Source organism: Pectobacterium carotovorum, from assembly GCF_900129615.1.
Classification (GTDB): domain Bacteria; phylum Pseudomonadota; class Gammaproteobacteria; order Enterobacterales; family Enterobacteriaceae; genus Pectobacterium; species Pectobacterium carotovorum.
In genome coordinates this window covers 115,344-346,029 of the sequence record NZ_FQWI01000005.1, presented here as the reverse complement: position 1 = coordinate 346,029, position 230,686 = coordinate 115,344, and the positions used below count along the sequence as shown (strand labels likewise).

Genomic DNA, 230,686 nt, shown 5'->3' with positions numbered 1-230,686 from the left:
CGGGGTGCTGGTTTCTTTACCAACAAGAATGTCTTTTCCAGGGATCATGACACTGTGGCCAATCAGCGTTGTTGCCTGCATGGATTGGTTGTTATTGATCTGACCAGAGATAGAACCCAATGTGGTATTCAACTTTTCAATACCACTGACCGTATTAAGCTGAGCAAGTTGGCTTACCAACTGATCGTTGCTCATCGGATTCGTTGGATCCTGATTCTTCAACTGCGCAACCAGAAGTGTCAGAAACTGATTCTGTAGGTCAGCGCTGCTGTTCTTCTCTATCGCCGTTGTCGACGAAGTACTCTGGACGCTATTCGCAGAGGAAGTATCATTAATTGTTACAGACATTTATTCGTCTCCCGATTATTGCCCGATCGTTAACGTCTTCAGCATCATCGATTTTGTTGTATTCAACACTTCGACGTTTGCCTGATAACTGCGCGATGCAGAAATGGTGTTTACCATCTCGGCCACTGGGTCAACATTCGGCATGCGAACGTATCCCTGCCCATCAGCTAGCGGGTTGCCCGGTTCGTAAACCAGACGAGCAGGCGATGGATCCTCAATAACATTGGAAACGCGTACGCCACCCGTAGACTGCCCCGGAGCGGCATTCACTTCGAATACAACCTGCTTGGCGCGATAAGGTTCGCCATCAGGGCCGGTCACGCTGTCTGCGTTAGCCAGGTTACTTGCACTCACGTTCAGACGCTGGGATTGCGCAGAAAGCGCTGAGCCTGAAATTTCGAATATGTTTAATAACGACATGAATCTTTACCTTCCCATCGCGCTACGATCATGAACCTGACTGCAGGACCGACATCATGCCTTTAATCTGTCCGCCCAAGACGGTCAGGCTGGATTGATATTTCAGGCTATTGTCGGCAAAATTAGTGCGTTCGCGGTCCATATCGACCGTATTGCCATCCAACGCAGGCTGATCGGGTACGCGATAGAGCAAATCAAGTTCCGGCGGCTGAAAGTTCTGTGCCGGTATATGCCGTACAGATGTGGTTTTCAGCGCGATACCCGTACCGTTCACCCGCCCTTGCTCCATCGTTTTACTGAGCTGGCTGGCAAAGTCGATATCTCTGGCCTGATAGCCTGGCGTATCCGCATTGGCAATATTCGCGGCCAGGATTTCCTGCCGCTGGGCACGCAAGTTCAGCGCTTCCTGCTGAAACCGCAACGAGGCGTCTAATTTATCAAGCATGCTCCCTCCGCAAGTTAGAATTTGGAGTGAGTAGGATAATTCTCATGATGGCTATGCCATCGAACGAATAGACACCAAATGCAGCGCTATTTATTGCCTTAACCTCACGCTGACATCGTTACACTTAATGCCCGATATAATCAGGATCAGGAGAGCCGAACAGGAATGAAAACAATACATTATTACCTCTATCTGGCGGCGTCCTGTTTTTTCACCCTTTGTGCTCCTGTCAATGCGAACGACCTTCCTGCACAGATCAATCAATTTTTTGCCTCACGCTTTCAGGGAAGCACGAATACCGTAAACGTTGTGATAAAATCACCAGAATCACAATGGCCGCAGTGCGAAGCGCCCCAAATCACGCTGCCTGGAAATACGAAAATGTGGGGTAATGTGAGCCTGTCCGTACGTTGCGGGCAACAACGTCGCTTCATTCAAACCGAAGTTCAGGTAACGGGGAATTATGTCACCAGCGCACGGCTTATAAATCGAGGCACCACGCTGACGGAAAAAGACATTCGTTTGACAAAAGGCAGGCTCGATTTATTACCGTTGCGCCCTATACTGACGTTACCAGGCGCACAGGGCGCAGTCCTTTTGCGCGATCTCACACCTGGACAGGTTATTACCGCGTCGATGATCAGACGTGCCTGGGTCGTAAAGGCCGGTCAGTCAGTGCAGATTATCGCCCAAGGGGAAGGCTTCACAGTTAATGGCGAAGGGAAAGCCATGAACAATGCGGCAGCCGGACAAGCAGTCAGAGTCAGAATGGCAAATGGACAAATAGTCAGCGGAATCACAAACGAAGATGGGATTATTCTGATCTCACAGTAATTAATTAAAGATTTGCTCATGTTTGCCGATGATAGTTACAGAGTCATTACTGATGACGTTTTAAAATTGAACACCAATGTGATTAGCATTCTGTAACACATTGATGATTAACCATTTATCCTCAAATCAGAGGGATGTATTATGAGTATTGATCGCACCCAGTCACTGAAGCCGGTCAGTCAAGTTCAGCAACGCGAATCTGGCGATGTCGCTAAAGCTAAACGTAAACAAGCTGAGGCTCAGTCTGAAGTTAGCGCAACACAGGTAAAACTGAGTGACGCGCAAGCAAAATTGATGCAACCGGGCACGCAGGACATCGACATGAACCGCGTTGAAACCTTAAAGCAGGCAATTCGTGATGGCTCACTTAAAATTGATGCCGGAAAAATCGCGGATGCGTTGCTTAAAGAGACGCAGGATTTTTTAGCAGGTAATTAATATTTATGGAAAATCTGCAATCGATTTTGGATCAACTGCTGAGCAACCTACGTGAGCTCGATGTTGTTATGTCCGAAGAGCAAACATTGCTTTGCGCTGGCCATATTAATAGCATCGCACTACAACAGGTAACAGAGAATAAAACGTCTTTGCTGGCGACAATGCAGCATTTGGAAACGCAGCGTCATAAAACTGAGTCGGCTCTTAAGTTGCAAGCGCCTTATGACGGTATTGAAAAGCTGTCGGCTTACTGGCAGCAAGTGCAAGAGTTAACCAGACGTTTAAATGATCAGAATCAGCACAATGGCCTTCTGCTTAGCCGGCATATTGCCTACACGAATGAAGCCATCAATATATTAAAGCCCCGCCATGGTCAGGGACTGTATGGTCCAGATGGTCAGTCGAAAGGCGTCACAGTTGGCGGTAGGAAAATTGCATTCTAAAAGTCTCTGCGCTTTAGGCAGAGACTTTTGATTATCTAAACAGCCACTTAGAAAACTACTTATAGTTTACCGCAATATCGATCGTACGCACGCTGAAGGTGTGATTAATACGACCATTTCCTTCAATGTAGTAGACAAAACGAAACTCATTATTAGCTGCTAATCCGTCAAATGCTTGAGTTTGCCCGTCACCACTTCCGCCTAAGTCAATACAGCGCTGCGGCGATTGTGAACACAATTTCACAACAAGCCCTACTGGTATCGCTGAATCAATTACGTGCCGCCAATATATTGTCGTAATCGTTTCATCTGGATTAATGGCTATATTAGGAACAAAAGCTGACGTCGTAACCATTTCACCACGATGATCAAGTTTTATTCCCGGCATGCTGCCGTTCCAACTACCTGGCGTCGCGATGGCACAGAGCGGGAATGCCAGCACGACTGCAGTCAGAGAATGCATCATCTTCCTCACTTCTGAGCTTCCCCTATCACTGATGTCATACGAATCTGGCGATGATCGCTGATTTCTAAATTAGACAATACGGCCATGTTTGGCAGACTACGATGCAGGAATCGGGCAAGCAAAGCGCGCAAAGCATGGTTCACAAGCAGAACAGGCGGAGCACCCAACATTTCCTGCCGCTGTAGCGCTTGCTTCGCCTGTTCAAGCAAGCGATCGGCAAGCCCCGGTTCGAGGCCACCGCCTCCTTGAAGCGCCTGTAGCAGGAGGCGTTCCAACGAACCTTCCAAACCAATAACCTGAAGTTCACTGTCTCCTGGGAACCACTGCTGAGTAATCGCACGTCCCAAAGCAACCCTAACCACCGTAGTGAGTTCATAAGGATCTGGCTGCACCGGCGCATGTTCAGCCAATGTCTCCATGATGGTACGCATATCCCTAATCGACACCCTCTCGCTAAGCAAATTCTGCAAGACCTTATGCAAGGTCGTTAACGTCACTACGCCCGGAATGAAATCTTCTGTCAGTTTTGGCATTTCCTGCGCAACGCGATCCATCAGTTGCTGAGCTTCCTGCCGTCCAAACAGTTCACTGGCATGCAATGCAATTAAGTGGTTCAGGTGCGTTGCTACTACGGTACTTGCCTCTACGACCGTGAACCCTTGAGCTTGAGCTTGATCTTTGAGGGCATTATCAATCCAGACCGCCGGGAGCCCAAACGCCGGATCCTGCGTGATATCTCCAGACAAAGAGCCAACCGCATTGCCCGGGTTGATCGCCATCCAACGACCTGGATGAGCTTCACCGCTACCCACCTCAACACCTTTCATCAATATGCGATAGCTGGCAGGCTGAAGTTCCAAATTATCCCGGATATGAACCACTGGCGGTAAGTATCCCATTTCCTGGGCAAACTTCTTCCTGATACTACGAATCCTGCCCAGCAGCTCGCCATCTTGCTGCGCATCAACCATTGGGATTAATCGATAGCCAACTTCCATACCCAGCGGATCTTCAAGCTGTACGTCAGACCAGCTGGCTTCAATAACCTGATGCTTCTCCATTGATGCTGGTATAGGTTGCATCACGGGTTCTTTCTGCTGTTCTCCACGCATCCACCAGGCAAGCCCTAACAAAGATGCTGTAAATAACAGAAAGACAAAGTTGGGCATTCCAGGAACCAGACCAATAAGTCCAATAACCGCCGCACTCAGCACCATCACTCGTGGGTTATTGAATAACTGGGTGACCATCTGCTGGCCAACGTCCTGATCGGTACTCACGCGAGTAACAATGACACCTGCAGCGGTAGAAATAATCAGAGCAGGAATCTGGGCAACCAAACCATCACCGATGGTAAGCAGCGTATAGCTTTCTGCTGCCTGCCCTACCGGCATGTTGTGCTGAACAACACCGACAATTAATCCACCAATAATGTTGATGACCATGATAATCAGTCCGGCAACAGCGTCACCGCGCACAAATTTACTGGCACCGTCCATTGAACCGTAAAAATCTGACTCTTGAGTGACTTCAGCTCGGCGCTTTTTCGCCTCTTCTTCACCGATGATTCCAGCATTAAGATCGGCATCGATCGCCATCTGTTTGCCTGGCATACCATCCAACACAAAGCGAGCACCCACTTCAGCGATACGCCCGGCACCTTTGGTGATAACCATGAAGTTGATTAAGACAAGGATGATAAAGACCACGATACCAATGGCAAAATTTCCGCCGACCAGGAAGTGACCAAATGCTTCAACAACTTTACCTGCGGCGGCAGTCCCTGTATGCCCTTCCAGCAAAATGATACGGGTAGAAGCGACGTTGAGCGAAAGACGCAATAAAGTAGAAAACAGCAGAATCGTAGGGAACGCAGCAAACTCCAGCGTCCGCTGCGTAAACATCGCAACCAGCAATACCATGATGGACAGTGCAATGTTAAAGGTAAATAACAGATCCAGAATGAATGGCGGCAGCGGCAATACCATCATGGAAAGTATCAGCAGGATCAATATTGGTCCGGCTAATATTTGCCATTGGGTACCTTTCATATTACTCGGTAAACGAAGCAAAGAGGCCAAATTAGCCATCAGTAGTATTCTCTTTAGCAAAATCCAGTGCATCCGGCACTGGTAGATGTTTCGGTTTTCTAGGAATTAATCCACCTTCCCGCTTCCAGCGTTTCAGTTGATAAACCCAGGCTAAGACTTCTGCAACGGCGGCATACAGCGCAGCCGGAATATGCTGCCCGACCTCTGAATGGCGAAATAGCGCTCGCGCCAACGGAGGAGCTTCTAAAATAGGAACGCGATGTTCGGCCCCTAACTCACGAATACGCAACGCGATCTCACCAGCCCCTTTAGCCAGCACTCTCGGCGCATTCATTTTTTTCTCATCATAACGTAATGCTACCGCATAATGCGTCGGGTTAGTGACTATCACATCAGCCTTAGGCACATCAGCCATCATTCTACGCTGAGCAATTGCTCTCTGCTGCTGACGAATGCGGCCTTTAACATGCGGGTCGCCTTCGTTCTGTTTATGCTCATCACGAATTTCCTGCTTGCTCATTCGTAACTTTTTGATGTGGCTCCAAACTTGCCAAAACACATCAAAAGCAACCATGGGAATGAGCCCCATGATGATAAGGAAACCACACATAACGGCCAGTTCCAGCGCATCCCCCATCGCCGCAATCGGCGCTTCAGATACCAGATGCAATATCTTCGGCCAGTTATGAATCAAGAAGAAGGTACTAATGATCCCGACCATGACTGATTTCAATATTGCCTTGAAGAGCTCAGCCAGTGATTGTGCGGAAAACAACCGTTTCAGCCCAGAAATAGGATCTAACTTTTTGAAATCAACCTTTAATGATTTGGTACTAAATAATATCCCACCAAGCAGCAAAGGCGCAGACAGCGCAACCAACACAGCCCCTAGCATAATGGGTATCAACGCCGATACTGCCTGACGCAGTAATGAGCCAACATGCCGTAGCATTTGAGTGTCATCACCAATCGTTGCGTAATCAAAATTTAACGACTGTGAGACAATTCTGGCCAATCGGCCAGCCATGGCTTCGCCTCCCATCCACAAAATAGCTAGGCCTGCGACCATCATCAGAACAGAAGTCAGCTCTCGCGATCGCGGTATCTGCCCTTCTTCACGCGCCTTCTCCTCTTTTTGGGGAGTGGGGGCTTCTGTTTTTTCTAGATCGCTATCTTCAGCCACTATGGCGTTCCTGTTACGACTTTCGGGATAGGAATTTGCTGCCTAGCATGACAAATACGAGAAAGTTTTATGGCTGGAACAACGAGAAAAACCAACGCTTCTTTAACGCATAGTAAGAATTAAGGGGAAGGGAAAAACGAATTTAGCTATTTATGGCCATAAACACTGGCCATAAATAACAGAGCGATGTGTTCGTCATCTTTTTCAAGAAAGGAAGTGACTTCCTTTCTTGAAGGAAGATTCATTAGAACCCAAGGCTATCCAGAAGGTCATCAACCTGATCCTGATTGGCAACAATACCTGCTGCACCTTTATCCAACTGAGGTCCATTAAGCAGACCATCATTTGCACGCTTAGGCGCATCTGGTTTTTCTGGAATATTTTCCAGCAACACCATCAGCAGCTGTTTTTCAATCTCCTGAACAACATCCATCATACGCTTGATTACCTGACCGGTAAGATCCTGGAAATCCTGCGCCATCATAATTTCCAACAGTTGAGCATTGGTAAACGAGGTATGCTGTGGTACATCTTCAAGATAGCTACGCGTATCCGTCACTAATTCGCGCGCATCAGCCAGCTCAATAGGATTTTCAAACCATTCATCCCAACGAACTTTCAGAGATTTGGCATCCGCTTCTAATTGGTTCTGACGTGGTTGCGCAGCTTCTACGCAGTTCAGAGCACGCTCTGCCGCTTGCGCAGTCATCTGGACAACATAGTCAAGACGATCGCGGGCATCAGGAATAGCCTCTGCGGCTTCTGCTATCGCATTATCCAGACCCAGCTCTTTCAAACTGTCGCGCAGCATACGAGTCAATTGGCCGATGCGCGAAATGATCTCGGTTGCTGAAGCTGTGTCGTTCACGGACGGCATATGTGGCGTCATAAGATCCCCTTACATACCCAGTTTTTCGAAAATCTTACTCAGTTTTTCTTCAAGGGTAGCTGCAGTAAATGGTTTAACTACATAGCCACTAGCACCCGCTTGTGCTGCAGCGATAATGTTCTCTTTCTTCGCTTCTGCCGTTACCATCAGCACAGGAAGGCTTGAAAGCGCGCCGTCAGCACGAATAGTCTGTAATAGCTCCAGTCCATCCATGTTGGGCATATTCCAGTCAGAAATGACGAAATCAAAAGCACCGGAGCGAAGCTTGTTCAGTGCATCTGCGCCGTCTTCTGCCTCTTCTACGTTATTAAAGCCCAGTTCCTTCAGCAGGTTACGGACAATTCGGCGCATCGTCGAAAAATCATCCACTACCAGAAATCTGAGTTCTTTATCGGCCATATCTACTCCTAAAATATTTATTGCTCACCGAGAGCTGCTTATATACGTAATGCCTGTCCGGCAGAGATTTGTGCCAACATACGCTGGCTCACCTGGTGCAAATCCACCACTTCATCGACGCCACCCATCGCAATCGCTTCACGTGGCATCCCGAAAACCACACAACTTGCTTCATTTTGGGCCAGAGTGTAAGCACCAGCCTGATGGAGTTCCAACATGCCAGCAGCCCCATCATTCCCCATCCCAGTAAGGATTACCCCTACGGCATTTCGCCCGGCGTATTGCGCAACCGAACGGAATAACACATCGACTGATGGACGATGCCGATTGACGGGAGGTCCATCATTTAAACGTACTTGATAGTTTGCCCCACTACGTGCCAGTTCCAGATGGCGTGCGCCTGGAGCAATGTATGCATGACCAGGAAGAACACGTTCCCCATCTTCAGCTTCTTTCACCGTAATCTGACATAGCTTGTTCAAACGCTCAGCGAAAGACTTCGTAAAGCCAGGTGGCATATGCTGTGTGATCAGTAATGCGGGGCTTGTCGGCGGCAAGGGCTGTAATACATGCCGTATCGCTTCCGTTCCCCCCGTTGACGCACCAATCGCGATCAATTTCTCACTACTTAGCAGTGGCGTATGCTGAATAATTTTTGTCGGCTCTGCTCCAGTGCTACGTTGCGGCAGGCGCGCCTTCGCGGCCATACGAATTTTTTCCGCAATCAGTTCGCTGTATGCCAGCATCCCTTCACGGATACCTAACTGAGGCTTGGTGACAAAATCGATCGCACCAAGCTCCAGCGCGCGCAGCGTAATTTCTGAGCCTTTTCCCGTCAGGGACGACACCATGACAACAGGCATCGGGCGCAAACGCATAAGCTTCTCAAGAAAGTCCAACCCATCCATACGAGGCATTTCAACATCCAGTGTTAATACCTGGGGATTGAATTTTTTAATCAAATCACGAGCAACTAATGGATCTGGCGCGGTTGCGACAACTTCCATATCAGAATGGCTATTAATTATTTCAGTCATGATCTGACGCATTAGGGCAGAATCATCAACACATAATACTCTTATCTTGCTCATTATCTTTCCTTAGCCAGCCCATATACAGTTTGCCCACGCAAATAGAACTCGCGACTGATCTGACTGAAATTCTCTGAATGCCCGGCAAATAACAATCCTCCCGGTTTAAGCATCGGGACGAATCGACGGAGAATACGCTCTTGAGTTTCTTTATCGAAATAAATCATTACATTACGACAAAAAATAGCATCAAATGGCGCGGGAACGGACCAATCAGGTGCGAGCAGATTTAGTTGTTGGAAATGCACCATTGACGCAAGCTCAGGGCGAACACGAACCAAACCACTGTGTGGCCCGGTACCGCGTAAAAAAAACCGCTGTAGTTGCTGTGGAGAAAGAGAGCGCAACTCTTCCTGACGATAGATGCCAGCCGTTGCCTTTTCTAATACCTGAGTATCAATATCGCTGGCCCATACCTGACACCCGCTCGCTTTATTACCTAAGACCTCTGCAAGTGTCATCGCCAGCGAATAAGGTTCTTCCCCTGTAGAGGCGGCCGTACTCCAGATGGTGTAGCCATTTGGACGTTTCCTGGCATGCTCAGCCAATATGGGAAAATGATGAGCTTCACGGAAAAACGCCGTTAGGTTAGTGGTTAATGCATTAACAAAAGCTTGCCATTCTGCACTGTTAGGATCTGACTCTAATAGTGCTAAGTACTGACCGAAATCGTTAATTCCAAGCAAACGGAGACGTCTAACCAAACGGTTATAAACCATTTCACGTTTGTGATCGGCCAGAACAATGCCAGCACGCTGGTATATTAGTTGACTGATTCGCCGGAAATGAGTGTCCGACAACGGCAATCTGTCAACCATCTGCGTTAGAATAGAGGCAGATTCAGGGCGATTTTGTGACGGTGTACTTTTCATATCAAACCGCTCGAATAGTGTTTTTTGCTATGGTTTTTTTTCAATCTGAACTTTCCTTTACAGCTAACGCAGGTTTTTATTGTCATTCGTCAATTACTCATCGCATTACGATTAAAACTGACACTGTATTGGTAATACACCCCGCAAGTTCTGCAAATTGAACCGGTCAGCGTGTTCGTTCTACCAAAGCCACATGCTGTCGGGTGGCGTTGTCCCTCTCATCACAGCTGTGCTACCTGCTTTATTCTTTGGCTTTAATACCAAAACCAGCCTCACCCCATCATATCCATAACATAAGTTACAGATTGAACAATATCATGAATTATCCTGCTTCAAAGCACCAAGTGCTGTATTACTCATCAACCTCAAGTGTGTACTGATCAATGACTCGCATGTTCATTTTTCTAAATTATGGCGAGTTAACAATCACCCAGCCACCTACATGTAAGCGGCTGGGGATGAGTTCAGTATTCCTACAGCTTGGGTTACTTATAGCCTATATGACGATTCTGATCAGAACGTTTCCCAATTATCATTTGATGAACCTTCTTTCCCTTTTTTACCGCCATTCGCTGATGAAGCTAACAATGCAGGTTTTTGGCCCGCTGTCGCTGGTGTCGTCCTTCTAAACGAGCCAGCATCTTCAGAGAGACGGAATACAGCAACAGCCTGATTCAGCACTTTCACTTGTTCTTCCAATGCAACAGCCGCAGCAGCAGACTCTTCAACCAAGGAGGCGTTTTGCTGCGTAACCCGATCCATCTCAGTTACAGCTTGGCCGACCTGATCAATACCTTTGCTTTGTTCATCAGAAGCAGAGGCGATTTCACCCATAATATCCGTTACACGAGTGACAGCACTGACGATTTCTCCCATCGTCTCGCCCGCACTTTCAACCAGTACAGAACCTTCATCGACTCGGCTGACAGAATCTTCAATCAAACTTTTAATTTCTTTCGCAGCCTGAGCACTACGCTGTGCCAAATTACGAACTTCACCAGCAACAACCGCAAACCCACGGCCTTGTTCCCCTGCTCTGGCTGCTTCAACCGCTGCATTCAGCGCAAGAATGTTGGTCTGGAAAGCAATGCCATCAATCACACTAGTAATATCGGCAATTTTTTGCGAACTTCCAGCAATATTGTGCATGGTTTTGACGACATTATCGACGACCTTGCCACCCTTCTGCGCCGTCTCTGAGGCACTCAGCGCCAACTGGCTGGCCTGACGAGCATTTTCCGCATTCTGTTTAACTGTTGCGGTCAACTGTTCCATACTTGCTGCCGTTTCTTCTAATGAAGCAGCCTGTTGCTCGGTACGCGACGAGAGATCGTTATTACCCGCGCTAATTTCTGTAGCACCCGTATAAATGGCATCAGCACCTTGTCGAACTGCACTAACTGTTGAAACAAACTCACTTTGCATATGGCGAATACTGTCAGCCAGAATGCCCATTTCATTGCTACTGTGAAAGTGAGTCGTTTTTGTCAGATCGCCTTTCGCAATATGACGGATGTGTTCAACAATATTATTTAGCGGCCTTATTAATAGCTGTTGAATACCAATCCAGGAAATCAGCGCTAACGCAAAAACCAGCACGATAATGAAACCAAGGATCCAAAGCGCGGAATCGTAAGCTTCATCATTTTTAGCTATGCCAGCCTGATAAAGTTTATCGCTTTCGGCTTTATAGGCGTAATACGCTTTTTCAAAGTTATCCTGAAAACGCTGTGTCGGTTGCTCAATAAATTTTTTAAATTCCCCTGCATTCAGGAACTGAATTAACTCAGTTAATGCAGCATTCAGAGCCACATAATTCTCTTTTACTCCCCGAGCGACGCTCTCATCCTGACGCGCATCCTGCGGTACTTTCTCATAGCGGGAGAAAAAATCGTTTGCAACAGACAGTTGTTTTTGAGCCGAAGCCAAAAGCTCTTTCCCGCCCGCACCGGCTCCCGTACCGTTTGCATCAAGAGCAAAACGCGTACCCGCGCGGTTAAGTGTATTACGGGTCTGTAATAAATATGACCACGCAGAATCCAGTTCGGAACGCTTCTGGTTAATCACCTGCGTTGAGCTGAAGATATCCTTATCATTTTTTAATGCACTAAAGAATAAACCACCAGAAATAAGCTGAAGAGCTCCAAACAACACCAGTACAAGCATCAAACCTGTGACAACTTTTATACGGTTAAACATATAACGCCTTTTGAGTAGACCAACCACCGATGATATCGGCATTTTTCTGGATATCTTTACGAATTTCTGAACTGACAAGAATACAGCTAAGGAAGGTTTTCGGGGCCACTTTCGTAGCCCCTGAAGGCCAATGGATTAGACTTTCAATACGCTATCAACCAGCGCCATTTCTTCGCTGCTCAACAGTTTTTCGATATCAACCAAAATCAGCATTCTCTCGCCCAGAGAGCCTAAACCAGTCAGGTACTCTGTTGACAGCGTTACAGCAAACTCCGGCGCGGGACGAATTTGGTCTGTGGTCAATGACAACACATCAGACACGCCATCTACAACAATCCCGACAACACGCTGGCCAAGGTTGAGAACAATAACAACCGTGTTGTCATCGTATTCAACATCCTGCTTGGCGAATTTAATGCGCAAGTCAACAATCGGTACAATGACACCGCGTAAATTAGTGACACCTTTAATGAAGGAAGGTGTGTTGGCAATACGCGTTACCTGGTCATAACCGCGAATTTCTTGTACTTTTAAAATATCAACGCCGTACTCTTCGTCACCCAGCGTAAAAATCAGGAATTCCTGTCCTACTGTTTCGCCAGTTAATTTCGTGACGCTTGCAAGTCCAGTCATGTTTTCCACCCTTTATTAACGATCTGTTTTATTAAGCAGCAGTTTCAACCGCACGCTTTTCACGATTAAGCGCTTGTAACGCTGAAACATCCACAATCAGCGCAACGCTGCCATCACCAAGGATAGTAGCGGCTGAAACGCCTGGCACCTTGCGATAATTACTTTCCAGGTTTTTGACGACGACCTGATGCTGCCCAATAAGCTGATCGACCAGCAAGGCGTAACGTCGACCCGCACTTTGCAGAATAACGACAATACCCTGAGTCGCATCCGTCTTAGCGCCATCCACATCAAAGATATGGAACAGTTCAACGAGAGGTAAATATTCACCACGAACCTGCAATACCCTTTCTCCACCAGCTAACGGATACAGATCTTCCGACTGCGGCTGCAAGGATTCCATCACGGCGTTAAGCGGTAGAATAAAGACTTCTTTGTTAACTTTAACGGACATGCCATCAAGAATCGCAAGCGTTAATGGCAGCAGGATTCTGATCGTCGTGCCTTTTCCAGCCTGGAAGTGGATTTCGACATGACCACCCATTTCCTGAATATTTCGCTTCACCACATCCATGCCGACACCACGGCCAGAAACGTCTGTGACTTTCTCAGCGGTTGAAAAGCCTGGAGCAAAGATCAACATGCCCACTTCTTCATCAGACATCGAATCATTCACAGCCAAACCTTGAGACAAGGCTTTAGCCAGAATTCTTTCGCGATTGAGCCCTGCCCCATCGTCGATAACCTCAATACAGATGTTACCGCCCTGATGTTCTGCAGAAAGCGTCAGGTTACCCACCGCAGACTTACCTGCAGCTACGCGTTTATCTGGAGATTCGATACCGTGATCGAGGCTGTTACGCACCAGGTGCGTCAGAGGATCGATAATACGTTCAATCAAGCTCTTATCCAGCTCAGTCGAACTCCCCATCAGCGTTAGTTCAACCTGCTTATCCAATTTCGCAGCCAGGTCACGAACCAATCGAGGGAAACGACTAAATACATATTCCATCGGCATCATACGGATGGACATAACCGATTCTTGCAGATCGCGGGCGTTACGTTCCAACTGTCCCATACTGTTAAGCAGATCGCCGTGTGCCACAGGATCGAGCTCGCTTGAGCGCTGTGCCAGCATGGACTGCGTAATCACTAACTCACCAACGAGGTTGATAAGCTGGTCAACCTTCTCAACCGCTACACGAATACTGGTATCACCGGTTTTTGCTTTATTTTTTCCATTTTCCGGTGCAGCTTGTGGTTTTGCAGCAACTGGCGCAGACGGGGCCACTGGAGCGACAGCGACTGGTGCTTCAACTACAGCCAATGTCTCTACGGCTTCAGCGACGACAGGTTGGCTGGCCACAGCAGATTTGAAGCTGATTTGCTCAGGTTCAAGTACAAAACACAGTACCGCGCTAATATCGTCTTCGCTTTCAGACGTGACCAATGTCACTTCTACGCTAGTGTCAGTCTGGTGAGGATCTTTAACCGTCCCCAGATTGCCAAGCTCTTCCAGCATCTGAGGTATTTCCTGAGACTTCAGGCCAGTTAATGCGATACGCATTTCACCTTTACCTACACCGTTAGATGCAGGGCTAGCAGAGTGCTGTGTTGCAACCGACGCATCAGGCTGTGCTGCATCACCATCGGCTTTAGACTCCAGAGCGAGCTGGCGCAAGGCCTGACAGATATACTCAAAGCTTTCAGCATTGGGTTCCTGTGCGGTTTTATAAGCGTCCAACTGATCCTGCATAATGTCTTTTGTTTCCAGAAACAGGTTGATGATATCAGTGCTAAGACGCATTTCGCCACGTCTTGCCCCATCGAGTAAGTTTTCTAACAGGTGCGTAGTTTCCTGCAATACTTTAAAACCGAATGTGCCAGCGCCTCCTTTTATGGAGTGGGCTGCACGGAAAATCGCATTCAATTGCTCGGTGTCGGGTTCTGACGGATCTAACAACAATAAGTGTTGTTCCATATCGGCCAGTAATTCATCTGCTTCATCAAAGAACGTTTGATAGAAAGCACTCATGTCCATGCTCACGTGGTCACCTCTGCTGTGAATCGCGGCTTATTGAGAAGGCGTCGCCTGGCTATCGGGCGCAGCAGGCAACGCAGTGGTTGGCTGCTGACGCTCTGGAGCAGGAACTCCATTAGTTGGTTGTGGCGATGCCCCACCACTTCCACTCGTATTGTTGTTATCACTATTTTCGGCAGCCGGAGTGGTAGGTTTAGGCTTATCCAACTCCATATTTTGTAAATTTTCCACCTTGTCTATATTTACAGCAGAGCTTTCTGCATTTTCTTCTTCAATATCCTTTTGAGCTTGTCTGCTCAATACCAGTAAACTGATACGTCGGTTAATCGCATCACTTCCACCTGCCGCCTGTTTGAGGCTCATTGTCGCAGCCATGCCCACAACGCGCAAAACTTTTCCATCAGACAAGCCCCCAAAAATAAGCTCTCGACGTGATGCATTGGCACGATCTGCAGATAATTCCCAGTTACTATAACCACGTTCCCCTGTCGTATACTGAACATCGTCGGTATGGCCTGAGATACTCAGCTTATTAGGGAAATCGTTCAGGATAGGGGCTATCGCACGCAGGATATCCCGCATATAGGGCTCAACCTGCGCGCTCCCGGTTTTAAACATGGGGCGATTTTGACTATCGATGATTTGGATGCGTAACCCTTCATCAATCATTTCAATTAACAGATGTGGACGAAGCGCACGTAAACGAGGATCGGCTTCAATTAACTGATCCAGACGTTCACGCAATCTATTGAGTCGAACCTCATCCAGCTTCTTTTCTACATTATCTGTCTTGATGGCCTTTTTCACTTCACCATCTTGCTGAGTGGGGTCATTCCCGCCACCCGGAATCGGGCTGGAACTGTCGCTTGATTTAGAGCCTGAAGTTAACGCAACCTTTAATGGAGTACGAAAGTACTCTGCGATTTGGGCTAGCTGCATTGGCGTAGAAATTGCGATAAGCCACATTACAAGAAACAATGCCATCATTGCTGTCATGAAGTCAGCGTAGGCAATCTTCCAGGAGCCACCATGGTGGCCCCCATGTCCAGACTTACGCTTTTTGCGAATAATGGGATGCTGATGTTTCATGCGTTACTGTCCGACGCTTGCTGAGTCGGCGATTTCACACGACGAATGTGTTCTTCCAATTCGGTAAAGGAAGGACGCTCCGTTGAGTACAGCGTTTTACGACCAAATTCAACGGCAATTTGCGGAGCGTAGCCATTAAGGCTCGACAGTAAAGTGACTTTAATGCACTGCAATACTTTGATTTTTTCTGCATTTTTTTGACGCAGCAACGCGGCTAATGGGGAGACAAAGCCGTAAGCAAGTAGAATCCCCAGGAAGGTCCCCACCATGGCGTGAGCGATCATCATCCCCAACTCAGCTGCTGGCCGGTCAACATAGGCCAGTGAGTGAACAACCCCCATAACGGCAGCAACGATACCAAATGCAGGAAGACCGTCACCCATCATCGTCAAGCTAGACGCCGGCACTTCACTTTCATGTTCAATAGTCTCGATCTCTTCATCCATCAGCGTTTCAATCTCAAACGCATTCATGTTACCGCTGACCATCAAACGCAAATAATCGGTAATAAACTCAACAACAGTGTTGTCAGCAAGAATATTTGGATAGCTCGAGAAGATTTCACTTTCACGAGGATTATCAATATCAAATTCCAGGGAAAGCATGCCTTGCTGGCGGGATTTGGCCATTACTCGGAAGAGTAAGGCCATGAGATCCATATACAGTGCTTTATTGTACTTGGAACTTTTGACCAAAAGAGGTAGTGCACGTAGCGTTGCTTTTATCGCCTTTCCATTGTTACCAACGATGAAAGCACCTACCGCCGCACCACCGATGATCAGCAGCTCCGAAGGTTGATAAAGCGCACCCAAGGCCCCACCGACCATGAGATAACCGCCGAGTATCGAGGCCACAATTACGATATAACCCAATATAACCAGCACAAGAAATCCTTATAATAAAAAAGGTGGGCGGAAAGAGAGGTAAAACTGCGGAGCCGTAGCCAGGACGTTCTAGAGGAAGAAATCTATCACCGCCTTCACAACCAACAGTGATAGATTCACAAATCGCTACAGGCTCAGACTGCGTGTTTTACCTGTTCATCCAGCAGTTGAGGTATTATATCGGCAAGATTTTGCGAAAGTTTACGCCTTTTTACCGCTCTGGAAGGGGGTTGGCACAAACTACAAACAAAACTGTTTTTAGGTTGATGAGCGTGGGTAATGAACATCCCTTTACAGCAATTACATGACGATAGTTGCAGCATACCGCTGTCAACAAAACGGACTAATGTCCAAGCTCGCGTCAATGCCAACAGTGGAGAATCGCTCTGCGGCGCACACTGTTCCAGGTAAAGTCGATAAGATTTAATAACCGCTTCAACACCGCTGCACTGCCCATTCTTGATTAAAAAACTGTAAGCGTTGTAGAACATTGATGAATGAATATTCTGTTCCCAGGTCATAAACCAATCCGTTGAAAAAGGTAGCATTCCCTTGGGCGGCGGACTTCCTCTAAGTTCTTTGTACAGTTTAATCAAACGTCCGCGACTTAACTGAGTTTCACTTTCAAGCATCTGTAAACGAGCACCGAGCGAAATGAGCTCCATCGCCAATTGGATGTCTTTCGCCTCCTGAACAATACTTTTCTCCGCCATTACTTATGCCCTTTTCTTAGGCAGGTTTTCTTCTTTCGAAGTTAACTGTTGTAATAAGTTACTCGACAACAAAATCCCCGTATGAATTTGTTGTAAATCATCCACACGTGATTCCTGAGTCAAGACTTTGATTGTATTGTGATCGTTAAAACGAAAATGGCATATCAGTTGGTTAGTTTCTGCCAGTTTCACCATCTGCGGTAAAGTCAATTGCATCAGGATATCTGCCATCTCTTCATTGATTCCAAGACGAAACATCGCAGAAGCTTTTTCATCATTAATTAAGCGTTGCGCCAGTAACAAATAAGACAGATTAATGTCATAAATGTGTTTGAGTAATTCAGAGGTACCCATATTTCCCATCCCGACAGGCTATGTTTAAAACATAAGTTAGGTGATAGACCATATCGCCCAGTTCGAAAATCACTCTCCATTGATGGCATAAAAAACTATCGGTGCCAGATACTGCGAGTTACTACTTTATCATTTCTTATTCGGGCAATCGTTACTTGCCAACTTTGCGCATCACGCTGAGAATCCGTTCATCCGTTGCTTTTTAGTTCCACCCTGAAGACTCGCCTCAACCAAAGCATAGGATTAATCCTAAAACAGCGCAACTGTACCGCCTAATCCATAGCACATACAACGCGACGGAAGAATGATTTTGGCCATTATGTGACACAGATCACACAAATGAAAGCATTATGCGCTAAACCCTGTCTGGTCAGATCACTTTTATGCCTATTTTTCCGCCAAAATCGCACACTAAACGTTACAAAAAAGAGCATTGAAAATAATAAAAAAGAAACGATTTGCTTGCTATATAAATGATAGATATACAAAAAATCCCTCATAGCCATAACACGCTCCGTTATGTAAGTTTATACCTTTCACGAAAAACTTACACTTTTTACCCAAAAAACTCTTAACCGCATGTTATGAAGCAACATTTATCTATCCTTTGCTAGGACACAGTCGCAACGACAACAAAACATACCGCTCTCGCCGTAAAAAGTGGTTAAACATTACTGTATTGATATTAAAGAAATTAGTGATTGTCTGGAATTCAATACAGGCACTGCAGCATGACGCTACTCGCGACTTCAACGATCTCAAGCATCACGCTGCAGGCACTACCTTCAGGGGGGATAGGTGAGTTGGATCACAAAGGCAGTTATCGATCGCTTTTAACAATGCGGTTAACCAGCCAAATACCTGAACATACCAGAACAAGTGCAAAGAAATATTTCCACTCCAGAATGCTTTCATTAAGAAACACTGCTGACAACAGCGTACCAGAGACCGGGATAAGAAAATTAAATGGTGCGATCATACCCACCCGATTATATTTCAGCAATTGGCTCCATAGTGAAAACGCGACTGAAGAAAGCAAAATAAGGTAGCCTAGCATCAGTACAGCTTTCCAATCAGGTATGATGAGTGTCCCGCCAGTACAGTACCCTGATATCGTTAAAATGATCCCACCAATAGCCAGTTGGTAACCGGTCATAACGGTTGGATCCATCGTTTGTGATATCCGCTTACCATATATAGTCGATGCAGACAAAATAAATGCGGCAATTACAACGAACCCATCACCTAACAGCGTAAAACCAATATTCATTCCGTTGCTATTGATATTAACAACCATCACACCGACAAAACCTAATATACAACCAATTAGCTTGTTGATATTTAATTTATCATTTTGGTATAAATAATGAGCAAGCAGTACGCTGAAAAAAGTACTGGTTGCATTCATGATCGAACCTTTAACGCCAGTGGTATAAGCCAGACCGATGTAGAAAAAAACATATTGCAACGATGTCTGGAATATTCCCAGTGTGGTCAACTGAACTAACTGCCCACGCTGAAATCGCCCGATGGAGCGTCCGCTTAACACAGCAAGTACCAAAAGCAACAGCCCAGCGAACGCGAACCGGTAGCCTGCAAAAACGAGTTTTCCAGGAATATCATTATCTGCAATGTGAAACAGCTCATAGCCATTTTTAATTGCCGGATAAGCACTTCCCCAGAGCAAACAGCATAATGTGGCGATAAAAAAAACAACTTTTTTATCAGAAAAAAAATGCGTGCGCTTTTCCAAGAAAAATTCCTCCGAAGATAGATTCGCTATAATAGCGTTGAACCTCAAACAAATAAAGTTAGGGGTTAGACTCTTTATTTTTTATTATCAATCTGTATGATTTCGCATCACGTATTTCTCTTTTCTTTTTAAAGAGTTAAAAACGTGATCGGGATCGCATCGAATTTGATTAAGGTTTCTCAATATATGCCGATTATCTTTTACATTGGTTGTTTAGCTAATGAATTGTCATTAATGTAGACACTAAAACCTAAACGCCAATGCCGCAGCGAGTGGCATGGTAAATCATAAATTCCTGAGAATGAGCGAATGGATATGAAAATAACGTCAAGGTCTGAGCAGCACGCCGAGGCCGGCATGCTGAGCAATTTACGGCTAGTTCCCTTATTCATCATTATTCTGGGTGGTATCATGCTGTTATTTGCAGCATCTATCGGCACATCCAGCTATTTTCTACAAAGCAGCAATCAGTCATTAGACGACGTCACACAAGAAATCGATACCCGAATGGGGATCTCAAACAGTTCCAATCACCTTCGCACTGCACGTCTGCTGCTGATTCAGGCCGCTGCTGCTGCTCGTATTGGTGATTCGCAGGTCTTCAATGACAACCTGAAACAGGCTGAGCAGCGTCTGGAACAGTCGAAAAAAGCCTTCCTTGTCTATGAACAACGTCCGGTTAAAACACCTCAGGATATGGCGTTGGATGGCGATCTGCGTAAGTCCTATGACGCGTACGTCAATCAAGGTCTTATGCTGATGCTCACCGCTGCAAAACAAGGCCTGTTTGAAGAGGTTATCACTCTCGAATCCGAAGAAACCCGGGTTTTAGATTTGGCCTATAACAAATTTTTGCTAGAGGCTGTCGCTTACCGCACGCAAAGAGCGAAAGACTTAAACGAAACAGCGCATAAAAATGCACTGCTTGGATATTCATTGATGGGCGGCAGTTTTGCACTGGCCACCATTTTAACGCTTCTGACTTTCTTCCTGCTGCGCGGAATCCTCATCAAACCAATAAATCAATTGGTCCTGAGAATTCAGCGTATTGCGCAGGGCGATTTGACTCAAATATCGGACCGTTATGGCAGGAATGAAATTGGCACACTCGCCAGTAACGTTCAACAGATGCAGTCTTCTCTGGTCACTACTGTCACTACCGTTCGGGAAAGCGCAGACTCTATTTATCAAGGTTCTACGGAGATTTCATCCGGTAACACAGACCTTTCCTCGCGAACCGAACAACAAGCCGCTGCGCTTGAACAGACCGCGGCAAGCATGGAGCAATTAACCGCGACGGTGAAGCAAAACTCAGAAAATGCGCACCACGCTAGCCAGCTCGCGGCAAATGCCTCAGGAAAGGCCAAGCAAGGCGGTGAGATCGTTGCAAACGTTGTGAACACAATGAACAGTATTTCAGGTAGCTCCAAGAAAATATCTGAAATTACCAGCGTTATTAACAGCATTGCTTTCCAAACGAATATTCTCGCACTCAATGCGGCGGTTGAAGCAGCTAGAGCGGGGGAACAAGGTCGCGGTTTTGCCGTCGTAGCAAGTGAAGTTCGCAGCCTCGCACAGCGCAGTGCACAAGCCGCAAAAGAGATAGAAACGCTGATTTCCGAATCGGTGAATCTGGTCAACAGTGGTTCTGTTCTGGTTGATAACGCGGGTCAAACCATGAAAGAAATCGTCGATGCCGTTACCAACGTCACCGACATCATGGGTGAAATCGCTTCTGCGTCTGACGAGCAAAGCCGAGGAATTACTCAGGTCGGCCAGGCGATATCTGAAATGGACAGCGTGACACAGCAGAATGCTTCGCTTGTTCAGGAAGCCAGTGCTGCCGCGGCATCGTTGGAAGAGCAAGCAGCATTGCTTACTCGCGCCGTTGCGACATTTAAGTTATCCAGCCATTTGTCAGCCCCTACCCGGCCGAACGCTCTGGCCGCCAAGGGACGTTCATCGCTCGCCCTTCCCCGTCAGGCCAATACGGAAAACGGTAACTGGGAAACGTTCTAATACTGGATACCAACGTCACTGCGAGCATTGTTCACTCGGACAATGCTCGCATATTGGCATCATCCATTTACTCTTTTTCTGGCAATATCTTTGGTTCAACAAACGTACCGTCTTTGCTATCAACCTCATTGAAAAACCAGATGCCAGCTGGGTAATCTTTTAATGCAACTAAATACATAATCCCTTCCTGAAACGTATCTACAGCCAGAATCGTCCCTTCTCGGCGCGTCTTTCCATCAGTTTTAACCGTAACCAGATCATTAACTTTCATAAATTTATCTCAAAATAGCTTCTAACATCAAAAAAACAGCATTATCATTTACAACTACGGTAGGAATAGTACCTATATGAAATGATTAATTTTATTTGTTTTTAACAACGCCATGTTGACCCTCTCTGTCATTCAATATCGATTATTCAGGCAAAAAATTGATCGTTTCTATCCTAGTACATCCGACATATTCGCAAAAGAGATTAAAAGTTGAACGAACTATTGAACGTTAATGAACAGAGAGATAACGGTGAGTCAGACTACAATCAAGTCATAACATCAGAATGGACAAAACTGATAGCCACAACCTCACAAAAATCTTTTAATCTACTGCGAACCCTCGCCGATCAGAAAGCCTCCGACTTTGCTGACGCGTTCTACTCCTACATGCTCAAAGATCAAGAAGCCTCACTGTTTCTTTCCAGTCAGCAAGTCCACGATCGACTCCATGGATCGATGAGCAAATGGATTGCAGACATCTTAACGAATACCGGAGATCGTCTGGCTGACCTGATTAACCATCAAAAGAAAATTGGTCAGATTCATGCGCGTATTGGTATTCCCGTCGATCTGGTTGAGCGCGGCGCTCGGCGTTTAAAATGGCACCTTTATGAAGACATCGCACAGGTGGCAGAGGATAAAACACTATGCTTTGATGCTATGCGTTTTGCCTCTATCTCTATGGATATCGCCATAGAGGTAATGAGCAAGACCTATTCACAGTCGCACGATCTGGCTGCTAAAAATGAAGAATCCTATCGGCTATTTTCTATTCTGGAAAATGCCAGCATGGAGAGAGAGCGTCAGAATGCCTCGCTGCTGAATTGGGAAAATGCCTTTATTTTTAGTGTTGCCACCGGTACGCCGCTTTCCAGCATCCAGGACCTGAGTGATTCGGAGTTTGGCCTGTGGTTTAACCATAAGGGGAAATCCAGTTTCAGTAATATTCAGGGTATACGCACTATCGTCTCAATCATGACGGAAACGGATGACTACATTCGCAGCCATAGCACTACCGCACTACTGACACAGCAGGATTACGCCCCGTTACTTAAAACGGTCAGAAGTAAAATTTATAAAATAAACATGCTGCTGGGATCGCTATTTGACGAAGTCCAAAAACTGGAAAGCGGCAAGGATACGTTGACCCTTCTGTTAAACCGTCGCTTCCTGCCAACCATTCTTAGACATGAAATATCGCTGGCAATGCACTCAAACACCTCGCTCAGCATCGCCATGATTGATATTGACCATTTTAAAACCGTGAATGATACATATGGTCATGCCGCTGGCGATAACATCCTGAAAAGGGTTGCGGAAATTCTGTATGAGAGCACACGAAACAGCGACTATGTTTTCCGTTACGGCGGCGAAGAATTCATGATCGTGCTTATTGAAACGCCTAAAGTCGCCGCCCACACCATCATCGAGCGACTGAGAAAGAAAATCCAGGATCACCCGATTCATCTTCAAAACGGTGAAAGCGTGACAATGACCATAAGCGCAGGCATCGCCGTCTATAGCGGTCATCCAGATTATGAATGTCTGATAAAGGCAGCGGACGATGCACTCTATCAGGCCAAAGCCAACGGCAGAAACAGGATCGAATACGCGCCGGAATAACTATTCTATCTTATTGCAAACCTGCGTTTCAGTTCACATCTGAAAAGAATAGCGCCCTATTCATCATCGCAGGTTTACACCATATTCCTTACCAAACAGATGAATTTCCCTCCATTGAACAAATTCACAGCATGAAAACGATAAACCAACGATTTTACTAACCAACCCGCTAGAAATTTGATACATATTCAATAAATAAGCATGATCGTCAACAATGCGTCATGCAGTAAATCTTTTATACTTTGATCTTATTTTATCCTGGGGAGGAACGAGCATTGCAGCGACAGCAGGTTTCATCGTCACGAATTGATTCAATTGGGTATGACCCAAAGACGCACACGCTTGAGATAGCATTTCATAACAAAGATATCTATCAGTATGTCGGTGTGCCTGAATCTATCTATAAAAAGTTTATTTCTGACGCTGTCGTCTCTAAGGGCCGTTTCTTTGATGGCGTGATAAAAGACAAATTCCTATGCCGAAAAAACAAGTAGGTAAAAATCTAGCGGCAGCCGTTTCGCTACTCTTCGCCGTCTCTTAACGGCGAGTAAAAGAGTGGCTTTACACCGCATCAATTTGCCATTTCATCCACCAGCCCTGCCTTCCAAAATCGCAACTAATCATATGAATTAAATATAAATGGCGTCATGTAGCGATGTCGGTTAATCACGCGCATCGTTCGTTATACTACAAGAACACTTGCAGGTGATGTTCCCCTTTCTCTAGCACAATTCCGACCTGTTTCTTCTCTGCATCGAATAGCATATCCCTGCCATCCAGTATTACCTTTGATATCCCTTGGCATTGATGGCGATCGTTCACGACCTGGATACAATAACGGCTCTCACCCACGGCCACCTGAGCCTCAAAGCCTGGCCAATCATCGGGAATACAAGGTGACAGTATCAACTCACTTCCTTCACGGCGGATCCCTAATATTCCCTCAATGCCCGCTCGATACATCCACCCTGCCGAACCGGTATACCACGTCCAACCTCCCCGTCCCGAATGTGGTGCCACCGAATAAACGTCTGCGGCGATAACATAAGGTTCAACACGGTAGCGGGCGATTTGTTGCGGTGTCGAGCCATGATTAATCGGATTAAGTAAAGTAAACAGATCCCTTGCCTTATTCCCCCGCCCCAATTTGGCAAACGCTAATACTGACCACATCGCAGCATGCGTGTATTGACCACCATTTTCACGTAACCCCGGTGGATAACCTTTGATATAACCTGGGTCGTGCTCAGCACGATCAAACGGAGGCGTAAACAACAGCGCTAGCCCCTCGTCTTGCCGAATCAGATGCTGTTCCAGCGAGGCCATGGCCGTCGCCGCTCTTTCTGCATCAGCAGCGCCAGAAAGTACTGCCCATGATTGGGCAATAGAATCAATGGCACACTCATCATTGCTGTGACTGCCCAGCCATGTCCCGTCATCAAACGTTGCCCGACGATACCAGGCACCATCCCAGGCCGAACGTTCAATAGCTTCCCTGACAGATTCGGCATGATCGCGCCAGCGGGCCGCACGAGTGGCATCATATCGTTCAGCCAACGGTGCGAAGCGTGCGATGGTATAAATCAACAGCCATCCAAGCCACACGCTCTCACCTTTACCCTTCTCACCAACGCGGTTCATACCATCGTTCCAGTCACCGCCACCGATAAGGGGCAAGCCGTTTTGTCCGGTCAACTGTAAACATTGATCCAGGCCGCGCGCGCAGTGTTCAAACAGCGTCGCCGTGTCAGCTGAAGGCATCGGCTGGAAAAATGCGTCATGCTCCCCTTCAGCGACAGGTGGTCCCTCCAGAAAACCAATCTGTTCAGTTAGCACGTCATAGTCTTGGCTAACCTGAATATAGTTCGCCGTGGCAAACGCCAGCCAAACACGATCGTCGGAAATTCGTGTTCTCACCCCAGCTCCCGAATGCGGTAGCCACCAGTGCTGTACATCACCCTCGGCAAATTGCCGCCCCGCAGCGCGTAATAGGTGCTGACGCGTTTCCTCCGGACGAGAAAAGGTTAAGGCCATGCCATCCTGTAACTGGTCACGGAAACCATATGCGCCGCTAGCCTGATAAAAGCCACAACGCGCCTGAATACGAGAAGACAGCGTTTGATAAAGCAGCCATCCGTTGAGCATGATATCCATGGCGCTATCGGGTGTTTTCACGCGGATCGCCCCGGTTACCGATTCCCAATGCGCTTCTACGTCATGTAAAACCGCATCCAGATCGATCTGTCGGTATTTCTCCACCAGCGTTCTGACCAACTCAACAGACGCCGCCTGCCCGATAAACCAGACAACCTCAACCTCCTCGCCGGGTGCAATCGTCACCGCCGTCTGTAACGAACAACATGGGTCAAACCCCGCTGCAGTATTCCCCGACAAGGGGCTCTGGTTTACCAACGCTAAAGGCGCGCGCATATGCCCGTTACGCCCGAGGAACTCTGTTCTGTCCGCCGTCAGCGACTGCTGGCTACCCGCTAGATCGGAAAATCCCAACCGTCCGGGAAAACTACCAGACCACGGATTCCGTACCAACACCGCGCCCGTTTGTGAATCCACATGGCTTAACAAGTAAGGCGCACTGGCGCTACGTGATGTACCCAGCACCCATTCTGCATAAGCAGTAATCGTCAGTTGCCGCGTATACATAGAAGTATTGCGCAATCGCAAACGCGAGATCTTTATCGCGTCGCTCAAAGGGACATACTGCAACAGCATCGACTCGATATCATTGGCGGCATGGGTAAAACGGCTATAGCCAAAACCGTGACGTGCAACATAGCATCCGCCGTCATTAATCGGCCATGCCGTAGGGGTCCATAGCACACCACTCGTCTCATCGCGGAGGTAAAGCGCCTCACCGCCGGGATCAATCACCGCGTCATTGCCCCAAGGCGTTAATTGATTTTCACGGCTATTTTCTGCCCAACTGTAGCCACTTCCCTGTGCCGAAACCTGAAAACCAAACGTTGGATTGGCAATCACATTAATCCACGGCGCGGGCGTAGTGTGTTCAGCATCTAGCACCGAGACATATTCCCTGCCTTGCCGATCAAAACCGCCAATTCCATTAAAGAATGCCAGTCCTTCTGGACGGGAAGTGTTATCAGGCTGGGATTTTGGCGGGATGAGACTTACCGCTCTGATATCCTTATCAGGATGCGGAATGAGTGCCAACTGATGGGAAATCGGCCCACGACGCGCAACCAGCGAGACACGGGCGATTGATAGCAACAGCGCTCTTGCTTCTACTGACATTAAATCAGCACGTAGCGCAAAGACCTCTCCTCGTGTTGATTCGCCGCCAAGGCGGGCTCTTGACTGACTGCTACGAATGGCCGTTTCAATCGCTATCTGCAAATCCTGGATATAGGATGAGGAACGTTCGTTAACGATCACCAGATCGACATTCAGTAACTTCATTCGCCAGTATTCATGGGCCCTTAGTAACTGATGTACCTGGGCTATATCGTCAATGTCATCAATACGCAACAGCACAATCGGCAGGTCACCAGAAATAGACAGTGACCACAGATCGGATTGTTTACCTGCGCCCTTCACAATGGATTCAGACGGCGCACGAAAACGGGGATCGGCATAAATAATTGGCGCAGCCAGACGCTGAAAATCTGCCGCTTCCTCAGATTTCACGCCGAGATGGCGCAACTGCACCTGAGCCTGCGTCCAGGCAAACGTTTTATCCCGCTCATAGGCGCTGCGATCGTGGTGCTTATCAATCACATCAATTAACGCTTCGCGGGAAGCCGCCACCACGGTCCAAAATGCCACTCTCACCGTTTTACCGGCAGGAATTTTTACCTGTTGACGGAGTGAGAAAATAGGATCAAGTACCGTGCCGGTGGTATTCGACAAGACCTGATGACCCAGAATGGCATCGGCTGTCATCACTGATTTACCCTTGCCAATAAAACGCGCCCGGTCTGATTCATACTGCATCTTGCTGCCGATAGCCCCTTCCAGCACGACAAAATGCGCGGCCCAGACGGGGGGTTCATCCGGCGTTCGTGGGCGTCGGGTCGCAATCAGAGCAGAGAATGCGTCCAGATAGTCTGTTTGTACGAACATGCGGGAAAATGCAGTATGTGCCGTATCAGCACTGGGCGGAGCCAGCACCATTTCCGCGTAGGATGTCAGTTCGATATCGCGCTGGCGGCGCCCACTGTTTGTCAATGTGACACGGCGTACTTCCCCATCGCTCTCCCCCGATACCAACACATCAAGCGTGGTGGTCAGAGAACGTTCATGACGAATAAACGACGCGTGATCTTCACCAAAAATCACCTCATAACGATGCCTTGGTTCACCCAGCGCATTACCGATCACGCTGGGTGAAACGGGGACATGCCCCCCGGATTCACTTAGCTGACGTTGTTCACCAGCGGACCAAATTCTGTTGCTGCGCATATCACGTAACAACACAAAACTTCCCCAGTTATCCTGAGTCGTGTCTTCACGCCAGCGGGTAATCGCTAATTCACGCCAGTGGCTATAGCCGGAGCCCGTCGTAGTCAGCATCACCGCATAGCGGCCATTAGAGAGCAGATGTGTCATCGGTGCCCCTGTCGGCGATGCGGAGAATCGCCGTAACATGGCAGCCTCATTGCGGCTTTCGCCTCCACTGGCCTTCACCTCTTCAACCTGAGGCTCGGCGAGTGCCATCTGCGTCGGCAAACTTTCCTGTAACAGTAGCTCACAGGACTGAATCATTGGTTCGCGGTGGAAACGGCGGCGCATACTACCGTCATGCAGGGTATTGGCGATCGCGATCAGCGTCATCCCCTGATGGTGCGACATAAAGCTGTAAACGATAGCCACTTTTTTGTTATCCGGCAGACGAGACGGCGTGAAATCAAGCGCCTCATAGAAACCATAGCGGCCCGACGCCCCCATATCAGCCAAACGCGCATAGTTCCGGCAGGCAGCAAGCGGGTCCACCATGGTTGCCAAACCGGTCGCATAAGGCGCGACAACCAGATTGTCTGCCAGACCACGCTTTAAACCTAAGCCAGGCACGCCAAAATTTGAATACTGATAGGTAAAATCTATATCTCGTGCATTATAGGCCGATTCGGAAATCCCCCATGGCACGGATAACGCTCTACCATAAACCTGCTGTTGAGCCACAACCGACCGCGTGGTTTGTTCTAATAAACTCCCCACAGGAGCACGCATGACCAGCGATGGCATTAAATATTCAAACATCGATCCCGACCATGACATCAGCGCCGACCCGTGAACAGTGCGCACAGCCGAACGTCCCAGGCGGAACCAGTGACGCGTACTAACATCCCCTTTGGCAATGGCAAACAGACTGGCTAATCTGGCCTCTGAAGCCAACAAGTCGTAACAGCTCACATCCAGTTGGTTTTCTGACATCAAATAGCCAATTGATAGCAATTTGCGTTCGGGATCGACAAGGAAGGCAAAATCCATCTCTATCGCCATCTTACGGGCGCGTTCGGCCACTACACGCAGGCTTTCCATCAGAGATTCGGATGCTGTCGTAGAACCATGCAGCTCACGCTCATGGGAGGTCAACATCGATATCGTCGCACTAATCCAGAAGATGGACTCCGCTACCTCATCTTCATTGGCCGGCGTTAACCGCGTTTGCGTCCGCTGTAGTAGTTGCTCCAACTGCACTATCATTTCCGGTAACAGGCGATCCGATGGCAAATGGCTGTTTCGCAAACTGTCGATTTTATCTAACGACCGGAGCAGGACGGATTCATTCTTCGTTGCTTGATGAAGCAACAGTGATGTACGGATCAGTTGCAGGTGGTCAGCCAAGGACTCCCGATAATCCGACAACACATTTTCTTCCTGCCAGAGTTCGCAGGCATTTGCCAGAACAATCAAATTCCCTGCCAAATTGCCACTATCCACCGAGGACACATAAGCTGGTTGCAGCGTTTGTAGATCCCGCGTGTCATACCAGTTAAAAAAATGACCGCGAAAACGCGATAATCGATCCATGGTGCTCAGTGTCGCACTGAGTCGTTCAACCACCTCAGTCAGGCCAATCCAACCAAAATCGCGCGCTGCTACGGTAGACAGTAAATACAGACCGATATTGGTTGGAGAAGTCCGGTGAGCCACAACCGGCTTTGGTTGCTCCTGGAAATTATCCGGCGGCAAATTGTTTTCACCTTCAGTAACAAAGGTTTCAAAAAAGCGCCAGGTGCGTCGGGCGGTCAATCGCAGCGCCTGTTTATCTGCCTCACTAATGTTTTCCTGACGCGATATTGAGCGCTCACGACTCACTTGCAGTGCCAGGGTTGGCGCCGCCAGCCACACGATGCCAAGCGATAGCCAAAGTGGCCAATTCTGCGGAGTCATTAACCACCCGCCTCCCACCGCCGCCACACCGAGTAACACCCCGCCCAGCATTTGACGATAAAAGCCCCCTAGCGTCAGACGGGGACGGCGACCCGACTGCGCTGCCGTCGTCCATTCAAGTAAATGCTGGCGGGTAATCGTTAGCCGTATCAACGTGCGAATGAGTGCATCAAGCGCCTGCCAGCTATGATCGGCAAGAAAGACAAAAGAGAGCACGACCTGCATGAAAGCGAGCTTAAGATCGCGCAATAAATGCCGGATAGGCTGGCTTTGACTCAGCGACTGTTGTCGGGTTATGCCACGCAAACCGCGTGCGATAACATCCCACAACGCGGGCAGGCAGGAGGGAAACGCCAAGACCAGCAGGACGATAGCGATGCCCTTCCATGCCATATCAGGCGGTAGCGCCGCGCATCCAATCAGCATCAATAGAAGGCTTGGAGCGAGCAACGATCGGCGCAAGTTATCAATCATTTTCCAGCGCCCCACCGCGGGTAAATGCACCGTCGTACCTGACGCTGACGGCATCCGTCCCAGAATCCATGGCAGCAACTGCCAGTCACCGCGCGTCCAACGATGTTGTCGTTTGACGATCACATCATAACGTGAGGGAAAGGTTTCGATTAATTCAACATCAGAAGCCAGCCCCGCACGGGCATAAATACCCTCAAAGAGATCGTGGCTGAGTAGGCTGTTTTCAGGAATACGGTCTTTGAGCGCGCGTTCAAACGCATCAACATCATAGATACCTTTACCGGTATAGGACCCTTCGCCAAACAAATCCTGATACACATCAGAGATCGCCGCTTCATAAGGGTTAATTCCCCCCGGTGCCGAGAAAATCCGCTGATATAAGGACGTTTCATGCCCGGCAGGCAGAGATGGCGTAATGCGAGGTTGTAAGATGGCATATCCCGCCACAATATGTTCCCCGTGGCGATCCCAGCGCGGTTGGTTGAGAGGATGAGCCATTTTGCCAATCAGTTTTAAGGCCGTATCCCGCGGTAAACGCGTATCCGCATCCAACGTGATCACATAGCGAACATCAGCAGGAACATGAATATGATGACCGTCTACCGAAATAAAGTGGGTATCCGTCGCGCCGCGTAATAACCGATTAAGCTCATGCAATTTCCCCCGTTTACGCTCCCAACCCATCCACACATTTTCCGAGGGATTAAAGACCCGGCGACGATGCAATAATAAAAATCGATCGCCCGCAGGTCCTTTCCCATAACGCACATTGAGCTGTTGTATGGCGAGTAATGCCTGCGTCAACATGGGTTGATCGCCAGCAAGGTGTTCCGTTTCGGCGTCTACACCATCAGTCAACAATGCAAAGGTGATATCACCCTGCCCACCGGATAAGTAGTGAACCTCAAGCTGTTCTACCTGCTGTAGTAGATCTTGTGCGCTGGACAACAGCGTTGGCACTACGACTAATGTCCGGCAATGGCTGGGCACGCCTTGCAACAACTCCAGTCCAGCCAACGGTGCTGCGCCAAATAGCCAGGTGACCAGGCGATTAACCCAGGAGGTCGCGACGTCAGAACAGGGAATGATACAGATCAGTCCCATCACCACGAGCCAGGCATTCGACACCGCAGGAGAAGACAACACTATGCCGATGCCCGCCAGTAAAAACACAGTGAAAAACGCGATAGCACCAACATAGCCGCGCATGCCACCACTCAGGGTAAAGCGATTGAATCGCAGTAGAAACGCGGGCTGAAAACCGATCGCCTCTTCAAGCTGTGGCCTGCCCTCCGCAATCAGATAGTAACCCGGTTCACGCTTACGTTCGGTAAGCTCGTCAGAATGAGAAGAAGCGGGCACCTGTTGTGCCAGTAAAAGCGCTTGTTCTGTAATATCCAGTTCAGAGCTGGGTGCCTGACGCGCGAGTTGTTCAATCGCGCTGCGGTATAAATTTCGAGTAGGGAAATCCATGGTCGCAAAGTCACTGTTCGCCCGCAGACGTGCATCAACAAGACTCACGCTTTCGAAAAACTCAGCCCAATCGATATCCGAAATTAATCGCATACTGGTAATGATATTGCGCACAGTGACATTAGAAATGCCCAGACGCTGCTGAGCGTGTTGCACGACTTCTTCTGTTGAACTTCCCTGCTGTTTTAGCCGTTGTTCAAGCCACCCTAATGCGGGCGTTGTCTTTGGATCCTGATCGCGTAGTCGCTTGACCAACTGTGCCGCAAACGTCTCCGACAGAGGAGCATCGTTATCAGAAGAAAGAATATAAGCGGAGAGATAACTATTCGTTATTTCATCGCCTCGTACGGCGCCAGCTTCACCGGATTGCAAAAGTTCATTAGCAACCCGCTCAGCATCTGCGCGAGCCTTGCGCCCGACAGTCATCTGGTCAGCCAGACGCCGCAGATTTTCTATCAACACAATGCGCAAGGTGATAGCCACAGCCCATAGCTCACCGATCGTCAGAGGCTGAACATCCTGATACGCCATAATGAAGCGACGTAAAGCGATGGGGTCAACATGGCTGTCAGTATGAGCAATAAAAGCCCATACCAGCCCAAATACCCGTGGATAACCGGCAAAAGGGCCTTGTGACAATTTGGGTAGCTGGCGATAGTAACGAGGCGGCAAATCTTCACGAACTTCACGAATTTGCGCGGCGACCAAATGGTAGTTATCTAGTAACCATTCAGCCGCAGGCACGACACTGCCCCCTTTATCCAGCTCTTGAGCACTGGCTCGGTAAGAGGCCAGCAATACTTTTGCATTATCATTCAAACGCTGGTGTAACGAGATCACATTAGGTGGCGATAAGGTCACAGGCTGCGCGCTGGCTAACGTGCGGCCATGTTGCTCTAAGCGCTCCATGCCGAATAGATCCCCTCTAACGGGAAGAGTGTCATTCCAGGGCGACGCAACATCTTGGCGGGGGAAGGAAAAATGGCGGGAAAATATTTTCATAATCGCCTTTTGGTCTGGATGCAAAATACGCACTGACCACCTTAAAGGTAACGTTCAGAAAGCCAGGCAAACCTTATTGATCAGGATTACCGACACTTGATACAGGAACTGAATAAAAAATACGGGTCAATTGCCCAAATGGTGAGAGAAAGTGGAGTCAAGAAAAGAGAGGCAAGGAAGTAAGTATAGTCGATAAACGCTAATCCATTAGGCGCGGTCAAAAAAAGAAAAAAAACGTATAACGAAATAATTCAAAGATAATAAATTAAATATACAAAGAGGGTTCACCCTGGGGTCGAGTTTTAAAACGTCGATGCAACCAGAGATACTGCTCAGGGGCCCTCATGATTTCATGTTCTATCATTTTATTCAGATAATGAGCAGCTAACAGACTGTCCTCATAAGGATATTCTTCTAAGATCGGAGAAATAATAAGTTGATACCCTTTCCTACCATCCTTACGAATCACGACAGCCGTCACCAATTCAGAACGAGTCAGCTTGGCAATAATAAACGTCCCATTGCTGGTAGCTGCACGTTCTACGCCCAGAAAAGGCACAAATACACTGCCTTTTACGCCATAATCCTGATCGGGTGCAAACCAAACACTGCCGCCTTGCTTCAAAGTATGCACCATGGAAATGAGTTTTTTCCGGTCAACCAATACATTTCCCGATCTTGAGCGCCCCCATTTTTGCACCAGTTCCAACACGTTATTGTTATGAGGACGATACATCACAGTCATCGGTTTACAATGGCCTAAAATACGAAAGTGCAACTCCAGCGTCATAAAATGTACGCCAACCACAATAACACCGCGTTGCTTACTTTCAGCCTCTTGCAAATGTGTAATACCAATAATATCAATCCATTTTTTTATTCGCCAATCGGGCCAAAACCATGCCATCCCAGTCTCCAGCAGTGCGATGCCGAGCGAGGAGAAATTATCAATTAGCTTATTCTCAAGCTGCTGAGATGAGATGTCAGGGAAACAAAGCATCAAATTACGCCTGGCAATCGCTACTCGTCTTTTTAAAAAATGCATTGACTGACGCCCTAACCATCCTCCCAATACCACCAATGCAGGATAAGGCAGTTGAACCAGTAGAAAGAGTACTCCTAGACCAAACCATAATAACCAGTATCTAGGATGCGCGTAGCTTAAAAAAGACCGACAACGATTAAACATACCTTGATCTCTACTCACTTGCGCACGGTTGACATTCAACTTAAGTTACCACCATTCAGAGATAAACATAACGAAAAACAATTCATTTAATTATTGTAATTTTTCATATTCAGCAGACAATATTTCATAAATCTTACTAAAACGTTGTTGAATAATAAGTGGTTGACCTTCTCTTGCAGCAAGTACGCCAGAGAGAATCACACAAGTCTGTGTAAATAAAAACACTTTAAGCTCTTCTTCAGTCAATTGGAATGTTCCTCCATTAGAGGCAATTAAGCCTACTCGATAATTCTTTGAAAACGGAAGATAAATAACATCCTCTACTCTCCCCTCGGCAAAAAATACAATCCACACTTAGGACACATGACCGTAACATTTTCACGAAATCTATTTCTTTTCTGCTCAGTGAGATGCTTGCATACGGGACAACTCACTTTCACCGTTGTGCGATTAAACACCTGGAGAAAATCAAAGGTAGCCATACATTGTACCAAATAGGTGTATGAATATGCAGTGTACGCCCTAAAATCATAAATAGCACGATATCATCGTCATTAGCCTAAAATATCTAATATTAAACCTCAACACCCTGTTATTTAACAACAAATACCACAACAAAGAAATTAGCCAGATTCGTAAATTTATAAAATAAGTGTTGCCGTGAACACAATCGCTCAAGTTTTACTTATAGATAAGGTGAATAATCAAAATCAACATTAGATATGTCCTCACTGAATCCCCTATTAATTCAGAAAATATTATAAAAAAATATTAATATTAAATTTCAATAGAAAATAATAAACCAGGATTAAATCACTGATTTAAAAACAAAAACATAACTAAAAAAGAGTTATTTTATGTGAATCAATCATCAATAATTAATATAGGCATATCATCATCTAAAATAAAAATCGTTATATCCGTCATACTTCACGCTACTTGCGCGTTGACAAAGTTCAGTCTCCCAAATAACTGGCTGGATAGCCGTTACAGCTTCAGTAGTGTGCAGGCTATCACTCGCTTTATTTCCATGCGATTACATAGCGTATACTCCGCAATCCTTTGATCGGTAGCGCCGATCGATAAGATCGCATTGATCTATCAAAACGATTATCTTTTGATTATCAACACGACTAAGCTACTGCCGAGAATAACCATAACGTAATGTTTTATCTGTTCTTTATTCCCATACTCGGGAAGGACTGACTATTGCCTGTTATCCGGTAAATCAATAATCAGCAGATAAAGGTATCGCGTTATTTCTACCAAACCAGGACTGGTGCGCAATGACGCCGATTACCTCTCTTCATTTAACGATACGGAATCAACAGGATAAATCGGCCACCCGATTGAGCCAGGCGATTGAACGACTTTCATCGGGTCTGCGTATCAATGGCGCGAAGGATGATGCCGCTGGTCAGGCGATTGCCAACCGGATGACTGCCAATTTGAATGCCAACAGCGTCATCACCAACGGAATGAAAGATGGCCTCAGCCTGATGCAAACCGCCGAGAGCGGGCTTAATGCCATCAATAACCTGATACAACGCGGCAGGCAACTCGCGGTGCAGGCGGCAAATGGCACGTTGTCAGATACCGACCAGGCCAGCCTGAACGGTGAATATCAACAAATCAGGGAAGAGATCGACCGCATCGCTTCGTCAACGCAAATCTTTGGCCGCTACCCGCTGGCTCCTGCTGAACCGGGCCCTCAGCCTGCCAAATTGGGGGAAACTTTGCCACTGGCTGAAAAGTTTCCCGTCCCCAATATCAATCATCAATTTCCTTCCGGGGTGGTCTCACTAGCTTACATTCCTGCTGGCGCAAAAAATATCACCATCACCATCGACTCATTAAGCGCCGATGACGATATCCAGCTATTCGCACGAGATGGCAAGCATCTGGCCGGTACACCCGCAGAAGGCACAGACGCCGATATCGTCTGGTCAGCAAACGGCGTAACGGATGAAAGCACCATGAATACCGCCGTGATTACGCAAGATAACGGCTTTTTACCTGGAGCCACCTACTCGGCAGATTCGCTGCTGCAAGCCGGGGAATACAATATCAACACAGGGGCACAGACAACGTATCAGGGCATGACCATCACCTACAGCGGTGATGGCGACCGTTTTGAAGATGCCAACACCGGGGGATTTAACGATGGAAATGTGGGAACAACAAACCGACTGGAAAAAATTCACATTGATGAGGTGACAGAAGATCTGATTGTCATTGTGGTTGGCAGCGGCGTGTTTACTAGCAACGCAAGCTGGGATGAACTTCCCACACCGACAGAGCCTGCCCCGCCACTGCCGCCTTCAGTACCGATCAGCAAAGAAACGACGTTTGTCGTCGGGGCGAGTTTCGGTGATGCATTGCAAACGGTCACTATCAACCCAGCGCCAGCAGACAGCCAGTCACTGGGACTTTCCTCTGTGACGCTGGGTACACCGGAACAGGCCAGTGCGGCATTAGCCACATTCGATAACGCACTGAAAACGCTGGACGGTTATCGCAGCGAATACGGTAGCCAGATGAACCGCTTTGAATCAGTAACCGCCGTGCTTTCACAGGAGAAGGTTGCCACCGCTGCCGCCCGCTCACGTATATTGGATGCGGATTACGCCATTGAGGTTTCCGCGATGACAAAATCCCAGATCCTACAACAGGCTTCCCTGTCCGTATTGTCACAAGCCAACCAACTGTCGGGAAACGTATTAAAGCTGCTACAGGGATGACGTGCCGCCATAAACATCACGTTGTTATTTTTCTATCGAATTGCGATCGCCATGAGTATTGAAATATTCAGCCGCTGCCCTTTCACCACGGCGGCGTTTACCTGTCTGGGAAATAGGGATAACGGTAATGTGCCAATCACTGTTGTTGATATTGAACACGGTATCGACATGGCACTATTAAGCCACATCATTACCACTGAACACCGGACATTCATTATTATTCTCAACAACCGCAGACATGCACCGGTGATGGTGGCTAAAAAGGTATTGCTATTATCAAAACACGCACCGATGAGTACGATTAAAAACGTGATCTCTGCCCTGTCATCGTTCAGAGAAATAAAAGGCAAGACGATATCGTTATCACCAAATGAGAAAATATTCTTCGGCTATTGGCTGGACGGAATATCAATAAAAACCATCGCAAAGAAAATGGCGATAACCCATAAAACCGCCAACAACATGAAAAATAATATCTACAGAAAATATGGCATAAAGGATCTGCTCACCTTTTTACTCATCGCCAGAATCTCACATATGCAAAGTATCACTGACGCCGAGCATCACAGGGTTATCTACGTTGATAAGGTGGCGTGATACGAGATATTGAGAGCGACGAAAGGCTTGAATCCCACTGATTTTGCGAGCATTATCACAATATATCCCTTTTCTGCTCGTGTTGCGTATGCCATCTGCCCAGGAACTTCAAACCGCAATTTCCAATATGTCTATATGGCGTAAAGGCGATCAGCGTGCGCCTCATAAGCCATTGTTGCTGCTTTATGTCCTATCGGCCTATCAGCAAGGACACCCGCGCCTGTTTCACTATGGCGATGAAATCCGCCCTTCTCTATTGGCACTTTTGAACAGCTTTGGGCAGCAGCGGCGCGCTCATTACCCTGAAATGCCATTCTGGCGACTGAAGGGCGATGGTTTTTGGCAGTTGCAGAATGACGAGCATTGTTCACCGCAGAAAGGAAGTAAAGAGCCGCCAAATCGTGAGCTGATTCAGCACGGTGTCATGGGGGGATTTGATAAAGTCAGCTATCAACTATTATGCAAACAACCTCAACTTATCGATAAACTGGCTCAGCAGATTTTAAGCGAGCATTTTCCTGAAAGTGTTCAGGAAGTCATTGCCAACCGCCTGGAACTGTCGCTAGATGATGTACGCAAGTCTCGCGATCCTCATTTCCGTCAAACAGTACTACGTGCGTATCAATACCGCTGTGCGGTCTGCGGTTATGATTTACGACACGATACAACACCTGTCGGCCTCGAAGCAGCACACATCAAATGGAAGCAATACGGTGGCCCTTGCACCGTGACCAACGGATTAGCCTTGTGCTCAGTACATCACTCTGCGTTTGATATTGGCGTTATCGGTATTGATGACAGTATGAAGTTGATGGTTTCAGAAGGAGTGAACGGCAGCAAGATCGTCGAAAGGCTATTCTGGGGTTTTGAGGGTAAACCGCTGTTTCTGCCTAAAAAACGGGAGTATTACCCGCTAGAGCAGTTTGTTGAATGGCATCGGGGGCAGGTTTTTAAAGGTATTTAAGCCCATTTCCTAATTGGTAACTCTGCCACCAATCAAAGAAAACCGGTGTCTTTCAAGTACACACGACAGCTTTAACGCGCACTGGATGAAGGCAAAGAAAAAAGCGGAAGAGCTGCATCCGAATTTAAGTTTCGACTTCACGTTTCATGATTTGAAGGCGAAAGGCATTTCTGATCTGGAAGGCAATTTGTACGAAAAACAAACCATACCCGGCCATAAAAATGTTAACCAGACGGCAAGATACGACAGGAAAATAGCAGTCGTTCCAGTTGTTAGTGGTCAGAATATGGCGAAGTGATATGGCGAAAATATGGTGACGGGGTTATTTAGATACAAACAAACCGCCTTTCGGCGGTCTACGACATTGCACATAAGTGCTTGTTTTAATTCTTTTTAAATCAATGGTGCCCGGGGCGGGACTTGAACCCGCACAGCGCGAACGCCGAGGGATTTTAAATCCCTTGTGTCTACCGATTTCACCACCCGGGCATAAATATTGGAGGCGCGTTCCGGAGTCGAACCGGACTAGACGGATTTGCAATCCGCTACATAACCGCTTTGTTAACGCGCCAAAATATTCAGGTCTTAATGACCAACATCCGCAGTTGCCGATGTTTTAAATTGGAGCGGGAAACGAGACTCGAACTCGCGACCCCGACCTTGGCAAGGTCGTGCTCTACCAACTGAGCTATTCCCGCAGCACAGAACTCACTGATTCTCTTAACTTCTTACAAACCAGCGTTGCTGTTGATGCGGTGCATTCTACTGACCTGACGCAATGAGTCAATAAAATTATCAAGCAACCGCGTTCGTTTGTTGGTTTTTACGGCGCTTCGATCAAGGTTCAAGCAGATCGTGTCGCGCGGCGTTCAAATATTGAAACATGGACCAGAAAGTCAGTACGGCGGCGATGTACAACGCCACAACACCAACACCTTCAACAATGCGTTCCGGGCGCCATAGCAAAGCAAAAAGCGCCATCATCTGAGCCGTGGTTTTAACCTTCCCTATCCACGACACGGCAACGCTACTTCTCTTGCCGATTTCAGCCATCCACTCGCGCAATGCTGAAATGATGATTTCCCGCGCGATCATTGTCGCGGCAGGCAGCGTAATCCACCAGGAGTGATAGTATTCCGCAACCAGCACCAACGCGACAGCCACCATCACTTTATCCGCAACAGGATCGAGGAAAGCACCAAAGCGCGTGGTCTGTTTCCAGCGGCGGGCCAGGAAACCATCAAACCAATCCGTCACGGCAGCAAACACGAAAATCAACGCGCAGAGCAGCGGTGCCCAGACGAATGGAAGATAAAACGCCAGCACGAAAAACGGAATAAGAGCAACACGAAACAGGGTAAGCAACGTCGGTATATTAAATTGCATAGCGCTTAGGTAACTATCTGGCTGGAGTGGATACTAAGAGTATGTTGCAACATTGTCCCTAGTGTTTCAATGCATGGAAGATTTTTTCTGCCAATGCATGCGAAATTCCTGGAACATTTGCAATTTCCTCAATACTGGCATTCATCAAAGGTTGCAGCCCTCCCATGTATTTCAACAGGGTCTGACGACGTTTAGGGCCGACGCCTTCGATAAGCTCCAGCGTACTGGTATTTCTTACTTTCGCTCTTTTCTTACGATGTCCACCAATTGCATGATCATGCGAATCATCGCGAATATGTTGGATAACGTGCAATGCGGGAGAATCAGGCGGCAGTGCCATGCCCTCGCCCGTCGACTCAAAAAACAGCGTTTCCAGTCCGGCTTTACGATCGCTGCCTTTCGCGACACCAAGTAGCAGAGGCTTGTTTTTATCCCACGATACTTGCAGCGAGTCAAACACGGCCTGAGCCTGACCGAGCTGCCCTTTTCCACCATCGATCACAATGACATCCGGTATTTTGCTGTCATCTAGCGCTTTACCATATCGACGCCGGAGGACTTGCGCCATGGCGGCATAATCATCGCCTGGCGTAATGCCACTGATATTATAGCGGCGATATTCCGAACGTAATGGACCATTGGCATCAAATACGACACAAGATGCCACAGTCTGTTCCCCCATCGTATGACTGATGTCAAAACACTCCATCCGATGGATTTCTGGCAACTGCAAGACGTTGGCTAACGCAGCCAGACGCTGGTGGATGGTGGACTGCTGAGACAGTTTTGTGACCAGCGCCGTGGCAGCATTTGTCCGCGCCAGTTTTAAATAACGAGCACGATCGCCACGGGGTTTCGTCTGAATCTGTACTTTTCTTCCCGCGACTGCCGTTAGAGACTCTGTTAGCAAATCCTTATCGGGCAGAGTGAAATCGAGCAGAATTTCTGTAGGAAGCGTTCGGCCTAAGCTTCCTTGCAAATAGAATTGCCCGACAAAAGTCTGCACGACCTCCCCCAACTCCGTACCACCAGGCACTTTGGGGAAATAGCTCCGGCTGCCAAGCACTTTTCCTTGTCGGATGAAAAGGACATAGACGCAGGCCATGCCAGCATCAAAGGCAACACTGATAACATCCAGATCTTCTCCGTCGCCGGAAACAAATTGTTTTTCCGTCACCCGCCGGACTGCCTGGATCTGATCGCGTATCCGGGCTGCATCTTCGAAATGCAGATCGCGACTGGCCGCTTCCATCCGAGAAATGAGTTGATTCAGTACTTGCTGGTCTTTGCCAGACAAAAACAGGCGAACATAGTCAACCTGCTGTTGATAATCCTCTTCGCTAACCAAACCGCTAACGCAAGGCCCGAGACAGCGACCAATTTGGTATTGCAGGCAAGGACGAGAGCGATTGCGATAGACGCTATTTTCACACTGGCGCACCGGAAACAGTTTTTGCAGCAATATTAGCGTTTCACGCACGGCATTGCCGTTGGGAAATGGGCCGAAGTATTCGCCCTTCGCATGCTTAGCGCCACGGTGAACAGCCAGACGTGGATGCGCATCACCGCTTAGGAAAATCATGGGATAGGATTTATCGTCGCGCAACAAGACGTTATAACGCGGCTGATAAAGCTTGATGTAGTTGTGTTCCAGCAGTAAGGCTTCAGTTTCTGTGTGCGTGATCGTGACATCAATATGCTTGATGCTTTTGACTAATGCCTCGGTTTTACGGCTGGCGACATGACTGCGGAAATAACTGGCAAGTCGTTTTTTTAAGTCTTTTGCCTTACCGACGTAGATGACCGTATTACCGGCATCATACATCCGGTAGACACCAGGCTGGCTCGTTACCGTTTTTAAAAATGCCGACGCATCGAAACTCTCACTCACTACTTAACAATGTCTCCGCGGTAAAAAGCCCATGCTTGATAGCCAGATGGGTCAACTCTACGTCACCGTTGATATTCAGCTTACTGAACATACGGTAGCGATAGCTGTTCACTGTTTTAGGGCTAAGATTGAGCTGATCTGAAATTTCAGTCACTTTCTGTCCCTTCGTTATCATTAGCATAATCTGTAATTCGCGTTCAGACAAACACTCAAGCGGTGCATCCGTCTGCGGCTCCAACTGACTTAATGCCATCTGTTGAGCAATATCAGAAGCAATATACCGTTTACCAGCATGCACAGCGCGAATGGCGGAGATCACTTCCTGAGGAGCGGCAGCTTTACTCACATATCCCGCGGCACCGGCCTGCATCACTTTAGCAGGTAGCGGATTCTCAGTATAAATAGTGAGCATGATGACTTTTATATCTGGCGTAAAACGCAGGATCTTGCGCGTTGCTTCAAGCCCACCGATGCCCGGCATGCTCATGTCCATCAGGACAACGTCCACATCATTGCTTCGGCACCACTTAACTGCATCTTCACCGCAGCATGCCTCACCAACCACTTTCAGACCTTTGATATCGTCAAGAATGCGTCGTATCCCTGCCCGCACCAGTTCATGGTCATCAACAAGAAAAACGCTAATCAAAGAATAATTCTCCAAAAAAGGGAGTAACACTTACATAAAAAGTTGCTTGCAGGTGATACTACGTTGGTTTCAAAAAATAATGAACACTGATTTATATGAATATGTATTTTAAAATATGCCGAGAAGGAATAAAGCGCATTCCCGATCATAACAATATATCGTTAACCTGATGGTGTATGTTGATCACATTCTTAACATTTCAAATACGCCACACAGTATAAACACGTCGCTGGCACAAAATGTATAAAAAACAATGCAAATCAAATGGCATGCAATTGGCTTTACATCTTGAATGTCAATAAAAAGTCACTATTGTAATCAGGATATGGTTGGATATTTTATCATCGTCTGCCACGATATTATACAAATAATATATTCAGTGAAAAACGTCCATAGTGAACATCATATGTATTAAACAAAACACATCTATAGCCTTTACCACAAAAAAACAGCCAAAATATAGACGCTATTTTAATAAGTTAAATGCATAAAAAACAGTCACTAAAATGGCTTTATCCGCGAATAATATCAATCCACAATATGCTTTATGTTATACTCCCGTCCATCTGGTTCTGCCTGTCGCGTCAGCGGTAACGCCCGCAGCAGACGAAGGAAAACATCTTTTTCTTGTTGAGGAGAAAACATGAGCAACGCAGATTTTTCTACTGCTGCATCCGCTGAAACGCTGGCCCATGAGGTTACCTGCCTGAAGGCTATGGTTACGCTGTTATTAAAAGCAATCGGCCAGGCGGATGCCGGTAAAGTTATCATCAATATGGAAAGATATATTGCTCAATTGGAAGATGCCGAGCAAGCCGCTGTCTTTGATAACACGATTAAACAAATCAAAACCAGCTACCGTAAATAGCACTATTTGCTACACCGCCATCTTAATAATTTGATCTGGCGGTGTAGTGATATTTAGCCTTGCCTTCCTAATTTAAAAAATAGAGACGCTCGTCTATTTATTTCCGATACTGATGAGTTTCAAAAGCAGTGCCTCTTCTTTCTTTTTATATTGCGTTAATTCCATCACCAACGCTTTATCCAGGAACTGTTTTCTGGAGAGTGCTTTCCTTTCATCAACCAGTTCCCTCAACTCAGTGAAGCATTCATTTATTTTGTACTCTTTTGAACTTTCCGTACAAATTATCTCATGGATTGCCTGGCTCAGTTCAGACAATGAGATAACCGATTTTGGATCCTGGTGACTTTTTTCTATGACAGCCAGTAATTTTTCGAATCCCATATGAACCTCCGAAATCAAGCAGAAACTTGCTTATGGCTAACCAGGAAACTCCAGCTACCTCTAAACGCCGCCCCAGTGGATATGGACACAACCCTGTGCAAACAAGTCGTCACATCATAAACGATCTGTCAACGATTCCATCCGTTAAGCATAGCACCTTCTCACCACTCTTCAGGACGCATGAGGCACATTCTCGCCATCAAAAATGATAACGTTCAGCAGTGTCATCAGACACCTTATGTATCCACTTGGCATTACAGCAGAATATCAATAAAACATGATCGAAAAAGTCACAGCTATTAAGTAAGGTGATTTTTTATGAAAGTGATAAAAATAGAATAAATCGGGGATAACTAACGCAGAAAATACGGTTAATGTTAAGAATGGATATAATTAAAAATAAATTAACCAAAGAAAGATGAAATAATAACAAACTGAAATAAATATCATAAACCATTGAAATTGTTGGTGGGTCGTGCAGGGTTCGAACCTGCGACCAATTGATTAAGAGTCAACTGCTCTACCAACTGAGCTAACGACCCAACGGCGAGGATTATTCTCCTCCCCGGCGTGCCTGTCAAACACTTCATATTAATTTTTTATGTGTGTTAATAGAATTGTTAGCGATTGGTAATTTTGTTAACCTATTCAGCCTATTTATCTCTGCTTCTCATCATTTTATATCATCTTCATTTTAGGGCGAAAAACATACAGCATCATCTTACATCATTAGCCGCCCTCTTTATGCCTGGCTATCTCCGACATCCGCTGTAATAAGTACTGCGGTTGCGCTATCTTATTCGTTTCGATTTTCGTAAACGAGAGCCGCCAAAGAGCTCAAAAAACATCACAGACAGAAACAGGAAAGTGTACTTACATGGTCGAACAATCAAAAGAAGCCGCAGACCTTACCTCTGAACAGGGAGAAGGACTGCAACGGAATCTGACTAATCGTCATATTCAGCTCATCGCCATCGGCGGAGCGATCGGTACTGGGCTATTTATGGGCTCAGGCAAAACAATCAGCATGGCGGGTCCTTCGATCATCTTCGTTTATATGATCATTGGCTTTATGCTGTTTTTTGTCATGCGCGCAATGGGAGAACTATTACTTTCCAACCTCAACTATAAGTCATTCAGCGATTTCGCTGCTGACCTCCTTGGGCCATGGGCAGGTTTCTTTACCGGCTGGACTTACTGGTTCTGCTGGGTCGTAACTGGGATCGCCGATGTCGTAGCCATTAGTGCCTACTCGCAGTTCTGGTTCCCTGATTTATCGCAGTGGGTCTCTTCGCTGCTTTGCGTTCTGCTATTACTGACGCTAAATCTGGCAACCGTGAAGCTGTTTGGCGAGATGGAATTCTGGTTCGCGATGATCAAAATTGTCGCTATCGTTGCGTTAATCGTGGTCGGTGTCGCACTGGTGATGATGCAATTCTCTTCCCCATCAGGAAACGTCGCCTCTTTTACCAACCTCTGGAATGACGGTGGCATGTTCCCTAAAGGAATAAGCGGATTTTTTGCCGGATTCCAGATCGCCGTATTCGCATTTGTCGGTATTGAGCTGGTGGGTACCACTGCCGCTGAAACTAAAAATCCGAAAGTCGTCCTGCCCCGCGCCATTAACGCCATCCCGATTCGCATCATCATGTTTTATGTTTTTGCGTTAATTATGATTATGTCCGTCACCCCGTGGGGTGCAATTACGGCGGATCGCAGTCCTTTCGTGGAAATGTTCGTACTGGTTGGCCTACCTGCAGCCGCCAGTATGATCAACTTTGTCGTCCTGACGTCGGCGGCATCCTCGGCCAATAGCGGCGTATTCTCCACCAGCCGCATGCTCTTTGGCCTGGCGAAACAAGGCGATGCACCGAAAAGTTTCGGCGTGCTCTCTAAACGCGCGGTTCCTTCGACTGGGTTGATGTTTTCCTGTATTTGTTTGCTGTCGGGCGTGGTGCTGATCTACCTGATTCCGAACGTGATGACGGTCTTTACACTGGTGACTACCGTTTCCGCGATTTTATTCATGTTCATCTGGAGCATCATCCTATGCTCTTACCTGACATACCGTAAAAAGCGCCCTCAGCTACATGCCGAGTCATCCTATAAAATGCCGTTGGGTATTTTCATGTGCTGGATATGTCTGGCCTTTTTCGCTTTTGTTATTGTACTGTTAACATTACAACCAGATACACGGCAAGCGCTTATTGTCACGCCGCTGTGGTTTATTGTTCTGGCAATTGCTTATCAGTTTATTCGTCGGAAAAAGCAGGCTGTTGACGTGAAGTAAAAGATATAAACGCAAGAAAGGCGCGGACAACGTCGGCGCCTTCAATTTTTTTCAGCAAAATCACGCATAGCACAAGTATTCTCTATTATTGGATATAAACAATTCTCAATTGTATATAAGAAAATTAATATGCGAACAATTAATGTCGTCACCATTGATATATAAGAAAGTTATTCCCGTAATGGGACGGTTGTGATTCGATTGATATTTTTCGCTAATAGTTCGAGAGCTAAGTAATTATGTTCATCCTTCCGCTGTGAAGCATCAGCAACCACACCTTCTATCTTTCTATTTAACTCATTGATTTTACTGTCATCAAGTGTTGAAACAATAGCAGAAATCAGCATCTCTAACGATTCAATCTTCGCGTTAAGCGCTTTTTCTCCAACTTCTTTTTCTGCCAGCTTTATTAAAAGATGAGAGAGGATATTATTCATTTGAACTCCTTAATCAAAAAAATAACCGTCATACACCCATAAGGCAACACCTGTTCTTGGTGCACAGGATTAGAGAAAACATAACGAAGATTAATGTAACACTGTGAATGGCCTGGCCGCTAGTGTCTATTACCATTTTAAGGAAATCATATTCACACGGCAGCAATAAAATGAAGTTGCAGATAAATAAACCAAATAAATAAAAAAACTAAAAAACCATTTTATTTTTAAGAGTGAAAATCCCTGTTTTGAGGAAGCTCGATAATGCTATGAATGTGATGATCTTCACAAAAATAAGGAAGAACACCGTTTTGATAGTACAACTGACCACAAAGTCTAATGAGTAGCCAGCCATCGGGAAATGGCTGGCTCTATGGCTAACGCTTACGCACTCATTGATTGCCGTGCACCACTCACCGCATCCTTTGCCTGTTCGCACTGCGACAATATCGTCTGTGCATGAGAATAAAGAATTTTCCCCGCCTCGGTGGGCGTAACACCACGCCGACTCCGTACCAGCAGCTGTTTTTCGAGTTCACTCTCCAGCGTCGCGACCTGCTGGCTCAGCGCCGGTTGTGCAATATGCAACAACTCAGCAGCCTGTGTCAGGCTACCGATATCAACGATTTTCACAAAATACTTGAGCCGTCTAAGATTCATGTCTGCCTCCTGAGTAGTTACCCTAAAGAGGTAGCAAAAAGCGCGCCATATTATGTTTCTATGCCTAAGAAAAAGTGATACCTCATTGATAAGCCACAGGTAAAATAAGGAAAAGCAATGATTCTGCTAACCAAAACACCTGATTTTGTCTGGGAACCCCGCCATCAAGCCAATACCAACCTGCACCATCTTAAAGCAAATCCTGCTATTTTAGGGTGCAAACCCGCCCGCGAATCAACGTATTTCATTGCTTTCCAGTGCTCAACTTGAGCAATAATTTCAATATGTTGGTTATTAGTTCGGCAATCAAACGCACCAAGCGATAACAGCCTTTGACAACCCGAAACGCTCCCGCTATTATCCATCGCACTTAACCGATTCCTCTGTAGTTCAGTCGGTAGAACGGCGGACTGTTAATCCGTATGTCACTGGTTCGAGTCCAGTCAGAGGAGCCAAATTTAGAAAATCCCGCTTAAGGAAACTTAAGCGGGATTTTTTTTTATCATTTTATTCAATGTCTTCACGTGCAAAAGTATTCTCGGCGCACATTCTGTTTTCACTCGAAAAAAATCGCCACGCATAGGGAGAATCTGGTGGTCAGATTCGGGGTCACGTTGGTTCGATGACGGAGTGACCCCCAAATATCTCTTAGCGACTGTCCCATAGCAGCACGAAAATCCGCAACGTAAAACCATCAGCAAAACCCTTTAAAGTTTCCGACTCACATTACCTACACCTTTATTTAAACCACAGCTCAATAGACCTTCAGTTGCCGTCGAGGCCGGAATGAATACCTGATATACATCGGGCAGTTTTGAATGAAAAGACCTCATCAAACACCAGCCAAGGTTAACAAAAATGCGACACCACTCTATAGCCAGCTTTACCAGAGTAACCGTCATTACTGCATTGTTTGGTATCACCTTTTCTTCCATCGCCGCACCACCGAATGTTTCACTGCAACATGTTTCACTACAACATCAGCAATTCGAAGGCCTGATCAGAGAGCCGCTTTCGTTGCAGGTAACGCTGGATAATGGCAAGCCAGCCATACTCGATGCATTTGTCACCCGACCAGTCAGCCAGACAACACTCCCTGTGGTGGTGATCACGAATGGAACCGTGGGTACTGCCGAATTCGATCGCTGGGAAATGAACCCAAACCGTGCATCGTCGACAGCACTTGCCTTTGCACGCCACGGTTATGCTGCGGTTACCGTTCTGCGGGAGGGATACGGTTATTCAAGCGGTGGTGCCGAATATTTAGGCGGTTCCTGTAAGCAACCGCTGCATAAGCTGGCTGGTGAAAAAGACACCCGAGATATGCTGGCCGCGCTTGAGGCAATAAGACGCCAGCCCTGGGCCTCTCCGGATAAAGCGGTTCTGGCAGGTATGTCAGCAGGCGGTTTTGCTGTTCTGGCAACCAGCGCAGTTAACCCGCCCGGCGTTCAGGCTATCATCAATTTTGACGGAGGCCGGGGTTCCATCGACGGCAAGTCACTTTGTGATAGACCCGACCTAATTAAAGCATTCACCACATATGGCCTCACTGCGCGCATCCCTTCTCTGTGGCTTTATTCCAGTAATGATCAATCGTTCACCCCGGAAATGGGCAAAGCCTTTTATGAGGCCTATCGCAGCGGTGGCGGTAAAGCCGAATTTATTGAAATGCCGGCTTTTGGCAAGAATGGACACGTCTTTATGGATACCGCCCCGGAAAGTTTCTGGTGGAAAACTGTGGCTGGATTCCTTGCGCAGCAACACTTGCCATACGAGGAAGTCGTCACCTTACCAGTAACGCATCTTGCTTCCCCCGCAAACCTGAATAACAACGCAGGCAAAAACGCATTCAGAAAATACGAAGCGGCGCGACTTTATGAGAAAGCATTTGCGACAGGCAAGGACGGGGCATGGGGGACGGCATACTGGGCGCGAACTGGCCGTGAGGCCGCTGATGCAGCCGTCAAGAGCTGTGAAACATTCCAGCGTAAAGGGGCAGCCAACTGCACGGTCTATGCCATCAATGATGAGGTTGTTGCAAAGTAGATCGGCCATGGCATCGGAAACCCCTTCGGGGGTTCCGTATTGGTTTAATCAAGCCCGTGTTTTTATAGCATTACGCCTTTGAACGTGTATTCGATCCCGCCAGCGAACTACAGCGAAATAATATCAGTGCTATCAGACAGGCCGTCGCCTGTATACCGCCCAGCGTTGTGACCGCGGGAAACGGCAGTACCGAGCCCAGCCAGGTTGTTAGCGCCGCCATTCCCATCGTCAAAAAACCAAGCAGCGCGGATGCCAAGCCCGCTTCTTTCCCGAAAGGCCCCATCGTAATGGCCGTACCCAGTGGATTGGCCAAGCCCATTCCCCAGAGGAAGATGATCATCGACAAGGTATACCCGCTCAGGCTTGGCGATTCCGGCCCAAGCAACAGCAAACACCCACCGGCTAACGCGGTAGCGAGCCCCGCCGACGCAATCCTTCTCGGGCCATAACGGCGAGCCAGTCGCGGCGCGGCCATACCAGCACCAAAGACAACGAACACGGTGGAGGCAAAATATAGCCCAGCTTGTAGTGATGATAGACCGATCCCACTCATCAGAATCGCAGGTGCAGCACCGAAAGAGGCAAATAAGCCGCTCATCAACAGACTCATCGACAGTGCTGGAAGGATAAACTTCCCATCAACAATCAGCTTGCCGTACGCCACGATGACGCTCGAAATGGAGTTCGGTGCGCGACGCTCAGCGGGATGCGTTTCTCCCAGCCCGTGAGCATAGAAGACCGCAATGACAAAAGCGGCAAGGCCCACCAGTATAAAGATCGCTCGCCACCCCAATGTGATAGTCAATACGCTCCCCACCAGCGGTGAAAAACCAGGAGCCGCCGCTGTCGCGATCATTGTCAGCGATAGCGCTCGCGCCAGCGTTTCACCGTCAAACAGATCGCGTGCAATTGCGCGTGCTAACACTGCCGCAGCGCAGATGCCCAACGCCTGAATCACTCTTCCTACAATCAGCGTTTCAAATGAACCGGCTAAGCCACCGACTACCGTACCCACGATGAATAGTGAGAGGCCGCCCAATACCAGTTTCTTGCGTCCGTAGCGGTCAGACAACGGCCCTACTACCAGTTGAGCTAGCGAGAAAGTGATAAAAAAGCTGGAAAGCGTCAGACCAAGTTCACGAGCAGATGCCCCAAACTGCTCGCCAATATCGGGAAATGCCGGAAGAATGATATTGGTAGACAATATGCTAATAGCCGAAAGACCAGCCAATAGCGCGACAATTTTCCCGCTTAATCGCGGGCTTTCGGAGGAATGGGATTTTGCCATCATTCCAGCGGATGTACTTTCAGTACTCATGGTTACCTCAACGGCAATGACTGGCGTGGGAATACGCTCCACGCCCGCAGGCTGGATGACACTCGCCACAATGTGTGATGTGTGGCGAGTGCTTTTCATATGAATTACGGTTTATACCGATACGGGTTTATCGACATGCGTTTGATTATCGGGACGTATTTTGAACCAGATGGCATACATCGCTGGCAGGAAGACCAGCGTCATGATGGTTCCCCCTAACGTCCCGCCAATCAACGTGTACGCCAGCGTGCCCCAGAAGACGGAATGGGTAAGCGGAATAAACGCCAGAATCGCCGCCATCGCCGTCAGCAATACGGGCCGAGCGCGCTGCACCGTTGCTTCCACCACGGCATGGAACGGATCGAGCCCTTCCTTCTCGTTATGGTGGATTTGTCCGATCAGTATCAGCGTGTTACGCATCAGGATGCCCGATAGCGCGATCAGCCCAACAAGCGCATTAATACCAAACGGCTGGTTGAAGAGCAGCAGTGTTGGCACCACACCAATCAGCCCCAGCGGCGCGGTAAGGAAGACCATCACCATCGCCGACATCGAGCGCACCTGTAGGATGATGATCAGCAGCGTGATGGCAATCATGATAGGGAATAGCGGTGCCATTGCTTTGGTCGCTTTTGCCGATTCTTCGATCGAGCCTGCCTGCTCAATACGGTATCCGGCGGGCAGCGTATCAATGATGGGCTGCAATGATTTCACAATGGTCGCGGACACATCCGGTGGCTGCAGCGTTTCGGCGATGTCGCCACGAACGGTAATCGTCGGTGTGCGGTCCCGGCGCCGAAGCACAGGATCTTCCATTCGTACCTCGACCTCACCAATCTGCGACAGAGGAATGCGTTGGCCAGCCGCTCCGACTAACGTAAAGCCTTCTATTTTTGCGGGATCGCGGCGAATCTCCCCCGCGGCGCGCCCCACTACCTGCACAGAACGGATGTCTTCACGCACAGACGTAATCGGGACGCCAGAGAGCAGGAACTGAAGTTGCTGAGCCACCGAACTTGATGTCAGCCCTACCGATTGCAGCCGATCCTGATCCAACGTGAAATGCAGCGTCGGCACACGCGGTCCCCAGTCGGTATTGACCGTCCTCATCATCGGACTGGCCTGCATCACCGCTTTCACTTTATCGGCAATCTCACGCAATGTGGCAGGATCCGGCCCCATGACGCGGTAGGCAACGGGAAAAGGTGAGTACGGGCCAAACACCAATTGCGTCACGCGGACGCGTGCTTCGGGCGCGAGGCCGCTGGCTGCCGCTTCACGAAGCCGAAACTTGAGTGCCTCACGTGCTTCCTGGCTGTCCGTCAGCACGACAATCTTCGCAAACGACGGGTCAGGTAACTCAGGTGCCATCGCCAAATAAAAACGCGGCGAGCCCTGCCCGATGTAGGACGTGACGATTTTTGCTTCGTCCTGCTGTTTCAGCCAGTCTTCGATCTTCGCCGTCGTGACACTCGTCTGTTCAATGGACGTACCATAAGGCATCTGCACCTCCACCAGCACTTCAGGACGATCGGACGTTGGGAAGAATTGTTTCTTGACCATCCCCATCCCGAGAATAGCCACAACAAACAAAACTATAACGGTGCTGGCAACCATCCATTTCTGCGCGATAACACGCGTCAGTAAACGGCGAAATTGGTTGTAATGGCGGGTGTTATAGATAGCGGCATGTCCCCCCTCCACGGTTTTGATTTCCGGCAGCATCTTCACCCCTAAATAAGGCGTAAAGACTACTGCAACCACCCAAGAAGCTATCAGGGCAATGCCGACGATCCAGAACATGTTGCTGGTGTACTCACCGGCGGTAGACTGCGCGAAACCGTTAGGCATGAACCCCACGGCGGTTACCAGCGTACCGGCCAGCATAGGGGCAGCCGTATGGCTCCAGGCATAGGCTGAGGCTTTGATGCGCCCATAGCCCTCCTCCATTTTCACCACCATCATCTCAATGGCAATAATGGCGTCATCTACCAACAGCCCCAGCGCCAGAATCAGCGATCCTAACGTGATGCGATCGAAGTTCTTACCGGACGCTTCCATCACGACGAAAACAATAGCCAGCGTCAAGGGTACCGCTGCCGCAACAACAATCCCCACACGCCAGCCCATACTGACGAAACACACCGCCATCACCACCAGCAATGCGACGAAGAACTTGATCATGAATTCATCAACGGACGAACTGATGTTCACCGATTGATCGGTAACCTTCGACAACGTCATCCCCAGCGGCATGCCTTCATTGATCCTGGCGGTCTCAGCATCCAGCGCTTTCCCCAACGTTAAACCGTTCCACCCTTCACGCATCACCACGCCCAGCAACAGCGCTGGCTCGCCCTGATTACGGACCAAAAAGGTCGCGGGATCTTCATAGCCGCGGCTCACCGTCGCCACATCCGACAGTTTCAGTGTTCTGCCCTGCGCGACAATCGGCGTGTTGCGAATTTTCTCCAGCGTGTCGAAGGCACCGTCCAAGCGAAGAAAGACCTGCGGGCCGTCTGTTTCAATCGAACCGGCAGGCGTCAGTACGTTTTGGTTGTTCAGCGCAGAGAAAATGTCCTGAGGAGAAATCCCCAGCGTCGCCAGTCGGTCATGCGAGAACGACACAAAGATCCGTTCAGACTGCTCCCCGATAATATTGACCTTCTTCACGCCCGGCACATGCAACAGACGCTGACGCAACGATTCGGCATCACGAACCAACGCACGCTGAGGCTCGCCTTGCGCCTTCAGCGCAAAGAGCGCAAACGTCACATCCGAGAACTCATCGTTAACCATCGGTCCAATAACGCCTGCAGGCAGGTTTTTGGCTTCATCGCCGAGCTTTTTGCGCGCCTGATAGAACTCCTCCTGTACCTGTGAAGGAGGCGTACTATCGAGCAGCGACAGCATGGTGAAGGAGAGTCCCGGACGCGTGTAGGTTTCTGAACGGTCGTACCACTTCAATTCCTGCATACGCTTTTCTAACGGTTCGGCCACCTGATCCTGCATTTCCTGAGCGGTCGCCCCCGGCCATGCGGAGATAATGGTCATCTGTTTGACAGTGAACGGTGGATCTTCTGCCCGCCCCAGTTCGAAGAACGAGAGAATACCGGCCACGGTAATCAGGATAATAAGGAAGAGTGTGATGGCGCGTTCGCGCACCGCGAGCGCCGAAAGGTTGAACCGTAGCTCACTCATGGTCGGTTCCCCGCCGTGTCAGCAGCACGCGATTCTGCCATGCGGATCTCTTCGCCTTCATGCAGCAGGTGTGCGCCCAACGCCACAATCTGTTCACCGGGCTGTAGGCCGCCAGTGACTCTTGCCGTGTCATCACCCAACCCAAGTACGTTGACAGGGTGCCACGACACCTTGATGGGCTCACCCGAAATACTCCACACGCCCGGCCCTTTCCCCGCATCATAAAGCGCGGCAATAGGCACCTGAAGAACCGGATCAGATAACTTATCTTCTGCAATATTGAGTGTGACAGTAGAACCGAGCGGCGCGTTCGCCAGCGCGCCTTCAAGGACATAGCGTGCTTCAAACGTGCGAGTCTGAAGGTCGGCAGCGTCGGACAGCAGTCGCAGTTTCACGGGAATGGCGGGATTACCAGAACCGTATCGCATCGCCATGGCTTCGCTCCCAACCACGGGGCGTAGCGTCTCAGGCAGATGTACGACGGCCTCCCGTTGCCCAGCACGCGCCAGCCGGATAACAGGCTGTCCGGCACTAACCACCTGCCCCGGTTCCGCCAGCGTGTCGACCACCACGCCATCGGCGTCGGCCATCAAAACGGCATACCCCGTCGCATTGCGTGCCACATCAGCCTGAGCCTGCGCGGCGCTCAGTTCCGCTTTCGCCGTCTCGGCAGCCGCCTTGATCTGATCGTACGCTGACGCGGAGATGGCACCTGCGGCAACCAAGCCACGATAACGTGCTTCATCATCGGTAGCCTGTCTGGCACGAGCCCGCGCAGCGGCAACCGTCTGCTGTTGGGCGTGTGCCTGTAAGCTGAGATCGATGGGGTCTAAACGCATCAAAGGCTGACCACGTTTGACGCTTTCGCCGGTATCAACCAGACGTTCAAGTATTTTGCCTTGCACCCGAAAACCAAGGTCGCTTTGAATGCGGGCGACAACGACGCCAGTAAACGAGCGCGACGTCTCGGTGGCACTCACCACGGTAGCCGTTCTCACTAAAGGAGGCTGATTGCGTGGATCGTCAACGTTGGTAGCGTCGCCGCACGCCACCAGGGCGAGAGGCAACAGGCAAACAGCAAGAGTGGCGGATTTGAGCCGAAGCATGGGTTCCCTTCTTAAATGAGCAGGACAGAAACCGCATTCTCCGACTAGTGACCAATATTGTCAATGGTCACATTTTTAATGCGCCAGACTTCTTAAGGTGACAGGCTACGCAATATCAACGACGACAGTAACACCGCAGCGGACACTGCCGTATCCAGGTTATATTGCAGTTGAGCGGGGACGATATAAGGGCGCATGACCAGATAGATCGCATCCGCCGTCTCATCCAGTGGCGTCTTACGTTCGAACTCCCCAGACTGCCGTCCCTCCAGAAGAATTTGCTGAATAAGCTGGCGTAGTCTTTCTTCATGTGCCGCTGCCGAAGGCCACCGATCGCGGCTGGCTACAGCAGCAATATCGTATAACTTACGATCGTGAAAAAATAAGTCACTGCCCGCTTCTGTCAAGGCTCTGAACAGGCGTCTCAGTTTTTCTGACGCCGTTGGCGCATCAGCAATTGCTGAATTGACAATATCCATAATCATCGCCAGCCGGCTGGCACAGATCACTTCACCTATCGCCTGCTTGGAATCAAAAAATTTGTAGATATATGCCTTAGAAAAACCAATCGCTTTGGCTAAATCGGACACGGTTGTCTTTTCATACCCAAAGTGTCCGAAGTGCTCTTTGGCCGCTTCCACAACCTGATCTCGAACGCTATGGTCCGACGGCCCGCGTGGGGGATGTGTATTCATATGTTTAGTCATTTTTCAAGCTTAGCTCACCGAGCCCTGATTGACAACGAGTAACCAAATGGTAATGTGGTCACAATTTTTTGACTCAAGGAATTACTATGTTATCCCTCCGTACCCTTTCCTTGGTGGTGACCACGAGCTTAATGGCCGGTTGTGCCGTTGGACCGGATTATCACCGCCCGGATGCGCCGTTACCGGCGCGTTATCAGGCGCAATCCGCAGCAGAACGATCTGTCTCAAAACAGCCTGTCTCAAAACAACCTGTCACAACATCAGGGAACGCGGCCCAGGCTGCCGACGTGGCGGTCTGGTGGGAAAGTTTCAATGATCCCTTACTGAGCCAATTAGTTTCAAGCGCGCTCGCACAGAATCTTGATTTAGCCCAGGCGTCCGCACGGATGAATCAGGCCCAAGCCGGGCTTGGCGCAGCAACGGCGGCGCTGCTGCCATCGGGCAACATCAGCGGGCAAAGCGCCCGCGCCTATCAGTCGGTTGAAACATCACAGGGCCAGTTGCTTAACACGGTTCCTGGCTATAGTCGCTACGGCAATGCCTATGAAGCCGACCTTAACGCCAGTTGGGAGCTTGATGTATTCGGTGGCCTGAGACGCGGCCGTCAGGCGGTACTGGCTGATTATCAGGCTTCCGAGGCAGGCGTCGCGGCCACACGTCTGGCTGTTGCCGCTCAGACTGCCGACATCTATATCACCCTGCGCGGATTACAAACGCGTCTGGCGATCGCCACTAGACAGGTCAATACGCAACAACAACTGCTGGATAAAGTACAGCTACTGCACAGCAAAGGACTCGCCGCAGAATATCAAATCCGCCAGACCGAAGGCACGCTTTCACAGGTTCAGGCCACCGTGCCGGTTCTCCAGACCGGGCTTGATGCCGCGATGAATGCATTGGACGTGATGCTCGGCACGCCTCCCGGCACCCATCGAGCCCAGCTATCTACCTCGCAGGCCATTCCACAGCCTCCGGCGCTCATCGCAACAGGGACACCCGCCGATCTGCTGCGCCGCAGACCCGATATTATCGTGGCCGAACGCCATCTCGCGGCGTCCAACGCACGCATCGGGGTAGCCATCAGCGAGTACTATCCTAAATTCTCGCTCAGCGCCTTACTCGGCAGCGCAACGTCGGTGTCGAGTGGCAATCTATTCTCCAACGGTGCCAGCCAATCATCGGGCGTATTGGGACTACGCTGGCGACTCTTCGATTTCGGCCGCATTAACGCCCAGATCGATCAGGCTAAGGGACAGGAAGCCGAAGCGCTGGCGGCTTACCGCCTGTCAGTAATCCGTGCGACCGAAGATGTTGAGAACGCCTTCTCGGCCTTGGTCAATCGTGAAACGCAGGCCACAACGTTAACCGCTGGTGAGACATCGTTAGCCAGCGCGCGACAGTCGTCTTTCATCGCCTACCAGAAAGGGACAAGCAGCCTGATTGACGTCCTTCACGCCGATGAAACCCTGTTACAAACCTCCGATGCCCGGGCTCAGGCGCAAACCGAATCGGCGCGCGCAGCCGTCGCCACATTCAAGGCTCTCGGCGGTGGTTGGCAGCCTCCAGAAGCCATAGCAAAAGCGCCATAAGGTGCCCACTAACCTGAGTGCAAACGCTGTTAGCAGCAATACGCCGTTACGAAAACAAAAATAATGCTACGGATGAGTGTGGTTAGTGACACTTATGTCAATGGTTGTCTGTATATTCTGACGTGTTGCTGCACTATTACTCTAAGAGAGGTTGCACGATTTCATGGTGGCGCCCGACAGCGATGATTCAGTAGTGACGTTACGGGCCTGCTTTCGATACGTCTCTATACCTGATGGGTATCTCTCTTATGGAACAGTCAAATGGTCAATAACAGAACGCAGGCATCATCCATGCTGTTGATGTCGAGAGTCATGGTGTTGATGATCAGTACCGGGGTGTTGAGTTCATGCGCCCAAACGCCTCATGAATGCAAGGATATTAACGGGTTGCTGAAATCGCACGGCGTCACTGACACGCCCGCGGGTCTCCCCGTGCCCGACAAAAGCGTAGAGCAATGGAAAGCGGAACTGCGCCAGGCGGCGCTTTCTCAGGGAATCACGGCGGATACCTTTGATAAGGCGTTGGCTGGCCTGACGCTGGACAACGACGTGGTGGCAGCCACGCAAAAACAGCCTGAGCTGGTCACCCCTGTGTGGACCTATCTTGAACAGCGAGTCACGCCAGAAAATATTGCGCAGGGGAAAACGCTGCTTAAGCAATACGCGGACGTCGTGGCGCGCATCAATCAGCGCTATCAGGTGGATCCGTCGTTGCTGTTCGCCTTTCTCTCCATTGAAAGTCATTATGGTGCCAATACTGGCAACAAAGCGGTCATTCGCTCGCTAGCCACGCTGGATTACTACAATTATCGGCGGGCGTTTAACCGGCAGAATCTGATTGCGGCATTACGTATGATTCAAAACGGCGATGCGCGGCCAGATCAGATAAAAGGATCCTGGGCCGGGGCGATGGGAATGCCTCAGTTTATACCAACCTCTTACTTGCACTACGCCGTAGATTTTGATGGCGATCGCCACCCTAATATCTGGACCTCTTTCCCCGACACGTTGGCGTCGGTAGCAAATTATATGCAGCAGGCCAAATGGAAGGCGGGCGTCCCCTGGGGGGTTGAAGTGAACCTGCCCAGCGGTTTTGATTATTCCCTTTCTGGTATGGATAGCCAGAAAACCGTCGCTGACTGGCAGACGCTCGGGGTAAAAACCGCGGTACCGAGAGATCTGGCATCGCTGTCTTCGGAGAAAGCCTCAATATTGCTGCCGGTCGGGAAGAATGGCCCGGCGTTTCTGGTGACGGATAATTTCCGCGCCATTCTGCGGTATAACAATGACGTTTCCTATGCGCTTACTGTCGGCTTGTTGTCGGATAATTACCAGCACGATACGCCGGTACGCAAACCCTGGCCGCGTCAGGAAACGCCGTTAACGCGCAAAGAACGCGAGGCGCTGCAAATTCTGCTACAGGAAAAGCACCTCTATCAGGGCGCGATTGACGGCAACATTGGCCGCGGCACCACGCAGGCGATCCGCACCTACCAGCAACAGGAAGGGTTACCGCCGGATGGCTACCCCGCCCCTGCCTTGCTTGACAGATTACGCTGCCAGTAAACACCGTGAAGACAGGTAGAATTTATGGAACATCTGTTCGGAACAGACAGGTGTTCCCTCCTCCCCTTCCTTTCCCCATCATGGTCGGTACTTCATAAAAGGACCGAAACATGGACAAATTATTTACCTCCTTCACCGTCGGCGATACGGCACTCACTAACCGTATTGCGATGGCACCGATGACCCGCTCTCGCGCACGCCAAGGCGACACCGCTGATGAACTGACTGCGACGTATTACCAGCAGCGCGCATCCGCCGGGCTGATTATTACCGAGGGCGCTCAGATCTCCGTTCAGGGCCAGGGCTATCTTTTTACGCCGGGCATTTATAACTACGAGCAGGTGAAAGGCTGGGAAAAAACGACGCGGGCCGTTCATGAACGCAATGGCAAAATCTTCATTCAGCTCTGGCACGTCGGCCGCATTTCTCATACCAGTTTGCAGAATGATAGCAATGCGCCCGTCAGTTCTGTTGCGGTCAGAGCACAACATTCAACCTGCTACGCCTGGGATGAAAAAGGTCAGCCCGGCCCTGTGCCGGTCACGACCCCGCGCGCGCTAACAGCGGCTGAGATCGCCTCCGTGGTACAGGATTACGTCACCGCCGCAGAGAATGCCATCCGCGCAGGATTTGACGGGGTTGAAATCCATGCGGCGAATGGTTATTTGCTGGAACAGTTCATCAATGGCGGGCTGAATACCCGTGATGATGAATACGGCGGCGCACCTATTGAGAACCGTCTGCGCTTCGTACTGGAAGTCACGGATGCGGTATCGCGCGCTATCGGCTCAGGGAAAACAGGAATCCGGCTGGCCCCCTTCGGACGCCTCTTCGATATGCACGCCTTTGAGGGAGAGGAAGACACCTGGCTACAGCTGGCGGCCAAACTCGGTGAACGTGCGCTCGCGTATGTCCATCTCAGCGATCAAAAAACGCTCGGCCAACAGGCTATTCCTGACGGGTTCGTCGAGAAATTCCGGGCAGCCTATGATGGCACGCTGGTTATCGCAGGCGGGTTCGATAAACAGAGCGCCGAAGCCTATCTGCAAGAAGGAAAAGCTGACCTGATTGCGTTTGGTCGGCCGTATATTGCCAATCCTGACCTTGCCGAGCGTATGGCAAACGACTGGCCGTTGAATGACGTTAATCGGGCAACCATGTATGGCGGCACGGAGGAAGGGTATACCGATTACCCGTTTTATTCAGACGTCGCCGACGACAAAAAGTAATCAGTCCAACTGGCCGTCTTCTGCTGCCTTAATCAGCGTATCGACCACGTGACGTATCTTGGGCAGCAGTTGGCGGCTTTTAGGCCATAGCGCGCTGATCGGCATTTCACCGCCGGCGTGGCTGGCAAGCACCTCTTTCAGCTCGCCACGCTCAAGGTATTGACCGACCAGCCAACGTGGCAATTGAGACAAGCCACATCCAGCAAGCGTAGCGGCCAGCATCGCGTCACCGTCAGCAAATTCATGCGTAGGCGGTGGCGTATAACGCGTTATCTGCCCATTCTCTTCCTTCAGCAGCCAGGAAATCGGCTGATTCCGGCGAAACCCAACCACACAGCGGTGTTGGCTCAGTTCATCTACCGACACCGGTTCACCATGCTCAAGCAGATAGTCGGGGGAAGCACAGATGACCAGTTTTTGAGTTGTCAGTCGCCTTGCCACCAGACCACTGCTGTCGGCCAGTTCACCGATGCGGATGACAAGATCAATTCCGTCTTCAATCGGGTCCACAAACCGTTCGCTAAAGGTCACGGTTAACGCCAATTCAGGGTAGCTGCGGGTAATGTTCAGCAGCACCGGAAGAATGCGCTGTCTGCCGAAGGCCGCGGGCAAATCCACCCTGAGCCGCCCCGCAGGCTGACAAATGTGAGACGTCAGCTCGGCTTCTGCCTGCTCAAGAATATCCATGGCGCTCTGACAGCTGATCAGAAAGCGTTCACCATCCGGCGTGAGGCTGAGGCGACGCGTCGATCGCTGAAACAGCTTTAGCCCAAGTCGCTCCTCAAGACGGCCGACGCTCTTCCCCACCGCAGATTTCGTCAGGCCCAGCCGTTCGGCCGCAGCGGTAAAGCTGCCTAGCTGTGCCGTGGTAACAAAGGCGTTGATACCGCCCAGATGATCGGTTGTACGCATACTCAATTATCCATTAAACGTATCAGGTTCAGCCTGCATGCTTGATTTGAAAGCTAACGTCCTGCGAACGTCGCGGGATCCAGACTGCATTCCACATCACGATACCGTTTACGTCCTGCCTTCATTGTTGAATTTATGTCTACATAGAGGCGAATGAAAGCCGGTTTATCATGAAATAAAAAACAATCATAGTGATGCCCGAATTTACCGCGATGCCTCAAAGCGAAAAACCATGAGGCAACGGCAGTGATGATGAAAGCACCTCCACACGAATATGGCTGGAATCATCCAGATTAGATCTACGCATCGGAGAACATTATGGCAGCAGTAGCAGGTTTTAAACACGTGGGTTTTATTACCCGTAAGCAGGGTCAGAGCTTTGAAGAGTTTGTGAAACACTGGAATGAGGTGCATACCGAAATCGCCCTGCGCCTGCCCGGCTTAAAGGGATACGTTCTGAACCCTATCGATCGGGAAAAATATCCAGACTCGCCGGTGGATGGCTTCTCTGAACTGTGGTTCGACTCCATCGACGATGCGATTGCAGCCTTCAACTCGCCAACGGGTAAAGAGGCATTTGAGGATGTTCCCAATTTTGCCGACCACGTTGCCGTCACGTATATCACGGAAGTGAGAAAACGCTGAGAGACTCCAGGTTTCCCTCTGAGAACGTGGATGTCAGAACCCAAGGCGGCACCGGGAAACCCACCTAGTGAGCTGCCCCCTGAATTCGATACTGCTTATCGCTAGCCGCGTATTTCGTTCTCAGGGATCGGCTCATCTCAAGCATCATCAGTTGCCACGCTAAAATAAAACGCGCTATCATCGCTGCGGCTATTCACTTTTACATCTTTTGATTTTCATCTTCGCTGAATTTTTTCAGCGCGAATTTCTCTGTCTGTTCTCAAGTCGCACGCGATACCGAGCCAGACATCATGATGTGAAAGGCCTTTTCTATGTGTACACCTCAAATTCGTAATTTCTGCATTATTGCCCATGTCGATCATGGCAAATCCACCCTCGCCGACCGCTTTATCGAACTGACCGCAACCGTCGCCCAACGTGACATGCGTGAGCTGCTGCTGGATTCGATGGAGATAGAACGGGAACGCGGCATCACCATCAAATTGCAAACCGTGCGCATGCGCTATCAGGATGAAAAGGGTCAGCCGTATCAGTTCAATCTGGTGGATACGCCGGGGCACGTCGATTTTTCTGCGGAAGTCTCCCGCAGTCTCGCTGCCTGCGACGGTGCGATTCTGCTGATTGACGCCACGCAGGGCGTTCAGGCCCAGACGATCGCCAATCTCAATCTCGCCCGACAGCAGGGGCTAACCATCCTGCCCGTCCTGAATAAAATCGACAGCCCGCAGGCTAACGTGCCGCAGGTGATGCAGCAGTTGGCGGATATTCCTTCGCTGGATATCAGCACTGTGCTGGCTGTCTCTGCCAAAACCGGTGAGGGCGTGGCCGAGGTACTAAACGCGATTGCCCACCATTTCCCCGCACCGCAAGGGCTCGCTGATGCCCCGCTGCGCGCGCTGGTTTTTGATTCACATTACGATCCCTATCAGGGTGCCATCATGCATGTGCGCGTGGTGGATGGCAGTATTCGGGCGGGTTCAACGTTGCATTTCATGTCCTCAGGAACACGTTTTGAGGTCACCGAAACCGGTGCTTTTTTCCCCCATCGGCAACCTTGTGCCGCGTTGGAAAACGGTGAAGTCGGTTATCTCGCTGCTGGCCTGAAAGACGCCGCGGCGATCCGGGTGGGCGATACGCTAACGTTAGCCGAACGCCCCGCGACAGAGCCAGTTGCACGCTATCAGGACATGAAGCCGATGGTGTTTTCTGGCCTCTATCCCGATGCGGACGACGATCTGAAAGGCCTGCGTAACGCCATGAATAAGCTGTCGCTTAACGATGCGGCGTTGCACAAGATTCCCGACGTTTCCGCTTCGCTGGGTGCAGGTTTTCGCTGTGGTTTTCTTGGGATGTTACATATGGATATTGTTCGTGAACGGCTCAAGCGTGAATACGGCATCTCCGTGATTGCCACCGCACCCAGCGTGGAATACCGTGTCACGCTGCACAACGGCCACTGCCTGACCATTGATAATCCGGCACATTTCCCCGGAGAGGACGTGCTGGACTTCGTCGAAGAACCCTATGTTATCTGCACCATTAACACACCGGATGCCTACGTTGGCGCGTTGATGGAGTACTGCGCCTCGCGTCGTGGGGAGTTTATCGACATGCACTATCTCGATAACGGTAGCGTGACATTACACTGGGATCTGCCGCTCAACGAGATGATCTTCGGCTTTTTTGATGCGCTGAAATCGCTCACGCAAGGCTACGCCACGCTGGATTATGAGCCAGGTCGCTACCGCCGTTCCGATTTAGTGCGCTGCGACATCTATCTCGATAGCCAGTTGATCGATGCCTTTTCCTTCATTATTGCCCGCCATAAGGCATGGGCGCGGGCCACCGAGATCGTGAAAGCGTTGAAATACGTGATTCCGCGTAAGCTGTATCCCGTTCCAGCTCAGGCAAAAGTCGGTCATCGCGTTATCGCGCGCGAAGACATCCCTCCGCTGCGCAAAAACGCATTGGCACAGGGCTTTCAGGGTAGCCTGTCGCAGAAACAGCGACTGATCCGTAAACAGCGAGAAAATAAAAAGCATAACGTTGGGTTCTCAAAACGAGACATTCCCCGCGAGGCATTTATGGCCATTCTGGCGATTGATGCCTAGTGATTATTGATGTCTAGCGATTAACAGAAACAGCACAACGAGCAGGCGGATAGAACGACGCGCTATCCGCCCCTTCGTTTCCCCACTGGCTTTTCCTTACCTGTCGATGGCGGACAGTATCTTTTATCCTGCCGATAATTTATCCTCTCCCGCCTTTCGTCATCGACCGATAAATAAGAAAAAATCAGAGCCTGCACTTATGATCTCATCACCCGACGCAACGCCGACGCCAGTGCCATCTGCGACGTCAGCGCTTGCTGTATTACGCTCGCCCTCGCTGCTGATGCGCGAAGTTTTGGCGGGCACCATCACCGCACTGGCGCTTATCCCAGAAGTGATTTCCTTTTCCATCATCGCGGGGGTTGATCCCAAAGTCAGCCTGTTCGCCTCCATCGTGTTGTGTTTTACCATGTCTTTTCTCGGCGGCAGACCAGCGATGGTAACCGCCGCAGCGGGCGCTGTGGCGCTGGTGATCGGCCCGATGGTACACGTACACGGCGTAGCCTATATTCTGCCTGCGGTAATTATGGCGGGAATCATCCAAATCCTGTTTGGGCTGGCAAGGCTAGCGAGGATGATGCGCTATATCCCCCGCTCGGTGATGATCGGTTTCGTGAACGCGCTGGGCATCCTGATTTTTGCCGCGCAGGTGCCACATGTTTATGGGCAATCCTCGCTCGTCTGGCTGCTGTTTGCGCTAACGGTGGCGATCGTTTTGCTGCTGCCCTATGTGGTGAAAAGCATTCCCGCACCGCTGGTTGCCATTGTGACGGTGACCGCGATTGCCATGTTTACTGGCATCACGGTGCCTAACGTCGGCGATGCAGGCCCTATGCAACCCGGATTGCCGAGTTTCACCCAGTGGCTGGTGCCGTTCAATTTTGAAACGCTGCACATCATCTGGCCAACCGCGCTGAGTATCGCCTTTGTTGGGCTGATGGAATCGCTGTTAACCGCCAAACTGGTTGACGACATCACGGATACCCCGTCTAGCAAGCGCCGTGAATGCTGGGGACTCGGCGTTTCCAATATTTTCGCTGGGTTTTATGGCGGCATTGCCGGGTGCGCGATGATCGGGCAGACCGTGGTCAACGTGGAGTTGGGTAAAGCGCGTACGCGTATTTCCACCCTCGCCGCCGCGCTGGTGCTGTTGCTGCTGGTGACCGGGCTGAGCGAAATCATGGCGAAGATTCCGATGGTGGTGCTGGCGGGCATTATGATGATCGTCGCACTAAAAACCATGAACTGGCATAGCCTGCACCCAACCACGCTGAAACGGATGCCGCTGTCGGAAACGCTGGTGGTCATCGTGACGGTTGTCGCAACCGTCTCGACGGGAAACCTCGCTATCGGCGTGGCGGGCGGCGTGATCTTTGCCATCCTGCTGTTTGCGCGCCGCGTGGCGCACGTCATTCACGCGGAGCGTCAGGTGAGCGAAGACGGGCAATCTGTACACTACACGGTACGCGGCCCGCTCTTCTTCGGCAGCAGCAACGATCTCTTCGAGCACTTTCTTTATGCGCAAGACCCGCAGAACGTCACCATCGACCTGACGCACGCCCAAATCTGGGATGCCTCCAGCGTGGCAGCGCTCGACGCGATCGAAACCCGCTATCATCGCTACGATGCGAAGGTCACTATCATCGGGCTGGATACCAACAGCACCAAAATTCACCAGCGACTGTCAGGACATCTCTAACCTAACCGCTCGAACCCGCCTTGTCCCATGCGTTTATGCGGGGTCAAGGCGGCAGCTGATTACCAAAAATAACCGGCGTATATCTCTTCTGTAGATATGAATACCAGGAATCAAACTAAAGCGTGACGGGTAGATGCTTTATCTTATCTCCTCATTGAAAGGAGGAAAGTATGACCACAACGCTGATTTTGCAAGAAAACGACCTTGTAACAGATAGCACGCCAGAGAGTCGCGATGTCTGCTGACACATCGCCCACCACCTTCGTGTTGATACACGGTGCCTGGCACGGCGGCTGGTGCTGGTCGCGAGTGACCGAGCGGCTTACCGCCGCAGGCTTTGCCTCTTCGGCATTGACGCTCACCGGGCTGGCAGAACGCCGTGACGAGCTATCGCGCGGCATTAACTTATCCACCCACATTCACGATATTACCGACACGATCCGCCAACAGGGCTGGCGCGATGTGACGTTGGTCGGCCACAGCTACGGCGGCTTTCCCGCTACGGCCGCCGCGTATCAACTGCCTGACACCGTCAGCCACCTGATTCTGCTGGATGCGTTTTTACCCACATCGGGCGAAAAGCTGCTGGATCACGCGCCCGATCTCATCGCTGCCTACCAGACACAGGCGGCGCGCGACCCCATGTGGCACATTCCCCCGCTTCCGTCACTGCTGTTTGGCGTGAACGAAGCCGATCGCGAGTGGGTCGATTCCCGCCTGACACCGCAGCCAGTAAACACCTATTTTGAACCAATAGCCTTACCACCTGCGCCAGCGACGCTGAAGAAGACCTACATCCGCTGCACGCGCGCGGCGGGCAACTATCTCACCACCTCAGTACAACGCGCTCAGACCGATCCGACCTGGCGATTTCTGACGATCGACAGCGATCACGATGCGATGATCGACGCACCGGATACGCTCACCACACTGCTGACGTCAACGTTGACAACCCGTACGCCTCTGTGATTAGACTCAATGCTAAGCAGGCTAACTTAAGGAAAGGATTGATGAAAATTACCGACGTGCGCGTGATTCTCGCGAACCGCTATATGTTTGTTGAGGTCACCACTGACGAGGGACTGACGGGCATTGGCGAATCCGGTGCCTGGGGCTTTCTCGATGCCTCCAAAGGGGCCGTTGAGGCATTGCGCACGTACCTGATTGGGCAAGACCCGCTGCGCATTGAGCATCACTGGCAGTATATGTATCGCTGCTGGCATTTCCGTGGTGCCGCCATCATGGGTGCCATCAGCGCCATTGATATTGCCCTGTGGGATATCGCGGGAAAGTATTACGACACGCCGGTTTATAACCTACTGGGCGGCCGCTGCCGCGACAAGGCGCGCGTTTATGCCCACGCGGGAGGTCGAACCACAGAAGAGACCATCGCCAATCTGAAAAAAGCCAAAGCAGACGGCTTTACCGCAATTGGTCATCTCACACCGTTTCTGGATGAGTCACGCGATACGCCTTACTTCACCACCCACGCCAAAGAGATCGGGGAAGCTATCGAGCGCATCGGCCTCTATCGGGAAGCGGTCGGGAACGATGTCGACCTGTGTATTGAAGTCCATCGCCGCCTGAAACCCGCCGATGCCGTGGTGTTCGCCCGCGGCATTGAGCCGTTTTACCCCTATTTTATTGAAGACCCTATCGGCGCGGATAACTTCGATTCGATGGCGGAAGTGGCCGACAAAATCAATATTCCTATCGCCACCGGTGAACGCCTGAATAACCCGCAGGAGTTCGCGATGCTGATTCGCCGCAACGCGGTCGCCTATGTGCGTCCTGACGTTTGCATGTGCGGCGGGATTACCGGTGCGAAGAAAGTGGCCGCATTGGCAGAAGCCAATGATCTGATGGTGGTGCCGCATAACCCGCTTAGCCCGGTGTCTACCGCTGCCTGTTTGCAGATCGCCGTCAGCATCCCAAATTTTGCCCTGCTGGAGTATCCGGGAGATGACCAACCGGCGCTGTCGGAAAAATTTGGTGCGACGGGCGTCGAGAACGGCGTGCGGAAAAAAGATGTGGTGAAGAACACCTTCAAATGCGTGGATGGCTTTATGGAAATACCGACGCAGTCCGGCATCGGTATCGAACTGGCGGACGATCTGGAGAACCGCTTCCCCTATCGCCGTCGCGGCCTGAAAACCCGACTGCACGTCGACGGTTCCGTCGTCGATCAATAGCGGCGTATCGACAGGTCGTGGCGACCAGGCGTCGCGCCACGACCTGTCGTCATTTCACCTACTGCGTAGGATTAACCGCTTTCCGCCCTTCCCACTGCATCAACAGGCTTAACGCGGCAGGTAGTGCCAGCAGGGTCAGCAGCGTCGCCACCATCAATCCGCCGATAATCGCGTACGCCATCGGCCCCCAAAACACCTGATGCGCAATCGGGATCATGCCGAGGATCGCCGCCAGCGCGGTTAATACTATCGGGCGTGAACGATGGTGGGCGGCATTCACAATCGCCTCTGTCGCAGGCTGTCCGTTTTTCACATTCAGATCGACCTCGCCAATCAGAATAACGGCATTACGAATAATCATTCCCGCCAGTGCAATCGCCCCCAGCAGCGCCACAAACCCCATTGGCGTGCCGGTCGGCAGCATGGCGGCGACAATGCCGATCAGGCCGAACGGTGCGGTCAGGAAGGCCAATACCATGCGAGAAATGCGCTGGAGCTGAATCATCAACAGCACCAGCATCACCAACAGCGTCACTGGCAACACCGCATATACGGAGCCATTGCCTTTATCAGACTCCGCCGCCACGCCGCCTTCCGTGATGTGATACCCCGCAGGCAACGCGGCGCGATAGCGTTCAATTTCAGGTGCCAGTTTTTCAGACAGAGCAGGTGCCCGCACGCCGGGTGCGACATCCATTTGCACCGTAATGAACGGTTCACGCTGACGTCGCCAGATAATCGGATCGTCAACGCCGTACGCCACGGTAGCAATCTGTCCCAGCGGGACGGAACGCCCATCTGCAATCGGGATTTGCAGATTCGCGATCGTAGCAACATCTCGTCGCTCCTGCGGCGTACCGCGAACGACCACATCCACCAGTCGATTGTCATCACGTACAGAGGTCAGCGTTGAACCTGAGAATATCGCCGCCAGCATACTAGCCACATCCTGCGAACTGATGCCAACTGCACGCGCTTCGGTCTGATTCAGCACCACGTTCACCGAACGTTCCGGCTCCCCCGCCGTCAGGTTGACCTCGCGCACATCAGTCTGGCTTCCCACCAGACTGGCAAGCCCTTGGGCAATATCACGGACGCGATGAATATCCGGTCCCGCGACACGATATTTAAGCGGCCAGCCCACCGGCGGCCCCAATTCCAATGCAGACACGCGCGCCACAATGTTGCTGAAATCGCGCTCAAGTACCTGATTCAGTTTTGCTGCCAGCGCGTCTCGCGCCTCCAGACTTTTTGCCACCACCACCAGTTGCGCGATATTTTCGTGACTCAGCAACACATCCATCGGGAGATAAAAGCGCACCGCCCCCGACCCAACATAGGTAGAGAAATGGTCAACGTCTGGGTCATCTTTCAGAATGGCTTCCAGCCGTTTTGCCTGCGCTTCCGTCGCCGTCTGTGAGGCATTCGCGGGCAGCGTCAGGCTGACCAGCAGTTCCGGCCTATCCGACGCGGGAAAAAACTCGCCCTCCAGTCGGGTGGCACCAAACAGGGCAACAACCAGCAAGAGCACCGCGATGAGTAACGTCATTCCCCGCTTTGCCAACGCCCGTTGCAGCCACTGGCGATAAAAACGGCCAACTCGTCCCGGTTCGTTATGCTGGTGACGAAACGTTTTTGGCAACAGCCAGACACCGAGCAACGGGGAAAAGAGAATCGCCACGATCCAGGAACTGAGCAAGGCGATCAGCACCACGACAAAGAGTGAAAAGCAGTATTCGCCCGCGCTTGATGAGGCAAACCCGACGGGAATAAACCCGGCAATCATCACCAGCGTCCCTGTCAGCATGGGGAAGGCTGTGCTTTCATACGCCCAGGCAGCCGCCCGTTTGCGATCCCAGCCCTCTTCCAGCCGCGACACCATCGCTTCCACCGTAATCATGGCGTCATCCACCAGCAGCCCCAGCGAAATAATCAGCGCCCCGAGTGAGATACGCTGTAAGCCAATACCGGTTATCTCCATGCCAATAAAGGTCATCGCCAATACAATCGGGATGGACGCGGCAACGACCAATCCGGCGCGGCTGCCAAGAGAGACGAACGAGACCGCTAACACAATGGCAACGGCTTCCAGCAGCACTTTGATAAAACCGCCGACCGCCCCTTTCACCACTTCCGATTGATCGGCCACGCGCGTCATGTCAATCCCATGCGGCAATTGCGTCGCAATCACGTTCATTTTATCGCGAATGGCCTGACCGAAATTGAGCATGTTTCCGGTGGGTGCCATAGAGATTGCCAACCCAATCGCTTTCTCGCCATTCACCCGAAACGTCGGCGACGGCGGCTCCGCCGTTTCACGGCTAATGGTGGCGATATCGGTCAGCGGAACAAATTTCCCACCGATGCGTAACGTAATCTGGCGCAGGCTCTGCTCGGAGGTAAACGCCCCGCTGACGCGCACGGCGACCTTCTCATCCTCGGTGCGAATAATGCCGGCGGGCGTGACCGCATTCTGCGCCTTGAGTGAATCAATCACCTGTTGCGGATCTAACCCCAGCCCAGCCAGCCGTCGGGGGGAGAACGTCACCACAATCTGTTCTTCTTCCACCCCCAGCATGTCGACCTTACCAACATCCGGCACACTCAGTAACGCAGAGCGAATATCGTCAACCTTGTCGCGCAGTTCCCGCGGTGAAAAACCGTCGGCGGTGAAGCCGTAGATGGTGCCAAACGTATCATCAAACTCGTCATTCACGGCCGGTGGGCTGACGCCATCAGGCAACGAACTGGCGATATCGGTCATTTTCTTACGCACCGTATACCAGATATTCGGCACGGCGGAAGGCGGCGTATCATCACGCAGGTTAACGAAAACCACCGATTCCCCGGCGCGGGTATAGCTCTCGACGTAATCGAGATACGGCGTTTCCTGTAATTTTTTCTCCAGCTTATCGGTGACGAAATTCACGGTATCGCTCACCGTGGCTCCCGGCCAGGCCGCAGACACCACGGCAGATTTGATGGTAAATGCCGGATCTTCGTTACGGGGCAAGCGTTGATAGCTCATCACGCCTGCCGCCATAATCACCAACATCATAAACGCGACAAACTGCTGGTGCGCCAGCGCCCAGGCGGACAGATTAAAGCGTGCGGCCGATTGCGGTTCTTGTGCCATTAGCGACGCCCCTCTTCATCCAGCCGAATTTTTTCATCCGGTCGCAGCTTACTGACGCCTGCGGTCACCACGCGGTCGCCTTGTTTCAGCCCCTCGGCGACGAAAATCGCCGTGTCGCTGTAGCGCGCGATGGTCACCGGTTGCAAACGCACAGTCTGGGCTTCTGCGTTCACGACATAGACCGCAGGTTTGTCCCCCTGACGCGTGAGCGCAGACGCGGGAAGTTCAATGACAGCGGTGTCGGACTGCTGTATCGCACCATTCACGCTGGCACCCAGCACCATCGCCGCTGGTGGCGAGGTTAACGTGACTCTCACCCTGAAGGTTCGCGTAACGGGATCGGCCTGCGGACTGATATCGCGTACGCGCCCCTCTGCCTGAACGCTCGGTTCAGACAGCAGTGAAACGCGGATAACGCGCGAAGGCAGCGACGGATTGACCAGACGCTCCGGCACATCAAACACCGCATCGCGCCCGTCAAGCGAAGCGAGCCGGACCACCTCCTGCCCGGCACTGACCACCTGACCGGGGTTCACGCTGACCGTCGTGATCACACCGTCCTGTGCCGCCGTAAGTTGCGTGTAGCTGAGGCGCTCCTGCGCCCCTTTGACGGTAGCCTGTGCACTTTCACGTCTGGAAACGGCGGCATCCCAGTTTGCCTGTGCTTCATCAAGCTGTACCCGCGCAATTGCCCCACCCGGTGCCAGCGCCTTCATACGGGAGAAATTGCTTTTCGCCAACCGTTCTGCCGAGGCTGCGCTGGCTAAATCCGCCTGTGCGCTGCGCAACTGGTTTTCGCTGTCGCGCGCGTCAAGCGTCGCAATCACATCGCCGCGCTTCACGGATGCACCGACATCCACCAGACGATTAAGCACGCGTCCATCCAGACGGAAACCCAGTACCGTTTCTTCGTGCGGACGAATCTCTCCCGTCAACGACACAGGTTCACGATTCATCGCCGGCATGACGAGCTGCGTTTTCACCGGCCTGACAGGCGGAGGCACGGGCGCATCATCAGCGCTGTCGCAGCCGCTCAGGAACACGGCTGACAGCAGACAGAAGGCAAAACGGCTAACCATCATTACAACCTCTCAACAAATGGCATCAGAACGAATACAGAACGGCCAACGTGGCGCCAGTATCATTGCGTCGTTCCACAACCTGACTATCCGCCACCTTGTCGGTGAGCCAGGTTGACGTCACCGCCACGTTAGTTGACCACGCGGGGCTAAATTGATGCGTCCAGTTCGCCCCCAGCGCATAGCCATAGACGCCTTTGTCGGCACGATAGGCGGCCAAGCCAGAACGGCGGCTCTGCTGCGGCGTCACGCCGTAATAGGTTTGGTTAAAGCGTGCATCCCCTATCAGCATGTCCGCCGACAGTGCCAGCACGTCATCCTTTGCTGCTGATTGCCACACGGTGCTCTTTGCTCCGACGCGATACTGATTACCGCGCGCACGCTCACTCAGTGCAAATTCGCCACTCGCCTCCAGCGCCAGCCAGGGTGCAAACTGATATCCCGCCGTGACGGTGGTAATCACCGATCCTTTAATTTTCCCCATGCCTTTCAGGTGGTTCGAACCCGCACGCCAACTGCTTTTTTTGTCATCCCTTCCCATGTCATATCCCACCGCGTTATCGAAATAAAAACCGGAAGGAGACTGGTATTGCCAGCCGATGCCGTGCGAAGAATCCGCATAAAGTGCGCCACGTTGCACGGTCAGGGTAGGCATCAAACGGGTCTGACGGTCTTTGCTCCCCGAGTAACGCGGTGCATTCTGTCCAACAGCCCCCACGGTAACGTCCGTATGGTCGCCCCAAAATGACGCAGGTACATCTTCCGCCGCCTCAGCAAATGCCGCGCTGGACAGCGCGACGGTAGACAGACAGGTGGATAAAATCATTTTTGTTATGTTCACACAGCACCTCTTTTTATGCGGTAATCGTGCATCCGCCATCTTTTCCCGGATTGTCAGCACACATTTTTCAGTACACTTTTTAGTACAACAGTTATTGGCTTTTCAGCACCGTGGCGGATTATGCTGATGCATAGTCAAGAAACGCTGTGTGGTTTTTTAAGATTTCATCAAGAGGTTCGCGATGGCGGAAAAACGGGTATTGATTATTGAAGACGACATGGATGCAGCCAGCGTGCTTGAGGCTTATCTGCGGCGCGATGGCTATCAGGTGTCAATTGCGTCTGATGGACAACGAGGCCTGCACATGGCGCTGACCAGCAAACCCGATTTGATTCTGCTGGATGTGATGCTGCCGAAGATGAACGGTTCCGAGGTGCTGTCCGCCCTGCGGCAGCGCAGCAATATTCCGGTAATTATGGTGACGGCCATCGGCGACGACCCGGAAAGAATTGGCGCTCTGCGTTACGGCGCAGATGATTATGTCGTCAAGCCCTATAACCCGCAGGAGGTGGTGGCGCGGGTGCAGGCCGTGTTGCGACGAACCGGTTACGCCATCCGGGAAGACGCCACCCTGACATTTGAAAATCTCTCGGTTGATCCGACCTCCGTGACGGCCAGTATTGCGGTATCGCCATCAGACTCCGTCGTTCTCGATCTGACGCCGACCGAATTCAATATTCTGGTGACGCTGCTCAAAGCGCCGAACCGCGCCTTCACCCGGGGAGAATTACTCGAAGCCTGTCTGCCGGAAAGCGAGGCGCTGGAACGCGTGGTGGATACGCACGTCCACAACCTGAGAAAAAAACTCAATCAGTACAACATCATCAATGTGCTCGTCACCGTCCGCTCCGTCGGCTATCGATTCCGGTGAGTATGATGAAAAAGTCGATCTTTCTGTCAGAAAACATGTCGCTGTGGCGCTGGCTGTGTTTCCGCATCATTTCTCTGCTGCTCGTCGCCGTGATCACCATCGCAGGCCTGATGTGGCTGCGCTTCGCCATCTACAACATTTATACCGAACAGCACATGCCGGATGCGGTGCTCACGGAATTTAAGCAATTCACCGCACAGAAAGATTACGGCAATCCTCGCTATCAGGAGATTATCAACCAGTATTACGGCCCGGATATGTTCGTTCCGAATATTGCCAGCAGCGACTGGCTGATACTGGCCATCATGGTGTTGATCGCCTTGCCTACTATGGTGATTGTGGTGCTGTGGCGAGCGCGTCCGCTGTCACAGCAATTCTCCAATATCGCCAACGCCGCACGCGACGTCGCACAGGGAAAATTCGATACCCGCACGCAGCGCGTCGAGCAGGCGCCGATGGAACTCATCACGCTGGCGGACGACTTTAATAACATGACGGCACAGTTGGAACGCTATGAGCGGGAGCTTCGTGAATCCAGCGCGGCGTTAGCCCATGAACTGCGTACGCCGTTAAATGCAGCGATGGGCCGCGTTCAGGGCATGATGGATGACGTCTTCCCGCAGGATAAATCACAGCTGGCAATGGTCATCAAACAGCTCGAACAGCTCAATCACGTGATTCAGGATCTGCATTTTCTGTCACTGGCCAGAGCCGGACAACTGCCACTGGTGCACACTCCTTTCTACTTCGACGAGCTCATTACGGAGCGGCTGACCTGGTATCGACCCCAGTTAGAGCAAGCCGGATTTCAGACGCATGTTGATATCGAACAGAACGACTTTTGCCTTGCCGACCGTGAACGGTTGGGACAGGTGTTCTCTATCCTGATTGAAAATGCCTTAAGCTACGCCAGCGACGGCCGCTATCTGGCGATTGAAGTGCGCGAAATAGCGGGACGAGAAAGCGCACCGTGCTGGCAGATTACCGTCACCGATCGCGGCCCGGGGATTGAGCCAGAATCACTGCCCCTGCTTTTCGACCGCTTCTGGCGTGCCGAGCATTCGCGCGGAAGGCACTCCGGCGGCAGCGGGCTGGGGCTTTCCATCGCGTCGGCCATTATCACCGCACATGGCGGCACGATTAAGGCTGAATCTCATGCGAAAAGTCATGCAGAACGAGGGGCGAACGGTGGATTGGTTATCATCATGACCCTGCCGCGTACGGCATGACAGAGCGGCGTACCGTCGGCAATTGCCAATAACGAAAAAGCATAGCGAAATTATTGCTATGCCTTGTCGCAGGGGGACAACACGGTAAATCGTGGCAATACTCATCGGCTACATGGCGAGACAAACAGAACAACCTCAGACACCACGCGCTACAGCGGGGACTGACCGCATGCCAGCGTGATTGTCCTCTCAATGAATCGTTATATTTATCTGGAATGAGATAAGGCGAAAAGAACTAATTTCGCTATAAGTATTTCGCTACTCTGCATGAGCGAAATATATCGCCTCGATTAAAACTCAACCATCAGGGTAATTATAATGAAACGTTCTCTTCACCAGGTATTCATGGCGATAACGCTGATTAGCGCCTCCTTCTTTAGTCAGGCTGCGGAAACGCAAACCTCAACCTGGCAACACATCAAACAGACCGGTGAATTACGCATCGGCGTGGCACAGGGTGAGCCGTGGTACTTTAAAAATCCGTCGACCGGAGAATGGGACGGCATCGGCTATAACATCGGCAAAGAGCTGGCAAACGATCTGGGGGTAAAACTGGTGACGGTGGAAACCACGTGGGGCAATGCTATCGCTGCCTTACAAACCGGCCAGATCGATACCATGCTGGTGCTCGACCCGACGGAAGAGCGGAAAAAAGCGGTCGATTTTCCTGAACAGCCTTTCTTTTGGTATGCGCAAGGCGTGCTGATTCGCGATGGTATCGCTGTGACCAACTGGGACGACCTCAATCGGGAAGATGTTAAGATCGGTGTGACGCTGGGTTCCAGCCCGGACCTGATTCTGACCAAACGCCTGCCCAAGGCACAGCTGGTACGTTTCCCGAATATGGATGAAGGCGTAGCGGCGTTTTATGCCGGTCGTGTCGATGCCCTGTCTTACTTCCATCCGGCGCTGGCACTGCAACAGGCTAAAGTCGGCAAAGGTAATTTGATTTTGCCGAAGCCGATTATCGAGGTCAGCACCAGCGGAGCCATCCGTAAAGAAACCGACCAGACCTTCCATAACTTCCTGAATGACGAATTTGCCAAACTGTATAAATCCGGCAAGACGCAGCACTACTATGAGCAGGCGCTCAAATTGCGCGGCGTGGACGTCAGCAAAGTGCCATCGGTCATTAAAGAAGACTGGAAATAATTGGCATCGGATAACAGAACGGTCCTGAACGGATTCAGGCCCCCCCCATTAGCGGGGTCAGCAGCGCGGCGACATCCTGACATTGTTCAAGTTCGGATAACGCCGCCGTTGCCTCCGCAACATGTGTTGGGGCAAGTCGGGACGACAGATTCTCCGCAAATTTCGCCATGATGCGGCTTTCCGCTAACGGATGTTCCGCACACCCCAGCGGAAACGCAATGCGCTCACCGTTCACCACCTTTCCCTGCGTGACAACATCAACCTGCAACACCGGACGACGTTCCTGAGCCATAAGCTGGTCAAGCTCGGGCGACACCTCAACGTGAACCTTATCGGCCAACGCCTGAAGCACCGGGTTGGCTAAGGTCTCATCGGCACTCCAGCGATGGCGCGGAATACGGTAGGCCAGACAGGCCAGCGCAAACGGCAGGCTGAACTGTGCGTCCGTTTCATTTTGCGGTCGCGTATCCATAAAATCAGCGGCCAGCCTCTGGCTTCCTTTTACCCGAATAACGTCGATGTCCTGCGGCAATAACGCCAATTCGTGCTGTAGGCGCTCGAAGGATTCCAGCGCGGTATGTATCCAGCGACAGGCCGGATACGCTTTGAAACTGGCGTGCTGAAGCGCCCATTGTTCTCCCAGGCCGGTAATCAATGCCGCTTCATCAAAGCAGTCAGAACCCATCATGCGCCAGAATCCCTGTTCGCCGGACAGCACATCTCTTGGGCCGATAATCCCGCCACGATGCAGCTCGACAGCACGGACGCCCGACTCCGCAGCAGGGGCGTTGTAATCCTTGAAAGACACCAGCGGCCGCTGCTGCCAGTTGTATTTGTGTAAGCTAGGCAACGGCGTCAACGACGCCGCCAAACCGATGGCGTTCTCTACTCCTGCGGCATCACATCCCGTCAGTAATCCGTAGGCCACCGCCGCTCCGATGGATTCATGCTGGCACACGCCGTAAACCTGCTGAAAACGCGCCTGAGTCGGCTGCTGAGACTGAATTATTCGCCCATTGATTTCATACGCCGCAGCCAGTGCACAGATCAGCGTTTCGCCGTCGATCGGGCGCGATCCGAGTGCCGCCAGCGCGGCAGCAACCAGCGTGGCACCGGGGTGCCCCATACCGCGCCCAGCAACCTCATAGCCATCATCGTAATCCAGCGCATTGATCGCCGCCGCATTCAAAAAGGCCGCGCCGATGGCGGCTAGCGGCGCTCCGCCATCCACTATTGGACTGTTACCTGCTGCGTAGTGCAGGCGGGTGACGCGCGCGCAGTCCCGCACCACCTGACTATGTGCGCCTGCAATGCCGCAGCCGAGGCTGTCGATAAAATGCAGCACGATTTTTCGTCTTAACGCCGCAGGAATGTCCTGAATCGTCAACCGATGAGCAAAGGTCGCCAGACGCAGCGTCAGAGGTAATACGGCAGAGTGAGTCATCGAAAAATCGTCATTTGTTATACATAAAAGGAATATTAGCACCACGTTTTATTATTTATTTATCATTTTTTCGACCTGCTAAGATGCATAGGTTCTAACAAAATAAGAAACGTATTTCCTAATTCACCCTAAATAATTCGAGTTTCAGGAAGGCGGCAAGCGAGGGAATCCCGATGAGCTTACTCAGGTAAGTGATTCGGGTGACTAAGTGAAGCCAACGCACATGCAACTTGAAGTATGACGGGTATACGCACTTTTCAGGGGCGCTATATTTATGTCGTATCAGTGGGATTTTTCCGCCATCTGGCCCTATCACCAGTTGCTGCTGGAGGGGCTATGGGGAACGATAAAGATCGGTGCGACCAGCATCCTGATCGGTATGGTCGCTGGCATGGTGCTCGCTGCGATGAAAATGTCGCCCCGACGACTGATGCGTCTGCCCGCCGTGATGCTGATCGGCTTTTACCGTAATACGCCTGCGCTGGTGCATTTTTTCTGGATTTACTACGCCCTGCCCGTCATTACGCCCTTAACCTTTTCGCCTTTCACCGCTGCCGTGATCGCGCTGTCTGCACAGTCCGGCGCGTTCTACGCCGAAGTCTACCGTGGCGCGATCTCCTCTATTCACACGGGGCAATGGGAAGGCGCCAAAGCGCTGGGGATGTCGAAATCAACAGCGCTGCGCCGGGTCGTTCTCCCACAGGCGTTACGCCGGATGATCCCGCCCTTTATTGAGCGCTCGTTTGAACTCATCAAATCCACGTCGCTGGCGTCATCACTGGCCTATAGCGAACTGCTTTATCAGGCGATGCAGATCAACAGCCAAACCTACCGACCGTTGGAAGTCTACAGTCTGGTGGCGGTGATGTATTTCACCCTGCTGCTGCTGATTAGCCTGTTCAGTCAACATATTGAGAAACGGCTGTCACTGGCAGACCGTCGACTCGCGTAAGGAATAGCATGCATTATCAATGGGATTTCTCGCTGGTCTGGCACAACATTCCCGTGCTGCTGAAAGGCCTTGGCGTCACGCTCGAACTGTGGTTGCTGGCCGGCGCGCTGGGAACTGCGTTGGGTCTGGTTCTCGGTCTGTTTCGCGTATTTGGCAAACGCTGGCTATCGCTGCCTGCCAGATGCTTTGTCGAAATATTCCGTAATACGCCCGTTCTGATCCAACTGATCTGGTTCTATTACGCCTTTCCGGTTCTGGTTGGTTTGCAGTTCAGTACGTTCGGCGCCGCCGCGCTGGCACTGACGCTCTATAGCGCGGCGTACTGTACGGAGATTTTCCGTGCCGGACTGCAATCCATCGACCACGGGCAATGGGAGGGCGCGAAAGCGCTGGGGATGCGTCACTCGGTCATTTTACGGCGTGTGGTTCTGCCTCAGGTACTGCGTAACATGCTGCCCGCCTTAACCAACCGGATGATCGAGCTGGCTAAAGTCACCTCGCTGGCCTCGATACTGGCCGTCAATGAACTGATGTACCAAGGGCGACTGCTGAGCAGCACCTATTATCGTCCGCTGGAAATTCTGACGGTGGTGGCACTGCTCTATTTCGTTTTGATCTGGCCGGGGAGCTACCTTGCCGCACGACTTGAACGTCGTTTCCGTTCCACCCCCTAGCCTGACAGCAACACAGGATTGCTATGAGTGAAGATAAAGTTCTGCGTGAAGATATAGACCTGAATGAGGATGTCGTTCTGCGCATTCGCGGACTCCAGAAGCGCTTCGGTGCCGTTGAGGTATTGAAAGGTATCGATCTGGATGTGCGGCGCGGTGAAAAAATCGCCATCATCGGCGGCAGCGGTTCGGGGAAAAGTACGCTGCTGCGCTGCCTGAATTTCATGGAGATCCCCAGCGCTGGCACCATCGAACTGGATGGTGTGGTTCTGGGGAAAACGGATGCCAAAGGCCAGCGTGATTACCCGGAAAAGCAGCTTTGCGCCGTGCGGGAACGCGTAGGGATGGTGTTTCAGCAATTCAATCTTTTTCCCCACCTGACCGTGCTGGAGAATGTGCGTGAAGCACTGCTGTCGGTAAAGAAAATGCCACGGCATGAAGCGGATACCATCGCCAAAGCACAGTTGGAAAAAGTCGGGCTGGGCAATAAGCAAGAGGCTCGCCCCGCCAGCCTGTCCGGCGGGCAACAGCAGCGCGTGGCGATTGCCCGTGCGCTGGCGATGTCGCCGGAGATTATGCTGTTCGATGAACCCACATCATCACTGGATCCAGAACTGGTGGGCGAAGTGCTGCACACCATTCGGGCGCTCGCGGAGGAAGGTCGCACGCTGCTGCTGGTCACCCATGAACTGGGATTTGCCTATCACTTCGCCGACCGCGTCATCTTTATCGAGAATGGCGTGATCCATGAAATGGGCAGCGCCGAACAGGTGCTCAAAAATCCGCAGCAACCTCGTACGCAAGCCTTCCTTGCTCGCTTTGCCGAGCGCTCCTTTTAGCTCATCATTCACATTCAGGAACAGCACGATGCAACCCACATTATCCAGCCAGAGCAGTCAGGCCTATTTGCAAGATCCACGTAACAACGACGTACAGGTGTATGTAAATGGGGAATTTGTTCATCGCGATAACGCAGTGGTGTCGATCTTTGATTCCGGCTACGTGTGCGGTGACGGCGTATGGGAAGGATTGCGTTTGGTTAACGGCCGTCTGATCGCACTGGAGGCGCACCTCGATCGCCTGTTTGAGGGTGCCGCCACGATCCAACTGGATATCGGCCATAGCCGTGAAGCGCTGACCCATATTCTCTACAAGACATTGGCCGTCAACGGCATGACCGATGGCGCGCATATCCGCCTGATGATTACCCGTGGGAAAAAGCATACCCCGAATCAGGATCCCCGCTTCATCATCGGCGGCGCAACTGTCGTGTGCGTGGCGGAGTACAAAGTCGTCGATATCGCAGCGAAAAAACGCGGGCTGACGCTGTTTACTTCCACCTATCGCACCAGCACGCCAGACGTCTTCGATTTGCGGCTGAATTCGCACAGTCGCCTCAATCTTATTCAGGCACTGCTACAGGCGTTGCAGGCCGGTGCCGATGAGGCGCTGATGCTGGATCCGCACGGTTTTGTCGCCAGCTGCAATTCCACCAACTTTTTTATCGTCCGTCGCGGTGAACTGTGGACGTCATCGGGACGTTACTGCTTCAACGGCATCACCCGTCAGACCCTTATCACCCTTGCAGAGGCTAACGGGCTGAAGGTCAAGGCTCAGGATTTTACGCTGGCAGAAGCCCTCACCGCCGATGAAGCCTTTGTCACCGGCACGCTGGCGGGCATCACCCCAGTAAAAGCGCTGGATGGCCGCCCGTTTAACCCCGAACACCGCCCGGTGACCGAACAGCTCAGCCGCTGGTATGAGGCGTATTTACACGCGCAGTGATAATTTTGGGGGTGGAAAGTCAACCGTTACCATGAGCCCGCCTTCTGCAGATGTACTTAGGTATACGTTGCTGTTGTGTTGCTGGGCAACCGCTTTGACGATTGCCAGTCCCAGTCCACTCCCGCTTTGCATCTGATTGGGATCGCGAAAAAATCTATCGAACACGCGCTCCCTCAATTCAACTGGAATACCGGGCCCTGCATCTGAGACACGTAACTGCGTGGATTTATCTAATGATCGAAGATCTACCTCAACCCGTCCGCCCTCAGGACTGTACTTCACGGCATTTTCAATGACATTGTCAATCAGCGACATCAGGCGTTCCCTAACACCTGTAATCCATACTTCATCATGGGAGTAGAATTCAAGCTCAATTCTGCGCCCAGCCGCTAGCGGTGCCAACACGGCCATTCGCTCTTGTATGAGCGTCGTCAGCGGCACTGGCTCCATAACCGTGTCAATGCGTGCTTCGCTGTGCATCAGCAGCAGCAGTTGATTGACGAGACGAGCAGCACGGCCATTGCTGCGGATAATCCCTGCAAGCAACGCCTGTTGATTATCGCTGCTTATATAGGCCTGCAAAGCCTCAACATTGATTCGCATCGCAGCCAGGGGGGTACGCAGCTCATGAGCGGCATCGGCAATGAAAACCCTTTCCCTTTCAGCACTTTCTCGCACCCTGGCAAGAAATATATGAATAGCATCCACCATTTGGCGAAGCTCCCTGTGCTTTGGTACTTCTTTTAAGGGAGAGAGATCTTCTGGAGTTCGTAAGGCAATTTCATTTACCACCTTGTTCCAGGGTCGCATTGCAATGCGGATTGACAGCCACGCGGGAAACAAAAGAAAAGGAATGCATACCAGCAGCGGCAATATGTAGTATCCACGCGAGTTCAGGTATATAAAGAAGTTCCAGCCTCCGGCAGGGGTGACCAGCGTTACCTCCGCGTCGGAGCTCCCGGACTTTAGCGTACGGCTAGTCCAGGTGCGGCCGTCACTCTGAATACTCTGAATTTTCCCATATCGGGTGTTTGTCACCCTTGCCGGAGCGCCATCAGATGAATAAATTATCTCTTTATTCTTCCGAACGATTAGGCTGATTGACAGTTCTGGATCTTCCCCTCCGCCATAACTTTCCTGCAACGCCTTGCTGAACTTTTCCAGCACATCGGTTAGATCCTGCGGGCGATCCCCCATACGATCAACCAATGTAAGAATGGTTTCGTAAGTCTTATTGCCCAATAGCATAGAGGGGCTACGCAAGTTCTCCCATAAAATGTAGGTCAGAAAAAGACACCAAAGCAGCGTAAGCAATAGCATTTGGGCGATCATCATTCTCCGTACGAGCGTTGGGATTCTTAGGTGGCGCCAAAAATTGCGCATCAACCTACCCCCTTCTGAATCGGTACGGTATCAATGACATACCCTACGCCCCTCACCGTTCGCACATAGCCCTCGCCGATTTTGCGACGCAAATTGCCCATATGCACATCGAGAGGATTGCTCATGTTTTCTTTTGCACCGAATATCTTTTCTTCCAGAAACCGTCGTGTAAGCACGCGGTCAGTGCGCAGCATTAACGTTTCAAGCAGCGCGTATTCACTTGCCGTCAAATCAATATTACGTGCCCCCACCGTCACGCGTCGCGTCGGCACATGGAGAGATAATCCTCGAATTTCTATCACCTCATTCTGAAAACCGTAACTGCGCCGCGCAAGGGCTCTCACCCTAGCCAACAATTCAGCGAGAACAAAAGGTTTGACGAGATAGTCGTCTGCACCGGCATCCAGCCCAGCCAGACGATCTTGCAGAGTGCCTCGGGCAGTCAGGATGATAACGGGGATCCCCTTGAACTGCTGACGCAGGTTCGCCATCAGGCTCATGCCATCACCGTCAGGCAGGCCGAGGTCGAGCAATACAAGTTCTGGCACGCAGAGAGCGAGTTGATGCAGCGCATCCACTTTACGGCGCACCCATATGACATCTAATCCTTGATCTTCAAGGGCAATACGTACGCCATTGCCGAGATCGAGGTCGTCTTCAATTAGGAGAATGTTCACAATAGTTACTTTATCAACAGTGAATGAAGAACGTCTGAAGAAAAAACGGTATCAGGAAATCTACCAGATTTGCCACCCGGTACTTGCTTCAGTATTTCTTCATTTTTAGCTCATGAGAACTTCAGGGTGAGCATTCAAACTGCGCGTTCTGGTGTTTAAAACCGCTTGTATCGTAATTAGTTGAATCCACAAGGACTTCTTTAATGAGAAACATCGAACTGCATCATAAGTTCCTCCATTCGCTCTTGGGGCGTACCCTGAAAAAATTATTGTCGGGCGCTGTCCTGGCGTTACTGACCACCCCAATACTGGCAGCAGAACAGAAACAGGGCAACGAGTTGACCCTAGGGGGAGGCGTGGATGTTGCGCCACGTTATTCTGGTTCGGATGAAAGCCGCGTCACGACTGCCCTGGTGATTGATTACTCTATGGCAAATGGTTTCTTCGTCAGCACCACACGTGGTATCGGTTACGGTAACAGCATCGGCAAGTTGGATTACAGCGCCGCGCTGAGCTATCGCGCAGGGCGTAAGGATCGTGACATGGACAGCGACTCGATCAGCTACGGCAGCGACGACTTGCGAGGTATGGGTGACGTAAAAGGATCAGCCATCGGTGTGCTTGGTCTGGGGTATAAGGTGACGGACTGGCTTAATTTGCAATTGCAGGCTGAGGTGCCGGTTTCTCAACGAAACAATGGTGAAGCCCTGCATTTTGGCATTATCAGCCCACTCTATACGTCATCGAAAAATTCCGTCACGCTGGCGCTGACCAGCAGTTGGGGGACTAGCGAGTACATGCAGACTTACTACGGGGTAAATGCATCCCAGTCGGCCGCATCGGGGTTTGCCCAACATGATGTCGGATCGGGGATTTATGCCTATTCACTGAACACTGACTGGACGCACAAGTTCAACCAAAATTGGAGCATGGTTGCCGCAGCAGGCTTTACGCAGTTGACTGGTGATGCACGCAATAGCCCAATTGTTCAACGAAAAGCATCGCCTACCGGAAGCCTAAAGGTGACATATAGCTTCTGATCGTTGTTAGACGCGTGCTTCAAGGCAGATTGTGGCTATACACTGTCAATCAGTACACATTCGAACCGCCCCAGTTCAGATGATGGGGCGGTACTCAGCTCACCCACTCGCCCTGCTTATGTCCTGTTAATCAGAGTGTAAGTCTCCCGTCAAACCGGACCATCTGTTTTTGGCAAATCGGATCTAACTCACCGTGATGTTTACAGCGTCTGTTTTGGCACTAGGCGGCCAGACCGAGGAGTTGCTAGGTCTGCCGTCCACCAATGTGGAGCGGCATGACGAATCACCCGATAGAAGGTCTACTCAAGTTAACAATCGGCTGGTAAAAAATCGCAGATAAAATTAAAGCCACTAAAGTGGCTTCATTCATCTGCTTTTACAAAGCGATTAGTCTCTCGAAAAGACACTGAAGGACTGACTGTCGCTTGCCAAGAATGACATGGGCAGTTAGTTCCTCCTGTTCTGTATCGTAGGAGTAAAGGATGCGATAACCATCCCTGGTAATACATTCACGATAACGGTCACAGCCTAATTCAAGCAAGTCAGGTGAAAACTGACAACTCTCAGGGAAAACATCAACTTTCTTTTCAAACTCATCGAGTTGTTTATTAAGTACTTCTTTTGGCTCTTCAACACTGGTCGAAAGAAAATTCAAAAGATTGCGAGCAGTGAGTTTGAACGTTTCGGTGTAAATAACACCTTTTTTTGTGTTGCTTTTAGGCATGTGCCCTCCAGTCATAGCAAGTATTAAAGACTTGCCATTAACTGGTCACGACTATACGTGCGTCCCTCGCTTTTGTCCTTTTCAGAGATAGTTAAGAGTTTCAGCAATGCGATTGCATTATCTCTTTTCAAGCGCTCTTCATACGACTCAACAACATAAGCGGGCACACCGTTTTGTGTGACCAATAATGGCTCTGCAAGATCAAGCACCGCGGCGTGCTTTTTCAGATAACTAATGGTTTCGACTCTCATAGTCTTTCCTCTTAATAAACCTCTATTTAACGAAGCAACTCATTTCATTTGAGTATCATTTAACTCCGTGCTGACGCTAAGTGGTCAACAAATCATCGGCACTTAAGCCGCTTTTAGTTCAATCATCATATTGTGACCCCATCCGCATGGGGTTACCCGAAGGTGGTCTTAATTTAGACCTAATTAAGACTAGTGTCAACCCCTTAGCATGTTTTATTTTAGTGGGCAAGTTTTTTATGGTTTTACGAAACCAAAATGTGGGGCATTCACCTTCACTACTACGAAGGTTATCAGTTAACATCTGCACGTTTTAACATCCTCCGAATACTGGTGAGGATGTGGGTAGATGCCTATGATTCCTATGACGATGAAGGGCTAAGCCCCAAATATAAAGGACCTCAACGAGCGAGGAGCGGACTTTTGTCTATGTATAAAGAGAGAAGGAGATAGCAGATCGTCTGAAAGCAGAGGAAATAAGTCCAGAGCGTGGCGGCGAACTAACTCATAGAGTGGTCATGAATACGAAAAGTCGCCTGAAGAAGTGGGGCTACTTGGACTAATGGTCGGATATGGTTAAGTGATACCCCGGCTATCAACCGAGAATTGATTTATGCTTTCGCACCTACATTATCAACGTTCGTAAATTGTCCCGTTCGGGCGCATGTACATACCATCACTCAGATAAACGTCTTCGCCATCCTCAACACTTAGGTCAGAATAAATATCGACCATGCCAGGTTCGACAATATTCGTCGAAATCCCATGAGCATCGAAGAGCTCAAAGAAGCGAGTGACCCATTCCTCGTTGACCTCATCTTGTATAGTTTTGCCGTGATCTATAGTAATGGAAAACATGGAGATGCAATTATTCTGAAAGCGGTCTACTTTATTCTCAGGTTGAAGATGATTTTCTTGGGCTAACGTCTCAGCGACCGAAAAAAGGAGCTTCTGGTCTACTGGCAGCTTGTATCCGATAGTCAAACCACCCCCTATGCGAATTCTCTCTTCGGGCCTCGTTGGTGTCTGCACTTCAAAAGAATTACCATCATCATTTTGAGCTAAAAAGCGGACGAAAACCGTGTCTCCACGGACTAACATCCAATCCTTTCCATGTTTTGGTTTCATTGCTTTAACTATCTGCGGTTGTAATGCTGACATGCTCATGGTGTTAGATACCGAAAAGAAAAACATGAAAGAGATTATACCGACTAGAGTGTTTTTTTATAGCTCCGCTACTCTTGGCGAGCATCACAGAAAATGACGCTTCAAGCCAACGTCCGCTCCTGGCACGAAGCTGCCTGTCACCCATCAGACAGTTATGAGCGAGGAACAGACCTTGCAGTGGTATGTTAGACAACATGGAACCTATTTAATCTGAAACTTCAAAATGAAGTCACTTCCAGTGAAAATCAACCATTGCCTGACCTGTGGCCAGCCAATGAGCAAAGAGCCAGAAACGCTAAATCTTGATTGTGGCGGCGATTGTTTAAGTTGTATGGCCTGGCATGGCGATCCAGACGCAATTGAAGTTGTTGAAAGGCTTACTGGCGAGAAAGTTAACGTCCGTAAAAATTCATATCGTTCCTGAAAGGGTTAAGGGCACTCAGCGCGAAAAGCAGAAGTGAGAACGGAAAAATGCATTCCTGGTATCAGCGAAGCTGAATGTTTCAGAATAGAACGTGGGGACTGAGTCAATTCAAGCAGGGTGAAATTTTTATTAATGAGAATCAAAACCTGAACAATGTTGTTGCAGAGGAGCAATACGGGCAGTATGGATGCTACCTGAAACAATAATAAATAAGGGATTTTAATGTTCCGAAAATCGACTCTGGTGACTTTACCTCTGCTGATGGCATCGGTATTCCTGCTGACAGGATGCCCCGCAGCACCGGATATAACACAATGGCAGCGTCCTGATACGAATATCGACGGCGTACGCGTCGCGATGGGTAAATGCGGTGTGCAACTCCCCGGCCCCGATATCCCCAAAACGGATAATGAGTCCGTTCTGTATTACCACTGCATGGAGAATATGGGGTTTACCCGTAAAGACGGATTCAAAATTTGCAGCGTTCGTGTTTACCATGATACACCAGCCTGCCGCAAGCAAGAGCAGGGGCACCCCTTGAGTCAGAGCCAGCTAGAAGCACTGCCTTTTGTCGCAGACAGAGGGTTTCATCCGATTAAGCCTGATTCCGGCGTGAGCATGTTTTCCTTAATTACTTGGCGTAAAGTGGGGTCCTCGCTGCATTTTTCTCATGAAGTTGAAAACGACAAAGAGGCACTGGCGGTGATGTATCAATGCGGTTATCCGCAACCTTTGGGCTCGACGCCTTACGTGCCGACGCTTCGCAAAGCCGCTAATGTTCAGCAATGCATGCTGGATAAAGGTTTCGAACCGAAAAACAAACTCAATCTAGTATGTCGCAATTATCCGCAAGTCACGGGCTGCCCAAAAACATAACGCATCCCCTGAACTTATCCCGAAGAAGTTGTATAGACACTGTCGGTATCTCCGCCAATGATTATGATGGTCTCTCAAGAGCGAGGATCGGACATAATTGATCTGCCCCAATCCAGATGAGGGTTTCTCTTAGGTTCCCAAACGCATGTGATGCCGCAAACCTTTTCTATAGGCACCGAAGGAACCACGTTAACGGCATAATTCCCGCCCAAAGTCTGGGTTCTTAGGCCGCTGGCGACTAAGCGCCCTACGTCGGGCGTGGCATCAGTGCTACAGAAGAATGCCGCTGTTTATCACGCACGAAATCTTATCTCTTCCTTGAAATGCGTTTTGCTGTCACAACGCGATTTGTTAAGCCTTTCGTTGGCAGTCTATACGCCCGCACCGCTACGCCTCCGCACATCCTTACGGCCAATCAGAATATTATATTACTTAAATGCATATTCTTTGGTGATTTACTTCGTTCAGTTTCGATTTGCAGCAGATCTACTATGTGGCATCCACCATTTTCAACAGAGTGAAATGCTATGAAAAGTGCCAACGCCGTTCTCGACCTGATCGGTCATACGCCGCTGCTGGAGCTCACCCAGTTTGATACCGGCCCCTGCCGACTGTTCGTCAAACTGGAAAACCAGAATCCCGGCGGCTCGATTAAGGATCGTGTGGCGCTGTCCATGATCGAAAACGCAGAGCGTCAGGGCTGGCTAAAGCCAGGTGGCACCATCGTTGAAGCCACCGCTGGCAATACCGGACTCGGTCTGGCGTTGGTCGCCGCACTGAAGGGCTATCATCTGATTCTGGTGGTGCCGGACAAGATGAGCCGCGAGAAAATCTTTCATCTACGTGCGCTCGGTGCCGAAGTGCGGCTCACCCGCTCTGATGTCGCCAAAGGCCACCCTGATTACTATCAGGACTATGCCCGTCGTCTGGCAGAGGAAACGCCTGATGCGTACTACATCGATCAGTTTAATAATCCGGCCAATCTGGAGGCGCACTACCGCACGACGGGCCCCGAACTGTGGCAGCAGATGGAAGAGCAGATTGACGCTATCGCCGTCGGCGTGGGTTCCGGTGGCACGCTGGGCGGGTTAACCCGCTACTTCGCCGACGTGTCGCCGCAAACTGCGTTTGTGTTGGCCGACCCCGCCGGTTCGATTCTGACGGACTATCTACAGCGCGGTGAATATGGTGAGACAGGAAGCTGGCTGGTGGAAGGGATTGGCGAAGATTTCGTGCCGGCACTGGCCGATTTCACTCAGGTTACCCACGCTTACGCGATTGATGACGCCGAGTCCTTCCACACCGCTCGGGAACTGCTGCGTAAGGAAGGCGTGCTAGCTGGCTCCTCCAGCGGCACGTTACTGGCCGCCGCCCTACGCTACTGTCGGGCACAAACCGAGCCTAAGCGGGTCGTCACCTTCGTTTGCGACAGCGGCAATAAATACCTGTCCAAGATGTTTAACGATTACTGGATGATAGAGAAAGGACTCATCACGCGCCCGTCACACGGCGACCTACGCGATCTCATCACCTATCGCCACGATGAAGGTGCCACGGTTTCGGTGTCACCTGACGACACGCTCAGCGTAGTACATGCCCGTATGCGGCTCTACGACATCTCCCAACTCCCCGTATTAGACAACGACCGCGTCGTCGGCGTCATCGATGAATGGGATCTGCTCAACAGTCTCAAAAACGATACCCAGCATTTTTCACTGACGGCGCGCGAGGCGATGTCCGATCAGGTCAAGACGCTGCCAAAAGAGGCGTCGCCTGACGATCTGCTGGCAATTTTTGACCGGGGATTTGTCGCCGTGATTCTCGACGGCGATCGTTTTCTCGGTTTGATCACGCGTACAGATGTCCTGAACCACTGGCGGCAGACGCTTCACTGATACGTTGCTCACGCTTCTCTTTTCTTATCACTTAGGATGTGAACCATGCCTCAATTCGATACCCAAACCGTTCACGCGGGCTATACCCCAGACAGCACTGGCGCGGTTATGCCCGCGATTTATGCGACCTCCACATTTGCTCAGCCCGCACCCGGTGAACATACCGGCTACGAATATTCACGCAGCGGCAACCCGACGCGTGCGGTGCTGGAGGCGGCGATTGCCGAACTGGAAGGTGGGACGCGAGGATTTGCGTTTGCCTCCGGTCTAGCCGCCAGTTCTACGTTGTTGGAACTGCTCGATCAGGGTAGCCATATTGTGGCTGTGGACGATCTCTACGGAGGCACCTGGCGTCTGTTAGAAAATGTCCGCAAGCGCACCGCCGGATTACAGGTGACCTACGTTGACCCCGCCGATCTCACCGCGCTGGAACACGCCATTACGCCGCAGACAAAAATGATTTGGGTCGAAACGCCGACCAATCCACTGCTGAAACTGGCCGATCTGGCAGCCATCGCCACGCTAGCTAAAAAGCATCAGATCATCAGCGTGGCGGATAACACGTTTGCTTCACCGGCGATTCAGCGCCCGCTGGATGTGGGGTTTGATATCGTGGTGCACTCCGCAACCAAATACCTCAACGGCCATTCAGACGTGATTGCCGGGCTGGCGGTGGTCGGCAAGAACAGTGAACTGGCGTCACAGCTGGCCTATCTGCAAAATGCGATTGGCGGCGTGCTCGACCCATTCAGCAGCTTCCTGACGCTGCGCGGCATCCGCACGCTGGCGCTGCGAATTGAACGTCACAATCAAAGCGCCCTTCAACTCGCACACTGGCTGGAACTCCAGCCGCAGGTGGAGCAGGTTTACTATCCGGGGCTACCGAGTCACCCGCAGCACGGCTTGGCACAGCAGCAGATGCGCGGCTTTGGCGGCATGATCTCTGTGAGGTTGAAAGGCGATGAGGACTATGCGCGTGAGGTTATTAAGCGCACGCGGCTATTTACGCTGGCAGAGAGTCTGGGCGGCGTGGAAAGCCTGATTAGCCAGCCCTACTCCATGACCCACGCTTCCGTGCCGTTGGAAAAAAGACGACAAAAAGGCATCACGCCACAGTTGCTGCGTTTATCAGTGGGGATTGAAAATGTGCAGGACTTAATCGACGACCTGTATCAGGCACTGAATGTGAACGCCGTGAGTTAACTGCACACAACCTAGCTGATGCAGAACACATTCCAGTGCAAGAAAGCGACAAGGTTTCGTGCGTGATAAGCAGCAGAGTTTTTCTGTGGCATTGATGCCACGCCCGACTTAGGGCGCCCAATCGCCGGCGCCCTAAGAACCCAGGCTTTTGGCGGAAATTATGCCGCTAACGCGGTTCCTTCGGCGACCATGCCCGCCTTTCGAGCCGTCAGTGACGCGTTCCTGACGCGGCACTGACTTTCGCGACGTCCTGTCGCTCACTCGGCGTTCATGTTCACCTCAGCATAATTTTTTACGCCATGCGGAGAAATACCATGAACAATACGATTTGGCTTAAGTTTGTCAGTGGTCTTAACTAACAAACGCCGCCTGCAATCGTGAGTCGTGATTAATAACGCTCCAGCCAGTGAGCGTAAGGTGCTGGCAGCGTCCACGAGGCGCGTTCGATGCCCAGTTCGCGGGCGGCCTGATAGCTCCAGTGCGGGTTCGCCAAATGCGCTTTGCCTACCATCACCAGATCCAACTGACCCGATGCCACCGCCTGTTCAGCCAGTTCCGGCGTGCCGAAGCCCCAGGCGGAAGAGACAGGAAGATCGGCCTGTTCGCGTACCTGCTTAGCAATCGGCCCCATAAAGGCGGGTGCCCACGGCACATTCGCTGCCGGCGTAGAAAAACCAATACTGACGCTCAGCATATCCAGCCCTGCGGCTTTAAAGCGACGCGTCAGTTCAATGGATTCCTGCAAGGTTTCTTCATCACGACCGTCAAATTCAATCACGCCAAAACGGGCGGTCAGCGGCAGGTGCTGTGGCCACACGTCGCGAACGGCAGCCAGCGTTTCCAGCAGAAAACGGCTGCGGTTGTCAAAACTGCCGCCGTACTGATCGTTACGCTTATTGGAATGAACGGAGAAGAAACTCTGTGCCAGAAAGCCGTGAGCAAAATGCAGCTCCAGCCATTCAAACCCGGCTTCCAGTGCACGGCGAGCCGCCGCGACAAAATCATCGCGAACGCGGGCGATATCTTCCAGCGTCATTTCCTGCGGCTGTTTAGACAGATTCGCACTGAAAACTTCTGCGGAAGGGGCAATGGTCTGCCAGCCGCGTGAGTCGCCCACAGGGATATGATCGTCACCTTCCCAGGGAATATTGGCGCTGGCTTTGCGTCCAGCATGCGCAATCTGAATTCCCGGCACGGAGCCTGCATCCTTAATGGATTTAGCGACCTTGGCAAACGCCTGCGCCTGCTCATCGTTCCAGATACCCGTGCAGTGCGGCGTGATGCGGCCTTCGGGTGCGACAGCCGTCGCCTCCACGATAACCAACCCAGCACCGCCGCGCGCCAGCGAGGCATAATGCACCTGATGCCACTCGTTGATCAGGCCATCATTCGCGGAATAGGTACACATTGGTGCAACAGCAATACGGTTACGTAACGTAATGTCTTTCAGCTTAAAGGGTTGAAACAGTGCGGACATAATTTCCTACCTTGTCTGGTTATTTCGATATTTCGATATTATTCGAATAATAGATTTTAGACAACCCTGACGCTATAATTCACCCATGAGACCTTTTAAGCACCCTACCCCCGATGAGTTTACCCTTGAGCGCGTCCTGTACGCCTTGAGCGATCCCCTGCGCTTGGAAATCGTCCGCTGTCTGGCCGTGCAAGGAGAAGCTACATGCAGCGAGCTTGACGGGGGTCGCCCGAAATCCAGCGTGTCGCACCATTTTCGCGTCTTGCGTGACTCGGGCCTGCTGCATACCACCAACATCGGCACTACGCACATCAACCGACTGCGCCGCAGCGACATGCAACAGCGCTTTCCCGGCCTGCTCGACGCCATTCTGTCTCAACCCGCCGAGTAAATTTTCGCATCAATGGCGGCCTTTCCGCCATTGCACCGCCTCCGTGATTCCAACCTCTCCGCTATTCCAGCATTGATGCTTTGCTTTGCATTTCTATGAATATAGCGACCGCCATTTTTCCATTACTCTGATGCTGATACAGGTTTTATGAGGCAGCGTGGATGGACTACTACATTGGCATTGATATCGGGACCTCAAAGGTCAAATCGGTACTATTCGATGCCGAGTTCAATGAACTGCTGATTGCGTCAGCCAACACCGTCACCTACTCTCCGCTGCCCGGCTACGCTGAGCAAGATATGTCTCATGTGTGGGACGGTGTGCTCTCTACCCTGAAAACGCTGGCTGCTTCACCGCTGCTACAACAGGGTCGCGTGCGCGCCATCGGGCTGGCCGGACAGGGTGAAGGCGTCTGGTTGAGCGATCGCAACGGGCAACCCATTCGGCAGGCCATCCTCTGGAGCGATACCCGCACAGCGGAACAGGTTTATCAGCTTAAACAGCGCCCAAACCTAGAAGCGACGCTCTTTCCGGAAACCGGTTCTCCCCTGCTCCCTTGTAACAGCGCGCAGCAGCTACGCTGGCTTGCACAGCATCAGCCGGATGCGCTGAACGAGGCCGATTACTTCTTTTTTGCCAAAGACTGGGTTCGCTTTCGGCTGACGGGACAGGCGAATCTGGAACTGACAGATGCGGGTACGTCGTTGCTGGATCTGCATAGCGAGACGCTGTCAAAAACCGTGTTGGATAAGCTGGAGTTACAGTCGATTAGGCCGCTTTTTCCGCCGCTGCTTTATCCCGATGACATCGCCGGAACGCTAAGCGACAGCGTCGCCGCACAAACGGGGTTGCCCACGGGAATCCCCGTTTGTGCAGGCGCACTGGATGTATCTGCCGCCGCGCTGGGTATCGGCGCCATTCACGACGGCGATATCTTTACCATTCTCGGCACCACCTGCTGTACCGGCATCGTGTGCCGTGGTTTAACGCAGGTGAGCCTACAAACCCGGTTTGTCGCACACGCCTGGCCGGGACACTATCTCAACCTCTTCGCCATGCAGTCAGGCACGCCGAATATCGACTGGGCGTTGAGCACATTGGCTGATGAGGCCGATTTTCAGACGATCAACGCGCGTATTTCTCGCGTGCCACCCGGCAGCGGCGGCGTCTTCTATCAGCCTTACCTTAATGGTGAACGCGCACCGTTTTACAGCACATCGGCACGGGCGGGATTTTTTGGTATCGAACAATCCACGACCAACGCGCATTTACTGCGCGCGGTCTTTGAGGGGCTCGCCTATGCGATTACCGATTCGCTCAGTGGCTATCCTGCCCACGGCGATCTCTACATCGCCGGTGGCGGTGCGGCCTCAGCGACTTGGCTGCAAATCATCGCGGACTGCACCGGACGGCGGGTGATCGCCAGTTCGGTCAAAGAGCTCAGCGCATGCGGTGCCGCTCGCCTTGCCGCCCTGTCCGTCGGAGAAAGCGCCAACATCGTTCCCGCCGCCAATGCGCAGGCGTCGACGTTTCTCCCCGATGCTGACGCCCATCGGCAGTATCAGACACTGTTTCCGGTTTTTCGCCAGCTGCGCGACCAGCTACAGCCACTCTGGCAGGCACGGGCTCAGGCGCTTAATGCACTAGAGAACCGAGGCGCAGCACACTCGCACATGGTTCCTACCTCACAGGAAAGTATTGCTTCATGAAAATCGTATTTACCGCCGAATATGGCGGCAACCTTGATGCCTTTCAGGCGCTGGGGGAGTTGGTGGTAGACGGCTGGGCTATCGGTCAGCCCAAACTGAGCGAAGCGGCGCTGATTCATCTGGCGGAGAACGCCAACGTTATCGTCACCAGCTATGACGATATTACCGCCCGCGTCATTGAGGCTTGCCCTCACCTGCGGCTCATCGCCTGTACCCGCGCCAACCCGGTTAACATCGATATCGAGGCCGCACGCCGCCGGGAAATTCCGGTCCTTTACACGCCCGGGCGCAATGCCGATGCCGCAGCAGAATTAACGTTGGCGCTGATGCTGAATGCCACACGCCACATCCCTCAGGCCCATAGCGCGCTCAAACGCGGTGAGTTCACGCGTGAAACCCACAGCGCGACACAGACGCAGGCCGGATTACGGCAGGACGTAGTGTGGGACGTAGACAAGCACAGCCCGTATGAAGTGTTCAAAGGCGGCGAGCTGCGTAATAAGACGCTCGGCATCATCGGCTATGGCAGCATTGGTCATCGGGTCGGGAAACTGGCGCGCGCCTTCGGTATGCAACTGCTGATTGCGGATCCGTACGTTGCCGCCGAAGAGATCGACGAACCGGGCATTCGCAAAACCACGCTGGACGAGCTGTTTTCTCAGTCCGATTTCGTCAGCCTGCACCTGAACAGCACGCCGCAGACCAAAGGGCTGGTCAACCTCGACAGGCTCAGAATCATGCGCCCCAACGCCTATCTGATCAACACCTCGCGTGCCGCCGTCGTTGTCGAAGCCGATCTGATCACGGCGCTACGCGAAAAGTGGCTGGCAGGTGCCGCACTTGACGTTTATGACAGCGAGCCGCTCTGGCGTCATCACCCGTTTATTACCGAATTTGATAACGTGGTACTCACGCCACATATTGCCGGTGCGACGCGGGAGACGTTGGTGAAGCACACCGCAATGATCGCCGCCGACCTACAGCGGTTCATTCGCGGCGAACCGCTGCTTTACGAATGGAAATAAACGCGGCACCGATCGAGTAGGTCAATGTCTCCTAGTAGGTCAATGTCTCCTAGTAGGTCAGCACCTACTAATAGGTAGGCGCTTCTGCCATAAACTGCAACGTATGTTCCCAGTCAATCACGCCCGCATCAGAGCCCAGCCCGGTAGCCACCAGCCCAGACACTGCCGAACCAAGCTGGCAAGCCTGTTCCAGACCCCAGCCTTTCGCCAGACCGGCAATAAAGCCGCCACAGTAGCTGTCGCCGCAGCCAGTGGTATCCGATACCGCCACACGGTAGGCGGGAATGCGCAGCGCAACATCCTGACTGAACACGTAAGATCCTGCCGAGCCGGCTTTGAAAATACAGGTGCCAACGCCGCGATCGAGAAAGAAAGCCGCAATCTCTGCCGGTTGCGTCAGGCCGGAGATAAACGCAGCCTCTTCAAGCGACGGCATAAAGTAGTCTACATCCGGCAGCAGCGGTGTCAGCAGCGAAAGCGTCTCTGCATTCGGCGCAATCAGATCGAAGCTGGTCGTCAGCCCTTTAGCTTTGGCGTGGCGAAGCAGACGCGCACTCTGCCCCTGATCCATTTTCGCCAACAGCCCTGTACCGCCGTGGTGTAAGAAACGCGCATTGCACACAGCGTCAAAATCCTGATCGTTGATGAACAGGTGATCTGACGCCCCGCGATAGTGCAATGCCGGGCGCTCACCGTCTGGGCGAATGGTCAGAATCGTCGCCGAGGTCGACGCCGCCGTCGTTCTCTGAACCAGAGAGCAGTCGATGCCCAGCTTGCGATAGGTCGCCAAAATAAAATCGGCTTTTTCATCCTCACCGAGGCAGGCCGCCGTCGCCGTGCGGATACCCAATTTAGCCGCGTTCATCGCAGCACCGCTGGCCGTCCCAGCAGGGTTAAGGCGAATTTCATCGATAAAGTGGACGCCGCCGCCTTCAGGCAAACCGGTCACTGGCCGACCGGCGACATCCAGAATGGTTAACCCAACAAAAACTGCATCAAATTGACTCACGCTGACCCCTTCACGTTCTGTTTTTTATTCGTGTTCTGCTTTTTCTTCATGTTTGAACATTTACTGCCGCTGACGCAGCCGCCCTTGCAGGAAAGAGAGCGCCAGCGCCAGTACCAAAATCACGCCGCTCAGCGCATCTTTTACGATGAAGTTCAGCCCCATCAGGTTCAAACCGTTGGCGATCATGCCGAGAAATAACACGCCGATTAGCGTCCCCGTGACGTTGGGCCGTCCCTGCGCATGAAACGCGGTACCGATAAAAACGGCGGCAATCGCGTCCATCAGGTAAGCCTGTCCGGCCAGCGGCGTAAACTGACGCAGATTGGCGGATAACACGACGCCGCCGATGGCGCACGTCACCGACGTGACAATCAGCAGCCAGAACATCGTACGCCGCACATTAACGCCCGCAATCAGCGCCGCTGGCGCATTCAACCCCATAGCATGGATACGTTTACCCGCAATCGTCCGTTCAAATAACAGGTAATAGGCAAACCACAGCACCGCGACAATCACGATCGGCACCGGAATGCCCCACAGGTCACCCACAGCCAGCTCGTGGTACTGCGGTGCCATCCGACGGTAAGCGATCGGCCCGCCGCCCTCGGTATAGATTCGCTCAATACTGCTGCCGATAAACCAGGTTCCCAGCGTTGCCAGGAATGGCTTAATCCGGCAATGAATAATCAGCACCGCGTTAACCAACCCCACCAGCGCACCACCCGCCAACGCGGCCAATACCGCAGCCTGCCACGGCAGACCATAGACTTTGAGTGCCACCAGCGCGAAGGCGGCGCCAAAATCCAGCGCAACGCCCACCGACAGATCGATCCCACCGGCCGTCACCACCAGCGTCATGGCCAGCGCCACAATCAACAGCACCGCGCTACCTTGCAGCAGATTCCCCCAGTTGCCTAACGTCAAAAATATCGGGTTTTGCAGCGAGAAAAACACCAGAAAAGCCAGCAGAATGACCAGAAAACCATAGCGGATAAAGAACGACAGCCCCAGTCTGCCGCCCGGCAACGCAGGTTGCGCCGCCAAAGAAGAAGGTTTCACGCGTGACTCCTTTGCCTGCGTAGCGAGGCGGCGGCGAGCACCACCAGAATCAGTACGCCCTTAATCGCGCCGACCCAGAAGATATCGACTCGCAGCAGCGCCAGACCGTTCGACAGGGCGTTCACCAGCAGCGTGCCCAGCAATGCCCCCCAGATGGTGACCACCCGACGGCGAGAGAACGCCGCGCCAAGAAACGTCGCCAGTACCATCTCCAGTAACAGCGGCTCTGCCGTACCGGGCGAGCTGCCGGATCCTTGCGCCACCAGCGTCAGCGAGGCCAGTGCCGCCGCCAATGCACCTAACAGATACGAACCGATAACCAATGGCATATGGGAAATGCCCGACAGCTGCGCCGCTTCGCGGTTTCCACCGGCGGCCTGCAAATGCTGACCCCAGCGGCTATGGTGAACGATAAACTGAAACAAGAGGAAGACCAGCAGCATAAACCAGACCGCCAGCGGCAGACCCAGCAGAGTGCTATCGCGAAACGCCACAATTACCGGATCGCTCACGCTGATGCGTCGCTGTTGGGTCAGCAAATTGGTGAGTCCAATAACGGCTACGGAACAGGCTAATGTCGCCAACAGCGGCGGTAGCCGAATCGCCACCACCAGCGCCGCATTCACCGCCCCCGCCAGTAACGCGGCCCCTGCCACGCATACAATCAACCACGAATAGCTGATATCCGCGTTCGTCAAACCGTCGCTGATTATCGCTACGGCAAGTACCGCAATCGCGGGTAGCGAGAGATCGATACCGCCGGAGACCACATCGTCACCGCCGCCCGTAATGACGCAGACGAGCCCGAAGCACAAGATCGCCAGCGGCGCGCTTTGCCGTAAAATAATGGTGATATTTTGCCAACTGAGAAAATAAGGCGCACTCAGGCAGAGAAACAGCAGCAGCGCCGCAAACAGCAGTAAGGGAATATGATTGAAAAGTCGGGCTAAATGCGGCGTCGAGCGGATGGATTGTAAGGCGCGAGTCATTCCGCCTCCTGCGTTCGGCCGCTGCTGGTCAACGCCAGCAGGCTATCCAGAGAGAGGTGTTCCGTCGGCACATCGGCGATGAGTTCACCGCGCCACATCACCAGAATGCGATCGCAAAGCCCCAGGAGTTCGCCGTCATCGCTGGAAGAGACAATAACGGCCCGCCCTTCTGCCGCGAGCTGCCGGGTAAGCTGATAAATTTCCGCTTTCGCGCCAATATCGACGCCCAGTGTCGGTTCATCCAGAATAAGCAGCCGGGTATCGGTCTTTAGCCAGCGCGCCAGTATCACCTTCTGCTGGTTGCCGCCGCTTAAATTGCGCACAGGAACGCTGACATCGCGCGGCCGGATATCCAGCGTCTGCGCCAGATGATTCGCCTGTGCTACCGCTTGCTTACGCCGCAGCCAACCGCGCCAGGCTACCGCAGGTAAAGAAGCCAGATTGATATTGTCCGCCACCGATAGCGGTAAAATCAGTCCGTCATGACGCCGATCGCGCGGCACCAGCGCCATTTTCTGTGCGATGGCCTGTACCGGAGAACACGGACGCAGCGTCTGACCATTGATCGCAATATGTCCCTCACGGGCAGGCGAAATACCATAGAGCGCATCAATCAGCGCCTCACGCCCCGAGCCTAACAGTCCTGCAATGCCGACGATTTCTCCCGCCGCCACCTGAAAACTTATCGGCTGAAAATGTTGTCGATCCGTGAGCTGTTCAACCTGTAGCAAAGGCGTCTCACTTTTCTCTGCCTTTCGTTTTCCGTCAAACAGACTAGCAATCTCCCGTCCCACCATCAGACGAATCATTCCATCGATATCCTTCGTCTCAGGATCGTCCAGCGTCGTCACGCCCTTACCATTGCGTAACACGGTGACGCGATCGCAAATATCTGCAATTTCATTGAGATAGTGGGAAACATAGATAATGGCGATGCCGCGCTGTTTCAACGTCTGGAGCGTATGCAGTAGTTGCGCAGCTTCACGCGCCTCCAGCGGCGCGGTCGGCTCATCAAACACCACCAGCCGCGCCTTGCCATCAATCAGTGCCCGCGCAATCTGTACCAGTTTACGTTGCGCCAAACTTAAATCCCGAATGAGCTGGTTAGCATCTATCGATAAATTGAACGTGTGCTGAAAAAACTGTTCCGTTTCACGCTGCATCGCCCGACGATCGACGCCTCGCCAGCGGCTCACAAATTCCTGCCCGAGAAACACCGATTCCGCCACGGTAAAATGGGGAATCAGATGCAGTTCCTGATGGATAAAACGAATGTCGTGTGCGTGAATAACCGCTGGCGTCACGGCAGTCAGCCGCTGTCCATCGATAGCGATCTCGCCGCCGTCTGCGGCATAAACGCCAGCCAGTACCTTGATTAAGGTTGACTTCCCCGCGCCGTTTTCCCCAATCAGGCCAAGAATTTCTCCCGGCCGAACCGTTAGCGATACGTTGTCCAGCGCAGGAACCCCTGCAAACTGCTTGCTGATGTGCGTCATTGCCAGACCGCCGCCGGACGGCGACGGGGCTGCGTGATATCCCACCATAGCGTTATTTCAGTTCGCCATAGCCAAGCTGTTTATAGACGGCTTTGGCTTCCGCCTCTCCCTTGACAGGTAACACTGGCACAAACGTCTGCGGCAACAGCGTGACACCGGCGAAATAGCGGGCAACGTTTTTCGCCGATGTTGTACCAATCAGACGCGGCTGCTGCGCAACGTTGGCAACAAACGGACTGCCTTTTTCAGCCATAATTTCCAGCGTTTCTGGCCCGGCATCAATCGCCGTGACCTTCACATCCTTATCACGCCCGGTTTCTTCCAATGCTTGTACTACGCCGATGGCCGGTTGATCCCAGCAGGCAACATGGATCGCATCCAGTGTGCCTTTCGGGTGCTGGCTCAGCAGCTCAAGGGTTTTCTTACGCGCATCTTCCGGTGAGTTGGAATATTGCTCAGCCAGCTCAGGCTGAATGATTTTTATCCCCGGATAATCTTGCAGGACGTATTTCCACAAATCATAGCGGATACCACAGATGCGCAGCGCGTTGGAGAAGGCGTTGAACACCGCAATATTGCCTTTTCCGCCCAGCGCATCCGCCGTGTAGCGCCCGATCGTCGAACCGATCGCGTAGTTATCCGACGTCGTGTTATTAATGGAGTAAGACGAGACATGATCGACGGTAAAAACCGGTATTTTCGCGTCACGCAGCGCTTTAAATTTCGGCTCTACCGCGCTGTCGCCGAGAATACTGATCACCGCATCAACCTTACGCGCCAGCAGGATATCGTGGTTATTGGCATGAACCTGATTATCACGCCCGCCATCCACGCCCACGACCTGTCCACCGAGTTTCTCAATCTCTTCGGTCGCCCCTTTGTAGGCCTCACGATCCCAAAAATGCTGTGTCCCCACGACGGCGACACCAATGGTTTTTCCCTTCAATGACAGTGTCTCATCCGCTGCCTGAACAGAGGTCATTACCCCCGCGGCCAGCACGCACGCAGCAAGACGAGAAAAGCGAGTCTTCATCATTTTTATCCCGGTTTTTATAAAATTATTAGCAGTGAAAGAGATTAGCAACGGGAAAAGTTAAATCGAAATAACAAAAATGATAATGGCTAGTGATTAAATAGAAATAGCATTGATACACAGATGTAATGATTATTACCTATTGAATTTGCAGGAATAAGTTATAAAAAAAGCATCTTGTTTTTTATCCATATAAAGTTAATGGTTAAGTTTCTTCTATACCTAAGGGAAAAGCAGACATGACAACGCTATCGATTTACCACCGTCCGCAGATCACACAACCCGTCCAGCAGATCACCACGTTTAATGACATCGCTTCCCTGCTCGCCAGCGCTGGGATCCAGCTAGAACATTGGCAGACCGACGCACCTCCGCTCGACGCCAGCAGCGAAACCATTTTGGCTCAGTACCGTGCCGATATTGAACGTCTCAAACAGCAGGAAGGCTACACTTCTGCCGACGTGATCAGCCTGACGCCAGATCATGCGGAGAGACTGGCGCTGCGGGAAAAGTTTCTTCAGGAACACACCCATAGTGAAGATGAAGTTCGCTTCTTCGTACGCGGTAGCGGAAGCTTCTTTGTGCCGATTGGCGAGCAGGTTTTCCAGCTTACCTGTGAGGCCGGCGATCTCTTACGCGTTCCCGCCAACACGCCACACTGGTTTGACTGCGGCGAATTCCCTGATTTTGTTGCGATCCGAATTTTTACTAATCCAGAAGGCTGGGTTGGGCACTTTACCGGACGGGAGACGTTTCACTAATTCCACGATCGTTTCTGCATTTCTCCGCCGTTCCCTTTATACTGTGCGTTTTGTACCAAGACGAACGGCGAGACCCCTTCCGTAATGATGAACAACGATGTCCTGCGCAGCGTGCGCTATATGCTGAATTTCAATAATGACCACCTGCTGAAGATCCTGGCGCTGGTGGAGATGACCGTCCCTCCCCAGCAGTTGGCGAGCTACGTCAAAAAAGAGGGAGAGGAAGGCTATCAGCCTTGCCCGGACATCGTGATGAGTTATTTCCTGAACGGGCTGATTCTGCAAAAACGCGGTCAAGATGAAAACCAGCCTGCACCGCAGTTTGAGCGCAAGATGACCAACAATATTATTCTGAAAAAGCTGCGTGTCGCGTTTTCACTAAAAACGGATGATATTCAGGCGATCCTGCTGGCACAAAATTTTCGCATTTCAGTGCCGGAAGTCACCGCGATGATGCGCGCACCTGACCATAAAAACTATCGCACCTGCGGCGATCAGGTGATCCGCTACTTCCTGAAAGGGCTGACGGCACGAGTACGCAAAGGCTAAAAGCGCCGTTAACGAAAGACGTGGGCGTTGCCTGACTGACCTTCCTCGTAAGGGCATCAGCAACGCTCAGTTTTTAGTGCGGTATTGTTTAGCTCAGTATCAATGCTGTGTGTCATGCAGGATAGCCGTGACTAACTGCTCCAGCTCTTCGTTTTCAATTCGGGTAATTTGCCGCACTTTTTCTTTATCCATACCCGTTAACAGCAACTCTCGGGCAATCTGTCTGGCACTGTTTTTCATCCCTTGTTCAATGCCCTGCTCCAATCCTTGCTGAATACCGCGTTGGATTCCTTCCTCGAATCCCATTTTTTTCAATTGTTCTGCAATCGTCATAATGTCCTCCTGACCGGTTGATAGCGGTGCAGCCAGTGCATCAATAAAATCTGCGGGTTTGGATGTGTTTCCCGCTTGTGCAATATAAAATAACAGCGCACGACGCTGCGTCAGCGGCACCGACCAGCGTTCAAATAGTAACCCAATCTCACGCGCCAACTCCAGCATATCACGGGTACGAATATGCTTCTGTACCAGTCACGTGCAAAACTATTCATTTTTAAAACAAGGCGCTGGCTGTAGGCAGGGAGCCGTTACCGTCAGGCTGCTGCATGTTTTTCCATCGTCAACCGCGCAGGAGCAGCGTCGACCTGCAGCGCCGGATGACGGCAGAAGCGGACGACGTCACCGACCACCAGCAGGCTAGGCGACTGTGGTTGATAGCGTGCCAGCAGTGCCGGTAAGGTCGCCAGTGTTGCGGTTAATAGCCGCTGAGCCGGCTGGGTGCCGCGTTCGATAATCGCGACGGGCGTCTGCGCGGACAGCCCGTGCTCGATCAGGCGCTGGCACAGTCGACTGCTGTGGCTCAGCCCCATATAGAACACCAGCGTTTGCTGGCTGTCCGCCAGCGTCGGCCAGTCCAATTGTGGTTCGCCATCGCGCGAATGCCCGGTCACGAAGCGTACCGACTGCGCACAGGCCCGGTGCGTCAGCGGTAGTCCCACCGCCGCCGCACAGCCTGTCGCGGCAGTAATACCAGGCACCACATGACAGACAATCCCAGCCTGCTGGGCATAATCCATCTCCTCGCCGCCGCGCCCAAAAATAAAGGGATCGCCGCCCTTGAGACGAATCACCCGTTGCCCGGCCTGCGCCAACTCGACCAACAGTTGATTGATTTTCTCCTGCGACAGACGGTGGCAGCCGCGCGTTTTTCCGACGTCGATGCACAGCGCCTGCTCCGGCACCAGATCCATAATCTCCGCCGACACCAGCCGATCGTAGACCACCACATCCGCCTGCTGGATTGCCCGCAGCGCCTTCAGCGTCAGCAGTTCTGCATCGCCCGGCCCTGCGCCCACTAACCAGATTTCACCGCCGAGTACAGGCTGACGGCGCTGGCCTGCGGCCAATATTGATTGTGTTGTCATCATGTCACACCTCATTACGCCGTGGCGCTCAACCTGCTTTTTTCAATTCATTGACCGTTATTGGTACATGCTGACTCAATAACGCCTTCAGTTCGGGGATACAGGAACCGCAGTTGGTGCCGCATTTCAGCGTGCCGCCTAACGCTGCCACGCTGTGGCAGCCTTTACGAATCGCACCGACGATGATCGCTTCGCCAACGCTATAGCAACTGCAAATCGTGGCTCCCTGCTTCACCTGTCCTTGTGGAGCCTGACCCGCCAGTAACGCGTGGCGTTCATGCGGTAGCTGCGGTGGAGTGATAAACGCCTGACGCACCGCATCGCTGTCGATACGCAGCGCCTGTGCACTGACATAGCAGGCCAACACCACACGGCCATCGCGCCAGCCAATCAGGTGAAATACGCCGTTGCCCTGTGCAACCTGACACTGCATGTTTTCCAATCCATAATGCTCGGTCAGCCATGCCTGCCAATCGTCTACCGGTACACGATCGGCAAACAGATACTGCGTCACGCCTTCATGAGGGATCTTGCTCCAGTAGGTGGCGGGCGGCGGCAGAACGTCATGCTCGGCAGATAAAGTTAATGGCGCTGAAACGGGTTCATCGGCAAAAAACAGCGTTGCCTGCCATGCAGCATGCCAGGGCTGGATACGCACCCGGCTGTGTTTGCTTTCCGGCTGACCGGAATACGGATCGGTAATCGGTGCGACTAAACTGTCAGCCCGCGCCTGAGCGCTAAACTGCTGATTCCAGTGCATCGGTACAAACACGCTGCCGCGTGCTTGCCCGGCATCGAGTCGCGCTCGCGCCAGCATCCAGCCGTGCACCGACGACAGACGCACCAGATCGCCCGCCTGAATATCATGCGTCTGCGCATCCTGTGGGTGCAGTTCGCAATAAGGTTCGCTGATATGACGCATCAGCCGAGCCGATTTGCCAGTACGTGTCATGGTGTGCCACTGATCGCGAATACGCCCGGTGTTCAGTATCAGCGGATACGCCGCGCTCCACGGGCTTTGCGGCAGCGACGGCGTTACGGCCACCAGACGCGCTTTACCATCGGCATGCCAGAATCGGCCATCGTCACCCAGTCGGGCGCGTCCGTTCGGGAATGCCGCATTCACCGGCCACTGTATCGGTTCCAACTGCTGCCACTGCTGATTGCTGAGCGTCGCCAGCCCGCTGATATCAAACGCGCGGCTACCGTCATTCTCAAATCCGGACAGCGCCGCATGTTCACGAAAAATTTCCGCCGGATGCTGATAAGCAAATGCCTCGGCAAATCCCATACGCTGCGCCACCTGACTCAGCATCCACCAGTCAGCTTTGGCTTCCCCCGGAGCAGGCAGAAAGGCTCGCTGACGAGACACCCGACGTTCGGAATTGGTTACCGTGCCGTCTTTTTCTCCCCAACCCAACGCGGGCAGTAAGATATCGGCGGTTTCTGCGGTATCGGTATGCCGCATCACCTCGGAGACGATCACCAGCGGGCAGCGTTCCAACGCCTGTTTCACCCGGTCGGCATCCGGCATCGATACCACCGGATTGGTGCCCATCACCCATACCGCCTTAATATCGCCGCGTTCTATTGCGCGAAATAGGTCCACCGCATTCAGACCGGGCTGCGTCGCCACGTTATCGCTCTGCCAGAAGCGCCCTACGCGCTCGATATCCTGCGGCGTAAAACCCATGTGGCTGGCGAGCTGATTGGCTAACCCGCCCACTTCCCGCCCGCCCATCGCATTTGGCTGTCCGGTTATCGAAAAGGGGCCGGAACCCGGCACGCCGATTTTGCCGCTCAGCAGATGGGCATTGATGATCGCGTTACATTTATCGCTGCCCGAAGACGATTGGTTAACCCCCTGCGAATAGAGCGTAACGACCTTTTCGCTGGTGCTAAACAGGTGATAGAAACACTCAATATCGACGTCATCCAACTGACAGAAGTCCGCGACCTGCGCCACCGACCACGCCTGCGCTGACTGTAATGCCTCTTCCACGCCGGAAAAACGCTCAGCCAATTCGGTGCGATCGATACGCGAACCCTGTGCCAGCCAATGCAGCAGGCCATTGAACAACCCGGCATCGCTACCGGGCTGCAACGGTAAATGCAGATCGGCAATGTCGCAGGTCGCGGTACGTCGTGGATCGACCACCACCACCTGCATTTGTGGCCGCTGCTGTTTCGCCTGCACCAGTCGCTGATACACCACCGGATGTGCCCAGGCGGTATTAGAACCGACCAGCACCACCACATCCGCCAGTTCGATATCTTCATAACTACAGGGAACGGCATCCGCCCCCAACCCGCGTTTGTAGCCAATCACCGCCGACGCCATACACAGCCGCGAGTTGGTATCCATATTGGCGACGCCAATAAAACCCTTCATCAGCTTGTTGGCGACGTAGTAATCTTCCGTCAACAGCTGGCCTGAACCATAAAACGCGACCGACTGCGGGCCGTGTTGCTGCATAGTCGCCAGCAACCGTTCGGCCACCGTATCGAGCGCCTGTTCCCAGCTCACGCGCCGCCCTTCCACCAGCGGCCACAATAGCCGGCCTTTCAAATCCAGCGTCTCTCCCAGCGCGGAGCCTTTGACGCACAGGCGCCCCAAATTCGCCGGATGTGCGGGATCCCCGCTGGTCTTTATCCCACCTTGCCCATCGTGTTCTGCCAGCACGCCACAGCCGACGCCACAATACGGACAGGTTGTCCGACAGACGCGCGCATTCATGATGCTTTCGCCATCGCAGTGTCTGCCAGAGCGACGCTTTCAGGCACGGCCAGCGGTTGACGGCATACCCAAATCTCGTCATCTTCCACGCGCACCGGCCAGGCACGCACGTACAGCGCACTGTCATCCGGGCTGACGCCGTCTCGCAGTTTGAAGCGTTTTTTGTACAGCGGAGAAATCACGACCGGCTCACCCGCCACGTCACCCAGTAGCCCACGCGACAGCACGTTCGCCCCGCTGCCCGGTTCGTGGTTTTCTAACGCGTACACCTGCTGCTCGCTACCCGGCAGGTGGAACAGCGCGATTTGCTGCTGTCCGAGGCGCGCCGCCATGCCAGCATGACGCGGAATATCACCCAGCGTCGCGACCTGCACCCACTCCGCTTCATGCGCGGCGGGTTTCAGCACAGCGGGTTCTGGCGATACTGCTTTCTCATGATCCTGTGCCGGACGGATCTGCCCACGCTCAGGCACCATCACCACCGCTTCATCCGGGCTATCGCTGTTCAGGAAGCCGCGGAACAGCGCCAGACGTTCTGGGCTTTCCAGCGTGGTTTGCCATTCGCACTGGTAGGCATCCACCACGCGCTGCATCTCTTTATCTAACTCTTCACCGATATTCAGGCTGTCTTCCAGAATCACCTGACGCAGATAGTCGATACCGCCTTCCAGATTATCCATCCAGGTACTGGTGCGCTGAAGGCGATCGCCGGTGCGGATATAGAACATCAGCACCCGATCGATGGTGCGCAGCAGGGTTTCCGTATCCAGATCGCTGGCGAAGAGATCCGCATGACGCGGTTTCATGCCGCCATTGCCGCACACATACAGATTCCAGCCTTTATCGGTGGCAATCACGCCGATGTCTTTGCTTTGAGCCTCCGCACATTCACGGGTACAGCCAGACACCGCCATTTTGACTTTATGCGGCGAGCGCAGCCCCTTGTAACGATGCTCCAGTTGGATCGCTAACCCGGTGGAATCCTGCACGCCGTAGCGGCACCAGGTCGAGCCCACGCAGGATTTCACGGTACGCAGCGATTTACCGTAGGCATGGCCGGTTTCAAATCCAGCATCGATCAGCTCACGCCAGATCTCTGGAAGCTGCTCTAAGCGAGCACCGAATAAATCCACCCGCTGGCCGCCGGTGATCTTGGTGTACAGGTTATAGCGCTGCGCAACCTGCCCAATAGCGATCAGGCCTTCTGGTGTGATCTCCCCCGCCGGAACGCGCGGCACAACGGAATAGGTGCCGTCTTTTTGGATGTTGGCAAAGAAACGATCGTTGGTATCCTGCAACGGCAGGTGCTGCGGTTGCAGCAGGTAGTCATTCCAGCAGGAGGCCAGCATAGAGCCCACCAGCGGTTTACACACTTCGCAGCCCAAACCGTGGCCGTAACGCTCAAGGAGACTGTCGAACGAGCGGATCTCATGCACGCGAATCAGGTGGTACAGCTCCTGACGCGAATAGGCGAAATGCTCACAAATATCCTTCTTCACTTCGACGCCCAGTTGCGTCAGTTCGTACTCCATCACCTGTTTAAGCAACGGCACACAGCCACCGCAGCCCGTCCCCGCTTTGGTGCAGGTTTTCAGGGCGCCCAGTTCACCGCAGCCGCCTGCCACCGCCGCCGAGATATCGCCTTTGCTGACGTTATGGCAGGAACAAATCTGTGCACTAGCGGGTAACGCTGCCACGCCCAATCCTTTCGGCGCATCACCGGAACGCGCGGGCAAAATCAGTCCTTCCGGCTGTTTAGGCAACGGCATATCGTTGAGCATCATTTGCAACAGCGTGCTGTAATCACTGCTGTCGCCGATCAATACGGCACCCAGTAAACGCTTGCCGTCGGCAGACACGACGATTTTCTTGTAGACCTCGTTCGGGCCGTCCGTCCACTGGTAGCTTTGGCTTCCCACCGTGCGCCCATGCGCATCGCCAATCGAAGCCACTTCCACGCCCAGCAATTTCAGCTTGGTGCTCATGTCCGCGCCGGTAAATGGCGTATCGCGCTGCGCCAGCGTATCCGCCACGCTGCGAGCCATCTGGTAGCCCGGTGCCACCAGCCCGAAAATTTGCCCTTTCCACAGCGCACACTCGCCGATGGCGAAAATCGCGTCATCGGAAGTCTGGCAGCGGTCGTCTATCACGATACCGCCACGCGGCCCTTTCTCTAAATCGCAGCTATCCGCCAGTTTGTCGCGTGGGCGAATCCCGGCGGAAAACAGCACCAGATCGGTTTCCAGCACGCTGCCGTCGGCAAAGCAGAGGCGATGTAGCGCCTGCTCACCGTCGGTGATTTCCCGCGTTTCTTTGCTGAGATGAATCTGTACGCCCAGCGCTTCAATCTTGCGGCGCAGCATGGTGGCACCGCCGTCATCCAGCTGTACCGCCATCAGACGCGGAGCAAACTCCACCACATGCGTGTCCAGCCCCAGTTGACGCAGGGCGTTTGCGGCTTCCAGCCCCAGCAAGCCGCCACCAATCACCACGCCAGACTTGCCCTTTTTAGCCTGTGCCGCAATCGCATCCAGATCGTCCAGCGTGCGATACACCAGACAGCCGGGGCGCGTATTGCCGGGAATCGGCGGAACAAACGCATAAGATCCCGTCGCCAGCACCAGTTTGTCGTAGGCAGTTTCTCTGCCCTGCGCATCACACACGCACTGACGTTCACGATCGATAGCCACGATCTCGCTGGCACTGCGCAGTTCAATGCCGCTCTCGGCAAAAAAACCGTCTTTCACCAGCGACAGCGAAGCGGCACTGCGGCCGGAGAAATACTCGGAGAGGTGAACGCGGTCATAGGCTTCATGACGTTCTTCGCCGAATACAACGATGTGGTAATGCTGATGCAGGTCACGTTCAACCAGCTGTTCAAGAAAATAGTGGCCGACCATACCGTGGCCGACGACCACCAAAATAGGTTTGCTCATGACAGGAATCCTTACAGCTTCAGGCTGTGGGTCAGAATCAGGGGAAGAAAGGCCGAAAAGCAGCGAGGCAGGCGGAATCATCTCGCCTTCTGTCGCGCTATCCATCGCGGCCAGCAGACGCTGGCTGTCGTCAGTGTCGCCATACAGCAGAACACCGCTCAGCCGACCGTCGCGAACGAGCAGACGACGATAGTGCTGCGTCTGCGGATCAAAAAGGGTGTACACCTCATCATCCGGTGTAACGTTAATATCGCCGCCGCTGACCACGCCAATACCGGTGACCTTCAGCCGCGTCGCCGCCTGCTCACGCTGGTAGTCTGCCGGTGTATGCCCGGCAAGGCGCTGCGCCAGCAGCGTGGCATGGGCAAAACACGGGGCAACCAGCCCGAAGGTTTCGCCATTGAGTTCGCAGCATTCGCCGATCGCGCTGATATAGGGGTCGGCGGTTTGCAGTTGCCCATCCACCAGCACGCCACGGTTGCAGGGCAAGCCGCATTCGCGCGCCAGGTGGCTGGCGGGAATCACGCCCGCGGTCACCACCACCAGCCCCGCCGGAATCGTGCGACCATCAGCCAGCGCGACCGCCGTCACCCCGCGTTCATCGCCATGCAGCGCCACCACCTGCACATCCGTCTCGCAGGCAATGCCGCGTTCGCGCAGGCTGTCGCACAGCAGGTCACTCGCCGTGGCGTCCAGTTGGCGCTCCATGAGAACCGGGACGCGATGCAGTAACGTGACGTCGGCACCACGCAGTTTCAGCGCCGCGGCGGCTTCAATGCCGAGCAGGCCACCGCCAATCACCACCGCAGGAACGGACTGGCGAATCGTCGCCAACATCAGCTCAACATCATCCAGCGTGCGGAAACCGCACACGCCCGCCAGATCGATACCCGGCATCGGCGGCATAAACGGCGTGGAGCCGGTCGCCAACACCAGATGATCGTAATGCAGTTGCCGTTGCGTCGTTGTCACCTCACGCTGCTGGCGATCGATATGGGTTACCCGCTCACCCAGCAGATAACTCACCGGCAGCGCCGCATCGTCGTCGAGAGTCGCTGGCGTCAGTAGCGTATCCGTAAACGCTTTTTCGCCGCTCAATACCGGCGACAGCAGGATACGGTTATAGCTGGCGCGCGGTTCATCACCAATCACGGTGATTCGGAAGCGCGTTGCAACCAGTTGGCGCAGCACATCGACGAATCGCGCACTCGCCATCCCGTTACCAATCACAATCAGATGCGGTTTCATCATCGTTCCGGCCTCGCTGTCAGGCTGCTTTAGGCTGTTTTTCATATAAGAAATGCAGCACCTGCTGACGGTAGTGGTGGTAGCGTGGATCGTCGGCCAGCACGACGCGTGAGCGCGGACGTTCCAGCTCAACTTTCATAATTTCACCAACCGTCGCCGCTGGGCCGTTGGTCATCATCAGCACGCGATCCGACAGCAGCACCGCTTCGTCGACGTCGTGAGTGATCAGCACAATCGTGGTTTGCAACCGCTGCTGAATCTCCATCACCGCATCCTGAAGATGTGCTCGGGTCAGCGCATCCAGCGCGCCGAACGGTTCATCCATCAGCAGGACTTTCGGCTTCATGGCCAGCGCGCGGGCGATACCTACACGCTGCTTCATCCCGCCGGAGATCTCATTCGGCCGCTTGTTCAGCGCATGCTCCATATGCACCAGTTCAAGATTGTGGGTAATCCATTCGTGCATTTCGCGTTTGTTCATCTGACCGCGAAACACCTGGCGTACCGCCAGCGCCACGTTTTCGTAGGTGGTCAGCCACGGCAGCAGCGAGTGGTTCTGAAAGACCACGCCGCGCTCCGGCCCCGGGCCGTCGATTTCACGGTTGTCACACAGCAGGCCGCCGCTGCTCGGCAGCGTCAGGCCAGCAATCAGGTTCAATAACGTAGATTTGCCGCAGCCGGAATGGCCGATCAGGCTGATCGTTTCACCGGTGTGAATATCAAAACTCACCTGATCCAGCGCCAGAAACTCACCGCTGGCGGTATTGAAACGCTGGCTCACCTGTTGCACTTGAATAATGGGTGTTGTACGCATCGTCGGCTCCTTAGCGGTTGTCATAGCTGAAACGGTTAGCAATCCACACCAGTCCCTGCTCAAGCAGCAGACCGATAACGCCAATCACCACGATGGCGATGATGATGTTTTCCACATTCAGGTTGTTCCACTCGTTCCAAATCCAGAAGCCGATACCGACGCCGCCGGTCAGCATTTCCGCCGCCACAATCACCAGCCAGGCGACACCAATCGACAGACGCACACCAGTCAACACGTTAGGCAGCACCGCCGGCAGTAGAATCTTGCGCATGATGGTGAATTCTGAGAGCTTCAGGACGCGCGCCACGTTCAGGTAATCTTGCGGGATGCGGCGCACGCCTTCGGCGGTATTGAGGATCATCGGCCAGATTGAGCAGATAAAAATGGTCCAACTGGATGCCGGCTCGGCACGCTGGAACAGCAGCAGGCCGATAGGCAGCCAGGCCAGCGGGCTGACCGGACGCAGCAGCGAAATGATCGGATTAAGCATGTTGGCCAGAAACGTAAAACGACCAATCAGGAAACCAGCAGGAATGCCGACCAGTGCCGCCAGTCCGAAGCCGATGCCAACACGTTGCAACGAGGCCAATACGTTCCAGCCGATGCCCTGATCGTTCGGCCCTGCGATGTAAAACGGATCGGCAAAGAGGCTGAGCGCCGCAAGCCAGGTCGTCCACGGCGTCGGGAAGTTTTCGCTGTTGAGCGCGGCAATCTGCCAGACCGCAACCAGCAGCCCCAGCCCCAGTACCGCAGGGAAAAGTTGTTGAAACAGCTTGCGCAGCAGCGGGCGGTAGGCGAAAGCCGGTGCCGCCGGTGCTTTTGCAGGCGTTGCGGGTTTAGTTGGCAGCGGCGTAATGTCGGCGCTGTGTACGGTTTCCGGGGCGTTATCCGCGGTAATTGGAATGACCTGGGCCTGGTTTTTCATCATCAACCTCACTTATTTCTTCACGCTAAAACTGTTGGCATAACCCGCTGGATCGCTACCATCCCAGCGACGGCCATCGATGAGCACGCTGCTGCGCATGTCGCTACCGGGCAATGGCACATTCCCCACGGCATCGGCCGCCTGCTTATAGATATCAATACGGTTAACCTGCTTCGCGACAGCCAGATAATCCGGCTCTTCAGTGAGCAAGCCCCAGCGTTTGTGCTGGGTGAGGAACCACATGCCGTCGGACAGGTACGGGTAGTTCACGGAACCGTCGTGGTAGAAACGCATCGCGTGTTCGTCTTTCCAGCTTTTCCCCAGCCCGTTCTCGTACTGGCCCAGCATGCGTCCGACGATGGTTTCTTCTTTGGCATTGATGTACGCTCGTCCGGCAACGACGCCTGCTGTTTCGCGGCGGTTGTCATCAGAGGCATCAATCCAGCGTGAGGCATCGAGGATCGCGGCGGTCAGCGCGCGGGCGCTATTCGGGTTGGCGTTTACCCAGTCAGCGCGGGTGCCCAGAACTTTTTCCGGGTGATCCGGCCAAATGTCTTGCGAGGCGGCGGCAGTAAAGCCGATGTTTTCGCTGATGGCACGCTGGTTCCACGGTTCGCCGACGCAATAGCCAACCATGTTGCCAATCTTCATGTTCATCACCATCTGCGGCGGCGGCACCACCACGGTGCGCACGTCGTTCAGCGGATGAATGCCGGCGGAGGCCAGCCAGTAATAGAGCCACATGGCGTGCGTGCCGGTTGGGAAGGTTTGCGCGAAGGTATAAGTGCCCGCAGGGCTAGCTGCGATATACTTTTGCAGCGCGGCGAGATCCGTGACGTTGGCTGCACGCAGCTGGTTCGCCAGCGTGATGCCTTGTCCGTTCTGGTTGAGCGTCATCAGTGCAGCCATGTTGCTCTGCGATCCAGACAGCCCCATTTGCAGACCGTACAGCTGCCCGTACAGAATGTGTGCGGCGTCCAGTTCACCCGATACCAGTTTGTCGCGCACAGCGGCCCAACTGGCTTCTTTGCTGGGAACAATGGTGATGCCGTATTTCTTATCGAAGCCTTTCACTGCCGCCATCACGACCGAGGCGCAGTCCGTCAACGGGATAAACCCAACCCGAATTTCCTTTTTCTCCGGTGCGTCGGAACCGGCAGCCCAGGCGCTATTCATCAACCCCGGCAGCATCAGGCTGCCTCCCAGTGCAGCACTCCCCAACAGAAACTGGCGGCGAGAGACGGTCATGCTTTTGGTTTTGGAATCACTCATCAACGACACCCTTGCGCAAAACACCTTTTCAGGCGGTAAAAACAAAAACGGCGTCCACAAGCCCATGCAGAATCTGCACGCTTATGGACGCCGTTGTCCGATTAACACCTTCCGCACCGCCGTTGGCCCGAAACGCATTATGAATGTTTGGTTGTTGCTAATGAGTTAAAGCAAGGTTTGTGCCAGCTATCACACTTTTGAGCGTTCCACTTCGCAGGAGCCGTCTCTTAGTCACATTTCTATACAGACTCAGAGACAGTTTCGTGCGCCATACCACCACCATGATATGCAATACCGTACACGCGCCCGACGCAGGGCGCTCAAGCGCCGCAGCCCTGCGAACCCTGGCTTCTGGCTAAATTATGCCGCTACGCGGTGCCATCGGTGGACATGACCGCTAATCGAGCCGCCAGTGACGCGTTCCCGACGCGGCACTGACTTTCGCGGCATCCATGCCGCTCACTCGGCGGTCATGTCCGCCGCTGCATAATTTTTACGCCATGCGAAAGTAAGACATTAATAAATAGTGATATTTTATGATTTATGACCACGACAGAAAGAGGGTAATAGTGGTTTGTCTTTTCTGTCGCGTAAATTACGCTGAGGACAAATCAGTCTCCAGGATGAGCAGCATGGACGCTGCGAAAGTGGCTGCCGCGTCGGGAACGCGTCAGCCACGGTCCGTCAGGCGACTGATTTTCCGAAGGAACCGCGCAGCGGCGTAATTTCCCGCGAAAAAGCCTCGGGTCACGGGGCGGCGGCGACTGAGCGCCCCGTGTCGTGCGTGTGCTACGACGTAGCATAGAAATGACGATATTTTTACGCACGAAACCACTTCATACTGCCATTGACTCTGAGATTTCCTCCTCACGGGACGATGCCTTGCACCGCAAGCAAGCAGAACACGCACAGTTCATGTGCATATACCTCTTAAGGGGTATCACCAAATACATCGGCCACCGCGAGCATCGCCGTCGCAATGTCAATCAGCTTTTTATTCTGACTCATCGCCATGCGGCGCAGGGTTTTGTAGGCCTCTTCTTCGCTTAATCCACGGTGCTGCATCAGCAAACCCTTCGCACGATCGATCTGCTTTCTTTCATTCAACGTGGCTCGCAGCGCAGCCAATTCATGATCCTGTGCCTGTAAGCGCCGCGATTGTTGCTGCACCAGCGACAGCAGCGAGCGCCCCAACTGTGGGCTGACACCATCGCTATGTAGCCAGCCGGGCTGCGCACTTTGCCCTTCTACATCATGGCCAGCGATAAATATCGAATAACCGGGCTCGTCCTTCTCCTGCTGCGCCATCAGTTCTTCGAGATCCGCGCGCTGATCGCTGCATGCTTTCTCAGCAGCCGCAATACGGGTACGGCAGCGCTGCATCAGCGTCTGCTCCAACTCATCTTCCATCTGCTTCATTTCATCGATGCGCCGCGTGGCAATCGAAAACCAGTGCAGGCTATCGGCTTCCGGCAGCTTTTCTATCGGGCTGCGGGTGCACACAATGCGGCGCAGGCGCTCAAATTCGCTGTCTACCGCGATAGCGCGCCAGCGCTGCTGGTTTTCTTCATCGCTAAAACTCAGAAAGGTATCGAAACAGCGCTCCTGCCGTTCAATCAAATCCAGCAGCTTTTGCCGGGTTTCCTCATCGACGCAGCCCGCCGCATAGGCCGCCGCACCGATAGCTCGCTCCTGCCCCGCCAGCTCTTTCCCCTGCATAAAGCTGAACATGGCAATCAGCGCGCGGGAAATGCCCGGATCGGCCGCCGTATCTGAGACCTCAAAAACCAGCGCCAGCAGGTTGCGGACAATGTCGTTGAAAAACGTCATCGCCTGCGGCTGAGGCAGCAAACGCTGGCGAATCTGCTGACGCAGCGCGGGCAGCAGGCTCAGCGCATAAACCACGCTGGCAACACGGCTGAATAAACGGCTCGCCTGTGGCAACTCCGCCGTCATTTTTTCCAATCCGGCCAGATGCGTCATCAAATGCGTCTGCGCCACCTGCACGTCTTTCTCACGTAGCGCCAGTTCGTCGGCGAACAGTCGACCATCGGAGCAAAGAAACAGGTTGGCCGTTCCCCGTTCACGCTGCAATAGATGAACGAGTTGACTGATTTTGCCCACCAACTCACCGCTTTGCAGCAGGTAGCGCAGGCTGTTCAGCTCACACTGGCGCGAGGCAAGTAAAAATCGAATTGTCGTTGAAGGCTCCGCCACCATTGCTGTCTCTCCTGAAAAAACCACAGTCCGGACTATGCAATTAGCGCGCCATTTGCATCAGCTCACATTTGGCGGGAAGCAAGGACATGTTGTCCGCACGATGTCTGCCGATTTCGTACACGTTTCACTTCAATTTTTAAACTCTGTTGCTAAACCCTCGCCATCTCAGAAGGTACGCTCTGCATCGTTACTAACACTGTTTTATAGCCTCAGGAGCGCATGAGCGTGGCGAATTTATCTGAACAAGAAAACTGGGTTGATGGGATTTATCAGCTTGAAGTAGCGGATCGCGTTATCGCAGGTCCAGGGGGAATTTCCAACCGTCAGGCAGAGCAGTTAGCCAGCCGCACGGCTTACCTGAAAAAAATGCAGGAAACGACTGGCGATAGTTTGCAAACCCATCTCGCAGCCAGCGATCCGCATTCACAATATGCCCCAAAAAATAGCCCGGCGCTGACAGGAACGCCCACAGCGCCAACGGCTGCATCCGGCTCTAATGACACACAATTGGCGACAACGGCCTTTGTGAAAGCCGCCGTAGCCGCATTGGTTAATGGTTCTCCGGCGGCACTGGATACGCTGCAAGAGTTGGCGAATGCGTTAGGTAATGACCCTAACTTCAGCACAACCGTATTGAATGCGATTGCTGATGTGAAAACTGACGCGGCCAGTAAGCTGAATGCTCATGCTTCCATCCTCGATGCGCACCCTCAATATGCCCCAAAAGCGAGTCCGGCATTCACAGGAACACCAACCGCGCCGACTGCTGCATCCGGCTCTAATGACACACAATTGGCGACAACGGCTTTTGTGAAAGCCGTCGTAGCAGCATTGGTTAATGGTTCTCCTGCGGCGCTCGATACGCTGCAAGAATTGGCGAACGCATTAGGTAATGATCCGAACTTCAGCACAACGGTGCTGAATGCACTAGCGGGTAAGCTGGCAAAAGATCAGAACGGTGCGGATATTTCGAATGCTGCATTGTTCCGCAAGAATATCGGAATCATTGAATCGGCATGGGGCAGCAAAGCCGTGCAAATAAGCCGCGTCAATATTCTTGATTATTTTAAGGGCAATACAGCATCAAATTTATATCAAGCCGATCCGAATAATGTCACGGGACTACCTGTTGGTTTTGGCCCAAGCATCATGGAATGGAAATCATCGACGGATGGGTTTGGTGTACTGAGCGTCGTCGATGTCACTACCCCATCAAAATCAGCATGGGTGGTATTGAAAGGTGGCAGTTGGCAAGGGTGGGTAACGCCCATTTTTTCTCATGCACACATCACGCGTATCCCATCCAGAATTATAGAAATCCATGATCCTGATTCATACGATGATTATGTGATTGAATACGGTTCTGTTAATGGAAATCCATCGCATTGTTATATTGACTTTCATACCGATGGAAAAAGCGATACAGATTATAACTCACGTCTGGCTGTCATCCCGCCCGCGCCCGGAGAAACGTTGTCAGATGTTATTTTTCTGTCGAAAAAGTTACAACACAACTATCACGACGTGTGGACGACAGGGAACCTGACGCCATCCGCGATTGGCGCTGTGCCCACATCTGAGCTGGCAGGCATGCCGCAACTATTCCCCGGCGCCGTCGCGCCAGAAGGCTGGCTGAAATGCAATGGCCAGGCATTTGATAAATCACTGTATCCGATTTTAGCGTCCCGCTATCCGTCATCTTTCCTGCCAGACCTGCGCGGCGAGTTCGTGCGCGGCTGGGATGACGGTCGTGGGGTTGATGCTGGGCGTGCGTTGATGTCAGCACAGGGCGATGCAATTCGAAACATAACGGGCAGCTTATTTTATGGTTATGACGCGGACGGAAAAATAAAAACAAACTCGTCAGCAGGTGCGTTGTATTACGACGAGAGTGAAAAACTACGCGATACTGATATCTACCTGAGTGTAGTGAATAGCGGCGATGCAAACGCTTGGTATCGCTCAAAATTAGACGCATCACGCGTCGTCCCAACAGCTAACGAAAACCGCCCCCGCAATATCGCCTTTAACTACATCGTGAGAGCAGCATAATGAGCAACTATTCAACACAAATTAAAAACGCAGAACTGAACGAACACGGATTAGCCATCAACACGGGGTGGATTACCGTTTATCACGTTAATCCGACTACGCGGGAATATCAGAGCGCCAGCTATGAGTATGTGATGCAAGGTGTTGGCCTGCCAGCCGACAGCTACGCAGACGAACCGCAATTGCCGCCTGTCGGCCAAGCCTTGCGCCGTAGTACAGACGGTAAGGCATGGGAACAGGTGCCAGACCATCGCGGCCAGACGGTTTACAGTACGGAAACACGGCAGGCGCAGACGGTGACACAGTTCGGTGAACTGCCTGAAAATATGACATTTCTGGCTCCAGCAACCGAGTTTGATCAGTGGAATGGAACGACTTGGGTGACAAGCTTGGAGGCGCAACAGCTTGCTACAACCAAAAGCCTACAGCAGGAACTGGCGGCACGGCGCGCGACAGCAAATACCCAAATTGCCGAGCTGAACTACGCAGTGGACTTAGCCATTGCCACGGATGAAGAGCAAGAGCGGCTAACCCAATGGAAAATTTATCTGGTGACGTTGAACCGCATTGATCTCACCGCTGCATCCGTCGTGTGGCCAGAAGCCCCTTCCATGTAATCGCTGGCACCCGTATTTCATCATATCAATTAGGTGTGCCGTATTTAGCATACGGCACACGCACATCATATCCGCATCTTTAGTAAGGACATTCTGATAATTTTCCATTACTTTCATCGCCAAATGTAAAATAAAATAAAAAATGAAACTGTTATATTTATACATTTCAAATCTGTACTATTTTAATTAAATTAAATTTTCAACACCAACAAAAGAGCAGAATGAAAAACCAATAATTAAAATCAAATAAAATTAAACACCAAGAGAAAATGTGAAATTAAAATATAAAACCAAAATAATGACATAAAAGATAAAAAAACCGAATCAACAAACTGTACTATTTATCCTTCAGTTTTTGCACGCTATAATCCCCGCACGTTTTATTCACTATACCCTAAATAATTCGAGTTGCGTGAAGGCGGCAACTGCGCGAATCCCCAGGAGCTTACAGCAGTAAGTGACTGGGGTGAGTAAGGGCAGCCAACGCACAAGCAGCTTGAAGTATGACGGGTATATTCATTCTTATCTCACTTCAATCAGTAACGTTAATTTCTGACGGATGCAAATACCGTCGGCGGTAATTTATTCGCATTTTATTCATCACTATTTATTCCGGCAAGCATCGGAATAACAGCATTTTCCTGCCTGAAGCTAGGAGCGTAACATGTTTGATGTCGTTGAGCTGTCGCGGCTGCAATTTGCCCTGACTGCCATGTATCACTTTCTTTTCGTCCCGCTGACGCTGGGGTTGTCTTTCCTGCTGGCCATTATGAACACGACTTATGTGTTGACCGGCAAGCAAATCTATAAGGATATGACCAAATTCTGGGGCAAGCTGTTCGCCATCAACTTTGCGCTGGGCGTGGCAACCGGTCTGACGCTGGAATTCCAGTTCGGCACCAACTGGTCTTACTATTCTCACTACGTGGGCGATATTTTTGGTGCGCCGCTGGCGATGGAAGGGCTCATGGCGTTCTTCCTCGAATCCACGCTAATCGGCCTGTTCTTTTTCGGCTGGGATCGTCTGACCAAAGTCCAGCATATGCTGGTGACCTGGTTCGTCGCGCTAGGCTCCAACTTTTCCGCCCTATGGATTCTGGTCGCCAACGGCTGGATGCAAAACCCGATTGCCGCCGAATTCAATTACGAAACCATGCGCATGGAAATGCTGAGCTTCGCCGAACTGGTGCTGAACCCGGTCGCGCAGGTGAAGTTCGTCCACACCGTGGCAGCGGGCTACACCGCCGGCGCGATGTTTGTACTCGGGATCAGCTCTTACTATCTGCTGAGAGGCCGCGATATCGCCTTTGCCAAACGCTCGTTCGCGATTGCCGCCAGTTTTGGTCTGGCCTCGGTACTGTCCGTAATCGTGTTGGGTGATGAATCCGGCTATGTGATGGGAGACGTACAAAAAACCAAGCTGGCCGCGATCGAAGCCGAATGGGAAACACAGCCTGCACCCGCCTCTTTCACGCTGTTCGCCATCCCCAATCAGGAAACGATGCAGAACGATTATGCGGTCCACGTTCCCTACCTGCTGGGGCTAATCGCCACCCGTTCGCTCGACAAACCCGTCGTCGGCATTAAAGACCTGATGGCGCAACATGAGATTCGCATTCGTAACGGCATGACGGCCTATGGTCTGCTGGAGGAACTGCGCTCAGGTAATACCGACCCCGCCGTTCGCGCGGAATTTGAGGCTGCCAAGCGCGATCTTGGCTACGGCCTTCTGCTTAAGCGCTATACCGATGATGTCGCCAACGCCAGCGAAAACCAGATTCAGCAGGCAACCAAAGATTCGATTCCCCGCGTCGCGCCGCTGTATATCGCTTTTCGCCTGATGGTGGGCTGTGGCGTGCTGATGCTCGGCATTTTTGCTCTGTCGTTCTGGAGCGTCATACGCGGCCGCATGGGGCAGCGAAAATGGCTGCACCGCGTGGCGCTGTACGGCATCCCCCTGCCCTGGATCGCGATTGAATCCGGCTGGTTCGTCGCCGAGTACGGCCGCCAGCCGTGGGCAGTCGGTGAAGTTCTGCCTACCGCCATCGCCAATTCGTCTCTGGAAGCACACGACATCCTGCTGTCGATGGGACTGATTTGCGGACTGTACACGCTGTTTCTGATCGCAGAAATGTATCTGATGTTCAAGTTTGCCCGACTGGGGCCAAGCAGCCTGAAAACCGGCCGCTACCACTTTGAACAACCGACGACACAATCCCTCGCGACACCTGCAAAACCTTAACGGGAGCCATAATAATGCTGGATTATGAAACATTACGTCTGATTTGGTGGGGATTGATTGGCCTGTTATTCATCGGCTTCGCCATCACTGACGGCTTTGATATGGGCGTGGGCATTCTGCTGCGCCTGCTCGGCAAGACCGATACCGAACGGCGGGTGATGATTAACGTGATCGCCCCGCACTGGGACGGTAATCAGGTCTGGCTGATCACCGCTGCGGGCGCACTGTTCGCCGCCTGGCCGATAGTTTATGCCGCCGCGTTTTCCGGTTTCTACTTCGCCATGATTCTGGTGCTGGCCGCTCTGTTTTTCCGCCCGGTTGGCTTTGATTACCGCTCCAAGCTGGAAGATCGCCGCTGGCGCAACATGTGGGACTGGGGCATTTTCATCGGCAGCTTCGTCCCTACGCTGGTGTTCGGCATCGCATTAGGCAACCTGTTGCAGGGCGTGCCGCTGAGCGTCGATAAATATTTGCGCCTCACCTACCACGGCGGGTTCTTTGGCCTGTTGAACCCGTTCGGGCTGCTGGCTGGCGTCGTGAGTGTCGCCATGATCGTCGCACACGGCGCGATTTACCTGCAAATGCGCACCACAGATGCACTTCAGCGTCGCGCGCAAAAAACCGTCCTAATCGCCAGCGCGCTGATGAGCCTCACCTTCTTACTGGCTGGCCTGTGGGTCGTTACCGGAATCGACGGCTACCTGATTACCTCGACGCTGGATAAAGCGGCTCCGTCTAATCCACTGAATAAAGACGTGGTCCAGCAGGCCGGTGCCTGGTTAACCAACTTTAATGCGCATCCCGCGCTGTGGGCAATCCCCGCATTGGGTGTGGTTCTGCCGTGGTTCACCTGTCTCTTCTCGCGTTTGAACCGCTGCGGCTGGGGTTTTCTGACCTCGTCATTGACGATTGTCTGCGTGATTCTGACGGCAGGAATTACGCTGTTCCCATTTGTGATGCCCTCCAGCTTCGATCCCAATGTCAGCCTGACCATCTGGGATGCGACGTCCAGCCAGCTTACGCTTCAGGTGATGACCATTCTGGCCTGCATTTTTGTTCCCACCATCCTGCTTTATACCAGCTGGTGTTACTACAAGATGTTTGGTCGGGTCGATGCGCGTTACATCGAAGAAAATAAGCACTCCGTTTACTAACGATTTGGGGAGAAAGACAATGTGGTATTTCGCCTGGATACTGGGCACGCTGTTGGCCTGCGCGTTCGCGCTGGTCACCGCGCTGGCGGTTGAGAACCATGAAGCGGGCAAAGACGCCCCTTGAGAGAACGAAGCGCCACCATCGGGCGCTTCATCTTGTACTGATACAGTCATCAGGGCAGACGAAACCCGCTAAGGGCGCTAGAATGCAGACGCTGCGCCCAATCGGATGCCCTCTTTTAACCTGAAATCAGACAACGACATGACAACACCCAGACAGGACAAAACGCCGTGGTGGAGTCAGGGGAAAACCCCAGACTACCGTTTTTCATTAGCGAATGAGCGCACCTTTCTGGCGTGGATTCGCACCGCGCTGGCGTTTCTTGCAGGTGCAGTGGGTATCGATCAATTTACCGTTCATATCGATCCGCTGGTGCGTCAGGGGCTGGCTCTGCTGCTAGTCGTCTGTGCGGCATTGCTCGGCGGTCTGGCCTATCGTCGCTGGGTCAGCAATGAGAAAGCCATGCGTCAGGAAAGTGATATGCCGTACACACCAATGCTGCTGATCGTGACGCTGTTTATCACCCTCATTGCCATCGCGCTTGCCGCCATGATCCTGTTCGGGTAGCACATGGAGACAACACGCGATCCCGGTTTACAGCCGCAGCGAACCGGCATGGCCTGGACACGCACCCTGTTTGTGATGTTGATAAATAGCCTGCTGTGTTTTCGTTTGAGCATGGTAGATGACAGCCGCGCTGTTTTTGCCTGCGCCATCCTGCTTTTGTGCGTCTCCGCTCTGATGTCGGTGCTGGCGATTCTGCGCTACCGCTTTAACGCCTCTTGCCAACCGGTGCTATCACGCGTCAGCCACGGGCTGATCGCCCTTACGTCATCGTCAATCGCGATAACTGCGCTGGTCTTGCTGCTGCACTTCAGCGGCGTGTGGCAAGGATAGATTTTCTAAAAGAAAGGCGGTGAAGCCCAAACGTGCTTCACCGATGAAACTGGCTATTCGATCGAACTTTCCGGGAACAGGAAGGGATTGATGCTACTGCGAGAAAAACCTTCTTCCTCCATTTTCACATCCAGCACCAGCGATGCCAAATCGTCAGCGACGGCTTCTACACGGTGATCTTTTTCCTGATACAACAGTTTCAGATACGTGCCACAGTGACCACAGCTTTCCGCTTTGATAGCGGAATTTTCGCTATCCAGCGACCAATAGTTCAGCTCGCTCGACTCTTCACAGTTGCTGCATTTCACCCGCACCATGTGCCATTCGCTCTCGCACAGATTACAGTGCAGATAACGCAGCCCGCTGGAGGTGCCTAACTGCACCACGCCAGATACCGGAATACTGCCACACACGGGGCAGAACTGGCGATGCTCGCCGGGTACTGCACGCGCTTTACCGGGCAGTTGGCTTGCCATCTGCGCCCAAAACAGCGACAAAGCCGCCCAGATGAACGGGGCTTTGTCATTGCTCTCGGCACGAAACTCGTGTTGCAGCAGTGCCGTTGCCTGTTCTTCCAGCTCCTGCTCTGAGGCTTTTTCCAGATTCTCCAGCGTGGATAACACCTGCCCGCTGGCATCCGGTTTTAATTCTTCGATCAGCGCACGCAGCAGCGTGTGCCAGTGCGCATCACGCGGGAACACCGCGATATCGAGCGGTGGACGTTCGCCGGACTGTTTCAGCACGTCACTCAGGTCAAGCTTCAACGGATGATCGTGCAATACCTTCTGCTGGGCTTCCACCACGCCTGCGGCGAAGGTGAGATAATCCCCCAACGGGTGCTCTTCAGCTAACTGACGCAGACGCTCTGCGCGGCTGCTGTACAGGCTTTTCAGATTGGCAAACAGCAGCGGAGGGATGTTCCCTTCCGTCATCGATTTTTCGTTCTGTTCTAACTGTTCCTGAGGAACAATGCGAATACTCATCAGGGTGGTTTTTCCTGTTATTTACGTTGTCTATCCGATAGATTTCGGGGTGCAGGAAGGCCGCCAGTGCGGTCCGAAAGATAGCAGGTATCGCTCAGCTTTAGCCGGGATTATACGCATCGTGCCTATCGACTTCCTGATTTCCGGCAAGGTTATGGCTGTTTTTCGCCATCAATGCCGCCACCTTCCGCCATGACGGGAACAGTAGCAGAAAAGCGGCAAGCATCTCCACACCTCTAAAGGGGTGATCGGGTCAGACGCTCGCCTATCTGCGCCCGAATCAGCGATGCTAAGACGATCACGCTTTGTTCGCAGCGATCGTCCCATTCGTAGGACGCGTTAAAGCGGAAATAGCGATCGTATTTGTCGCCGGTCGTGAACATTTTCCCCGGCGCAATGCTGACACCCCACTCCAGCGCACGACGGTATAGTTCCGTGCTGCTGACACCTTCAGGCAACTCCAGCCAGAGAAAATAACCGCCTTGCGAATGATTAATGCGGACTTCACCGGGAAAGTGTCGGCGTAGCGACTGTAATGCCGCATGTTTGCGCTGCTCCAGCGCTCGCCGCAGACGGCGCAGGTGGCTGTCATAACTGCTGGTCGCCAGATAATCCGCAATCGCCAGCTGCATCGGTGCGCTGGTTGATAATGTACTCATCAGCTGTAAACGCTGAATGCTGCCCGCATGGCTCCCTGCCGCTACCCAGCCAATACGGAACCCTGCCACCAAATTTTTAGAAAACGAGGAGCAGTGCAGAATCGTGCCTTTTTTATCTAACGCTTTTGCGGGTAGCGGACGTTGCAGGCCAGTGTAAAGCTCACTGTAGACGTCATCTTCTACCAGCCCAACACCGTGTGTCTCCAGCATCGCCACCAGCCGCTGTTTCTTCTCCCAGGACAGCGTGCAGCCAAGTGGGTTATGAAAATTGGTCATCAACCAGCAGGCTTTGATCGGGTAATCATTCAGCGCCTGCTGCAACGCGTCAAGATCGATGCCCTGCTGCGGATCGGTCGCTATCGCAATCGCTTTGAGTTTAAGGCGTTCGATCGCCTGTAGCGCACCGTAAAAAGCCGGGGATTCGATCACCACGTAATCGCCCGGCTCCGTCAGTACCTGAAGACTGAGATTGAGGGACTCCATCGCCCCCGCCGTAATCACAATCTCATCGGGCGAGACGGCAATCCCCTGCAACGCATAGCGCTGGGCGATGTTCTTCCTCAGGCTCTCATTACCCGGCGGCAAATTATCCAGCGCGCTCTGTGGCTGCATATGACGCGCCACCGAGGCCAGCGAGCGCGTCAGTTGACGCTGTGGAAAGAGCTGCGGATCGGGAAACGCCGATCCGAACGGCATCACCGCCGGATCTTTGCTGGCCTGAAGCACATCAAAAATGAAGGCATTGACGTCCACGTCTTCGGTCAACTGAACGCGCTCCTGCCCCACGGGCGAATGCAGGCTGTCTGCCGGTAATGCGGACAGCTGCGGTGCCGCGTAATAACCCGACTGCGGACGCGACACAATCAGCCCCTGACTTTCCAGCAGCTGATACGCGTGCAGCACGGTCATCAGGCTCATGCCCGAGTGCAGTGATTTTTCCCGCAGCGAGGGCAGTTTATCGCCCGGCTGCCAGATCCCTTCCTGAAGCTGCTCACGGATTTGGTGAGCGAGCTGTTCAAACTTTGCCATAGCGCTACGGTTTCGGTGGATGAGTCTGTCATGATTTTTGGCTCGACCATCACCGATGAGTGACGATCGAGAAGGACGCTTTATCGACAATAACGCGTTGTTCGAGGGCTATTTCGCCGCGTAGCGTTGTACAAAATCCAGCAGGATCTTGCGCGCCCAGACGGGTTCCTCCGGAATATCCATCATCCGATCGACATCCCACCCACCCTGTCGCAGGGCCGTTTCATTATGACGCAGGCATGTCAGCATGATGTCCGCGCTGAATTCCGGATGAAATTGTACGGTCAACACTTTATCGCTGTAGCGGATAATCTGGCAGCCATCCATCTCTGAACTCGCCAGAACCTGCGCGCCCGCTGGCGGTTCCAGCACGGATTGCTGATGCGTCAGATAAGCGCCAAACTGCTGCGGATAATCACGCAGTAAGATATCGTGCGCGGCAGCTTCATGGGTTGTCACAACCTGAACGCCGACTTCCTTGCCGTTCGGGTTATCCCCTACTTTGCCGCCCAGCGCATCGGCTAACAGTTGATGCCCATAGCACACGCCCAGCAGCGGAACATCCGCGTAATACGCTTCACGCAACCAGCCCGCGGTGTATTCACTCCAATCCAGCCGATCCGTGACCATCGACCACGAGCCGGAAATCACCACCGCCGCCAGCGTATCAAACGGCGGTAGCGGCTCCCCAAGATCGGGACGAACCACCTTCACCGGCTGCGTCTTACCCTGCACCGCATCGGTAAACCACTTTCCCTGCTGCCCCACCTGAGACGCGATGCCTTCCGGCGGTTGGCCCAACTGAATCACCAGCAATACCTTTTCGCTCATCGTCCTGTTCTGCCCGTATTTGAAAAACCATCAACCTGAAAAACCATCGGTCTGAAAAACCACAAGAATGCGGCGCTCGCTGCTTATAACGAACGTAGCATTATGACTACATGAAAACCAGTATATTGGCCTTCATGAAAACCAGTATCTCGACGAAAACCAGCCACCATGAAAATCTGCGCATAGAAAAAGCCATGCGCATTATTTGGTCATCGTGAAATGGAGCAGTTTGAGGGCAGAAAGAGCCTGCTAACGGGAAGGCTGTTGGTGGTAGGCCAGCGAGAAGACGTCGTAAAAATCAACGTCACCTTTGGTGCGTCGAATTTTCTCTATCCCCGCTTTCACGGCTGACGGCACCTGCTCGTTGTGTAACAGCTTATCCTGCGTGTCCTGCGACACGTGGCGGACAGTAAACCACTCGCCGTTATAGCAAACGCGGAGATCCAGGGTATCAATGTCTTCAAAGCGATAGGTCGGGTTGATATCCACAGAGAGGGCCAGCGTCATCGCCAGCAGGAAAACGGTAAAGCCGAGCAGGTAGGGCAAACCAAAATAAGGGGCATAAAAAAGGATGATCGCGACTGGCACGTAGCTCACCAGCATCGCGGCAAACAGATAGGGGTGAGACTGCATGAATTTGCGGCTAAAACGTATTTTATTGTCGCGTTTTTCTTCCCGATTAATACGTTCAATCTCTTCGGTCAGAAGGCGTTTTACTTCATCCATCGTCATCACCATCGTGCTTGAGGAATACAACACTGCTTGCATCGATTAGAACATAGCCACATGAGAGATAACAGATACAGTTTTCGACAGATTGACTATAACAGTTTGACTGATGCCGGGAGGGATTCTCCCGGCAACATTGACGACAAAATAGCGAGAGTTACGGAATGGCGGGCATCGTGAGATCGGGATCGATCAGATTGTAGATGTGATTGCCAAACACGGGTTGCTGCAACAGTTGATCAACCGCCAGCGCGACATCCCAGCGTGATACCAATCCCAGCGTAGCAGTACCCTGCGTCAGTTTTGCATTGTGCGTCGCGACCACGTCCAGCAGACCGCCGGGACGAACGATACAGTGATCCAACGTACTGCTCTGCAACCAGCTTTCTGCCAGTGATTTCTCACGTACCGCGAAGCCAAATGCGGCTCTGGCGCGTGGCGACAACAGCGGCCAGCTATCGCCGCAGCCCAGTGACGTCACCAGCAGCATACGCTTGATGCCAGCCTGCTCTGCGCCATCGATCACCGTGCGATGGCCCTGATAATTTACCGTGCCGCCGCCCATTGTCGATACCACAATGGCAGAAGGCCCCGCCACACGACAGGCTTCCGCTACCGTTTCCGGGTCGCAGGCATCGCCTTCCACTACCGTCATTCCCTGCTCACGCCAGTGTTTGGCCTGTTCAGGATTACGCAAGACGAGTACGACCGCCTGCTCGCACTCAATGGCGCGCTGTAATAAGCAGGCGCCGACCCCATTGCCTGCGCCGAAAAGTAACCACGTCATACCTGCTCCGGTTGTAATTCACTCGCCAGCGCGCGGAACGCCTCAACCTGAGCGCTCAGCAGTTGACGGTGGCTGTCTCGTCCAAGGAAAATTTTAAACATCGCTGCACCGCTGGTATTAAAGAACACCACGGACGCGGTGTCCATCCCCATGAACTTGCGCTCAATAAATGCAATGTGCTGACAGCTCGTTGCACGGATATGCCCGCTCAGGCCATTTTTGCCGCGCAGGTTAAAGTAACCGTGGCGGTGCGTACCGGTTGGTAACTCGCTCTTGAATTCCAGAATCGCGTCTGCCGTGTGGCTGATAAGCGTCACTTCACCCCAGGTCGCAATCGTGTCCCAGACCTGATCGAAACGATCGCCCGTTGCCAGCGTACGCTGAGCCGCAGGCAAAGCCTCAACGACCGCAAACAGCGAGGTATTATACTTTCCGGCAATCTCTTCCAGTGTGCCATCAGGGTTGGTTGCCAGTAATTCATTCAGTGTCATGGTCATCGTTGCGTCTCCGGTTAGTGCGCATGCTCTTCGGCATTAAGCTGGGGGATAATTTGTTGTAATGCCTGCATCAGGTTATTCGCCCAGAAGCGGCCATCATTGGTCAGGCGCAGGCAAGTGGAATCGTCACAGGTCAACCCGGCCTGATGCCACTGGCTGAGTAACGGCTGAAGTTCACGGGCATGTCGAGTCAGTTGAGGCAGCTTGATACGACCAACCTCAATTCCCGCCTGAAGCTGATGCTGCCACGGCCCGGTAGGGCTGGCTAGCGTCATCATCATGATCGGTTTTTGCCCCTGATCGATCTGCTGATAGTAGCGCTCCAGGCTACGTTCCATCATATAGGCTTGCCCGTTTATATTGCCGCCCGCACCGCTTCCCATTGCCAGACAGTCCGCGCCCTGTTTAATCAGCAGGTTGTACAAGTTGCGTTCACGCGTGGTGTGCGCCCAATGACTGTTGCTAAGCTGGTGCCAACCAGCATCGGCCAGAAATGCCGCGCCAGTCCGGTAAAAATCACGACGGGCCACCACATCAGGTAACGCGACACGCTGGTTTTCGGCCGCTTTCGCCAGCGGCGTGGTCGGTAACAGATTAAGCGCATACAGATCGACGCCGTCTAACGGTAAATCACTGACGATAGCCAGATCTTCGCGCCAGATCTCCGGCGTTTGTTCCGGCAGGCCGAACATCAGATCGCACACTACGGCAGCTCTGTCTCGCTCGCACAGGCGTTCAAGGAAGCGAATTGACTGCTGCTTATCCGACGTACGCGCCATACGCTGACGAATACGGGTATCGAACGTCTGAATCCCAATGGAGAAGCGGTTCGCTCCCGCATCCAGACAGGCATCGATTCGCTCATCGTCAAAATCCATCGCCCGCCCTTCCACCGTGATTTCACAGTCTGGTGCCAGCGGCAGAGAGGTACGGATCGCGCGAATGATCTGTGACAGTTCATCGGCCGCCAGCGCCGTTGGCGTACCACCACCAAAATACACCGCATGAATCGGCGCAGACTGATGCAGCGGGCTGTCCGCTTCCATCGCCAATTCCTGCAACAAATAGCGGGTATAGGTCGCCGTGCTGTCATCACGCAGTTTGTTTTGGTAAAAACCGCAGAACGTGCAGTGCGTGGCGCAGAAAGGAATGTGCAGGTAGAGCAGACGCTTACGCGCAGGCACGGTCTGCTGCTTAAGCGTCTGCCAACCGGCCGGAATCTGTTCTGGTGAAAGCGGCACATGGTTGCGCCAAGGCATTGCCATACGTCGGGCGCCAAAAGGCTGCTCACCGGGCTCGGCATAATACGGCGTCAAATCGATGTTCATTAACGGCCCCCAAATAATCAATAAAATAAATTAAATGATAATTATTTTTATTTGGCAACGAGGAGAAAACGTAAATGAATGGGCTGAATTTGAATACAGAAAAATAACGACAGGGATTAACAAATTGTTTTCTTTTGTGCAAACTGAAAATCATGCCCAAAAACCATACCGCTATTTTATTTCAGAGGGTTACGGTGTATCCCTCTTTGTTTTTTTAACAAGTACGAAAAAAAAACAGCGTTTATTAAAGTTCGTTAATTTGGGTAATAAATACAGGCAGGATCGATGAATGTTTCCGTCCGATGGCATCAGCGAAAAGAAATAAACAGAGCATAAAAAGAACGAAAGAAAGGAAAATAGCCGACCTTCAGGCCATGATTTAGGCCTGAAAGTCGGTATGGGGCTTACTGAATACCCTGACTGCGCAGGTAATCTTCATAGTTACCGGTGAAATCGATCACTTTATTTGGCGTAATCTCCAGAATACGAGTCGCCAACGAACTGACAAATTCACGGTCATGAGAGACGAACAGCAGCGTCCCTTCGTACATTTCCAGCGCCATATTCAACGATTCAATGGATTCCATATCAAGGTGGTTGGTCGGTTCATCCATCACCAGAATATTCGGACGCTGCATCATCAGCTTGCCGAACAGCATGCGGCCTTTTTCACCACCGGATAATACCTTCACTTTCTTCTTGATATCATCCTGGCTGAACAGCAAACGACCGAGTATGCTGCGCACGGCTTGCTCGTCGTCTTTTTCCTGTTTCCACTGGCTCATCCAGTCAAAAACGGTCAGCGTCTCATCGAATTCGTATTCGTGATCCTGCGCGTAGTAGCCAATTTTTGAGTTTTCAGACCATTTCACCGTACCGCTATCCGGCTCGAAATCACCGACCAGCGTTTTCAGCAATGTCGATTTACCGATACCGTTGGCACCCAGAATAGCGACTTTCTCACCCACTTCGACCATCAGACCCAGCTTGCTAAACAGCGGGCCATTATCAAAACCTTTGCTCAACGCTTCAACTTCCAGCGCATTACGGAACAGTTTCTTATCCTGATCAAAACGGATAAACGGGTTTTGACGGCTGGACGCTTTCACTTCATCCAGTTGGATTTTATCGATCTGGCGTGCGCGCGATGTCGCCTGCTTAGATTTAGAGGCGTTAGCGCTAAAGCGGCTGACGAACGATTGCAGTTCGGAAATCTGCGCTTTCTTCTTGGCGTTATCGGCCAGTAGGCGCTCACGAGCCTGCGTCGCGGCCGTCATGTATTCATCATAGTTGCCAGGATAAATACGTAGCTCGCCGTAGTCCAGATCCGCCATGTGCGTACACACCATGTTCAGGAAGTGACGGTCATGCGAGATGATGATCATGGTGCTGTTACGTTCGTTCAGCACCTGCTCCAGCCAGCGGATCGTATCGATATCCAGGTTGTTGGTCGGTTCGTCGAGCAGCAGAATATCGGGATCGGCAAACAGCGCCTGCGCCAACAGGACACGCAGTTTCCAGCCGGGAGCAATTTCACTCATCAAACCATAGTGCTGCTCAACGGGAATCCCCACGCCCAGCAACAGTTCGCCCGCGCGTGACTCTGCGCTGTAGCCATCCATCTCACCGTATTGCACTTCCAGATCGGCAACTTTATAGCCGTCGGCTTCACTCATTTCAGCCAATGAATAGATACGGTCGCGCTCTTCTTTTACCGCCCACAGCTCACCGTGGCCCATGATAACGGTATCCAGCACGCTGTATTTTTCAAAAGCGAACTGATCCTGACGCAGTTTACCCAGACGTTCATTAGGATCGAGGAAGACGTTACCGCCGCTCGGCACCAGATCGCCGCCGAGAATCTTCATGAATGTAGATTTTCCGCAGCCATTCGCGCCAATCAAACCGTAACGGTTGCCGCCGCCAAATTTAACGGAAATGTTTTCAAACAACGGCTTGCTGCCGAACTGCATGGTGATATTGTTGGTACTTAACACAGCACTTATACTCGAGTCGGAATGTGATTTGGCGCGCATTATGCCACAAGCGCGCGATAGGATCGCGGTTAGTTTTGAGTAATATTTAAGCGATAGCGCATACAGGAGAGAAATGCGATGCCTATACTACGTCGTTTCAAACAGGTCGATGTTTTCACCCAGCAGCCTTTCAAGGGCAATCCGCTTGCCGTCATTATGGAGGCGAAGGGATTAACCGATGCGCAAATGCAGGAGATCGCTCGCTGGACAAACCTGTCAGAAACCACGTTTGTCCTGCCAGCCACCGATCCTTTAGCGGATTACCACGTCCGCATTTTTACGCCAGAATCGGAGCTGCCCTTTGCCGGACACCCTACGCTAGGCACCGCACATGCCCTGCTGGAAGAAGGATTGCGCCCTAAATCTCCGGGCCAGTTGGTACAACAATGCGGTATTGGCCTCGTACCGATCAACATCGGTGAGGATAAGAGCCTCGCTTTTCACGCGCCTCAGGCCACCCTCGTTCCCTTTGACGATGAACACCTGCCACTGCTGGAAAAAACGCTGGGTATTACTGGTTTTGATCGTGCCGCTATCGATACCCGCTACCCGCCCACCGCAGTACATATGGGCATTCGCTGGCTCGTGATTCGCGTAGACAGCGCCGACACCTGTCTGAACATCACACCAGATGCTGAAGCACTCTCAGCCGTGCAAAACCTCAGCCAGACCAACGGCATCGCTGTCTATGGCCCACACGATGGCGCAACGCCTGCCGACTATGAGATTCGTGCCTTCTACATCGAACGCGGTCATCTCAAGGAAGATCCGGTTACCGGCAGCGCCAATGCCTGTCTGGCTGCGCTGCTTCGCCAGCAGCACTCGACGAATAACGTCACCGCACCACTCAGTTATCTTGCACGACAGGGCACCATGCTACAGTGTGATGGTCAAATTACCGTCACTTATCTGAACGATGAACCGTGGATCGGCGGGCACAGCGTCACGATCGTTGACGGTACGTTGGAGGGATAAAGGAGGGATTTTATGGCAGCGCCATTTGCCGATACGTCATTTACAGATGCACTGTATGCATTGCGTCATCAGCCCCATCTGTGCCTCACGATCCAGGAAGAAAGCGATGCCGATGTGCTCTTTACCCTGATTCAGCAGGAAAAAGCGCGTCTGCGGCGTACGTTACCCTGGCCGGATTCTGTTAAGACCGTCGATGACACACGTGAAACCATTCGCGCCAACAGAAAAGCATTCTTCGACAAAACGGCCGCCGTCTACGTTATCCGCTGGGACGACGCGCTGGCTGGCATCGTTTCCTTCAACACGATTCAAGATAAAGAAGGCGTCATCGGTTATTGGATCGCCGAAGCATTTGAAGGCAAAGGCATCGTTTCTCAGGCCGTCAGCACGCTGATAACGGCCTATACCGGTGCGAGCCTCATTGACCGCTGCGTCATCAGAGCCTCAACCGCCAACACGCGTAGCAACGCTGTCGCTCAACGGCTTGGCTTCCACTTTCACCACACGGAGAAAGACGCCGAGCAGATTGGCGAGCAGTGGTTCAATCACAATATTTATCACTATCCTGCCTGATATTACCCCGTATACCTTCCATCACCTGATGCGCTGACCTCCCGGCTGCGCATCAGATTCTTTCTCTTCACGACGCATTACCTTTGCCATATTGTTATATTTTTGTGACTGATATCACAAAAATGTTGAAATCCAATTTCATCTTCGCTACCATTAAAAACGTGATGAACATCACACTTAACTAACCCGTTAGAGGAGCCTGATAATGAAAATGATGCGCAGAATCAGCAAATTCTTTAAAAGAATGGGAGATGTTTATGTCAGTTACTGTGAACGTATTGGGTCAATCATCAGCCCGTTCTGATTGTGATATAAACAATCTCTGAAGCCGCCTCCTAGAGGCGGCTTTTGTTTTTTCATCCTCTCTCATACCTATTCATCCCCCTTTCCTTTTTGTCTACCCACACGTCGCAGATTTGTGCAGCACACCGCATGCCTGAACATTCTCTTTTAAAAACAGCCCAATGCGTTTTTCTTTCACGGCAAAACCACCGTTAACAGACTATGCTTTTCTCTGGCTGTACTTGCTTCGCGTCCACGACGTCTGCGCTAAAAGATAAAAAGGACATGACTATGAGTAAAGTTAAGCAACAGGATATTGACCGTCTGATCGAACTGGTCGGCGGGCGTGAGAACATCGCAGCGGTCACGCACTGCATTACTCGTCTCCGCTTCGTCTTGCACGACTCATCCAAAGCCCATCCCAAGAACATTGAAGAGCTACGTATTGTTAAAGGGTGTTTTACCAACGCCGGACAATTTCAGGTCGTGATCGGCACCAACGTGGATGAGTATTACAAAGCGCTGCTCGCCACCACGGGAAAAGGCGAGATTAATAAAGAAGAAGCCAAAGTCGCCGCTCGCCAGAACATGAGCTGGTTTGAACGCAGCATTTCACATTTTGCCGAGATCTTTTTTCCTCTGCTTCCCGCACTCATCAGCGGGGGCTTGATCCTCGGCGCACGTAACGTGATTGGCGATATTCCAATGCGCGACGGGCAAACGCTGGTACAGCTCTACCCGACCTGGCAAACCATCTACGATTTCCTCTGGCTGCTGGGCGAAGCTATCTTCTTCTATCTTCCTGTTGCGGTCTGCTGGTCAACCGTACGCAAAATGGGCGGCACGCCCATCCTCGGCATCGTGCTTGGTATCACGCTGGTATCGCCACAGCTAATGAACGCCTACCTCATCGGTCAGCAAACGCCTGAAGTGTGGAATTTCGGCTGGTTCACGATCGAGAAGATAGGCTATCAGGCACAGGTCATCCCTTCCGTATTGGCCGGGATGGCGCTGGCCCTGATCGAAACGCGGCTGAAAAAAATCGTGCCGGATTACCTCTATCTGGTGGTCGTGCCCGTAACCTCACTCATTCTGGCCGTTTTCCTGGCACACACGTTGATTGGTCCCTTTGGTCGTATGATTGGCGATGGCGTCGCCTGGGCCGTTAAGGCAGTGATGACAGGCAGCTTCGCTCCCGTTGGCGCCGCGCTGTTTGGGTTCCTGTATGCGCCGCTGGTCATCACGGGCGTGCACCAAACAACGTTAGCGATTGATATGCAGATGATTCAAAGCATGGGCGGCACCCCCGTCTGGCCGCTCATTGCGCTATCCAACATCGCACAGGCGGCTGCCGTCGTTGGGGTGATTCTCGTCAGCCGGAAAGCCAACGAACGCGAAATTTCTGTTCCTGCGGCGATTTCCGCCTTTCTTGGCGTGACCGAACCCGCCATGTACGGTATCAACCTCAAATACCGCTTTCCGATGCTGTGCGCCATGATCGGCTCCGCTGCGGCTGCACTCATCTGCGGGCTGTACGGCGTCACGGCAAATGGCATCGGCGTAGGTGGGCTACCGGGTATTCTCTCCATCAAACCACAGTTTTGGGGAATCTTCGCCCTTGCCACGCTGGTTGCCACCGTCATTCCGATTGTATTGACATCGCTGGTCTATAAACGCAAAACCCGCAATGGCACACTCGATCCTGCATAGCGGCATATAATTATTGTTTCAACCCAGGCCGTGCTTGCACGGCCTACTGTAATAAAGGAGCGACCTCATGACCATGAACGCCTCGCTTCCCTGGTGGCAAAACGGCGTGATTTATCAAATCTACCCGAAGAGCTTTCAGGACAGTACCGGCAATGGCATTGGCGACATCGCTGGCATCACCGCCCGGCTCGATTACCTGCAACAGCTGGGCGTCGATGCGATCTGGCTGACACCAGTTTACCTCTCTCCTCAGGTTGACAACGGCTATGACGTCGCCGACTACTGCGCCATCGACCCAGCCTATGGCACGATGGCCGATATGGAAACATTGATCGCGGAAGCGCATCAGCGCCGTATCCGTGTCGTCATGGACATGGTGTTCAACCACACCTCTACGCAACACCACTGGTTCCAGAACGCACAGGATCGCCGTAGTCCGTACCGTCATTTTTATATCTGGCGTGATGGTAATGACGGAGCGCTACCTAATAATTGGCGTTCAAAATTTGGCGGCCCGGCTTGGCAGTGGCACGAAGAAAGCAAACAGTACTATCTGCATCTTTTCGCCACTGAACAGGCCGACCTGAATTGGGAACACCCGCGCGTACGGGATGAATTAAAGCAGGTCTGTGCATTTTGGGCGGATAAAGGTGTGGACGGACTGCGGCTGGATGTCATCAATCTGGTTTCCAAGCAGCAGGATTTCCCATCTGATGCTCAGGGCGATGGACGCCGTTTCTATACCGATGGCCCCCTGATTCATGATTACCTACAGGAGTTCAGCCGGGATGTTTTTCAACCCCGTGGCTTGATGACCGTCGGTGAGATGTCATCCACCTCGCTGGAGCACTGCCGCCGCTACGCCGCGCTGGCCGGCAATGAACTCTCCATGACGTTCAATTTCCATCATCTGAAAGTCGATTATCCGAATGGGGAAAAATGGACGCTGGCGGAACCTGATTTTATCCAACTCAAACAGATCTTTAATCACTGGCAGCAGGGGATGCACAACCATGCCTGGAACGCGCTGTTCTGGTGTAATCACGACCAGCCGCGCATCGTGTCGCGCTTTGGTGACGAAGGCAAATTCCGTGTGCAATCCGCCAAGATGCTGGCGATGGTGCTTCACGGTATGCAAGGCACGCCCTATATCTATCAGGGTGAAGAACTGGGTATGACCAATCCAGGCTATACGCGGATTGAACAATACCGCGATATTGAAAGCCTGAATCAGTTTGCTGAACAGCGCGAACGGGGTCAGCCGGACGAACAAACCTTAGCAATCCTCGCTAGCAAATCACGCGATAACGGCCGCACGCCGATGCAGTGGGATGACAGCCATCATGCTGGGTTTACGACTGGCACGCCGTGGATAACCCCATGCCAGAATGTCGACCACATCAACGCAGCACAGGCGCTGGCGGATAAAGACTCCGTTTTCTATACCTACCAGCAGCTTATTGCTATGCGTAAAGCACTTCCGCTGCTGACGTATGGGGACTATCAGGATTTGCTCCCCGATCACCCTAACGTCTGGTGCTATCAGCGCATCTGGGAGGGACAGCGGCTTCTGGTTCTGGCAAATCTCAGCAAACAGACTCAGCGCTGGCAGCCTCCAATTGATACCCATGACCGCCGCTGGCGACTATTATTCAGCAATTACTCTGATGCACAGCCTCAGCCCGCCATACTGGCGCTACGCCCGTTTGAAGCCATCTATTGGGTACAAGGAATGCCGGAGAAAGAGGATAAGATTCAGGGCTAGAGGATACCGTGAGATGTAGCGGGTAACCCCGCTACATTATTACCAGAAACTCAATTACCAGAAACTAGATTGGAAGGAACTAGCGCTTAGCCAGCAGCAATCCCAACACCAGACCGACTGTGGCACCGATACCGATACCGTGCCAGGGTTTGTCATGCACATAGACGTCGGCTTTGTCAGCCACCTGCTTGGCGCGCGCATAATAGCTGTCAGTCACACCAATGCGGGCTTTGACTTCCAGCAGCGCTTTTTCCGCGCCCTTTTTCAAATCAAGGTAGGCTTGGTCTGCCTGATCGCCCGTATAGCGCAATACCTCATCCAGCGTTTCAGACAGAAGTTTTAAATCATCATCGACACGAATTTCTTCAGGCTGTTTTTTGGTCGCTGCCATAAAGTGCTCCCTTCTGTTATGAAAAGTCATTAGTTATAAATCGTTGCCTAATTAACTATAGACAATTTTGCGCCGTTCCTACGGCTTCAACAGACCAGATCATTCCTAAAACGTATTTTGCTTCCATAAAAAAACGCAGGGAGCGTTTTTCAACGTCGCTTGCGACGGCCCGAAGGGTGGCGAGCAGGAAGCTCGCCATAAAAAAACGCCGTTGATTCTCATCAACGGCGCTTCATTACTCAAGCAGACTCTCGTCAGCGGTTACATCATTGGCTGCGCCAATTGCACCAGAGAGATAAGCGGCTGCGGATACAAACCAAAGAACAGTACGGCGATGGAGGAGATTAGCACGACCACACCACCCGCAGTTAAAGCCCAGTTGTTTGGCGTATCACGCTGCAACACCTGCGGCGCATTCAGGAACAAACTCACCATCACACGCAGATAGTAGTACAGACCAATGGCACTACCCAGCACGACCGCACCAGTCAGCCACCACAGTTCAGCATTAACACCGACCGCCAGCACATAGAATTTGCCGAAGAAGCCCAGCGTCATCGGGATGCCCGCCAGCGACAGCATCATCACCGTCATCACCGCAGACAGGATTGGTTTATGCCAGAACAAACCACGGTAAGAGAACAGTGAATCGGCATCCGGGCCACGGTACGGGCTAGACATCAGGCTAACCACACCGAACGCGCCCAGGCTGCTGAACAGGTAACCCACCAGATAAACACCGACGGTTTCCAGCGCCAGTTGATGGCTCTGAACCGCGATCAGGGCAACCAGCAAATAGCCCAAGTGCGCGATGGAAGAGTAGCCGAGCAGACGTTTGATGTTGGTTTGCGATACCGCCATCACGTTACCGAACAGGATAGACGCGAACGCGATGACACCCAGCACAATTCTGACGGACTCGCTGTCAGCCATCGGCGCGTACAGAAACAGACGCATGACTGCACCGAAAACGGCAATTTTACCGGCCGTCGCCAGAAACGTAGACACGGGCGCAGGCGCCCCCTGATACACATCAGGCGTCCACAGCTGGAACGGAACCAGAGACAGCTTGAAGCCCAGACCGACAATCATCATCCCCAGACCTGCCAGCAACAGCGGCTCATGGATTTGGTGATCGCTTAGGCTCTTGCCGAGGCTGGCGAAGCTCATATCGCCTGATTCAGCATAAATCAGCGCCATACCAAACAGCAGGAAGGAAGACGCGGCTGCCGACAGCAGCATGTATTTAATACTGGCTTCCAGCGAACGTTTCAGGCGGAAGGCATAGCCGACCAGACCAAACAGCGGGAGAGAAAGCAGTTCGATCCCGATGAACAGCGAAGCCAGATGGTTAGCGCTCGACAGCAAAATCCCACCCAACGCGGCAATGAGAACCAGCAGGTAGAACTCATCACGATTGTCTGGGTAGCCTTGCAGCCACGGGTAGGCAAATGTGCTGGTTGCCAGACTGGCAAGCAGAACCAGTCCGGTATAGAACATCGAGAAGCCATCAACACGCAGCAGCGGCGTCACGTCCGTTGGGCCAACCTGGCCGACAAAGTACAGTGACAGCAACGCAATATTCAGGCCGATAACCGTCATGGTTGCGTTGACAAAATGGTTGCGTCGCCACGCAATGCACAGCATCACAACCACTACCGTCAATCCGACGATCAACAGCGGCGATAGCGCAATTAGTTGTTGAAGAGTTATTGTCATGGCGAATTACGGCCTTGTTGTTGAAATAATTGAATCTGGAGCAGACGACATAAACCACTGCTGGATATTTGACATCGCGGCACTGGAGGTATCCAGAATCGGTTGCGGGTAAACCCCTAACAACACCAGTAATACCACCAACAGCATCACGATAGACAATTCGCGAAGCGACATACTCTTCAATGGTTCATCAGATTTAGGCGTACCGTAATAAGCACGCTGAATCATGATCAGTGAGTAGACCGACGCAAATACCAGACCGAAGGTTGAGATCACCGTAATCACCGGCACAACCTGATAGCTGCCGAACAGAATCATGAATTCGCCGACAAAGTTACCCGTACCCGGCATCCCCAAGGTTGCCACAGCAAAGAACAGAGACAGCGCAGGCAGGAACTTCAAGCGCGCCCACAGGCCACCCATTTCACGCATGTCACGGGTATGCAGACGTTCGTACAGTTGACCACACAGAATGAACAGACCGGCAGCGGACAAGCCGTGCGCAATCATCTGAATCACCGCACCCTGATAAGCCAGCTGATTACCGGAATAGATGGCAATCATCACGAAGCCCATATGGGACACCGAGGTGTAAGCAATCAGACGTTTGATATCCGTCTGTTTGAACGCCAACCAGGCACCGTAGAAGATACCAATCACACCCAGCCACATAGCGATCGGTGCGAAAGCATGGGAGGCGTTCGGGAACAGCGGCAGGCTGAAACGCAGCAGGCCATAGGCCGCCGTTTTCAACAGGATCCCTGCCAGGTCAACAGAACCCGCAGTTGGTGCCTGACTGTGTGCATCTGGCAGCCAACCGTGCAACGGCACGACAGGCATTTTTACAGCAAACGCGATGAAGAAGCCCAGCATCAGCAGATATTCAACACCATATGACATCGGCGTCTTCAGCAGGTCTTCATAGTTGAACGTCCAAACGCCAGTGGCATTGTGATGCACAAAGACCAGCGCCAGAATCGCGATCAGCATGATCAGTCCGCTTGACTGGGTATAGATGAAGAACTTGGTCGCCGCTGTAATTCTGGTTTTACCGTCGGAGCCTTTATGGCCCCACAGTGCAATCAGGAAGTACATCGGTACCAGCATCATTTCCCAGAAGAAGAAGAACAGGAACATGTCGATGGCAAGGAACACGCCAATAACGCCGCCCAGAATCCACAGCAGGTTCAGGTGGAAGAAGCCCTGATAGCGCTGAATTTCATTCCAGGAACAGAGGATTGCCAACACGCCCAGCAACCCCGTCAGCACCACCATCAGCAGTGACAGGCCGTCCAGCGCAAGATGAATACCGATGCCGAAGCGCGGGATCCATGGCACATAAAACTCGGATTGCCATTGTGGTACGCCTGTTGGTGCGGTCAGCGAATAACCGCCTTGCAACCACAGTTGCAGAGACAGTGCGAGTGTCAGCCCCATTGCAATCAACGCTATCCAGCGCGGTACTTTCGTACCAAAACGCTCTAACTGCCAGCACAGCAGACCGCCGATAAAGGGGAGAAGAATTAGCCAAGGTAGTAGCATGGCGTTTTGTGTCCCTAAATTAAAGAAATCTGAAAACTTGCCGTGGCGGGCATCCCTGTCTGCGGAATGCCCTACCTTTCATACGTTACCGGATACTGCCTTAGACCAGCAGTAACAAGGCCAGCACCAGCACGGCACCAAAGCCCATTGAAGCAACGTACCAGCGCAATTGACCATTCGCACTGAGCGCCAGCCCACGGTTACCCCAACGAGTAATCGTAGCCGGAAGCGTCATCAATGCATTTAACGGATCACGCTGCAACAGCTTCGCGATAGCCAGATACGGTTTAACAAAGACATGGTCGTACAACCAGTCGAAGCCCCACGCGTGGAACCACCAGGTCGAGAAGAAACGACCTGGTGCACTCTTCGCGATGCTGCTCACCGCCTGACGTTTACCCAGCCACAGCACAGCAGCAAGCAGAATACCGGCAATCGCCACCACGCCAGAGGTAATTTCCAGCGTCATCAACTGGCCATGTTCAAGCTCAGTCGTCGCTGGCAATACACCGTGCAACGGCGGAACAATCATCGCACCAATAAAGGTGGACAGAATCATCAGCACAACCAGCGGTAAGTGGTGAGAAATGCCTTTTCCTGCATGCGCCTTGGTTTTCTCTTCACCGTGGAACACGATGAAAATCATACGGAACGTATACAGCGAGGTCATGAAGGCACCAGCCAATCCAGCCACCATCAGATTGATGTGACCATTTGCCCATGCGCCAGCCAGAATCTCGTCTTTACTGAAGAAGCCTGCGGTAACCAGCGGCAGTGCAGCCAGCGCCGCGCCCCCGACCAGGAAGCAAACATAAACCAGCGGAATCGTTTTACGCAGGCCGCCCATCTTGAAGATGTTCTGCTCGTGGTGGCAGGCCAAAATCACCGAACCAGAAGAGAGGAACAGCAAGGCTTTAAAGAACGCGTGCGTCATCAGGTGGAAAATCGCGGCATCCCATGCCTGAACGCCCAGCGCCAGGAACATGTAACCAATCTGGCTCATAGTAGAGTAAGCCAAGACGCGTTTGATGTCGGTTTGAACCAGAGCGGCAAAACCCGCCAGCACCAGCGTGACTGCACCCACGATACCTACCAGATGCAGAACATCCGGGGCCATCAGGAACAGGCCGTTAGTACGCGCAATCAGGTAAACACCTGCGGTAACCATCGTCGCGGCGTGGATCAGTGCGGATACCGGTGTTGGACCAGCCATCGCATCTGCCAGCCAGGTTTGCAGCGGCAGCTGTGCCGATTTACCGACCGCACCACCCAGCAACATCAGCGTAGCCCAGGTGATTTCTGGTGAACCTTCAGCCAGTTTCTGCGGTGCCAATACCATCAGTTCGCGGAAGTTAAGCGTACCCAGCTCTTTGTAAAGGATGAACAGCGCAAAGGCCAGGAAGACGTCACCCACACGCGTAACGATGAAGGCTTTCATCGCCGCCGCGCCGTTCTTCGGATTGGTGTAGTAGAAACCGATCAGCAGGTAACTGCACAGCCCCACCCCTTCCCAACCGAGGTACATCAACAACAGGTTATCAGCCAGTACCAGAACAACCATACTCGCGATAAACAGGTTGGTGTAGGCGAAGAAGCGGGAATATCCCTCTTCCCCACGCATGTACCAGGAGGCAAACAGGTGGATAAAGAAGCCGACACCCGTTACAACGGACAGCATCGTCACCGAAAGGCCATCAAGCGTCAGCGTGACGCTGATGTCGAAGTTGCCGACGGCCATCCATGTCCACAGATGCTGATTAAAGAAGGTCACGCCGCCGTGCTGTTGGCCCATGAAATCGACCACAACCCAAGCGGTAACCAACGCTGCCAGACCAATCGAGCCAACACCGACGGTCGCGGACGTATTTTCAGACCAGCGACCGCGGGAAAATGCCAGCAACAGAAAGCCGAGCAGCGGGAAGAGTATTGTTAAATAGAGTAAGTTCATCCGCGCATCTCACTGACTGTATCAATATTCAGGGTCTGACGACGACGATACATTTGCAGCAACAGTGCCAGACCAATACTGGCCTCAGCCGCTGCCAGCGTAATCGCCAGAATGTACATCACCTGACCATCCGGCTGCTGCCAGTAACTGCCTGCGACGACAAAGGCCAGCGCGGCAGCGTTGATCATAATTTCAAGACTGATCAACATAAACAGCAGGTTACGACGAATCAACAGACCAGTCAGCCCCAGAACAAACAGAATGGCGGCTAAAATCAATCCATGTTGTAACGGAATCATGCGCGTTCCCCCGTTATTTTCTTCTCAACGTCCTGGTTTGCGCCTTCTTTACTGACAACGTCACCACGTTTATCTTCACGACCAATGTGGAAAGCGACAACCAATCCCGCCAGCAGCAGCATTGATGCTAATTCAACGGCCAGAACATAAGGCCCAAACAGGCTGATACCCACGGCTTTCGCCTCAACAGGCGTACCCGTGATGCCCTGCTCTTTCAGGCTAAGAATGGCATTGACGACAATCACCAGTAACGCCAGTGAAAGAATGCTCGGACCGATCCAGACGCTGGGTTTCAGCCAATTCCGCTCTTGTTCTTCTACGGAATTACCGAGGTTGAGCATCATGACCACGAACACAAACAGCACCATGATGGCACCCGCATACACGATGATGCTCAGCGCGCCGGCAAAATTAGCCCCCAGCGAGAAAAATACGCCCGCAATCGCCATGAGCGAGGTGACCATATACAACAATGCATGCACAGGATTGGTATGCGTAATGACGCGCAGTGTCGCCAGTATCGCAATCAAGCCTGTGGTATAAAAAGCGAATTCCATGCTAGCTCCTTAGGGCAACAGGCCTTTGACATCAATGGGTTTGGCTTCGTTTTCAGCTTCGCCTTTGTCTTTCCCATCGATTGCCATACCAGCCATCCGGTAGAAATTGTATTCCGGATATTTACCCGGCCCCGATATCAGCAAATCTTCTTTCTCGTACACCAGATCCTGACGTTTGTAGTCGCCCATCTCGAAATCCGGCGTCAGCTGGATAGCGGTTGTCGGGCAGGCTTCTTCACAGAAGCCACAGAAAATGCAGCGCGAGAAGTTGACGCGGAAGAACTCTGGATACCAGCGACCATCTTTGGTTTCCGCTTTCTGCAATGAGATACAGCCGACCGGACAGGCCACCGCACACAGGTTGCAGGCAACGCAACGCTCTTCACCATCTGGATCGCGCGTCAGCACGATACGACCACGGTAGCGCGGCGGTGGATTCACAGGCTCTTCTGGATACATTCTGGTTTCGCGCTTCTTAAAAGCATTCGATCCCACCATACAGATACTGCGTATCTGGGTGCCGAAACCAACCACTAACTCTTTCAATGTCATGGTTTATTCACCCCTTCTTAAGCGTTGTACAAAATGACGGCCGCTGTCGCCAGCAGATTCAAAAGCGTTATCGGCAGACAGACTTTCCAACCGAAAGACATCACCTGGTCATAACGCGGACGGGGTAACGAAGCACGAATCAGGATGAACATCATCATGAAAAAGCCTGTTTTCAGCGCGAACCAGACAAACGGAGGCAGGATTGGACCATGCCAGCCACCGAAGAATAAGGTCACCATCAGCGCGGAAACAGTCACGATCCCGATATATTCCCCGACAAAGAACAGACCGAATTTCATACCGGAGTATTCAATGTGGTAACCATCGGCCAGTTCCTGTTCAGCTTCAGGCTGGTCAAACGGGTGACGGTGACACACCGCCACGCCTGCGATGGCAAACGTAATAAAGCCGAAGAACTGCGGGATAACGTTCCACAGGTGTTCCTGAGAATCGACGATGTCGCGCATGTTGAACGAGCCCGCTTGCGCGACAACACCCATCAGCGACAGGCCGATGAACACTTCGTAGCTTACGGTCTGAGCAGAAGCACGTACCGCACCCAGCAGCGAGTATTTGTTGTTACTCGCCCAGCCAGCAAACAGCACCGCGTAAACGGCCAAACCTGCCATCATCAGGAAGAACAGGATACCGATGTTCAGATCGGCGACACCCCAGGTTGGCGTGATCGGCACAATCGCAAAGGCAATTAGCATTGACGTAAACGCGATCATCGGTGCCAGCGTGAAGATCACCTTATCGGTGAAATTCGGCACCCAGTCTTCTTTGAAGAACATCTTGATCATGTCAGCGACAAGCTGCAATGAACCGCCCCAACCTACCCGGTTCGGTCCATAACGTCCCTGGAAGAGGCCGAGCAGTCGACGTTCACCCATACTCATGAATGCGCCACAGGTCACCACAACCAGCAGAATCACGATCGCTTTTCCGACGGAGATCAGAATCTCGATTAATTCCGGCGTTAACCAACTCATTGTGCGGCCTCCCGCAGATTTTCAACGGTTGCACCCGCCAGCACCGGTGCAATACCCGGTAAGCCCAGCGGTAAACCAACCTGTCCCTGACTCAATGCCGCACTTAAGCGCAGTGGCAGACGTAGCGTTTGTCCTGCACAGGTCAACTCAAGCAACGCACCAGCGTTCACGCCCAGCGTTGCCGCATCAGCCGGGTTCACCATCACGTAAGGCTCTGGCATACGCTGCTGAATCACGTCAGAACGCTGTGACATTTCATCACTACCAAACAGGTGATAATACGGCGCAACGCGCCATTGACCCGCTTGTGGGACGAAAGCCGCAGGAATGTTATCGAAATACGCCAGCGAACCTTCTCCGGCTTCGATCATACGCACACCTGGATCGCCATGACGCAAATGTCCGCCCACTTCGTCCTGGAATTTGTTCCAGGCTTGTGGTGAGTTCCAGCCTGGTGCCCAGGCAAACGGAATCTGCTGACGATTAGCTGTCGGGCTGTTGTTCCCTTCCATTGAGAAGGCAAACATCGTGTCTTTATCGACGGGCTGACGTGGTTCATGCACGCTGATATTGGCACGCATTGCAGTACGTCCGCTGGAACGAATCGGTGAACGTGACAGTTTCTGACCACGAATACGGAACGACGCGTCCGGCGCGGCATCTTTGATTGCAGCCAGCTGCGGCAGAGCAGCAACACACGCATCAATCACGTTATCCAACTGCGTCCAGTCAACCTGACGGCTGTTATAGGTGATATACAACGAGTGCAGCCAGCGCCAGCTTTCCAGCATCACAATCTTGTCGTTGTAGTACGTTGGGTCATAAACCTGGAAGAAGCGCTGAGCGCGGCCTTCCTGATTCACCAACGTACCGTCGCTTTCAGCAAAGCTGGCAGCAGACAGAATGATGCTAGCCTTATCCATGATGCGAGTACGCTGATGGTCAACCACAATCAGGTTCTCAGCTTTTTCCAGCGCCGCGTCAACGCGAGCGATTGGGGCATGGCGGTAGAGATCGTTCTCCAGAACCACCACGCTGTCAGCGTCGCCGTTTTCCAACTGCGTCAGCGCGTCATCCAGCGAACCGCCACCCATGATTGACAACCCGATGCTGTTAGCAGCAGGTGCAACAAAGGTAATACCGACCTCAGAACCGCGATTTTTCAGCGCTTTGGCAACGTTTGCCGCCGCAGAGATCACTTCCTCGCTACCTGAATTGGTGCCGGAAATGATGAGTGGTTTTTTCGCACCGGCCAGCGCTTGTACGATGATATCGACTTTCTGGTCGAGACCCGCAGCCAGATCGGTAACTGCCGGAGCGCTGCTATCCAGACCATGTGCAATGGCAAAACCAAGACGTGCCTGATCGGCAACCGGCGCACGGTAGTTCCATGCAGCGATGTCGTCCAGACGGGTGTTATCGACGTTGGTGACAAACAGCGGGTGCTTGGCATGCTGACCAATGTTCATGATCGCCGCAATCTGCCAGTCAGCCACTTTCTGTGCGGCCGCCATTTCACGAGCTTTGCCTTTAACGGCCTGACGAACGGCCAGTGCGATACGCGCGCCCGTCTGCGTCAAGTCTTCACCCAGAATCAGAACCGCATCGTAGCCTTCGATCTCACGCAGCGCCGGTGTTCTCACACCGCTTTCGCGCAGCACCTTCAGGATCAGTTGCAGACGACTTTGTTCTTCCTGCGCGATACCTGTGTAGAAGTTCTCGGCACCCACCAACTCACGCAATGCGAAGTTGCTTTCAATGCTGGCGCGCGGTGAACCGATACCGATCGTTTTCTTCGCCTGACGCAGCACATCCGCCGCACCTTGCAATGCCTGATCGGCATTCAGCGCGATCCAGTCATCACCACGACGTTGCAGCGGCTGGTTCGGACGGTCTTTCTGGTTGACATAGCCGTAACCAAAACGACCGCGGTCACACAGGAAATAGTGGTTTACGCTACCGTTGAAACGGTTTTCGATACGGCGCAGTTCGCCATAGCGTTCACCGGGGCTGGTATTACAGCCGATGCTGCACTGCTGGCAGACGCTCGGTGCAAACTGCATATCCCATTTACGGTTATAGCGCTCGGAGTGCGTTTTATCGGTGAAGACACCGGTAGGACACACTTCAACCAGGTTGCCAGAGAACTCGCTTTCCAGCGTGCCATCTTCCGGGCGACCGAAGTAGACGTTGTCGTGTGCGCCGTAAACGCCGAGATCTTTGCCATCCGCGTAATCTTTGTAGTAACGCACGCAGCGATAGCACGCGATACAACGGTTCATCTCATGAGAAATGAACGGCCCGAGATCCTGATTGCGGTGGGTACGTTTGGTGAAGCGATAGCGACGGAAGTTCTGTCCCGTCATCACCGTCATATCCTGCAAATGACAGTTACCGCCTTCCTCACACACCGGACAATCGTGCGGATGGTTGGTCATCAGAAACTCAACTATCGTCTTACGGAATAGTTTCGCTTCTTCATCTTCAATCGCGATGAACGTTCCTTCGGTTGCCGGTGTCATACAAGACATCACCAGACGACCGCGGGTATCTTCCGCGTTTTGGTACTGTTTTACCGCACAGAGGCGGCAGGATCCGACGCTCCCGAGCGCGGGGTGCCAGCAAAAGTAAGGAATATCAAGTCCCAGAGTCAGGCAAGCTTCCAGAAGGTTGTCTGCTCCGTTTACTTCATACTCTTTGCCGTCTACATGAATAGTAGCCATAGTCAGCATGCTTCCATAATGGCCCGTGTTACCACGAGCGCTAATCAAAAATTCTGTATACCCTCACTTTCAAATCGCAAATGCGTTGGCTACCTGCGCCTTGAAATCTATTGGGTTTATGAGGGGGGCTTATTTGCGCCACCCTGCGGATACATTCACTGCATCTCGCACGTGTTGAGCGATAGCTTACCAGCGCTCTTTCAACAGGTTAGGCTGAATACCGCCAATCGCTTTGACATTGCCTAAATACTGTTTAGAGATACCCGCTTCGAATTCTTCCCGGAAATACTTGATGGCACTTTGCAGCGGCTCGACCGCACCCGGCGCATGCGCACAGAAGGTGTTACCCGGCCCGAGGAAACGGCAAAGCTGCTCCAGCGTTTCGATATCGCCAGGCTGGCCTTCGCCCTTCTCCAGCGCACGCAGAATCTTCACGCTCCACGGCAGACCATCGCGGCACGGCGTACACCAGCCACAGGACTCACGAGAGAAGAATTCTTCGAGATTGCGCGTCAGCGAAACCATATTGATTTCGTGATCGACGGCCATCGCCAGTGCGGTACCCATACGGCTACCAGCTTTCGCAATGTGCTCAAAATCCATCGGCAGATCGAGATGGCTTTCCGTCAGGAAATCCGTACCAGCACCACCCGGTTGCCAGGCTTTCAGCTTCAGACCATCGCGCATACCGCCCGCGTAGTCTTCCAGAATTTCACGCGCAGTCGTACCGAACGGCAGTTCCCACAGACCCGGATTCTTGACGCGGCCGGAGAAGCCCATCAGTTTCGTGCCTGCATCTTTACTTTTACCCGCAGACAGCCCCTGATACCACGCTGCACCGTGCTCGATAATCGCCGGTACATTACACAGCGTTTCCACGTTGTTGACGCATGTCGGCTTGCCCCAAACACCCGCAGACGCCGGGAACGGCGGCTTAGAACGTGGGTTGGCACGACGGCCTTCCAGTGAGTTAATCAGTGCGGTTTCCTCACCGCAGATGTAACGCCCGGCGCCCGTATGCACGAACAGCTCGAAATCAAATCCGCTGCCCAGAATATTTTTGCCCAGCAGGCCAGCCGCTTTCGCTTCTTCGATTGCGCGACGCAGATGAACAGCAGCTTCGATGTATTCGCCGCGCAGGAAGATGTAACCACGGTAGGCTTTCAGTGCAAAGGCGCTGATCAGCATGCCTTCAACCAGCAGATGGGGCTCTTGCTCCATCAGCAGGCGGTCTTTATAAGTACCGGGCTCCATCTCATCCGCGTTACACAGCAGGTAGCGGATGTTCATGCTTTCGTCTTTCGGCATCAGGCTCCACTTCAAGCCTGTCGAAAAGCCCGCGCCGCCACGTCCTTTCAGGCCAGCGTCTTTAACCAGTGAGACCACTTCATCCTGCGCCATGCCGGTTAACGCTTTTTGCGCGGCGACATAGCCGTTTTTGCTGCGATATTCATCCAGCCATACCGGCTGTTTGTCTGCACGTAAACGCCAGGTCAGAGGATGCTGCTCAGCAGTCAGAACAATGTCTTTACTCATTGATACTGCTCCAATAACGATTCAATTCCTTCCGGCGTCACATGGGTATGGGTATCTTCGTCAATCATCATTGACGGCCCCTTGTCACAGTTCCCCAGGCAGCAGGTCGGCAACAGCGTGAAACGTCCATCGAACGTTGTCTGTCCCGGTTTGATGCTGAGCTTACGCTCAAGTGCAGCCTGAACGCCCTGATAGCCATTGATGTGGCACACGACGCTGTCGCAATAGCGAATAACATGACGCCCGACAGGCTGACGGAAAATCTGGCTGTAGAACGTTGCCACGCCTTCCACGTCACTGGCAGGAATACCCAGCAGATCGGCAATCGCATGGATCGCCCCATCCGGTACCCAGCCGCGTTCTTTTTGCACAATTTTCAGTGCTTCGATCGACGCGGCGCGTGCATCTTCGTAGTGATGTTTTTCGTGCTCAATGGCGTCACGTTCGGCGTCACTCAATACAAAAGCATTGTCTTTTGTCAGCGAATCGGCAGCAGGTTGTCCCTGAGCGTCAATATGATCGTGATTGTTATGATCATGCATAATTAGCGGTCCACATCTGACATTACGAAATCAATACTGCCGAGGTAAACGATCAGGTCGGATACCAGACATCCGCGAATTACAGAAGGAATCTGTTGCAGATGCGCATAGCTCGGCGTGCGAATACGGGTACGGTAGCTCATCGTGCCGCCGTCACTGGTCAGGTAATAGCTGTTAATGCCCTTCGTTGCCTCAACCATCTGGAATGATTCATTGGCAGGCATCACCGGTCCCCAGGAAACCTGAAGGAAGTGGTTGATCAGGGTATCGATATGCTGCAACGTGCGCTCTTTTGGCGGCGGCGTCGTCAGCGGGTGATCCGCTTTGAACGGGCCTTCCGGCATATTCTTGAGGCACTGATCCAGAATACGTAAGCTCTGACGCAGTTCTTCGACTTTCAGCATCACGCGGCTATAGCAATCGCTGATGCCATCGCCCACTGGCACTTCAAAGTCAAAGTTTTCATAACCGGAATACGGACGCCATTTACGTACGTCAAAACCAATACCCGTGGCACGCAGACCCGCACCCGTTACGCCCCAATCCAATGCTTCTTTCGCATTGTAGGCGGCGACGCCCTGAGTACGGCCTTTCAGAATGGTGTTCTGCAACGCGGATTTGACATAGGTGTCCAAACGAGCCGGCATCCAGTCAAGGAACTCACGCAGCAGACGTTCCCAGCCGCGTGGCAGATCGTGCGCCACACCGCCAATACGGAACCACGCCGGGTGCATACGGAAGCCGGTAATCGCTTCAACCAAATCGTAAATTTTCTGGCGGTCAGTAAACGCAAAGAACACCGGTGTCATCGCACCGACGTCCTGAATATAGGTACTGATGTACAGCAGATGGCTATTAATACGGAACAGCTCAGACAGCATCACGCGAATCGTCTTGACGCGATCCGGCACCTCAATACCTGCCAGTTTTTCCACGGCCAGTACGTACGGCATTTCGTTAACGCAGCCGCCGAGGTATTCAATACGGTCGGTATAAGGAATGTAGCTGTGCCAAGACTGGCGCTCGCCCATTTTCTCCGCACCGCGATGGTGGTAACCCACATCAGGCACGCAGTCGACGATTTCTTCACCGTCCAGTTGCAGAATAATACGGAAGGCACCGTGTGAAGACGGGTGGTTCGGACCGAGGTTGAGGAACATGAAGTCCTCATTTTCAGTACCGCGCTTCATTCCCCACTCTTCCGGTTTGAACGTCAGCGATTCCATTTCCAGATCTTCTTTCTGCTTGGTCAGCTCGAAAGGATCGAATTCGGTCGCACGCGCCGGATAATCTTTACGCAACGGATGCCCTTCCCACGTCTGCGGCATCATGATGCGCGTCAGGTGCGGGTGACCATTGAACGTAATACCAAACATTTCCCACGTTTCGCGCTCATACCAGTTGGCATTCGGGAACAGTTTGGTCACGGTCGGTACATGCAGATCGCTCTCGGCTAACGCGACTTTCAGCATGATGTCGCGGTTACGCTCGATGGAAATGATGTGATAAAAGACGGAGTAGTCGGCGGCAGGTAAACCTTCACGATGGGTGCGCAGGCGCTCATCCATACCGTGCAGGTCAAACAGCATGACATAAGGCTTCGGCTGTTTTTTCAGGAATGCGACAACATCCAGTAATTGCTCACGCTTGACCCACACAACAGGGATCCCTGTGCGGGTTGCCTGTACAGTAAATGCATCTGGTCCAAAACGGTTACACAGTTCGCCAACGACCGGATCGTTAAGGTGATCGCGGGTTTGCCAGCCTGGCTGAGCGAGATCGTGTGTCGTTAAATCTGTCATAAATATGTCACCACATTAAATGTGCTATTTCTGTAGCTGATAATGACCGCACACTATTATCGAGGTATTACACGGTCACCGGGTTTATCATCTACAGGTCAAATCTCATCAGGCGAACGCAGGTTAGTCACAGCGATTCGCTCGCCGCGTTTGCGCTCACGCTCAGATTGCATGTTGGCGCGGTAAACGCCCTGTTCACCCACCACCCATGACAGAGGGCGGCGTTCTTTACCGATGGATTCTTTCAGCAGCAACAGCGCTTGCATGTAGGCTTCAGGACGCGGCGGGCAGCCCGGAATATACACATCAACAGGCAGGAATTTATCTACGCCCTGAACAACGGAATAGATATCGTACATACCGCCGGAGTTAGCACATGCGCCCATGGAGATAACCCATTTAGGCTCAAGCATTTGCTCGTACAGACGCTGAATAACGGGGGCCATTTTGGTAAAACAGGTTCCCGCGACTACCATGAAGTCGGCCTGACGTGGCGACGCACGCAGAACTTCAGCACCAAAACGCGCCACGTCATGAACGGCGGTAAATGACGTCACCATTTCTACGTAGCAACAAGACAGGCCGAAGTTGTACGGCCACAGGGAGTTCTGACGCCCCCAGTTCACCGTATCGTGTAATGCATGTTCCAGTTTGCCCATATAGACACTGCGGTGAACATGTTGCTCCAGAGGGTCGGAAACGATCTCCTGACGTTGCAGGGGATAACGGTCATTCTCACCGTCCGGCTCTATGCGGGTGAGCGTATAGTCCATCTTAAAATGCCTCGCTGTTACTGCGGATGATTGTTGGTAGTGTTGATGATGTCTGATTTAACGACTTGTCTCTTGGAACGTACCGGGGTCCAGTCAAGTGCCCCAACGCGTACCAGATAAATCAAACCAGCCAACAGCACCAAAATGAAAATGGTTGCTTCAATGAAGCCAATCCAGCCGCTTTCTTTGATAGACACAGCCCAAGCGTAGAGATAGAGGGCTTCAACGTCGAAGATCACGAAGAACATAGCGACAAGATAAAATTTAGCAGACAGGCGTAACCGTGCTGAACCTACGGAGTCGATACCAGATTCATAAGGTACGTTTTTGGCCCTGCCTTTTGCTCTCCCCCCCAGCAAGAACCCACCGGTCAGCATGAAGACGCAAAGGCCTACGGCAATGATAAGGAATAGCCCAAATGCCCAATGATGGGCGAGGATTTCAGTAGTTGTTGACATTCTCTTTGCTTACTCATCAAAAGTGGCGGGTAACATCTCTGCTCTATTATCGGCAGTTAATGCGCCACATCGATTAAAAGGAAGGATTAATAACCACAAAAAAGCACGGAAACGTATCAGGTAAGCCTTGCTTGGTATGGTTGAGCCCCTAAATTTGTAACCTTTTTTTCAACCTTACTAAAAATAACAGTACATTACTTTACATGCACGCTGTTTTGTTAACATTTTGTGTTCTCACCCGCAGCTAAATCGAGTCAGTACTTTTGTTAGTTAACCAGTGTGTAGCAGCACAGGAAGCAAGTTCACCGCGTCACTATACCATTTTCACAGGAAATGCCTGTTCCCCCATGTGGTTATTAGGGGTATTTTTTGATCCAGCACACATTTTTACCAATTTAGTTAGTAAAAAAATCAAGACGATGCTGGACAAGGTTTGACGCTATTTTCCATAACATTATTTTAAAAAAATAGAACCGGCGTTTTATAAAATAGAGATAATCATTAATCTCGCCGCGCCTAGCCTATTGATGTGGAATGGAAAACGCAAAGTGGGATCGGCGTGAAGAAATCAGGCCAAGAAGGCGCTGCCGATGCGGGTTTAACACCTTAGTCATAAATCATCATCATTCGGGGTGCATCCCTACCCTCCCCGAATGATAGTTAACTACCCATTACGATTAGATCGCATCCTTCAGCGACGGGTCGGAAGACAGTTTTTCATTCGTGCTGTTTGTTAACATGCTGACAGGCGTAATGTGAGAGGGCTTCCCTGATTCAATCACATTGAAAATTGCCGTTGCCAGCTCATTCTCCTGATTAGGATTCTGGCAGAGGAAATAACGTGTTTCAGGCAATCTCGGCAACCCTTCCTCTTCGCCCAACACCCGCAATTCTGGACTCATCATTTCCACCGACCGCACGGTAATACCCATTCCGGCCTTCACCGCGGCACGTACAGCAGACAGCGTTGAAGCCACATACGCAATTCTCCAGGGGATCCCTGCGGCCGTCAGTTGCTGCGTAGCCAACGTCCGGAAAGGACTCGGCTCATCCAGAACAACCAGAGGTACAGGTTCTTGCGATCGGAACTGATAATCCGCCGCGCAATACCATAACGTTGGAGAACTGCGTAATAACACATGCGGAAACACCACACCGTTCATTGTGGTAATAACCAGATCTATTTTCCCCTGATTCAACATTTCCATCATTTCAGCGCTACGTTTTACGCTGACATTGACGGAGAGTTTAGGAAATACGGATGTCACCCGATGCAAAATATAAGGAAGGATGGTGTCTGCAGTATCGTCAGACGCCCCGATGGTCAGCGTACCCTGAATATCGCTGTACATTAATGAAATACAAGCTTCATCATTGAATTGTAATATTTTTCTGGCATAACCCAGAAACTGGATACCATGTTCGGTCAGCAATTTATTACGCCCGTGTCGGGCAAAAAGCTCCTTTCCGATGAGTTGCTCCAGCCGCTGCATCTGTTGACTGACAGCCGATTGGGTTCTATTGACTGCGGTCGCCGCCGCTGCAAATGTATTTAAATCTGCAACGGCAACAAACGTCCTCAGTAAATCAAGATCGAGATTAAGTACTGGTCGATTTGCACTGGTCATACGATTTTTCACTTATCTATTTTAATTTTAACAAAATATTCCTGGTGTTTTATTACATGTACAGGTAATGACCGATACATTTAAAGACACTATCGCAGACGCACGATAAGGGCAAAAAAATACTTATATTTCGTTACCACTATCGCCTTTCCATTGGTAAGACATCATGTAATTAAATGACTCACCAGCCTTAATCCTTAATTCAATAACAACGGCACCTTCCCTTTATTTCATCTTGCGAAATAAATACGCTCCACACTTAAATAAACACGCTCTCCCTGTCACCCTATTCTGGCGCTAAAAAAGTGCGGCATGAACAGTTGTCCGCCCCCTACCATATCGCACCATCCAACGAGTACACAACCATATAGTGCAGATGCGCAACCATTTGCAGCAAAAGCGATAATCATTCTTCAAAAGGTACTGCAGGAAGAGTACATTAAGCAGGTTATGCTATTCCGTCTGGGAATATGCGCTCTCTGCAGAAGGCTCGTACTATTTATGTCTCCGATTGAAAAATCCAAGAAACTGGAGAACGTATGCTATGACATCCGTGGCCCAGTCTTAAAGGAAGCCAAGCGGCTTGAAGAAGAAGGTAATAAAGTCCTTAAACTGAACATTGGCAACCCTGCCCCTTTCGGCTTCGAGGCACCGGACGAAATTCTGGTCGATGTGATCCGTAATCTGCCTACCGCACAGGGCTACTGTGATTCAAAAGGTCTGTATTCCGCCCGCAAAGCCATCGTTCAGCACTATCAGGCGCGGGATATGCGCGATATTACGGTTGAAGACGTCTATATTGGTAACGGTGTTTCCGAACTCATCGTGCAATCCATGCAGGCGTTGCTTAACCCAGGCGATGAAATGCTGGTTCCTGCGCCGGATTACCCGCTTTGGACCGCAGCGGTTTCCCTGTCTAACGGCAATGCCGTTCACTATCTCTGCGATGAGTCCTCCGATTGGTTCCCCGATTTGGATGATATCCGCAAAAAGATCACGTCCAATACTCGCGGTATTGTCATCATCAACCCGAATAATCCAACGGGTGCGGTCTACAGCAAAGAGCTGCTGTTGGATATCGTGGCGATTGCACGCGAACATAACCTGATCATTTTCGCCGACGAAATTTACGACAAAATTCTGTATGACGATGCGCAGCACCACTCTATTGCCGCACTCGCGCCGGATTTGCTGACCGTCACGTTCAACGGGCTTTCCAAGACCTACCGCGTAGCGGGTTTCCGTCAAGGTTGGATGGTACTGAACGGCCCGAAAAAACACGCAAAAGGGTATATTGAAGGGCTGGAAATGCTGGCCTCTATGCGTTTGTGTGCCAACGTACCGATGCAGCATGCGATTCAGACCGCGCTGGGTGGCTATCAGAGCATCAGCGAATTTATTCAACCCGGCGGACGCCTTTACGAGCAGCGCAACCGTTCCTGGGAACTGATCAATCAGATCCCCGGCGTATCGTGCGTAAAACCACGCGGCGCGCTCTATATGTTCCCACGCATTGATGCCAAGCGCTTTAATATCCACGACGACCAAAAACTGGTGCTGGATCTCCTGTTGCAGGAGAAAGTGTTGCTGGTGCAGGGAACCGCGTTTAACTGGCCTTACCCGGACCACGTACGCATCGTCACGCTGCCGCGTATTGATGAGCTGGACATGGCGATCCACAAATTAGGGCGTTTCCTGGGGCACTATCACCAATAGCCCAGCAGTCATCGAACCTACCCTCGCCGGGCCATCGTCGCCCGGCGAAAATCTGACCTTCGTTTGCATAATCTCCGGCAAGTGCCCACAATAGATGCCCACGATATCGCTATTTCACCGTGCTGTTGTCTGAGAGATCGCCATGAATCAGAGCCACTTTTTCGCCCATTTATCCCGTCTAAAACTGATCAGCCGTTGGCCACTGATGCGCAACGTGCGCACGGAAAATGTCTCCGAGCACAGTCTTCAGGTCGCCTTCGTCGCCCACGCGCTGGCGGTAATCAAAAACCGCAAATTCGAGGGTAACCTGAACGCTGAACGCATCGCACTACTGGCGATGTACCATGATGCCAGCGAGGTGCTGACCGGTGACATGCCGACGCCGATCAAGTACTACAACGCGCAGATCGCACATGAGTACAAGAAGATAGAGAAGATTGCACAGCAGAAACTGGTTGAAATGTTGCCGGAAGAGTTGCAGCAGGATTATCGCATGCTGCTGGATGACCACTACACCAGCGAAGAAGAACGCCTCATCGTTAAACAGGCAGATGCCCTGTGCGCCTACCTGAAATGTCTGGAAGAATTATCCGCAGGCAATGCGGAATTCACGCTTGCCAAAGCACGACTGGAAAAAACCTTGCAGCTGCGCCACAGCCCGGAAATGGACTATTTCATGACGGTGTTCGTTCCCAGCTTTAGCCTGTCGCTTGACGAAATCAGTCAGGATTCTCCGTTATAACGAGCGTCCGCTATAACGGAAAAGCACCGTCAGAACGGATACAGCCACGGTACCATCACCACGCTGACCACCATCACCAGAACGGTAAAGGGGACGCCAATGCGTACAAAGTCCCCGAATTTATAACCGCCCGGCCCCAGTACCAGCGTATTCACCGGTGATGACACTGGGGTCATAAAGGCGGCAGAGGCTGCAATCGCGATGATCATCGCAAAAGGATAAGGCGACACGCCCATCTGTTTCGCTGCGGCAATCGCAATCGGTGCCATCAGCACCGCCGTCGCCGTGTTGGAAATAAACAGACCGATCACGGCACACAACACGAACAAGCACACCAGCATCACATGCGGCCCGGCGTTCCCGGCAACATCCATCAGCCCTTTAACGATCAGCGCCACACCGCCCGTTTGCTGCAACGCCAGCGCAAACGGCATCATTCCGACGATAAGAATAATACTCGGCCAGTGGATCGCCCGGTAGGCGCTTTCCATGTCGATACAGCGGAATTTCCCCATCAGCAAACAGGCGATCAGTGCGGCAACCGCATTCGGTATTTCATCCGTCAGCATCATCGCTACCATCAGCGCCAGACAAAACAGCGCGTGTGGCGCCTGACTTACCGCGGGCGCCACGTCATCCACCTCAGCAGGGAGATTAAGTAAAAGGAAGTCGTTTTTCTGTGTGTGCAGTTGTCGAATCATGCGCCAGTCGCCCATCACCAGCAGAATGTCACCGAGCTGGAGCGGCTCATCAGCCAGGATACCTTCCATCGCTTCACCTGACCGGCGAATCCCCACGACACTCAGGCCGTAGCGGCTTCGGAACCCGACGTCATACAGCGTTTTCCCCAACAGTTCAGAATCGGGAATCAACGAGACTTCCGCCATTCCCACATCACGCGCCTGCTCGGAGAAATACTCACCGCGCAGCACCATCGGTTCAAGCCGCTGTGCGGTGCAAAATTCGCGTAAGTCCACCTCAGACGCCGACATGTCGATCAGTAAGACATCATTCAGGCGAAGTTCGGTATTGCCCGCCACGCTGATCATCACACGACGAAATTTACGCCAGCGCTCAATCCCGACCACGTTCGCACCAAAGCGCTGACGCAAGCGTAAATCATCAAGACGGTGGCCGATAAAAGGCGATCCTGGTCGAATCGCCAGCCGACGCGCCCTGCCCGTCAGTCGGTAATCACGAATCAGATCGCGAAACGTTCTTCTCTTCCACATCTCTTTTGCTGCTGCCGTCTCGGCATCGCCAAGCCAGTAACGCGCCACCATCATATACGCCACACCCAGCAGCAATACCACCATCCCTATCGGCGTCACGCTGAAAAAACCAAAGCCCGCAACACCTTCACGCATCAGCTCACTGCTCACCACCATATTCGGCGGCGTCGCGACCAACGTCATCATGCCGCTAATCAATCCGGCAAAACTCAGCGGCATCATCAGCCTTCCGGGGGAAATTTTCATCCGGGCGGAAACGCTGAGCACAACGGGAATAAAAATCGCGACAACGCCAGTGGAGCTCATGAAAGCCCCCAGCAGCGCAACGGTGACCATCAGTAAGATCAGCATCTTCATCTCACTGCTGCCCGCCACGCGGACCAACCAATCACCGACCTGATAAGCAACACCGGTACGAACCAACCCCTCACCAATCACAAACAGGGCTGCAATCAATATCACATTAGGATCGCTGAACCCTACCAACGCTTCAGATAGCGTCAGTGTACCGCTCAGTACAAACGCGATGATGACCAACAGCGCGACGACGTCCATGCGTAATTTATTGGTGGTAAACAACACAATGGCGATCAGCAACAGGGATAAAACCCAGAGAAGTTCGCTATTCAAAACGGTTCCCCTGACAGAAAAATGCATATTGAGAGGTGGTGATTCAGCATGCCATAAAAAAACCTCGCGGATGCGAGGTCTGATCATATTTAGTCACAGTTTTGTCATTATGTTACAGACAACCTACCGGCGCAGAAGCACCTTAGCGCCGTTCGGTGATGGTTCTATTTCTATCTGCTCCAGCGAATCAAGGATCAGATCGACCTGATCCAGTTTCGGCGTGTCTGCTGGTGCCTTCACCGCAATGACCTTGCAGCCAGCCGCCAAGCCCGATAGCACGCCTGCGGGTGCATCCTCAACGACGACACACTCTTCCGGCTTCAGCCCTAGCTGCTGTGCACCAAGTAAATAGGCATCGGGGTGAGGTTTACCTTTAGCAACCTGCTCCGCTGTAATAAAGGCACGAGGAGCAGGCAGTTCTCCGCGATGATGACGGGCGCTGGCAATCGGCACCGTGCCGGATGTCACAATCGCCCAGGGAATATCCAGCGCATCCAAACGTTCCAACAGCGCCTTCGCCCCTGGCATGGCAACAATGCCCTGCGTGTCAGACGCTTCTGTTTTTTCCAGCGCATCAAACTCTTGTTGAATCGTTTCTTCGCTTTGCCCTTGAAGAAAGTGACGCAGGGAGGTGATTGCCTGCTTGCCATGAATAAAATCCAGCACTTCCTGTGGTTCAATATCGTGATCTTTTGCCCAGTTAATCCACGCACGTTCTACAGCAGGCAGTGAATCAACCAGCGTACCATCGAGGTCGAACAGAAAACCTTTACACTCCACAGAAAGCCCCTTTTTCATTAATCAGGCGTTGATGATCTGTGCGATCTCAACTGCACTCAAGTGATACTGGCGCGGGCAGGATTGCCAAACAGCCAGCATTCTGTTGTATTTTTCCCACATTTTTGTCTGAGCGTTAAACCCATGCGTACCCGCATCAAAGTGGGGATAGCGACCTTCAACATGTACCATAAAGCGTACAAAACCGAGGTAGCGTGCTTCCGTTGCGGCATCAAAGCCCAGGAAGGTCAGGCGACGCTCATCCAAATCCTGCTTATCTTTCAGATTGGTCCACGACACCTGCAAAGCATGATGCATTTCCATGATGTTAATAATGGTGCGGCACACCTCTTCGGTCAGCTCGCCAAACTCACGGTCCAGTTCGCGCATCTGCAAACCATAACCACGCTCGATAATGGTTTGTAACCGGCGATAGCGCTCGGCGTTGTCGGGATCGAGCATCGTCATCATTTTATATTGATTTGAAAGGATCAATCTCTGGGCATTTGTCATTTCCATGTTGCTCTCCTGAACCTCTTTGGTGTAAGCCAATATCGCTAAATAGGTATTGGCCTCAGAATCGCATACTGAATCGTGTCACGGTAGCGGTAGCCACCGCTTCTTTGATTTGAAACAGGGGAAAGAACAAAATAGCCATCAACCCGCACACAGCCTGACGCCGATCACAAATCATCCAGGAAGGTCTTATCAAGCTGGTTAAACGCACGCTTCAGCACATCCGCCAACGCTTGGTAAGTTGGCGCTTCTTCCAATGGCGCTAATGCCTGGCCTGACTCCAATAGCTTATGGCGAATCTCATGGAACCACTGCACCAGCGTCGGCGGTAAAGGCGTCACAGAACGGCGACCCAGCCACCAAAGCCCCTGCAACGGCAGGCTACAGGCAAACAGCGCGGTGGCGATGGCCGGGCCGAGCTGGCCACCGAGCGCAATCTGCCACGTTAAGGTAAACACCGCCAGCGGCGGCATGATGCGGATACCGAATCGCGTCGCTCGCGCCACGCGGTTTTCAGGAAATACAGGCGCCAGCCGCTTTTCTGCTGGCCACGTTTTCATGTAATGCTGCCCACGTTGGAGTAGCTGTAGCCAACTGATTCTACTGTCTGGTTTCGTCGCCATAGCCACACCTCAACTTTACAGATAAAAAATAAAACTTTTGCACAAATCAACAACTCAAGTTGATAAGGTTAAAATATATTTTGTGTTTAGCCTACGCTATCGGTATCCTAGATCGGCCTTTTGGCCGCTGTATACCTAAAGTAGTATGACTACACGCAAGGAGTATAATTCCCTTCGCGACATAAGCGCAGCCAACGGCCATAACGCGGTTATCCATCGCTTTAAAAGCTGCGGTTTACATCAGGTCGATGTCATATGGTTGTATCGATTATCCGATATAACCTACATCATAGTATCGACCCTATTTCATCATCGTGTCTGGTGTATCACACCAAGGTATGATGTTAATCATAAATGCCAGCGGCGGCATGCGATACGCTATGCCCTGTATGACATTTTTTTAACCATGTATAACAAGTAGGTACTTCCATGTCGAGTAAGTTAGTACTGGTTCTTAACTGCGGTAGTTCATCCCTGAAATTCGCTATCATCGATGCGATTAACGGAGAAGAGTACCTGTCTGGTTTAGCCGAGTGTTTCAACCTGCCTGAAGCCCGCATCAAATGGAAAATGGACGGCGGTAAACAAGACGCCGAACTGGGTGCCGGTGCAGCTCACAGCGAAGCGCTGAACTTCATCGTCAATACCATTCTGTCTCAGAAACCGGAGCTGTCAGCTCAACTGGTTGCTATTGGTCACCGTATCGTTCACGGCGGTGAGAAGTTCACCCAATCCGCGATCATCACTGATGATGTTCTTCAGGGTATCAAAGATTCCGTACCTTTTGCACCTCTGCACAACCCGGCGCACCTGATCGGCATCGACGAAGCACTGAAATCTTTCCCACACCTGGCTGATAAAAACGTCGCTGTTTTCGACACTGCGTTCCACCAGACCATGCCGGAAGAATCCTACCTTTATGCACTGCCGTACAAACTGTATAAAGAAAACCACATCCGTCGCTACGGTTTCCACGGCACCAGCCACTACTTTGTTTCTCGTGAAGCCGCTAAAGTGCTGAACAAACCAGTAGAAGAGCTGAACGTCATCACTTGCCATCTGGGCAACGGTGGTTCCGTTACTGCAATCCGTAATGGCGAATGCGTTGACACTTCAATGGGTCTGACTCCGCTGGAAGGTCTGGTGATGGGTACCCGCTGTGGCGATATCGACCCGGCTGTGATTTTCCACCTGCACGACGCACTGGGCATGGACATTGATCGCATCAACACCCTGATGACCAAAGAATCTGGTCTGCTGGGTCTGACTGAAGTGACCAGCGACTGCCGCTACGTTGAAGATAACTACGAGACGAAAGCAGATGCTAAACGTGCAATGGACGTTTACTGCCACCGTCTGGCTAAATACATCGGTTCTTACGCTGCACTGATGGAAGGCCGCCTGGATGCCGTCATCTTCACCGGTGGTATCGGTGAAAACGCGGCAATGGTTCGCGAGCTGTCACTGAAAAAACTGGGTCTGCTGGGCTTCGACGTCGATCACGAACGCAACCTGGCTGCACGCTTCGGTAAAGGTGGCAACATCGCTAAAGATGGCACCCGCGCGGCGCTGGTTATCCCGACCAATGAAGAGTTGGTCATCGCCGAAGACGCTTACCGTCTGACCGCGTAAAACACGTAACTCCCAACACCGTCAGCCAAGGCTGACGGTGTTGTTTTTGACTAACGAGCAACCGTAAAGAGGTTCGGCCGTGTCCCGTATAATCATGTTGATCCCAACTGGCACCAGCGTTGGTCTGACAAGCGTCAGCCTGGGTGTCATCCGCTCCATGGAACAGAAAGGCGTCCGCCTGAGCGTGTTCAAACCTATTGCCCAGCCGCGCAGTGGCGACAATACGCCAGATCAAACGACCACCATTATTCGTGCTAATTCCGCCATCAGCGCCGCCGAGCCGCTGGCGATGAGCCGCGTTGAAGCCCTGCTGAGCTCCAACCAGCAAGACGTGCTGATGGAAGAAATCATCGCGCGCTACCACGAAAACACCAAAGACGCTGAAGTCGTTCTGGTTGAAGGTCTGGTTCCTACCCGTAAGCACCAGTTTGCTAACGCATTGAACTATGAAATCGCCAAAACGCTGAATGCAGAAATCGTCTTCGTACTGGCGCTGGGTAATGATTCCCCGGCACAGCTGAAAGACCGTATCGAACTGGCGCGTTCCAGCTTCGGCGGCAGCAAAAACAAAAACATCACTGGCGTGATCATCAACAAACTGAATGCGCCAGTAGACGACCAGGGCCGTACTCGCCCTGACCTGTCTGAAATCTTTGATGATTCCACGAAAGCCAGCGTTGCCAACATCGATCCGAAGCAGCTGTTCGCTAACAGCCCGCTGCCGGTTCTGGGCTGCATCCCGTGGAGCTTTGACCTGATTGCTACGCGCGCCATCGATATGGCGAAGCACCTGAATGCCCGTATCGTCAACGAAGGTGACATTCAGACGCGTCGCGTTAAGTCTGTAACCTTCTGCGCACGCAGCATCCCTCATATGCTGGAGCATTTCCGTCCGGGCTCACTGCTGGTGACCTCCGCTGACCGTCCTGATGTTCTGGTTGCCGCCTGTTTGGCTGCCATGAATGGCGTGGAAATCGGTGCCCTGCTGCTGACTGGCGGCTACGAAATGGATCCGAGCATTGCCAAGCTGTGCGAACGTGCCTTCCAGACTGGTCTGCCAGTATTTATGGTCGACACCAACACCTGGCAGACCTCACTCAGCCTGCAAAGCTTCAACCTTGAAGTACCGGCTGATGACCGTCAACGTGTTGAGAAAGTGCAGGAATATGTTGCACGCCACATCGACACCCAATGGATCGATTCACTGAGCGCAGCATCTGAGCGTTCACGTCGTCTGTCTCCGCCAGCGTTCCGCTATCAGCTGACTGAGCTGGCGCGTAAAGCAGGCAAACGTATCGTTCTGCCAGAAGGTGATGAACCACGTACCGTTAAAGCAGCGTCTATCTGTGCTGAACGCGGTATTGCTCACTGTGTGCTGATCGGTAACCCAGAAGAGATTCAACGTGTTGCTGCCGCTCAGGGCGTAGAACTGGGCAAAGGCATCGAAATCGTCGATCCGATTGTCGTGCGTGAGCGCTATGTTGCGCGCTTAGTTGAGCTGCGTAAGAGCAAGGGCATGACCGAAGTGGTTGCGCGCGAACAGCTCGAAGACAACGTGGTTCTGGGTACGCTGATGCTGGAACAGGGCGAAGTTGACGGTCTGGTTTCTGGTGCCGTTCATACCACCGCTAACACCATCCGTCCGCCGTTGCAGCTGATCAAAACAGCACCGGGCAGCTCGCTGGTGTCTTCTGTGTTCTTCATGCTGCTGCCTGAGCAGGTTCTGGTTTACGGCGACTGCGCCATCAACCCAGATCCAACCGCAGAGCAATTGGCTGAAATCGCTATCCAGTCTGCTGATTCCGCTACCGCATTCGGTATCGACCCACGCGTTGCAATGATCTCTTACTCTACCGGTAACTCCGGCGCGGGTAGCGATGTTGAGAAAGTGCGTGAAGCGACCCGTCTGGCGCAGGAAAAACGCCCTGATCTGGTCATCGACGGTCCGCTGCAGTACGACGCCGCTATCATGGCTGACGTTGCACAGTCCAAAGCGCCGAACTCGCCAGTTGCGGGTAAAGCCACCGTGTTCATCTTCCCTGACCTGAACACCGGTAACACCACGTACAAAGCGGTACAGCGTTCTGCCGACCTGATCTCCATCGGGCCAATGCTGCAAGGCATGCGCAAACCGGTTAACGACCTGTCTCGTGGCGCACTGGTAGACGACATCGTTTACACCGTTGCCCTGACCGCCATTCAGGCTACACAGCTCTAATATATTCAGATTAATTCTGTTATCTTCTATGCCAGCCTCAGCGCTGGCATTTTTTATTGCTCTCCGCACAAAAAACCACACCGAGCAGGCTCAAGAATAACCATAAACAGGGTCTATGGATGACTGTAATACGATTATTGGATCAACACTTTCAGCAGCAGTTGGAAAAAGGGATCACGCCTTCATCGCCAACAGGGTTAACCCGATTTTTGGTTGAATTTCTCTATTTCGGCGTCAAAGAAGCCCGCGCCTGTATCTTCGTTGGCCTGTTCTTTCTTGCTGTTTTCAGCGTGCCGAAAGCGGGCTGGTTCGCTATCCCTCGCTATGATTTGCTGTTGATATTCGCCATTGTGATTCAGGGGTGGATGATCGCCAGCAAGCTGGAAACCTGGGATGAGTTAAAAGCCGTTACGCTGTTTCACCTCGTAGGTTTTGCGCTTGAGGTGTTTAAAACCTCATCAGGTATTCGTTCCTGGTCTTACCCTGATTTCGCCTACACCAAGGTACTGGGTGTGCCGCTATTTGCCGGATTCATGTACGCCTCTGTCGGTAGCTATATCATTCAGTCCTGGCGGCTATTCGATCTTAAAATTCGCCATCACCCGCCCTACTGGCTGGCAACGCTGGTCGCACTACTCATTTATGCCAATTTCTTCACCCACCACTACATCGGCGACTATCGCTGGTACATTGCCGCACTGGCTGTCGGGCTCTATGCACGCACCACCGTCATTTTCACGCCTTACGATCGGGAACGACGAATGCCGCTGTCATTGGCCTTTATTCTGATCGGCTTTTTTATCTGGCTGGCTGAAAATATCAGCACGCTTTTCAGTGTCTGGAGCTATCCAGAACAGCTCGGAGCCTGGTCGATGGTTCACGTAGGGAAATGGAGCTCGTGGGCTTTGCTGGTGATCATGACGTTCACCATCGTGATTTACCTGAAGGACATCAAGAAGAGTATTCATGTTCCCGAGTGATAACCCGCAGTTTATCACTCGGAAAAATAGACGCCGCAGCGGAGAAAAAGCAGCGGCGAGACAGGGAAGGCATTATTTCTGTGAATCAGCGTCTGATGGAGCAACGACGTTGCTGTCGTTTTCATCATGAGCATTTTCATCATGAATATTTTTATTATTAACAGCAGGTGTCTCAGCAGCGTCTAGCGCTTCGTTCAGCTTACGTGAAATCGGCTTGCCATAATCCTGATCGCTATAGCGCGTCAGCCACAGCGACAGGGCTTTCAGCGAGTCCGGCGTAAATTCATCGCAGCGAGCGGTGATTTCCTGCGGCGTCAGCCAGCTGACCTCATCAACCTCTTCTTCCTGTAGCGCAAACGGCCCGTGGGTGACGCAGCTAAACAGCCCGCCCCATACCCGGCAATTCTCGCCTTCGTAATAGAACAAGCCGTGCTCTGCGAACGGCACGCCCGCAATGCCAAGCTCTTCTTCGGCTTCACGGCGCGCGGACTCCAGCATCTGCTCACCGCTTTGCACTACGCCGCCAGCGGTCGCGTCCAGCCAGCCTGGATAGAAATCTTTGATTTTCGTCCGGCGCTGCACCAGAATTTTACCCATTCCATCATGCACAACAATGTAAGTAGCACGATGACGAAGACTCTGAGCACGCATCTGCTGACGACTTGACTGAGCAATTACCTCGTTGTTTTCATTGACGATATCAACCCACTCTGTGCCTGCTGCCTGACTTTGTTCCGCCATCCTCTGAAACCCTTTAGTATTGGCACGTTGCTACGCGCGTCTGTTTTAAATGATCGAACTTTGCTGTGAATATTCCCTGCTGCCTTGCTGTTATTCAAGGTCAAAAACAGGGTATACGCTAAATTAGTGCCTAATCGCGACCTGCGCAATAGGTTCGCCGCCGTGTAACGGTAGAACCCGCAGTTCGTCTTGTTCAAGTAAACCGTAGCTCGCGGGGTATCCCCCTTTCGGCAAGCTCACTGAGCCGGGATTGAAAAAATAATATTCCCCACGTTGCTCAGCAACTGGGATATGAGTATGACCATATACCAGCACATCCCCCGCGTGTAGCGGTGGCATATTATCTGGATGATAAAGATGACCGTGCGTCAGGAAAAGGCGATTCTGCGGCAATAGCACATGTTGCCAGGGTGCCGTTATCGGAAAGGTCAGCAGCATCTGATCAACCTCGCTGTCGCAATTCCCCCGTACGGCAATGATACGTGACGCATAAGTGTTTAGTTGGGTAGCCACTTCCGCAGGCTGATACGCCTCCGGCAGCGGGTTGCGTGGACCATGATTGAGAAAATCGCCCAGCAAGATAAGCCAGTCGGTCTGACTCTGCTCAAAGATTTCCAGCACGCGCTCCGTCGCACTGAGGGAACCGTGTATGTCGGACGCAAACATCAACTTCATCGTTATCTCCACAACGTTTATATCAACAATGCTACACCCACAACACCCGCATCCTTCATCGGACGTAGTCTACCAAAGTTGGCAGCACGCTTCCGGTAAAGATCGCGCAACGAGGTGCGTCATCGCTTATTTTTCACTCGCAGAAGTGGTAGGGTAAGAGCCCGTTCCTCAATACGCTATTCTGACAGCGCATCGCTCTCTGAAGCGATCAACTGCCATACAGTCCATGATGTTTTTCTGAATTAAAACGGAGACTTGATTCATGATTGACCTGTATTACGCACCAACCCCTAACGGGCACAAGATCACCCTGTTTCTGGAAGAAGCTAATCTCCCCTACCAGCTCCACCGCGTGAATATCAGCAAAGGCGAACAGTTCAAACCGGAGTTTTTGGCTATCTCGCCTAACAACAAAATTCCCGCGATTGTCGATACGCAGCCCGCGGAAGGTGACACGCCAATTAGCCTGTTTGAATCTGGCGCGATTCTGCTCTATCTGGCGGAAAAGCACGGCGTGCTATTGAGCACGTCATTACGTGAGCGTACGGCCACACTACAGTGGCTGTTCTGGCAGGTCGCCGGTTTCGGGCCAATGTTGGGGCAGAATCATCATTTTAACCACTATGCACCCCAGCCAGTGCCTTACGCCATTGAACGCTATCAGCAGGAGACGCAGCGCCTGTATCGCGTGCTGGATAAACATCTGCAAGACAGCCCTTGGCTAGCAGGAGAAAATTACAGCATTGCCGATATCGCAACCTACCCGTGGGTAGTTTCTTATGCTCGCCAGCGCGTCGACCTTGATGATTACCCAGCGGTGAAGGCGTGGTATACGCGTATCAGTGAGCGCCCGGCAACGCAACGGGCCTATCAGCTCGCCGAGCAATAAAATTCTGGCATCATCTCATTCGGCCTTTGGGTATCTTCTGCTATGGTAATCAACATATTGTCGTTAACGATACCCCCTGACGCTGCGGTTTAGCCGCAGTAACAGAAGCAACCGAGGGCCGAGCAATGCCACATCACTATTCTGACGCCATTATTCGTATAAAAAATCTGCGGCTGCGCACCTTCATCGGTATCAAAGATGAGGAAATCACGAATAAGCAGGATGTGATCATCAACGTTGTGATTCACTACCCAGCAGAACAGGCGCGCAACAGCGAAAATATTGCCGATGCGCTGAACTACCGCACCATCACCAAAAACATTATTCGCCACGTAGAAGATAACCGCTTCGCTTTGCTGGAAAAATTAACGCAGGATGTGCTCAACATCGCCAGCGAGCACGAATGGATCACCTATGCTGAAGTAGAAGTAGATAAACCGTTTGCCCTGCGATACGCCGATTCGGTTTCCATGACCCTGCGTTATCACAAGGCATAAAGATAAGGGGAAGCGATGCAACTACTCATAACAGGCGGAACCGGCCTTATTGGCCACCATCTTATCCAACGATTACAGTTGCTTTCCCATGACATCACGGTACTGACACGCGATCCTGAGCGCGCTAGAGGCGTTCTCGGCAATCAGGTGGAATATTGGTCCACGCTGAGTAATGTCACCTCACTGAACGACTTTGACGGCGTCATCAATTTGGCGGGCGAACCTATCGCCGACAAACGGTGGACGCCACAGCAAAAACAGCGTCTGGCAAAGAGCCGCTGGAACATCACCGAACAGCTTGCCACGCTGATAAAGGCCAGCAGTGAGCCGCCAGCGGTTTTTATCTCGGGATCCGCTGTCGGGTATTATGGCGATCAGGGAGAAGCGCTGGTCACGGAAGATGAATCCCCAGTTGATGAATTTACACATCATCTGTGCGCCCGCTGGGAAGCGCTGGCGCAGTCCGCCGAAAGTGATAAAACCCGCGTCTGCCTGCTGCGCACCGGCATTGTTCTGTCAGCACAGGGCGGCGCGCTGGCAAAAATGCTGCCGATTTTCCGCCTCGGACTTGGCGGGCCGATGGGTTCCGGCAAACAATATATGCCGTGGATTCATATTGATGACATGGTAAACGGCATTATTTATCTGCTGAACCAGCCGATACTGAACGGCCCTTTCAATATGGTTGCGCCCTACCCGGTTCATAATGAACAATTTTCTGCCATGCTGGCACACGTATTGGATCGTCCCGGTTTCCTGCGGGCTCCCGCTTTTGTGATCAAACTGCTGATGGGAGAAGCGTCGACGCTGGTACTGGGCGGACAGCGCGCCATTCCGCAGCGGTTAGAAGCCGCAGGCTTTACTTTCCGCTTCCTTGAGTTGGAAGAAGCCCTGCAGGACGTCATCAAAAAACCGAGCTGACTCAGTGCTGAGAGCGGTGATAATGGATAGATCGTAAAGACGCTGCGAGTACATCCCTGTAAGCTCGAGCCGCGCCATCCATGGCGCGGACGCTTTACTCTTCTATTCCATTATCACCGCTCTATTTGAGAGAAACGTCCGCGGCTGATAGCCATCAGCCCCCAAACCTACTTCAACGCACCGGACAAAAACTGCTGCAGACGTGCACTTTTCGGGCTACCGAACAGTTGATCTGGTGGTCCTTCTTCTTCAATTACGCCCTGATGCAGGAAGATAACGTGGCTGGAAACATGGCGGGCAAACTCCATTTCATGCGTCACCACCACCATCGTTTTCCCTTCTTCCGCAAGCTGCTGCATGATGCGCAACACCTCGCCGACCAGTTCGGGATCGAGCGCTGACGTAGGTTCATCAAACAACAAAACTTCCGGCTCCATCGCCAACGCCCGTGCAATAGAAACGCGCTGCTGCTGACCACCGGAGAGATCCGACGGGTATTTCTGTTGGGCAGCATCCGTGATCCCGACCTTGTTCAGATAGAACACCGCCCGCTCACGCGCTTCCGCTTTACTGAGCCCTAACACCTGAATTGGCGCTTCCATTACGTTCTCTAACGCCGTCATGAAGCTCCACAGGTTGAAGTGCTGAAATACCATCGTCAGGCGCGTCCGCAGCATCTGAAGCTGTTTTTTATCAAATACCTTCAGCTGTCCGTCAGTATCACGCACCATGCGAATTTCCTGATCGCTGACGTAAATCGCGCCTTCACAGGGTTTTTCCAGAAAATTAATACAGCGCAGTAAGGTACTTTTTCCCGAACCGGACGACCCGATAATCGAAATAACGTCACCCGCTTTCGCCTGTAATGAGATCCCTTTCAGCACCTCATGCTGGCCATAACGTTTACGCAGTTCCGTCACCATCAGTTTGTTATTCGACATACTCTTTTTTCCTGCGTTTAATGAGATGAACGGGTATAAAGATGACGTAACCAGTGCCGTTCCGCCTTTCTGAACAGCCCAATTAACACAAACGAGATCGCCAGATAGATGACCGCCGCAATGCCAAACGCATAAAACGGCTGGTAGGTTGCCGCATTGATATCACGGGCAATCTTCAGAATATCCGGCACCGTTACGGTAAAGGCCAACGCCGTTGAATGCAGCATCAGAATCACTTCGTTGCTGTAGGCGGGCAGCGCAATACGCAGCGCACCCGGCAAAATAATGCAGCGATACTGCTTAAAGCGGGAGAAACCGTATGCTCTGGCCGCTTCAATTTCCCCATGAGGTACAGCGCGGATTGCCCCCGCAAAAATCTCTGTCGTGTACGCACAGGTATTCAGCGCCAGCGCCAAAATGGCACAGTTTAGCCCGCTGCGAAAAAAGGCATTCAGCATGTCGGTGCCGCGCACAATCTCCAGGCTATACACGCCGGAATAGAACACCAGAAGTTGTACGTAGAGCGGCGTGCCGCGGAATACATAGGTGAATAGCCAAACCGGAAAGCTGAACCGGCGTCGCGGCGACACACGGGCAATCGCCAGTGGCAGCGCCATCAGCCCGCCGATAACCACCGAGGAAATGAGCAGCCAGAGCGTCATCGCTAGCCCGGTCAGGCGGTAACCATCGCTCCACAGGAGCGGCTGCCAATATTGTTGCAGGATCTCACTCATAATTTATTTTTTTGACTCCCTGCGAATAGTGCCTTTCCAGCCACCACAACACGCCGTTAGAAATGGTGGTAAAAATCAGGTACATCGCCCCGGCAACCAGCGCAAAATAAAACGGTTCGTGTGTGCCCTTGCCGGCCAGTTGCGTCGCCTTAATCACATCATTCAGACCAAGCAATGACACCAGCGCCGTCGCTTTCAGGATCACCTGCCAGTTATTGCCGATGCCCGGTAGCGCAAAGCGCATCATGGAAGGAAACAGAATACGGCGGAACACTTTCATAGGAGAGAAACCGAACGCGACGGCAGCTTCGATTTGCCCACGCGGCACGGCAAGATAGGCACCACGAAAGGTTTCCGTGAAATACGCGCCGTAAATAAAGCCCAGTGTAATAATCCCGGCAGTCAACGGATCGATGTCAATCTGATCCAGACCGATCGATTCCGTCACGCCGTTTAAGACAATTTGCAGACCATAAAAAATCAGCAGCATCAGTACCAGATCGGGAATGCCACGAATCAGCGTGGTATAGCAGGAAAAACACCCCGCCAGCAGACGGTTGGAAGACAGCTTCGCCGACGCACCAATCAGGCCGATAGCCAGCGCCAGCAGTAACGAACTCGCGGCCAGCTCCAGCGTCATGATGGCACCATCCAGAATTAGCTGGGAATAGCCATAGAGCATCAATGATATCCGTTGAAATAGCGGTTAATGGCACGCTGCGTCATCAGTCAGGAATACGGCACGAGAGGAACGATCCCGTGCCGCATGCCCTACGATCCCGCTACACATGTGATAAAGAAATGAAAGTCACAGTGGCGACATTAGCCGCCGTAGACGTCAAAATCGAAGTATTTTTTCGCGAAGGTATCGTAGGTACCGTCTTTACGCATTTCTTCAAAGGCTTTATCCAGCGCGGCCTTCAGCTCAGTATCCGCTTTACGCAGACCCATGCCGGTCCCCACACCGAAGAATTTGTCATCTTTTACCGCCGGGCCAGCAAATTCATAGTCTTTACCCGCATCAAGCTTCAGGAAACCTTCACTTGCGGCGACTTCATCCTGAAAGGCTGCATCAATACGGCCTGCAGCCAGATCGGCATAAATCAGATCCTGATTTTGGTAAGCAACAACGTCAACGCCTTTCGGCTGCCAGTTAGCATTAGCAAAGGCTTCCTGTGTTGATGCCTGCAATACGCCAACACGTTTGCCGCCCAGAGAAGCTAACGTAGGTTCAATGCTCGCCCCTTTCTTCGCAATCAGGCGTGAATTGGCCGCATACAGCTTCTCGGTGAAGGCAATTTCCTGCTGGCGTTTTTCGGTGATGGACAGAGAAGAGATGATGGCATCAATTTTTTTAGCTTTAAGGGACGGAATTAACGCATCAAAGTCGCTTTCTACAAACGTACAGTTAGCCTGAATACGCTTGCACAGCTCTTTCGCCAGATCGATATCAAACCCAACCAGTTCACCGCTGGCGTTTTTGGATTCAAAGGGAGCATAGGTAGGATCGGTACCAATTTTAATATTCTTAGGAATCTCCGCCATCGCGCTACCCGCAGCCAGAATGAGTGCCAACGGCAAGACTTTGATCAGTTTCTTCATATTGCTACCCTTATCATGAGTGATTGATGTCATGTGTCGTCAATGTCGGAACGATTTATTGCTTTAAAAATGAACGATATGAGTGCTATTTGTTTTCTACGCCGACTAGTAGAGTTTTTATAGCAGTTTTCATGCCACAATGAACGTAGGGATGTCGTAAAAACCGCATGAGCGAAGCGCGCAGAAAATAAGGGTTAACCGTTTGATTCTGCAATATTTTCAGAGGAAATTTTTTGGCGCGTAACAATAAGGATAGATAACATTGGCATGAATACAAAAACTCAATTGCACTATTTTGGTGCTTTTGCGCACAAAATTAGTGCAATGTGATAAAAAGGCACAAAAAAAGGGCAGTAAAAGTTTACCGCCCTGAGAGAAAAAAATAGCGTGCCTAGGTCTCTATCCTGCTAGGACGCGCCTTGCCAGCGGATAAAGAGATCTTTTGGCAGGTCGATATCAAACTGGTCCAGAATACGATTCACCGTCTGATCGACAATATCCTGCACACTTTCTGGGCGATGATAAAACGCAGGCACAGGCGGCATGATTATCGCACCCAGCTCAACGGCGGTGGTCATCAACCGCAAATGCCCTAAGTGCAGCGGCGTTTCACGTACCCCCAGCACCAGAGGACGACGCTCCTTCAGCACCACATCAGCCGCGCGGGTCAACAGATTGTCGCTGTAGCTGTGCACAATGCCGGACAGGGTTTTTATCGAACAGGGTAAAATCACCATGCCCGCCGTTTTAAACGACCCCGAAGAGATGCTGGCAGCAATATCACGCGTGTCATGCACCACGTCGGCCAGCGCCTGCACGTCACGCAGGCTAAAATCCGTTTCTAATGCCAGCGTCTGCCGGGCGGCCTGGCTCATGATCAGATGGGTTTCGATACCTTCCAGCGTCTGTAAAACCTGTAGCAGCCGGATGCCATAAATGACGCCGCTGGCACCGGAAATTCCTACAATGAGTCGCTTCATTCATACTGCCTCTGGCTGGCCGCGTAAGCAGAAACGCGGAAAAATCATCTGCGCAAACTTTGCCGCATTGATTAGCGATAAGCAAGGGCAAGCGCCGAAAGCCTGTTTTTGATATGCAATTTTTCTCTACATACAAATTTTTCTCTACATACAACAAGGGGGAGGACACTTTCGCGTCCTCCCCCTTCAATACAGCCTTAATGTGCGACTAGCTGTTAACCTTCGTTGTGCAATTCCAGATCTTCGACTTCATTCTGGCTACGCAACGCTTTGGCATCGTCGTTGCGCAAGACTTCCAGATAATCCAGATAGCCTTGATCGACATCCTTCGTCACGTAAATCCCGTTGAACACCGAGCATTCAAACTGAGCGATATCCGGGTTATCTTCACGCGCAGCTTCAATCAGATCGTCGAGATCCTGGAATATCAGCTCATCAGCACCAATAATCTTACAGATTTCATCCACTTCGCGACCGTGGGCAATCAGCTCATTGACGCTTGGCATATCGATGCCGTACACGTTAGGGAAGCGAATTTCCGGTGCCGCTGAGGCCAGATAAACACGCTTGGCTCCTGCTTCACGCGCCATCTCGACAATCTGCTCCGACGTTGTACCACGCACGATGGAGTCATCCACCAGCAGCACGTTCTTGTCACGGAACTCAGCACGGTTGGCGTTCAGCTTACGGCGTACCGATTTCTTACGCGCCTGCTGTCCCGGCATGATAAACGTGCGGCCAACATAGCGGTTTTTCACAAATCCCTGACGATACGGCTTGTTGATGATGCGCGCGATTTCCAACGCGATATCACAAGAGGTTTCAGGAATCGGGATCACGACATCAATATCGAGATCTTCCCACTGGCGCGCAATTTTTTCACCGAGCTTCTGGCCCATGCGAACACGTGCGCTGTAGACCGAAATTTTATCAATGAAAGAGTCCGGGCGAGCGAAGTAGACATATTCGAACAGGCACGGGTTGCTCTTTGGATTCTCTGCACACTGGCGGGTAAACAGCTGCCCTTTTTCCGTAATGTAGATCGCTTCTCCCGGCGCCACATCGCGTAAAAATTCAAAGCCCAGCGTATCCAGCGCGACGCTTTCTGACGCCACCATATACTCGCTGCGGCCATCTTCCAGATCGCGCTTACCAATCACCAGAGGACGAATCCCGTTTGGATCGCGGAAAGCCACCATACCGTGACCGATAATCATGCCAACACAGGCATAGGCACCGCGAATTTGCTGGTGGGTCGCGGCAACGGCCGCAAAAATATTATCGGCTTCCAGCGGGTAGTGTTGGAAACGGTCCAGCTCTCTGGCGAAAATATTCAGCAGAATTTCAGAATCAGACGTGGTGTTAACGTGACGACGCTCCTGCTCGAACAGCTTTTTACGCAGTTCGTGGGCGTTAGTCAGGTTACCGTTGTGAGCCAGCGTGATACCGAACGGAGAGTTAACATAGAAAGGCTGTGCTTCCGAAGCGCTGGAACTGCCCGCGGTCGGATAACGCACATGACCAAGCCCCATGTTGCCCTGTAAGCGTTGCATGTGCCGCGCTTCAAACACATCTTTCACCAGGCCATTGGCCTTACGCAGGCGAAAACAATTAAAGGCATCGATGGTCACAATACCCGCAGCATCCTGCCCACGGTGTTGCAACACCGTTAACGCGTCATAAATCGACTGGTTGACCGGTGTAAAACCGGCGATACCGACAATACCGCACATGGTGTCTTTTCCTCATCAGCGCTACCGCAGCGGTAAATGCTGCGGCAAGAAACTTGACGTGCTTTGCAGGTAGTCAAAAAACCACCTGATAATATAACTGAACTGCGGGATTAACTGGGATTGCTTCCAGTCATCACTTTGTGAAAAACCGGTGAACGTATCCAGAAAGAATAGCAGTGCGGAAACGATCAGCACCCCGCGCAGCGCACCAAAACAGATGCCCAGAACGCGATCGGTGCCGGATAATCCGGTACGTTCAACCAGTGAACTAATCACATAGTTGACGATAGCTCCCACAATCAACGTTGCAATAAACAGAATGGCAATCGCAATGCCGTTACGCACCAGCTCATCATCAAAACGGGTGAAGTAGACCGCGAGGTAAGCGTAGTAATGGCTGGCGACAAAAAAAGCACATCCCCAGGTTACTAACGACAGCGCTTCGCGAACAAACCCCCGGATCAGGCTAACCAGAGCCGAAAATCCGATGATGCCAATAATGACGTAATCAACCCAAACCATGAACTATCCTAATAATGAACGATGCTACCGATAAGCCGCTACGTCATCCTGTTCGCGGCGCATTCTAACAGAAAAAGAAAACGTTTGCGTAGCGTATTTCCGCCGATTTCATCGATAGATAATCAGGTGAAAAAACCGACAAGACGTCATGCCTGATTCTATTAACTCTCGGCATCTCAAAACTCACAGCAGGCATCTTAAAACAGATGCGGGGCGACGTATCACCGATGTGAACCTCATCCCCGCGGCCTGCTTTTACTTATTTACGTGATCGACTGCGAACCATCCATCACGTAATCATCACGCTCGACGACCTCAACGAACGGAATGTGATCGCACCTGCCCGCTTAGCCCACTGAGCTGTTTCAGCTCGCCCAGTGAAGACTCCAGCTTCTGCTTCGAGGCATCCGGCCCCACGTAAATACGGGTGATTTCACCTGAAACTGGCGTTGATGGCACGGTATACGCGCGGTAGCCAGAGAGACGAAGCTTAGCGACAATCTCGTTCACCTTATCCGCGTTTTTCAGCGCACCAAGCTGCACAATATAGGCCTGTCCGACAGGCGCTTGCTGCGTCGGCTGCGTTTCAGGCTTCACTTCCGGTTTAGGTTCCGGTTTAGGCTCTGGCTTCGGTTTCACCTCTGGTTTCACTTCTGGCTTCACCTCAGGTTTTGGCTGAGGCTTCGGCGTCACCGGCGCGGGCGTCTGAACTGGCGGACGCTCAACCACCACTGGCGGTGCCGTCATGGTTGGCGTATTCGTGCCAGAATGGGACGATGGCGGCGTCTGCGTCGTGGTTTCAGGTGCTGTCGTTGCGGATGGTGTAGATGATCTCGCTTCGGCTTCCGCGCTGTTTTGCATCGCCGCTTCCGCCCCTTCCGGCGGCTGACTCGGCAAGGACGGGTTCAGCGCAGGCAGCGCTTCCATCTCATTGCTGTCACCCGGTTTGGGGATCAGCGGAATCGATGCAAACTCGTCTTCGTAGTGCTTTTTCTTGCCGTCCAGCAGGCCGGGTAAGACGATCACGCCCAGCGCGACCAGAATAACCGTACCGACCAGCCGATTCTGAAATTTACTCGCCATTCGCCTTCTCCTCATCCAGCGCTTCCATCACATGCGCTACCGTATGAAAAGATCCACACACAATGACGATATCCTGCTCCGTCGCCTCGGACATCGCCTGCTGCCAGGCGGTAACGACATCGGGGAACGATTGGCTGCGCGTCAGGTGCTCAGCAATCTGCTGAGCCGTTGCGCCACGCGGCCCTTCCAGCGGTGCGCAATACCACTCATCCACCACGGGTGTTAAGTGGGCCAGCGTACCGGCGATGTCTTTATCCGACAGCATGCCGACGACAGCCCGCACTTTTCCGGTTTTCGGCAGCCCGACCAAACGGTTTGCCAAATACGCCGCCGCATGAGGGTTGTGCGCAACATCAAGAATCAATCGCGGTGACGCCTGCACGGTCTGAAAACGACCGGGTAATACTGCGTGCTGCAAGCCTTGTCGAATCGCCTCTTCACTCACGTTGAGTGAAGAATAGTGCAATGCAGCCAGTGCCGTAGCGGCATTGGCTAACGGAACGTTGGGTAACGGCAATCGTGATAGCTCGCGCTGTTTATCCTGCCAGCTCCACGTCTCGCGCTGCATTGAATATTCCCAGTCGCGACCACGGCGGCGCAGTTGCGCACCTTTCTCAACGGCAACGTCGGCAATCGTTTCTGGCATATCCGGCTCGCCAACAACGGCTGGTCTACCCTGCCGAAATATCCCGGCTTTCTCGCGGCCAATGCTTTCCCGATCGTTACCTAACCAATCGGTATGGTCGATCGCGATGCTGGTTACCACGGATATATCCGCATCCACAATATTGGTGGCATCCAACCGCCCACCTAGCCCCACTTCCAGAATAACGACATCCAGATTCGCCTGCTTAAAGAGTTGCAGCGCCGACAGCGTACCGAATTCAAAATAGGTGAGCGATACAGCCCCTCTTCCCGCTTCGATATCCGCAAACGCCTGAGTATGCAGCGCTTCAGGCAATTCTTTGCCCTGAATACGCACTCGCTCGGTATAGCGAACAAGATGAGGAGAACTGTACACCCCCACCCGCAGCCCGGCGGCTAACAGAATGGACTCCAGCGTACAGCAGGTCGTTCCTTTGCCGTTTGTTCCCGCGACGGTGAAAATCGTGGCGGCAGGCTGGAGCAGTTGGAGATGTTCGGCAACCTGCTTAACGCGATCCAGACCTAAATCAATGGCCTGAGCGTGCAGGTGCTCAAGATAATGAAGCCACGTGACCAAAGGTGACGTGGCTTGAGGTATTTGAAGAGTATCCATGAGTCCCGTTCACTAGCTTACGGTTCATTGCGGGCAGAGCGTGCGTATTGCTACTCGGTCGAGAACGACGTGGTCGAGTACCACACGTCCTGCCCATCATGTCAATTATGCGTCATCCTGTGATGATTCAGACGGCGCATCGCTGCGGATTTCCACGTCATCGTTGCCCGGTTCTGGATGGTTCGTCAGTTTGGCAAGAATAGTGGCCAGCTTGTAGCGCATTTCCGGACGACGAACGATCATATCGATCGCCCCTTTCTCAATCAGGAATTCACTGCGCTGGAAGCCCGGCGGCAGTTTTTCACGCACGGTTTGTTCGATAACGCGTGGGCCGGCAAAACCGATCAGCGCTTTCGGCTCGGCAATGTTCAGGTCGCCCAGCATCGCCAGACTCGCGGAAACACCGCCCATAGTCGGATCGGTCAGTACTGAAATGTAAGGCAAGCCACGATCGCGCATTTTGGCCAATGCAGCACTGGTTTTCGCCATTTGCATCAGCGACATCAGCGCTTCCTGCATACGCGCACCGCCACTGGCGGAGAAGCACACCAGCGGACAACCGTCTTCCAACGACTGCTCAACGGCACGCACAAAGCGCGCACCCACAACAGACGCCATTGAACCGCCCATGAAAGAGAACTCAAATGACGCGACGACAATCGGCATGCCGTACAGCGTGCCTTTCATCACGACCAGCGCGTCTTTCTCATCGGACTGTTTCTGTGCAGAAACCAGACGATCTTTATATTTTTTGGAATCCCGGAATTTCAGGACATCCTTCGGTTCCAGTTCGCTTCCCAACTCGACAGTGTTTTCTTTATCCAGAAAAGCCTGTAGACGGGCGCGCGCGGAAAGGCGCATATGGTGATCGCACTTCGGGCAGACACCCAGATTGCGCTCCAACTCAGCACGATAAAGAACCTGACCGCAGCTATCACATTTTGTCCAGACCCCTTCAGGGATGTTCGCTTTGCGGGTCGGTGTAATATTGCTTTTGTTAAGAATTCGTTCAATCCAGCTCATTGATAACCTTTCTGCTTGAACCTGGCAAATGCCAGTCCGCTGTTCATGTTATTCCCTGACAACATTGCCAATGAAAAAATGCCTGAGACGCACGACAATCGCGGTACAAAGGCATCGGCACCAAGGGTGTTCCCAAGAACAGACCATAAATGCTGCCCATTAAACCATAACGTTCCGGTACTGTGGATAAAAAACTGGTCAAACCGGATGTTAAAATACTTCACTTATTTCACATTGCCGCGCGAAGCCGCTCTACGGTGACGGGCAATCTCAATAATGCCCGGCAGGATAGAGAGAAAAATAATCGCGACAATCAGTAATTTCAGATTTTCCTGCACTACTGGCAAATCGCCAAACAGGTAGCCCGCATAGGTGAACGACAACACCCACAGCAGCGCACCAATGACATTATAGGCTGCAAAATGCCGATAGCTCATATGCCCCATCCCAGCGACAAACGGCGCAAATGTTCTCACAATCGGGACAAAGCGCGCCAGAATTATCGTCTTGCCACCGTGACGCGCGTAAAACGCATGCGTTTTATCCAGATAGCTGCGGCGGAAAATCTTTGAGTTCGGGTTGCTAAACAGCTTCTCACCGAACAGTCGTCCAATAGTGTAGTTCACCGCATCGCCCGTAATCGCGGCAACGATCATCAGGAACACCATCGTGTGCACATTCAGATCGTTCGACGGCAGCGCCGCCAGCGCCCCTGCGACAAACAGCAGCGAATCTCCCGGCAAAAACGGTGTCACCACCAGCCCGGTCTCACAGAACAGAATCAGGAACAAAATGGCATAAACCCAGACACCATATTGCGCCACCAGTTCCGCCAGGTGAACGTCAATGTGCAGAATAAAATCAATAATAAACTGTATAAACTCCATCACAACTTCTTCTCCCCAAAGTGTCTATCGAACGCACGCGGTCGATATACGCAAAGCAGCCGCACTATCCGTGTTGCCTTGCGTATAGCACGCTGAATAGCATCGTCTTTAATACGCATCGCACCCTGCCTTTTGACCTACGGTCATCTGGCAGCGTGCAACAGGTAAAAGGCGCACTCGTTACAACAAAAACGTCAATCGGCTAAAAAGAGCGGCCCCATCGTAGGCTGCGGCAAAGCAAAACGCGCGGGATAATCTACCGCCACCAAATACAGCCCTTCGGCTCTGGCCGTTGCACCAGCCAACGTACGATCTTTGGCCGCCAGCAGCTCTGCAATCCACGACTCGGGGCGATTGCCACAGCCGACGTCCATCAGGCTACCCACGATATTACGCACCATATGATGAACGAACGCATTGGCCTTAATATCTACCACGATATAGTCACCGTGACGTGTAACCTTTAAATGATTTACATAGCGCCACGGCGTACGCGACTGGCACTGCACTGCCCGAAAAGAGGTGAAATCATTCTCCCCCAACAGGCATTGCCCGGCACGCTCCATGCGTTCCACGTCTAACGGGTGATAAAAGTGCGTCATACCACGCGAAAGCACCGCAGGACGATAGCGGTGATTGTAGATGACATAGCGGTAGCGACGTGCCGTCGCGCTGAAACGCGCATGGAAATCCTCATCCACCGTTTTCACCCAACGCACCGCGATATCTGGCGGTAAATTTGCATTCACGCCCATCGTCCAGGCGGCATCTTTTCGGATCGCATGCGTGGTGAAATGCACAACCTGCCCGGTGCCGTGAACACCAGCATCGGTTCGCCCGGCGCAAAACACCTCTATCGGTTCATCCGCGACTTTGCTCAGCGCCTTTTCAAGACAGGCCTGCACGCTAGCGACATCAATCTGACGCTGCCAGCCATAATAGAGGCTACCGTCGTACTCAATGCCGAGCGCGATTTTCAGCGGGGCGCGTTCGTTTTCCGCAGCGGCATCGGCCTGAGTAGCCTCCGCCTGAGTGGTTTCCGACATTACCCGAGATACTCCTGCACCAGACATTCTGCCGTTTCCACCGCCATCAGCGCGCCGCCAAAGCGAGCGTTATCGGCGACCGACCAGAATTGCAGTAGCTCAGGAATACCGTAATCATTACGCAGACAGCCGACGCTCAGTTGCCCATTGCCGGACGCATCGCCAACCTGCGTCGGGTAATCCTGCTCGTCGCTTACCTCAATATTCCCGGCATTGAGCAGTTCGTCACGCGCTTCTTCCGCAGACAGCGGACGCAGTGATTCAAGATGAACAACCTGCGCGTGACCATAGAACACAGGGGATTGAATGCAGGTCACTGAAATCGGCAATCCGTCATCCTGCAAGACTTTACGCACCTGATCGACCAGAACGCGCTCTTCACGCACGCTGCCTGCATCATCAGGCAGTAAAGGCAGCAGATTGAATGCCAGCTGTTTCGGGAAAATTCCAGCCTCAGGTGGAACACCATTCAGCAGACGGGCACTTTGTCCGGCCAGATCGTCTATCGCTGCTTTACCGAGTGCAGAAACCGACAGCATATTGACGACATGCAGACGCGAGAGCCCAGCCGCATCAGTCAACGGCTTAATCACCGTCAGCAGTTGGCTGGTCAGGCTGTCGGCCACCGCGACAATATTGCGGTTACGATAATCTGCCAGCGTATGTGTATTCACGCCGGGTACGACCAGCGGGACATCCGGCTCCAGCGCAAACAGACCGCTGCTGTCGATAACCAAACAGCCCGCGTCCCCTGCGTCTTCCGCATAGCGGGCGCTGGCATCCTGACCAGCGACAAAAAATGCCAGCTGCGCCTGTGACCAGTCAAAATCGGCCACATCGGTGACCAGACAGGATTTGCCGTTAAAACGTATGGTTTCACCCGCGCTACGTTCACTGGCCAGTGGATACAGTTCACCCACTGGGAATTCGCGTTCCTGCAATAATTCCAGTAACGCCGTGCCTACTGCGCCCGTTGCGCCCAGCAGAGCAATATTCCAGCCGTCAGACATTTGGTTCTCTCCCAAATTTTGAATGAAACACAAATCATGAATGGAACCGACAGACGATAGTGACGCCATCTGTCAGTTTATGAATAAAAAAGTGTGATACTCGCGCAACACCGTCGTCAGAGGAACACCGTTAACGTGCATCCCGCACTGACGCTGTGAATCCCAGCGCGTTCAGGCAATCTGCGCTGTCAGCATCGGCGCAGATAACATGGAGTGACGACCATTCGCGTCGTTCCTGATAATGTTTACGCAGGTGATCGAATTCGCCTTCCTGATGCGCTACGTGGCGCAATAACGCATCGTCTCGGCGCACATCATACACCAGATGCACCAGACGTTTTAGCAGCGCCTCATCCAGCGGTGCGGTCAATGTCACTTCGGCATACTCTGGCGCAGGCAAAAGCGACGAAAGCGCCACCTGCTGCGGGGTTCCGATAAACTCGCTCCACGCCTCAAACACCTGCGTGGTGCCGCGCGCTTTTCCTTCCAAGGTATAACCGGCGATATGCGCTGTACCGATGTCTACCCGCGCCAGCAAGTCGGTCGATAACGCAGGTTCCGGCTCCCATACGTCAAGAATGACGCTGAGTTTTTTACCCTGTTGCAGCGCCTCAAGCAGTGCAGCATTGTCCACTACTGGGCCACGACAGGCGTTAATCAGAATACGTCCGTCCGCAAACGCGTTCAGTACGGCGGCATCAACCAAATGGTGAGTACGGTACGGGCCATCGAGATACAGCGGCGTATGCAGCGTCAGAATGTCAGCATCCCGCACCAGCGTGTCGAGCGGCAGGAAATCGCCCGCGTCACCGCGATCGGCACGCGGCGGATCGCACAGCAGCGTTTTCACGCCCCAGGCTTTCAAACGCGCATCCAGACGTCTGCCAACATTGCCCACGCCGACAATCCCTACGGTTTTATCACGCAGTTGAAAGCCATCGCGCTCGGCCAGCATCAGCAAAGAAGAAAAGACGTACTCAACTACCGCGATGGCGTTACAGCCGGGGGCAGCGGAAAACGCGATCCCGTTGGCGTTAAGCCAGGTGTCATCGACGTGGTCGGTGCCTGCCGTCGCGCTGCCGACAAATTTCACCGCCGAACCAGACAGCAGATCCGCGTTCACCTTCGTGACCGAACGCACCATCAACGCATCCGCGTTTGCCAGCAGATCGCGTGGCAAAGGGCGTCCCGGCACGGCCTGTACTTCCCCCAGACGGCTAAATAGCTCACGGGCGTACGGCATATTCTCATCAACCAGAATCTTCATTGTCTTCTCCGACATCGGTAGCCAGCCAAAAAAAGCGGGGAGATATTTTGCCACCGAATGGTGCAGAAACCCAAGGCAATTACATGGTTGATAGCTATCCTGTGGCTCTGTTATGTTGTTTGCCATTGCCGCACTTGCCCCATTTTTATCGACCAGACTGGCAATTGGTGCGTTTTCCGTCTGGTCTGTTATGAGAAAAACAACGTTGAACGCCCTATTTCCCACCATTGCAGTCCTGATCTGGTCAATTAACGTCATCGTCAACAAGCTCTCCGCGAGCGTTATTGACCCGGCTGCTATCTCATTTTATCGCTGGCTTCTTGCGTTCCTCGTCATGACGCCGTTCATGTTGCCAACACTTCGCCAGCATGCAGTGGCCATTCGTCAACACGTCTGGAAACTGCTCGTGCTGGGTCTGCTTGGCATGGTGCTGTATCAAAGTCTGTCCTATTACGCGGCACACACGATCAGCGCCGTGATGATGGGAATCATGGGGTCATTAGTCCCGCTACTCACCGTCCTGCTCAGCATTCCTCTGCTGCGTCTGGCCCCCACACTGGGCGTCGTTCTCGGTAGCCTGCTGTCGCTGGTCGGGATTGTCTGGCTGATCGGTGAGGGACATCCAGAACAGATTTTGGCGCAGGGCATCGGCCCCGGTGAATTCATGATGTTTTGTGCGTCGTTGTCCTATGCGCTCTATGGCGTGCTGACCAAACGCTGGAGTATCCCGTTGCCTAACTGGGTGTCGCTCTATGTACAAATTGCCTTTGGCGTCGTCGTACTGATACCAAACTTCCTGCTGACGGACAATGTACAGCTCAATGCCAACAATCTGCCGCTGGTGATTTTCGCTGGCATCATGGCTTCAATCCTTGCACCTTTTCTGTGGATTCAGGGGGTTATGCGTCTGGGAGCCAGCAAAGCCTCTATCTTTATGAACCTGACGCCGATCTTTACGGCGATGATCGCGATTGGCTTTTTGCACGAGCCTTTGCACCATTATCATCTGGTCGGTGGGGGCATCACGCTACTCGGCGTGATCCTCGCCCAGCGCTTGCGCATCCCACTAGGGCGCAGCTCATAAGCTACTCCATAAGATTAGTGCCGTTTTAGGCGACGCATGACTATCGGCCGTCACGGGAGATTGCTATGATTCATTTCAATCATGACGGCAGTGAGGATAACCGATATGCAACCTGTAAGTGGCCCAGGTGCCCCGCTGCCCGGCGAACGCTCGGTTACGCCGACCACCACATCGTCAACCTCTACATCATCAGCTAACGCCGCAGGTTCATCCAACGGCGATCGACCGCTGACGCTGGCGCAGCGCACGACGCTGGAAAATCTGGTGCTTAAAGTTGCCGCGCTGACCACGTCAAAGGCAACGGAAGTCTGGACGACGGTAAAACAGGGATTAGGGCTGGCAGAAAATAATGAACTGCTGTCCCGCCACTACCAGCCTGCAGAGCAGATACTCCAGACGCGTTTAACGCAGGCGCAAGATAGCGGTGGCCGTCAACAGCTGCTTCAGCGTCTGACCGATATGCTGTCTCAGGGAAATAATCGTCAGGCAGTCAGCAATTTCATCCAGCAACAGTTCGGTAGCACCACGCTAAGCGCGCTGACTAAAACGCAGCTACAGCAGGTTGTTACGCTGCTGCAAAACGGGCAAATTCCGCAGTCAACGACATCAACCACCGCGTCGCAAACCGCTCAGGCAGCCAACTCGCCCGATCGTCCGCTTTCTCCTGCGGAACAGCGCGGCTTGAATCAGTTAGTCACCCGGTTAGCGACCATGACCGGGGAACAGCCTGCAAGGGTGCTGAACAATCTGATGATGATGCAGAATCTTAGCCCGGGCGACGCCATCCCGTTAAAACATCTGCCGCTGATCACGCAGTTCCTGCAAGCGCAGGTTGAGCTGCAACAGACGCAGACACTACTGCGCGCCACCCCGCCAGCGCCGCAGGGAACACCGACAAATGCAGGCACGACAGGCGCAGCGTCAGAACCGCTGACAACCAACACCACCAATACGGCTAACGCGAATCCATCATCGGCAGCAAATCTATCATCACAGTCGCTACCGACACAGAACACACTGCTTTCCCCGAATCTCGCCCCGTTGCAGGCTTTGCTACAACAGCCTATGACCGCGCAGGAACAGCATTTATTGATGGATTACACGCAGAATCGCTTCAATATTGGATTACAAACTCCGCTGACACCGATGCAGGTTAGCGATCTGCTGACGTTCCTGTTTACGCAGCGCATTCAGCGTTCACAGGAAACGGATTGGACCACGACCTCACAGTTGCTGCATCCGCTGTTTAACCCGCTGATTGCCTCGTTGCCGCTCAGTTGGCAATCCCTGTTCCATAAACCGATGTTTCTGGTGATTGTCAGCACCTGCGTGGCTGCATTTTTGCTTTGGGTATTGATCTAAGCGCCAATACCGGTAAGACCGGACTTATCGCTCATGCCCATCACCAACAAAATCATCCTCAACCAAACCAGCGCCAACAAAAAACCCCGCTGGCGCAAGCCGCGGGGTTTTTATTTATTTCAATAAGAACGTTTCAATGAGAACGTTTGAATGATAAACCGATTATTTGTCGAGTTTTCTCATTACCAGCGTCGCATTCGTACCACCGAAGCCGAAGCTGTTAGACATCACCGTGGTCAGTTTACGTTCCGTCGGCTCAGTCACGATGTTCAGGCCAGCAGCCTGCTCGTCCAGATTTTCCACGTTGATGCTCGGTGCAACAAAGCCGTGTTCCAGCATCAGCAGTGAGTAAATGGCTTCCTGAACGCCAGCTGCGCCCAGAGAGTGACCAGTCATCGCTTTGGTCGCAGAAATAGCTGGCGAGTTGTCGCCAAACACTTCGCGAATCGCCCCCAGTTCCTTCACATCGCCAACCGGCGTAGAAGTACCATGAGAGTTCAGGTAATCGATCGGCGTATCCACACCGTTCATCGCCATCTTCATGCAGCGAACCGCACCTTCACCCGATGGAGCAACCATATCCGCGCCGTCAGACGTCGCGCCGTAGCCGACCACTTCCGCGTAGATATGCGCGCCACGCGCCAGTGCGTGTTCCAGTTCTTCTACGACGACCATACCGCCACCGCCTGCAATGACGAAACCATCGCGGCCGGCGTCATAGGTACGGGACGCTTTTTCTGGTGTTTCATTGTATTTGGTCGACAGTGCGCCCATTGCATCAAATTCACAGGCCAGTTCCCAGCACAGCTCTTCCGCGCCGCCAGCGAACACGATGTCCTGTTTGCCCATCTGGATTTGCTCAACCGCATTACCGATACAGTGTGCAGAAGTCGCACAGGCAGAGCTGATGGAGTAGTTCACACCGTGAATTTTGAATGGCGTTGCCAGACAAGCGGATACCGCAGAACCCATGGATTTGGTCACCACGTAAGGGCCAACTGCTTTCAGGCCGCGCGGGCTACGCATCGCGTCAGCACCGAACACCTGATAGCGAGCAGAACCGCCAGAACCGGCAATCAGGCCAACGCGTGGGTTATTCTGATAAACCTCATCAGACAGCCCGGAATCTTGAATCGCCTGCTCCATGGATAAGTAGGCATAAATCGATGCATCACTCATAAAACGCACAATTTTGCGATCGATGAGGCCAGTGGTGTCCAGTTTGACATTCCCCCAGACGTGACTACGCATGCCGGAATCTTTCAGCTCTTGAGAGAAAGTAATGCCCGAGCGGCCTTCCCGCAATGATGCCAGAACTTCCTGCTGGTTATTACCGATGCTTGATACGATCCCCAGGCCAGTAATCACTGCACGTTTCATGTAATACCTCTTCTTCCACTTATAGAGTTTGGGATTTCGCTTCGCACTTTAGCGTACAGTTGTAAGCTGAACAAGTCCGATCAGCCAAACTATCGCGAAATCATTGCTAAATTTGCGCCACAATATTCAGCCCGATAGAATCTCATCATCACTTGAATAATGAGCTTTTTGTCGTGACCAACCTCCCCATCCAACACGCGTCGTTAAGTTGGAACGCTCAGGGTACACCTGTATCGCAACAGTTTGATGACGTCTATTTTTCGAATCAGGATGGGTTGGCAGAAACCCGTTATGTGTTTTTAAAGGGCAATCAGTTTCCTGAGCGTTTCACCACGCATCCGCGCGCAGCCTGTGTGATAGCAGAAACCGGCTTTGGCACGGGCCTGAATTTTCTGACTCTGTGGCAAGCATTTGCCGACTTTCGTCAACAGCAGCCACAGGCGACATTGCGACACCTGCATTTCATTAGCTTCGAGAAATTCCCCCTGCGTCGGCATGATTTGGCTGCCGCACACGCACAGTGGCCGGAGCTGGCCGCATTCGCGGATGAACTGCGAGAGCAATGGCCGCTACCGCTGCCGGGCTGCCATCGTCTGATTCTGGCGCAAGGCACTATCACGCTCGATTTGTGGTTCGGTGACGTTAACGTCTTACTGCCTGAACTGGATGATACGCAGAACCATCAGGTCGACGCCTGGTTTCTGGACGGCTTCGCGCCCTCCAAAAATCCAGACATGTGGACGGATGATCTGTTTCAGGCAATGGCACGTCTGTGCCGTAAAGAAGGCACATTCGCCACCTTTACCGCCGCAGGCTTTGTGCGTCGCGGTCTGCAACAGGCAGGGTTTCAGGTCAGCAAAATCAAAGGATTCGGGCAGAAACGCGAGATGCTGAGCGGCATCCTTCCCGATGCGCTTCCGGTCACGTCGCTAACACCGTGGTACACACGCCCCGCCGCCAGCACGACTGACGATATTGCGATTATCGGCGGCGGCATCGCCAGCGTGCTCACCGCACTGGCGCTGCAACGTCGCGGTGCAAACGTCACACTCTACTGCGCGGACGCACAGCCTGCCACAGGGGCATCCGGCAATCGTCAGGGCGCGCTATATCCTCTGTTGAATAACCGGCACGATGCGGTGTCCCGTTTTTTCTCCCTCGCCTTTGACTTTGCTCACCGCAGTTACACCGCGCTGGCGCAGCAGGGTTTGGAGTTTGAGCATCAGTGGTGCGGCGTCAGCCAACTCGCCTGGGATGAAAAAAGTGCGCGTAAAATCGAACAGATTCTGCAAGGCGAATGGCCGGAAGAGCTGGTCGTTAGCGTGGATGCACAGCAGCTGGAAAATCAGAGCGGCCTGAATCCCGGCGTAAACGGCATCACTTATCCTGACGGCGGCTGGCTGTGTCCGGCAGAGCTGACGGCTTCTGCGCTGAAGCTGGCAGAGCAAAACGGTCTGTCGGTACAGATGAGTACCGCCGTTTCCGCATTAGAGAAAACGGACGGCGGCTGGGCGCTCACCCTGAGCACCGGCCAGCAGGTAAACCATGCGGTCATGGTGCTGGCAAATGGTTATCACATTACCGCCTGGCCACAAACCCGCCATTTACCCGCCTACGCCGTACGCGGGCAGGTCAGCCATGTTCCGACCAACCCGGTGCTGGGGAAGCTCAAACAGGTCTTGTGCTATGACGGCTACCTGACGCCAGTGAGTCCGCAACATCAAACGCACTGCATCGGGGCGAGCTATTTACGGGGCGAAACACATTGTGATTATCGGGAAGACGAGCAGCAAGAGAATCGCCAGCGATTGTTGAATTGTTTGCCTGACGCAGACTGGGCCAAGACGATCGATGTCAGCGATGCGCAAGCTCGTCAGGGCGTCCGCTGCGCGCTGCGCGACCATCTACCGCTGCTTGGCGCCGTGCCGGACTATGAACAAACGCTGACAGACTATGAAGATCGCCTGCATCCTCAACACCGTGCCGAGGTGCCAAACGCCCCCTATTGGCAGGATCTGTTTATCATCGGTGCGTTAGGCTCACGTGGCCTGTGCTCCGCCCCACTCGCGGCAGAAATCCTGGCCTCGCAGATGTATGGCGAACCGCTACCGCTGGATCGCGACACGCTCGCCGCGCTAAACCCGAATCGATTCTGGATAAGGAAACTGCTGAAAGGTAAGCCTGTAGCGAAAGATTAATAAACTATCTCTTCACAGACAAACGGCCTCTTGTGCACAAATGCCACGACTTATAATGGTTTTTACCAGAATCCGGCTTAAAAAATTATGCAGCGGTGAGCTTGACCGCCGAGTGAGCGGCAGGACGCCGCGAAAGCCAGTGCCGCGTCGGGAACGCGTCACTGGCGGCTCGACTAGCGGTCAGGAATACCGATGGCACCGCGCAGCGGCATAATTTAGCCGGAAGCCTGGGTTCGCAGGGCGGCGGCGACTGAGCGCCCTGCGTCGGGCGCGTATACGGTATCGCATATGAATAGCGGCGGTGTAACGCACGAAACTGTCTCTGAGTCGGCATAGGAATGTAACTGAGAGACAGTAGGTAGGGAGCGGCCATAACAAGTTCAGCTAAACTCGCTCTGAATTAATTCAAGCTAGTGCGTACTATTCTGCGCCTGTTGGAACAAGCGTTCCCACATCCCGTTAACCAGCACCTGATCCGGCGGTGACAGCTCACCGTTTTTGATGGCGTTATTAATGCTGTCGCTAACGCGCAGATGCAGTGCTTCAAGCGAATGTTCACCGTTTTCTTCCGCTTCTGCCACCGACACCGTCAGATGACCACGCAAATAGCCGCCAGCAAACAGTTCGTCATCGCTGGCATGCTCTACCATGTCATCAATCAGCGCCAGAATGCGCGTTTCAAATTCTGCGATCATTTCTTATCCTCAAATTTTTGCGATTCCCGCGCATCACAGATCGGCTGGATACGGGAAGCTCGCCGCCGTCAGCGGTGGCGTATTGTAAAACGATTGTAATGCACGAATAAAGCTGGCCGGACGCGCGGGAATCCCTTCTTCCAGATACTGCATCACTTGCGCATGCACGCGCCGCTGGAAATCAATACGGTCCGGTTCGCAGTCGCCGTTCAGGTTGTCGCAGCTGACGTTAAACGGAAAGCCCGCAGCAACACAGAACAACCAGTCGAAAGCCTGAGGTTTGATTTCTACCACCTCAAACTGACTTTGCGTCGTGGCATCGCGGCCATCCGGGCAGTACCAGTAGCCGAAATCGACCTGCAAGCGCCGCTGGGCACCAGCAATGCACCAGTGAGAAATCTCGTGTAGCGCGCTGGCATAAAAACCGTGGGCAAACACAATCCGGTGATACGGAATGTCATCATCCGCTGGCAGATAAATCGGTTCATCGTCGCCTTTTACCAGACGGGTATTGTATTCATCGCCAAAGCAATCATTAAAAATATCAATCAGCTGTTGATAATGGTGCGTCGTAGTCATGTTATCTGTTGTTATCATCATTTGTTGTCATAAAAACTGTCCCAGCCAAACGGCAATCTCGTGCCCATGGCTGTCATAAATCAGCTTGCCACTCATGACGGCGGAAACCAGCACCAGCATAGGACGAATCAGCTTTTGCCCTTTCGTCATCACCATTTTGGCTCCCAGCCGCGCGCCGAGGATCTGCCCAATCAGCATGACGCCGCCGACCACCCAAACCACTTTCCCGCTGAGCATGAAAAACAGCAGCCCGCCGAAGTTGGAGGTAAAGTTCAGGACTTTGGCATGCGCCGTCGCTTTGGCCAGATTGAAGCCATACAGGGTGACAAAGGCCAGCGCGTAAAACGACCCCGCACCGGGGCCGAAGAAACCGTCATAAAAACCGACACAGCTGCCTGCCACAATCGCAAATGGAAGTGGCGACAGGCGACGCTGCCGATCTTCATCGCCGATTTTTGGCGTTAATAAAAAGTAGAGACCGATACCAATAATCAGTAATGGCAGCAACTGACGCAGAAAATCAGCATTGATCTGCTGGATCAGCCAGGCACCAAAAGTCGAGCCGGCAAACGTCAGCGCAATCGCCAGTTTCTGTTCGCCCAGATTCACCGCACGGCGACGGATGAAATACAGGCTGGCGGAAAAGGATCCACCGACGGCTTGAAGTTTATTCGTTGCCAGCGCCTGCGCCGGGGATAACCCCGCCGCCAGCAAGGCTGGGATCGTCAATAAACCGCCACCGCCTGCAATCGAATCAATAAACCCTGCCAGCGCCCCGACAAAAAACAGTACGGCCAGCATTTCTGGCCCAAGCACTAACCAGTCCATAATTATTTTTTATCTCGCACAGATAGTTACTCGTTATCTCGCAGCAAAATGTCTGTCGAGCAGTGCCTGACAAGACGGAGGCAACGGTGGCGGCGTAGTTTTTTCTGGAGCTTCGGTACTCGGCTGTTTTGGCTGGAACCAGCTGGTTAATTCGGCACCGCATCCGTCACCGACAGGTGGTTCGTCCTGATCCTGACACTCAAGGCTGTCCGCCGGGCAGCGCAGTCGCACATGCATATGCGCACGGTGTGCAAACCAAGGGCGAACTTTGCGCAGCCAGTCACGATCGTGGCCAGCTTCAACACACAGCTGTTTTTTAATCGCCGGATTGACGAAGATCCGCGTTACGTCGCTATCCAACGCAGCGGTTTTGATCAGGGTGGTGACTTCCGGTCGCCAGACGCGTGGGTTAACGTTAAGTCCGCTGGCGTTAACCAGGTCGATAGGCTGCGGCTTCAGTAACTGCTGCTCGCTCCAGCGCTGTCTGGGCAATTGCAGCCAGATGTCGACATCTAGCCCAGATTGGTGACTAGCGTGGCCGCTGCTGAAACGTCCACCGACCGGCATGCCCATATCCCCCACCAGCACATTACCGGAGGTCGTGCGCTTAACCTCGTTGCTCAGGCGGTGAATAAACGCCAGAAGATCGGGGTGACCGAAATAGCGGCGCTGATCGACACGCATCACCTGATAATCCAGCGACTGCAATGGCAGCGGCTGGGCACCGATGATACAGCCATTGGAAAAACTACCAATTGACTGCGGCGTACCCGCAACCGGATGCGCTATCTCCTGCCAGGGCGTTTTCGCCCACGCGGCGTTCGATAACAGCGGCGCGCTCAGTACCAGCGCGAGAACCCCGATTAACCCTTGTTTCATTATTTTTTACCAGCGAGGAACCTGACTGTTCACATCCCCACACTGTGCGCGTTGGCGCAGCAGGTGATCCATTAACACAATCGCCATCATAGCTTCGGCAATCGGCACCGCGCGAATACCCACACACGGATCGTGACGCCCGCGCGTGACCATTTCAGTCGCTTCGCCCTGACGGTTGATCGTTTTGCCCGGCACCATAATGCTGGAAGTCGGCTTCAACGCCAGATGTGCAACAATATTCTGGCCGCTGCTGATCCCGCCCAAAATGCCACCAGCGTGATTACTTTGGAAACCGTCCGGCGTAATTTCGTCTCGGTTTTCGCTGCCACGTTTGGTGACAACCGCAAAGCCATCGCCAATTTCGACGCCTTTCACGGCGTTGATGCTCATCAGTGCATGAGCCAGATCGGCATCCAGGCGATCAAAGACCGGTTCACCTAATCCGACAGGCACCGATTCCGCCACAACACTAACCTTCGCGCCAATGGAATCGCCCTCTTTTTTCAGCGCCCGCATCAGTTCATCCAAGGCTTCCAGCTTGTCGATATCCGGGCAGAAGAACGGGTTTTGCTCAACCTGTTCCCAATCTTTCAGCTCGCAGGTGACATCACCAATCTGCGACAGATAGCCACGTACCTTCACGCCATGTTGCTGTTGCAGGTACTTCTTCGCAATCGCGCCCGCAGCAACGCGCATCGCCGTTTCACGCGCGGAAGAGCGGCCACCACCACGGTAATCGCGCAGGCCGTATTTTTGCTCGTAGGTATAATCGGCATGACCGGGGCGAAAGACATCTTTAATCGCACCGTAATCCTGAGAACGCTGATCGGTGTTTTCAATCAACAGGCCAATGCTGGTCCCTGTCGTCACGCCCTCAAAAACACCGGACAGAATCTTGACCTGATCGGGTTCGCGGCGCTGCGTCGTATAGCGGGAGGTTCCCGGACGGCGACGATCCAAATCGTGTTGCAGATCCGCTTCCGTTAGCGGGATCCCCGGCGGTACGCCGTCAACAATACATCCCAGCGCAAGGCCGTGGGATTCACCAAATGTAGTGACGCGGAAAAATTGCCCAATACTGTTGCCTGCCATCACAACTCCTTCGCATGTGTTCTGTTTCTGCCTTACCGTCCGGCCAGATTCACCAACGGTAAGACTAATGAATATCGTTACGACCGTTTAATCACGGTAAGCGCTGAAATGCGCTTTGCAATCGACCAGCTGTGATTGCGTTAGCATAAACACGCCGTCACCGCCGTTATCAAACTCCAGCCAGGTGAACGGGATGTCTGGGTATTGATCGATCAGGTGCACCATGCTGTTGCCCACTTCGCAAATCAGCACGCCGTCGTCGCTCAGATAGTCTGGCGCGCAGGCCAGAATACGACGCACCAGATCCAGACCGTCGTTACCCGCCGCCAGCCCCAGTTCAGGCTCGAAACGGAATTCCTGTGGCAGATCGAACATATCTTCTTCATCCACATACGGTGGATTGGTCACGATCAAATCATAGCGAATCGCCGGTAAATCGCGGAACAGGTCAGAACGAATCGGCGTCACGCGGTATTCCAGACCGTGCTGCTGAATATTTTGCTCGGTTACCGCCAGCGCATCGCTGGAGATATCGACCGCATCGACTTCCGCTTCCGGGAACGCCTGAGCGCAGGCAATCGCAATACAGCCGCTGCCCGTGCACAGATCCAGAATATGGTTTGGCGTTTTTGGCAGTTGCTCATCAAAATAATTATTGATCAGCTCACCGATGGGAGAGCGCGGCACCAGCACGCGTTCGTCCACGTAGAATTCCAGGCCGCAGAACCAGGCCTTGTTGGTCAGATAGGCGACCGGAATACGCTCATTGACGCGGCGGATCACACGTTCAACAATGCGCTGCCGTTCGCTGGTGATCAGACGGGACGTGTACATATCTTCAGGAATATCGAGCGGCAGATACAGGCTAGGCAAGACTAACTGTATGGCTTCATCCCAGGGATTATCCGTCCCGTGACCGTAATAGACGTTGGCTGCGTTAAACCGGCTGACAGCCCAGCGCAACATATCCTGAATGGTATGAAGTTCACTGACGGCCTCATCGACGAAAATTTTGTCCAAGGGTGTCCTCCGCAGACAGTTCTGAATGACAAATTGGCGCTTAGTTTGCCATGAAGCCCGCGACAAATCAGCAGATATAACCGACTGAACGCGCTCCGATACAGACTTTTATTTAGCGACAGCGGGGAGACAAGGTAAACTGATCGAATGTTGGCGCAAGATGAATGAAACATGAGTAATAAATATTCGCTGAACGACGACGAATTGCAGCTTTTTCGCACGTCAATCACTGGCACAAAAAAGTTGCGTCAGGATACCTATACCCACAAACCGCTGCGCAAAAAACCGGGTGAATTACCCGCCAAACGGGCATTGCAGGAGCAGGTTGATGCCAGTTTCTATTTTTCGGATGAATTTCAGCCACAGTTGGATGCAGAAGGCCCGACACGCTATGTCCGCCCGGGTGCCAGCCACTATGAATTGAAGAAGCTTCGACGGGGTGATTATTCACCGGAGCTGTTTCTGGATTTACATGGCCTGACGCAGCTTCAAGCGAAGCAGGAACTGGGCGCGCTGCTAGCGGCCTGTCTGCGGGAGCACGTTTACTGCGCCTGCGTGATGCACGGGCACGGCAAACATATCCTTAAGCAACAAACGCCGCTCTGGCTGGCACAACACCCTGACGTGCTGGCTTTTCATCAGGCTCCGAAAGAATTTGGTGGGAATGCCGCGCTGCTGGTGTTGGTGGCACTAGAGGCGCCTTCGCTTGAATAAGCTCGCTCTTCTTCAAAAAACGATGAGGCGTGTAAGTTCATTACACGCCTCATACCGTATGAATTCAGGAGTTTGGGGCTAGTCGTATCAGGATTTCGCGTTCAACTGGGCCGGGCTGACTTGCCAGTGCAGAACGCCATGACCAGACTCCGCATCCACCTGCACACAGGCAATAGCGGATGTGGCGAACATCGGCGCAGTTTCATTCTGGCATAATTCGGCAACCAGATAGCCCACCAGCGGTAGATGCGACACAACCAGAACCGCCCCCACGCCTTCCCTCGCCAGCGTTTGCAGATAATAGCTAACTAGCTGGGCATCCCCACCGGGCGTCAGCTCATTCAGGCAATCCGCTTCTTCCGGCAGCGGCAGCACTTTTTTCACCACCTCGAGCGTTTGCTGGGCGCGCAAATAAGGGCTCACCAGAACGCGCTCAATATCGATATTTTGCTCATTCAACCAACACGCCATCTGACGGGATTCATCACGACCTGCGTCGCTCAATGGCCGAACAGCATCACTCGCTGCATCAAGTACCGCATCACCATGACGCATTATCAACACTTGCATATTACACCGCTATGTTAATGAAATATATGATATATCCTCATACTTAATGCTGTATGAGCATTGGCTTTGCTGCCTCTTTGGCATACCTGCAATAGAAGCCATAGATAAAGTAGATACCCTAAATCATTCAAGTATGACGGGTATAACCGCTTTATTGTTGTAGGTTACCTGAGTTTCTCGCTATGTAAACTCACCAGAGATCAGGTTTTGGTAGAAAAACGCATTATCTCCGCTTCCCACCCACGGGTTTCAACCCAAAATGTGGCAGAATACTGTTATAACATTAACCATTCTCAAGGCGCGTTTTTAGCGGATCCGTCGCCAACGAGTCAATAATAGTAATGTATCAGCAGAGTCATCAGGTTCACTCCGACTTCCCCCCTACATCATTAATTACATGATAAATAAAAAATTTCATAAACACACGGCAGAATCGACCCACTCAAAATACATAACCATATCTTTATAATGGCCATTGTAAATACTTACAATAAAATCAAAAAATAGGATACAGAATTCAGTAACGAACAAAAAATCAGAATAAAATACTGATAAAATCAAAAATGTCGATTTCTTGTACTTTTTTAACGCATATCAATTTTTGTGACATTGTTAAAAAACCACTCTGGTTCTATCTTTATCTTAAATAGCACTTTTCTTTACTATTCATTTTTTATAAACAAGGTAATTACACAGAATATAACGTCATATAATAAAAATAGATTGCTCTTCTATTTATGGACGAATGTGCAATTCAGGATAAAGTCCGAAGAATTTCTCTGTTATTTATATGTTCGAAATTATTCACACCACGGAAGATAAAATAAGTAATACGTTTTCTTGATAGCATGACCTTAACCATACGGAACGTACTGAAAGTAATAGCGATATCTATTTCAGTAGTGCGACATTTTTGTGTCAGTGGCTTAGACGTTCAGGAAAAAGAATACATGCTCTGTGTTTTCCCGATCGGTTAATCCATGCCATATAAATATCCGTACTGATTAAAACGACTCGTTATGATTACTTTTGTAATAGTCATTCGTGACGAGCAGTTTTCACGGAAATAAATGCGCTTTCGTGAAGACATTTTCGATGAAAATAAGTTAGAGGAATATAAAGGAATCGTTATGAATTCTAAACGAATAACATTACCTATTCTGGCTACACTTTTCACCACATTCGGCTTTTCCCACACCGCAAGCAGCGTGACGATTAACGGCCAGATCCCCGTATCCTTAACGATTACTGCCGCCTGTACTATCAATAACGGAAGCGCGGGCCAAAGCGGCATATGGGGTACGATTAATTTTGGTTCCCATTCCGATTTGACCGCCAATATTGATAGCCAGTCCACCAGTGCGGGAGGCAGCGGGATTACGGTCACGTGCTCTGTTGGCACCCCTGCCACGCTGAACATTGGCGCCGGGCTGAACGACAGCGGCGCACTGCGCAGACTCGCACCAGGAACGGGCACGTATAACGTCCCTTATCGTTTATACAGCGACAGCAACCGTAGTGCCGAGCTTACGGCTACGGGGAGTACAGGTATTGCGATTGTCGCCACTGGCAACCCGCAGTTGGTTCCGGTCTATGCCCGCATTCTGCCATCAGACCAGACTGTTCTGTCACCCGTTGCGGGTTCTTACACCGACACCGTCGCAGCAACTATCGTATGGTAATTTTTTACAGGCCGACATGCTCGTATGTCGGCCTTTCTAGGGTCATTGATCCACAAAAAAGGAGCCGTTATGTCACCACATCTCATACGCGATGCTGCGTTTACTGACTACGCCACGTCGCTCCTTTTGACTTCAGACGTTTCTCGTGTCGCCGTTCAATTTACGTAACCGCTGGTATTGCGATGCGTTTTTCGTCGGTTCTGATTTTGCCATTTCTGCTGTCGGGCACCATTGTCCCTACGGTAGCGATAGCGCTCACCGTGAGCAGCACATTTGATGTCATGGCAACGATACAAAAAGGCTGTGTTTTTGGCACCAGCACGGCAAGCAGCCAGCCCAACATGGGTACGCTGAATTTTGGGACGCGCAGCGCCACGGCGACCAACGTGGATATCGCCAGCACCAGCGGCGGTGGGTCAATTATCGCGACCTGTACGCCAGGCATCAGCGCCGTTATTGAACTGAGCTACGGCACCAATGGCGGTGACAGCACACAACGTTATCTGAAAAATACAGCAGGAACGCGCCTGTTGGCTTATCAGCTCTACCGCGATGCGGCACGCACACAGGTATGGGGAACGGGAGGTCTGGCACTCAACATCGCCTCTTTTCCGGCCACAACCCAGACCTACACCGTCTATGCCCGCTATTTTGGCGGCACGCCTCTTCCTCCCGCAGGGGTTTATACCGATAACGTGACCGTCAGCCTGACTTATTAAAAACAAAACAGGGTGAACACAGGATGAAAAGGAAAATGACGTTTTTTATTCGGGCAATGGTCTTTTTATTAAGCGGTTTCGCCTCGTCTTGCTTTGCCGCCAGCTCTATTCTTGTTTGGCCGATCTATCAGGTTATTGAGTCCGATGAGAGCAGCTCGGCGCTGTGGCTGGAAAACAAGGGGAATGCACCCGTCGGCTTGCAAATCCGCATCATGTCGTGGAAGCAGATAGATTTTCAGGATCGTTATGCCGAGCAAAGTAACGTCATTGCCACACCACCGTTCATGACGCTGGAACCGGGTAAGCGCAATATGGTGCGCCTGATTCGCGTCAACCCCGCGCCTGCCAATACCGAGCAGGCTTATCGCATCATCGTTGATGAAATTGCCGCTCCCAACCAGCAAAACTCACCACAGATGGGTCTGCAATTCCAGATGCGCTACCTACTGCCGTTGTTCCTTGATGGTGCAGGTGTCTGGACGCATATTCGCCCGGGTAAACGGCGTGCCAACGCAGAACCAACGCTGCCCGAGCTCAGTTGGCGAGTCAGTGCGGTTGGGGGGAAAAACTATCTTTATGTCCGCAATCGTGGTGTGGTCCATGCTCGTCTGAGTAACGTTTATTGGTCAGCCGACCAAAGCGGGAAAGGAAGCCGGGTAAAGGTAACCGACGGCTTTTTAGGCTATGTGCTACCGGGGCAAGAGATGCGTTGGCCGTTGCCTGCGGGCGCATCTACACCGGGTGCGGCGATGCAGCTCTTCACCAACCTGATCGATATCACCGATCCCATTTTGATTAAACGCGAATGATGGCTCGGTTAACGGCAGAAGCGTGTCTATTGGCCATGAAGCTATGGTGAAACCAGGTATGAAGTGCAAAACCGTTGCCTTCCCCCTGCTCATATACGCTCCATTTGCGCTGTTTTATTCTGCGACGATTCTCGCGGAAGACTATACCGATCTTCCCGCGCCCCCCAGCACCATGCCCTCGCTCAGCGAGTCCGTTTATTATTTAACGCTTTCCGTTAACGGACAGAGCGATAACACGGTTGTCCCTGTCACGTATCGTGCCGGGAGCTATTATGTGGATGCAGCAACGCTGCGTTCGAATCACATCCGCTTACCAGAGCAAAGTACGGGGCTGGTCAATGTTAGCGCTCTGCCAGAGGTGACTGCCGATTACGATCAGGCCATACAGCAGCTAAAACTCACTGTGCCCACACTCTGGCTACCAGAGCAGTCCATTGAAGGCGGAGGGCAAGACATGGCACGTATCCCCGCCCGCAGCAGCCCCGGATTGTTGTTCAACTATAACCTTTATTACACTTCATCCCGCGGCAATGCAGATTCACTCAACAGTTGGATGGAACAGCGCGTTTTCAGTCCCTATGGAACCTTATCCAACACGGGGATCTACTATTTCACGTCGAGCGGCAATACTGCACAGCAAGGTGACTATCAGCGTTTCGACACCTATTGGCGCTATAACGATAACGAACGCATGCTCACCTATCAGGTTGGCGATCTGATCAGCAACTCCCTGACGTGGAGCAACTCGGTGCGCATGGGTGGCCTACGCATCGCTCGCAATTTCGCCCTCCGCCCGGATATCGTGACCTATCCGATGTTGCAATATACCGGTACGGCTGCCGTACCCAGCACGCTGGATCTGTTTATCAACGGCTATAAAGCGAACAGCACCAGTCTGAATGCTGGCCCCTTCACCCTTACGAATACGCCTTACCTTAACGGCGCAGGGGAAGCGACCGTCATCACCACGGATGCTCAGGGGCGGCAAGTTTCCACCACGATCCCCTTTTACGTCTCCAACTCGTTGCTGAGGGAGGGATTAAGTGATTTCGATCTGTCCGTTGGCGTGTTGCGTCAGGACTATGGGGTAAAGAATAACGCCTATACTGACGATCCTGCCGTTAGCGGCATCTATCGCTACGGGTTAACCAATAAACTGACGGTATCGGCGCATGGCGAAGCGGTACAGGATCTCTATCTGCTCGGCGCAGGGGCGGATTTTACCATCGGCCGCTGGGGCACACTGAGTTCGTCCTACAGCCAGAGCGAAAAAGAAGCCACCGGGCACCAATACACTACGGGCTACTCCTACTACACCTCCGCATTTGGCCTGAGTTTTCAACACGCTAAACGCAGTGAAGCCTACCGCGATTTAACCGCCGTCCTCACGGAAGGTCGCCTCAGCCGGGAAAGCTATCAGGCAACGCTCAGCAGCCAAATCTTCGGTGAAGGCAACGGCTCATTCGGCGTGGGGTATTTCGATATCCGTACGTACGATTCAACCCGTACCCGCCTGCTGAATTTCTCTTTCAGCCGTCAGGTCTGGCAAGACAGCTCTATTTACCTCGCCTTTAACAAAGAACTGGGAGAAAACGGCTACAGCGCCCAGATCCAGTTCGTGATGCCTTTTGGTACAAACGGCAGCATTAATGCCGGCGTTCAGCGCGATAGCAATGGCGATTATTCACCGCGTGTCGGAGTGAACCGTACCGTGCCGACAGAAGGTGGATTAGGCTGGAACGCCGCGTATGGCGCAGGAAAAACCCCTTATCACCAAGGCTCGCTGAACTGGCGCGGCCCTTATGCCATGCTTGCCGGCGGAACGTATGGTAATGAAGGAAATACCACGCAGTGGGGGGAACTGAGCGGCTCGCTGATCTACATGAACAGCGGGCTTTTCGCCAGTAACCGTATCAACGACGCTTTTATTGTGGTCGATACCGAAGGATACCCTGACGTCCCGGTAAAATATGAAAACCAACTGGTGGGTAAAACCAACAAACGCGGCCATTTACTCGTGCCGTGGGTCGTGTCCAACTACCCCGCGAAAGTGGAAATCGATACGTTACAACTGCCAGCCAACGTCGCCACCCCACAGGTGGAATCGCGCGTGTCGGTCAAAGAAGGCAGCGGCACTGTCGTTACGTTCCCCGTTCATGCCGTGCGATCCGCCAACATTAAGCTGCGCAATACGGATGGCAACCCGCTCACCATCGGCACCTGGATAACAGACGACGTCAGCGGCGACACCACCATCAGCGGCTACGATGGTCTGGTCTATTTCACCAATCTGGGAACGGCTAACCGCTTACGCTTTAAACAAGAGGACGGGCGGCTTTGCCGGGTGGAATTCTCACTACCGGAATCACAGACCATGATGGCGGCCATCGGCCCGCTGACCTGCCAGACTGACTCAAAAGGATAAAAAGATGCTGACTCCGATACCGAAAATCCAGCACTTCTCCCCCGCTAACCGGCGAGCGGCCCGTTGGCTATGTCTGGCTTTCCTGCTGATGGCGCTGTATTACGCGCCCGTTAGCTACGCCGCCTGCACGACGCCACCAAGTTCCACTACACTGGGGCCTTATGCCTCTTCCGTTGTCGGTGTTAACGGCACTCCCCAGATTGTGACATCGGGGAGTGGATTCCGCTGTACGGGGAGCCTGCTGAGTTTAGCCAGTACCAATACCATCACCGCGACGATACAGAGTGATAGCAACCCGAGCGGCACTACCATGCGGATGCGCAGGGGGACGAGCACAGACTATGTGCCTTACAACCTGTGTATGGATTCTGGCTGCGGTACGCTCTATAACATTAACTCGACCTATACCTGGACCCGAACGACCTTTCTGGACATATTAGGTCTGTTTAATTCCACTGACGGCACGATACCGATCTATATCCGCACCAGTATCGGCAACAACGTGGCGGCCGGGACCTATACCGATACGGTAACCATCAAATGGGATTATGAACTTTGTTCGCTGGGGGCACTCGGTCTTTGTGTTTACGAAAGAGGCTCAACCACTTCAACCCTCAATATCACCATGAATATCACTAATGATTGCCAGATCACCAGTGCGCCGAATGTCAGTTTTGGTATTGCGGCGTTTCCCGCCGATTTCGCGGCGGTCAATAATAGCCTCGGGGTTCGCTGTACGCTGCTGGGAGCCTATACCGTCAAGCTGGTCAGCACCCACCCCGATGATGCCAACTGGCGTAGAATGACGGCCACCGTCGGCGGCACGCCTTACTATTTGCAATATCAGCTCTATCGCACGGGAAACATCGCCTGGACCGAGACCAACGATTACAGCGGAACGGGTACAGGGATTACGCAGAGTATCCCGTACACCGCCCGCATTAACGCCAGTCAGGCCAGCAAGCCAGAAGGCGCGTATAAAGATACCGTCACGATTAACGTCACGATCAACTAGCGCTCTGGTCTTCATCGGTTGGCGGATAAAACGTCCGCCGACCTTCCCGCATCGCGAGCAAACGTTCACAGGGTGCGAACCGATCGCCATACTGTTGTTGCAGCACCAGTAGCGTTTTCACGACCGTTTCCACCCCCAGACGATCCATATAGTGGAACGGCCCGCCGAGGAAAGGTGGGAAACCAATGCCAAATACCGCGCCGATATCGCCATCGCGGGCGCACTGGATCACCCCTTCATCCAGACAACGCGCGGCCTCATTCAACATCATCATCACGGCACGCTGGCTGATCAGCGCAGGATCAATATGGGCCTTCGCCGTAACATCCAGTAGCGGATAAACCGAGCAGTCTACCTCTCTGCCCGCGTGCCAGAAACGGCGCGTTTTATTGTATCGATAGAACCCTTTTCCATTCTTACGCCCTTTGCGCCCATCTTTCAGGATCGCATCAAACGCAGGTGGAGAGGTGAAGCGCTTGCCCAGTTCTTCACTCAGCACCGGCACAATTTTGGTCGCGACATCAATACCGACTTCATCAAGCAGCGCGAGCGGGCCGACAGGGAAGCCAAAGCGTACCAGCGCATAGTCAATCGATTCGATCGGTTCCCCTTCCAGCAGGCAATAAGCAGCTTCGTTGATATAAGGCGCTAATATACGGTTCACATAAAAACCGGCGCTATCACCCACGACGATCGCGGTTTTCCCCTGCTTTCTCGCCAGAGCCACCGTCGTTGCGACCGTCTCTGCGCTGGTGTGAGCGTGAGGGATAACTTCAACCAGCGGCATTTTGTCCACTGGGCTAAAGTAGTGCAGACCCACAACCTGTTGCGGACGGCGCGCGCCCTCTGCGATCTGGTGGATCGGCAGCGAGGAGGTATTCGATGCGAAAATCGTGTGCGGTGCAGCGTGCTCTTCAATCTCCGTTACCATTTGCCGCTTCAGCGCCAGATCTTCAAAAACGGCCTCAATGACGATATCTGCATGTTCAAAACCGCGGTAGTCCGTACTGCCGGAAATCAACGTCATCAACCGCTGGCGCTCCGTCGGCTTCATCCGCTTACTCTGAACACGTTTGGTCAGCAACTGCCAGTTGTACTTCAGCGCATGATTAATGCCCTGTTCATTGATATCTTTAATGCGCACCGGCAACTGCCCGCGCGTCGCCGTAACGCTAGCGATCCCACCGCCCATTAGCCCACCACCGAGAATACCGACGCGGTGGATCGGTTTCGCTTCAGAGGCCGCACCGGCGGTTTTCTTTAATGCATTGGAGGCAAAGAACAGATGGCGTAGCGCAGCCGATTCCGGCGTCATCACCAGTTTGCCAAACGCTCGCGCCTCGTGCCGATACCCTTCCTCACGGCCTTTTTCTATACCTCGACGCACCACCTGAATGATTTTTTCCGTGGCCGGATAGTTGCCGTGTGTTTTCGCACGCGTTTTGCGTTTCACTATTTTGAACAGCACATGGCGAATGCCCGGACTGCTCAGCAGACGAGAACGCCAGCCCAGCGGCACCGCTTTGCGTTTTCCTTTTTTGAGAATCTCGACCGCCGTCTCCAGCAGGATATCGTGCGGGACGGCCTCATCAACCAGCCCTTGTCGTAACGCCTGACTCGCACGGAGGTGGCGACCGGTCAGAATAAGATCCAGCGCGCTATCCAGACCAATTAACCGTGGCAACCGCTGCGTTCCACCTGAACCGGGAAGAAGGCCAAGCTGCACTTCCGGTAGCCCTAGTACAGTTTTTTCATCCAGCGAGCAGACGCGATAGTCGCACGCCAATGCCAGCTCCAGCCCACCGCCCAGACAGGCACCGTGGATCGCGGCCACCACGGGGAACGGCAGCGCGGCCACCTGATCGAACGTTTCCTGCCCTTGCTTCGCCAGATTCTCTGCCTGTTCGGCGCTGCTGCACTGATTCAACATGGTGATATCCGCCCCGGCGATAAACGAATCAGGCTTGGCGGAAATAAAAATCAGCCCCCTGAGCGTCGCATGCTGCCGCGCCAGCTCGAAGACCGAAAGAATCTGTTCTGCAAATTCGCTCTTTAGCGTGTTCACCTTCTCGCCGGGGACATCAATGCAAATAACGCCGATATTGTCCGGCCGAATCGTTAGGGAAAAGGCTGAGGGGATTTCCGTTACGGGCGCTGTTTTTTCCGTTGCAGACGATGTTGTCACGGAGAAAGGCTGTTGATCGTTCATGGCGTCACCTCCAGTACCATTGCCGCACCCAGCCCACCAGCCGCGCAGGCGGTGGTTAATCCCAACCCGCCGCCGCGACGACGCAGTTCATTCAGCGTTTGGGTAATCATCCTCGCCCCGGTGGCAGCAAAGGGGTGTCCATAGGCAATGGATCCCCCCAACACATTGAACTTGTCACGATCCACCTCGCCTAGCGCAGCGTTTCTACCCAGTTGATTCCGGGCGAACTCATCGCTGGCAAACAGTTTGAGATTTGCCAACGTTTGGGCGGCAAAGGCTTCGTGCATATCAATAAGCGTCAGATCGCTCAGCGTCACGCCGGCCCTTGCCAACGCCAGCGGGGAGGCGTAAGCCGGCCCCAGCAACATATCACGCTGCACGCCGATGGCGCTGAATGCATAGCTGCGCAGGTAGCCCAGCGGCGTGAGCCCCAGACTTTTGGCCTTAGACTCACTCATCATCAATACCGCCGCCGCACCATCCGTCAGCGGCGTACTGTTCGCCGCCGTGACCGTACCGTGTCGGCGATCGAACGCCGGGCGTAAGCGGGAATATTGATCCAGTGCGGAATCATGACGCACATTGTTATCTTCGCTCAGCGCCTTGTCATAAGGTGGGACGTAAGCCGTCATGACTTCATCGCGCAGCACGCCGGATTCCCAAGCCTGAGCCGCCAGCTTGTGCGAGCGGTGCGCCAGTTCATCCTGCTCTTCACGCGTGATGCCGTAGGTTTTTGCCATTTGTTCGGCGGTATCGCCCATGCGCAATCCGGTAGAATACTCCGCCACGGCGGGCGCAACCGGTAGCAGGTCTTTCGGGCGCAGGCCGCTTAACAGTTTCAATTTCTGGCTCAGTGTCCGAGCCTTGTTCATATCCACCAGCGTTCTGGCCAACGCTTTGCTGACGCCAATCGGCAGCACGGAAGAGGAATCCGCCCCGCCAGCAATCCCGACTTCCACCGTACCCGCCATAATGCTTTCCGCCACGTTGGCGACTGCCTGAAAGCTGGTAGCGCAGGCGCGCGACACGCTATAGGCATCGGTATGCACACTCATGCCCGTGCCGAGCACGATCTCTCGGGCGATATTCGGCGCTTCCGGCATTTGAACCACCTGCCCAAAGACCAATAGCTCGATCAATTCAGGATCGATCCCGGTGCGAACCAGTAATTCGCTGGTGACGAGCTTCCCTAATTCGATGGCAGGTACACCATGATAGGCCGTTGCCTGCCGGGCAAATGGGGTGCGTAATCCGCTCACGATCGCAATGCGATCGCCACGGCGGGTTATCAGAGGTAATACCTCGCTCATAAACGCTCCTGTTAACCGAAAATATTCCCGTTAACTAAAAATAAAGTACGCGTACAACAGGTCAGACCTAATTTCATTGTTAACCAAATAGTTACATTACGCAAAGCTGCGCAACACAAAAGTGTGACCTTTTGCGTTATAACTTTTTGCATTAATAAGTAATAAGCAGGAGTGAAAACAGAGAGATTTGAAGGGGGATAAATTAAACGCAGCTCAGGGCATGAAATAGAACAGGAGCCGGTCAAGGCTCCTGCGGGAGCATAGTTAACGCAGGCCGAGCTGGAAAATCATCGTTTCAGCCTGGCAGCTGAACGTAAAATCGATGTCCAGTTTAACGCCGCCGTCTACATCTTCCAGCGTGCTGGCAATTTCGCAAGGTTCAGACTCTACCGCCCGCGCTTTTTCCGTCAGGGCGGCCAGTGCCGCTTCCGCCTCAGCACGACTGCTGAAAACGTTGCTGTAAGACGCCGTGCAATCCGTGTTATCCATGATTGTGCCAACATCGACACAGCAGCAGGCTGCGGTTTCTTCAGCACTGCATTTGTTGATTACGTTCGTCATGCCTATTTCCTCTTACTCTTAAGACGCGGGAGATTATGATCCAGTTCAAATATTCTTATCTTCCTTATATTTTACTCCCTCATCCCGAAGCAGTACCAGCACTTCATGCTGACCAGTAATTTTAGTGATATCAATCACATTACAGTGTTATACGGCAGTAAAGACTGAGTAATATCTCTTCACACAAATTAACCAAAACGTTAAGCAGATCTAAATTTTGCATCATTTTAGAAATATTTTTAACACACAAGCGCAACATTGTCGTATTCCCAACTTATACTTTGGCAACTGGTCTGATTTGTCAGGCTGAGTGCGCCCCCTACAATGCGCGTCCCTTGTTACCTCGCGTAACAACGTTAAATAACAAGCATATAAAGAGGTTTTGGTCATGAACCAGAAAAACCTGTTCAAACAATCCACAATTGCTGTTGCGGTGGCCCTGTTTTCAGCAAATGTGTCCGCAGCTGGTTTCCAGCTAAATGAATACTCATCATCGGGTCTGGGACGTGCGTTTTCTGGTGAAGGTGCCGTAGCCGATAATGCGACCTCAGGTAGCCGTAACCCGGCGACCATGACCATGTTTGACCGCCCTTCGTTCTCCGGTGGTGTCACCTATATCAACCCGGATATCGATGTTCAGGGGAAAAATTCCCTGACAGGGCAAAATACCAGCGCCAAAAATATTGCGCCGCACGCCTGGGTGCCGAACCTACACTTCATCATGCCGCTGAATGAGCAGTGGGCGGTTGGCGCTTCTGCCACCACCAACTATGGCTTAGCAACGGAATTCAATGATAACTATGCCGCAGGTTCTATCGGCGGCCAGACCGACCTGTTGACATCAAACCTGAATCTGAGCGCCGCCTATCGCCTGAACCAGCATTTCAGCTTTGGTTTAGGGGTTAACGCCGTCTATGCCGATGCTAAGATTGTTCGTCGAGCAGGTGAATTGGCAAACGTACCTACCGCTGCTGGCGGAGCACAGGGCGTCGTTGCTGGCCCTTCTTCGGAACTCGCTCGTCTGGAAGGTAAAGAGTGGGGTTACGGCTGGAACGCAGGTCTGCTGTATGAAGTCGATGAAAATAATCGCTTCGGCCTGACTTATCGTTCAAAAGTCGATATCGACTTTAACGGTGATTACAGCAACAACCTCCCAACAGCCGCTGGTGGTACTGGTGGTGCGAAGATTCCTGGCAAGCTAACGCTTAATCTACCGGAGATGTGGGAAGCCTCTGCTTACCATCGCGTAGCGCCGAAGTGGGCAGTGCACTACAGCCTGACCTATACCAGTTGGAGCCAGTTCCAGGAGCTGAAAGCAACAGGTAGCAGTGGCAACACGCTGTTCCATAAAGATGAAAGCTTCCGTGATGCTTACCGTATCGCACTCGGTACCACCTACTATCATGACGATAACTGGACGTTCCGCGGCGGTATCGCGTTTGACGACAGCCCAGTACCAGCCGACAAACGCTCGATCTCCATCCCGGATCAGGATCGCTTTTGGTTAAGCGCAGGCACCACCTACGCCTTTAATAAAGACGCGTCTGTGGATGTTGGTGTGTCCTACATGCATGGCAAGCAAGTTGATATCAGCGAACCTATCTCTGATAGAGCTGGTTCGCCAAGTTACACTTTCAGCTCGAAAGGTAAAGCTTGGCTGTACGGCGTGAACTTTAACTATGCGTTCTAAATAAAGCACGCGTTCTCATTGCTATCAGTCAGAACGTGATAAAGCAGGTAAGGCAACTTACCTGCTTTTTTATTGCTCATCACAAGGCATTTGTCTCTTTCTTACTGGCGTAGTGATTAGCTAATGATGAACAATCCACGAATATCATAGTGTCAAATCAGTCGTTCAAGAGACGTCCGCCATCCACGACGATCTCACTACCGATGGTCCATCGGGACTCATCTGAAGTCAGGTACAACACCGCCCTAGCCACCTCCTCCGCCGTGCCGAAGCGGCCTGATGGAATGCTTTTGACGATCTCTTCGTTGGCTTGTTTGCGATAGGTATCGGGAATACCAAGTTTGTCATACAGCGGGGTATCGACGGGCCCAGGGCTAACCGCGTTGATGCGAATGCCACGCGCCATCAGTTCGCTCGACAGCGTCTTTGACAGGCTAAGAAAAGCAGCTTTGGTCGCAGAATAAACCGAGGAGCGAGCCGATCCTACATGCGCATTAATCGACGTGTTGAGCACGACCGACGCGGGGTTCGCGAATACCGGCAATAGCGACTGGATCAGGAAGTACGGCCCCTTGACGTTGATGTCAAAGGAGCGATCAAACATCTCCTCCGTCCATTCCTCAATCGGTTGCCAAACGGAAACACCAGCGTTGAGAAAGACAGCATCAACCTTTCCGTAATGGGCTTCCACAGCTTGTGCCAGTTCCTTTTGTGCACTCACGCTGGCCGAATCGGCGCGCAGCACCAGCACCTCGTTGCCAAGCTCGGCTTTTGCCATGGCAATAGAATCGGGGTTGACCCCAGTAACGATGACGCGAGCCCCTTCCGCGAGAAACTGCTTTGCGGTTTCCAGCCCAATGCCGGAGGTGCCTCCGGTGATAAGGGTACGTTTGTTGTGTAAGCGAGACATAGGAAACTCCTGATAATCATAGCGGGATGCAGCAATGTGCTGCCAGGGACAGCGCTAATCATATTTGTATGTATAAATGATGATAAGATCCCTATTTCGCATATAATTTATTCCATTACTGCATTAATGAGGCATCTTCACGTGGATCGTTTTCTGCTCATGACCTGTTTTAAACGGACTGTCGAAACAGGCAGCTTTTCTGCAGCAGCACGCGATCTGAATATGGGGCAACCCAACGTAAGTCGATACGTTGCCGCTTTAGAGGAACATCTGGGTGTCAGACTACTTCAGCGGACCACACGCCAACTGGTGCTGACGCCTGAGGGTGAGCGGTACTACGCAGATGTCAGCCGAATTCTTGATGCGGTTGCAGAATCGGAGTCATCCTTGAGCGATGAGACGGAACCCACTGGACTCCTACGAGTGGCCTGCCCAACCGCAATGGCTCATGCCTTCCTTATGCCACAGATCCCCGCTTTTTTATCACGCTACCCCGGGTTGTCGTTGGATTTGCAACTGAGCGATCGTTTCGTCGATCTGGTGGAAGAAGGTGCCGAGTTAGCTATCCGAATCGGTCATCCTTCCGACAGTGCACTGCGTGCGCGCCGGATTGGCCTTTTCACACGCGTGTATGTAGCCTCGGTAGACTATCTGAATCGTCGCGGCATACCGCAAACACCAGAAGATCTACGCGATCATGACTGTATTCTGTACTCGCTGTTAAACACGGGTAATACATGGCATTTTCGAGATATCGAGATCAACGTTTCGGGGCGATTCCGAGTCAACTCACCCCAGGCCGTACAGGAAGCGGTCATCGCCGGCCTTGGTATCGCCAGCGGACCCAAGTGGCTATACGAGGATGGATTACAGAGCGGCAGGCTGTGTCAGGTACTTTGCGACTACGAAGCACCGCCGGTGCCAATCCAGTTTCTCTATGTCGCCAATCGCCTGCTACCGAAGCGAGCCATTGTATTCATGGACTTCATTGCAGAAGCGTTTTCCAGGATCCCTGGACTCAACACCGACGATCGCTAGTGCGCATTGGGCTTGAAGGCACAAAAAAGGCCGCTTTCGCGGCCTTACATCGTGACTTCCTGCTAACCCCGATTACTCAGGTTTAACCTCGATATAGTCCAGATCCAGCGTACTGCTGGTATAGCTGCGGATTTTATTGGTCATTTCAATATTACCGTCCAGCTTCTGACCATAAGATGGAATGATCTCTTTCAGCTTGCCCTGCCATTCCGGCGTAGCGACTTTATCTTTAAACACTTTTTCCAGCAGGCTCAGCATAATCGGTGCGGCAGTAGACGCGCCCGGAGAGGCACCCAGCAGCGCGGCAATTGAACCATCCTGAGAACTGACGATCTCCGTACCCAGCTTCAGCACGCCGCCTTTGTCATCATCTTTCTTGATAACCTGAACGCGCTGGCCAGCAATCGTCAGTCTCCAGTCTTCTTTCTTCGCGTTCGGGAAGTATTCCTGCAACGCGGCGAAACGATCGTCGTCATCCATCATGACCTGACCAACCAGATACTTCACCAGATCGAAGTTATCCAGACCGACGTGCGTCATCGGCATCACGTTAGAGAAGGTCACGGAACCGATCAGATCCCACAGCGAACCGTTTTTCAGGAACTTGCTGGAGAACGTAGCAAACGGCCCGAACAGCAGGACTGGCTTACCGTCAAAAATACGGGTGTCCAGATGAGGAACAGACATCGGTGGCGCACCGACGGAGGCTTTACCGTACACTTTTGCCATGTGGCGCTTCACGATTTCCGGGTTTTCTGTCACCAGGAATTCGCCACCAACCGGGAAGCCACCGTACAGATCGGCCTCAGGAATACCGGACTTCTGCAACAGCGGCAGTGCCGCCCCACCCGCACCGATAAAGACAAACTTCGCCTTAATCACGCTTTCTTTCTCGCCGTTCTTCAGATCGGCGTAAGTCACGCTCCAGGTGTTATCCGCATTACGCTTGATATCACGCACTTCTGAATTCAGGTGCAGCGCAAAGTTGGGTTTGGTTTTCATCGCGCCAACCAGCTGACGCGTGATTTCACCATAGTTCACGTCGGTGCCGATAGGCATACGAGTCGCCGCAATCTTCTGAGCCGGATCGCGACCTTCCATCACCAACGGCGCCCACTCTTTGATCGTATTGGGATCGTCAGAGAACTCCATGCCACGGTACAGCGTGCTGTGCTGCATCGCATCATAACGATGTTTCAGGAAGGCGGTGTTCTCGTCACCCCAGACAAAGCTGATGTGCGGCACACTGTTAATGAAAGAGTGCGGGTTATTCAGCACGCCGTTTTTCACCTGATAGGACCAAAACTGGCGCGAGACTTCAAAGGCTTCGGTAATTTCCAGCGCTTTGCTGATATTAATTGGGCCGTTGGGATTATCCGGCGTGTAGTTGAGTTCCATGAAAGCAGAGTGACCCGTACCGGCATTATTCCAGCCGTTCGAGCTCTCTTCCGCCACGTTATCCATCCGCTCAACCATGTCGATAGACCAGTCTGGTTGCAACTCCTGTAAATACACGCCCAGCGTAGAGCTCATAATGCCCCCGCCGATCAGTACCACATCCGTTGTCTTCTCTGTCGTTTTAGCATCTTCAGCCATCGCCAGTGGAGCGTTAACCACCATGAGGCAGAAGAACATAGCAAGTAGTTTTTTCATGCTTATATCTCTATTTTTATAAGTGCAGGTAAATAGAATTCCGGGCATTCATTAACACACGACCACGCCATCATCCGTAAAAAGCATCATTCTTATGACCTTTTTGTTAATCACCTTGCTAACAAAAAAATCAGCGTGCAGACACATTTCAACCATGATGGACATCGGTACGGGTTAACGACGTAGCATTATTGTTATCTGGCGGGAGGAAATAAATTTTAGTAAGTAAATAAATGAACAACAATGCCATAACTTTTAAGAAACAAACCACAGAATCATCATGGTAAAAGTAAGTTTAGCAGTGTTTTATAAAAGCAAAAGGCACCCGCAGGTGCCTGAGAAATGAGCGATGTGACGCGACACTATTTCGCTGAATCGATCTCGTCGAGCGAGTCTTCAATCGCTGCCGCATTCGGGTTCTTCTGCGGGGTGAGTTGCCCATCACTGGCAAGGAAATCATGCCGTTGGAAGTAGGCTTCACGCACCATCAGGTATGGATCGGAAGAGTTACGCAGCAGCCCGTCGGAATCCAACAGCTGTGCTCGCGTTTCTATCCCTTCGATAGCCCATTTACCCGCGGACATCCAGAACGTCAGATAGCTCAGCATCGGATACAGCGTATCTACTACGCCACCGCCGTCTTCACGAGGTGTCACGCTACCGTAGCCGGGTACCACCAGATAAGGCCCGTAGCCAACGTCATAATGACCCAATGTGCTACCAAAGCGGCGAGACTCTTCTTTCGCCAGTTTCGGATTCGCCATTGAGGCCACGTCAATCAGACCGCCCATCCCGAGCAAGGTATTCAGGAAGAAGCGGTTAAAGTGAATCATCGCTTTATACGGCTTACCTTCAACGAAGTAGTTCACCATCGTTGCAGGTTCTTCCAGGTTGCTGAAGAAGTTGCCCAGTCCATTACGCGCGGGCGTCGGCACATAATCACGCCAGGCTACAGCCGCAGGACGCACCAGATAAGGATCCAGAACGTCATAGTTAAAGCTGAACATGGTACGGTTAAAGCCTTCAAGCGGATCAGAACGTCCTTCTTGAGCTCGATCCCCGGAACTGGCGCAGCCGATCAGTAACACGCTGGCAAACACCACCCCACTCAGGCGGTAATTCATATCTGTTCTCCCTGATTTATAGTGTGCTATACCCGTCATACTTCACGTTGCATGTGTGTTGGTTACGTTCACTCACCCGAATCACTTACTTGAGTAAGCTCATCGGGATTCCTTCACTTACCGCCTGCCTGCAACACGAATTATTTAGGGTATATACCCGCGACCGAAAATGGGTATTCCCAGTATCAGCTCCAGCCTCGCAGGCTGAGCGACAAGGACGGGATATCGGCCAACAGTGTAACATTTTATCGCTCCATCGCTACGTTGGCTTACGCATTACTGCATTTTCAGAGGTTTGCCATTTTTCTTATGGGGACAACACGCGGCATCGTTGCGACACGCGCTCCAGCGTGGGCGACAGTACGGTATTCCCTTGTTCCCCTCACAGCATAGCACCGCCAGCCTAAACCAGTGAGTCGCGCCGCGCCATCCCATGTTGTAAAAACTGACTACGCTTATCATCGGGGTTGTCGGTGATTGCCCCTCAACATCAGTACCGTTAGCCAGACAACAACCGGCCCACACGTCGAGAGAATCGCTATGAATCCACCTTCAGAATCCAGACAAATCCGGCAAGAGAAAGAAAGGGACGTGGCGGTAGAGAGTGAGGAAAGCACGCAGGGAAAAGCGATCGATGTAGACGAAGATCACTTGCCTTCCCCAGCTGCTGCGATCCATGAAGAGATTCGTCAGGAAGGGCAAAAGGAGCTGGAACGCGATGCAATGGCGTTACTGTGGTCGGCGATTGCGGCAGGGATCTCCATGGGAACCTCATTCATGGCGGTCGGTATGCTCCACACCCCTCTGGTTGGCGTACCCGGCGGCTTTCTGCTGGAGTGCTTCGGTTACACCATCGGCTTCGTAATTGTCATCATGGCACGCCAGCAGCTGTTCACTGAAAACACGGTCACGGCCGTGCTTCCCATCATGCATAAGCCCACGCGCAGCAATTTCTACCTGCTCGGTCGGTTATGGTTTGTCGTGCTGGCTGGCAACCTGATTGGCACAGCCTTGGCCGCCCTTGCCTTTACCTACATGCCCGTTTTTGATGGCGAAACGCGGGAGGCTTTGGTCGACATCGCGATGAAGGTCATGAAGCACTCACCAACGGAAATGTTCGCTAATGCCGTCGTCTCCGGCTGGATTATTGCCACGATGGTTTGGATGCTGCCTCGCGCCTATTCTGCCAAGCTGTGGATTATCATCATCATGACCTGGATGATTGCTTTCAGTAACCTCACGCACATCGTGGCCGGTGCCTCAGAGATTTTCTATCTGGTGTTTATTGGCCACATACCGTGGCATGACTTCATCTGGCCGTTTGCCTTGCCCACGCTGGCGGGGAATATCATCGGCGGCACCTTTATTTTCGCACTCATCAGCCACGCACAAATCCGCAATGACATGAGCAGTTCATCTCACGGAAAACGCCAAAAGGTGCAAGGGAATGACGGAGAAGAACATCGGCAGAAACGCTGATTGCCGACACTTTGAGCAAACGCGCCGTTAAGTGCTTATTCTCAGAGCAAAAATGCGTATAATAGCCGGGCTTCACGTCTCCATAGTTAAATGGATATAACGAGCCCCTCCTAAGGGCTAGTTGCAGGTTCGATTCCTGCTGGGGACACCATAACACCCTCTTACATGCTCTCCAAAAGTCTAAAAACCCCTTTAAAAACAACAAATATACTCAATTCATTGTCTTAGTTAATACCATAAAATCTTGTAGAAGCTATACACAGATGCGTATAAAATCATGTATACATTCAGTTCGATCTTTTTCTTATACACATGCTGCTAACCGACCTCAAAATTAAAAAGGCGAAAGCCCAGGACAAACCCTACACACTTAATGACGGTGGCGGGCTGTCTTTACTGATTGATCCTAAAGGGACAAAAGGCTGGCGCTTCCGCTATCGGTTTGCTAATAAGCCTAAGCTCATATCGTTTGGCACTTACGATACCGTATCCCTTGCTGATGCTCGTAAGAAGCGTGATGAAGCCCGCTCCATGTTAGCTAATGGTATTAACCCCAGCGACGCACGCAGAGCCGATAAGCTCTCTTTGTTGTTCTCTACGGAAAACACCTTTGAAGCCGTAGCGAGAGAATGGCACACATCAAAACTCACTACCTGGTCGGAAGGGTACGCCAAAGAAGTTATACACTACCTGGAGAAAGAAATTTTCCCGTTCCTGGGTAAACGTCCGATAGACCAGATCACACCGCTTGAACTTTTAGCCGTTCTGCAAAAGATCGAAAAACGCGGAGCGTTGGAACAAGCCAGCAAAATCCGCCGCCGCTGTGGTGAAGTATTCCGTTACGCCGTCGTAACCGGACGCGCTATGTATAATCCAGCGCCTGACCTGGCCAGCGCTATGAACAAGCCAAAGAACAATCACTTTCCGTTCCTAACCGAAAGTGAACTACCTGACTTTGTTAAGGCACTCAATAATTACAAAGGAAGCCAGATCACCAAATATGCCACTCAGCTTTTAATGTTGACCGGTGTTAGAACCATTGAATTACGCGCGGCTGAGTGGGTTGAATTCGATTTAGATAATGCACTGTGGGAAATACCTAAAGAACGGATGAAGAAGCGCCGCCCGCATTTGGTGCCATTGTCCACTCACGCAATTACTATCCTGAAAGAACTGAAAGTGCTTACTGGGTATTATCAACTGGTTTTCCCTGGTCGAAACGATACCAGAAAGCCGATGAGCGATGCCGCGATTAATAAAGTGATCAAAATGCTGGGTTATCACGGCAGGCTTACCGGTCATGGCTTCAGGCATACCATGAGTACCATTTTGCATGAGCGCGGATTTAACAGTGCATGGATTGAAACCCAGCTTGCGCATGTGGATAAAAACTCCATCCGTGGAACTTATAACCATGCGCAATATTTGGAAGGCCGTAGGGAAATGTTGCAGTGGTATTCTAATCTAATTAATACCACTGAAATTTAGTAAAATTAATTTTTAATAGACATATTACAATATGGATGTGTTAATTGACAATTATTCACATCCCCTTTCCCACCATCTTGCGCTCTGACAATATGGTCATAAGATATAGATTTTTCTGGATCTAAATATCCATTACATATTGGACACTTAATAGCAGACCTCAACGCTGATATTATAAAAACTTGACTTTTGTTATCATCTGAAAAACTTTTGCTACTCGATTTTACATTTCCAGCGACAACCTTTCCTTGTAATCCCGACTCCTCAATAATTACACTTTCAGATACATCTTCCCCTTTACTTAATTTTTCAATAAAAATAGAAAGAAGCTCTGAATATTTCTCAACACGTTTTCCACTTACATGCTTTTGCATAATGGTTGCAATTAGATCTTTATCACTAACTAATATATCTTCCAGTTCCTGTCTAACACTTGTGAACTTTTTAAAAAAACCACTATCATTGGCCGATATTTTTTTAGCAATTAAAGAGACCGTCCCCAAAAACATTGGACTTGAATGCCTACCCGTCGGGCCATAGAAATATACAGCAGGATGTAAACCTAGACTCCCATTGTCGTTACCTGTAATACGGTTAGCAAGCCTCGTGGCTTTTTGAAGATACTGAACTGTATCATTTCCCGTATCATCATCTATCTGCTCATTAATGGTTCTAGGGTTACCTTGGCTATTTTGGTTCGCTACAAGAATAAAATCAATTAACAATTGTAAGGCTATTCTAACCCCTCTAGAGCCACCTAATGGTAAATCCAAAGTTTTAACTGGCCTTTTTAGATCAGGATCAAACAAGGTTGAGTGAAGTTCTGATGCGGCCTTTTCTATTTTCACAGAATTTTCTGCACTGAATGAAGACCAATACTTGTGCCCTTTCCCTGCCCTTATAACAGCACGAGCAGCAATTGATGTGGGTTTTTTCCTATTTCTAAGTAAAAGTTCCTCAACATCATCTAATGCCGTTCCTTTCATGTTAATATTAAAAAATGAAGTTTCTGCCTTATCAACATCACCTTTTACCCACTGAATAGATAGTCCTCTAGTAAGTATAGTAGATATTTTTGCTCGTTCAGAATCAGAAATATCTTCATCATTTTTCTTTTTATTGAAATCAGCCCAACTCCCAACTTTCGAATTAACAAGCTTTCTCGTTTTCTCTGCTGTAGCTTTTTGCTCTTTAGATATTTCCCCACCAAAATATTTTAATGATATTAATCCATCACCATAGTCGTCCTCAACCCATGCTCTTAAAACACTTAATCGATGACCACCATCAATAACAAACAAAAATGAACTAGACTTCCAAAGGATTACTGATGGTATAAGATCACCAGAGACAAAACTTTCAAGTAATGATGTAACTTGCTCAGGAGACCAATGATTTGTCTCTCTTTGAAAATCAGGCTTCCTTAAAATCGCAGTAAAATCGCCTAAATCTCGAACAGATATATTATGAATAGTATCGAATGTTGTATCCTCATCTGGTTTAGATGCAAAATCAGATCTTTTTATCATAGCATCCAAGTTCACAAGATTAGCTTTACTAGCCATTTCAGTATCCTTTTAGAGAAAATTTAATTTTTCCGATTTAATAGATATCGCTCTCAATTATTAAATTTGATAACTGTATGTGAAAATATCAATTTAAAGGATCACGAGAAAAACTTAGAGCATACCTATCACGCTATTTGTTATGCATTCTTCAGTTATCATATGCAATGATATATCAACCACACTCTTACAATGCAACTACTACCCATACAAAATAAGCACCCACACCACAAAATCGGCGCTACACCGCACCCGCCTGCGGTTTTCGGATCATAAAAATTTTTCAGTTTTCTTTTTCTACAAACCAACCCGCCAGCCCGCGCCATTACTGGGCTTGTGCATTCCGATGCCAACTGAAATCATTGAAAAGAATTTCAGCTTTTTTCAGTTTTGGCGTTTTTTGTCGGTTCAGAAACTCGCAAAAAACTACACTATCTACTTGAATTTAAAGACAGGTTATTATTTTACGTGGCGTGGTGAAAAAAATCAGGCAGAGAAAAGAATGTGCTCCCGTTCCGGTAATCCCTTGCAGGACGCGGCCTACAGATGGGCAGAAGTGTTGGAGCCACTGAAAAACGTGAATAGCCAGGCACAAAAAAACCCAACTGGTGAGGTTGGGCTTTTTCATGACGCTTGGGATTCGCTGCCTCAGATAAAGCGCGGTTAATCCACTACTAACGCTGATGAGCGTAATTCCTATCTATACGCATTACAACATCATGCTTCCACTAACAATCAATAGTTTAGTCCCTATCCACTGGGATAACAACAGCCCGTTACTTTTCCCCAACTTTACGCCGCACCACACCCAGAGAGCTTTCCGGTTCGTCCACAGCTTCGGCCTTTTTGTCGTCCTCCTGTGCCTGGTTCAGCATGTCGATCATGTCTTTGCGCTTCTCCGGGGCGATCCCGTCTATCACGCCTTTAATCATATGCCCGTGGGTTTTGGCGCTGGGACTGAGGGTATGTGAGAACGTCATATTCATCACGAACGTATGCCCGCATTCCACATCCGCACAGGCGCAGTAAATATCTGAGATATGCGGGTGCTTACGGTGGGTTTTCTTCACCGTGGCCACAGCGCCACATTCAGGGCAGTAAACACGCATTATCCTCATATCGCTCACTCCTTCCATTCTGTTAACCCCGCCCGCCAGGAATAAAGCCTTAACAGACGGCCATTTTTACGGTGTTTCTCTTCTCTGCGTGTGGTAACAGTGGTAACACTGGTAACAGCCTTGATATAAAAGGCTTTTATCTGTTACCACTGAATTTTCACTACTGGTAACAGTGGTAACACACGGCTTTTTGTTACCAGTGTTACCACAGGGCTTTTTTCACTGGTAACACATCTAGCCCTTGTCCTGCCTGCTTGTTACCAGTGTTACCTCTGTTACCTCAGAAAAATAAGATACGTGTGAGAGTATTAACCCAATACGCTGCTATTAAACTGATACACCCGCTTGACGCCTATTTCTGGCAGGCGGATGTTTTTCTGTGTCCGGGTCGCGTCTTCCGGCAAATCCAGATAGCCCGCCCTGGCACAAAGCTGCGCCACCTTCTTGGCGTCGAATCCCTTACAGATTTCTTTCCAGCCCGATGACAACACGTAAAACGTGGTGGCGGCATCCTCGGTGTTGTTGCCTTTGACCACCTGGCGGAAGCCCACCAGATTGGCCGGACGGCTGTACTCGTTGTGCCAGTCGGCAAAGCGGCTGAACTGGTTACGGGTGATGAAGTCTTTCACCTGCTCCAGCGCGGCGGCTTCCTCCTGATTGGCGACATGGCCACGGTCTACCATCCACGCATCCAGACAGACTTTTGCCGCCCGTAGCGCTTCCCCCGCAGGCCAGCCGGTTATCCCCGCTTCGGTGGCCAGCTCGCCCGCCATCGCCACCAGTGCAAAGCGCGTGACCGCCCGCCCCACCTGGTTGCCCGCCTCCGCTGGGGTTAACTCGCGGGTGTAGGTTTTCAGCAGCGCTTTGGCTTTGGCCGTCATACCGGATAAATCCGCCGTGAGGTGGCGCAACCACTCACGGAACGCCGCGCCGTGGTATTCCGTCACCGCCTGTTCTAAATGCTCGGCCAGCGTCTTACCGCCAGAAAAGCCGTGCAACTCTTCAAACACGCCGTACTTGCCCGAATCGCTGGGGATTTGCACCATACGCACTTCCACACCGGCATAAGTACGTTCTCCGGCGTTGGCGGCGTGTTCAACCAGTGACAGTTCACCAGTGGAGAGAAACAGCAGACACCAACGATTCGTTTCCCTTACGCTGCCGTCTGTTCTGGCTCTGGCCTTACCCTGGCCATTAGCCAGCATGTAGGCGATATTTCCCGCCTCCCGTCCGTCAACCTCACGGATCTCATCGAGCATCAGTGTGGCATCGTTGCGACGGCTGGCCGTCCCTTCCAGCGCATTGCCAGTTGACCGCCAGGTGTGCCAGAAGTCTGAACCGCCGCACACCGATGCCGCCACCTTCATGGTGGTAGTCTTGCCGTCCGTCGATTCCCCTTTCAGGTGATAGCCGCCGCCCCCGACGCCAACCAGCTTGAGTAGCGGCGCGGCAAAGGCCAGGCTGACGGAAAACGCCACGCGGGCATTACCGACGCAATAGCGTGACACCTGATCGCGCCAGTCGGCCAACGTGCCCGCCGTGCGAAAATCCCGCCCCTGTACGCTAGACGTTTGCAGAATGACCGACTCCGCGCCCTCGCCTATCACCTCATCCTGAAGCACGTACACCGAACCGTGCCAGCCGGTTTTACTGACGCATGTCACCTTGCGGTCTGGCTTGCACAAGGAAAGGTATTCCATCGGCATCGCCCATTTGCGGCTGATGCCGTTGGTGTCTTCCCATTCCAGCAAGCGGCCATAGTTGCTGCCGTCCATGTCGCAGGTGATAGCCGTCACCCGCACCGGGCTGCACAGCTTGATATTGCGGATTTCCGTATCGCCGTCCGACTTGTTCACCAGTTTGTCAAACCACAAGTATTCTTTGGTCAGCCGGAAACCTTGCGGCAAGCGGGTCTTACCCTTGCCAAACAAAATCATTTCTTCGCGCAACGCCTCTTTGGTGCGCTCCTGGCCATGCTCCTGCCTGAAATCATCCCAATCGGCTTTATGCCGCGTCGGTGGCAGCGTCACCCAACCGTCTACCGCTTTGGCGGCTTTCTCCGCCCACTGTTTCCCGGTGTTTTCCTTGCCGTCGTCAAAGTCGTTATCGCCAGCAATCACCAGCCGCACATCCGGCCAGCGCTGCCGGAACGCCTGCGCCACGTTCAGTAAATTACTGGCGGCGACAGCGGCCACCGTGACGCCCTCGGTCAATGCAGCCACCGTCAGCGCGGTAGCGTAACCCTCGGTGATAGTCACCTGCTCTGGTGCCTCACTCAGCAGCGGTTGCAGAGTAATAAAGCTGCCCGCCAGGGTGGAATGGGCCAGCAGCCGTTTATCTCCCAATGGGCTGATTAGCTGCGCGCCCGTTATCTGGCCGTCAACGTCAGTCAGCGGCAGCAACAGCGAACCGGCAGGAAACGCCACGCCACCGCTCTGTTTCTCCTGGCGAGTCAGGGGCAAGCCCTGCCCCGTTAAGCCTTTATTGGTCAGATAGGCGCTTTCGCCGGTTTCACAAGTCGCCCGCAGTGTGCGATAGCTGGCGCTGAACTGGCGGCGCTTTTCGGCTTCATCGGATTCTTTCCTGGCGGGCGGTGTTGTTGGGTGTTGCACTTGTGGTAAGCCCAGCACGGACGCCACCGCATCGGCAGCGGTTTTGTTGTCATCCCCGCTGACCAGTTGCACCAAATCCAGCCCGTCACCGTTGCCACACTGCGAACAAAACCACGTCCCACGCCCATCCTTATCATCAAAGCGGAAACGGTCTGTACCGCCGCATTTCGGGCAGGCACCGTGCCTGCCGTTGGCCGGAACCGTAATCCCTAATACCGGTAATATCTGCACCCAGCGGTTGTTTGCCGCCTTCACAGTCTCGGAGAGTTTGGGTCTACTCATTGCGCCGTTCCTCCCGTCGTCAGCGTTTCCACCACGGCACCGGGCGGCAGTTCGCCATCCGTCGCACCACTGGCTATCTCGGCATACATGGCCAACAGGCAGCAGTAGCCATACGCTGACAGGCGTACCGCCTCACGCATAAAGCCCGGTTCGAGCATTTCATACAGCGCCTGCGCCGCCATCGCTTGCCCCATTACACAGCCGAACTGGTCGATATAGGGCGCTTCAATGTGGGAAATGATGTTAATCGCCACCTTGTCGGCGGTCAGCGGAATACGGCTACCGTTCAGTACATACACCGCCTGGCCGTGCTGGGTTGTCATTGCTTCCAGAAAAGCGTTGGCGATGTAATGGCGCAAAAGCGCCATTTTGAAAGCCGGTGAGGTCGGCAGGTTAATTGCACTCATGGTTCACCCCTCCAGCAAAGAATTCACTGGTTTCTACCGCACCGTTGAGTTGGTCACGAACACATTCAAAAATAGCGGCCAAACCGTCTGAATTAAGCGGCTTACCAGGGTGAACGGCATGGTGGCGTAACAACTCGGCCATGCACTCGGTGGCCTGTAAAGCGCGATTTATACGCTCTTCGCCATTCTGCGTGTAGCCGCAAGGAAACTGAGCATTAGTCATGTTCACCCTCCGTTACCGGCTGGTGAAAGGTGCGGTGCAAGCAGTCCAGCCGCTCCGACAGAACAAAGGTCAGCACCTCTTTCGCCTGGGGCTGATTCAGCTCAACCAGCGCATACGCCAGCGCCCGGCATTGATCGATAACTTCTTCCAGATCCAACGGCGTGTTATCAAACATGACGCGCCCCCTCAACTGGCAGACGGCCAGCAAAAGCGAGCACATAGTCACGCGCCAGCAGACGGCGGGCGCTGCGTTCATTGGGGGCAATAACGGTTTCACGGTGCGGAACGGCGTGAACATCAGCACGGCGCACTGCAAGAAATAAAAAGACAAATTCGGGGCGAGTTTGAATAGGGGTAGCAGCCATAGCGGCAGACTCCTGTAACTGGGTGAATGTCCCACCACCGGAGTTCCTACACTCAGGGTGGTGAGCTGGACGGGGGTAGGAATACCGGCGTTACAGGAAACCGGCCAGCCCGAAAGCTGCCCCGCCCAGCCCACCATTGATTCTGAATGGCTAAAAGCCACTTTTACTAGGTGTGCAAAAGCTTCGACAATAAAAAAGACGCATGGCGCGTCTGATGTCGCCTGTAAACATATCGAGTTCCTACGCCCGGTTGCCGATTTTGCGGCAACGCGAAAACTATACCCCGCGTATTCTGGCGACAGCAAGCAATTTTTATCCGAATCCCCGTGATTGACCGGGTGTGTTATCGCGTACATAGTGTTTCCTGCTCAGTGACGAGCCATGACGTTAGATGACAAGGGAGTGTTACCCGGTGCCTGCCGCACCGGGTATTTTTTGCCTGCGTTTAGCCGCCTGATATCGCGGCATACCAGCCGGACGGCGACAGCGAAAACTGACAGGGGATCGGCTGACTGAGTCGGCCACGTTTCCCCCGGCGTGAGAAATACCCGCGATTTACACTAAAGCGCAGGCGATCCGTTCCCACGCTGGCCGGACTGTCCGTGACTGCCAGCCCGCTAAGGTAAAACCGCCCGGCTTCGGGGAAATCCTCTTCAATCTCAATCGAGCAAAACAGCTTTTGCCCTTTCTCGTTGTAGCTAACCAGTTGTGCCGTGGGACGAATACGCACGAATAGCCGGGACTCGCCATCGATAACCTCATGTTTCGCGGCCAGCACTTCCCCCAGGTTATCGCCGGTGCGCTTGTGTTCTCCCCAAATCAGCGCGGTATAACGTGATGGGTTGTAGGTCGCGCCCATGTCTTTTAGCCAGGCCGGATCGATATAGCGCCCGTCAATGGTGATGCCTTCGGTAGCCACGCAAAACCAGCCGGTGGTTAACTGTGAATCGTTCATGTGCTCCCTCACGGTAACAACGTAATGGCCTGTTCATCGGCAGCGGCATACAGATAGCCATTCCCCAGCGCATAGCCCTCATTACGCCAGTAGCTGTGCTCATACACGGAACGGTCATCCACGAACTCCGCCCGAAAATAACGGCTGTTTTTTTGCGTGTAGACGTGCAAGTTTTCCAGTGTGGTAATGGCCAGCCGTTTACCCGGCATAAACGGTGGCACAAAGGCAAAGCGCCCCGCAATCGAACTGGTGACCATCTGTGCGGCGGCGAGATCCGTTGGTCGGTCTGCCATATTGAATAGTCGTAGCCGTTCCGCAGCGGCCAGCTCTGCACCGACCAACACCACCAGGCGCGGATCTTCGCGTAATCCCTCTGGTATCTTTTGGGTAATCAGGTAATTGGCCAATGCATCCAGATGTGGGAAATCGCCGCCGTTCCCCAGCGTGATCGCATCAGCCAGCACTTGTGAGCCGCCATTAAATTGTTTGGCGACGGCATGCCAGCCAAGATTGATATCTTCCCCTTTGGGGTATTTAGCGGGGTTGGTTTCGGGGCTAAGAAACGTGCCATTTAGCCCGATACGCAAAATATCTAACGCCATTGCGCGTTCAAAGAACGCCGCCACCGTCCGGGTGAAGTGATCAATGCCGCCCACGTTGGCAATCAGTGACATTTGCTCATACGACAGCGACGCGCAGGAGTCCGTTTCAACCAGTACATACGGCGTACCATCAACGGCCAGCGGCTTGTTAAATCGCCCTTCTAACGCCCGCCCGGTATGCAGGCTGCTATCCCCAATGGTGATCGCCTGGCCGGTTTCTTCCACCATGTCCATCATGGTAATGCCCTGCATCATCCAACCGGATTCCAGTAAGGCAATGCGTAATTTATTTTCTGCCTCATCGGATACAGAAAAACTCTTTTTGTTATTGCTTAAATAATTCGCGCCGCGGGTAAAATTGCGATGAAATTCCCCCGCCAATGCCGGAGCATTAACGTGATGCATAAAATATCCTTTTATATAAATAGGGTAATACGGTAAATTACAGTGTGTCTCGCATCATGCGATTTTTATCTTGTTCGGCGTTCACCGTCTCGATCATTAATTCCACATAATCATTCACTGGCATGAGTTGGCGAAATAACTCACCTTCATGGCCGTAATATAAACGGCATAACTCAGCCTTTGCGATCCCATTACGGTTTAATTCATATTTATCTATAGGATGACGACAGAGTTTTAATATCTCCTCTACCGATTTTTGTAATTCATCCATCTTTGACCAGGCATAAATATGAGACTGACTGCTTAGGCTATTAGAATAGGAATCCATCCTATAGGCATACGCAGGCAATGAGGCAATCGGCAATTTTTCCATAACCTTGCTCATAAAGCCTTTGATGTTCTTTTTCAGCATCGCTTCTACAACAGGGCGTAATAAACCTAATAACCCCTGCCGCGCCTGATAGATTAATTTGGCCTTTTCGTGATTGTCCTCCGCCCGTTGCCGCTGCACTTGCAATTGTCTCAATGCTTCTTTCATCGAGACAAGGCCATGATGGGTATCAAGCGCATGGTGATTATCTGTCTCACCACCGTAGCGGATAACGCCCTGGTGTGCGTCATTGACGGCCTCCTGTGCCGCCGCACAGATCGCCGTCCCTCTCTCAATCAGGAAGTTGATTTCGTCCGGGTCACACATGTAGCTAGGCATGTTATAGCCGGTTAGCGTTTCCAACTCAGCTAATGAACGCTCCATTTTAAACAGGCGATAAATTTCAATGACGCGGATCGCATAACCACCATCCCCGTATTTTGGTTCAAACGGAACCGGCTGATAAACTGAAATGATGTTCAGGGCTTTATCATATTTACAGCGTTCTATTTTTTTCATTTCCTTACTCCGCGCTTTTCCTATTTACCAGATTGCTATTAATCCAATCGATAATTTCTTGCTCCACCCATGCCACCGTTCTTTCCCCGATCGATACATTAAGCGGGAATCGACCATCCTTCATTCGATGATAAATCGTTGAACGGGGAAGCCCCGTTTTAGACATTACATCTTTCAGACGAATTAACCGTATCTCTTTGTTTTTAATCAATGAAGCATCCATAGCCATACCTTCCACACATTTATTTGAGATGCACGATCCCTCTGAGATGAATTCAGATTCAAAAGGAGTTCGTAAGATGTATATAGATTTACATGGCGGAATTTTGTTGTAAATAGGAGTCGTCAGGCGAGTATCATCATTCGAATCACTCAAAACCCCATATTTATCTATATATCGCTATATATATATATATTCAGTAAAATTGACCTACTAAAAATAAAAATGTAATTTTTTGTAATCGAGAGCTTTACTTAGATTCCAACAAGGTTTAACTCAATCTCACCGGATGCATAAATCCTCGCACAAAAATATTAATTCGTAAATGCACCCAGATTTCACTTAAAAAACACCTGCCTAAATAAAGCTGGAATTTTGAACTATTGAATATAGATGAATATAAGTGAGTGTTAATGAGCAGTAAACTTATGCTCACAAAATGTATACTCGAATCGACCGCAATTCATTTTGTAAAGTTAGGTAAACAAAATGATTAGATTAACCGGTTGCCAAAATGAAGTAAGAAGATCGCCTATGTATAAATGAATGTATAAGTATTTATGAACAATAAAAATTAATTCTTAAAAATCAGCATAGTGGTTTATATTATCGATTCCTGCTGGGGACACCATTCACACCTCTCGAAGCGCCTAGAAAATCCAATTTTTTCTTATAAAATCATAAAATTAAGTCATGCACACCGTTGGCTACAAACAACGATGTCGTACCAACATCTGCGCGTCTTTGTTGGTACAGCACCGAGCCAACAGGAAATAGTAGTGTGAGCGCCAGCGGCAGGAAGTGAAGCGATGGGCAATATGCAGGCGTTTGAGGGTTGCCTGCATAAGAAAGGCACTTATCGTCGTCGGCCTGGGCCGGGAAAATGCTCGACGAGTCTAACTTTGAAGTCGGGGTGAACGTCGACAATCTGAATCTTAAAATCAGGAAAATTATCAACAATTTCCCATTCCCCTGCTCGGTTAGCGAACGCAGTAACTTCTTGTACTCTTAGGTGTTCGTGTGCGCTGACAATCTGCACTCTATAGTCTGGAAACGAATCAACAATTTGAATTCTGCCATAAACTTTAGACACATCGACGGCAAGGGAAAATGGCGAAAAAAGAACCGCGCAACAAACCAGCGTTAAACCTAAATACCTCATACTTATTCCCTTGATTTATATGTATTCCTGAAAATCATTTGATGGTACTTACCTGATTTTGTCAATGTGGAACACGACGTTCATCTCACGATACAGAGGGTTATATGGAATGGCGCAATATCACGCTGCGTTTGGCTACACCGCAAGACGAAGCGTTCCTGTTTAAGCTTCGTCGCTCAACGATGGATGAACATCTTCACAGAGCCGGCGTTATTGCTGATGATTCGGCGCACTGGCAGCGAATCAAATATCATTATAACGACGCTTATATTGTGCTGATGGGATCTGAACGTATTGGGTTATTCAAACGACACAAAGGTGCCAACGAGTGGACCATTATACAAATTCAGATTTTGCCAGCCTATCAAGGACAAGGCATCGCGGCGTGGCTATTAAACACATTTTTACAGCAGGCAGACGAAGCCAACGTCCCCGTGACGCTAAGTGTTTTGAAGGGCAATAGAGCAATAATGCTCTACCAACGCGTAGGTTTTAAGGTCGTTGATAGTGCTGATGGTGCAGTAAAGATGAAACGCAACAGACAAGATCGTCTGTAGAACATCAACAACAATGTGAATGACAAAGAATATATACGCACAACCATGAATAACCTTATAATATCAAAAGGATTTATTCACTATTTTTAAGGAATGCGTGTTTATTATGAAACGGAGTTATATAAAAAGCGTCGTTTGGCCTTTTCTTTTCCTTCCCCTCGCCAACGGAGCATATGCGCAAGACTTCTCCACTTTTGTGACAGATTTCACCAATGTGTTGCAAAAAAGTAAACTATCACAAAAAGACTATAACCAATTTATTGAACTCACTAATTCCTATTTTATTCCCGCTAGCTATGGTGTAAGCATCGCGAAAAAAGATAAAATAAGTTATAAAAACAATGAAATAATGCCAAAACTGGAATCTGACGCCAGCTTTATCTTCAATGGTTCAAATGGAAAAGCGGCTTTTATTTCATTTCTGCAAGAAATAAAAAATCTACCGCCGTCAGAAAAATATTTTGAAAAATCCTACACGGATGCAGGATCGGTCTTCGTCATGAATTACTATACGCTGTCATCAGGCATCATTAATATCCAGATGGACATCGTTTCTCCTCCTGGCCTCAAAGGCATTGTCATCAATATACTTAACGAAAGGGAATCTGAACTTAGACAAGAAGCAGGCGAAGGAGCTTATATTTACCAATTCAAAAAAACAAATGAGACCTATAAGATGGTCAGCGCTAACGCCTATTCATCTTCAGACAAACGAATCTGCATGTCCTGCTAACATGATTTCAATGGAATTGAAAATGATAAAAATCCTAATAAAATCTCTATTATTGATAATACTTTCATCACACTATGTTAATGCAAATAATTTTGTGTGTCGTAGTCCTCTCGTCATTCAGTCGTTAATCAAAGAAGATCAAGATAAAGCACAACCCATCAGCGACCGTGTATCTTTAAAAACAATTAAAAAAATTGAATTTGAATATGACATCATTATCACAAAACTTAAAACAAAAAATAACCTAAACTGCTTTGGTAAAGCCAAAATAAAAATCCCATCCGATGTATTAAATTTTTTAAAATACTATCCTATTCTGGAGAATGGAGATCCTAAAGCAAAAAGCATTTACCTTCTCAATATCCCCCCTCACAAAAAAGGCGATGAATACATCACATTAGACCGTGTTTATTATAATGTACATATTGCTGATAATCAGCAAGAAACCAATATTATGTATCCACACGATGAGTCAGTCTCGCGCACACTCTATGGCCTGGCCTGGTTACAAGAAAATGCGGCAAGACTGGAAGAGCAATCACCACGTTTTAAATATATTAAAGCCATTGTCGAATTCAGAGAGGCTGATAGTGCGTTAAATACTTACTGGAGTAGCCTTCCCGATTATATTAAAGGACAGATGAAAGAGGATGCACGGCAGTGGATAAAAAATAAAAATAAAAATAAGCAATGCGGTGCGATAGAAACTGTCGCGAGTAAAAATCGCTCAATGGAAGATCAGGCAAAAATTTATACCTGCCAACAGCAGATGACGAGGGAAAGGCTGGTACAACTTGGATTGACTGAAAACAAGGACAAGAAATGAAACAACTCCTCTATATCATGATTGGGATTATCTTTACCTCCACGTCAGCGTATGCAAAGGATGATTTTCAATGCAGCGATCCCAACGCGCTTGAAGCCGTTAAAAAAACGTTTACCGAACGCGCAAAAGAAATGTTCTATAAGTCCCCTTCTCAATCTGTTGATACGGTGAACGTGATTTATTCTAAATTATCCACTCAGCCGCGCTGGGGGAAAGCATTCTCATGTAGCCTTCGGGTTGAAATCCCCGTGAGTCAGGAAGTCATCGATATTATTCTTAATGAAGACGATCTGATGTACAAAAAAGATGAAACAGATAAGATCGACAATAATATTTTCACTAAAACAGGTGAAAGCAGAGATAATAGACTCAACGATAACAAGATCGTCATTCCGTCCTTTGCCTACGATCTCAGTGTTCTTGATAATGGCAAGGAAATAAAAGTAGAGAAAAAAACCTATGACGCCCTATCCAGAGCGATTTATGCCGTAGCCTGGCTCAGTGAAAATGCCGAAAAAATCACAACGACCGCACAAGAGAAAACGCTTGAAAGTGAAAAAGAACAATATCTTTTCTTTTTCACCGACGTGTATGGAATATTGGAAGACGCACCTGAAGACATAAAGAGTAAATTCCACGCCTCTCAAGAAACATGGGTTAAAGAAAGAAATAAAAAATGCGGTAATGCCGAATCCTTAGAGACGAATAATCTTTCCATTAAAGAAAAAATTGATGCTTATCGCTGCCATAATGCAACGATGAGTGAACAAGTATCAAGTTTAAATCCAAACGAGGAGTGAACAAGTATCAAGTTTAAATCCAAACGAGGAGTGATAGCCACGCCGATACCGCTTCAGGCTATTGCCTGCTATCTTAGCAATGGCCTGAATATAAGCCTCTCATTCAGTTTACCCGTCAGTGCATCAGTTATCACTTGGCTGTACGGGGCGCTCAAGATAGGTAGACAGCACAATGTACGAACGTGTTGAACTCACGCTCAGCACCGCGTAAAGCTGAAACAGGCGCTTTTCCAGCGACTGCGCATCTTCTGTGCGGATCCTGAGGATACCTATTTAGCCGTCTTTACCGGGAATACACTTTTGGGCGCACTCTACCTATATTGGGTTATACAACCGCGCTATACGCCGCAGTAGGTTTCATGGTGATTTCCATTCTGTTCACAGTATAAATTCGAACGACTAGCAAGCGCTGAATGGCATGAATACATTTCCCTCTCTTATCCAGCAGGATTTTTTGTAGCGGCGCACTGAATGTGTACCGCCTGACAAGATCGGTGCGGCCCCGTCACGACTTCCGCGATACCAATATCACATGGATTGACACTCAACCGCCTATTTTGATAAGCATGCTATTCGCTCCACGCTCAATATCCGAATCGACACTGGGAAATATCTCAATGGTATACCAATGCTATGAGCACCCAGAAGAACAGCGAAAATGCGGTCATAGTTTATTTGAGAAACACACATCAAGTAATGCCAAGCAGTAACTGCATGATAGAATGGCTAAACTAGCATCTAGGGTCGTTCCAAAAGCCGACACCTCATCGGTTGGTGCCAGTTAAAAAATAGAGGGGAAAGGTAATGGGGAACACCTTTGTCAAAGTTGAACAATTTACGGAAATGGCTCAGTCTCGACGAGTCAGCGAAATACCTCGAAAGAAAAATTAATGAGCAAGTAGCCATAACAGATATTTTACGATTTGCTCTGGATGGGCATCTGATTTTATCAGTAAACCTACAATCACCCAAGATCGCCAAAAAGGTTGAAATCAAACGAGTAAAAATGGCTGAAACAGCGACCAATGTGGAAGTGTATGTGCGTGAAAACTGGGGAGTGTATATCGGTGAATCCTTCTCCCCAGATCGTGAAATAGACTTTGCTATCCCAACAAGCAATGAGATAACCAGCCTGAGTGGGGTTCAAGACACGCCACTGTTAGGTATTGAACGCTTATTTGCTGAAGAACAATACTGTAAGAGCCTTGGACTCCCCAAGCCATCAAGAAAGCAAGATATCATTCGAGGTGTAACCATCTCTGCTGGCCCATCGGGTCTTTACCAACTCCAGCATTTTATCGACGTTGAGGATGAGATCGAGGAGCTTTACCGAGCCGCAGAAGCCGCCGGGGATGCCAATCATCCCGCTTTCAATAGCATTATCGAAATATTCCAAAATCTCAGCACGATTACCATGTGGGATCCCGATGCCCACATGAGATATATACCCGCACCATCCGTGCCAGATGATATCTATTTTGTTGCCAGAACAGCCAACCTGGATAAGTTAGTTGAGGTGCTCAATGCCACTCCTGTGACAAACACACCAAAACAATCAAAGAAAACTGAGAATGCTCAAGCCAAGTTTATTAAAAATCTACTCACTGTGATGTATGGCGAGGATGTCGCTGAACATCCAAGAAAACATATCGATGGAAAGATGGCGCAAATTAGAACTGATTTGGAGGCAAAAAGCCTTTACTGTCCTAGCGGAGTCACCATCGAAAACTGGCTATCAGACATAGAATAAATCGTAATATTGCACTTTCTCTTTGTAAGATTACCCCACCAGCGATTCAGCATTGACACAATTCTCCTGTAGAACCGCAACCCCCTACAGGAGATAGTAAATGACTCACCTCTCTATAGTTCTTTCCTCCCAAC

At 51.9% G+C, this 230,686-nt stretch carries 199 protein-coding genes, 6 tRNA genes and 4 pseudogenes (1 of these 209 running past the window's edge); 78 read left to right on the top strand and 131 right to left on the bottom strand.

The genetic code is table 11. The annotated features are described in order from the left end of the window. The 3 genes in view from flgD to flgB are tightly spaced (at most 28 nt apart) and all read right to left on the bottom strand, a layout consistent with a single transcriptional unit that may run on beyond the window. Positions 1–348: the 5' portion of a flagellar hook assembly protein FlgD gene (gene flgD, locus BUB06_RS12930; protein ID WP_039471454.1), read on the bottom strand. The gene continues 327 nt to the left of window position 1, outside the view; only the first 348 of its 675 coding nucleotides appear in the window; it begins with the start codon at positions 346–348; its stop codon lies off the left edge, out of view. A gap of 15 nt (positions 349–363) precedes the next feature. Then, complete coding sequence (flgC, locus tag BUB06_RS12925) at positions 364–768, bottom strand: flagellar basal body rod protein FlgC (RefSeq protein ID WP_010279553.1); 405 nt, start codon at positions 766–768, stop codon at positions 364–366. Positions 769–796: 28 nt separating this feature from the next. Next, the gene (flgB, locus tag BUB06_RS12920) at positions 797–1,213 is read right to left on the bottom strand and encodes a flagellar basal body rod protein FlgB (protein WP_010279550.1); all 417 of its coding nucleotides are present in this window, start codon (positions 1,211–1,213) and stop codon (positions 797–799) included. A 165-nt stretch (positions 1,214–1,378) separates the two neighbouring features. Between flgB and flgA the strand changes: the two genes are divergently transcribed. The 3 genes from flgA (at position 1,379) to BUB06_RS12905 (ending at position 2,928) form a co-directional block, all read left to right on the top strand. Then, positions 1,379–2,047 carry a flagellar basal body P-ring formation chaperone FlgA gene (gene flgA, locus BUB06_RS12915; RefSeq protein WP_039471452.1) on the top strand — a complete coding sequence of 223 codons (669 nt, stop codon included), beginning with the start codon at positions 1,379–1,381 and terminating at the stop codon, positions 2,045–2,047. A 141-nt stretch (positions 2,048–2,188) separates the two neighbouring features. Continuing rightward, on the top strand, positions 2,189–2,485 hold the full coding sequence (gene flgM, locus BUB06_RS12910) for a flagellar biosynthesis anti-sigma factor FlgM (RefSeq protein WP_010279542.1): 297 nt from the start codon (positions 2,189–2,191) through the stop codon (positions 2,483–2,485). 5 nt (positions 2,486–2,490) lie between these two features. Then, positions 2,491–2,928 carry a flagella synthesis protein FlgN gene (locus BUB06_RS12905; protein WP_039471450.1) on the top strand — a complete coding sequence of 146 codons (438 nt, stop codon included), beginning with the start codon at positions 2,491–2,493 and terminating at the stop codon, positions 2,926–2,928. 55 nt (positions 2,929–2,983) lie between these two features. Here the strand turns inward: BUB06_RS12905 and BUB06_RS12900 are convergent, their stop codons facing one another. The 15 genes from BUB06_RS12900 to BUB06_RS12830 form a co-directional block, all read right to left on the bottom strand. Then, entirely contained in the window at positions 2,984–3,391 is a 408-nt protein-coding gene (locus BUB06_RS12900) for a flagellar protein FlhE (RefSeq protein ID WP_407072697.1), read from the bottom strand. Positions 3,392–3,399: 8 nt separating this feature from the next. Continuing rightward, positions 3,400–5,484 carry a flagellar biosynthesis protein FlhA gene (flhA, locus tag BUB06_RS12895; RefSeq protein WP_039471447.1) on the bottom strand — a complete coding sequence of 695 codons (2,085 nt, stop codon included), beginning with the start codon at positions 5,482–5,484 and terminating at the stop codon, positions 3,400–3,402. Next, on the bottom strand, positions 5,477–6,628 hold the full coding sequence (flhB, locus tag BUB06_RS12890) for a flagellar biosynthesis protein FlhB (protein WP_039471445.1): 1,152 nt from the start codon (positions 6,626–6,628) through the stop codon (positions 5,477–5,479). Before flhB ends, flhA begins: the two co-directional genes overlap by 8 nt. Positions 6,629–6,872: 244 nt before the next feature. Beyond that, on the bottom strand, positions 6,873–7,517 hold the full coding sequence (gene cheZ, locus BUB06_RS12885; RefSeq protein WP_005970711.1) for a protein phosphatase CheZ: 645 nt from the start codon (positions 7,515–7,517) through the stop codon (positions 6,873–6,875). Positions 7,518–7,526: 9 nt separating this feature from the next. Continuing rightward, positions 7,527–7,916, bottom strand: a complete 390-nt coding sequence (gene cheY, locus BUB06_RS12880; protein WP_010301639.1) for a chemotaxis response regulator CheY — start codon at positions 7,914–7,916, stop codon at positions 7,527–7,529. Between the two features lie 38 nt (positions 7,917–7,954). Further along, positions 7,955–9,007, bottom strand: a complete 1,053-nt coding sequence (locus tag BUB06_RS12875) for a protein-glutamate methylesterase/protein-glutamine glutaminase (RefSeq protein WP_010279517.1) — start codon at positions 9,005–9,007, stop codon at positions 7,955–7,957. After that, entirely contained in the window at positions 9,007–9,879 is an 873-nt protein-coding gene (gene cheR, locus BUB06_RS12870) for a protein-glutamate O-methyltransferase CheR (protein ID WP_014915918.1), read from the bottom strand. The genes BUB06_RS12875 and cheR overlap by 1 nt, the downstream gene beginning before the upstream one ends. 513 nt (positions 9,880–10,392) lie before the next feature. Then, positions 10,393–12,078: a methyl-accepting chemotaxis protein gene (locus tag BUB06_RS12865; protein WP_039471441.1), complete on the bottom strand. Its 1,686-nt coding sequence runs from the start codon at positions 12,076–12,078 to the stop codon at positions 10,393–10,395. Positions 12,079–12,213: 135 nt separating this feature from the next. Next, positions 12,214–12,711: a chemotaxis protein CheW gene (gene cheW, locus BUB06_RS12860; protein WP_014915920.1), complete on the bottom strand. Its 498-nt coding sequence runs from the start codon at positions 12,709–12,711 to the stop codon at positions 12,214–12,216. Positions 12,712–12,742: 31 nt separating this feature from the next. After that, positions 12,743–14,746, bottom strand: coding sequence for a chemotaxis protein CheA (gene cheA, locus BUB06_RS12855; protein ID WP_175552161.1), 2,004 nt, complete (start codon positions 14,744–14,746; stop codon positions 12,743–12,745). Between the two features lie 39 nt (positions 14,747–14,785). Next, positions 14,786–15,841 (bottom strand): flagellar motor protein MotB, encoded by a 1,056-nt coding sequence (motB, locus tag BUB06_RS12850; protein WP_039471437.1) that lies wholly within the window; start codon positions 15,839–15,841, stop codon positions 14,786–14,788. After that, on the bottom strand, positions 15,838–16,725 hold the full coding sequence (gene motA, locus BUB06_RS12845; protein ID WP_014915923.1) for a flagellar motor stator protein MotA: 888 nt from the start codon (positions 16,723–16,725) through the stop codon (positions 15,838–15,840). The genes motB and motA overlap by 4 nt, the downstream gene beginning before the upstream one ends. A gap of 134 nt (positions 16,726–16,859) precedes the next feature. Continuing rightward, positions 16,860–17,438, bottom strand: a complete 579-nt coding sequence (flhC, locus tag BUB06_RS12840; protein WP_005970730.1) for a flagellar transcriptional regulator FlhC — start codon at positions 17,436–17,438, stop codon at positions 16,860–16,862. A gap of 3 nt (positions 17,439–17,441) precedes the next feature. Beyond that, positions 17,442–17,792: a flagellar transcriptional regulator FlhD gene (gene flhD / locus BUB06_RS12835; RefSeq protein ID WP_010297386.1), complete on the bottom strand. Its 351-nt coding sequence runs from the start codon at positions 17,790–17,792 to the stop codon at positions 17,442–17,444. Positions 17,793–18,612: 820 nt separating this feature from the next. Beyond that, positions 18,613–19,545 carry a DMT family transporter gene (locus tag BUB06_RS12830; RefSeq protein ID WP_039471435.1) on the bottom strand — a complete coding sequence of 311 codons (933 nt, stop codon included), beginning with the start codon at positions 19,543–19,545 and terminating at the stop codon, positions 18,613–18,615. A 309-nt stretch (positions 19,546–19,854) separates the two neighbouring features. Between BUB06_RS12830 and BUB06_RS12825 the strand changes: the two genes are divergently transcribed. Further along, on the top strand, positions 19,855–21,564 hold the full coding sequence (locus BUB06_RS12825; RefSeq protein WP_039471433.1) for a methyl-accepting chemotaxis protein: 1,710 nt from the start codon (positions 19,855–19,857) through the stop codon (positions 21,562–21,564). 67 nt (positions 21,565–21,631) lie between these two features. Here the strand turns inward: BUB06_RS12825 and dsrB are convergent, their stop codons facing one another. Beyond that, positions 21,632–21,835, bottom strand: a complete 204-nt coding sequence (dsrB, locus tag BUB06_RS12820) for a protein DsrB (RefSeq protein ID WP_010297377.1) — start codon at positions 21,833–21,835, stop codon at positions 21,632–21,634. Positions 21,836–22,045: 210 nt separating this feature from the next. Between dsrB and BUB06_RS12815 the strand changes: the two genes are divergently transcribed. Together BUB06_RS12815 and BUB06_RS12810 are read left to right on the top strand one after the other, a co-directional pair. Further along, positions 22,046–23,458 (top strand): diguanylate cyclase, encoded by a 1,413-nt coding sequence (locus BUB06_RS12815; RefSeq protein ID WP_039471432.1) that lies wholly within the window; start codon positions 22,046–22,048, stop codon positions 23,456–23,458. A 275-nt stretch (positions 23,459–23,733) separates the two neighbouring features. Further along, entirely contained in the window at positions 23,734–23,952 is a 219-nt protein-coding gene (locus BUB06_RS12810; protein ID WP_010297369.1) for a KTSC domain-containing protein, read from the top strand. A gap of 193 nt (positions 23,953–24,145) precedes the next feature. Here the strand turns inward: BUB06_RS12810 and BUB06_RS12805 are convergent, their stop codons facing one another. The 4 genes from BUB06_RS12805 to BUB06_RS22475 all read right to left on the bottom strand — a co-directional run bounded on the left by BUB06_RS12805 (position 24,146) and on the right by BUB06_RS22475 (position 34,450). Beyond that, positions 24,146–32,779, bottom strand: coding sequence for a glycoside hydrolase family 94 protein (locus BUB06_RS12805; RefSeq protein ID WP_039471946.1), 8,634 nt, complete (start codon positions 32,777–32,779; stop codon positions 24,146–24,148). 265 nt (positions 32,780–33,044) lie between these two features. Continuing rightward, on the bottom strand, positions 33,045–33,968 hold the full coding sequence (gene lpxL / locus BUB06_RS12800; protein ID WP_039471430.1) for an LpxL/LpxP family Kdo(2)-lipid IV(A) lauroyl/palmitoleoyl acyltransferase: 924 nt from the start codon (positions 33,966–33,968) through the stop codon (positions 33,045–33,047). A gap of 90 nt (positions 33,969–34,058) precedes the next feature. After that, positions 34,059–34,322: a hypothetical protein gene (locus BUB06_RS21965; protein WP_049776246.1), complete on the bottom strand. Its 264-nt coding sequence runs from the start codon at positions 34,320–34,322 to the stop codon at positions 34,059–34,061. After that, positions 34,289–34,450: a YnfU family zinc-binding protein gene (locus BUB06_RS22475; protein WP_214607467.1), complete on the bottom strand. Its 162-nt coding sequence runs from the start codon at positions 34,448–34,450 to the stop codon at positions 34,289–34,291. The genes BUB06_RS21965 and BUB06_RS22475 overlap by 34 nt, the downstream gene beginning before the upstream one ends. Positions 34,451–35,254: 804 nt before the next feature. Here BUB06_RS22475 and BUB06_RS12795 point away from each other — a divergent pair. The 4 genes and pseudogenes from BUB06_RS12795 to BUB06_RS12780 form a co-directional block, all read left to right on the top strand. After that, entirely contained in the window at positions 35,255–36,709 is a 1,455-nt protein-coding gene (locus tag BUB06_RS12795; RefSeq protein ID WP_039471427.1) for a flagellin N-terminal helical domain-containing protein, read from the top strand. Between the two features lie 51 nt (positions 36,710–36,760). Next, positions 36,761–37,306 carry a helix-turn-helix transcriptional regulator gene (locus BUB06_RS12790; protein ID WP_039471425.1) on the top strand — a complete coding sequence of 182 codons (546 nt, stop codon included), beginning with the start codon at positions 36,761–36,763 and terminating at the stop codon, positions 37,304–37,306. Positions 37,307–37,394: 88 nt separating this feature from the next. Beyond that, on the top strand, positions 37,395–38,270 hold the full coding sequence (locus BUB06_RS12785) for a phosphorothioated DNA-binding restriction endonuclease (protein WP_039471424.1): 876 nt from the start codon (positions 37,395–37,397) through the stop codon (positions 38,268–38,270). A 58-nt stretch (positions 38,271–38,328) separates the two neighbouring features. After that, a pseudogene (locus tag BUB06_RS12780) lies at positions 38,329–38,568 on the top strand (site-specific integrase); the annotation flags it as partial. Between the two features lie 104 nt (positions 38,569–38,672). Here BUB06_RS12780 and BUB06_RS12775 read toward each other — a convergent pair. The 6 genes from BUB06_RS12775 to uvrY form a co-directional block, all read right to left on the bottom strand. After that, positions 38,673–38,759, bottom strand: a tRNA-Leu gene (locus BUB06_RS12775). A gap of 8 nt (positions 38,760–38,767) precedes the next feature. Then, a tRNA-Cys gene (locus tag BUB06_RS12770) sits at positions 38,768–38,841 on the bottom strand. A gap of 51 nt (positions 38,842–38,892) precedes the next feature. Then, a tRNA-Gly gene (locus tag BUB06_RS12765) sits at positions 38,893–38,968 on the bottom strand. Positions 38,969–39,107: 139 nt separating this feature from the next. Next, positions 39,108–39,656, bottom strand: a complete 549-nt coding sequence (pgsA, locus tag BUB06_RS12760; protein WP_010279374.1) for a CDP-diacylglycerol--glycerol-3-phosphate 3-phosphatidyltransferase — start codon at positions 39,654–39,656, stop codon at positions 39,108–39,110. Between the two features lie 58 nt (positions 39,657–39,714). Continuing rightward, the gene (uvrC, locus tag BUB06_RS12755; RefSeq protein ID WP_029369030.1) at positions 39,715–41,547 is read right to left on the bottom strand and encodes an excinuclease ABC subunit UvrC; all 1,833 of its coding nucleotides are present in this window, start codon (positions 41,545–41,547) and stop codon (positions 39,715–39,717) included. Continuing rightward, positions 41,540–42,196 carry a UvrY/SirA/GacA family response regulator transcription factor gene (gene uvrY / locus BUB06_RS12750; RefSeq protein ID WP_010279369.1) on the bottom strand — a complete coding sequence of 219 codons (657 nt, stop codon included), beginning with the start codon at positions 42,194–42,196 and terminating at the stop codon, positions 41,540–41,542. The genes uvrC and uvrY overlap by 8 nt, the downstream gene beginning before the upstream one ends. A 643-nt stretch (positions 42,197–42,839) precedes the next feature. Between uvrY and BUB06_RS12745 the strand changes: the two genes are divergently transcribed. Continuing rightward, positions 42,840–43,064, top strand: a complete 225-nt coding sequence (locus BUB06_RS12745) for a DUF2594 family protein (RefSeq protein ID WP_010279363.1) — start codon at positions 42,840–42,842, stop codon at positions 43,062–43,064. A gap of 93 nt (positions 43,065–43,157) precedes the next feature. Here the strand turns inward: BUB06_RS12745 and BUB06_RS12740 are convergent, their stop codons facing one another. Both BUB06_RS12740 and BUB06_RS12735 read right to left on the bottom strand, forming a co-directional pair. Then, entirely contained in the window at positions 43,158–43,445 is a 288-nt protein-coding gene (locus BUB06_RS12740; protein ID WP_010308281.1) for a basic helix-loop-helix domain-containing protein, read from the bottom strand. Positions 43,446–43,911: 466 nt separating this feature from the next. Then, positions 43,912–43,987, bottom strand: a tRNA-Lys gene (locus tag BUB06_RS12735). A gap of 335 nt (positions 43,988–44,322) precedes the next feature. Here BUB06_RS12735 and cycA point away from each other — a divergent pair. Continuing rightward, positions 44,323–45,735 (top strand): D-serine/D-alanine/glycine transporter, encoded by a 1,413-nt coding sequence (cycA, locus tag BUB06_RS12730; protein ID WP_039471419.1) that lies wholly within the window; start codon positions 44,323–44,325, stop codon positions 45,733–45,735. A 170-nt stretch (positions 45,736–45,905) separates the two neighbouring features. Here cycA and iraP read toward each other — a convergent pair whose 3' ends face one another. Then, complete coding sequence (gene iraP, locus BUB06_RS12725; protein ID WP_010308275.1) at positions 45,906–46,172, bottom strand: anti-adapter protein IraP; 267 nt, start codon at positions 46,170–46,172, stop codon at positions 45,906–45,908. A 390-nt stretch (positions 46,173–46,562) separates the two neighbouring features. Continuing rightward, a pseudogene (locus tag BUB06_RS12720) lies at positions 46,563–46,832 on the bottom strand (LysR family transcriptional regulator); the annotation flags it as partial. A 379-nt stretch (positions 46,833–47,211) separates the two neighbouring features. Between BUB06_RS12720 and BUB06_RS12715 the strand changes: the two are divergent. Together BUB06_RS12715 and BUB06_RS12710 are read left to right on the top strand one after the other, a co-directional pair. Then, a tRNA-Asn gene (locus BUB06_RS12715) sits at positions 47,212–47,287 on the top strand. Between the two features lie 403 nt (positions 47,288–47,690). After that, on the top strand, positions 47,691–48,878 hold the full coding sequence (locus BUB06_RS12710) for a CocE/NonD family hydrolase (RefSeq protein WP_039471417.1): 1,188 nt from the start codon (positions 47,691–47,693) through the stop codon (positions 48,876–48,878). 70 nt (positions 48,879–48,948) lie between these two features. Here the strand turns inward: BUB06_RS12710 and BUB06_RS12705 are convergent, their stop codons facing one another. The 4 genes from BUB06_RS12705 to BUB06_RS12690 all read right to left on the bottom strand — a co-directional run bounded on the left by BUB06_RS12705 (position 48,949) and on the right by BUB06_RS12690 (position 55,210). Further along, complete coding sequence (locus BUB06_RS12705) at positions 48,949–50,196, bottom strand: multidrug effflux MFS transporter (protein WP_039471944.1); 1,248 nt, start codon at positions 50,194–50,196, stop codon at positions 48,949–48,951. A gap of 111 nt (positions 50,197–50,307) precedes the next feature. Further along, positions 50,308–53,397 carry an efflux RND transporter permease subunit gene (locus BUB06_RS12700; protein ID WP_039471415.1) on the bottom strand — a complete coding sequence of 1,030 codons (3,090 nt, stop codon included), beginning with the start codon at positions 53,395–53,397 and terminating at the stop codon, positions 50,308–50,310. After that, positions 53,394–54,503, bottom strand: a complete 1,110-nt coding sequence (locus tag BUB06_RS12695; protein WP_039471414.1) for an efflux RND transporter periplasmic adaptor subunit — start codon at positions 54,501–54,503, stop codon at positions 53,394–53,396. Before BUB06_RS12695 ends, BUB06_RS12700 begins: the two co-directional genes overlap by 4 nt. A 92-nt stretch (positions 54,504–54,595) precedes the next feature. Beyond that, the gene (locus tag BUB06_RS12690; RefSeq protein WP_039471411.1) at positions 54,596–55,210 is read right to left on the bottom strand and encodes a TetR/AcrR family transcriptional regulator; all 615 of its coding nucleotides are present in this window, start codon (positions 55,208–55,210) and stop codon (positions 54,596–54,598) included. An 86-nt stretch (positions 55,211–55,296) separates the two neighbouring features. Here BUB06_RS12690 and BUB06_RS12685 point away from each other — a divergent pair, with 86 nt between their 5' ends. The 3 genes from BUB06_RS12685 (at position 55,297) to BUB06_RS12675 (ending at position 59,594) form a co-directional block, all read left to right on the top strand. Then, the gene (locus BUB06_RS12685) at positions 55,297–56,799 is read left to right on the top strand and encodes an efflux transporter outer membrane subunit (protein ID WP_039471409.1); all 1,503 of its coding nucleotides are present in this window, start codon (positions 55,297–55,299) and stop codon (positions 56,797–56,799) included. 261 nt (positions 56,800–57,060) lie between these two features. Beyond that, entirely contained in the window at positions 57,061–58,365 is a 1,305-nt protein-coding gene (locus tag BUB06_RS12680) for a lytic murein transglycosylase (RefSeq protein ID WP_039471403.1), read from the top strand. A 110-nt stretch (positions 58,366–58,475) separates the two neighbouring features. Beyond that, positions 58,476–59,594: an alkene reductase gene (locus BUB06_RS12675; protein ID WP_039471401.1), complete on the top strand. Its 1,119-nt coding sequence runs from the start codon at positions 58,476–58,478 to the stop codon at positions 59,592–59,594. Here BUB06_RS12675 and BUB06_RS12670 read toward each other — a convergent pair whose 3' ends face one another. Next, on the bottom strand, positions 59,595–60,506 hold the full coding sequence (locus BUB06_RS12670; RefSeq protein ID WP_039471399.1) for a LysR family transcriptional regulator: 912 nt from the start codon (positions 60,504–60,506) through the stop codon (positions 59,595–59,597). It abuts the gene before it with no gap. Positions 60,507–60,824: 318 nt separating this feature from the next. Here BUB06_RS12670 and BUB06_RS12665 point away from each other — a divergent pair, with 318 nt between their 5' ends. From BUB06_RS12665 to BUB06_RS12645, 5 genes are all read left to right on the top strand, one after another. Continuing rightward, a complete protein-coding gene (locus BUB06_RS12665) occupies positions 60,825–61,151 on the top strand; it encodes an EthD family reductase (protein ID WP_039471397.1) in 327 nt (108 codons plus the stop codon). A 311-nt stretch (positions 61,152–61,462) separates the two neighbouring features. Next, positions 61,463–63,262, top strand: coding sequence for a translation elongation factor 4 (gene lepA, locus BUB06_RS12660; protein WP_039471395.1), 1,800 nt, complete (start codon positions 61,463–61,465; stop codon positions 63,260–63,262). Between the two features lie 199 nt (positions 63,263–63,461). Continuing rightward, positions 63,462–64,961, top strand: coding sequence for a SulP family inorganic anion transporter (locus BUB06_RS12655; protein WP_039471393.1), 1,500 nt, complete (start codon positions 63,462–63,464; stop codon positions 64,959–64,961). 234 nt (positions 64,962–65,195) lie between these two features. Next, positions 65,196–65,930 (top strand): alpha/beta fold hydrolase, encoded by a 735-nt coding sequence (locus tag BUB06_RS12650; protein WP_039471391.1) that lies wholly within the window; start codon positions 65,196–65,198, stop codon positions 65,928–65,930. 41 nt (positions 65,931–65,971) lie between these two features. Further along, complete coding sequence (locus BUB06_RS12645) at positions 65,972–67,153, top strand: mandelate racemase/muconate lactonizing enzyme family protein (protein ID WP_010278017.1); 1,182 nt, start codon at positions 65,972–65,974, stop codon at positions 67,151–67,153. Between the two features lie 58 nt (positions 67,154–67,211). Here BUB06_RS12645 and BUB06_RS12640 read toward each other — a convergent pair whose 3' ends face one another. The 3 genes from BUB06_RS12640 to BUB06_RS12630 are packed head-to-tail and all read right to left on the bottom strand — an operon-like array spanning position 67,212 to position 72,209. After that, positions 67,212–70,289 carry an efflux RND transporter permease subunit gene (locus BUB06_RS12640; RefSeq protein ID WP_039471389.1) on the bottom strand — a complete coding sequence of 1,026 codons (3,078 nt, stop codon included), beginning with the start codon at positions 70,287–70,289 and terminating at the stop codon, positions 67,212–67,214. Beyond that, the gene (locus tag BUB06_RS12635; protein WP_039471387.1) at positions 70,289–71,371 is read right to left on the bottom strand and encodes an efflux RND transporter periplasmic adaptor subunit; all 1,083 of its coding nucleotides are present in this window, start codon (positions 71,369–71,371) and stop codon (positions 70,289–70,291) included. The genes BUB06_RS12640 and BUB06_RS12635 overlap by 1 nt, the downstream gene beginning before the upstream one ends. A 22-nt stretch (positions 71,372–71,393) precedes the next feature. Further along, positions 71,394–72,209 carry a MipA/OmpV family protein gene (locus BUB06_RS12630; RefSeq protein WP_051982089.1) on the bottom strand — a complete coding sequence of 272 codons (816 nt, stop codon included), beginning with the start codon at positions 72,207–72,209 and terminating at the stop codon, positions 71,394–71,396. A gap of 181 nt (positions 72,210–72,390) precedes the next feature. Between BUB06_RS12630 and BUB06_RS12625 the strand changes: the two genes are divergently transcribed. The 3 genes from BUB06_RS12625 to BUB06_RS12615 all read left to right on the top strand — a co-directional run bounded on the left by BUB06_RS12625 (position 72,391) and on the right by BUB06_RS12615 (position 75,461). Next, positions 72,391–73,080, top strand: coding sequence for a response regulator (locus tag BUB06_RS12625; RefSeq protein ID WP_010298952.1), 690 nt, complete (start codon positions 72,391–72,393; stop codon positions 73,078–73,080). 5 nt (positions 73,081–73,085) lie between these two features. Then, positions 73,086–74,309: a sensor histidine kinase gene (locus BUB06_RS12620; RefSeq protein WP_072012995.1), complete on the top strand. Its 1,224-nt coding sequence runs from the start codon at positions 73,086–73,088 to the stop codon at positions 74,307–74,309. 318 nt (positions 74,310–74,627) lie between these two features. Then, on the top strand, positions 74,628–75,461 hold the full coding sequence (locus BUB06_RS12615) for a transporter substrate-binding domain-containing protein (RefSeq protein WP_039471382.1): 834 nt from the start codon (positions 74,628–74,630) through the stop codon (positions 75,459–75,461). A 34-nt stretch (positions 75,462–75,495) separates the two neighbouring features. Here the strand turns inward: BUB06_RS12615 and BUB06_RS12610 are convergent, their stop codons facing one another. Then, a complete protein-coding gene (locus BUB06_RS12610) occupies positions 75,496–76,905 on the bottom strand; it encodes an MmgE/PrpD family protein (protein WP_039471381.1) in 1,410 nt (469 codons plus the stop codon). Between the two features lie 274 nt (positions 76,906–77,179). Between BUB06_RS12610 and BUB06_RS12605 the strand changes: the two genes are divergently transcribed. Genes BUB06_RS12605 through BUB06_RS12590 form a run of 4 tightly spaced genes read left to right on the top strand, consistent with a single transcriptional unit; the run spans position 77,180 to position 80,313 of the window. Beyond that, positions 77,180–77,857, top strand: coding sequence for an amino acid ABC transporter permease (locus BUB06_RS12605; protein WP_039471380.1), 678 nt, complete (start codon positions 77,180–77,182; stop codon positions 77,855–77,857). Between the two features lie 8 nt (positions 77,858–77,865). Further along, positions 77,866–78,531 carry an amino acid ABC transporter permease gene (locus BUB06_RS12600; RefSeq protein WP_039471379.1) on the top strand — a complete coding sequence of 222 codons (666 nt, stop codon included), beginning with the start codon at positions 77,866–77,868 and terminating at the stop codon, positions 78,529–78,531. Between the two features lie 23 nt (positions 78,532–78,554). Beyond that, positions 78,555–79,367: an amino acid ABC transporter ATP-binding protein gene (locus BUB06_RS12595; protein WP_048329255.1), complete on the top strand. Its 813-nt coding sequence runs from the start codon at positions 78,555–78,557 to the stop codon at positions 79,365–79,367. A 28-nt stretch (positions 79,368–79,395) separates the two neighbouring features. Further along, complete coding sequence (locus BUB06_RS12590) at positions 79,396–80,313, top strand: aminotransferase class IV (protein WP_039471377.1); 918 nt, start codon at positions 79,396–79,398, stop codon at positions 80,311–80,313. Here BUB06_RS12590 and BUB06_RS12585 read toward each other — a convergent pair. Together BUB06_RS12585 and BUB06_RS12580 are read right to left on the bottom strand one after the other, a co-directional pair. Further along, the gene (locus tag BUB06_RS12585; protein ID WP_039471375.1) at positions 80,299–81,696 is read right to left on the bottom strand and encodes a sensor histidine kinase; all 1,398 of its coding nucleotides are present in this window, start codon (positions 81,694–81,696) and stop codon (positions 80,299–80,301) included. The two genes, BUB06_RS12590 and BUB06_RS12585, sit on opposite strands and share 15 nt — an antisense overlap. Continuing rightward, positions 81,696–82,373, bottom strand: coding sequence for a response regulator (locus tag BUB06_RS12580; protein WP_039471373.1), 678 nt, complete (start codon positions 82,371–82,373; stop codon positions 81,696–81,698). The genes BUB06_RS12585 and BUB06_RS12580 overlap by 1 nt, the downstream gene beginning before the upstream one ends. Before the next feature lie 203 nt (positions 82,374–82,576). Here BUB06_RS12580 and BUB06_RS12575 point away from each other — a divergent pair, with 203 nt between their 5' ends. After that, the gene (locus tag BUB06_RS12575) at positions 82,577–83,413 is read left to right on the top strand and encodes a MipA/OmpV family protein (protein WP_039471371.1); all 837 of its coding nucleotides are present in this window, start codon (positions 82,577–82,579) and stop codon (positions 83,411–83,413) included. Positions 83,414–83,789: 376 nt separating this feature from the next. On the opposite strand, the gene BUB06_RS12570 is transcribed toward BUB06_RS12575, so the two are convergent. The 3 genes from BUB06_RS12570 to BUB06_RS12560 form a co-directional block, all read right to left on the bottom strand. Beyond that, a complete protein-coding gene (locus BUB06_RS12570) occupies positions 83,790–84,137 on the bottom strand; it encodes a hypothetical protein (RefSeq protein ID WP_004114521.1) in 348 nt (115 codons plus the stop codon). Between the two features lie 23 nt (positions 84,138–84,160). Then, positions 84,161–84,388, bottom strand: a complete 228-nt coding sequence (locus BUB06_RS12565; RefSeq protein WP_004114519.1) for a type II toxin-antitoxin system Phd/YefM family antitoxin — start codon at positions 84,386–84,388, stop codon at positions 84,161–84,163. Between the two features lie 630 nt (positions 84,389–85,018). After that, positions 85,019–85,546 (bottom strand): hypothetical protein, encoded by a 528-nt coding sequence (locus BUB06_RS12560; RefSeq protein WP_153266395.1) that lies wholly within the window; start codon positions 85,544–85,546, stop codon positions 85,019–85,021. A gap of 652 nt (positions 85,547–86,198) precedes the next feature. Here BUB06_RS12560 and BUB06_RS12555 point away from each other — a divergent pair. The 3 genes from BUB06_RS12555 to BUB06_RS12545 all read left to right on the top strand — a co-directional run bounded on the left by BUB06_RS12555 (position 86,199) and on the right by BUB06_RS12545 (position 89,950). Next, complete coding sequence (locus tag BUB06_RS12555) at positions 86,199–86,852, top strand: hypothetical protein (protein WP_010298983.1); 654 nt, start codon at positions 86,199–86,201, stop codon at positions 86,850–86,852. Between the two features lie 527 nt (positions 86,853–87,379). Further along, on the top strand, positions 87,380–88,747 hold the full coding sequence (locus BUB06_RS12550) for a pyridoxal-phosphate dependent enzyme (RefSeq protein WP_039471367.1): 1,368 nt from the start codon (positions 87,380–87,382) through the stop codon (positions 88,745–88,747). Positions 88,748–88,792: 45 nt separating this feature from the next. Continuing rightward, entirely contained in the window at positions 88,793–89,950 is a 1,158-nt protein-coding gene (locus BUB06_RS12545; protein WP_039471365.1) for a trans-sulfuration enzyme family protein, read from the top strand. A 388-nt stretch (positions 89,951–90,338) separates the two neighbouring features. Here the strand turns inward: BUB06_RS12545 and BUB06_RS12540 are convergent, their stop codons facing one another. Then, positions 90,339–91,427 (bottom strand): NADH:flavin oxidoreductase/NADH oxidase, encoded by a 1,089-nt coding sequence (locus BUB06_RS12540; RefSeq protein ID WP_039471364.1) that lies wholly within the window; start codon positions 91,425–91,427, stop codon positions 90,339–90,341. A gap of 85 nt (positions 91,428–91,512) precedes the next feature. On the opposite strand from BUB06_RS12540, the gene BUB06_RS12535 reads away from it, so the two are divergent. The 3 genes from BUB06_RS12535 (at position 91,513) to BUB06_RS12525 (ending at position 94,552) form a co-directional block, all read left to right on the top strand. Further along, complete coding sequence (locus BUB06_RS12535) at positions 91,513–91,818, top strand: ArsR/SmtB family transcription factor (RefSeq protein ID WP_072012983.1); 306 nt, start codon at positions 91,513–91,515, stop codon at positions 91,816–91,818. Positions 91,819–91,979: 161 nt separating this feature from the next. Continuing rightward, positions 91,980–93,527 (top strand): FGGY-family carbohydrate kinase, encoded by a 1,548-nt coding sequence (locus tag BUB06_RS12530; RefSeq protein ID WP_039471360.1) that lies wholly within the window; start codon positions 91,980–91,982, stop codon positions 93,525–93,527. Further along, positions 93,524–94,552, top strand: a complete 1,029-nt coding sequence (locus tag BUB06_RS12525; RefSeq protein WP_039471358.1) for a 2-hydroxyacid dehydrogenase — start codon at positions 93,524–93,526, stop codon at positions 94,550–94,552. The genes BUB06_RS12530 and BUB06_RS12525 overlap by 4 nt, the downstream gene beginning before the upstream one ends. Before the next feature lie 67 nt (positions 94,553–94,619). Here the strand turns inward: BUB06_RS12525 and BUB06_RS12520 are convergent, their stop codons facing one another. The 5 genes from BUB06_RS12520 to BUB06_RS12500 are packed head-to-tail and all read right to left on the bottom strand — an operon-like array spanning position 94,620 to position 100,138. Next, positions 94,620–95,561, bottom strand: coding sequence for a carbohydrate kinase family protein (locus BUB06_RS12520; RefSeq protein ID WP_039471356.1), 942 nt, complete (start codon positions 95,559–95,561; stop codon positions 94,620–94,622). 60 nt (positions 95,562–95,621) lie between these two features. After that, positions 95,622–96,620 (bottom strand): ABC transporter permease, encoded by a 999-nt coding sequence (locus BUB06_RS12515; RefSeq protein ID WP_039471354.1) that lies wholly within the window; start codon positions 96,618–96,620, stop codon positions 95,622–95,624. Further along, positions 96,617–97,609 carry an ABC transporter permease gene (locus tag BUB06_RS12510; RefSeq protein ID WP_039471352.1) on the bottom strand — a complete coding sequence of 331 codons (993 nt, stop codon included), beginning with the start codon at positions 97,607–97,609 and terminating at the stop codon, positions 96,617–96,619. The genes BUB06_RS12515 and BUB06_RS12510 overlap by 4 nt, the downstream gene beginning before the upstream one ends. Next, complete coding sequence (locus tag BUB06_RS12505) at positions 97,606–99,153, bottom strand: sugar ABC transporter ATP-binding protein (protein ID WP_039471351.1); 1,548 nt, start codon at positions 99,151–99,153, stop codon at positions 97,606–97,608. The genes BUB06_RS12510 and BUB06_RS12505 overlap by 4 nt, the downstream gene beginning before the upstream one ends. 4 nt (positions 99,154–99,157) lie before the next feature. Next, the gene (locus tag BUB06_RS12500) at positions 99,158–100,138 is read right to left on the bottom strand and encodes a sugar ABC transporter substrate-binding protein (protein WP_039471941.1); all 981 of its coding nucleotides are present in this window, start codon (positions 100,136–100,138) and stop codon (positions 99,158–99,160) included. Positions 100,139–100,377: 239 nt separating this feature from the next. Between BUB06_RS12500 and BUB06_RS12495 the strand changes: the two genes are divergently transcribed. Both BUB06_RS12495 and BUB06_RS12490 read left to right on the top strand, forming a co-directional pair. Next, positions 100,378–100,899, top strand: a complete 522-nt coding sequence (locus BUB06_RS12495; RefSeq protein ID WP_039471349.1) for a 1,2-dihydroxy-3-keto-5-methylthiopentene dioxygenase — start codon at positions 100,378–100,380, stop codon at positions 100,897–100,899. A gap of 84 nt (positions 100,900–100,983) precedes the next feature. Beyond that, positions 100,984–101,448: a YehS family protein gene (locus BUB06_RS12490; protein WP_039360165.1), complete on the top strand. Its 465-nt coding sequence runs from the start codon at positions 100,984–100,986 to the stop codon at positions 101,446–101,448. Positions 101,449–101,547: 99 nt separating this feature from the next. Here BUB06_RS12490 and BUB06_RS12485 read toward each other — a convergent pair. The 8 genes and pseudogenes from BUB06_RS12485 to BUB06_RS12445 all read right to left on the bottom strand — a co-directional run. Beyond that, a pseudogene (locus BUB06_RS12485) lies at positions 101,548–101,979 on the bottom strand (RpnC/YadD family protein); the annotation flags it as partial. A 62-nt stretch (positions 101,980–102,041) separates the two neighbouring features. Next, on the bottom strand, positions 102,042–102,875 hold the full coding sequence (gene cobA, locus BUB06_RS12480) for a uroporphyrinogen-III C-methyltransferase (RefSeq protein ID WP_039471346.1): 834 nt from the start codon (positions 102,873–102,875) through the stop codon (positions 102,042–102,044). A 25-nt stretch (positions 102,876–102,900) separates the two neighbouring features. Next, a complete protein-coding gene (locus tag BUB06_RS12475; RefSeq protein WP_039471344.1) occupies positions 102,901–105,609 on the bottom strand; it encodes a nitrate reductase in 2,709 nt (902 codons plus the stop codon). Beyond that, positions 105,606–109,793 carry a nitrite reductase large subunit NirB gene (gene nirB / locus BUB06_RS12470; RefSeq protein ID WP_072886151.1) on the bottom strand — a complete coding sequence of 1,396 codons (4,188 nt, stop codon included), beginning with the start codon at positions 109,791–109,793 and terminating at the stop codon, positions 105,606–105,608. The genes BUB06_RS12475 and nirB overlap by 4 nt, the downstream gene beginning before the upstream one ends. Before the next feature lie 19 nt (positions 109,794–109,812). Further along, the gene (locus tag BUB06_RS12465) at positions 109,813–110,607 is read right to left on the bottom strand and encodes an ABC transporter ATP-binding protein (RefSeq protein WP_010295297.1); all 795 of its coding nucleotides are present in this window, start codon (positions 110,605–110,607) and stop codon (positions 109,813–109,815) included. Positions 110,608–110,617: 10 nt separating this feature from the next. Beyond that, positions 110,618–111,532 carry a nitrate ABC transporter permease gene (gene ntrB, locus BUB06_RS12460; RefSeq protein WP_039471935.1) on the bottom strand — a complete coding sequence of 305 codons (915 nt, stop codon included), beginning with the start codon at positions 111,530–111,532 and terminating at the stop codon, positions 110,618–110,620. A gap of 12 nt (positions 111,533–111,544) precedes the next feature. Continuing rightward, the gene (locus BUB06_RS12455; protein ID WP_039471342.1) at positions 111,545–112,804 is read right to left on the bottom strand and encodes a CmpA/NrtA family ABC transporter substrate-binding protein; all 1,260 of its coding nucleotides are present in this window, start codon (positions 112,802–112,804) and stop codon (positions 111,545–111,547) included. A gap of 930 nt (positions 112,805–113,734) precedes the next feature. Then, positions 113,735–115,024 (bottom strand): nitrate regulatory protein, encoded by a 1,290-nt coding sequence (locus BUB06_RS12445; protein WP_039471341.1) that lies wholly within the window; start codon positions 115,022–115,024, stop codon positions 113,735–113,737. 219 nt (positions 115,025–115,243) lie between these two features. Here BUB06_RS12445 and BUB06_RS22260 point away from each other — a divergent pair, with 219 nt between their 5' ends. The 7 genes from BUB06_RS22260 to BUB06_RS12405 all read left to right on the top strand — a co-directional run bounded on the left by BUB06_RS22260 (position 115,244) and on the right by BUB06_RS12405 (position 122,047). Continuing rightward, positions 115,244–117,076, top strand: a complete 1,833-nt coding sequence (locus BUB06_RS22260; protein WP_413783457.1) for a phage tail protein — start codon at positions 115,244–115,246, stop codon at positions 117,074–117,076. Then, positions 117,076–117,693: a tail fiber assembly protein gene (locus BUB06_RS12430; RefSeq protein ID WP_039471339.1), complete on the top strand. Its 618-nt coding sequence runs from the start codon at positions 117,076–117,078 to the stop codon at positions 117,691–117,693. Before BUB06_RS22260 ends, BUB06_RS12430 begins: the two co-directional genes overlap by 1 nt. Positions 117,694–118,357: 664 nt before the next feature. Beyond that, the gene (cydA, locus tag BUB06_RS12425) at positions 118,358–119,935 is read left to right on the top strand and encodes a cytochrome ubiquinol oxidase subunit I (RefSeq protein ID WP_039471337.1); all 1,578 of its coding nucleotides are present in this window, start codon (positions 118,358–118,360) and stop codon (positions 119,933–119,935) included. Between the two features lie 14 nt (positions 119,936–119,949). Further along, positions 119,950–121,089, top strand: a complete 1,140-nt coding sequence (gene cydB, locus BUB06_RS12420) for a cytochrome d ubiquinol oxidase subunit II (RefSeq protein WP_039471335.1) — start codon at positions 119,950–119,952, stop codon at positions 121,087–121,089. A 19-nt stretch (positions 121,090–121,108) separates the two neighbouring features. After that, positions 121,109–121,213 carry a cytochrome bd-I oxidase subunit CydX gene (gene cydX, locus BUB06_RS12415; RefSeq protein WP_010295317.1) on the top strand — a complete coding sequence of 35 codons (105 nt, stop codon included), beginning with the start codon at positions 121,109–121,111 and terminating at the stop codon, positions 121,211–121,213. A gap of 138 nt (positions 121,214–121,351) precedes the next feature. Further along, positions 121,352–121,717, top strand: a complete 366-nt coding sequence (locus BUB06_RS12410; protein ID WP_039471932.1) for a YidH family protein — start codon at positions 121,352–121,354, stop codon at positions 121,715–121,717. A gap of 3 nt (positions 121,718–121,720) precedes the next feature. Continuing rightward, positions 121,721–122,047 (top strand): DUF202 domain-containing protein, encoded by a 327-nt coding sequence (locus tag BUB06_RS12405; protein WP_039471334.1) that lies wholly within the window; start codon positions 121,721–121,723, stop codon positions 122,045–122,047. Between the two features lie 53 nt (positions 122,048–122,100). Here BUB06_RS12405 and fdhE read toward each other — a convergent pair whose 3' ends face one another. From fdhE to BUB06_RS12365, 9 genes are all read right to left on the bottom strand, one after another. Continuing rightward, positions 122,101–123,030 carry a formate dehydrogenase accessory protein FdhE gene (fdhE, locus tag BUB06_RS12400; protein ID WP_010295323.1) on the bottom strand — a complete coding sequence of 310 codons (930 nt, stop codon included), beginning with the start codon at positions 123,028–123,030 and terminating at the stop codon, positions 122,101–122,103. A gap of 100 nt (positions 123,031–123,130) precedes the next feature. Further along, positions 123,131–123,256, bottom strand: a complete 126-nt coding sequence (locus BUB06_RS22380) for a hypothetical protein (RefSeq protein WP_256713076.1) — start codon at positions 123,254–123,256, stop codon at positions 123,131–123,133. A gap of 10 nt (positions 123,257–123,266) precedes the next feature. Continuing rightward, positions 123,267–124,718: an aminotransferase-like domain-containing protein gene (locus BUB06_RS12395; RefSeq protein ID WP_039471332.1), complete on the bottom strand. Its 1,452-nt coding sequence runs from the start codon at positions 124,716–124,718 to the stop codon at positions 123,267–123,269. A 108-nt stretch (positions 124,719–124,826) separates the two neighbouring features. Beyond that, positions 124,827–125,549: a glutamine amidotransferase gene (locus BUB06_RS12390; protein ID WP_039471331.1), complete on the bottom strand. Its 723-nt coding sequence runs from the start codon at positions 125,547–125,549 to the stop codon at positions 124,827–124,829. 249 nt (positions 125,550–125,798) lie between these two features. After that, positions 125,799–126,275, bottom strand: coding sequence for a YlaC family protein (locus tag BUB06_RS12385; protein WP_039471329.1), 477 nt, complete (start codon positions 126,273–126,275; stop codon positions 125,799–125,801). A 160-nt stretch (positions 126,276–126,435) separates the two neighbouring features. Beyond that, the gene (locus tag BUB06_RS12380; protein WP_039471327.1) at positions 126,436–127,065 is read right to left on the bottom strand and encodes an NAD(P)H-binding protein; all 630 of its coding nucleotides are present in this window, start codon (positions 127,063–127,065) and stop codon (positions 126,436–126,438) included. Then, positions 127,062–127,562 (bottom strand): heme utilization cystosolic carrier protein HutX, encoded by a 501-nt coding sequence (gene hutX, locus BUB06_RS12375; protein ID WP_039471326.1) that lies wholly within the window; start codon positions 127,560–127,562, stop codon positions 127,062–127,064. The genes BUB06_RS12380 and hutX overlap by 4 nt, the downstream gene beginning before the upstream one ends. A gap of 14 nt (positions 127,563–127,576) precedes the next feature. Continuing rightward, positions 127,577–128,890: a heme anaerobic degradation radical SAM methyltransferase ChuW/HutW gene (hutW, locus tag BUB06_RS12370; RefSeq protein WP_039471324.1), complete on the bottom strand. Its 1,314-nt coding sequence runs from the start codon at positions 128,888–128,890 to the stop codon at positions 127,577–127,579. Positions 128,891–129,294: 404 nt separating this feature from the next. Beyond that, entirely contained in the window at positions 129,295–130,887 is a 1,593-nt protein-coding gene (locus BUB06_RS12365; protein ID WP_029367417.1) for an ABC-F family ATPase, read from the bottom strand. Positions 130,888–131,004: 117 nt separating this feature from the next. Between BUB06_RS12365 and BUB06_RS12360 the strand changes: the two genes are divergently transcribed. The 4 genes from BUB06_RS12360 to treC all read left to right on the top strand — a co-directional run bounded on the left by BUB06_RS12360 (position 131,005) and on the right by treC (position 136,231). Next, positions 131,005–131,901 carry a PhzF family phenazine biosynthesis protein gene (locus BUB06_RS12360; protein ID WP_039471323.1) on the top strand — a complete coding sequence of 299 codons (897 nt, stop codon included), beginning with the start codon at positions 131,005–131,007 and terminating at the stop codon, positions 131,899–131,901. A gap of 12 nt (positions 131,902–131,913) precedes the next feature. Further along, a complete protein-coding gene (locus BUB06_RS12355; protein ID WP_039471321.1) occupies positions 131,914–132,474 on the top strand; it encodes a GNAT family N-acetyltransferase in 561 nt (186 codons plus the stop codon). 573 nt (positions 132,475–133,047) lie between these two features. Further along, on the top strand, positions 133,048–134,466 hold the full coding sequence (gene treB, locus BUB06_RS12350; protein ID WP_010295360.1) for a PTS trehalose transporter subunit IIBC: 1,419 nt from the start codon (positions 133,048–133,050) through the stop codon (positions 134,464–134,466). Between the two features lie 73 nt (positions 134,467–134,539). Continuing rightward, on the top strand, positions 134,540–136,231 hold the full coding sequence (gene treC / locus BUB06_RS12345; RefSeq protein ID WP_039471930.1) for an alpha,alpha-phosphotrehalase: 1,692 nt from the start codon (positions 134,540–134,542) through the stop codon (positions 136,229–136,231). A gap of 79 nt (positions 136,232–136,310) precedes the next feature. Here the strand turns inward: treC and elaB are convergent, their stop codons facing one another. From elaB to lrhA, 15 genes are all read right to left on the bottom strand, one after another. After that, positions 136,311–136,622, bottom strand: coding sequence for a stress response protein ElaB (elaB, locus tag BUB06_RS12340; RefSeq protein WP_010295366.1), 312 nt, complete (start codon positions 136,620–136,622; stop codon positions 136,311–136,313). Between the two features lie 261 nt (positions 136,623–136,883). Further along, positions 136,884–138,341 carry an NADH-quinone oxidoreductase subunit NuoN gene (nuoN, locus tag BUB06_RS12335; protein WP_010295367.1) on the bottom strand — a complete coding sequence of 486 codons (1,458 nt, stop codon included), beginning with the start codon at positions 138,339–138,341 and terminating at the stop codon, positions 136,884–136,886. 6 nt (positions 138,342–138,347) lie between these two features. Continuing rightward, the gene (gene nuoM, locus BUB06_RS12330) at positions 138,348–139,883 is read right to left on the bottom strand and encodes an NADH-quinone oxidoreductase subunit M (RefSeq protein WP_039471319.1); all 1,536 of its coding nucleotides are present in this window, start codon (positions 139,881–139,883) and stop codon (positions 138,348–138,350) included. 100 nt (positions 139,884–139,983) lie between these two features. After that, the gene (gene nuoL, locus BUB06_RS12325; RefSeq protein ID WP_010278858.1) at positions 139,984–141,831 is read right to left on the bottom strand and encodes an NADH-quinone oxidoreductase subunit L; all 1,848 of its coding nucleotides are present in this window, start codon (positions 141,829–141,831) and stop codon (positions 139,984–139,986) included. Beyond that, a complete protein-coding gene (gene nuoK, locus BUB06_RS12320; RefSeq protein ID WP_005969835.1) occupies positions 141,828–142,130 on the bottom strand; it encodes an NADH-quinone oxidoreductase subunit NuoK in 303 nt (100 codons plus the stop codon). The genes nuoL and nuoK overlap by 4 nt, the downstream gene beginning before the upstream one ends. Next, complete coding sequence (gene nuoJ, locus BUB06_RS12315) at positions 142,127–142,687, bottom strand: NADH-quinone oxidoreductase subunit J (protein ID WP_010278881.1); 561 nt, start codon at positions 142,685–142,687, stop codon at positions 142,127–142,129. The genes nuoK and nuoJ overlap by 4 nt, the downstream gene beginning before the upstream one ends. Before the next feature lie 9 nt (positions 142,688–142,696). Further along, positions 142,697–143,239 carry an NADH-quinone oxidoreductase subunit NuoI gene (gene nuoI / locus BUB06_RS12310; RefSeq protein WP_010278884.1) on the bottom strand — a complete coding sequence of 181 codons (543 nt, stop codon included), beginning with the start codon at positions 143,237–143,239 and terminating at the stop codon, positions 142,697–142,699. Between the two features lie 17 nt (positions 143,240–143,256). Continuing rightward, entirely contained in the window at positions 143,257–144,231 is a 975-nt protein-coding gene (gene nuoH / locus BUB06_RS12305) for an NADH-quinone oxidoreductase subunit NuoH (protein ID WP_010278889.1), read from the bottom strand. Further along, positions 144,228–146,954, bottom strand: coding sequence for an NADH-quinone oxidoreductase subunit NuoG (nuoG, locus tag BUB06_RS12300; protein ID WP_039471317.1), 2,727 nt, complete (start codon positions 146,952–146,954; stop codon positions 144,228–144,230). The genes nuoH and nuoG overlap by 4 nt, the downstream gene beginning before the upstream one ends. A gap of 186 nt (positions 146,955–147,140) precedes the next feature. Further along, a complete protein-coding gene (nuoF, locus tag BUB06_RS12295) occupies positions 147,141–148,490 on the bottom strand; it encodes an NADH-quinone oxidoreductase subunit NuoF (RefSeq protein ID WP_039280207.1) in 1,350 nt (449 codons plus the stop codon). Then, positions 148,487–149,032 (bottom strand): NADH-quinone oxidoreductase subunit NuoE, encoded by a 546-nt coding sequence (gene nuoE, locus BUB06_RS12290; RefSeq protein WP_010295381.1) that lies wholly within the window; start codon positions 149,030–149,032, stop codon positions 148,487–148,489. The genes nuoF and nuoE overlap by 4 nt, the downstream gene beginning before the upstream one ends. A 2-nt stretch (positions 149,033–149,034) precedes the next feature. Then, entirely contained in the window at positions 149,035–150,834 is a 1,800-nt protein-coding gene (gene nuoC, locus BUB06_RS12285) for an NADH-quinone oxidoreductase subunit C/D (RefSeq protein WP_010295383.1), read from the bottom strand. A gap of 98 nt (positions 150,835–150,932) precedes the next feature. Beyond that, positions 150,933–151,607, bottom strand: coding sequence for a NuoB/complex I 20 kDa subunit family protein (locus BUB06_RS12280; protein WP_005969846.1), 675 nt, complete (start codon positions 151,605–151,607; stop codon positions 150,933–150,935). 17 nt (positions 151,608–151,624) lie between these two features. Beyond that, a complete protein-coding gene (locus tag BUB06_RS12275) occupies positions 151,625–152,065 on the bottom strand; it encodes an NADH-quinone oxidoreductase subunit A (protein WP_010278904.1) in 441 nt (146 codons plus the stop codon). A gap of 677 nt (positions 152,066–152,742) precedes the next feature. Continuing rightward, positions 152,743–153,693 (bottom strand): transcriptional regulator LrhA, encoded by a 951-nt coding sequence (gene lrhA / locus BUB06_RS12270; protein ID WP_010295387.1) that lies wholly within the window; start codon positions 153,691–153,693, stop codon positions 152,743–152,745. Between the two features lie 501 nt (positions 153,694–154,194). Here lrhA and BUB06_RS12265 point away from each other — a divergent pair. Then, entirely contained in the window at positions 154,195–155,409 is a 1,215-nt protein-coding gene (locus BUB06_RS12265) for a pyridoxal phosphate-dependent aminotransferase (RefSeq protein ID WP_014916029.1), read from the top strand. 142 nt (positions 155,410–155,551) lie between these two features. Continuing rightward, complete coding sequence (gene yfbR, locus BUB06_RS12260; protein ID WP_010295392.1) at positions 155,552–156,151, top strand: 5'-deoxynucleotidase; 600 nt, start codon at positions 155,552–155,554, stop codon at positions 156,149–156,151. A 29-nt stretch (positions 156,152–156,180) separates the two neighbouring features. On the opposite strand, the gene BUB06_RS12255 is transcribed toward yfbR, so the two are convergent. The 4 genes from BUB06_RS12255 to yfbV form a co-directional block, all read right to left on the bottom strand. Next, positions 156,181–158,013 carry an SLC13 family permease gene (locus BUB06_RS12255; RefSeq protein WP_039471314.1) on the bottom strand — a complete coding sequence of 611 codons (1,833 nt, stop codon included), beginning with the start codon at positions 158,011–158,013 and terminating at the stop codon, positions 156,181–156,183. A 123-nt stretch (positions 158,014–158,136) separates the two neighbouring features. Continuing rightward, positions 158,137–158,793, bottom strand: a complete 657-nt coding sequence (locus tag BUB06_RS12250) for a sugar phosphatase (protein ID WP_039471312.1) — start codon at positions 158,791–158,793, stop codon at positions 158,137–158,139. A 21-nt stretch (positions 158,794–158,814) separates the two neighbouring features. Further along, on the bottom strand, positions 158,815–159,309 hold the full coding sequence (locus BUB06_RS12245; protein WP_010295396.1) for a YfbU family protein: 495 nt from the start codon (positions 159,307–159,309) through the stop codon (positions 158,815–158,817). A gap of 164 nt (positions 159,310–159,473) precedes the next feature. Further along, positions 159,474–159,929, bottom strand: coding sequence for a terminus macrodomain insulation protein YfbV (gene yfbV / locus BUB06_RS12240; RefSeq protein ID WP_039471310.1), 456 nt, complete (start codon positions 159,927–159,929; stop codon positions 159,474–159,476). A gap of 429 nt (positions 159,930–160,358) precedes the next feature. Here yfbV and ackA point away from each other — a divergent pair, with 429 nt between their 5' ends. The 3 genes from ackA (at position 160,359) to BUB06_RS12225 (ending at position 164,759) form a co-directional block, all read left to right on the top strand. Further along, on the top strand, positions 160,359–161,561 hold the full coding sequence (gene ackA / locus BUB06_RS12235) for an acetate kinase (protein ID WP_010295401.1): 1,203 nt from the start codon (positions 160,359–160,361) through the stop codon (positions 161,559–161,561). 79 nt (positions 161,562–161,640) lie between these two features. Beyond that, complete coding sequence (gene pta, locus BUB06_RS12230) at positions 161,641–163,779, top strand: phosphate acetyltransferase (protein WP_029367433.1); 2,139 nt, start codon at positions 161,641–161,643, stop codon at positions 163,777–163,779. Between the two features lie 119 nt (positions 163,780–163,898). Then, a complete protein-coding gene (locus BUB06_RS12225) occupies positions 163,899–164,759 on the top strand; it encodes a DUF817 domain-containing protein (RefSeq protein ID WP_039471308.1) in 861 nt (286 codons plus the stop codon). A 72-nt stretch (positions 164,760–164,831) separates the two neighbouring features. Here BUB06_RS12225 and yfcD read toward each other — a convergent pair whose 3' ends face one another. Both yfcD and yfcE read right to left on the bottom strand, forming a co-directional pair. Further along, entirely contained in the window at positions 164,832–165,500 is a 669-nt protein-coding gene (yfcD, locus tag BUB06_RS12220; RefSeq protein WP_072886144.1) for an NUDIX hydrolase YfcD, read from the bottom strand. Positions 165,501–165,623: 123 nt separating this feature from the next. Beyond that, positions 165,624–166,175, bottom strand: coding sequence for a phosphodiesterase (gene yfcE, locus BUB06_RS12215; protein ID WP_039471306.1), 552 nt, complete (start codon positions 166,173–166,175; stop codon positions 165,624–165,626). Between the two features lie 262 nt (positions 166,176–166,437). On the opposite strand from yfcE, the gene yfcG reads away from it, so the two are divergent. The 3 genes from yfcG to BUB06_RS12200 all read left to right on the top strand — a co-directional run bounded on the left by yfcG (position 166,438) and on the right by BUB06_RS12200 (position 168,482). Beyond that, positions 166,438–167,064 (top strand): GSH-dependent disulfide bond oxidoreductase, encoded by a 627-nt coding sequence (gene yfcG / locus BUB06_RS12210; RefSeq protein ID WP_010295413.1) that lies wholly within the window; start codon positions 166,438–166,440, stop codon positions 167,062–167,064. A gap of 125 nt (positions 167,065–167,189) precedes the next feature. Next, complete coding sequence (gene folX / locus BUB06_RS12205) at positions 167,190–167,561, top strand: dihydroneopterin triphosphate 2'-epimerase (protein ID WP_010295415.1); 372 nt, start codon at positions 167,190–167,192, stop codon at positions 167,559–167,561. 15 nt (positions 167,562–167,576) lie between these two features. Next, positions 167,577–168,482 carry a TIGR01777 family oxidoreductase gene (locus tag BUB06_RS12200; RefSeq protein WP_039471304.1) on the top strand — a complete coding sequence of 302 codons (906 nt, stop codon included), beginning with the start codon at positions 167,577–167,579 and terminating at the stop codon, positions 168,480–168,482. 167 nt (positions 168,483–168,649) lie between these two features. Here BUB06_RS12200 and hisP read toward each other — a convergent pair whose 3' ends face one another. The 5 genes from hisP to BUB06_RS12175 all read right to left on the bottom strand — a co-directional run bounded on the left by hisP (position 168,650) and on the right by BUB06_RS12175 (position 172,739). Next, complete coding sequence (gene hisP / locus BUB06_RS12195; RefSeq protein ID WP_039471302.1) at positions 168,650–169,423, bottom strand: histidine ABC transporter ATP-binding protein HisP; 774 nt, start codon at positions 169,421–169,423, stop codon at positions 168,650–168,652. A 17-nt stretch (positions 169,424–169,440) separates the two neighbouring features. Beyond that, entirely contained in the window at positions 169,441–170,157 is a 717-nt protein-coding gene (locus BUB06_RS12190) for an ABC transporter permease (protein ID WP_010298523.1), read from the bottom strand. Continuing rightward, on the bottom strand, positions 170,150–170,839 hold the full coding sequence (locus tag BUB06_RS12185) for a histidine ABC transporter permease HisQ (protein WP_010298525.1): 690 nt from the start codon (positions 170,837–170,839) through the stop codon (positions 170,150–170,152). The genes BUB06_RS12190 and BUB06_RS12185 overlap by 8 nt, the downstream gene beginning before the upstream one ends. 140 nt (positions 170,840–170,979) lie before the next feature. Continuing rightward, the gene (locus tag BUB06_RS12180) at positions 170,980–171,759 is read right to left on the bottom strand and encodes a lysine/arginine/ornithine ABC transporter substrate-binding protein (protein WP_039471300.1); all 780 of its coding nucleotides are present in this window, start codon (positions 171,757–171,759) and stop codon (positions 170,980–170,982) included. Positions 171,760–172,166: 407 nt separating this feature from the next. Continuing rightward, positions 172,167–172,739, bottom strand: a complete 573-nt coding sequence (locus BUB06_RS12175; protein ID WP_010298530.1) for a UbiX family flavin prenyltransferase — start codon at positions 172,737–172,739, stop codon at positions 172,167–172,169. On the opposite strand from BUB06_RS12175, the gene BUB06_RS22375 reads away from it, so the two are divergent. Next, a complete protein-coding gene (locus BUB06_RS22375; RefSeq protein ID WP_256712676.1) occupies positions 172,726–172,851 on the top strand; it encodes a hypothetical protein in 126 nt (41 codons plus the stop codon). The genes BUB06_RS12175 and BUB06_RS22375 overlap by 14 nt on opposite strands. A gap of 103 nt (positions 172,852–172,954) precedes the next feature. On the opposite strand, the gene purF is transcribed toward BUB06_RS22375, so the two are convergent. The 9 genes from purF to pdxB all read right to left on the bottom strand — a co-directional run bounded on the left by purF (position 172,955) and on the right by pdxB (position 182,568). After that, positions 172,955–174,472 (bottom strand): amidophosphoribosyltransferase, encoded by a 1,518-nt coding sequence (gene purF, locus BUB06_RS12170; protein ID WP_010285044.1) that lies wholly within the window; start codon positions 174,470–174,472, stop codon positions 172,955–172,957. A gap of 21 nt (positions 174,473–174,493) precedes the next feature. Then, the gene (cvpA, locus tag BUB06_RS12165) at positions 174,494–174,994 is read right to left on the bottom strand and encodes a colicin V production protein (protein ID WP_010298532.1); all 501 of its coding nucleotides are present in this window, start codon (positions 174,992–174,994) and stop codon (positions 174,494–174,496) included. A 315-nt stretch (positions 174,995–175,309) separates the two neighbouring features. Continuing rightward, a complete protein-coding gene (dedD, locus tag BUB06_RS12160; protein ID WP_039471298.1) occupies positions 175,310–176,077 on the bottom strand; it encodes a cell division protein DedD in 768 nt (255 codons plus the stop codon). Next, entirely contained in the window at positions 176,067–177,335 is a 1,269-nt protein-coding gene (gene folC / locus BUB06_RS12155; RefSeq protein ID WP_039471296.1) for a bifunctional tetrahydrofolate synthase/dihydrofolate synthase, read from the bottom strand. Before folC ends, dedD begins: the two co-directional genes overlap by 11 nt. Before the next feature lie 105 nt (positions 177,336–177,440). Next, entirely contained in the window at positions 177,441–178,358 is a 918-nt protein-coding gene (gene accD / locus BUB06_RS12150) for an acetyl-CoA carboxylase, carboxyltransferase subunit beta (protein ID WP_039471294.1), read from the bottom strand. Between the two features lie 224 nt (positions 178,359–178,582). Then, on the bottom strand, positions 178,583–179,245 hold the full coding sequence (locus BUB06_RS12140; protein ID WP_010285058.1) for a DedA family protein: 663 nt from the start codon (positions 179,243–179,245) through the stop codon (positions 178,583–178,585). A 194-nt stretch (positions 179,246–179,439) separates the two neighbouring features. Further along, a complete protein-coding gene (gene truA / locus BUB06_RS12135) occupies positions 179,440–180,291 on the bottom strand; it encodes a tRNA pseudouridine(38-40) synthase TruA (RefSeq protein WP_010285061.1) in 852 nt (283 codons plus the stop codon). Continuing rightward, on the bottom strand, positions 180,291–181,301 hold the full coding sequence (locus BUB06_RS12130; protein WP_010298541.1) for an aspartate-semialdehyde dehydrogenase: 1,011 nt from the start codon (positions 181,299–181,301) through the stop codon (positions 180,291–180,293). The genes truA and BUB06_RS12130 overlap by 1 nt, the downstream gene beginning before the upstream one ends. A gap of 130 nt (positions 181,302–181,431) precedes the next feature. Continuing rightward, on the bottom strand, positions 181,432–182,568 hold the full coding sequence (pdxB, locus tag BUB06_RS12125) for a 4-phosphoerythronate dehydrogenase PdxB (protein WP_039471292.1): 1,137 nt from the start codon (positions 182,566–182,568) through the stop codon (positions 181,432–181,434). Between the two features lie 112 nt (positions 182,569–182,680). Here pdxB and BUB06_RS12120 point away from each other — a divergent pair, with 112 nt between their 5' ends. Next, positions 182,681–183,652 (top strand): DMT family transporter, encoded by a 972-nt coding sequence (locus BUB06_RS12120; protein WP_039471290.1) that lies wholly within the window; start codon positions 182,681–182,683, stop codon positions 183,650–183,652. A gap of 105 nt (positions 183,653–183,757) precedes the next feature. After that, entirely contained in the window at positions 183,758–185,014 is a 1,257-nt protein-coding gene (gene flk, locus BUB06_RS12115) for a flagella biosynthesis regulator Flk (RefSeq protein WP_039471289.1), read from the top strand. A 162-nt stretch (positions 185,015–185,176) separates the two neighbouring features. Here flk and fabB read toward each other — a convergent pair whose 3' ends face one another. Then, positions 185,177–186,394, bottom strand: coding sequence for a beta-ketoacyl-ACP synthase I (fabB, locus tag BUB06_RS12110; protein ID WP_039471287.1), 1,218 nt, complete (start codon positions 186,392–186,394; stop codon positions 185,177–185,179). Between the two features lie 173 nt (positions 186,395–186,567). On the opposite strand from fabB, the gene mnmC reads away from it, so the two are divergent. Continuing rightward, the gene (gene mnmC, locus BUB06_RS12105) at positions 186,568–188,592 is read left to right on the top strand and encodes a bifunctional tRNA (5-methylaminomethyl-2-thiouridine)(34)-methyltransferase MnmC2/FAD-dependent 5-carboxymethylaminomethyl-2-thiouridine(34) oxidoreductase MnmC1 (protein WP_039471285.1); all 2,025 of its coding nucleotides are present in this window, start codon (positions 186,568–186,570) and stop codon (positions 188,590–188,592) included. Between the two features lie 410 nt (positions 188,593–189,002). Here mnmC and BUB06_RS12100 read toward each other — a convergent pair whose 3' ends face one another. The 6 genes from BUB06_RS12100 to prmB form a co-directional block, all read right to left on the bottom strand. After that, positions 189,003–189,287, bottom strand: a complete 285-nt coding sequence (locus BUB06_RS12100) for a YfcL family protein (RefSeq protein ID WP_039471283.1) — start codon at positions 189,285–189,287, stop codon at positions 189,003–189,005. A gap of 33 nt (positions 189,288–189,320) precedes the next feature. Next, entirely contained in the window at positions 189,321–189,866 is a 546-nt protein-coding gene (locus BUB06_RS12095) for an elongation factor P hydroxylase (protein ID WP_039471281.1), read from the bottom strand. A 27-nt stretch (positions 189,867–189,893) separates the two neighbouring features. After that, entirely contained in the window at positions 189,894–190,694 is an 801-nt protein-coding gene (locus BUB06_RS12090; RefSeq protein WP_010298556.1) for a sulfite exporter TauE/SafE family protein, read from the bottom strand. Between the two features lie 33 nt (positions 190,695–190,727). Then, positions 190,728–191,573, bottom strand: a complete 846-nt coding sequence (gene mepA, locus BUB06_RS12085; RefSeq protein ID WP_039471279.1) for a penicillin-insensitive murein endopeptidase — start codon at positions 191,571–191,573, stop codon at positions 190,728–190,730. A 6-nt stretch (positions 191,574–191,579) separates the two neighbouring features. Next, positions 191,580–192,665: a chorismate synthase gene (aroC, locus tag BUB06_RS12080; RefSeq protein WP_039471277.1), complete on the bottom strand. Its 1,086-nt coding sequence runs from the start codon at positions 192,663–192,665 to the stop codon at positions 191,580–191,582. 87 nt (positions 192,666–192,752) lie between these two features. After that, positions 192,753–193,685, bottom strand: a complete 933-nt coding sequence (gene prmB / locus BUB06_RS12075) for a 50S ribosomal protein L3 N(5)-glutamine methyltransferase (RefSeq protein ID WP_039471275.1) — start codon at positions 193,683–193,685, stop codon at positions 192,753–192,755. Positions 193,686–193,856: 171 nt separating this feature from the next. Here prmB and smrB point away from each other — a divergent pair, with 171 nt between their 5' ends. After that, on the top strand, positions 193,857–194,399 hold the full coding sequence (gene smrB / locus BUB06_RS12070) for an endonuclease SmrB (RefSeq protein WP_039471272.1): 543 nt from the start codon (positions 193,857–193,859) through the stop codon (positions 194,397–194,399). Positions 194,400–194,486: 87 nt separating this feature from the next. Here the strand turns inward: smrB and sixA are convergent, their stop codons facing one another. Next, positions 194,487–194,969 carry a phosphohistidine phosphatase SixA gene (gene sixA, locus BUB06_RS12065; RefSeq protein WP_010298566.1) on the bottom strand — a complete coding sequence of 161 codons (483 nt, stop codon included), beginning with the start codon at positions 194,967–194,969 and terminating at the stop codon, positions 194,487–194,489. 1,130 nt (positions 194,970–196,099) lie between these two features. Between sixA and BUB06_RS12060 the strand changes: the two genes are divergently transcribed. The 5 genes from BUB06_RS12060 (at position 196,100) to BUB06_RS12040 (ending at position 201,619) form a co-directional block, all read left to right on the top strand. Beyond that, complete coding sequence (locus BUB06_RS12060) at positions 196,100–196,651, top strand: Csu type fimbrial protein (RefSeq protein ID WP_039471926.1); 552 nt, start codon at positions 196,100–196,102, stop codon at positions 196,649–196,651. Positions 196,652–196,833: 182 nt separating this feature from the next. After that, positions 196,834–197,370, top strand: coding sequence for a Csu type fimbrial protein (locus tag BUB06_RS12055; RefSeq protein WP_039471270.1), 537 nt, complete (start codon positions 196,834–196,836; stop codon positions 197,368–197,370). Positions 197,371–197,405: 35 nt separating this feature from the next. Beyond that, the gene (locus BUB06_RS12050) at positions 197,406–198,179 is read left to right on the top strand and encodes a fimbrial biogenesis chaperone (RefSeq protein ID WP_039471268.1); all 774 of its coding nucleotides are present in this window, start codon (positions 197,406–197,408) and stop codon (positions 198,177–198,179) included. Positions 198,180–198,237: 58 nt separating this feature from the next. Then, on the top strand, positions 198,238–200,604 hold the full coding sequence (locus BUB06_RS12045) for a fimbria/pilus outer membrane usher protein (RefSeq protein WP_039471924.1): 2,367 nt from the start codon (positions 198,238–198,240) through the stop codon (positions 200,602–200,604). Between the two features lie 4 nt (positions 200,605–200,608). Further along, the gene (locus BUB06_RS12040; protein ID WP_039471266.1) at positions 200,609–201,619 is read left to right on the top strand and encodes a Csu type fimbrial protein; all 1,011 of its coding nucleotides are present in this window, start codon (positions 200,609–200,611) and stop codon (positions 201,617–201,619) included. On the opposite strand, the gene fadJ is transcribed toward BUB06_RS12040, so the two are convergent. The 3 genes from fadJ to BUB06_RS12025 all read right to left on the bottom strand — a co-directional run bounded on the left by fadJ (position 201,612) and on the right by BUB06_RS12025 (position 205,699). Then, positions 201,612–203,828 (bottom strand): fatty acid oxidation complex subunit alpha FadJ, encoded by a 2,217-nt coding sequence (gene fadJ, locus BUB06_RS12035; RefSeq protein ID WP_039471265.1) that lies wholly within the window; start codon positions 203,826–203,828, stop codon positions 201,612–201,614. The two genes, BUB06_RS12040 and fadJ, sit on opposite strands and share 8 nt — an antisense overlap. Continuing rightward, positions 203,825–205,138, bottom strand: coding sequence for an acetyl-CoA C-acyltransferase FadI (gene fadI / locus BUB06_RS12030; protein ID WP_039471262.1), 1,314 nt, complete (start codon positions 205,136–205,138; stop codon positions 203,825–203,827). Before fadI ends, fadJ begins: the two co-directional genes overlap by 4 nt. 264 nt (positions 205,139–205,402) lie before the next feature. Next, positions 205,403–205,699, bottom strand: a complete 297-nt coding sequence (locus BUB06_RS12025; RefSeq protein WP_072886142.1) for a YfcZ/YiiS family protein — start codon at positions 205,697–205,699, stop codon at positions 205,403–205,405. A gap of 388 nt (positions 205,700–206,087) precedes the next feature. Here BUB06_RS12025 and fadL point away from each other — a divergent pair, with 388 nt between their 5' ends. Beyond that, positions 206,088–207,389 carry a long-chain fatty acid transporter FadL gene (gene fadL / locus BUB06_RS12020; RefSeq protein WP_039471261.1) on the top strand — a complete coding sequence of 434 codons (1,302 nt, stop codon included), beginning with the start codon at positions 206,088–206,090 and terminating at the stop codon, positions 207,387–207,389. A gap of 157 nt (positions 207,390–207,546) precedes the next feature. On the opposite strand, the gene BUB06_RS12015 is transcribed toward fadL, so the two are convergent. Next, the gene (locus tag BUB06_RS12015; protein ID WP_039471259.1) at positions 207,547–208,299 is read right to left on the bottom strand and encodes an SDR family oxidoreductase; all 753 of its coding nucleotides are present in this window, start codon (positions 208,297–208,299) and stop codon (positions 207,547–207,549) included. A 141-nt stretch (positions 208,300–208,440) separates the two neighbouring features. On the opposite strand from BUB06_RS12015, the gene BUB06_RS12010 reads away from it, so the two are divergent. Beyond that, complete coding sequence (locus BUB06_RS12010) at positions 208,441–209,337, top strand: LysR family transcriptional regulator (RefSeq protein ID WP_039471920.1); 897 nt, start codon at positions 208,441–208,443, stop codon at positions 209,335–209,337. A gap of 72 nt (positions 209,338–209,409) precedes the next feature. On the opposite strand, the gene mqo is transcribed toward BUB06_RS12010, so the two are convergent. Both mqo and mlaA read right to left on the bottom strand, forming a co-directional pair. Next, complete coding sequence (mqo, locus tag BUB06_RS12005; protein WP_010298589.1) at positions 209,410–210,990, bottom strand: malate dehydrogenase (quinone); 1,581 nt, start codon at positions 210,988–210,990, stop codon at positions 209,410–209,412. Between the two features lie 362 nt (positions 210,991–211,352). Then, entirely contained in the window at positions 211,353–212,114 is a 762-nt protein-coding gene (gene mlaA / locus BUB06_RS12000) for a phospholipid-binding lipoprotein MlaA (protein WP_010298591.1), read from the bottom strand. Positions 212,115–212,654: 540 nt separating this feature from the next. Between mlaA and BUB06_RS11990 the strand changes: the two genes are divergently transcribed. The 3 genes from BUB06_RS11990 (at position 212,655) to BUB06_RS11980 (ending at position 215,081) form a co-directional block, all read left to right on the top strand. After that, a complete protein-coding gene (locus tag BUB06_RS11990; RefSeq protein WP_039471257.1) occupies positions 212,655–213,593 on the top strand; it encodes a formate/nitrite transporter family protein in 939 nt (312 codons plus the stop codon). A gap of 76 nt (positions 213,594–213,669) precedes the next feature. Then, positions 213,670–213,744, top strand: a tRNA-Arg gene (locus tag BUB06_RS11985). A gap of 161 nt (positions 213,745–213,905) precedes the next feature. After that, positions 213,906–215,081, top strand: coding sequence for a tyrosine-type recombinase/integrase (locus BUB06_RS11980; protein ID WP_039471255.1), 1,176 nt, complete (start codon positions 213,906–213,908; stop codon positions 215,079–215,081). Between the two features lie 5 nt (positions 215,082–215,086). Here BUB06_RS11980 and BUB06_RS11975 read toward each other — a convergent pair whose 3' ends face one another. Then, entirely contained in the window at positions 215,087–216,646 is a 1,560-nt protein-coding gene (locus tag BUB06_RS11975; RefSeq protein ID WP_039471254.1) for a GmrSD restriction endonuclease domain-containing protein, read from the bottom strand. Positions 216,647–216,788: 142 nt separating this feature from the next. Between BUB06_RS11975 and BUB06_RS22145 the strand changes: the two genes are divergently transcribed. After that, positions 216,789–217,313, top strand: a complete 525-nt coding sequence (locus BUB06_RS22145) for a hypothetical protein (protein ID WP_080726765.1) — start codon at positions 216,789–216,791, stop codon at positions 217,311–217,313. A 109-nt stretch (positions 217,314–217,422) separates the two neighbouring features. On the opposite strand, the gene BUB06_RS11965 is transcribed toward BUB06_RS22145, so the two are convergent. The 11 genes and pseudogenes from BUB06_RS11965 to BUB06_RS11920 all read right to left on the bottom strand — a co-directional run bounded on the left by BUB06_RS11965 (position 217,423) and on the right by BUB06_RS11920 (position 224,727). Further along, positions 217,423–217,764, bottom strand: coding sequence for an Ogr/Delta-like zinc finger protein (locus BUB06_RS11965; protein WP_039471250.1), 342 nt, complete (start codon positions 217,762–217,764; stop codon positions 217,423–217,425). Positions 217,765–218,072: 308 nt separating this feature from the next. Then, positions 218,073–220,658 carry a DUF927 domain-containing protein gene (locus BUB06_RS11960; protein WP_039471248.1) on the bottom strand — a complete coding sequence of 862 codons (2,586 nt, stop codon included), beginning with the start codon at positions 220,656–220,658 and terminating at the stop codon, positions 218,073–218,075. After that, the gene (locus BUB06_RS11955; protein WP_039471246.1) at positions 220,655–221,065 is read right to left on the bottom strand and encodes a hypothetical protein; all 411 of its coding nucleotides are present in this window, start codon (positions 221,063–221,065) and stop codon (positions 220,655–220,657) included. Before BUB06_RS11955 ends, BUB06_RS11960 begins: the two co-directional genes overlap by 4 nt. After that, positions 221,052–221,288 (bottom strand): hypothetical protein, encoded by a 237-nt coding sequence (locus BUB06_RS11950; protein ID WP_039471244.1) that lies wholly within the window; start codon positions 221,286–221,288, stop codon positions 221,052–221,054. The genes BUB06_RS11955 and BUB06_RS11950 overlap by 14 nt, the downstream gene beginning before the upstream one ends. Beyond that, positions 221,281–221,463, bottom strand: coding sequence for a hypothetical protein (locus tag BUB06_RS11945; protein ID WP_039471242.1), 183 nt, complete (start codon positions 221,461–221,463; stop codon positions 221,281–221,283). The genes BUB06_RS11950 and BUB06_RS11945 overlap by 8 nt, the downstream gene beginning before the upstream one ends. Then, a complete protein-coding gene (locus BUB06_RS21950) occupies positions 221,456–221,653 on the bottom strand; it encodes a host cell division inhibitor Icd-like protein (RefSeq protein WP_039471240.1) in 198 nt (65 codons plus the stop codon). Before BUB06_RS21950 ends, BUB06_RS11945 begins: the two co-directional genes overlap by 8 nt. A gap of 113 nt (positions 221,654–221,766) precedes the next feature. Next, a pseudogene (locus BUB06_RS21945) lies at positions 221,767–222,009 on the bottom strand (ash family protein); the annotation flags it as partial. An 89-nt stretch (positions 222,010–222,098) separates the two neighbouring features. Then, a complete protein-coding gene (locus BUB06_RS11935; RefSeq protein WP_039471238.1) occupies positions 222,099–222,608 on the bottom strand; it encodes a GPO family capsid scaffolding protein in 510 nt (169 codons plus the stop codon). Positions 222,609–222,616: 8 nt separating this feature from the next. Next, positions 222,617–223,615, bottom strand: coding sequence for a P2 family phage major capsid protein (locus BUB06_RS11930; RefSeq protein WP_039471236.1), 999 nt, complete (start codon positions 223,613–223,615; stop codon positions 222,617–222,619). Positions 223,616–223,652: 37 nt separating this feature from the next. Then, positions 223,653–224,504 carry a hypothetical protein gene (locus tag BUB06_RS11925; RefSeq protein ID WP_039471234.1) on the bottom strand — a complete coding sequence of 284 codons (852 nt, stop codon included), beginning with the start codon at positions 224,502–224,504 and terminating at the stop codon, positions 223,653–223,655. A gap of 4 nt (positions 224,505–224,508) precedes the next feature. Beyond that, complete coding sequence (locus BUB06_RS11920; RefSeq protein WP_005969954.1) at positions 224,509–224,727, bottom strand: AlpA family transcriptional regulator; 219 nt, start codon at positions 224,725–224,727, stop codon at positions 224,509–224,511. A gap of 1,263 nt (positions 224,728–225,990) precedes the next feature. On the opposite strand from BUB06_RS11920, the gene BUB06_RS11910 reads away from it, so the two are divergent. From BUB06_RS11910 to BUB06_RS11890, 5 genes are all read left to right on the top strand, one after another. After that, complete coding sequence (locus tag BUB06_RS11910; RefSeq protein WP_039471231.1) at positions 225,991–226,443, top strand: GNAT family N-acetyltransferase; 453 nt, start codon at positions 225,991–225,993, stop codon at positions 226,441–226,443. A 106-nt stretch (positions 226,444–226,549) separates the two neighbouring features. Continuing rightward, complete coding sequence (locus tag BUB06_RS11905) at positions 226,550–227,176, top strand: hypothetical protein (RefSeq protein ID WP_039471229.1); 627 nt, start codon at positions 226,550–226,552, stop codon at positions 227,174–227,176. A gap of 22 nt (positions 227,177–227,198) precedes the next feature. Next, entirely contained in the window at positions 227,199–228,002 is an 804-nt protein-coding gene (locus BUB06_RS11900) for a DUF1311 domain-containing protein (protein ID WP_039471918.1), read from the top strand. After that, complete coding sequence (locus tag BUB06_RS11895) at positions 227,999–228,802, top strand: hypothetical protein (RefSeq protein WP_039471228.1); 804 nt, start codon at positions 227,999–228,001, stop codon at positions 228,800–228,802. The genes BUB06_RS11900 and BUB06_RS11895 overlap by 4 nt, the downstream gene beginning before the upstream one ends. Before the next feature lie 817 nt (positions 228,803–229,619). Continuing rightward, complete coding sequence (locus tag BUB06_RS11890) at positions 229,620–230,552, top strand: hypothetical protein (RefSeq protein WP_039471225.1); 933 nt, start codon at positions 229,620–229,622, stop codon at positions 230,550–230,552. Positions 230,553–230,686: the final 134 nt, after the last annotated feature.

Excerpts from the sequence above, each read along its gene's own strand:
- BUB06_RS12640 (WP_039471389.1), bottom strand. The coding sequence starts at position 70,289 with ATGGCACAAGAACCGCAATCGGCCGCACGCTTTAATCTGTCCGCCTGG.
- BUB06_RS12445 (WP_039471341.1), bottom strand. The coding sequence starts at position 115,024 with ATGGTGGCGGAGCCTTCAACGACAATTCGATTTTTACTTGCCTCGCGC.
- yfcG (WP_010295413.1), top strand. The coding sequence starts at position 166,438 with ATGATTGACCTGTATTACGCACCAACCCCTAACGGGCACAAGATCACC.
- BUB06_RS21950 (WP_039471240.1), bottom strand. The coding sequence starts at position 221,653 with ATGGCTGCTACCCCTATTCAAACTCGCCCCGAATTTGTCTTTTTATTT.
- BUB06_RS12055 (WP_039471270.1), top strand. The coding sequence starts at position 196,834 with ATGCGTTTTTCGTCGGTTCTGATTTTGCCATTTCTGCTGTCGGGCACC.
- mepA (WP_039471279.1), bottom strand. The coding sequence starts at position 191,573 with ATGAAACAAGGGTTAATCGGGGTTCTCGCGCTGGTACTGAGCGCGCCG.
- flhA (WP_039471447.1), bottom strand. The coding sequence starts at position 5,484 with ATGGCTAATTTGGCCTCTTTGCTTCGTTTACCGAGTAATATGAAAGGT.
- BUB06_RS12875 (WP_010279517.1), bottom strand. The coding sequence starts at position 9,007 with ATGAGCAAGATAAGAGTATTATGTGTTGATGATTCTGCCCTAATGCGT.
- flgM (WP_010279542.1), top strand. The coding sequence starts at position 2,189 with ATGAGTATTGATCGCACCCAGTCACTGAAGCCGGTCAGTCAAGTTCAG.
- BUB06_RS12430 (WP_039471339.1), top strand. The coding sequence starts at position 117,076 with ATGAGCAACTATTCAACACAAATTAAAAACGCAGAACTGAACGAACAC.
- BUB06_RS12650 (WP_039471391.1), top strand. The coding sequence starts at position 65,196 with ATGTCTGCTGACACATCGCCCACCACCTTCGTGTTGATACACGGTGCC.
- BUB06_RS22260 (WP_413783457.1), top strand. The coding sequence starts at position 115,244 with ATGAGCGTGGCGAATTTATCTGAACAAGAAAACTGGGTTGATGGGATT.
- BUB06_RS12380 (WP_039471327.1), bottom strand. The coding sequence starts at position 127,065 with ATGACGTGGTTACTTTTCGGCGCAGGCAATGGGGTCGGCGCCTGCTTA.
- hutX (WP_039471326.1), bottom strand. The coding sequence starts at position 127,562 with ATGACCATGACACTGAATGAATTACTGGCAACCAACCCTGATGGCACA.
- cobA (WP_039471346.1), bottom strand. The coding sequence starts at position 102,875 with ATGATGACAACACAATCAATATTGGCCGCAGGCCAGCGCCGTCAGCCT.
- BUB06_RS12695 (WP_039471414.1), bottom strand. The coding sequence starts at position 54,503 with ATGCTTCGGCTCAAATCCGCCACTCTTGCTGTTTGCCTGTTGCCTCTC.
- nuoE (WP_010295381.1), bottom strand. The coding sequence starts at position 149,032 with ATGCATGATCATAACAATCACGATCATATTGACGCTCAGGGACAACCT.
- BUB06_RS11920 (WP_005969954.1), bottom strand. The coding sequence starts at position 224,727 with ATGGATGCTTCATTGATTAAAAACAAAGAGATACGGTTAATTCGTCTG.
- flgC (WP_010279553.1), bottom strand. The coding sequence starts at position 768 with ATGTCGTTATTAAACATATTCGAAATTTCAGGCTCAGCGCTTTCTGCG.
- BUB06_RS12565 (WP_004114519.1), bottom strand. The coding sequence starts at position 84,388 with ATGAGAGTCGAAACCATTAGTTATCTGAAAAAGCACGCCGCGGTGCTT.
- mlaA (WP_010298591.1), bottom strand. The coding sequence starts at position 212,114 with ATGAATTACCGCCTGAGTGGGGTGGTGTTTGCCAGCGTGTTACTGATC.
- BUB06_RS12395 (WP_039471332.1), bottom strand. The coding sequence starts at position 124,718 with ATGGCAAAGTTTGAACAGCTCGCTCACCAAATCCGTGAGCAGCTTCAG.
- BUB06_RS12675 (WP_039471401.1), top strand. The coding sequence starts at position 58,476 with ATGGACAAATTATTTACCTCCTTCACCGTCGGCGATACGGCACTCACT.
- nuoG (WP_039471317.1), bottom strand. The coding sequence starts at position 146,954 with ATGGCTACTATTCATGTAGACGGCAAAGAGTATGAAGTAAACGGAGCA.
- cheW (WP_014915920.1), bottom strand. The coding sequence starts at position 12,711 with ATGACTGGACTTGCAAGCGTCACGAAATTAACTGGCGAAACAGTAGGA.
- BUB06_RS12700 (WP_039471415.1), bottom strand. The coding sequence starts at position 53,397 with ATGAGTGAGCTACGGTTCAACCTTTCGGCGCTCGCGGTGCGCGAACGC.
- BUB06_RS11910 (WP_039471231.1), top strand. The coding sequence starts at position 225,991 with ATGGAATGGCGCAATATCACGCTGCGTTTGGCTACACCGCAAGACGAA.
- BUB06_RS11945 (WP_039471242.1), bottom strand. The coding sequence starts at position 221,463 with ATGTTTGATAACACGCCGTTGGATCTGGAAGAAGTTATCGATCAATGC.
- nuoK (WP_005969835.1), bottom strand. The coding sequence starts at position 142,130 with ATGATTCCGTTACAACATGGATTGATTTTAGCCGCCATTCTGTTTGTT.
- BUB06_RS11895 (WP_039471228.1), top strand. The coding sequence starts at position 227,999 with ATGAAACAACTCCTCTATATCATGATTGGGATTATCTTTACCTCCACG.
- BUB06_RS12620 (WP_072012995.1), top strand. The coding sequence starts at position 73,086 with ATGAAAAAGTCGATCTTTCTGTCAGAAAACATGTCGCTGTGGCGCTGG.
- BUB06_RS12385 (WP_039471329.1), bottom strand. The coding sequence starts at position 126,275 with ATGGATGAAGTAAAACGCCTTCTGACCGAAGAGATTGAACGTATTAAT.
- pdxB (WP_039471292.1), bottom strand. The coding sequence starts at position 182,568 with ATGAAGATTCTGGTTGATGAGAATATGCCGTACGCCCGTGAGCTATTT.
- yfbR (WP_010295392.1), top strand. The coding sequence starts at position 155,552 with ATGAATCAGAGCCACTTTTTCGCCCATTTATCCCGTCTAAAACTGATC.
- BUB06_RS12280 (WP_005969846.1), bottom strand. The coding sequence starts at position 151,607 with ATGGACTATACGCTCACCCGCATAGAGCCGGACGGTGAGAATGACCGT.
- BUB06_RS22380 (WP_256713076.1), bottom strand. The coding sequence starts at position 123,256 with ATGCTTGCCGCTTTTCTGCTACTGTTCCCGTCATGGCGGAAGGTGGCG.
- BUB06_RS12680 (WP_039471403.1), top strand. The coding sequence starts at position 57,061 with ATGGTCAATAACAGAACGCAGGCATCATCCATGCTGTTGATGTCGAGA.
- BUB06_RS11960 (WP_039471248.1), bottom strand. The coding sequence starts at position 220,658 with ATGAGTAGACCCAAACTCTCCGAGACTGTGAAGGCGGCAAACAACCGC.
- BUB06_RS12545 (WP_039471365.1), top strand. The coding sequence starts at position 88,793 with ATGCCTCAATTCGATACCCAAACCGTTCACGCGGGCTATACCCCAGAC.
- BUB06_RS11990 (WP_039471257.1), top strand. The coding sequence starts at position 212,655 with ATGAATCCACCTTCAGAATCCAGACAAATCCGGCAAGAGAAAGAAAGG.
- BUB06_RS12465 (WP_010295297.1), bottom strand. The coding sequence starts at position 110,607 with ATGCGTACAACACCCATTATTCAAGTGCAACAGGTGAGCCAGCGTTTC.
- nuoM (WP_039471319.1), bottom strand. The coding sequence starts at position 139,883 with ATGCTACTACCTTGGCTAATTCTTCTCCCCTTTATCGGCGGTCTGCTG.
- aroC (WP_039471277.1), bottom strand. The coding sequence starts at position 192,665 with ATGGCAGGCAACAGTATTGGGCAATTTTTCCGCGTCACTACATTTGGT.
- yfcD (WP_072886144.1), bottom strand. The coding sequence starts at position 165,500 with ATGGCGGAACAAAGTCAGGCAGCAGGCACAGAGTGGGTTGATATCGTC.
- sixA (WP_010298566.1), bottom strand. The coding sequence starts at position 194,969 with ATGCAAGTGTTGATAATGCGTCATGGTGATGCGGTACTTGATGCAGCG.
- BUB06_RS12685 (WP_039471409.1), top strand. The coding sequence starts at position 55,297 with ATGTTATCCCTCCGTACCCTTTCCTTGGTGGTGACCACGAGCTTAATG.
- BUB06_RS12665 (WP_039471397.1), top strand. The coding sequence starts at position 60,825 with ATGGCAGCAGTAGCAGGTTTTAAACACGTGGGTTTTATTACCCGTAAG.
- BUB06_RS12120 (WP_039471290.1), top strand. The coding sequence starts at position 182,681 with ATGTTGTTTGCCATTGCCGCACTTGCCCCATTTTTATCGACCAGACTG.
- BUB06_RS12600 (WP_039471379.1), top strand. The coding sequence starts at position 77,866 with ATGCATTATCAATGGGATTTCTCGCTGGTCTGGCACAACATTCCCGTG.
- BUB06_RS12275 (WP_010278904.1), bottom strand. The coding sequence starts at position 152,065 with ATGTCAACAACTACTGAAATCCTCGCCCATCATTGGGCATTTGGGCTA.
- hutW (WP_039471324.1), bottom strand. The coding sequence starts at position 128,890 with ATGAACATCGATTTGACGCCGTATTATGCCGAGCCCGGTGAGCAGCCT.
- nuoL (WP_010278858.1), bottom strand. The coding sequence starts at position 141,831 with ATGAACTTACTCTATTTAACAATACTCTTCCCGCTGCTCGGCTTTCTG.
- BUB06_RS11965 (WP_039471250.1), bottom strand. The coding sequence starts at position 217,764 with ATGAGGATAATGCGTGTTTACTGCCCTGAATGTGGCGCTGTGGCCACG.
- BUB06_RS12355 (WP_039471321.1), top strand. The coding sequence starts at position 131,914 with ATGGCAGCGCCATTTGCCGATACGTCATTTACAGATGCACTGTATGCA.
- cydB (WP_039471335.1), top strand. The coding sequence starts at position 119,950 with ATGCTGGATTATGAAACATTACGTCTGATTTGGTGGGGATTGATTGGC.
- BUB06_RS11905 (WP_039471229.1), top strand. The coding sequence starts at position 226,550 with ATGAAACGGAGTTATATAAAAAGCGTCGTTTGGCCTTTTCTTTTCCTT.
- cheY (WP_010301639.1), bottom strand. The coding sequence starts at position 7,916 with ATGGCCGATAAAGAACTCAGATTTCTGGTAGTGGATGATTTTTCGACG.
- lepA (WP_039471395.1), top strand. The coding sequence starts at position 61,463 with ATGTGTACACCTCAAATTCGTAATTTCTGCATTATTGCCCATGTCGAT.
- BUB06_RS12615 (WP_039471382.1), top strand. The coding sequence starts at position 74,628 with ATGAAACGTTCTCTTCACCAGGTATTCATGGCGATAACGCTGATTAGC.
- BUB06_RS12900 (WP_407072697.1), bottom strand. The coding sequence starts at position 3,391 with ATGCATTCTCTGACTGCAGTCGTGCTGGCATTCCCGCTCTGTGCCATC.
- BUB06_RS12505 (WP_039471351.1), bottom strand. The coding sequence starts at position 99,153 with ATGGTGGGATATCACGCAGCCCCGTCGCCGTCCGGCGGCGGTCTGGCA.
- BUB06_RS12710 (WP_039471417.1), top strand. The coding sequence starts at position 47,691 with ATGCGACACCACTCTATAGCCAGCTTTACCAGAGTAACCGTCATTACT.
- BUB06_RS12635 (WP_039471387.1), bottom strand. The coding sequence starts at position 71,371 with ATGATGGTTAGCCGTTTTGCCTTCTGTCTGCTGTCAGCCGTGTTCCTG.
- BUB06_RS12090 (WP_010298556.1), bottom strand. The coding sequence starts at position 190,694 with ATGGACTGGTTAGTGCTTGGGCCAGAAATGCTGGCCGTACTGTTTTTT.
- BUB06_RS12060 (WP_039471926.1), top strand. The coding sequence starts at position 196,100 with ATGAATTCTAAACGAATAACATTACCTATTCTGGCTACACTTTTCACC.
- flk (WP_039471289.1), top strand. The coding sequence starts at position 183,758 with ATGCAACCTGTAAGTGGCCCAGGTGCCCCGCTGCCCGGCGAACGCTCG.
- fabB (WP_039471287.1), bottom strand. The coding sequence starts at position 186,394 with ATGAAACGTGCAGTGATTACTGGCCTGGGGATCGTATCAAGCATCGGT.
- BUB06_RS12475 (WP_039471344.1), bottom strand. The coding sequence starts at position 105,609 with ATGAATGCGCGCGTCTGTCGGACAACCTGTCCGTATTGTGGCGTCGGC.
- BUB06_RS12595 (WP_048329255.1), top strand. The coding sequence starts at position 78,555 with ATGAGTGAAGATAAAGTTCTGCGTGAAGATATAGACCTGAATGAGGAT.
- BUB06_RS12740 (WP_010308281.1), bottom strand. The coding sequence starts at position 43,445 with ATGGGATTCGAAAAATTACTGGCTGTCATAGAAAAAAGTCACCAGGAT.
- BUB06_RS12555 (WP_010298983.1), top strand. The coding sequence starts at position 86,199 with ATGTTCCGAAAATCGACTCTGGTGACTTTACCTCTGCTGATGGCATCG.
- BUB06_RS12410 (WP_039471932.1), top strand. The coding sequence starts at position 121,352 with ATGACAACACCCAGACAGGACAAAACGCCGTGGTGGAGTCAGGGGAAA.
- motB (WP_039471437.1), bottom strand. The coding sequence starts at position 15,841 with ATGAAACATCAGCATCCCATTATTCGCAAAAAGCGTAAGTCTGGACAT.
- BUB06_RS12865 (WP_039471441.1), bottom strand. The coding sequence starts at position 12,078 with ATGTTTAACCGTATAAAAGTTGTCACAGGTTTGATGCTTGTACTGGTG.
- BUB06_RS12045 (WP_039471924.1), top strand. The coding sequence starts at position 198,238 with ATGAAGTGCAAAACCGTTGCCTTCCCCCTGCTCATATACGCTCCATTT.
- ntrB (WP_039471935.1), bottom strand. The coding sequence starts at position 111,532 with ATGAAAAACCAGGCCCAGGTCATTCCAATTACCGCGGATAACGCCCCG.
- BUB06_RS12130 (WP_010298541.1), bottom strand. The coding sequence starts at position 181,301 with ATGTCTGACGGCTGGAATATTGCTCTGCTGGGCGCAACGGGCGCAGTA.
- cheZ (WP_005970711.1), bottom strand. The coding sequence starts at position 7,517 with ATGACGCCACATATGCCGTCCGTGAACGACACAGCTTCAGCAACCGAG.
- nuoI (WP_010278884.1), bottom strand. The coding sequence starts at position 143,239 with ATGACATTGAAAGAGTTAGTGGTTGGTTTCGGCACCCAGATACGCAGT.
- BUB06_RS11935 (WP_039471238.1), bottom strand. The coding sequence starts at position 222,608 with ATGAACGATTCACAGTTAACCACCGGCTGGTTTTGCGTGGCTACCGAA.
- cheR (WP_014915918.1), bottom strand. The coding sequence starts at position 9,879 with ATGAAAAGTACACCGTCACAAAATCGCCCTGAATCTGCCTCTATTCTA.
- lrhA (WP_010295387.1), bottom strand. The coding sequence starts at position 153,693 with ATGACCAGTGCAAATCGACCAGTACTTAATCTCGATCTTGATTTACTG.
- BUB06_RS11900 (WP_039471918.1), top strand. The coding sequence starts at position 227,199 with ATGATAAAAATCCTAATAAAATCTCTATTATTGATAATACTTTCATCA.
- BUB06_RS11930 (WP_039471236.1), bottom strand. The coding sequence starts at position 223,615 with ATGCATCACGTTAATGCTCCGGCATTGGCGGGGGAATTTCATCGCAAT.
- hisP (WP_039471302.1), bottom strand. The coding sequence starts at position 169,423 with ATGTCGAATAACAAACTGATGGTGACGGAACTGCGTAAACGTTATGGC.
- lpxL (WP_039471430.1), bottom strand. The coding sequence starts at position 33,968 with ATGTTTAATCGTTGTCGGTCTTTTTTAAGCTACGCGCATCCTAGATAC.
- BUB06_RS12745 (WP_010279363.1), top strand. The coding sequence starts at position 42,840 with ATGAGCAACGCAGATTTTTCTACTGCTGCATCCGCTGAAACGCTGGCC.
- BUB06_RS11950 (WP_039471244.1), bottom strand. The coding sequence starts at position 221,288 with ATGACTAATGCTCAGTTTCCTTGCGGCTACACGCAGAATGGCGAAGAG.
- BUB06_RS12655 (WP_039471393.1), top strand. The coding sequence starts at position 63,462 with ATGATCTCATCACCCGACGCAACGCCGACGCCAGTGCCATCTGCGACG.
- elaB (WP_010295366.1), bottom strand. The coding sequence starts at position 136,622 with ATGGCAGCGACCAAAAAACAGCCTGAAGAAATTCGTGTCGATGATGAT.
- pgsA (WP_010279374.1), bottom strand. The coding sequence starts at position 39,656 with ATGCAATTTAATATACCGACGTTGCTTACCCTGTTTCGTGTTGCTCTT.
- flgA (WP_039471452.1), top strand. The coding sequence starts at position 1,379 with ATGAAAACAATACATTATTACCTCTATCTGGCGGCGTCCTGTTTTTTC.
- BUB06_RS12805 (WP_039471946.1), bottom strand. The coding sequence starts at position 32,779 with ATGAAAATATTTTCCCGCCATTTTTCCTTCCCCCGCCAAGATGTTGCG.
- BUB06_RS12390 (WP_039471331.1), bottom strand. The coding sequence starts at position 125,549 with ATGAGCGAAAAGGTATTGCTGGTGATTCAGTTGGGCCAACCGCCGGAA.
- BUB06_RS12590 (WP_039471377.1), top strand. The coding sequence starts at position 79,396 with ATGCAACCCACATTATCCAGCCAGAGCAGTCAGGCCTATTTGCAAGAT.
- fdhE (WP_010295323.1), bottom strand. The coding sequence starts at position 123,030 with ATGAGTATTCGCATTGTTCCTCAGGAACAGTTAGAACAGAACGAAAAA.
- nirB (WP_072886151.1), bottom strand. The coding sequence starts at position 109,793 with ATGAAACCGCATCTGATTGTGATTGGTAACGGGATGGCGAGTGCGCGA.
- BUB06_RS12825 (WP_039471433.1), top strand. The coding sequence starts at position 19,855 with ATGGATATGAAAATAACGTCAAGGTCTGAGCAGCACGCCGAGGCCGGC.
- BUB06_RS12180 (WP_039471300.1), bottom strand. The coding sequence starts at position 171,759 with ATGAAGAAACTGATCAAAGTCTTGCCGTTGGCACTCATTCTGGCTGCG.
- BUB06_RS12625 (WP_010298952.1), top strand. The coding sequence starts at position 72,391 with ATGGCGGAAAAACGGGTATTGATTATTGAAGACGACATGGATGCAGCC.
- BUB06_RS12200 (WP_039471304.1), top strand. The coding sequence starts at position 167,577 with ATGCAACTACTCATAACAGGCGGAACCGGCCTTATTGGCCACCATCTT.
- flhC (WP_005970730.1), bottom strand. The coding sequence starts at position 17,438 with ATGGCGGAGAAAAGTATTGTTCAGGAGGCGAAAGACATCCAATTGGCG.
- yfbV (WP_039471310.1), bottom strand. The coding sequence starts at position 159,929 with ATGGCGACGAAACCAGACAGTAGAATCAGTTGGCTACAGCTACTCCAA.
- BUB06_RS12405 (WP_039471334.1), top strand. The coding sequence starts at position 121,721 with ATGGAGACAACACGCGATCCCGGTTTACAGCCGCAGCGAACCGGCATG.
- BUB06_RS12095 (WP_039471281.1), bottom strand. The coding sequence starts at position 189,866 with ATGACTACGACGCACCATTATCAACAGCTGATTGATATTTTTAATGAT.
- BUB06_RS12190 (WP_010298523.1), bottom strand. The coding sequence starts at position 170,157 with ATGAGTGAGATCCTGCAACAATATTGGCAGCCGCTCCTGTGGAGCGAT.
- ackA (WP_010295401.1), top strand. The coding sequence starts at position 160,359 with ATGTCGAGTAAGTTAGTACTGGTTCTTAACTGCGGTAGTTCATCCCTG.
- BUB06_RS22145 (WP_080726765.1), top strand. The coding sequence starts at position 216,789 with ATGCATTCTTCAGTTATCATATGCAATGATATATCAACCACACTCTTA.
- BUB06_RS12705 (WP_039471944.1), bottom strand. The coding sequence starts at position 50,196 with ATGAGTACTGAAAGTACATCCGCTGGAATGATGGCAAAATCCCATTCC.
- BUB06_RS12525 (WP_039471358.1), top strand. The coding sequence starts at position 93,524 with ATGAAAATCGTATTTACCGCCGAATATGGCGGCAACCTTGATGCCTTT.
- fadJ (WP_039471265.1), bottom strand. The coding sequence starts at position 203,828 with ATGAACGATCAACAGCCTTTCTCCGTGACAACATCGTCTGCAACGGAA.
- nuoH (WP_010278889.1), bottom strand. The coding sequence starts at position 144,231 with ATGAGTTGGTTAACGCCGGAATTAATCGAGATTCTGATCTCCGTCGGA.
- nuoC (WP_010295383.1), bottom strand. The coding sequence starts at position 150,834 with ATGACAGATTTAACGACACACGATCTCGCTCAGCCAGGCTGGCAAACC.
- BUB06_RS12510 (WP_039471352.1), bottom strand. The coding sequence starts at position 97,609 with ATGACTCGCGCCTTACAATCCATCCGCTCGACGCCGCATTTAGCCCGA.
- BUB06_RS12265 (WP_014916029.1), top strand. The coding sequence starts at position 154,195 with ATGTCTCCGATTGAAAAATCCAAGAAACTGGAGAACGTATGCTATGAC.
- BUB06_RS12245 (WP_010295396.1), bottom strand. The coding sequence starts at position 159,309 with ATGGAAATGACAAATGCCCAGAGATTGATCCTTTCAAATCAATATAAA.
- BUB06_RS12605 (WP_039471380.1), top strand. The coding sequence starts at position 77,180 with ATGTCGTATCAGTGGGATTTTTCCGCCATCTGGCCCTATCACCAGTTG.
- BUB06_RS12540 (WP_039471364.1), bottom strand. The coding sequence starts at position 91,427 with ATGTCCGCACTGTTTCAACCCTTTAAGCTGAAAGACATTACGTTACGT.
- treB (WP_010295360.1), top strand. The coding sequence starts at position 133,048 with ATGAGTAAAGTTAAGCAACAGGATATTGACCGTCTGATCGAACTGGTC.
- BUB06_RS12495 (WP_039471349.1), top strand. The coding sequence starts at position 100,378 with ATGACAACGCTATCGATTTACCACCGTCCGCAGATCACACAACCCGTC.
- BUB06_RS12790 (WP_039471425.1), top strand. The coding sequence starts at position 36,761 with ATGAGTATTGAAATATTCAGCCGCTGCCCTTTCACCACGGCGGCGTTT.
- BUB06_RS12585 (WP_039471375.1), bottom strand. The coding sequence starts at position 81,696 with ATGCGCAATTTTTGGCGCCACCTAAGAATCCCAACGCTCGTACGGAGA.
- BUB06_RS12905 (WP_039471450.1), top strand. The coding sequence starts at position 2,491 with ATGGAAAATCTGCAATCGATTTTGGATCAACTGCTGAGCAACCTACGT.
- BUB06_RS12050 (WP_039471268.1), top strand. The coding sequence starts at position 197,406 with ATGACGTTTTTTATTCGGGCAATGGTCTTTTTATTAAGCGGTTTCGCC.
- BUB06_RS12140 (WP_010285058.1), bottom strand. The coding sequence starts at position 179,245 with ATGGAGTTTATACAGTTTATTATTGATTTTATTCTGCACATTGACGTT.
- BUB06_RS12670 (WP_039471399.1), bottom strand. The coding sequence starts at position 60,506 with ATGCGTACAACCGATCATCTGGGCGGTATCAACGCCTTTGTTACCACG.
- cycA (WP_039471419.1), top strand. The coding sequence starts at position 44,323 with ATGGTCGAACAATCAAAAGAAGCCGCAGACCTTACCTCTGAACAGGGA.
- BUB06_RS11955 (WP_039471246.1), bottom strand. The coding sequence starts at position 221,065 with ATGAGTGCAATTAACCTGCCGACCTCACCGGCTTTCAAAATGGCGCTT.
- BUB06_RS12490 (WP_039360165.1), top strand. The coding sequence starts at position 100,984 with ATGATGAACAACGATGTCCTGCGCAGCGTGCGCTATATGCTGAATTTC.
- BUB06_RS12690 (WP_039471411.1), bottom strand. The coding sequence starts at position 55,210 with ATGACTAAACATATGAATACACATCCCCCACGCGGGCCGTCGGACCAT.
- flhD (WP_010297386.1), bottom strand. The coding sequence starts at position 17,792 with ATGGGTACCTCTGAATTACTCAAACACATTTATGACATTAATCTGTCT.
- BUB06_RS12785 (WP_039471424.1), top strand. The coding sequence starts at position 37,395 with ATGCCATCTGCCCAGGAACTTCAAACCGCAATTTCCAATATGTCTATA.
- BUB06_RS12025 (WP_072886142.1), bottom strand. The coding sequence starts at position 205,699 with ATGACGAACGTAATCAACAAATGCAGTGCTGAAGAAACCGCAGCCTGC.
- folC (WP_039471296.1), bottom strand. The coding sequence starts at position 177,335 with ATGGATACTCTTCAAATACCTCAAGCCACGTCACCTTTGGTCACGTGG.
- folX (WP_010295415.1), top strand. The coding sequence starts at position 167,190 with ATGCCACATCACTATTCTGACGCCATTATTCGTATAAAAAATCTGCGG.
- BUB06_RS12175 (WP_010298530.1), bottom strand. The coding sequence starts at position 172,739 with ATGAAGCGACTCATTGTAGGAATTTCCGGTGCCAGCGGCGTCATTTAT.
- BUB06_RS12610 (WP_039471381.1), bottom strand. The coding sequence starts at position 76,905 with ATGACTCACTCTGCCGTATTACCTCTGACGCTGCGTCTGGCGACCTTT.
- BUB06_RS12575 (WP_039471371.1), top strand. The coding sequence starts at position 82,577 with ATGAGAAACATCGAACTGCATCATAAGTTCCTCCATTCGCTCTTGGGG.
- BUB06_RS12500 (WP_039471941.1), bottom strand. The coding sequence starts at position 100,138 with ATGAAGACTCGCTTTTCTCGTCTTGCTGCGTGCGTGCTGGCCGCGGGG.
- BUB06_RS22375 (WP_256712676.1), top strand. The coding sequence starts at position 172,726 with ATGAGTCGCTTCATTCATACTGCCTCTGGCTGGCCGCGTAAGCAGAAA.
- fadI (WP_039471262.1), bottom strand. The coding sequence starts at position 205,138 with ATGAGCGAGGTATTACCTCTGATAACCCGCCGTGGCGATCGCATTGCG.
- BUB06_RS11980 (WP_039471255.1), top strand. The coding sequence starts at position 213,906 with ATGCTGCTAACCGACCTCAAAATTAAAAAGGCGAAAGCCCAGGACAAA.
- flgB (WP_010279550.1), bottom strand. The coding sequence starts at position 1,213 with ATGCTTGATAAATTAGACGCCTCGTTGCGGTTTCAGCAGGAAGCGCTG.
- BUB06_RS11975 (WP_039471254.1), bottom strand. The coding sequence starts at position 216,646 with ATGGCTAGTAAAGCTAATCTTGTGAACTTGGATGCTATGATAAAAAGA.
- nuoJ (WP_010278881.1), bottom strand. The coding sequence starts at position 142,687 with ATGGAATTCGCTTTTTATACCACAGGCTTGATTGCGATACTGGCGACA.
- cydA (WP_039471337.1), top strand. The coding sequence starts at position 118,358 with ATGTTTGATGTCGTTGAGCTGTCGCGGCTGCAATTTGCCCTGACTGCC.
- accD (WP_039471294.1), bottom strand. The coding sequence starts at position 178,358 with ATGAGCTGGATTGAACGAATTCTTAACAAAAGCAATATTACACCGACC.
- BUB06_RS12225 (WP_039471308.1), top strand. The coding sequence starts at position 163,899 with ATGACTGTAATACGATTATTGGATCAACACTTTCAGCAGCAGTTGGAA.
- BUB06_RS12795 (WP_039471427.1), top strand. The coding sequence starts at position 35,255 with ATGACGCCGATTACCTCTCTTCATTTAACGATACGGAATCAACAGGAT.
- treC (WP_039471930.1), top strand. The coding sequence starts at position 134,540 with ATGAACGCCTCGCTTCCCTGGTGGCAAAACGGCGTGATTTATCAAATC.
- yfcE (WP_039471306.1), bottom strand. The coding sequence starts at position 166,175 with ATGAAGTTGATGTTTGCGTCCGACATACACGGTTCCCTCAGTGCGACG.
- fadL (WP_039471261.1), top strand. The coding sequence starts at position 206,088 with ATGAACCAGAAAAACCTGTTCAAACAATCCACAATTGCTGTTGCGGTG.
- BUB06_RS12530 (WP_039471360.1), top strand. The coding sequence starts at position 91,980 with ATGGACTACTACATTGGCATTGATATCGGGACCTCAAAGGTCAAATCG.
- cvpA (WP_010298532.1), bottom strand. The coding sequence starts at position 174,994 with ATGGTTTGGGTTGATTACGTCATTATTGGCATCATCGGATTTTCGGCT.
- BUB06_RS12100 (WP_039471283.1), bottom strand. The coding sequence starts at position 189,287 with ATGATCGCAGAATTTGAAACGCGCATTCTGGCGCTGATTGATGACATG.
- BUB06_RS12185 (WP_010298525.1), bottom strand. The coding sequence starts at position 170,839 with ATGCTCTATGGCTATTCCCAGCTAATTCTGGATGGTGCCATCATGACG.
- dsrB (WP_010297377.1), bottom strand. The coding sequence starts at position 21,835 with ATGAAAGTTAATGATCTGGTTACGGTTAAAACTGATGGAAAGACGCGC.
- BUB06_RS12645 (WP_010278017.1), top strand. The coding sequence starts at position 65,972 with ATGAAAATTACCGACGTGCGCGTGATTCTCGCGAACCGCTATATGTTT.
- dedD (WP_039471298.1), bottom strand. The coding sequence starts at position 176,077 with ATGGCGAGTAAATTTCAGAATCGGCTGGTCGGTACGGTTATTCTGGTC.
- truA (WP_010285061.1), bottom strand. The coding sequence starts at position 180,291 with ATGTCGGAAACCACTCAGGCGGAGGCTACTCAGGCCGATGCCGCTGCG.
- cheA (WP_175552161.1), bottom strand. The coding sequence starts at position 14,746 with ATGAGTGCTTTCTATCAAACGTTCTTTGATGAAGCAGATGAATTACTG.
- BUB06_RS12550 (WP_039471367.1), top strand. The coding sequence starts at position 87,380 with ATGAAAAGTGCCAACGCCGTTCTCGACCTGATCGGTCATACGCCGCTG.
- BUB06_RS12015 (WP_039471259.1), bottom strand. The coding sequence starts at position 208,299 with ATGTCTCGCTTACACAACAAACGTACCCTTATCACCGGAGGCACCTCC.
- nuoF (WP_039280207.1), bottom strand. The coding sequence starts at position 148,490 with ATGAGTAAAGACATTGTTCTGACTGCTGAGCAGCATCCTCTGACCTGG.
- BUB06_RS12535 (WP_072012983.1), top strand. The coding sequence starts at position 91,513 with ATGAGACCTTTTAAGCACCCTACCCCCGATGAGTTTACCCTTGAGCGC.
- purF (WP_010285044.1), bottom strand. The coding sequence starts at position 174,472 with ATGTGCGGTATTGTCGGTATCGCCGGTTTTACACCGGTCAACCAGTCG.
- BUB06_RS12455 (WP_039471342.1), bottom strand. The coding sequence starts at position 112,804 with ATGAGTGATTCCAAAACCAAAAGCATGACCGTCTCTCGCCGCCAGTTT.
- BUB06_RS11925 (WP_039471234.1), bottom strand. The coding sequence starts at position 224,504 with ATGAAAAAAATAGAACGCTGTAAATATGATAAAGCCCTGAACATCATT.
- BUB06_RS12560 (WP_153266395.1), bottom strand. The coding sequence starts at position 85,546 with ATGTCAGCATTACAACCGCAGATAGTTAAAGCAATGAAACCAAAACAT.
- BUB06_RS12360 (WP_039471323.1), top strand. The coding sequence starts at position 131,005 with ATGCCTATACTACGTCGTTTCAAACAGGTCGATGTTTTCACCCAGCAG.
- cydX (WP_010295317.1), top strand. The coding sequence starts at position 121,109 with ATGTGGTATTTCGCCTGGATACTGGGCACGCTGTTGGCCTGCGCGTTC.
- iraP (WP_010308275.1), bottom strand. The coding sequence starts at position 46,172 with ATGAATAATATCCTCTCTCATCTTTTAATAAAGCTGGCAGAAAAAGAA.
- smrB (WP_039471272.1), top strand. The coding sequence starts at position 193,857 with ATGAGTAATAAATATTCGCTGAACGACGACGAATTGCAGCTTTTTCGC.
- nuoN (WP_010295367.1), bottom strand. The coding sequence starts at position 138,341 with ATGACAATAACTCTTCAACAACTAATTGCGCTATCGCCGCTGTTGATC.
- BUB06_RS22475 (WP_214607467.1), bottom strand. The coding sequence starts at position 34,450 with ATGGCTACCTTTGATTTTCTCCAGGTGTTTAATCGCACAACGGTGAAA.
- BUB06_RS12570 (WP_004114521.1), bottom strand. The coding sequence starts at position 84,137 with ATGCCTAAAAGCAACACAAAAAAAGGTGTTATTTACACCGAAACGTTC.
- mqo (WP_010298589.1), bottom strand. The coding sequence starts at position 210,990 with ATGAAAAAACTACTTGCTATGTTCTTCTGCCTCATGGTGGTTAACGCT.
- BUB06_RS12040 (WP_039471266.1), top strand. The coding sequence starts at position 200,609 with ATGCTGACTCCGATACCGAAAATCCAGCACTTCTCCCCCGCTAACCGG.